The organism is Sneathiella glossodoripedis JCM 23214, assembly GCF_000616095.1.
Lineage (GTDB): Bacteria > Pseudomonadota > Alphaproteobacteria > Sneathiellales > Sneathiellaceae > Sneathiella > Sneathiella glossodoripedis.
Map to the genome: position 1 here is coordinate 459,575 of NZ_BAMS01000002.1, position 230,686 is coordinate 690,260.

229 protein-coding genes, 6 tRNA genes and 22 pseudogenes (2 of these 257 cut by a window edge) are annotated in these 230,686 nt (G+C 47.4%); 82 read left to right on the top strand and 175 right to left on the bottom strand.

The features are described 5' to 3' along the window. From cysS to rpsD, 6 genes and pseudogenes are all read left to right on the top strand, one after another. Positions 1–396: the end of a cysteine--tRNA ligase gene (cysS, locus tag JCM23214_RS10340; RefSeq protein WP_025898888.1), read on the top strand. 987 nt of this gene lie to the left of the window's left edge; 396 of the gene's 1,383 nt are visible here — the last part of the coding sequence; the start codon falls outside the window, past its left edge; its stop codon occupies positions 394–396. A 111-nt stretch (positions 397–507) separates the two neighbouring features. After that, positions 508–2,123: pseudogene (cimA, locus tag JCM23214_RS20215) on the top strand (citramalate synthase). Between the two features lie 28 nt (positions 2,124–2,151). Continuing rightward, a complete protein-coding gene (locus JCM23214_RS24445; protein ID WP_199899498.1) occupies positions 2,152–2,541 on the top strand; it encodes an RNA methyltransferase in 390 nt (129 codons plus the stop codon). 74 nt (positions 2,542–2,615) lie between these two features. Beyond that, entirely contained in the window at positions 2,616–2,894 is a 279-nt protein-coding gene (locus JCM23214_RS24450; RefSeq protein ID WP_199899499.1) for a hypothetical protein, read from the top strand. Next, positions 2,894–3,793, top strand: coding sequence for an alpha/beta fold hydrolase (locus JCM23214_RS10355; protein WP_025898889.1), 900 nt, complete (start codon positions 2,894–2,896; stop codon positions 3,791–3,793). The genes JCM23214_RS24450 and JCM23214_RS10355 overlap by 1 nt, the downstream gene beginning before the upstream one ends. A gap of 108 nt (positions 3,794–3,901) precedes the next feature. After that, positions 3,902–4,519 (top strand): 30S ribosomal protein S4, encoded by a 618-nt coding sequence (rpsD, locus tag JCM23214_RS10360; protein ID WP_025898890.1) that lies wholly within the window; start codon positions 3,902–3,904, stop codon positions 4,517–4,519. A gap of 71 nt (positions 4,520–4,590) precedes the next feature. Here rpsD and JCM23214_RS10365 read toward each other — a convergent pair whose 3' ends face one another. Continuing rightward, complete coding sequence (locus JCM23214_RS10365; protein WP_159104337.1) at positions 4,591–5,334, bottom strand: substrate-binding periplasmic protein; 744 nt, start codon at positions 5,332–5,334, stop codon at positions 4,591–4,593. A gap of 166 nt (positions 5,335–5,500) precedes the next feature. On the opposite strand from JCM23214_RS10365, the pseudogene JCM23214_RS20225 reads away from it, so the two are divergent. Continuing rightward, positions 5,501–6,237: pseudogene (locus JCM23214_RS20225) on the top strand (TerC family protein). 7 nt (positions 6,238–6,244) lie between these two features. On the opposite strand, the pseudogene purN reads toward JCM23214_RS20225, so the two are convergent. Further along, positions 6,245–6,852: pseudogene (gene purN, locus JCM23214_RS26680) on the bottom strand (phosphoribosylglycinamide formyltransferase). A gap of 35 nt (positions 6,853–6,887) precedes the next feature. After that, positions 6,888–7,970 (bottom strand): phosphoribosylformylglycinamidine cyclo-ligase, encoded by a 1,083-nt coding sequence (purM, locus tag JCM23214_RS10380; RefSeq protein WP_025898892.1) that lies wholly within the window; start codon positions 7,968–7,970, stop codon positions 6,888–6,890. Positions 7,971–8,036: 66 nt separating this feature from the next. Here purM and JCM23214_RS10385 point away from each other — a divergent pair, with 66 nt between their 5' ends. The 8 genes and pseudogenes from JCM23214_RS10385 to JCM23214_RS26690 all read left to right on the top strand — a co-directional run bounded on the left by JCM23214_RS10385 (position 8,037) and on the right by JCM23214_RS26690 (position 15,851). Beyond that, the gene (locus JCM23214_RS10385; RefSeq protein WP_025898893.1) at positions 8,037–9,182 is read left to right on the top strand and encodes a DUF2066 domain-containing protein; all 1,146 of its coding nucleotides are present in this window, start codon (positions 8,037–8,039) and stop codon (positions 9,180–9,182) included. A 47-nt stretch (positions 9,183–9,229) separates the two neighbouring features. Then, the gene (locus tag JCM23214_RS10390; RefSeq protein ID WP_025898894.1) at positions 9,230–9,763 is read left to right on the top strand and encodes a CDP-alcohol phosphatidyltransferase family protein; all 534 of its coding nucleotides are present in this window, start codon (positions 9,230–9,232) and stop codon (positions 9,761–9,763) included. Between the two features lie 30 nt (positions 9,764–9,793). After that, positions 9,794–10,882, top strand: a complete 1,089-nt coding sequence (locus JCM23214_RS10395) for an AI-2E family transporter (protein ID WP_025898895.1) — start codon at positions 9,794–9,796, stop codon at positions 10,880–10,882. Further along, positions 10,879–11,565: an HdaA/DnaA family protein gene (locus JCM23214_RS10400; RefSeq protein ID WP_025898896.1), complete on the top strand. Its 687-nt coding sequence runs from the start codon at positions 10,879–10,881 to the stop codon at positions 11,563–11,565. Before JCM23214_RS10395 ends, JCM23214_RS10400 begins: the two co-directional genes overlap by 4 nt. A 66-nt stretch (positions 11,566–11,631) precedes the next feature. Further along, positions 11,632–12,060: a DUF2147 domain-containing protein gene (locus JCM23214_RS10405; RefSeq protein ID WP_159104338.1), complete on the top strand. Its 429-nt coding sequence runs from the start codon at positions 11,632–11,634 to the stop codon at positions 12,058–12,060. An 84-nt stretch (positions 12,061–12,144) separates the two neighbouring features. Then, positions 12,145–14,298: an RNA degradosome polyphosphate kinase gene (locus JCM23214_RS10410; RefSeq protein ID WP_025898898.1), complete on the top strand. Its 2,154-nt coding sequence runs from the start codon at positions 12,145–12,147 to the stop codon at positions 14,296–14,298. Positions 14,299–14,460: 162 nt separating this feature from the next. Next, positions 14,461–15,255 (top strand): annotated as a pseudogene (locus JCM23214_RS26685) (Ppx/GppA phosphatase family protein); the annotation flags it as partial. A 185-nt stretch (positions 15,256–15,440) separates the two neighbouring features. After that, a complete protein-coding gene (locus JCM23214_RS26690; protein WP_369405896.1) occupies positions 15,441–15,851 on the top strand; it encodes a hypothetical protein in 411 nt (136 codons plus the stop codon). Here JCM23214_RS26690 and JCM23214_RS20240 read toward each other — a convergent pair. Further along, positions 15,835–16,533 (bottom strand): ribonuclease D, encoded by a 699-nt coding sequence (locus JCM23214_RS20240; RefSeq protein ID WP_234397694.1) that lies wholly within the window; start codon positions 16,531–16,533, stop codon positions 15,835–15,837. The two genes, JCM23214_RS26690 and JCM23214_RS20240, sit on opposite strands and share 17 nt — an antisense overlap. A 6-nt stretch (positions 16,534–16,539) precedes the next feature. After that, a pseudogene (locus tag JCM23214_RS24465) lies at positions 16,540–16,985 on the bottom strand (ribonuclease D); the annotation flags it as partial. Between the two features lie 189 nt (positions 16,986–17,174). Between JCM23214_RS24465 and aspS the strand changes: the two are divergent. From aspS to JCM23214_RS10435, 3 genes are all read left to right on the top strand, one after another. Further along, positions 17,175–18,959 (top strand): aspartate--tRNA ligase, encoded by a 1,785-nt coding sequence (gene aspS, locus JCM23214_RS10425; RefSeq protein ID WP_025898899.1) that lies wholly within the window; start codon positions 17,175–17,177, stop codon positions 18,957–18,959. A 106-nt stretch (positions 18,960–19,065) separates the two neighbouring features. Then, positions 19,066–19,407 carry a PAS domain-containing protein gene (locus JCM23214_RS10430; RefSeq protein ID WP_025898900.1) on the top strand — a complete coding sequence of 114 codons (342 nt, stop codon included), beginning with the start codon at positions 19,066–19,068 and terminating at the stop codon, positions 19,405–19,407. Positions 19,408–19,493: 86 nt separating this feature from the next. Continuing rightward, complete coding sequence (locus JCM23214_RS10435) at positions 19,494–20,744, top strand: EAL domain-containing protein (protein WP_025898901.1); 1,251 nt, start codon at positions 19,494–19,496, stop codon at positions 20,742–20,744. Between the two features lie 52 nt (positions 20,745–20,796). Here JCM23214_RS10435 and hutU read toward each other — a convergent pair whose 3' ends face one another. From hutU to hutI, 3 genes are read right to left on the bottom strand one after another with little or no spacing between them, the layout of a single operon-like run. Further along, a complete protein-coding gene (hutU, locus tag JCM23214_RS10440; protein ID WP_025898902.1) occupies positions 20,797–22,464 on the bottom strand; it encodes a urocanate hydratase in 1,668 nt (555 codons plus the stop codon). A 26-nt stretch (positions 22,465–22,490) separates the two neighbouring features. After that, the gene (gene hutH / locus JCM23214_RS10445; protein WP_025898903.1) at positions 22,491–24,026 is read right to left on the bottom strand and encodes a histidine ammonia-lyase; all 1,536 of its coding nucleotides are present in this window, start codon (positions 24,024–24,026) and stop codon (positions 22,491–22,493) included. Next, the gene (gene hutI, locus JCM23214_RS10450) at positions 24,023–25,234 is read right to left on the bottom strand and encodes an imidazolonepropionase (protein ID WP_025898904.1); all 1,212 of its coding nucleotides are present in this window, start codon (positions 25,232–25,234) and stop codon (positions 24,023–24,025) included. Before hutI ends, hutH begins: the two co-directional genes overlap by 4 nt. Positions 25,235–25,404: 170 nt before the next feature. Here hutI and hutC point away from each other — a divergent pair, with 170 nt between their 5' ends. Continuing rightward, complete coding sequence (gene hutC / locus JCM23214_RS10455) at positions 25,405–26,109, top strand: histidine utilization transcriptional repressor HutC (protein WP_025898905.1); 705 nt, start codon at positions 25,405–25,407, stop codon at positions 26,107–26,109. 134 nt (positions 26,110–26,243) lie between these two features. Here the strand turns inward: hutC and JCM23214_RS20245 are convergent, their stop codons facing one another. Then, positions 26,244–29,819, bottom strand: coding sequence for a vitamin B12-dependent ribonucleotide reductase (locus tag JCM23214_RS20245; RefSeq protein ID WP_199899504.1), 3,576 nt, complete (start codon positions 29,817–29,819; stop codon positions 26,244–26,246). Positions 29,820–30,408: 589 nt separating this feature from the next. On the opposite strand from JCM23214_RS20245, the gene JCM23214_RS10470 reads away from it, so the two are divergent. The 3 genes from JCM23214_RS10470 to JCM23214_RS10480 are packed head-to-tail and all read left to right on the top strand — an operon-like array spanning position 30,409 to position 31,682. After that, a complete protein-coding gene (locus JCM23214_RS10470; RefSeq protein WP_084264782.1) occupies positions 30,409–30,774 on the top strand; it encodes an NADH:ubiquinone oxidoreductase subunit NDUFA12 in 366 nt (121 codons plus the stop codon). A gap of 37 nt (positions 30,775–30,811) precedes the next feature. After that, on the top strand, positions 30,812–31,267 hold the full coding sequence (gene mlaD, locus JCM23214_RS10475; RefSeq protein WP_025898908.1) for an outer membrane lipid asymmetry maintenance protein MlaD: 456 nt from the start codon (positions 30,812–30,814) through the stop codon (positions 31,265–31,267). Then, positions 31,257–31,682: a DUF2155 domain-containing protein gene (locus tag JCM23214_RS10480; RefSeq protein WP_025898909.1), complete on the top strand. Its 426-nt coding sequence runs from the start codon at positions 31,257–31,259 to the stop codon at positions 31,680–31,682. Before mlaD ends, JCM23214_RS10480 begins: the two co-directional genes overlap by 11 nt. Here the strand turns inward: JCM23214_RS10480 and aat are convergent. From aat to aroQ, 4 genes and pseudogenes are all read right to left on the bottom strand, one after another. Then, positions 31,619–32,269 carry a leucyl/phenylalanyl-tRNA--protein transferase gene (gene aat, locus JCM23214_RS10485; protein ID WP_025898910.1) on the bottom strand — a complete coding sequence of 217 codons (651 nt, stop codon included), beginning with the start codon at positions 32,267–32,269 and terminating at the stop codon, positions 31,619–31,621. The two genes, JCM23214_RS10480 and aat, sit on opposite strands and share 64 nt — an antisense overlap. 25 nt (positions 32,270–32,294) lie before the next feature. Further along, positions 32,295–33,637: pseudogene (accC, locus tag JCM23214_RS20250) on the bottom strand (acetyl-CoA carboxylase biotin carboxylase subunit). A 14-nt stretch (positions 33,638–33,651) separates the two neighbouring features. Continuing rightward, positions 33,652–34,122: an acetyl-CoA carboxylase biotin carboxyl carrier protein gene (gene accB, locus JCM23214_RS10495; protein ID WP_025898911.1), complete on the bottom strand. Its 471-nt coding sequence runs from the start codon at positions 34,120–34,122 to the stop codon at positions 33,652–33,654. Between the two features lie 20 nt (positions 34,123–34,142). After that, positions 34,143–34,583: a type II 3-dehydroquinate dehydratase gene (aroQ, locus tag JCM23214_RS10500; RefSeq protein ID WP_025898912.1), complete on the bottom strand. Its 441-nt coding sequence runs from the start codon at positions 34,581–34,583 to the stop codon at positions 34,143–34,145. Positions 34,584–34,778: 195 nt separating this feature from the next. On the opposite strand from aroQ, the gene thiS reads away from it, so the two are divergent. Continuing rightward, the gene (gene thiS / locus JCM23214_RS10505; protein WP_025898913.1) at positions 34,779–35,762 is read left to right on the top strand and encodes a sulfur carrier protein ThiS; all 984 of its coding nucleotides are present in this window, start codon (positions 34,779–34,781) and stop codon (positions 35,760–35,762) included. On the opposite strand, the gene JCM23214_RS10510 is transcribed toward thiS, so the two are convergent. The 4 genes from JCM23214_RS10510 to JCM23214_RS22455 form a co-directional block, all read right to left on the bottom strand. Beyond that, positions 35,754–36,230, bottom strand: coding sequence for a MarR family winged helix-turn-helix transcriptional regulator (locus tag JCM23214_RS10510; RefSeq protein WP_025898914.1), 477 nt, complete (start codon positions 36,228–36,230; stop codon positions 35,754–35,756). The genes thiS and JCM23214_RS10510 overlap by 9 nt on opposite strands. A 38-nt stretch (positions 36,231–36,268) precedes the next feature. Continuing rightward, complete coding sequence (locus JCM23214_RS10515) at positions 36,269–37,039, bottom strand: DsbA family protein (RefSeq protein WP_025898915.1); 771 nt, start codon at positions 37,037–37,039, stop codon at positions 36,269–36,271. Between the two features lie 83 nt (positions 37,040–37,122). Next, on the bottom strand, positions 37,123–37,800 hold the full coding sequence (locus JCM23214_RS22450) for a tetratricopeptide repeat protein (protein WP_051548126.1): 678 nt from the start codon (positions 37,798–37,800) through the stop codon (positions 37,123–37,125). After that, a complete protein-coding gene (locus JCM23214_RS22455) occupies positions 37,743–38,477 on the bottom strand; it encodes a M48 family metallopeptidase (RefSeq protein ID WP_159104339.1) in 735 nt (244 codons plus the stop codon). The genes JCM23214_RS22450 and JCM23214_RS22455 overlap by 58 nt, the downstream gene beginning before the upstream one ends. Before the next feature lie 204 nt (positions 38,478–38,681). Between JCM23214_RS22455 and JCM23214_RS10525 the strand changes: the two genes are divergently transcribed. Both JCM23214_RS10525 and JCM23214_RS10530 read left to right on the top strand, forming a co-directional pair. Continuing rightward, on the top strand, positions 38,682–39,986 hold the full coding sequence (locus JCM23214_RS10525; RefSeq protein WP_500801829.1) for a gamma-glutamyltransferase: 1,305 nt from the start codon (positions 38,682–38,684) through the stop codon (positions 39,984–39,986). Between the two features lie 30 nt (positions 39,987–40,016). After that, on the top strand, positions 40,017–41,159 hold the full coding sequence (locus tag JCM23214_RS10530; protein ID WP_025898917.1) for a pyridoxal phosphate-dependent aminotransferase: 1,143 nt from the start codon (positions 40,017–40,019) through the stop codon (positions 41,157–41,159). A 40-nt stretch (positions 41,160–41,199) separates the two neighbouring features. Here the strand turns inward: JCM23214_RS10530 and JCM23214_RS10535 are convergent, their stop codons facing one another. After that, on the bottom strand, positions 41,200–43,935 hold the full coding sequence (locus JCM23214_RS10535; protein WP_025898918.1) for an Rne/Rng family ribonuclease: 2,736 nt from the start codon (positions 43,933–43,935) through the stop codon (positions 41,200–41,202). A 615-nt stretch (positions 43,936–44,550) separates the two neighbouring features. On the opposite strand from JCM23214_RS10535, the gene JCM23214_RS20260 reads away from it, so the two are divergent. From JCM23214_RS20260 to prfB, 4 genes are all read left to right on the top strand, one after another. Next, complete coding sequence (locus tag JCM23214_RS20260; protein WP_159104340.1) at positions 44,551–45,357, top strand: N-acetylmuramoyl-L-alanine amidase; 807 nt, start codon at positions 44,551–44,553, stop codon at positions 45,355–45,357. Beyond that, positions 45,327–45,629 (top strand): N-acetylmuramoyl-L-alanine amidase family protein, encoded by a 303-nt coding sequence (locus JCM23214_RS25970; RefSeq protein WP_051548130.1) that lies wholly within the window; start codon positions 45,327–45,329, stop codon positions 45,627–45,629. The genes JCM23214_RS20260 and JCM23214_RS25970 overlap by 31 nt, the downstream gene beginning before the upstream one ends. Before the next feature lie 146 nt (positions 45,630–45,775). After that, positions 45,776–48,214 carry a penicillin-binding protein 1A gene (locus JCM23214_RS10550; protein ID WP_025898919.1) on the top strand — a complete coding sequence of 813 codons (2,439 nt, stop codon included), beginning with the start codon at positions 45,776–45,778 and terminating at the stop codon, positions 48,212–48,214. Between the two features lie 60 nt (positions 48,215–48,274). Further along, positions 48,275–49,379 (top strand): peptide chain release factor 2 gene (prfB, locus tag JCM23214_RS10555; protein WP_148301843.1). Its coding sequence is split into 2 segments (ribosomal slippage): positions 48,275–48,343 and positions 48,345–49,379, totalling 1,104 coding nucleotides; the frame shifts between segments, so codons are not numbered across the junction. Positions 49,380–49,404: 25 nt separating this feature from the next. On the opposite strand, the gene JCM23214_RS10560 is transcribed toward prfB, so the two are convergent. The 3 genes and pseudogenes from JCM23214_RS10560 to JCM23214_RS20265 all read right to left on the bottom strand — a co-directional run. Continuing rightward, a complete protein-coding gene (locus JCM23214_RS10560; RefSeq protein WP_025898921.1) occupies positions 49,405–50,385 on the bottom strand; it encodes a hypothetical protein in 981 nt (326 codons plus the stop codon). Between the two features lie 4 nt (positions 50,386–50,389). After that, positions 50,390–50,533 (bottom strand): alpha/beta hydrolase family protein, encoded by a 144-nt coding sequence (locus tag JCM23214_RS23115; RefSeq protein ID WP_234397698.1) that lies wholly within the window; start codon positions 50,531–50,533, stop codon positions 50,390–50,392. Beyond that, a pseudogene (locus JCM23214_RS20265) lies at positions 50,534–51,417 on the bottom strand (alpha/beta hydrolase); the annotation flags it as partial. 65 nt (positions 51,418–51,482) lie between these two features. Here JCM23214_RS20265 and JCM23214_RS10570 point away from each other — a divergent pair. Beyond that, on the top strand, positions 51,483–51,833 hold the full coding sequence (locus JCM23214_RS10570) for a VOC family protein (protein WP_025898922.1): 351 nt from the start codon (positions 51,483–51,485) through the stop codon (positions 51,831–51,833). Between the two features lie 52 nt (positions 51,834–51,885). On the opposite strand, the gene grxD is transcribed toward JCM23214_RS10570, so the two are convergent. The 6 genes and pseudogenes from grxD to purC form a co-directional block, all read right to left on the bottom strand. Further along, on the bottom strand, positions 51,886–52,221 hold the full coding sequence (gene grxD / locus JCM23214_RS10575) for a Grx4 family monothiol glutaredoxin (RefSeq protein WP_025898923.1): 336 nt from the start codon (positions 52,219–52,221) through the stop codon (positions 51,886–51,888). Between the two features lie 29 nt (positions 52,222–52,250). After that, entirely contained in the window at positions 52,251–52,487 is a 237-nt protein-coding gene (locus tag JCM23214_RS10580) for a BolA family protein (RefSeq protein ID WP_025898924.1), read from the bottom strand. A gap of 18 nt (positions 52,488–52,505) precedes the next feature. Next, complete coding sequence (gene purL / locus JCM23214_RS10585; protein WP_025898925.1) at positions 52,506–54,701, bottom strand: phosphoribosylformylglycinamidine synthase subunit PurL; 2,196 nt, start codon at positions 54,699–54,701, stop codon at positions 52,506–52,508. Between the two features lie 8 nt (positions 54,702–54,709). Next, positions 54,710–55,397, bottom strand: a pseudogene (gene purQ / locus JCM23214_RS20270) (phosphoribosylformylglycinamidine synthase subunit PurQ). 31 nt (positions 55,398–55,428) lie between these two features. Further along, positions 55,429–55,671, bottom strand: a complete 243-nt coding sequence (gene purS / locus JCM23214_RS10595) for a phosphoribosylformylglycinamidine synthase subunit PurS (RefSeq protein WP_025898926.1) — start codon at positions 55,669–55,671, stop codon at positions 55,429–55,431. 59 nt (positions 55,672–55,730) lie between these two features. Next, the gene (gene purC, locus JCM23214_RS10600) at positions 55,731–56,495 is read right to left on the bottom strand and encodes a phosphoribosylaminoimidazolesuccinocarboxamide synthase (RefSeq protein WP_025898927.1); all 765 of its coding nucleotides are present in this window, start codon (positions 56,493–56,495) and stop codon (positions 55,731–55,733) included. Positions 56,496–56,497: 2 nt separating this feature from the next. On the opposite strand from purC, the gene JCM23214_RS25975 reads away from it, so the two are divergent. Further along, positions 56,498–56,626 carry a hypothetical protein gene (locus JCM23214_RS25975; RefSeq protein ID WP_267879402.1) on the top strand — a complete coding sequence of 43 codons (129 nt, stop codon included), beginning with the start codon at positions 56,498–56,500 and terminating at the stop codon, positions 56,624–56,626. A gap of 174 nt (positions 56,627–56,800) precedes the next feature. Next, positions 56,801–57,124, top strand: a complete 324-nt coding sequence (locus JCM23214_RS10605) for a DUF1476 domain-containing protein (protein ID WP_025898928.1) — start codon at positions 56,801–56,803, stop codon at positions 57,122–57,124. 85 nt (positions 57,125–57,209) lie between these two features. Here JCM23214_RS10605 and JCM23214_RS10610 read toward each other — a convergent pair whose 3' ends face one another. Beyond that, positions 57,210–57,764: a GNAT family N-acetyltransferase gene (locus JCM23214_RS10610; RefSeq protein WP_025898929.1), complete on the bottom strand. Its 555-nt coding sequence runs from the start codon at positions 57,762–57,764 to the stop codon at positions 57,210–57,212. An 82-nt stretch (positions 57,765–57,846) separates the two neighbouring features. Next, positions 57,847–59,142 carry an adenylosuccinate lyase gene (gene purB / locus JCM23214_RS10615; protein WP_025898930.1) on the bottom strand — a complete coding sequence of 432 codons (1,296 nt, stop codon included), beginning with the start codon at positions 59,140–59,142 and terminating at the stop codon, positions 57,847–57,849. A 253-nt stretch (positions 59,143–59,395) separates the two neighbouring features. Here purB and JCM23214_RS10620 point away from each other — a divergent pair, with 253 nt between their 5' ends. Next, the gene (locus tag JCM23214_RS10620) at positions 59,396–59,941 is read left to right on the top strand and encodes a TetR/AcrR family transcriptional regulator (RefSeq protein ID WP_159104341.1); all 546 of its coding nucleotides are present in this window, start codon (positions 59,396–59,398) and stop codon (positions 59,939–59,941) included. 3 nt (positions 59,942–59,944) lie between these two features. On the opposite strand, the gene radC is transcribed toward JCM23214_RS10620, so the two are convergent. The 3 genes from radC to sfsA all read right to left on the bottom strand — a co-directional run bounded on the left by radC (position 59,945) and on the right by sfsA (position 62,350). Then, positions 59,945–60,769: a RadC family protein gene (gene radC / locus JCM23214_RS10625; protein WP_025898932.1), complete on the bottom strand. Its 825-nt coding sequence runs from the start codon at positions 60,767–60,769 to the stop codon at positions 59,945–59,947. Continuing rightward, positions 60,759–61,583, bottom strand: a complete 825-nt coding sequence (gene map / locus JCM23214_RS10630; RefSeq protein ID WP_025898933.1) for a type I methionyl aminopeptidase — start codon at positions 61,581–61,583, stop codon at positions 60,759–60,761. The genes radC and map overlap by 11 nt, the downstream gene beginning before the upstream one ends. A gap of 65 nt (positions 61,584–61,648) precedes the next feature. Continuing rightward, complete coding sequence (gene sfsA / locus JCM23214_RS10635) at positions 61,649–62,350, bottom strand: DNA/RNA nuclease SfsA (RefSeq protein ID WP_025898934.1); 702 nt, start codon at positions 62,348–62,350, stop codon at positions 61,649–61,651. 118 nt (positions 62,351–62,468) lie between these two features. On the opposite strand from sfsA, the gene JCM23214_RS10640 reads away from it, so the two are divergent. The 3 genes from JCM23214_RS10640 (at position 62,469) to JCM23214_RS10650 (ending at position 65,043) form a co-directional block, all read left to right on the top strand. Next, a complete protein-coding gene (locus JCM23214_RS10640; protein ID WP_025898935.1) occupies positions 62,469–63,242 on the top strand; it encodes a competence/damage-inducible protein A in 774 nt (257 codons plus the stop codon). A gap of 24 nt (positions 63,243–63,266) precedes the next feature. Further along, on the top strand, positions 63,267–64,868 hold the full coding sequence (locus JCM23214_RS10645; RefSeq protein WP_025898936.1) for an AMP-binding protein: 1,602 nt from the start codon (positions 63,267–63,269) through the stop codon (positions 64,866–64,868). A gap of 88 nt (positions 64,869–64,956) precedes the next feature. Then, a tRNA-Leu gene (locus JCM23214_RS10650) sits at positions 64,957–65,043 on the top strand. A gap of 189 nt (positions 65,044–65,232) precedes the next feature. Here JCM23214_RS10650 and JCM23214_RS10655 read toward each other — a convergent pair. Continuing rightward, positions 65,233–65,308 (bottom strand) — tRNA-Lys (locus tag JCM23214_RS10655). A 223-nt stretch (positions 65,309–65,531) separates the two neighbouring features. Between JCM23214_RS10655 and JCM23214_RS10660 the strand changes: the two genes are divergently transcribed. Continuing rightward, positions 65,532–66,086 carry a peptidylprolyl isomerase gene (locus JCM23214_RS10660; protein WP_084264739.1) on the top strand — a complete coding sequence of 185 codons (555 nt, stop codon included), beginning with the start codon at positions 65,532–65,534 and terminating at the stop codon, positions 66,084–66,086. 75 nt (positions 66,087–66,161) lie between these two features. Here JCM23214_RS10660 and JCM23214_RS10665 read toward each other — a convergent pair whose 3' ends face one another. Together JCM23214_RS10665 and JCM23214_RS22465 are read right to left on the bottom strand one after the other, a co-directional pair. Beyond that, complete coding sequence (locus tag JCM23214_RS10665) at positions 66,162–66,920, bottom strand: glucose 1-dehydrogenase (protein WP_025898938.1); 759 nt, start codon at positions 66,918–66,920, stop codon at positions 66,162–66,164. A gap of 95 nt (positions 66,921–67,015) precedes the next feature. Beyond that, positions 67,016–69,103, bottom strand: a complete 2,088-nt coding sequence (locus JCM23214_RS22465; protein ID WP_084264744.1) for a sensor histidine kinase — start codon at positions 69,101–69,103, stop codon at positions 67,016–67,018. Positions 69,104–69,304: 201 nt separating this feature from the next. Between JCM23214_RS22465 and JCM23214_RS20280 the strand changes: the two genes are divergently transcribed. Further along, positions 69,305–70,069 (top strand): DUF502 domain-containing protein, encoded by a 765-nt coding sequence (locus JCM23214_RS20280; protein ID WP_025898940.1) that lies wholly within the window; start codon positions 69,305–69,307, stop codon positions 70,067–70,069. On the opposite strand, the gene recG is transcribed toward JCM23214_RS20280, so the two are convergent. Further along, the gene (gene recG, locus JCM23214_RS10680; protein ID WP_025898941.1) at positions 70,061–72,154 is read right to left on the bottom strand and encodes an ATP-dependent DNA helicase RecG; all 2,094 of its coding nucleotides are present in this window, start codon (positions 72,152–72,154) and stop codon (positions 70,061–70,063) included. The genes JCM23214_RS20280 and recG overlap by 9 nt on opposite strands. 148 nt (positions 72,155–72,302) lie before the next feature. Here recG and JCM23214_RS20285 point away from each other — a divergent pair, with 148 nt between their 5' ends. Both JCM23214_RS20285 and mfd read left to right on the top strand, forming a co-directional pair. After that, positions 72,303–72,602: an FAD assembly factor SdhE gene (locus JCM23214_RS20285; protein WP_037493473.1), complete on the top strand. Its 300-nt coding sequence runs from the start codon at positions 72,303–72,305 to the stop codon at positions 72,600–72,602. A gap of 381 nt (positions 72,603–72,983) precedes the next feature. Then, positions 72,984–76,096 (top strand): annotated as a pseudogene (gene mfd, locus JCM23214_RS20290) (transcription-repair coupling factor). A gap of 41 nt (positions 76,097–76,137) precedes the next feature. On the opposite strand, the gene JCM23214_RS10695 reads toward mfd, so the two are convergent. The 3 genes from JCM23214_RS10695 to JCM23214_RS10705 all read right to left on the bottom strand — a co-directional run bounded on the left by JCM23214_RS10695 (position 76,138) and on the right by JCM23214_RS10705 (position 78,139). Beyond that, positions 76,138–76,788 (bottom strand): DsbA family oxidoreductase, encoded by a 651-nt coding sequence (locus JCM23214_RS10695; protein WP_025898943.1) that lies wholly within the window; start codon positions 76,786–76,788, stop codon positions 76,138–76,140. A gap of 62 nt (positions 76,789–76,850) precedes the next feature. Further along, entirely contained in the window at positions 76,851–77,753 is a 903-nt protein-coding gene (locus JCM23214_RS10700) for a diguanylate cyclase domain-containing protein (protein ID WP_084264746.1), read from the bottom strand. Continuing rightward, complete coding sequence (locus tag JCM23214_RS10705) at positions 77,651–78,139, bottom strand: hypothetical protein (protein ID WP_025898945.1); 489 nt, start codon at positions 78,137–78,139, stop codon at positions 77,651–77,653. The genes JCM23214_RS10700 and JCM23214_RS10705 overlap by 103 nt, the downstream gene beginning before the upstream one ends. 169 nt (positions 78,140–78,308) lie before the next feature. Here JCM23214_RS10705 and JCM23214_RS10715 point away from each other — a divergent pair, with 169 nt between their 5' ends. Then, a complete protein-coding gene (locus tag JCM23214_RS10715; protein ID WP_025898946.1) occupies positions 78,309–79,076 on the top strand; it encodes an SDR family NAD(P)-dependent oxidoreductase in 768 nt (255 codons plus the stop codon). Here JCM23214_RS10715 and JCM23214_RS10720 read toward each other — a convergent pair. Then, positions 79,073–79,288, bottom strand: a complete 216-nt coding sequence (locus tag JCM23214_RS10720; RefSeq protein WP_025898947.1) for a hypothetical protein — start codon at positions 79,286–79,288, stop codon at positions 79,073–79,075. The two genes, JCM23214_RS10715 and JCM23214_RS10720, sit on opposite strands and share 4 nt — an antisense overlap. 161 nt (positions 79,289–79,449) lie before the next feature. Between JCM23214_RS10720 and JCM23214_RS10725 the strand changes: the two genes are divergently transcribed. Further along, positions 79,450–80,703, top strand: a complete 1,254-nt coding sequence (locus JCM23214_RS10725; RefSeq protein WP_037493242.1) for a flavin-dependent oxidoreductase — start codon at positions 79,450–79,452, stop codon at positions 80,701–80,703. 4 nt (positions 80,704–80,707) lie between these two features. Here the strand turns inward: JCM23214_RS10725 and JCM23214_RS10730 are convergent, their stop codons facing one another. From JCM23214_RS10730 to JCM23214_RS10750, 5 genes are all read right to left on the bottom strand, one after another. Then, entirely contained in the window at positions 80,708–81,313 is a 606-nt protein-coding gene (locus JCM23214_RS10730) for an NAD(P)H-dependent oxidoreductase (RefSeq protein WP_025898949.1), read from the bottom strand. Positions 81,314–81,406: 93 nt separating this feature from the next. Next, positions 81,407–82,906, bottom strand: a complete 1,500-nt coding sequence (locus JCM23214_RS10735) for a flavin-containing monooxygenase (protein ID WP_025898950.1) — start codon at positions 82,904–82,906, stop codon at positions 81,407–81,409. Positions 82,907–83,053: 147 nt separating this feature from the next. Continuing rightward, positions 83,054–84,781, bottom strand: coding sequence for a methyl-accepting chemotaxis protein (locus JCM23214_RS10740; protein WP_025898951.1), 1,728 nt, complete (start codon positions 84,779–84,781; stop codon positions 83,054–83,056). Between the two features lie 115 nt (positions 84,782–84,896). Beyond that, positions 84,897–85,097, bottom strand: a complete 201-nt coding sequence (locus tag JCM23214_RS10745; protein ID WP_025898952.1) for a hypothetical protein — start codon at positions 85,095–85,097, stop codon at positions 84,897–84,899. Positions 85,098–85,408: 311 nt separating this feature from the next. Continuing rightward, positions 85,409–85,498: transfer RNA gene (locus tag JCM23214_RS10750), tRNA-Ser, on the bottom strand. A 246-nt stretch (positions 85,499–85,744) separates the two neighbouring features. Between JCM23214_RS10750 and JCM23214_RS20295 the strand changes: the two are divergent. The 11 genes and pseudogenes from JCM23214_RS20295 to JCM23214_RS20305 all read left to right on the top strand — a co-directional run bounded on the left by JCM23214_RS20295 (position 85,745) and on the right by JCM23214_RS20305 (position 93,825). Beyond that, positions 85,745–86,730: pseudogene (locus JCM23214_RS20295) on the top strand (lytic murein transglycosylase). 104 nt (positions 86,731–86,834) lie between these two features. Continuing rightward, on the top strand, positions 86,835–87,059 hold the full coding sequence (locus JCM23214_RS24485; protein ID WP_051548132.1) for a hypothetical protein: 225 nt from the start codon (positions 86,835–86,837) through the stop codon (positions 87,057–87,059). After that, positions 87,050–87,214, top strand: a pseudogene (locus tag JCM23214_RS26275) (septal ring lytic transglycosylase RlpA family protein); the annotation flags it as partial. The gene JCM23214_RS24485 and the pseudogene JCM23214_RS26275, both read left to right, overlap by 10 nt. Beyond that, positions 87,215–87,733, top strand: coding sequence for an SPOR domain-containing protein (locus JCM23214_RS25440; RefSeq protein WP_369405903.1), 519 nt, complete (start codon positions 87,215–87,217; stop codon positions 87,731–87,733). A 145-nt stretch (positions 87,734–87,878) separates the two neighbouring features. Then, positions 87,879–89,000: a D-alanyl-D-alanine carboxypeptidase family protein gene (locus JCM23214_RS10765; protein WP_199899509.1), complete on the top strand. Its 1,122-nt coding sequence runs from the start codon at positions 87,879–87,881 to the stop codon at positions 88,998–89,000. Between the two features lie 16 nt (positions 89,001–89,016). Further along, the gene (gene tmk / locus JCM23214_RS10770) at positions 89,017–89,652 is read left to right on the top strand and encodes a dTMP kinase (protein WP_025898954.1); all 636 of its coding nucleotides are present in this window, start codon (positions 89,017–89,019) and stop codon (positions 89,650–89,652) included. Continuing rightward, complete coding sequence (locus tag JCM23214_RS10775; protein WP_025898955.1) at positions 89,649–90,743, top strand: DNA polymerase III subunit delta'; 1,095 nt, start codon at positions 89,649–89,651, stop codon at positions 90,741–90,743. Before tmk ends, JCM23214_RS10775 begins: the two co-directional genes overlap by 4 nt. Before the next feature lie 19 nt (positions 90,744–90,762). Then, positions 90,763–91,551 carry a TatD family hydrolase gene (locus JCM23214_RS10780; protein WP_025898956.1) on the top strand — a complete coding sequence of 263 codons (789 nt, stop codon included), beginning with the start codon at positions 90,763–90,765 and terminating at the stop codon, positions 91,549–91,551. After that, on the top strand, positions 91,548–92,306 hold the full coding sequence (locus tag JCM23214_RS10785) for an MBL fold metallo-hydrolase (protein WP_025898957.1): 759 nt from the start codon (positions 91,548–91,550) through the stop codon (positions 92,304–92,306). The genes JCM23214_RS10780 and JCM23214_RS10785 overlap by 4 nt, the downstream gene beginning before the upstream one ends. A 3-nt stretch (positions 92,307–92,309) precedes the next feature. Next, positions 92,310–92,777 carry a GNAT family N-acetyltransferase gene (locus JCM23214_RS10790; protein WP_051548134.1) on the top strand — a complete coding sequence of 156 codons (468 nt, stop codon included), beginning with the start codon at positions 92,310–92,312 and terminating at the stop codon, positions 92,775–92,777. A gap of 74 nt (positions 92,778–92,851) precedes the next feature. Next, a pseudogene (locus JCM23214_RS20305) lies at positions 92,852–93,825 on the top strand (NAD(P)H-dependent flavin oxidoreductase). A 7-nt stretch (positions 93,826–93,832) separates the two neighbouring features. Here the strand turns inward: JCM23214_RS20305 and JCM23214_RS20310 are convergent. The 3 genes from JCM23214_RS20310 to JCM23214_RS10810 all read right to left on the bottom strand — a co-directional run bounded on the left by JCM23214_RS20310 (position 93,833) and on the right by JCM23214_RS10810 (position 95,277). Then, positions 93,833–94,246, bottom strand: a complete 414-nt coding sequence (locus tag JCM23214_RS20310; protein WP_037493244.1) for a VOC family protein — start codon at positions 94,244–94,246, stop codon at positions 93,833–93,835. Positions 94,247–94,396: 150 nt separating this feature from the next. After that, complete coding sequence (locus JCM23214_RS10805) at positions 94,397–94,969, bottom strand: alpha/beta hydrolase (protein WP_025898959.1); 573 nt, start codon at positions 94,967–94,969, stop codon at positions 94,397–94,399. After that, positions 94,966–95,277, bottom strand: a complete 312-nt coding sequence (locus JCM23214_RS10810; protein ID WP_025898960.1) for an alpha/beta fold hydrolase — start codon at positions 95,275–95,277, stop codon at positions 94,966–94,968. Before JCM23214_RS10810 ends, JCM23214_RS10805 begins: the two co-directional genes overlap by 4 nt. Before the next feature lie 170 nt (positions 95,278–95,447). On the opposite strand from JCM23214_RS10810, the gene JCM23214_RS10815 reads away from it, so the two are divergent. Next, entirely contained in the window at positions 95,448–96,527 is a 1,080-nt protein-coding gene (locus JCM23214_RS10815) for an NADH:flavin oxidoreductase (RefSeq protein ID WP_025898961.1), read from the top strand. A 67-nt stretch (positions 96,528–96,594) separates the two neighbouring features. On the opposite strand, the gene JCM23214_RS10820 is transcribed toward JCM23214_RS10815, so the two are convergent. The 3 genes from JCM23214_RS10820 to JCM23214_RS10830 all read right to left on the bottom strand — a co-directional run bounded on the left by JCM23214_RS10820 (position 96,595) and on the right by JCM23214_RS10830 (position 98,886). Then, complete coding sequence (locus JCM23214_RS10820; RefSeq protein ID WP_025898962.1) at positions 96,595–97,182, bottom strand: hypothetical protein; 588 nt, start codon at positions 97,180–97,182, stop codon at positions 96,595–96,597. Between the two features lie 376 nt (positions 97,183–97,558). Then, entirely contained in the window at positions 97,559–98,263 is a 705-nt protein-coding gene (locus JCM23214_RS10825; protein WP_025898963.1) for an SDR family oxidoreductase, read from the bottom strand. 26 nt (positions 98,264–98,289) lie between these two features. Beyond that, on the bottom strand, positions 98,290–98,886 hold the full coding sequence (locus JCM23214_RS10830) for a regulatory protein RecX (protein WP_025898964.1): 597 nt from the start codon (positions 98,884–98,886) through the stop codon (positions 98,290–98,292). Positions 98,887–99,065: 179 nt separating this feature from the next. Between JCM23214_RS10830 and mazG the strand changes: the two genes are divergently transcribed. Then, positions 99,066–99,884 (top strand): nucleoside triphosphate pyrophosphohydrolase, encoded by an 819-nt coding sequence (gene mazG, locus JCM23214_RS10835; RefSeq protein ID WP_025898965.1) that lies wholly within the window; start codon positions 99,066–99,068, stop codon positions 99,882–99,884. On the opposite strand, the gene hflX is transcribed toward mazG, so the two are convergent. The 10 genes and pseudogenes from hflX to dusB form a co-directional block, all read right to left on the bottom strand. Further along, the gene (hflX, locus tag JCM23214_RS10840; protein ID WP_025898966.1) at positions 99,881–101,194 is read right to left on the bottom strand and encodes a GTPase HflX; all 1,314 of its coding nucleotides are present in this window, start codon (positions 101,192–101,194) and stop codon (positions 99,881–99,883) included. The two genes, mazG and hflX, sit on opposite strands and share 4 nt — an antisense overlap. A gap of 39 nt (positions 101,195–101,233) precedes the next feature. Continuing rightward, positions 101,234–101,473 carry an RNA chaperone Hfq gene (gene hfq / locus JCM23214_RS10845; protein WP_025898967.1) on the bottom strand — a complete coding sequence of 80 codons (240 nt, stop codon included), beginning with the start codon at positions 101,471–101,473 and terminating at the stop codon, positions 101,234–101,236. A gap of 216 nt (positions 101,474–101,689) precedes the next feature. Then, positions 101,690–102,541 carry a D-amino-acid transaminase gene (gene dat, locus JCM23214_RS20315; protein WP_037493247.1) on the bottom strand — a complete coding sequence of 284 codons (852 nt, stop codon included), beginning with the start codon at positions 102,539–102,541 and terminating at the stop codon, positions 101,690–101,692. Between the two features lie 12 nt (positions 102,542–102,553). Further along, on the bottom strand, positions 102,554–104,023 hold the full coding sequence (locus JCM23214_RS10860) for a TrkH family potassium uptake protein (RefSeq protein ID WP_159104342.1): 1,470 nt from the start codon (positions 104,021–104,023) through the stop codon (positions 102,554–102,556). 21 nt (positions 104,024–104,044) lie between these two features. Next, entirely contained in the window at positions 104,045–105,421 is a 1,377-nt protein-coding gene (gene trkA, locus JCM23214_RS10865; RefSeq protein ID WP_025898969.1) for a Trk system potassium transporter TrkA, read from the bottom strand. A 37-nt stretch (positions 105,422–105,458) separates the two neighbouring features. After that, a complete protein-coding gene (gene ntrX / locus JCM23214_RS10870; RefSeq protein WP_025898970.1) occupies positions 105,459–106,865 on the bottom strand; it encodes a nitrogen assimilation response regulator NtrX in 1,407 nt (468 codons plus the stop codon). 2 nt (positions 106,866–106,867) lie between these two features. Further along, positions 106,868–109,075, bottom strand: coding sequence for a sensor histidine kinase NtrY-like (locus JCM23214_RS10875; RefSeq protein WP_159104343.1), 2,208 nt, complete (start codon positions 109,073–109,075; stop codon positions 106,868–106,870). A gap of 107 nt (positions 109,076–109,182) precedes the next feature. Continuing rightward, positions 109,183–110,630: pseudogene (gene ntrC / locus JCM23214_RS20320) on the bottom strand (nitrogen regulation protein NR(I)). After that, positions 110,630–111,751, bottom strand: coding sequence for a two-component system sensor histidine kinase NtrB (locus JCM23214_RS10885; protein WP_025898972.1), 1,122 nt, complete (start codon positions 111,749–111,751; stop codon positions 110,630–110,632). The pseudogene ntrC and the gene JCM23214_RS10885 overlap by 1 nt, the downstream one beginning before the upstream one ends. A 1-nt stretch (position 111,752) precedes the next feature. Then, a complete protein-coding gene (dusB, locus tag JCM23214_RS10890) occupies positions 111,753–112,745 on the bottom strand; it encodes a tRNA dihydrouridine synthase DusB (protein ID WP_025898973.1) in 993 nt (330 codons plus the stop codon). 128 nt (positions 112,746–112,873) lie between these two features. On the opposite strand from dusB, the gene ispD reads away from it, so the two are divergent. The 4 genes from ispD to JCM23214_RS10905 are packed head-to-tail and all read left to right on the top strand — an operon-like array spanning position 112,874 to position 114,988. Further along, a complete protein-coding gene (gene ispD, locus JCM23214_RS24505; protein ID WP_199899514.1) occupies positions 112,874–113,485 on the top strand; it encodes a 2-C-methyl-D-erythritol 4-phosphate cytidylyltransferase in 612 nt (203 codons plus the stop codon). Next, complete coding sequence (gene ispF / locus JCM23214_RS24510) at positions 113,482–114,015, top strand: 2-C-methyl-D-erythritol 2,4-cyclodiphosphate synthase (protein ID WP_199899515.1); 534 nt, start codon at positions 113,482–113,484, stop codon at positions 114,013–114,015. Before ispD ends, ispF begins: the two co-directional genes overlap by 4 nt. After that, positions 114,012–114,494 (top strand): phosphatidylglycerophosphatase A family protein, encoded by a 483-nt coding sequence (locus tag JCM23214_RS10900; protein ID WP_025898974.1) that lies wholly within the window; start codon positions 114,012–114,014, stop codon positions 114,492–114,494. Before ispF ends, JCM23214_RS10900 begins: the two co-directional genes overlap by 4 nt. Further along, the gene (locus JCM23214_RS10905) at positions 114,491–114,988 is read left to right on the top strand and encodes a CinA family protein (RefSeq protein WP_025898975.1); all 498 of its coding nucleotides are present in this window, start codon (positions 114,491–114,493) and stop codon (positions 114,986–114,988) included. The genes JCM23214_RS10900 and JCM23214_RS10905 overlap by 4 nt, the downstream gene beginning before the upstream one ends. On the opposite strand, the gene JCM23214_RS10910 is transcribed toward JCM23214_RS10905, so the two are convergent. The 13 genes and pseudogenes from JCM23214_RS10910 to tpiA all read right to left on the bottom strand — a co-directional run bounded on the left by JCM23214_RS10910 (position 114,985) and on the right by tpiA (position 127,457). Next, positions 114,985–115,428: a type II toxin-antitoxin system RatA family toxin gene (locus tag JCM23214_RS10910; RefSeq protein WP_025898976.1), complete on the bottom strand. Its 444-nt coding sequence runs from the start codon at positions 115,426–115,428 to the stop codon at positions 114,985–114,987. The two genes, JCM23214_RS10905 and JCM23214_RS10910, sit on opposite strands and share 4 nt — an antisense overlap. Positions 115,429–115,448: 20 nt before the next feature. Continuing rightward, the gene (lipA, locus tag JCM23214_RS10915; protein WP_025898977.1) at positions 115,449–116,405 is read right to left on the bottom strand and encodes a lipoyl synthase; all 957 of its coding nucleotides are present in this window, start codon (positions 116,403–116,405) and stop codon (positions 115,449–115,451) included. A gap of 29 nt (positions 116,406–116,434) precedes the next feature. Then, a pseudogene (gene lpdA / locus JCM23214_RS25990) lies at positions 116,435–117,834 on the bottom strand (dihydrolipoyl dehydrogenase). Between the two features lie 17 nt (positions 117,835–117,851). Further along, positions 117,852–119,179: pseudogene (locus tag JCM23214_RS20335) on the bottom strand (pyruvate dehydrogenase complex dihydrolipoamide acetyltransferase). Positions 119,180–119,191: 12 nt separating this feature from the next. Beyond that, a complete protein-coding gene (locus JCM23214_RS20340; RefSeq protein WP_199899519.1) occupies positions 119,192–120,472 on the bottom strand; it encodes a pyruvate dehydrogenase complex E1 component subunit beta in 1,281 nt (426 codons plus the stop codon). After that, positions 120,385–120,606: a biotin/lipoyl-containing protein gene (locus JCM23214_RS26955; protein ID WP_439646384.1), complete on the bottom strand. Its 222-nt coding sequence runs from the start codon at positions 120,604–120,606 to the stop codon at positions 120,385–120,387. The genes JCM23214_RS20340 and JCM23214_RS26955 overlap by 88 nt, the downstream gene beginning before the upstream one ends. A gap of 34 nt (positions 120,607–120,640) precedes the next feature. Then, entirely contained in the window at positions 120,641–121,639 is a 999-nt protein-coding gene (pdhA, locus tag JCM23214_RS10935) for a pyruvate dehydrogenase (acetyl-transferring) E1 component subunit alpha (RefSeq protein ID WP_025898978.1), read from the bottom strand. Between the two features lie 290 nt (positions 121,640–121,929). Further along, positions 121,930–122,241 carry an FtsB family cell division protein gene (locus JCM23214_RS10940; protein WP_025898979.1) on the bottom strand — a complete coding sequence of 104 codons (312 nt, stop codon included), beginning with the start codon at positions 122,239–122,241 and terminating at the stop codon, positions 121,930–121,932. Positions 122,242–122,406: 165 nt separating this feature from the next. Continuing rightward, positions 122,407–123,677, bottom strand: a pseudogene (gene eno / locus JCM23214_RS20345) (phosphopyruvate hydratase). Positions 123,678–123,712: 35 nt separating this feature from the next. After that, positions 123,713–124,543 (bottom strand): 3-deoxy-8-phosphooctulonate synthase, encoded by an 831-nt coding sequence (kdsA, locus tag JCM23214_RS10955; protein ID WP_025898980.1) that lies wholly within the window; start codon positions 124,541–124,543, stop codon positions 123,713–123,715. A gap of 25 nt (positions 124,544–124,568) precedes the next feature. After that, positions 124,569–126,200: a CTP synthase gene (pyrG, locus tag JCM23214_RS10960; RefSeq protein ID WP_025898981.1), complete on the bottom strand. Its 1,632-nt coding sequence runs from the start codon at positions 126,198–126,200 to the stop codon at positions 124,569–124,571. A 75-nt stretch (positions 126,201–126,275) separates the two neighbouring features. Continuing rightward, positions 126,276–126,602 carry a preprotein translocase subunit SecG gene (gene secG / locus JCM23214_RS10965; RefSeq protein WP_025898982.1) on the bottom strand — a complete coding sequence of 109 codons (327 nt, stop codon included), beginning with the start codon at positions 126,600–126,602 and terminating at the stop codon, positions 126,276–126,278. Between the two features lie 102 nt (positions 126,603–126,704). Further along, complete coding sequence (gene tpiA / locus JCM23214_RS10970) at positions 126,705–127,457, bottom strand: triose-phosphate isomerase (protein WP_025898983.1); 753 nt, start codon at positions 127,455–127,457, stop codon at positions 126,705–126,707. Between the two features lie 210 nt (positions 127,458–127,667). Between tpiA and JCM23214_RS10975 the strand changes: the two genes are divergently transcribed. Together JCM23214_RS10975 and trpE are read left to right on the top strand one after the other, a co-directional pair. After that, the gene (locus JCM23214_RS10975; RefSeq protein WP_159104344.1) at positions 127,668–129,530 is read left to right on the top strand and encodes a SurA N-terminal domain-containing protein; all 1,863 of its coding nucleotides are present in this window, start codon (positions 127,668–127,670) and stop codon (positions 129,528–129,530) included. Between the two features lie 2 nt (positions 129,531–129,532). Beyond that, a complete protein-coding gene (gene trpE / locus JCM23214_RS10980; protein WP_025898985.1) occupies positions 129,533–131,050 on the top strand; it encodes an anthranilate synthase component I in 1,518 nt (505 codons plus the stop codon). On the opposite strand, the gene JCM23214_RS22475 is transcribed toward trpE, so the two are convergent. After that, complete coding sequence (locus JCM23214_RS22475; RefSeq protein ID WP_025898986.1) at positions 131,047–132,222, bottom strand: divergent polysaccharide deacetylase family protein; 1,176 nt, start codon at positions 132,220–132,222, stop codon at positions 131,047–131,049. The two genes, trpE and JCM23214_RS22475, sit on opposite strands and share 4 nt — an antisense overlap. 290 nt (positions 132,223–132,512) lie before the next feature. On the opposite strand from JCM23214_RS22475, the gene JCM23214_RS10995 reads away from it, so the two are divergent. The 6 genes and pseudogenes from JCM23214_RS10995 to lexA all read left to right on the top strand — a co-directional run bounded on the left by JCM23214_RS10995 (position 132,513) and on the right by lexA (position 137,438). Beyond that, positions 132,513–133,106 (top strand): anthranilate synthase component II, encoded by a 594-nt coding sequence (locus JCM23214_RS10995; protein ID WP_025898987.1) that lies wholly within the window; start codon positions 132,513–132,515, stop codon positions 133,104–133,106. Between the two features lie 8 nt (positions 133,107–133,114). Beyond that, a pseudogene (trpD, locus tag JCM23214_RS20355) lies at positions 133,115–134,136 on the top strand (anthranilate phosphoribosyltransferase). Next, positions 134,136–134,930: an indole-3-glycerol phosphate synthase TrpC gene (trpC, locus tag JCM23214_RS11005; RefSeq protein ID WP_025898988.1), complete on the top strand. Its 795-nt coding sequence runs from the start codon at positions 134,136–134,138 to the stop codon at positions 134,928–134,930. Before trpD ends, trpC begins: the two are co-directional and overlap by 1 nt. A 5-nt stretch (positions 134,931–134,935) precedes the next feature. After that, positions 134,936–135,412, top strand: a complete 477-nt coding sequence (gene moaC, locus JCM23214_RS11010; protein ID WP_025898989.1) for a cyclic pyranopterin monophosphate synthase MoaC — start codon at positions 134,936–134,938, stop codon at positions 135,410–135,412. Then, positions 135,409–136,623 carry a molybdopterin molybdotransferase MoeA gene (locus tag JCM23214_RS11015; protein WP_025898990.1) on the top strand — a complete coding sequence of 405 codons (1,215 nt, stop codon included), beginning with the start codon at positions 135,409–135,411 and terminating at the stop codon, positions 136,621–136,623. The genes moaC and JCM23214_RS11015 overlap by 4 nt, the downstream gene beginning before the upstream one ends. Positions 136,624–136,715: 92 nt before the next feature. Continuing rightward, positions 136,716–137,438 carry a transcriptional repressor LexA gene (lexA, locus tag JCM23214_RS11020; protein ID WP_025898991.1) on the top strand — a complete coding sequence of 241 codons (723 nt, stop codon included), beginning with the start codon at positions 136,716–136,718 and terminating at the stop codon, positions 137,436–137,438. 24 nt (positions 137,439–137,462) lie between these two features. Here the strand turns inward: lexA and JCM23214_RS11025 are convergent, their stop codons facing one another. Further along, positions 137,463–139,541: a ComEC/Rec2 family competence protein gene (locus tag JCM23214_RS11025; protein WP_025898992.1), complete on the bottom strand. Its 2,079-nt coding sequence runs from the start codon at positions 139,539–139,541 to the stop codon at positions 137,463–137,465. A gap of 127 nt (positions 139,542–139,668) precedes the next feature. On the opposite strand from JCM23214_RS11025, the pseudogene gltX reads away from it, so the two are divergent. The 3 genes and pseudogenes from gltX to JCM23214_RS11040 all read left to right on the top strand — a co-directional run bounded on the left by gltX (position 139,669) and on the right by JCM23214_RS11040 (position 142,709). After that, positions 139,669–141,071: pseudogene (gene gltX, locus JCM23214_RS26695) on the top strand (glutamate--tRNA ligase). A gap of 129 nt (positions 141,072–141,200) precedes the next feature. Then, positions 141,201–142,505, top strand: coding sequence for a citrate synthase (gltA, locus tag JCM23214_RS11035; protein WP_025898993.1), 1,305 nt, complete (start codon positions 141,201–141,203; stop codon positions 142,503–142,505). 6 nt (positions 142,506–142,511) lie between these two features. Then, positions 142,512–142,709, top strand: coding sequence for a hypothetical protein (locus tag JCM23214_RS11040; protein ID WP_025898994.1), 198 nt, complete (start codon positions 142,512–142,514; stop codon positions 142,707–142,709). Here the strand turns inward: JCM23214_RS11040 and lpxB are convergent. The 55 genes and pseudogenes from lpxB to JCM23214_RS20420 all read right to left on the bottom strand — a co-directional run bounded on the left by lpxB (position 142,702) and on the right by JCM23214_RS20420 (position 195,370). Continuing rightward, complete coding sequence (gene lpxB, locus JCM23214_RS11045; RefSeq protein ID WP_025898995.1) at positions 142,702–143,886, bottom strand: lipid-A-disaccharide synthase; 1,185 nt, start codon at positions 143,884–143,886, stop codon at positions 142,702–142,704. The two genes, JCM23214_RS11040 and lpxB, sit on opposite strands and share 8 nt — an antisense overlap. Continuing rightward, entirely contained in the window at positions 143,883–144,740 is an 858-nt protein-coding gene (locus JCM23214_RS11050) for an LpxI family protein (RefSeq protein WP_025898996.1), read from the bottom strand. Before JCM23214_RS11050 ends, lpxB begins: the two co-directional genes overlap by 4 nt. Continuing rightward, a complete protein-coding gene (lpxA, locus tag JCM23214_RS11055; RefSeq protein ID WP_025898997.1) occupies positions 144,718–145,503 on the bottom strand; it encodes an acyl-ACP--UDP-N-acetylglucosamine O-acyltransferase in 786 nt (261 codons plus the stop codon). Before lpxA ends, JCM23214_RS11050 begins: the two co-directional genes overlap by 23 nt. Positions 145,504–145,600: 97 nt before the next feature. Continuing rightward, positions 145,601–146,065, bottom strand: coding sequence for a 3-hydroxyacyl-ACP dehydratase FabZ (fabZ, locus tag JCM23214_RS11060; protein WP_025898998.1), 465 nt, complete (start codon positions 146,063–146,065; stop codon positions 145,601–145,603). Beyond that, positions 146,065–147,090 carry a UDP-3-O-(3-hydroxymyristoyl)glucosamine N-acyltransferase gene (gene lpxD / locus JCM23214_RS11065; protein ID WP_025898999.1) on the bottom strand — a complete coding sequence of 342 codons (1,026 nt, stop codon included), beginning with the start codon at positions 147,088–147,090 and terminating at the stop codon, positions 146,065–146,067. The genes fabZ and lpxD overlap by 1 nt, the downstream gene beginning before the upstream one ends. Then, positions 147,090–147,650 (bottom strand): OmpH/Skp family outer membrane protein, encoded by a 561-nt coding sequence (locus JCM23214_RS11070; RefSeq protein WP_025899000.1) that lies wholly within the window; start codon positions 147,648–147,650, stop codon positions 147,090–147,092. The genes lpxD and JCM23214_RS11070 overlap by 1 nt, the downstream gene beginning before the upstream one ends. Positions 147,651–147,667: 17 nt before the next feature. Continuing rightward, positions 147,668–149,950, bottom strand: coding sequence for an outer membrane protein assembly factor BamA (gene bamA / locus JCM23214_RS11075; protein WP_025899001.1), 2,283 nt, complete (start codon positions 149,948–149,950; stop codon positions 147,668–147,670). Between the two features lie 60 nt (positions 149,951–150,010). Next, complete coding sequence (locus JCM23214_RS26000) at positions 150,011–150,250, bottom strand: site-2 protease family protein (RefSeq protein WP_148301846.1); 240 nt, start codon at positions 150,248–150,250, stop codon at positions 150,011–150,013. 88 nt (positions 150,251–150,338) lie between these two features. Beyond that, complete coding sequence (rseP, locus tag JCM23214_RS20365) at positions 150,339–151,166, bottom strand: RIP metalloprotease RseP (RefSeq protein WP_148301847.1); 828 nt, start codon at positions 151,164–151,166, stop codon at positions 150,339–150,341. Between the two features lie 31 nt (positions 151,167–151,197). Next, a pseudogene (gene dxr, locus JCM23214_RS20370) lies at positions 151,198–152,359 on the bottom strand (1-deoxy-D-xylulose-5-phosphate reductoisomerase). Between the two features lie 46 nt (positions 152,360–152,405). After that, positions 152,406–153,221 carry a phosphatidate cytidylyltransferase gene (locus JCM23214_RS11090; protein ID WP_025899002.1) on the bottom strand — a complete coding sequence of 272 codons (816 nt, stop codon included), beginning with the start codon at positions 153,219–153,221 and terminating at the stop codon, positions 152,406–152,408. Then, the gene (uppS, locus tag JCM23214_RS11095; protein ID WP_025899003.1) at positions 153,214–153,948 is read right to left on the bottom strand and encodes an undecaprenyl pyrophosphate synthase; all 735 of its coding nucleotides are present in this window, start codon (positions 153,946–153,948) and stop codon (positions 153,214–153,216) included. Before uppS ends, JCM23214_RS11090 begins: the two co-directional genes overlap by 8 nt. Before the next feature lie 3 nt (positions 153,949–153,951). Beyond that, a complete protein-coding gene (gene frr / locus JCM23214_RS11100) occupies positions 153,952–154,509 on the bottom strand; it encodes a ribosome recycling factor (RefSeq protein ID WP_025899004.1) in 558 nt (185 codons plus the stop codon). A gap of 71 nt (positions 154,510–154,580) precedes the next feature. After that, entirely contained in the window at positions 154,581–155,297 is a 717-nt protein-coding gene (gene pyrH, locus JCM23214_RS20375; protein WP_037493487.1) for a UMP kinase, read from the bottom strand. Between the two features lie 152 nt (positions 155,298–155,449). Beyond that, the gene (gene tsf / locus JCM23214_RS11110) at positions 155,450–156,376 is read right to left on the bottom strand and encodes a translation elongation factor Ts (RefSeq protein WP_025899005.1); all 927 of its coding nucleotides are present in this window, start codon (positions 156,374–156,376) and stop codon (positions 155,450–155,452) included. A gap of 81 nt (positions 156,377–156,457) precedes the next feature. Further along, positions 156,458–157,267, bottom strand: coding sequence for a 30S ribosomal protein S2 (gene rpsB / locus JCM23214_RS11115; protein WP_037493257.1), 810 nt, complete (start codon positions 157,265–157,267; stop codon positions 156,458–156,460). A 180-nt stretch (positions 157,268–157,447) separates the two neighbouring features. Next, entirely contained in the window at positions 157,448–160,957 is a 3,510-nt protein-coding gene (gene dnaE, locus JCM23214_RS11120; RefSeq protein ID WP_051548135.1) for a DNA polymerase III subunit alpha, read from the bottom strand. 414 nt (positions 160,958–161,371) lie between these two features. Beyond that, positions 161,372–162,049 (bottom strand): ABC transporter ATP-binding protein, encoded by a 678-nt coding sequence (locus JCM23214_RS11130; protein ID WP_025899008.1) that lies wholly within the window; start codon positions 162,047–162,049, stop codon positions 161,372–161,374. Further along, positions 162,042–163,264, bottom strand: a pseudogene (locus tag JCM23214_RS20380) (lipoprotein-releasing ABC transporter permease subunit). The gene JCM23214_RS11130 and the pseudogene JCM23214_RS20380 overlap by 8 nt, the downstream one beginning before the upstream one ends. Positions 163,265–163,293: 29 nt before the next feature. After that, complete coding sequence (gene proS, locus JCM23214_RS11140) at positions 163,294–164,607, bottom strand: proline--tRNA ligase (protein ID WP_025899009.1); 1,314 nt, start codon at positions 164,605–164,607, stop codon at positions 163,294–163,296. A gap of 117 nt (positions 164,608–164,724) precedes the next feature. Then, positions 164,725–165,171: a hypothetical protein gene (locus JCM23214_RS11145; RefSeq protein ID WP_148301848.1), complete on the bottom strand. Its 447-nt coding sequence runs from the start codon at positions 165,169–165,171 to the stop codon at positions 164,725–164,727. A 42-nt stretch (positions 165,172–165,213) separates the two neighbouring features. Then, entirely contained in the window at positions 165,214–165,468 is a 255-nt protein-coding gene (locus tag JCM23214_RS20385) for a DUF1467 family protein (protein ID WP_025899011.1), read from the bottom strand. A gap of 12 nt (positions 165,469–165,480) precedes the next feature. Beyond that, the gene (mce, locus tag JCM23214_RS11155) at positions 165,481–165,885 is read right to left on the bottom strand and encodes a methylmalonyl-CoA epimerase (protein ID WP_025899012.1); all 405 of its coding nucleotides are present in this window, start codon (positions 165,883–165,885) and stop codon (positions 165,481–165,483) included. A 22-nt stretch (positions 165,886–165,907) separates the two neighbouring features. Beyond that, positions 165,908–166,129 (bottom strand): hypothetical protein, encoded by a 222-nt coding sequence (locus JCM23214_RS24550; protein ID WP_199899528.1) that lies wholly within the window; start codon positions 166,127–166,129, stop codon positions 165,908–165,910. Beyond that, a complete protein-coding gene (locus tag JCM23214_RS20390) occupies positions 166,129–167,589 on the bottom strand; it encodes a ribonuclease J (protein ID WP_199899529.1) in 1,461 nt (486 codons plus the stop codon). Before JCM23214_RS20390 ends, JCM23214_RS24550 begins: the two co-directional genes overlap by 1 nt. A gap of 85 nt (positions 167,590–167,674) precedes the next feature. Next, the gene (locus tag JCM23214_RS11165) at positions 167,675–167,950 is read right to left on the bottom strand and encodes a hypothetical protein (protein WP_025899013.1); all 276 of its coding nucleotides are present in this window, start codon (positions 167,948–167,950) and stop codon (positions 167,675–167,677) included. Between the two features lie 350 nt (positions 167,951–168,300). Beyond that, positions 168,301–169,068 (bottom strand): type III pantothenate kinase, encoded by a 768-nt coding sequence (locus tag JCM23214_RS11170; RefSeq protein WP_025899014.1) that lies wholly within the window; start codon positions 169,066–169,068, stop codon positions 168,301–168,303. A 50-nt stretch (positions 169,069–169,118) separates the two neighbouring features. Further along, positions 169,119–169,886: a biotin--[acetyl-CoA-carboxylase] ligase gene (locus JCM23214_RS11175; protein WP_025899015.1), complete on the bottom strand. Its 768-nt coding sequence runs from the start codon at positions 169,884–169,886 to the stop codon at positions 169,119–169,121. Continuing rightward, positions 169,883–171,310, bottom strand: coding sequence for an NADH-quinone oxidoreductase subunit NuoN (gene nuoN / locus JCM23214_RS11180; protein ID WP_084264758.1), 1,428 nt, complete (start codon positions 171,308–171,310; stop codon positions 169,883–169,885). The genes JCM23214_RS11175 and nuoN overlap by 4 nt, the downstream gene beginning before the upstream one ends. Before the next feature lie 133 nt (positions 171,311–171,443). Further along, a complete protein-coding gene (locus JCM23214_RS20395) occupies positions 171,444–172,841 on the bottom strand; it encodes an NADH-quinone oxidoreductase subunit M (RefSeq protein ID WP_234397700.1) in 1,398 nt (465 codons plus the stop codon). Then, the gene (gene nuoL, locus JCM23214_RS11190) at positions 172,841–174,775 is read right to left on the bottom strand and encodes an NADH-quinone oxidoreductase subunit L (RefSeq protein ID WP_025899017.1); all 1,935 of its coding nucleotides are present in this window, start codon (positions 174,773–174,775) and stop codon (positions 172,841–172,843) included. Before nuoL ends, JCM23214_RS20395 begins: the two co-directional genes overlap by 1 nt. A 14-nt stretch (positions 174,776–174,789) precedes the next feature. Further along, the gene (nuoK, locus tag JCM23214_RS11195) at positions 174,790–175,098 is read right to left on the bottom strand and encodes an NADH-quinone oxidoreductase subunit NuoK (protein WP_025899018.1); all 309 of its coding nucleotides are present in this window, start codon (positions 175,096–175,098) and stop codon (positions 174,790–174,792) included. An 11-nt stretch (positions 175,099–175,109) separates the two neighbouring features. Next, a complete protein-coding gene (locus JCM23214_RS11200) occupies positions 175,110–175,724 on the bottom strand; it encodes an NADH-quinone oxidoreductase subunit J (protein WP_025899019.1) in 615 nt (204 codons plus the stop codon). Positions 175,725–175,789: 65 nt separating this feature from the next. Further along, entirely contained in the window at positions 175,790–176,278 is a 489-nt protein-coding gene (nuoI, locus tag JCM23214_RS11205; RefSeq protein ID WP_025899020.1) for an NADH-quinone oxidoreductase subunit NuoI, read from the bottom strand. A gap of 82 nt (positions 176,279–176,360) precedes the next feature. Next, positions 176,361–177,379, bottom strand: a pseudogene (gene nuoH, locus JCM23214_RS20400) (NADH-quinone oxidoreductase subunit NuoH). Next, a pseudogene (nuoG, locus tag JCM23214_RS20405) lies at positions 177,372–179,434 on the bottom strand (NADH-quinone oxidoreductase subunit NuoG). The pseudogenes nuoH and nuoG overlap by 8 nt, the downstream one beginning before the upstream one ends. A 28-nt stretch (positions 179,435–179,462) precedes the next feature. After that, positions 179,463–180,743: an NADH-quinone oxidoreductase subunit NuoF gene (gene nuoF, locus JCM23214_RS11220; RefSeq protein ID WP_025899021.1), complete on the bottom strand. Its 1,281-nt coding sequence runs from the start codon at positions 180,741–180,743 to the stop codon at positions 179,463–179,465. Next, complete coding sequence (gene nuoE / locus JCM23214_RS11225) at positions 180,743–181,345, bottom strand: NADH-quinone oxidoreductase subunit NuoE (RefSeq protein WP_025899022.1); 603 nt, start codon at positions 181,343–181,345, stop codon at positions 180,743–180,745. The genes nuoF and nuoE overlap by 1 nt, the downstream gene beginning before the upstream one ends. After that, complete coding sequence (locus JCM23214_RS11230; protein ID WP_025899023.1) at positions 181,342–182,520, bottom strand: NADH-quinone oxidoreductase subunit D; 1,179 nt, start codon at positions 182,518–182,520, stop codon at positions 181,342–181,344. The genes nuoE and JCM23214_RS11230 overlap by 4 nt, the downstream gene beginning before the upstream one ends. Beyond that, positions 182,520–183,128 (bottom strand): NADH-quinone oxidoreductase subunit C, encoded by a 609-nt coding sequence (locus JCM23214_RS11235; RefSeq protein ID WP_025899024.1) that lies wholly within the window; start codon positions 183,126–183,128, stop codon positions 182,520–182,522. Before JCM23214_RS11235 ends, JCM23214_RS11230 begins: the two co-directional genes overlap by 1 nt. Before the next feature lie 21 nt (positions 183,129–183,149). Further along, positions 183,150–183,698 (bottom strand): NuoB/complex I 20 kDa subunit family protein, encoded by a 549-nt coding sequence (locus tag JCM23214_RS11240; RefSeq protein WP_051548136.1) that lies wholly within the window; start codon positions 183,696–183,698, stop codon positions 183,150–183,152. Next, positions 183,689–184,054, bottom strand: a complete 366-nt coding sequence (locus tag JCM23214_RS11245; protein WP_025899026.1) for an NADH-quinone oxidoreductase subunit A — start codon at positions 184,052–184,054, stop codon at positions 183,689–183,691. The genes JCM23214_RS11240 and JCM23214_RS11245 overlap by 10 nt, the downstream gene beginning before the upstream one ends. 218 nt (positions 184,055–184,272) lie before the next feature. Then, positions 184,273–184,349, bottom strand: a tRNA-Asp gene (locus JCM23214_RS11250). A gap of 528 nt (positions 184,350–184,877) precedes the next feature. Further along, positions 184,878–184,954 (bottom strand) — tRNA-Val (locus JCM23214_RS11260). Positions 184,955–185,070: 116 nt separating this feature from the next. Next, positions 185,071–185,346: a non-specific DNA-binding protein Hbs gene (gene hbs / locus JCM23214_RS11265; RefSeq protein WP_025899027.1), complete on the bottom strand. Its 276-nt coding sequence runs from the start codon at positions 185,344–185,346 to the stop codon at positions 185,071–185,073. A 155-nt stretch (positions 185,347–185,501) separates the two neighbouring features. Next, positions 185,502–187,913, bottom strand: a complete 2,412-nt coding sequence (gene lon, locus JCM23214_RS11270; protein WP_025899028.1) for an endopeptidase La — start codon at positions 187,911–187,913, stop codon at positions 185,502–185,504. A gap of 104 nt (positions 187,914–188,017) precedes the next feature. Further along, a complete protein-coding gene (clpX, locus tag JCM23214_RS11275; RefSeq protein ID WP_025899029.1) occupies positions 188,018–189,280 on the bottom strand; it encodes an ATP-dependent Clp protease ATP-binding subunit ClpX in 1,263 nt (420 codons plus the stop codon). A gap of 212 nt (positions 189,281–189,492) precedes the next feature. Next, complete coding sequence (gene clpP, locus JCM23214_RS11280; protein ID WP_025899030.1) at positions 189,493–190,134, bottom strand: ATP-dependent Clp endopeptidase proteolytic subunit ClpP; 642 nt, start codon at positions 190,132–190,134, stop codon at positions 189,493–189,495. Between the two features lie 99 nt (positions 190,135–190,233). Beyond that, positions 190,234–191,709: a trigger factor gene (tig, locus tag JCM23214_RS11285; protein ID WP_025899031.1), complete on the bottom strand. Its 1,476-nt coding sequence runs from the start codon at positions 191,707–191,709 to the stop codon at positions 190,234–190,236. Between the two features lie 74 nt (positions 191,710–191,783). Further along, positions 191,784–191,867, bottom strand: a tRNA-Leu gene (locus JCM23214_RS11290). Between the two features lie 260 nt (positions 191,868–192,127). After that, positions 192,128–192,313 carry a hypothetical protein gene (locus tag JCM23214_RS11295; RefSeq protein WP_148301849.1) on the bottom strand — a complete coding sequence of 62 codons (186 nt, stop codon included), beginning with the start codon at positions 192,311–192,313 and terminating at the stop codon, positions 192,128–192,130. 128 nt (positions 192,314–192,441) lie between these two features. Then, positions 192,442–193,428: an NAD(P)H-hydrate dehydratase gene (locus JCM23214_RS20415; RefSeq protein ID WP_051548137.1), complete on the bottom strand. Its 987-nt coding sequence runs from the start codon at positions 193,426–193,428 to the stop codon at positions 192,442–192,444. After that, positions 193,425–193,943, bottom strand: a complete 519-nt coding sequence (locus JCM23214_RS22480) for an NAD(P)H-hydrate epimerase (protein ID WP_148301850.1) — start codon at positions 193,941–193,943, stop codon at positions 193,425–193,427. Before JCM23214_RS22480 ends, JCM23214_RS20415 begins: the two co-directional genes overlap by 4 nt. A 9-nt stretch (positions 193,944–193,952) precedes the next feature. Beyond that, the gene (locus tag JCM23214_RS24565; protein ID WP_199899535.1) at positions 193,953–194,330 is read right to left on the bottom strand and encodes an amidase family protein; all 378 of its coding nucleotides are present in this window, start codon (positions 194,328–194,330) and stop codon (positions 193,953–193,955) included. Then, the gene (locus tag JCM23214_RS20420) at positions 194,276–195,370 is read right to left on the bottom strand and encodes an amidase family protein (protein WP_199899536.1); all 1,095 of its coding nucleotides are present in this window, start codon (positions 195,368–195,370) and stop codon (positions 194,276–194,278) included. Before JCM23214_RS20420 ends, JCM23214_RS24565 begins: the two co-directional genes overlap by 55 nt. A 133-nt stretch (positions 195,371–195,503) precedes the next feature. Here JCM23214_RS20420 and JCM23214_RS22485 point away from each other — a divergent pair, with 133 nt between their 5' ends. Continuing rightward, the gene (locus JCM23214_RS22485) at positions 195,504–195,800 is read left to right on the top strand and encodes a PGPGW domain-containing protein (protein ID WP_025899033.1); all 297 of its coding nucleotides are present in this window, start codon (positions 195,504–195,506) and stop codon (positions 195,798–195,800) included. 1,191 nt (positions 195,801–196,991) lie between these two features. Here the strand turns inward: JCM23214_RS22485 and JCM23214_RS11320 are convergent. The 17 genes from JCM23214_RS11320 to JCM23214_RS11400 form a co-directional block, all read right to left on the bottom strand. Beyond that, positions 196,992–197,579: a lipase family protein gene (locus tag JCM23214_RS11320; protein ID WP_025899034.1), complete on the bottom strand. Its 588-nt coding sequence runs from the start codon at positions 197,577–197,579 to the stop codon at positions 196,992–196,994. Continuing rightward, entirely contained in the window at positions 197,566–197,745 is a 180-nt protein-coding gene (locus tag JCM23214_RS11325; RefSeq protein WP_025899035.1) for a hypothetical protein, read from the bottom strand. The genes JCM23214_RS11320 and JCM23214_RS11325 overlap by 14 nt, the downstream gene beginning before the upstream one ends. Positions 197,746–197,748: 3 nt before the next feature. After that, positions 197,749–198,162 carry a glycoside hydrolase family protein gene (locus tag JCM23214_RS11330; protein WP_025899036.1) on the bottom strand — a complete coding sequence of 138 codons (414 nt, stop codon included), beginning with the start codon at positions 198,160–198,162 and terminating at the stop codon, positions 197,749–197,751. A 48-nt stretch (positions 198,163–198,210) separates the two neighbouring features. Next, the gene (locus JCM23214_RS11335; protein ID WP_025899037.1) at positions 198,211–198,390 is read right to left on the bottom strand and encodes a hypothetical protein; all 180 of its coding nucleotides are present in this window, start codon (positions 198,388–198,390) and stop codon (positions 198,211–198,213) included. After that, positions 198,387–199,550, bottom strand: a complete 1,164-nt coding sequence (locus JCM23214_RS11340; RefSeq protein WP_025899038.1) for a helix-turn-helix domain-containing protein — start codon at positions 199,548–199,550, stop codon at positions 198,387–198,389. Before JCM23214_RS11340 ends, JCM23214_RS11335 begins: the two co-directional genes overlap by 4 nt. Then, positions 199,550–199,768 carry a hypothetical protein gene (locus JCM23214_RS11345; RefSeq protein ID WP_025899039.1) on the bottom strand — a complete coding sequence of 73 codons (219 nt, stop codon included), beginning with the start codon at positions 199,766–199,768 and terminating at the stop codon, positions 199,550–199,552. The genes JCM23214_RS11340 and JCM23214_RS11345 overlap by 1 nt, the downstream gene beginning before the upstream one ends. 225 nt (positions 199,769–199,993) lie before the next feature. Continuing rightward, positions 199,994–200,146, bottom strand: coding sequence for a hypothetical protein (locus JCM23214_RS23475; protein ID WP_159104345.1), 153 nt, complete (start codon positions 200,144–200,146; stop codon positions 199,994–199,996). Further along, positions 200,143–200,427, bottom strand: a complete 285-nt coding sequence (locus tag JCM23214_RS11355) for a hypothetical protein (RefSeq protein ID WP_025899040.1) — start codon at positions 200,425–200,427, stop codon at positions 200,143–200,145. Before JCM23214_RS11355 ends, JCM23214_RS23475 begins: the two co-directional genes overlap by 4 nt. Before the next feature lie 9 nt (positions 200,428–200,436). After that, positions 200,437–200,670: a hypothetical protein gene (locus JCM23214_RS11360; protein WP_148301851.1), complete on the bottom strand. Its 234-nt coding sequence runs from the start codon at positions 200,668–200,670 to the stop codon at positions 200,437–200,439. 102 nt (positions 200,671–200,772) lie between these two features. Then, complete coding sequence (locus tag JCM23214_RS11365; protein ID WP_148301852.1) at positions 200,773–201,930, bottom strand: hypothetical protein; 1,158 nt, start codon at positions 201,928–201,930, stop codon at positions 200,773–200,775. Between the two features lie 188 nt (positions 201,931–202,118). Continuing rightward, positions 202,119–202,514 (bottom strand): hypothetical protein, encoded by a 396-nt coding sequence (locus JCM23214_RS11370; RefSeq protein ID WP_148301853.1) that lies wholly within the window; start codon positions 202,512–202,514, stop codon positions 202,119–202,121. 115 nt (positions 202,515–202,629) lie between these two features. Continuing rightward, complete coding sequence (locus tag JCM23214_RS11375; protein WP_025899044.1) at positions 202,630–204,276, bottom strand: hypothetical protein; 1,647 nt, start codon at positions 204,274–204,276, stop codon at positions 202,630–202,632. Continuing rightward, positions 204,273–205,547, bottom strand: coding sequence for a hypothetical protein (locus JCM23214_RS11380; protein WP_025899045.1), 1,275 nt, complete (start codon positions 205,545–205,547; stop codon positions 204,273–204,275). Before JCM23214_RS11380 ends, JCM23214_RS11375 begins: the two co-directional genes overlap by 4 nt. After that, positions 205,540–206,157, bottom strand: a complete 618-nt coding sequence (locus JCM23214_RS11385; RefSeq protein ID WP_025899046.1) for a hypothetical protein — start codon at positions 206,155–206,157, stop codon at positions 205,540–205,542. Before JCM23214_RS11385 ends, JCM23214_RS11380 begins: the two co-directional genes overlap by 8 nt. Before the next feature lie 4 nt (positions 206,158–206,161). After that, positions 206,162–206,584, bottom strand: a complete 423-nt coding sequence (locus JCM23214_RS11390; RefSeq protein ID WP_025899047.1) for a hypothetical protein — start codon at positions 206,582–206,584, stop codon at positions 206,162–206,164. Further along, complete coding sequence (locus JCM23214_RS11395; protein WP_025899048.1) at positions 206,577–207,125, bottom strand: hypothetical protein; 549 nt, start codon at positions 207,123–207,125, stop codon at positions 206,577–206,579. Before JCM23214_RS11395 ends, JCM23214_RS11390 begins: the two co-directional genes overlap by 8 nt. Next, positions 207,086–207,946 (bottom strand): packaged DNA stabilization protein, encoded by an 861-nt coding sequence (locus JCM23214_RS11400; protein ID WP_025899049.1) that lies wholly within the window; start codon positions 207,944–207,946, stop codon positions 207,086–207,088. The genes JCM23214_RS11395 and JCM23214_RS11400 overlap by 40 nt, the downstream gene beginning before the upstream one ends. Before the next feature lie 58 nt (positions 207,947–208,004). Between JCM23214_RS11400 and JCM23214_RS23350 the strand changes: the two genes are divergently transcribed. Beyond that, positions 208,005–208,379 (top strand): hypothetical protein, encoded by a 375-nt coding sequence (locus tag JCM23214_RS23350; RefSeq protein ID WP_148301854.1) that lies wholly within the window; start codon positions 208,005–208,007, stop codon positions 208,377–208,379. Here JCM23214_RS23350 and JCM23214_RS11405 read toward each other — a convergent pair. From JCM23214_RS11405 to JCM23214_RS11550, 26 genes are all read right to left on the bottom strand, one after another. Further along, the gene (locus JCM23214_RS11405; RefSeq protein WP_148301855.1) at positions 208,323–209,213 is read right to left on the bottom strand and encodes a hypothetical protein; all 891 of its coding nucleotides are present in this window, start codon (positions 209,211–209,213) and stop codon (positions 208,323–208,325) included. The genes JCM23214_RS23350 and JCM23214_RS11405 overlap by 57 nt on opposite strands. Positions 209,214–209,239: 26 nt before the next feature. Beyond that, positions 209,240–209,578 carry a hypothetical protein gene (locus JCM23214_RS11410; RefSeq protein ID WP_025899051.1) on the bottom strand — a complete coding sequence of 113 codons (339 nt, stop codon included), beginning with the start codon at positions 209,576–209,578 and terminating at the stop codon, positions 209,240–209,242. Beyond that, a complete protein-coding gene (locus JCM23214_RS11415) occupies positions 209,578–209,772 on the bottom strand; it encodes a hypothetical protein (protein ID WP_025899052.1) in 195 nt (64 codons plus the stop codon). The genes JCM23214_RS11410 and JCM23214_RS11415 overlap by 1 nt, the downstream gene beginning before the upstream one ends. Positions 209,773–209,811: 39 nt before the next feature. Then, on the bottom strand, positions 209,812–210,045 hold the full coding sequence (locus JCM23214_RS23355) for a hypothetical protein (RefSeq protein ID WP_148301856.1): 234 nt from the start codon (positions 210,043–210,045) through the stop codon (positions 209,812–209,814). Next, the gene (locus tag JCM23214_RS11420) at positions 209,993–210,235 is read right to left on the bottom strand and encodes a hypothetical protein (protein ID WP_025899053.1); all 243 of its coding nucleotides are present in this window, start codon (positions 210,233–210,235) and stop codon (positions 209,993–209,995) included. The genes JCM23214_RS23355 and JCM23214_RS11420 overlap by 53 nt, the downstream gene beginning before the upstream one ends. An 11-nt stretch (positions 210,236–210,246) precedes the next feature. Next, positions 210,247–211,329 (bottom strand): N4-gp56 family major capsid protein, encoded by a 1,083-nt coding sequence (locus JCM23214_RS11425; protein WP_084264760.1) that lies wholly within the window; start codon positions 211,327–211,329, stop codon positions 210,247–210,249. A 53-nt stretch (positions 211,330–211,382) separates the two neighbouring features. Further along, a complete protein-coding gene (locus JCM23214_RS11430; protein ID WP_025899055.1) occupies positions 211,383–212,081 on the bottom strand; it encodes a hypothetical protein in 699 nt (232 codons plus the stop codon). Between the two features lie 62 nt (positions 212,082–212,143). Next, positions 212,144–213,274 carry a portal protein gene (locus JCM23214_RS11435; RefSeq protein WP_025899056.1) on the bottom strand — a complete coding sequence of 377 codons (1,131 nt, stop codon included), beginning with the start codon at positions 213,272–213,274 and terminating at the stop codon, positions 212,144–212,146. After that, on the bottom strand, positions 213,247–213,897 hold the full coding sequence (locus JCM23214_RS11440) for a portal protein (RefSeq protein ID WP_025899057.1): 651 nt from the start codon (positions 213,895–213,897) through the stop codon (positions 213,247–213,249). Before JCM23214_RS11440 ends, JCM23214_RS11435 begins: the two co-directional genes overlap by 28 nt. Beyond that, complete coding sequence (locus tag JCM23214_RS11445; RefSeq protein ID WP_025899058.1) at positions 213,882–215,318, bottom strand: terminase large subunit domain-containing protein; 1,437 nt, start codon at positions 215,316–215,318, stop codon at positions 213,882–213,884. The genes JCM23214_RS11440 and JCM23214_RS11445 overlap by 16 nt, the downstream gene beginning before the upstream one ends. Next, positions 215,281–215,670 (bottom strand): terminase small subunit-like protein, encoded by a 390-nt coding sequence (locus JCM23214_RS11450; RefSeq protein ID WP_025899059.1) that lies wholly within the window; start codon positions 215,668–215,670, stop codon positions 215,281–215,283. Before JCM23214_RS11450 ends, JCM23214_RS11445 begins: the two co-directional genes overlap by 38 nt. Next, complete coding sequence (locus JCM23214_RS20430; RefSeq protein ID WP_025899060.1) at positions 215,667–215,978, bottom strand: phage fiber-tail adaptor protein; 312 nt, start codon at positions 215,976–215,978, stop codon at positions 215,667–215,669. The genes JCM23214_RS11450 and JCM23214_RS20430 overlap by 4 nt, the downstream gene beginning before the upstream one ends. After that, a complete protein-coding gene (locus tag JCM23214_RS11460; protein WP_025899061.1) occupies positions 215,971–216,255 on the bottom strand; it encodes a hypothetical protein in 285 nt (94 codons plus the stop codon). Before JCM23214_RS11460 ends, JCM23214_RS20430 begins: the two co-directional genes overlap by 8 nt. 15 nt (positions 216,256–216,270) lie before the next feature. Beyond that, positions 216,271–219,153, bottom strand: coding sequence for a hypothetical protein (locus JCM23214_RS11465; protein ID WP_148301858.1), 2,883 nt, complete (start codon positions 219,151–219,153; stop codon positions 216,271–216,273). A gap of 237 nt (positions 219,154–219,390) precedes the next feature. After that, positions 219,391–220,176, bottom strand: coding sequence for a hypothetical protein (locus tag JCM23214_RS11470; RefSeq protein ID WP_025899063.1), 786 nt, complete (start codon positions 220,174–220,176; stop codon positions 219,391–219,393). 254 nt (positions 220,177–220,430) lie between these two features. Next, on the bottom strand, positions 220,431–220,634 hold the full coding sequence (locus JCM23214_RS11480; protein WP_025899065.1) for a hypothetical protein: 204 nt from the start codon (positions 220,632–220,634) through the stop codon (positions 220,431–220,433). Positions 220,635–220,873: 239 nt separating this feature from the next. Continuing rightward, on the bottom strand, positions 220,874–221,131 hold the full coding sequence (locus JCM23214_RS11490) for a hypothetical protein (protein ID WP_025899067.1): 258 nt from the start codon (positions 221,129–221,131) through the stop codon (positions 220,874–220,876). A 69-nt stretch (positions 221,132–221,200) separates the two neighbouring features. Next, the gene (locus tag JCM23214_RS11495) at positions 221,201–221,437 is read right to left on the bottom strand and encodes a hypothetical protein (protein ID WP_025899068.1); all 237 of its coding nucleotides are present in this window, start codon (positions 221,435–221,437) and stop codon (positions 221,201–221,203) included. Further along, positions 221,434–222,510: a hypothetical protein gene (locus tag JCM23214_RS22490; protein ID WP_025899069.1), complete on the bottom strand. Its 1,077-nt coding sequence runs from the start codon at positions 222,508–222,510 to the stop codon at positions 221,434–221,436. The genes JCM23214_RS11495 and JCM23214_RS22490 overlap by 4 nt, the downstream gene beginning before the upstream one ends. A 117-nt stretch (positions 222,511–222,627) precedes the next feature. Next, positions 222,628–222,972, bottom strand: coding sequence for a hypothetical protein (locus JCM23214_RS11505; protein WP_025899070.1), 345 nt, complete (start codon positions 222,970–222,972; stop codon positions 222,628–222,630). Next, the gene (locus JCM23214_RS22495) at positions 222,962–223,411 is read right to left on the bottom strand and encodes a RusA family crossover junction endodeoxyribonuclease (RefSeq protein WP_025899071.1); all 450 of its coding nucleotides are present in this window, start codon (positions 223,409–223,411) and stop codon (positions 222,962–222,964) included. Before JCM23214_RS22495 ends, JCM23214_RS11505 begins: the two co-directional genes overlap by 11 nt. Continuing rightward, on the bottom strand, positions 223,408–223,578 hold the full coding sequence (locus JCM23214_RS23480) for a hypothetical protein (protein ID WP_159104346.1): 171 nt from the start codon (positions 223,576–223,578) through the stop codon (positions 223,408–223,410). The genes JCM23214_RS22495 and JCM23214_RS23480 overlap by 4 nt, the downstream gene beginning before the upstream one ends. 507 nt (positions 223,579–224,085) lie before the next feature. Then, positions 224,086–224,478: a hypothetical protein gene (locus tag JCM23214_RS11530; RefSeq protein WP_025899074.1), complete on the bottom strand. Its 393-nt coding sequence runs from the start codon at positions 224,476–224,478 to the stop codon at positions 224,086–224,088. Then, entirely contained in the window at positions 224,471–224,641 is a 171-nt protein-coding gene (locus tag JCM23214_RS23485) for a hypothetical protein (RefSeq protein ID WP_159104347.1), read from the bottom strand. Before JCM23214_RS23485 ends, JCM23214_RS11530 begins: the two co-directional genes overlap by 8 nt. A 182-nt stretch (positions 224,642–224,823) precedes the next feature. Continuing rightward, complete coding sequence (locus tag JCM23214_RS11545; protein ID WP_025899076.1) at positions 224,824–225,303, bottom strand: hypothetical protein; 480 nt, start codon at positions 225,301–225,303, stop codon at positions 224,824–224,826. A 148-nt stretch (positions 225,304–225,451) separates the two neighbouring features. Continuing rightward, a complete protein-coding gene (locus JCM23214_RS11550; protein ID WP_025899077.1) occupies positions 225,452–225,643 on the bottom strand; it encodes a helix-turn-helix domain-containing protein in 192 nt (63 codons plus the stop codon). A gap of 98 nt (positions 225,644–225,741) precedes the next feature. Here JCM23214_RS11550 and JCM23214_RS22500 point away from each other — a divergent pair, with 98 nt between their 5' ends. Then, on the top strand, positions 225,742–226,413 hold the full coding sequence (locus JCM23214_RS22500) for a LexA family protein (RefSeq protein ID WP_159104348.1): 672 nt from the start codon (positions 225,742–225,744) through the stop codon (positions 226,411–226,413). 8 nt (positions 226,414–226,421) lie between these two features. On the opposite strand, the gene JCM23214_RS11560 is transcribed toward JCM23214_RS22500, so the two are convergent. Further along, complete coding sequence (locus JCM23214_RS11560) at positions 226,422–226,676, bottom strand: helix-turn-helix domain-containing protein (protein WP_051548139.1); 255 nt, start codon at positions 226,674–226,676, stop codon at positions 226,422–226,424. A gap of 507 nt (positions 226,677–227,183) precedes the next feature. Here JCM23214_RS11560 and JCM23214_RS11565 point away from each other — a divergent pair. From JCM23214_RS11565 to JCM23214_RS11605, 9 genes are all read left to right on the top strand, one after another. Then, positions 227,184–227,471, top strand: coding sequence for a hypothetical protein (locus JCM23214_RS11565; protein WP_025899080.1), 288 nt, complete (start codon positions 227,184–227,186; stop codon positions 227,469–227,471). Continuing rightward, positions 227,471–227,617 carry a hypothetical protein gene (locus tag JCM23214_RS23490; RefSeq protein ID WP_159104350.1) on the top strand — a complete coding sequence of 49 codons (147 nt, stop codon included), beginning with the start codon at positions 227,471–227,473 and terminating at the stop codon, positions 227,615–227,617. The genes JCM23214_RS11565 and JCM23214_RS23490 overlap by 1 nt, the downstream gene beginning before the upstream one ends. Next, positions 227,614–227,886 (top strand): hypothetical protein, encoded by a 273-nt coding sequence (locus JCM23214_RS11575; protein ID WP_025899081.1) that lies wholly within the window; start codon positions 227,614–227,616, stop codon positions 227,884–227,886. Before JCM23214_RS23490 ends, JCM23214_RS11575 begins: the two co-directional genes overlap by 4 nt. Next, on the top strand, positions 227,883–228,167 hold the full coding sequence (locus tag JCM23214_RS11580; RefSeq protein WP_025899082.1) for an XkdD/Y8K6 family phage-associated protein: 285 nt from the start codon (positions 227,883–227,885) through the stop codon (positions 228,165–228,167). The genes JCM23214_RS11575 and JCM23214_RS11580 overlap by 4 nt, the downstream gene beginning before the upstream one ends. Next, positions 228,164–229,087, top strand: a complete 924-nt coding sequence (locus tag JCM23214_RS11585; protein ID WP_025899083.1) for a hypothetical protein — start codon at positions 228,164–228,166, stop codon at positions 229,085–229,087. Before JCM23214_RS11580 ends, JCM23214_RS11585 begins: the two co-directional genes overlap by 4 nt. Further along, entirely contained in the window at positions 229,080–229,730 is a 651-nt protein-coding gene (locus JCM23214_RS22505) for a hypothetical protein (RefSeq protein WP_025899084.1), read from the top strand. Before JCM23214_RS11585 ends, JCM23214_RS22505 begins: the two co-directional genes overlap by 8 nt. Continuing rightward, entirely contained in the window at positions 229,727–229,918 is a 192-nt protein-coding gene (locus tag JCM23214_RS11595) for a hypothetical protein (RefSeq protein ID WP_025899085.1), read from the top strand. The genes JCM23214_RS22505 and JCM23214_RS11595 overlap by 4 nt, the downstream gene beginning before the upstream one ends. After that, positions 229,918–230,373, top strand: coding sequence for a single-stranded DNA-binding protein (ssb, locus tag JCM23214_RS11600; RefSeq protein ID WP_025899086.1), 456 nt, complete (start codon positions 229,918–229,920; stop codon positions 230,371–230,373). Before JCM23214_RS11595 ends, ssb begins: the two co-directional genes overlap by 1 nt. A gap of 83 nt (positions 230,374–230,456) precedes the next feature. Then, on the top strand, positions 230,457–230,686 hold the 5' portion of the coding sequence (locus JCM23214_RS11605; RefSeq protein WP_025899087.1) for a hypothetical protein. The gene runs 103 nt beyond the window's last position; only the first 230 of its 333 coding nucleotides appear in the window; the start codon lies at positions 230,457–230,459; its stop codon lies off the right edge, out of view.

Consider the following 230,686-nt stretch of genomic DNA (forward strand, 5'->3'; position numbering starts at 1 on the left):
CAGGACGTAGAATCTGATACCAGTCAGGTGGCTGAAGATGTCCGCAGTGCCTTGCTTGATGATCTGAATACACCAAAGGCGTTGACGGCAATTTATGCAATTGCGTCTGAGGCAAATAAGGCAACTGACAAGGTGGAACGCGCGCGCTTGAAAGGATTGCTGTTGTCTGCTGGCGAACAGCTTGGTTTGCTCACCATGACGCCGCAGGAGTGGTTTCAGAACGCTAAAGGTGAAGATGGTCCGTCGGAAACAGAGATTGAAGAACTCATCGCTGAACGAGCACAGGCAAAACAGAATAAGGATTTTGCCAGATCTGACGAAATCAGAGACAACCTGAAAGCTGTAGGTGTTTTGCTTGAAGATGGTCCTTCCGGAACGACATGGAAACGCATTTAAGCGTTTCCGGCCAAATTTGTCGGTCATTTCAAAATTAAATTTATTGCTTTGTATTTGTTGCTTATGCAACAAAGGTTTTGAAATAACACGTTAAAATCAGGTGATAAGAAAATGTCCTCAAAAGAGCGGTTGTATTTATTTGACACGACCTTGCGTGATGGCGCGCAAACACAAGGTGTAGACTTTAGTGTGCAGGACAAAGTTCTGATTGCCGAGACACTCGACAAGCTGGGAGTTGATTACATCGAAGGTGGATGGCCGGGGGCCAATCCAGCTGATACCGAATTTTTCTCTGAAAAAAGAAGTTTTAAAAACGCGACCTTTACCGCCTTCGGTATGACTAGGCGCCCGGGCAGGAGTGCGTCAAATGATACCGGCTTAAAAGCGGTTCTGGACGCTGATACCCCAGCGGTTTGTCTTGTGGGCAAAAGCTGGGATTTTCAGGTTAAAGTGGCACTTGGCATTGAACTCGAAGAAAATTTAGAACTCATCAGCAGCTCGATCGCAGAATGCAAGCGTCTGGGACGTGAGCCCATGTATGATGCAGAACATTTCTTTGATGGTTATAAAGCAAATCCCGAATATGCGATTTCCTGTATTAAGGCTGCCTATGATGCAGGGGCGAGATGGGTTGTCCTATGTGACACAAATGGCGGCACGCTTCCCCATGAAGTGACCGAGATTGTAACTGAAGCCATTAAGCATGTGCCAGGTAGCCATCTTGGAATTCATACTCATAACGATACAGAAAATGCTGTTGCAAACAGTTTGGCAGCTATACTTGCAGGTGTCCGTCAGGTTCAGGGGACTTTGAACGGGCTGGGCGAAAGGTGTGGTAACGCCAATCTCAGCAGTCTTATTCCAACTTTATGCCTCAAAGAGCCATATAAAACTTTGTTTGATACAGGCATCTCAGAGGAGGGATTGAAATCCTTGACCTCCGTGTCACGCCTGTTGGATGAAATTTTGAATCATGCTCCAAATCGTCATCAGCCTTATGTTGGCGCCTCGGCTTTTAGTCACAAGGGTGGCCTGCATGTGTCTGCGGTTCAAAAAGACCCGACAACTTACGAGCACGTCGACCCGTCACTTGTCGGTAATCGGCGGGTTATACCCGTATCTGATCAGGCGGTAGATCTAACCTCTTGGCTCAATTTGAAGCATTCGGATTAAAAATTGATCCGAAAGATCCGAAAGTGGATCGTTTGCTCGAAGAAGTGAAAGAGCGCGAATATCGGGGCTACAGTTATGATGGGGCGCTTGCTAGTTTTGAATTGATGGCTCGTCGCCGTCTGGGGCAGGTCCCGGAATATTTTGAAGTGGAAAGTTTCCGCGTTCAGGTAGAGCGTCGTCATAATGCAAACGGGGAACTGATTTCGGTTTCAGACGCAGTTGTCAAAGTCGTTGTCGATGGTGAGCGGCTTATGTCTGTGGCTGAGGGAAATGGTCCGGTCAATGCACTGGATGAGGCGTTACGAAAAGATCTTGGAAAATATTCTGATTACTTAAAAGATCTGCGACTTGCGGATTTCAAAGTACGCATTCTGACGACGGGTACGGAAGCTGTCACGCGTGTACTCATTGAAAGTACAGATAGTAGCGGGCATCGCTGGTTCACAATAGGGGTATCCCCAAATATTGTTGACGCCTCTTTTGCGGCTCTTCTTGACAGTATTACCTATAAATTGTTGCGAGATGGAGCACCTGCCGGTAAACAAGGCGCCTGATATAATATCAGTTTAAAGGGCATCGGCTATGAGTTCGCCAAAAATAAACCCCGCAATAATTCTCGTAGAACCCCAGATGGGAGAAAATATCGGGGCGGCTGCCAGAGCCATGCTGAATTTTGGCCTGTCAGATTTGAGACTGGTTAATCCACGTGATGGCTGGCCCAATGAAAAAGCTGTGGCAATGGCGGCGAGCGCTGACAGTGTTCTTGAAAACGCCCGTGCATTCCCATCTGTCGAGGAAGCAATTTCCGATTTGCAACATGTCTATGCAACAACCGCCCGACCGAGGGATATGATCAAGCATGTTGCCACTCCAAAAGCTGCGGCTTTGGAAATGCATGAATACGCATCGCAGGAGACAGCAATTGGAATATTGTTTGGCAAGGAAAGCAGTGGCTTGGCAAGCATGATGTAACTCTTGCAGATACAATCATTACAGTGCCGCTTAATCCGGAATTTTCATCAATCAACTTAGCTCAAGCTGTCCTGTTGGTAGCTTATGAATTGTATCAGGCAAATGACGAGACGCCTGCAAAGCAATTACCACATGCTGAAAGACGGGCAAATAAACAGGAACTGGTGCATTTATTCAACCGGATTGAAAATGAACTCGATGAGAGGGGCTATTTCGACAATATTCAGCATCGCAGATCGGTAATTTTACGAAATATGCGCAACATGTTCGCGCGTTTTGCGATGCTCGACACCGACATTCGTGCTATGCAGGGGATAATCAAGGGGCTGACAATCAATAAAAAGGAAAAATAATGTCGACGATCAATCAGGGCGTTGCTGAACTGGGAACTATTAATCTGCATTATGCAGAAACAGGGGCTGACAACAAAGAACTGATTATTCTTCTGCACGGATTTCCCGAATTCTGGTTTACCTGGCGCAAACAGCTCCCTGTCTTAGGTGAAAAATATCACGCAGTTGCACCTGATATGCGAGGCTATAACCTTTCCGATAGGCCTGAGGGTGTGGAGGCGTATCGCATTAATCAGCTGATTGACGACATAAAACGATTGGCAAAACATTTTGGGGCAGATCAATTCTATCTGGCATCTCACGATTGGGGAGCTGCGGTGGCCTGGTCGGTCGCACTAGCCCATCCTGAATTGATAAAAGGATTAATGATCCTGAATGGACCTCATCCTTATATTTTTGCCAGATTGCTTGAAAATAATCCCAAACAAATAGCCCATAGTCAGTATATGGCTGATTTTCGTGAAGCAGGCATTGAGCAGAAACTTGCGGCGAATAATTTCAAATGGCTTTGGGACTGGACTTTTGCGGAGCATGAGCGTCGCGGACAGATTACTGCAGATGAGAAAGAAGAATATCTAAGAGCGTGGGGGCAGCCGGGTGCAATAACTGCAATGCTCAATTATTACCGCGCATCACCATTGAAACCCCGCCCTGCAAAAGAAGGGGAGAAGTCACTTGAGTTAACTCCTGAGCATTTTCATGTGAATGTGCCGACAATGGTTCTTTGGGGGGAGCAGGATCACGCGTTGATCCCGGAAAATCTCGATGGTATTGGTGATTTTGTACCTGACTTAAAGCTGATACGGTTGCCTGAGGTAACCCATTGGGTAACCCATGAAGCACCAGATCGTGTTAGTCAGGAAATTCTGGAATTTCTTACGGAAATCAAGGCGCGTTGATCCACAGTAAAATTGGTTGACAGGGTATTACGGATCAGTATATTGCCCACTTCCTGTGCAAGCCTCGTCGGCATGCCTTAAATCTCTATATTAATAGGACTTAAGCTTATGAGTAAACGTATTCAGGCTAAATATAAAATTGACCGCCGTATGGGTGAAAATATTTGGGGTCGCCCAAAAAGCCCTGTAAACACCCGCGAATATGGTCCAGGCCAGCACGGTCAGAGCCGCCGGGGTAAACTTTCTGATTTTGGTATCCACCTTCGCGCAAAACAGAAGCTGAAAGGCTACTACGGTAGCATTACAGAGAAAAGCTTCCGCCGTCTTTATGCAGAAGCTGTTCGTCTGCGCGGTGATACATCTGAAAACCTGATTGGCTTGCTTGAGCGCCGTTTGGACGCAGTCGTATATCGCATGAAATTTGTGCCAACTGTTTTTGCTGCTCGCCAGTTCGTCAACCACGGTCACGTTCTTGTAAATGGTAAAAAAGTGAATATTGCATCTTACCAGGTTAAAGTTGGTGATGTGATTGAAGTTCGCGAAAAATCAAAGCAGATGGCTTTGGTTCTTGAAGCAGCAGCGAGTGCTGAGCGTGAAGTTCCTGAATATTTGGAAGTTGACCATAAAAGCATGAAAGGAACGTTTAACAACATTCCAAAACTGGCTGATGTGCCATATCCCGTTGTTATGGAACCAAATCTGGTCGTCGAATTCTATTCACGCTAATAAAAATATTGGGATCGTGGCAGAGCCACGCTGCCAGTCAAAGAAAAGCCCGCGATTATTCGCGGGCTTTTTTATCTGTAATTATCGAGTATGCGCTCATATTCACCGCTATAAATTATCTCTCTCATCCCTTTGTTGAACTGCTCACGCGCGTCGATAGCGTGAGGGGATAATCTTGAAAAGCACATATAGTAGGGTGATTTTCTCACCGGATGATATTGTATGTCTCTACCGCCAGGTAATCTGGATAGAATATATTGAGACGTATTTCGAAACGAATAGAATGAATAAATCCTTCGCTCAATAAGCATTTCAAGGCCTGTTTCGGAACTTACCACTGGAACGACTTTCCTGTTCGCATCCAGTAATTCTTTATGCAGGTTGTATGATCGGACGACACCAATCGATTTCTTAAATAATAGGTTAGGGTCCTGCACCTGACCGTCAGTGGTCTTGGGATTATAAAAATAACCCACTTCCTGCAACCCCAGTTGATCTGAAAACAGGATCCAGTCTTCTCTTTCGGGCTGATAGGAACAGGCGCATAAGGCATCTGATTGACCATTCCTGACGCGTTCTGTGGCTCTTTTCCAAGGCATGTACCGAACATTCAGATCATAATCTGAATTCTCAAAAGCAGCGATTAGAAAATCGATATCATGTCCCCGACGACCGTCGGGAGCGCCTTCAATTTTTGAAGGAGGAAAGTGGGAGCAGGCAATTTCAAGTTCTGTCTTTTCCTCAACCGCTAATGATGTCCCCCCAGACACACTCAGCACAACAGAAATAGACAAACCCAAGAAGAGGCTTTTCACGTCATTTATCTCACATGGCACTTTTGTTTTAATGACATTCTCGCAACTGGATATTAAATTTTTGTTATTAAAATCCAAAAACAGCTACCTGTTCAATCCTTTTAACTTGAGTTTCAGTAATCACCCCCATATTTAGAGGTAACAAAACAGCGAAATTGAGGGGCAGATGGCATTTCTTGAAATTTTTAGTGATCCGGCGGCAATCGTAGCGTTACTCACTTTGATCGTAATGGAAATTGTCCTTGGAATAGACAATTTGATTTTTGTCTCCATTCTCAGCAATAAACTTCCTGCGCATCAGCAAAATAAAGCACGGATGATTGGAATAGGGCTGGCGATGTTTTTACGTCTCGCCTTGTTGTCACTCATTGCCATCATTGTATCGTTGACAACTCCGCTCTTTGAATTGTTCGGTCAATCCTTTTCCTGGCGAGATGTTATTATGCTTGCTGGTGGGCTTTTTCTGGTGTGGAAAGCTACCACCGAAATTCATCATCACATGGATGGAAAGGATGAAGAGGCTGACCTTGCAAAACAGGCGACAGCAGGCTTTGCAACTGTAATTGCCCAAATACTTTTATTGGATGTTGTTTTTTCTGTGGACAGTATCATCACAGCGGTTGGAATGACTGACGAAGTGACCATTATGGTCATTGCAGTTGTCGTCGCCGTAACAGTGATGTTGATCGCTGCCAATCCGCTATCAGAGTTTATTGGTCGGAACCCAACAGTAGTTATGTTGGCTCTTGGCTTTCTTTTAATGATTGGAATGGCGTTGATTGCTGAAGGTTTGGGTTTTCATGTACCAAAGGGTACATTTATGCTGCCATGGGTTTTTCGGCAGGTATCGAAGCACTCAATTTACTGGCAAAACGAGCCAGAAAGAAAAAATCCTCGGCTTAAATGACTGTTATGTATCCACCGCCGGATTGGTCAGGCTACCGCTACCTTCGGTAGCCTCACTGATTTTCGCAATTGAGCCATGAACTTTCACTTTTTTCTGCGCAATCAGCTTTAGTGCAAGAGGATAAATTCGATGCTCTTCAACTAAAATGCGCTGTGCAAGTATCTCGGGTGTGTCATCTTGCAGGATTGGAACAACAGCTTGGGCAATAATAGGGCCATCATCCATCTCAGGTCTTACAAAATGCACAGTACATCCTGTAAATTTGGTGCCTGACTCAATGGCTCTCTCATGGACGTGAAGTCCTTTAAATGCAGGCAGAAGGGATGGATGGATGTTGATAATACGATCGCGCCAGCATTAACAAATTCTGCTGACAGAAGGCGCATGAAGCCAGCTAGGCAAATCAGGTCGATTTTCTCTGAGGCAAGGTAGTCCGACAGAGCTGCATCAAATTCTTCACGCTCTTCGAACTCCCGATGATCAATGACCTTTGTCGGAATGTTATTCGCCTTGGCAAAATCAAGTCCAGCGGCGTCTGGATTATTGGAAAGGACACAGGCAATTTCAGCAGGGAAGCCCTCTGTTTTGCAGGCATTTACCAACGCCTGCATGTTGGAGCCGCGAGAGGAAATCAAAACTGCAACTCTCACTTTAGAAATTCCTCTTCGAGAGATTTAATCACGACTTGTTCTTGCGCGCCTGAGCGTTTGACCAATCTGCCAACTTCGTAAACCGTTTCTCCGTCTGCTTGCAGTTGCTCAATAAGGTCTGCTTTGTGACTTGGGGCTACAGCCACAATCATTCCAAGCCCACAATTAAACGTTGTTGCGAGCTCTCTGGCGTTGATGTTCCCAATTTCAGCCATCCATTTAAAAATACCGGGAAGGCTCCAGCTATTCGCATCAATTTCCGCACTTAGATGATCAGGGAGTATGCGCGGGATGTTTTCATATAATCCCCCACCGGTAATATGCGAAAGGGCTTTAATATGTCCGTTTCGAATTCCTTTGAGGCAACTTTTAACGTAAATGCGGGTCGGGGCGAGCAAAGCATCTCCGAGGATTATCGATGCATCAAAAGGAGCCGCTTTTTCCAAGTCCAAATTAAAATCTTCAATGAGTTTGCGCACCAAAGAGTATCCATTTGAATGAATACCACTGGAAGCAAGGCCCAATAAGATATCACCGTCGCTAAGTGTATCAGCTCTCAAGAGCTGGTCTCTTTCAACAGCCCCAACGGTGAAACCGGCCAAATCATAATCACCTGCTGCATACATGCCCGGCATTTCTGCAGTTTCACCGCCTACAAGGGCGCAGCCAGCCTGCTTGCATCCGTTTGCAATTCCCTCAATTACGTCTTTGGCTGCCGCAACATCCAGTCCTCCGGTTGCGAAATAATCCAGGAAGAAGAGGGGCTCAGCACCTTGTACAACCAGATCATTGACGCACATGGCAACCAGATCAATGCCAACGGTGTCATGTTTGTTCAAATCAATTGCGAGTTTCAGCTTGGTTCCCACGCCATCTGTGGCCGATACCAGCAGGGGGTCATTGAAACCTGCAGATTTTAGATCAAACAATGCACCAAAACCACCCAGATCAGCGTTTGCACCAGAGCGTTTTGTCATTGCCGCAAGGGGTTTAATTGCATCGACAAGTGAATTACCTGCCTCAATATCGACACCTGCGTCTTTATAACTGTAACTTTTTTTGGAGGTTTCACTTGTCATAAGATATGCTCTATCCAATGTCCCGATTCAATTGGGCTCACCATACTTTTTTTCCAGTGGTTTGCAATGACGGAAACAAAACAAAATTCAAACTTGTCCATGATAGCACGAATTATCCTGCTTGCCTTTGCCCTAATTAGCGCACCGCTTACTCTGGCTGCGGCAGGGGAATTATTTTCAGCTCGTGGTATTTCTGTCGACAGGACAGCGAATACTGCGAGCGAGGCGCGTGAGCTTGCAATTGTCGAGGCGCAACGACGCGCGTTTTATGCATTACTGCGAAAACTCACTCCCCAAACATATCATCCTGAATTGCCTCAGCTGGATGATGAAGCAATTGCGCCAATGGTTGTGGGTGTGCAGGTAAAAAACGAAAAAACGTCACCCACCCGTTACCTTGCCGATTTTACCGTGGATTTTAAGAAGGAAATGGTGCTTCCGATTTTGGCAGCGCGGGATATTCCCTATTCAGAAAGCGTCAGCAAACCAATTTTGGTCTTACCTGTTTTCGAAAACAAAGGGGTCAAGAATCTGTGGGATGAGCCCAATCCATGGCGTGATGCCTGGATTGAAATATTTGACGCAAAGCAGGGACCTGAAGGGAGCGAGAAACGCCGGGACGATTGGGCCCAAGCACCAGTGCTTCCCGTGATAGTTCCTGCAGGTACACTTGAAGATATTAAAATGATTTCGGTTGATGATGCGATTTATTTGCGTGAGGAAGCCATAGACGAAATCGCAAAAACCTATAATGCGGGGAGTGTTTTGGTGACCTATGCTAGCCTGCAAACACAAAATGGTATTCGCAGGCTTGATATTTCATACCAACGCAATGACGCCTTTTCCACGGCAATAGTTGAAACCTTTACCGGTGGCGATACAGATCGCGAGATTTTTCGCGCAGCTATATTTGATCTGTTTACCAATCTGCAGGAAAGCTGGAAGGATCAGAATATACTGAACCGGGATATTCAGAATAAGCTTGCAGTATCCACATCAATTTCGGGCCTTCGTGACTGGATTGAAATCAAAAAGAAAGCGGAATCAATACCCGCAATTCAAAAGCTTGATGTCAAAGAATTATCCGTCGACAAAGTGTTTTGGGAAATATCTTTCCTGGGTAATCTCTCTCAATTGAGAACAGCGCTCGGTCAACGTAATCTGATTCTGGAAGATGATCAGGGTTACTGGACTTTAAATCAGGTTAATTAGTTCATATCTCATAATAATTCGAAATCTGCTAATCCCGGTTACTGACAGTGAACATCCCTAACTCCATAACCATGGCCCGCATATTTTGCGTGCCCCTGATTGTATGGCTGATATTATCAGACCAGATGCTGGGTGCTTTTGTCGTTTTTGTTCTGGGCGGAGTTTCAGATGCACTCGATGGTCTGATCGCCAAACAATTCAATTCAATCACCCGACTTGGAAAGTATCTTGATCCAGTAGCAGACAAGATATTGCTGGTTTCAATCTATATAACCCTTGGGATGAAAGAGGATCTGCCAAGCTGGCTTGTGATCCTTGTGGTGAGCAGGGATATCATGATTATTGGTGGGATCGTTTTTTCCTATCTAATGGGTGTAAAGGTCCGAATTCATCCGGTTTTGATCAGTAAGGCCAACACTTTTTTTCAGATACTGCTGGCAGCACTCATTTTGGGTAACGAGGCGTTTGATCTGGCCTTGGGAATTGTTATTGTCATCAATGTGTATATTGTGGCAATCACTACCGTTCTGTCCGGTTATCAGTATGTTACCACCTGGATCTCGCAAAACAGCGATGGCTAACCACAAGAGGAATGCCATAAGGAAAGTGTAATGACAATTAAACAGCATATCCGTTTCTGGGCGATTGCCATTATCGTTTTTGTCGCAGCATTGATTTTGCTGCGCTCAATACTTCTGCCTTTCGTACTGGGTATGGCCGTTGCCTATTTTCTGGACCCTGTTGCTGACAAGCTGGAAGAAAAGGGGCTAGGCAGAACAACAGCAACTTCATTGATTGTGGGTATATTTTTACTCGTGACCATTTTGGGAGCGGTTCTTCTGGTTCCCGCCTTGGCTGAACAGTTGATCGGTTTAATCAAGAGGATGCCAGGCTATCTTCAGGCTACCTTCAATTTTATCGGTCCCATTGTCTCCGACCTTTTTGATTTAAAACATCAGGATGGTGAGGGGAATATAAAGACCTTTCTCAATGAGCATGCCAGCAGTGCACTGAAAAATATCGCCTCAATCACCACCAAAATCTTTGATCAGGGATTGGCTTTCTTCAATCTTATAAGTTTGCTTGTGATTACACCTGTTGTTGCATTCTATTTACTTCGCGACTGGGATTTGATTGTGGAGAGGATTGATGGCTGGCTGCCACGCAAGCAACAAAAAACCATTCGCGAGCTGGCCAAACAAATTGATGATGTATTGGCTGGGTTTGTCCGTGGTCAATCAACGGTTTGTTTCATACTTGCTATTTATTACGGGGTTGCACTTTTATTTGCTGGGTTGGAATTTGGTCTGGTGATTGGAATTCTGACCGGCCTGATCTCCTTCATTCCATTTGTTGGCGCTATTGTGGGCGCAATTGCTTCGATAGGCGTGGCCATCTTCCAGTTTTGGCCTGACTTTTTCCAAATTGGGATCGTGGCAGGCATTTTTGTTGTCGGTCAGGTGCTCGAAGGATACGTCCTGACACCGAAACTGGTTGGAGGAAAAGTAGGGCTGCACCCGGTATGGGTTATGTTTGGGCTTCTCGCTGGCGGCACTCTGTTTGGATTTGTTGGTGTGTTGGTGGCTGTTCCTGTGGCCGCTGTTGTCGGTGTTCTCAGTCGTTTCGCCCTCACGCAATATATGAACAGTCCGATTTATGGCGATGCCAATAAAATCGATCCGGATAAAGGTGCTTCATGAAGCAGATTCCCTTGGATTTTGCTTTTCGCTCCGCAGTTGGACGCGAAGATTTTCTGGTGACCTCCCAAAATGAAGAGGCGGTTGCCTGGATTGACAACTGGCCCAATTGGCCAAACCCTCTGTTGCTGATAATAGGCCCATCTGGATCGGGAAAATCTCATTTAGCGCATATATGGGCGCAAAAAAGTAACGCTGTCACATTGAAATCAGAAGACCTTTGTGATCTGGATATTAACGCTCTGACAGAAGTTGCACGGCATAATCTGATACTTGAAGATATCGGTGCAGGTATTGCTGAGAAACCCTTGTTTCATCTCTATAATCTGGTAAAGGAAAATGGCAGTTCCATGCTCATGACCAGTCGCAATTCTGTGCGGTCATGGGATATCCAGTTGCCTGATCTCAAATCGCGTCTGGGTGCTATTCAGATTGCCAATATTAAACAGCCCGATGACTCATTATTTGCTGCCATTTTGTTAAAACTGTTTACTGATCGTCAAATTGCGGTTGCACCGGATGTTATTCAATTTCTTGTAATGCGTCTTGAGCGGTCTTTTAGCAGTGCCCTTAATGCTGTTAGACTGATTGATAGCTTGTCGCTTTCTGAAAAGAAGAAAATTACAATTCCGCTGGTTAAAAGAATTCTTGAAGCAGAGGACAATTCGGCTCAAACTGAAATCTGATTTGATCCAGACTAGCTACAGATAAAGTAATATTGCTGGAAACAACAATGAGGGAAGGTTATGAGCATGCGGGCATTTTTATTTGGAGCGTTGACCTCCGTTTTCTTTATTTCTGGAGCCATGGCAAATGATGTTACCGGCGTGTGGGAGACTGTTGAGGGAAAGAGTCACGTCGAAATCTCAGCTTGTGAAGGCAATAAATATTGCGGCAAGATTATTTGGCTAAAAGAGCCCAACACTGAAAAAGGGACGCCAAAGCTTGATATAAATAATCAGGATGAAAGTCTGCGTAATCGACCCATTGAAGGTATTCAGATACTTAAAGATCTGGAAAAAGTGAGTGAAAATGAATGGGACGATGGAACAATATATAATCCTGAAGATGGGAATACTTACAGTTCTGAAATGGTTTTGATGGATGAAAACACCTTAAATGTAAGTGGTTGCGTATTATTTATTTGCAAAGAACAAACCTGGACACGGCTTAAAGACTGAATTTTCTTCGGGGCCTGTCATAAATTGGTGATAATTAACGTATAATGGAGATTAGTTGCTTCATAGATTGAAATGGATCCCTTGATGAATTCACCTCAACCGGTAGACATGGATATGGATATTGCGGGTATTGATTTGACGACGGAACATCGTTTTATTAACCGCGAGCTTTCTTGGCTGTCCTTTAATGGCAGAGTGCTGGAAGAGGCTGAAAACAAGGACCATCCACTGCTTGAGCGCCTCCGTTTCTTATCAATTTCCGGATCAAATCTTGATGAATTCTACATGGTCCGCGTAGCAGGGTTGTGGGGACAGGTGAACGCCCGCATATCGACACTAAGCCCGGATGGATTGACGCCAGCCCAGAATCTGGAGCAGGTGGATGCCAAGGCGGCCGTGCTAATGGATCATCAGCAAACAGTTTGGAAGCAACTCTTAACAGAGCTTGAGGCCGAAGGAATATCCCTTGTATCCATCGACGATCTGGACGATGAAGACAAACAATGGCTACAGACTTATTTTGAGGAGCAGGTATTCCCCGTCTTAACGCCTATGGCCATTGACCCTTCGCATCCTTTTCCCTTTATCCAAAATCTGGGATTTGGAATGATTTTGGAGATGGAAGCCAAAAAGAAGGAGTCCAGTCTAAAAGCGCTTATTCCCCTACCTCAGGCGTTACGGCGTTTTGTGCGTCTGCCGGGCCCTCAGATCCGCTTTATTTCACTGGAAACGATGGTTACCCTGTTTTTGGGCAAATTATTTCCAGGACATAAGGCTGTCGGCTCGGGTCTATTTCGGGTAATTCGCGATAGCGATATTGAGGTTGAAGAAGAAGCCGAAGATCTGGTTCGGCTTTTTGAAACGGCTCTTAAACGCAGGCGCAGGGGGAGCGTAATTCGCCTGAAAGTCGACAAGGGAATGCCTGAAAACCTGATGAAATTGCTAGCGGCCGAAATTGAAACGGACCCGCGAGCGATTACTATGGTGGACGGAATCCTTGGTATTTCACAAATTTCCCAAATGATAACCGATGAACGGCCTGATCTGGTATTCAAACAGGCTGAGCCCAGGTATCCGGAACGCGTGCGGGAGGCCGGGGGAAATGTTTTTAATGCAATCAGCATTAAAGATTTTGTCGTGCATCACCCATATGAAAGCTTTGATGTTGTGGTTCAGTTTCTGCGTCAGGCGGCTGCTGATCCGGATGTGGTGGCAATCAAACACACTTTGTATCGGACATCGGCAGATAGTCCCATTGTAAAAGCCCTGATTGAAGCGGCGGAGGCTGGGAAGTCAGTGACAGCCCTGATTGAGCTTAAAGCGCGCTTTGATGAAGAGGCGAATATCAAATGGGCCCGTGATCTGGAACGAGCAGGCGCACAGGTCATATATGGGTTTTTGGATCTGAAAACCCACGCCAAGGTATCCGTTGTTGTTCGCAGGGAAGGGACAACACTGAAAAGTTATATGCATTTTGGTACCGGCAATTATCATCCCGTCAATGCCCGTATATATTCTGATTTATCCATGTTTACGGATGATCCGGATTTGGCCAAGGATGTGACCTTGATGTTTAATTATATTACGGGATACGCAAAACCCGTGGGTCTGTCCAAACTCTTTCTCTCACCCTATAATCTTCGGGAATCTCTCATGGAGATGATTGACAGGGAGATCGAGTTCGCAAAAGAAAGAAAACCGGCTTCTATCTGGGCAAAACTGAATTCATTGGTTGATCCACAAATTATTGACGCCCTTTATAAAGCCTCATGTGCAGGCGTTTCCGTTCGACTGGTGGTGAGGGGAATATGCTGCTTGCGTCCGGGGGTTCCTGGCTTGTCGGAAAATATTCAGGTGCGAAGCATCATTGGTCGTTTCCTCGAACATTCACGAATGGTGTGCTTTGGAAATGGCAAGGAAATGCCGTCTGCAGATGCCAAAGTATTTTTAACTTCTGCGGATTGGATGCCCCGTAACCTTAACCGCAGGATCGAAACTCTCGTACCAGTGACCAACGAGACAATTCACCGTCAAGTACTCGACCAGATTATGGTTGCCTGTATGAAGGATAATCAGCAAACCTGGATATTAAAACCGGATGAGAGCTATCACCGGCTAACAGGGGAAAAGGATCCATTTTCCGCTCATAACTATTTTTTGACAAATCCATCTTTATCTGGACGCGGAAAAGCATTAAAGGTGGATACGCCGGTGCCGGAATTGACACCACCGACATAAATCACTGGGCAGCAAGAGTAAAACCAAGTGCAAGATATTGTAGATAGCCGAGATCGGCGCCTGGATCCCGTTGTAGCAACTTCGCAGAATATGACTGCTGTTATCGATATTGGTTCCAACTCAATCAGGCTTGTGGTGTTTGAAGGGCCGGTTCGCGTTCCGATGCCCAAATTTAATGAAAAAGTGCTTTGCGGGTTGGGCCGTGACCTTGGTCAATCGTCCATGTTAAATGCTGAAGCGATGGAAAAGGCGATGGCTGCGCTGCAGCGATATACGTTTCTGGTAAATCACATGGGAATTGACCGTGTAATTGTTGCCGCAACGGCTGCCGTTCGCGAAGCTGAGAACGGTGCAGAATTTGTCGCCGAAATCGAACAGGAATGTGACCTTAATGTTCAGGTTCTAAGTGGTAAACAGGAAGCCCGTTATGCCGGGCTGGGTGTTCTTTCGGGAATGCCATATGCAAACGGGCTTGTTGGCGATTTGGGCGGTGGTAGTCTGGAGCTTGTGAATGTTGGTGATCACAAGATCGGAAATACCTCTACGCTTCCATTGGGTGCTCTTCGATTGTCGCGAATGTCATTTACCAAATCAGAACTAATCAGTTATCTACACAGTCAGTTTGAAGATGTTGATTGGCTGGATAAGGTCGCCGGCAAGAATTTTTACGTTGTTGGCGGTGCATGGCGGGCTTTGGCGAAATACCATATTCGCAAAACGGGTCATCCTCTCAACATCATCCATAACTATAAACTGCCTTATGACGAGGTAATGCGTCTGATCCGTGAAATTCTTGCCTTTTCAGATCAAGACATTAACCGAAACCCCTATATCCAAAGCTCCCGAGCCGGTACTCTTAAAACGGCAGCAACAATAATGGAGCAACTGTTTCAATTCACACGACCAAAAAATGTGATTTTTTCGGCCAATGGTCTTCGTGAAGGATTGCTGTTTTCAGAGCTGAAAAAACCAGTTCGTAAAATTGATCCATTATTGGAAGCGTGCAGAAATATGGCAGCAAAGGAAGGCCGCTTTGCTGAGCATGGCGAAGAAATTTACAGTTGGTTGAGTGACGCTTTTTCCGAGCTGGGAAATAAAGGTAAACGGCTGGCACTTGCGGCAGCCACACTTTCAGACATTGCTTGGACAATGAGCCTGACTATAGGGCTCCACAAGCTTTCAGGCGTATATTTAGAGCGCCATTTAGTGGTATCGGGCACAAAGGCCGGGCGATCATCGCATTGGCCGTTTACGCCCGATATAGAGGGAGCTTTATCGGAAACGCTCCAGATGACGCTTTGGCGCTTGTGGATAACGAAGCCCGTCAGCATGCCTTGAGTCTGGGCTTAGCTCTACGACTCTCTCACTCATTAAGTGGTGGTACTCAGGGTATTCTCCCGCGAACCAAACTCATTTCCAAAGAAAATGAGATTATACTGGAAGTTCCAGATGATCTGTCTGCTCTGCTCGGAGTGCAGGTAAACAATCGACTTGCAGCATTGGCCGGTTGCCTCGGTAAATCTCACTCCATTCGGATTAGGGAAGATCTATAACCTGAATGTTGTTGTCTTTTATTGTGAACGCAATTTTTCCTTCTTTGAGGGCGAGGGCATCTTTTCCAAAGACCTCATATCTCCAACCATGCAAGGCAGGTACGTCAGCGTTGCTGTCCGCTGCTATTTTTTCCAGTTCTGCTGAGTTGCAGATCAGTTTTTGAGCCACGCCGTTTTCTTCACATTTGAGTTTTAAAAGAACTTTCAGCAATTCAGTTAGTGGTCCGAGCCCTTTCACGGGAGGTTTCTTTTGCGCGACAACAGGGCAGTCCTCGTCTGGAACAGCTTGACCTTGTGCAACGGCTGCTAGTAGCCCTGCACCCATTTTTCCTTCGGCAAATTTTTTACCTATTCCGCGAACATGACTTAGTTTTTCTGCAGATTTGGGTGGATTTGATGCAATTTCGAGCAAAGCTTCGTCGCGAAGAATCCGATTGCGCGGAATATCCTGCAAATGTGCCTGATTTTCCCTCCATGCGGCAATTTCTCGCAATATTGCAAGAAATCTTGGCTTATTGTTTCTTGTCTTAATACGCTTCCAGGCATTTTCGGGAGGAATGAAATAGGTGTCCGGGTTCTCAAGTATCTTCATTTCACTTGTGAGCCAGGAGAGTCTGCCGTTTTCTTCCAAGCTGGCTGTGAGCTTTTTATAAACTGTCCTCAGATGTGTTACATCAGCCATGGCATATTCAAGCTGCCTGTCAGTCAGGGGTCTTCTGGACCAGTCCGTGAATCGGGATGATTTGTCGATGCGTGCTCCCGCCAGATGGATACAAGGGTGTCGTAGCCCACAGATTCTCCGTATCCGCAAACCATTGCCGCGACCTGTGTATCAAATATGGGCGTTGGAACATTACCGCTTAAATGATGGAAAATTTCCAAATCCTGCCGGCCCGCGTGAAAAACTTTTAACACGCTGTCATTTTGCAACAATTGATATAAAGGGTCTAAAGAGATGCCTTTTGCCAATGGGTCAATAATTGCAGATTCATCCTCAGATGCAATCTGGACCAGACACAGCTTGGGCCAGAAGGTACTTTCTCGCAGGAATTCTGTATCGATTGTGACGAAGGGATGCGATGAAAGTCGGCTGCACAGCGTTTCCAACTGGTCTGTCTGGGTGATAATCTGCATTATTTTCAGTTACTTTGTTCGTTGTTTTCGCAAATCTGCGGGTAAAAATTGTAAAAAATGATCAAATAGGGACGTTAGATTATTTTATTGCATAAAGGAAGGTTGGCGTCTGCCTAAAAAGCATGTAATACAGGCCCTTTGATTCCCATTTTGGAATAAACTCCGAAAATAATCGACAAGAGAGATCTTATGCATAGTTACCGTACGCACACATGTGCAGAATTGCGTGAAACAAATGTTGGTGAAACAGCCCGGTTGTCCGGCTGGGTCCATCGAAAGCGTGACCATGGCAATTTGTTGTTTATTGATTTACGGGATCACTATGGCATTACACAATGCGTTATTGAAAATGACGTGGATATCTTTCCCGAAGTAGAAGCAGTTCGGGCTGAAAGTGTTATTACGGTCACAGGAACTGTCGTTGCCCGAAGCCAGGAAACCATTAACCCAAATCTGCCGACTGGTATGGTTGAGCTCGACATCAAGGAATTTGAACTGCAATCAGCCGCTGATGATCTTCCCATGCCGGTTTTTGGTGAGCAGGAATATCCTGAAGAAATTCGACTTCGCCACCGGTATCTTGATTTGCGGCGGGAACGTTTACACAACAATATTGTGCTGCGTTCACAGGTTATCGCTGAATTGCGTAACAGCATGCAGCAACAGGGCTTTATGGAGTTCCAGACACCGATCCTGACCGCATCTTCTCCTGAAGGCGCGCGCGACTTTCTGGTTCCAAGTCGGATGCATCCCGGCCAGTTTTACGCCTTGCCGCAGGCCCCGCAGCAGTTCAAGCAGTTGGTTATGATGTCCGGTTTTGATCGGTATTTCCAGATTGCACCCTGCTTCCGTGATGAAGATGCACGTGCTGATCGAAGCCCCGGTGAATTCTATCAGCTCGACATCGAAATGGCCTACGTTACGCAAGATGATGTGTTTGACGCAGTTGAGCCTGTGCTTACGAATGTTTTTCAGAAGTTTGCTGGTGACCGTAAGGTTGTAACGCCGTTTGAGCGAATTCCGTTCGATGAAGCAATGCTTAAATATGGTTCTGACAAACCGGATCTTAGAAACCCCATTCTTTTGTCGGATGTGACCGAAATTTTCCGTGGCTCCGGATTTGGCCTGTTTGCAAAAGCAGTTGAATCAGGCTCAGTTGTACGCGCGATACCAGCTCCAGGAGCGGGAGACCGCGCCCGTAGCTTCTTTGACAAGATGAATGATTGGGCTCGCAAAGAAGGAGCGGGAGGGCTTGGTTATATCATATTTAAAGATGGTGAAGCAAAAGGCCCAATTGCAAAGAATCTGGATGATGATCGTATTCAGAAAATTAAAGATACAGCGGGCGTCGCAGACGGAGATGGTATTTTCTTCGCGTGTGATAAGGAATTGAAGGCGGCTGAGCTTGCGGGTAAAGCCCGCAATATCATTGGTGAAGATCTGGATATCTTTGAAAAAGACGTCTTTAAATTCTGCTGGGTGATTGATTTCCCCATGTTTGAATATGACGAAAAAGAAAAGAAAATTGATTTCAGTCATAATCCATTTTCCATGCCGCAGGGTGGACTAGAAGCGCTTGAAACAATGGATCCATTGGATATCAAAGGATATCAGTATGATATCGTTTGTAATGGTATCGAACTTTCCTCTGGTGCGATCCGAAATCACCGCCCCGACATAATGGTCAAAGCTTTTGAAATAGCAGGTTACGACGCCAGTGTTGTTGAAGAGCGTTTTGGCGGTATGCTCAATGCATTCCGATATGGCGCGCCTCCGCATGGTGGGATTGCACCGGGTGTCGACCGAATTGTAATGCTGCTCGCAAATGAGCCAAACATTCGTGAGGTTATTTTGTTCCCAATGAACCAGCAGGCTCAGGATTTGATGATGCAGGCACCAGCGCCAGTACCAGCAAAGAATCTGCGGGAATTACATATTCGCACTGTTATGCCAGAGCCAAAGCCTCAGGACTAACGCATATTCGATAAAAAGTTAAAAGCCCGACATTGTTCGGGCTTTTATTCGTCTTTTTTTAAGAATTGAGACGCTAAGGTAGTCCCTCGTCTTAGAGGGTATTAATGTGACTACCGCAAAATTAAATGAACTGAGGGATGACAAGGAGAGATTTGTCGCCTTTTCCTTCGCCGCAGCGGATTTGTTGATTGAGCTGGATGCGTCTGCAAATATCTGTTTTATTTCAGGCGCTGCAAAAGGAATTACTGGCCGCGATGCGGACGATCTCATGGGGTCGCCGTTTGTCGATGTGCTTGACCCTCTTGATCGTCGTATGGTGTCTTACCTTCTTAAAAATATGAAGGAAGGGGAGCGGATAAGCCTGTTGGTGCCCGGATGGAAAATACCAATGTGTCTGCAATACTCGGTGCCTGTTCTTTACCTCGCTCACATGGACATCTTTATCTGACAATTAACGTAAGTGGCTTACCTGCCGCTCAATCCCTTTCGGTAAACAGAGATTCGGAAACAGGGTTACTAGATAAGAACGATTTTATGACCCTTGCAAAAGATCAACTGAGTCTTTCTGCTGAAACAGGACAGGATCTTGAACTTACTTTGCTGCATCTCGAAAATATAAGGGAGATGGCCAGTAATACTTCTGAAGCAGGAATGTCCGATTTTTTTGACCGAATGGGAAGTATTTTGCGGGGTTATTCCTATGGCGGAGACTCAGCCGGGCGAATTGACGGGGACAAATACGGCGTTCTACATCCAAAGTCCATGGATAGTAGTGTTCTGAAAGAAAAAGTGGAAAATTTGTCAGAGGATGTTGCCCCTGGTCATGGTGTAAAAGTCGCGTCCAGCAATGTTGATTTGGACAAAGGTCAGCTCTCTTCAGAGAATGCAAGTAATGCGCTGATGTTCGTTATCAACAGTTTTGTTAATAATGAAGGTAACGACTTTAATATAGAAAATTTGGCTGACGGTCTTCAAGGTCGAATGGAATCCACAATGAACCGGATTTCATCCCTAAAAACAGTATTCTTGAAACATGATTTTAGTCTGGTATATCAGCCAATCGTCAATTTACTGGACGAAAGCGTCCATCATCATGAGGTGTTATGCCGTTTTAAAGAAGGTGAATCTCCGTTTGAAACAGTAACATTCGCGGAAGAGGTCGGAATTATTCTGGATCTGGATCTAGCGGTCGCAAAGAAAGCGCTCGAATATTTAAAAGGTTTCCGAAAATTGGGATCTGATATTCCGCCTCTTGCAATTAACATATCAGGACATTCAATTGAGTCAGACGCATTTATTGACTCCCTTACTCAGTTGTTTGAATTAAATAATGATGTCAGCAAAAGCGTTGGGATCGAAATTACCGAAACAACTCAGGTCAAAGATCTTAAAAGAGCCGATAGCGTTATTCAAAATTTCCGACGAAAAGGAATTCATGTTGCACTTGATGACATGGGCTCAGGATCGTCATCCTTTCAGTATATTCGTGCAATAAATACCGATTTTGTGAAAATTGACGGGGCTTACGTGCGCGATGTCCTGAATAACGATCGTGATAAAGCAATATTAAAAAGCATGATCCGATTGTGTGCTGACCTGAAAATCGGAACAATCGCTGAAATGGTTGAAACCAAAGAACAACTTACTCTTTTAAAGAGCCTGGGCGCTGATCACGGTCAAGGATGGCTATTCGGTAAACCGGTTCCCGAAATTGTGCTGCCTAAAAAACGCCGTGCCGTGACCATGAATGTAAAACGTCAGGGTTTCAAAACCGGGTGGGCGTAATAATCAGCGCCTGCACATTTGGATCTGTGCAAGCGCTGACCGTTCATTCAGATCACAGAATGGCAGGTAGATTGAGTTCATGCTCTCTTGCACATTCTTTGGCGATTTCGTAGCCGGCATCAGCGTGACGCATGACACCTGTGGCTGGATCATTCCAGAGAACCCGCTCAATCCTTTTTGCTGCATCCTCTGTACCATCACAGCAGATCACAACCCCGGAATGCTGGCTGAAACCCATGCCAACGCCCCCGCCATGGTGAAGGCTGACCCATGTTGCGCCTGAAGCCGTGTTGAGCAAGGCGTTCAGAAGGGGCCAGTCAGAAACCGCGTCCGAGCCATCCTGCATGGCTTCAGTTTCCCTGTTTGGTGAGGCAACTGAGCCAGAATCCAGATGATCACGGCCAATGACAACAGGGGCTGATAGCTCACCGGTTTTGACCATTTCATTAAATGCCAGTCCCAATCGATGACGATCACCAAGGCCAACCCAACAAATTCGGGCGGGAAGCCCTTGAAACTCAATACGCTCTTGAGCCATATCCAGCCATTTATGCAGCGCCGGGTTATCAGGGATCAGCTCTTTAACCTTGGCATCTGTTTTACGGATGTCTTCCGGATCACCTGACAAAGCTGCCCAACGAAATGGCCCGATCCCACGGCAGAATAAGGGGCGAATATAGGCAGGGACAAATCCCGGAAAACTGAAAGCGTTTTCTAACCCCTCTTCAAATGCGATCTGGCGGATATTGTTGCCATAGTCAACTGTTGGAATTCCCATCTCAGAAAAAGCAACCATCGCTTCCACATGCTTTTTCATTGATGCTCTGGCTTCTTTTTCAACCTGTTTTGGATTAGTTTGACGCGCTTCGTTCCATTGATTAACCGTCCAGCCTAATGGAAGATAGCCGTTAATTGGATCATGGGCAGAAGTCTGATCTGTGACCAAGTCGGGTCGCACACCACGTTTGACAAGTTCAGGAAAAATCTCAGCCGCGTTCCCCAGAAGACCAACAGACTTGGCTTCACCGGCTTCAGTCCAGCGCTTGATCATTTCAAGTGCTTCATCCAGATTGTCCGTTTTTTCGTCTACATATCTGGTTCTTTTACGAAAATCGATTTTTTCTTCGTTGCATTCAACGGCGAGACAGCAAGCACCGGCCATTACTGCAGCAAGGGGTTGGGCTCCTCCCATTCCGCCAAGGCCTCCGGTTAATATCCACTTGCCAGCAAGATTTCCACCAAAATGCTGACGTCCGGCCTCGACAAAGGTTTCGTAAGTCCCCTGAACAATTCCCTGACTGCCAATATAAATCCAGGAACCAGCTGTCATTTGTCCGTACATCATTAGTCCGGCTTTATCGAGCTTGTTAAAATGATCCCAGTTTGCCCAGTTTGGAACCAGATTAGAGTTCGCAATTAACACTCTGGGGGCATCTTTATGCGTTTTAAAGACGCCAACGGCTTTACCGGATTGCACCAAAAGAGTTTGATCTTCATCAAGCTTTTTAAGTTCATCTGTAATGATATCGAAATCTCGCCATGTCCGCGCAGCTCGGCCGATACCGCCATAAACCACAAGTTCGTTGGGGTTTTCAGCAACATCTGGATCAAGATTATTCATCATCATTCTCAGCGGGGCTTCTGTCAGCCAGGACTTTGCATTCAGCTCTGTTCCTCTGGGTGCCCGAATTTCGCGGATGTTATGACGGGGATTGTTCATTTATCGTCTCCGATTGGATTTAGAGATTAAATTTTAAGCTCGAAAAGTGAGGGTAATCCGGCGGTCTGTACAATGGCCCCTTGCGCAACAAGGTCTGCTGCCTGTTCAAGATCATTTGCCAGGTATCGATCTTCTGTAATTGCCGGAATTTTTGATCTGATTTTTTCAATGACTTCAGACAGTTGGTCGCTAGTCTTTAAAGGTGACCGCAACTCAATTCCCTGTGCCGCTGCCAGCGCCTCAATTCCGAGGATATGCTCAAGATTGTCAGACATTTCGAGCAATCGGCGAGCACCGTGGCAGGCCATGGATACATGATCTTCCTGATTGGCCGATGTTGGCGTAGAATCCACGGACGCCGGATGAGAGCGCTGCTTGTTTTCTGACATCAAGGCCGCTGAAGTGACTTCCGCAATCATAAGTCCGGAGTTTATGCCAGGTTCTGGGGATAAAAAGGCCGGTAGTCCGAAACTTAATGCAGGATCCACAAGAAGGGCGATACGACGCTGTGCAATTGAGCCGATTTCTGCGATTGCGATCGCAATTTGATCAGCGGCGAAGGCCACTGGCTCAGCGTGAAAATTGCCACCAGATACGATAGATCCGTCAGAAAGGACAAGCGGGTTATCAGTAACAGCATTCGCCTCAATCTGAAGGGTCTTACCTGCTTGCCTGAGAAGATCGAAAACCGCTCCCATAACCTGGGGTTGGCACCTGATGCAGTATGGATCCTGAACACGGCTGTCGCCCTCACGATGAGTTTCCCTGATCTGAGATCCTTCCATCAGAGTGCGTAAGGTTTTACCTGCTTCTATTTGTCCCTGATGACAGCGAAGCAAATGGATTTCTTCGCGAAAAGGTGCAGAAGATCCCATGGCAGCATCTGTTGAAAGCGCTCCGGTAACAAGTGCCGACTGCGCACAGTTCCAGGCCTTGAAAAATCCTGCCAGCGCAAGTGCCGTTGACGCCTGCGTTCCGTTAATTAAGGCAAGCCCTTCTTTGGGGCCAAGCGTTACAGGTTTCAGGCCTGCACTGGCAAGAGCAGCCTGTCCCGACATCCGCTCCCCTTGAAAAAATGCTTCACCTTCACCAATCATGACGGCTGCCATATGGGCGAGGGGGGCCAGATCACCAGAAGCGCCGACTGACCCTTGTGCAGGAATTAGCGGAATAACTCCGGTTTCGAGCATAAGTTCAATCTGTTCTATAATGCACATTCGAACGCCGGATGCACCGCGTCCAAGTGACAGCAGTTTTAACGTCATAATGAGCCGCACAAGTGCAGGGTCAAGTGGCGAGCCAACCCCGCTGCAATGAGACAGGATTAGATTGCGTTGTAGCGTTTGTGTATCGCTGGCCGGTATCTTAATGCTCGCCAGTTTTCCAAACCCTGTATTCACACCATAAATGGCTTCTTCACCAGCGGCGGCTTTTTCAATTAAGGCTGCGCTTTTCTCTACACCTGTGGTGACAATTCTATCCAGCTTTACTGAAGTATCAGACGAATAAACAGTAAAGAGATCCGAAAGCGTGGCTTCTCCGGGCACAAGTGTCAGCTTCATTTTTCATCTCCGCGATACATACTGTGTAGGGGGTTAAAACCTGCCCGGTATGCCAACTCTGCAGGATGTTCAGCATCCCAAATAGCGAAACTGGATTTTTTGCCCGCTTTTATTGCGCCGAAATCTTTTTCAATTCCCAGTGCCTTGGCAGCATTGAGTGTAATCCCTTTGAGGGCTTCTTCTGGGGTCAATCTGAACAGTGTACAGGCGAGATTAAGTATCAATAATAAAGAGCTCACAGGAGAGGAACCTGGATTGCAATCCGTTGCCAGCGCAATGGGCACCGAATAATCGCGAAGACTTTGAATGGGCGGCAATTTGTTTTCTCTTAGAAAATAGAATGCACCGGGCAGCAGGACAGCCACCGTTCCCGATGTCTTCATTGCAGCAACACCGTCTTCTTCCAGATATTCCAAATGGTCTGCGGACAATGCACCATATCGAGCTGCCAATTCTGTTCCTTTGAGGTTGGATAATTGCTCAGCATGTATTTTTATATCCAGATCAAGGGATTTAGCTTTATTGAAAACCCGTTCAACCTGCGAAGGTGAGAAGGCGATCCCTTCACAAAATGCGTCTACAGCGTCAATTAGGCCCTCTTCATGTCCTATTTCCATACCTGGCAGCACAATCTGGTCGATATACTCATCGGATTTGTTTTCATATTCAGGGGGGATTGCATGGGCAGCCAAATAAGTTGTTTTAATGATCACTTCTCTGCGCTGCTGCAATTCACGTGCAGCACGCAACATCTTCAATTCTTCCTCGGTAGTCAGCCCATATCCAGATTTTATCTCCACAACGGCTACGCCTTCGGCGATCAAACTGTCTAGTCGGGGCAGGGCGTCTTCAACCAGCTCTTCAACGGATTTACCGCGCGTTGCCTTGACTGTAGATATAATGCCACCACCGGCGCGGGCTATATCTTCGTAGCTGGCTCCTTGCAGTCGCATTTCAAATTCGCGGGCCCGATTACCTCCATGCACCAGATGGGTATGGCAATCGATGAATGTCGGGGTAACCAAGCGGCCTTCAAGGTCAACTGCCTCATATTGGCGATATGCTTGTGGAATATCTTCAAATTCGCCAACCCACTGGATTTCTCCGTTGCTAACGGCAATGGCACCTTTTTCAACAAGTCCATATTGTTCAGCTATATCCTCGTCAAAGGTCACCAAACGACCATTTTTGAGCAATTGATTGGTCACAGCCACTCCTTTAGCATTTGCTATTATCTTACATATTGATATTATGTACATACATAATACGTCAATAAAAAAGATTTCAATTTGTGTGTAAGGCTGTTTGTGGTTTTGATCAGGGTTGTTTTGTAATAAAACGCTTTGAAAATTTAAAAATGAAGATTGGGTAGGGACAGGTGACAAAAACCCGGACTGCATCGTTTCAGGCGATTAAAACAGAAATTCTTGGCAAGATTAAAAACGGGTACTGGAATCCAGGCGATATCATTCCCGGCGAAGAAAGCCTCGCGGAAAGCTATGGATGTTCGCGTGTTACTGTAAACAGGGCACTTCGGGAACTGGCGGAGGAAGGGTTTGTTGAACGCCGCCGAAAATCCGGAACAAGAGTTTCTCTTAACACCAGCCGGGATGCACGGGTTCAAATCCCTATTGTGCGGGAAGAAATTGAAAATAAAGGCGCTACTTACCGGTATGAACTGATCTTGAATGAAGAAGTCGTCGCCCCAACTGATGTATGCCGTAAAATGAACCTGCAAAAAGGTGTAAAAGCACTGCATATCAAATGCTTACACTTGGCTGATGAAGTCCCTTATCAATTTGAAGATCGTTGGATCAACCTTGATCATGTACCGGCTGCACGAGAAACTGATTTCTCTGAAGTGAGTCCTAATGAATGGCTGGTTCGAAAAGAGCCCTTTTCCGAAGCAGAACACACTTTTTCAGCCATGCTGGCCGACGAGGAAACAGCGAATATGCTGGAAATTGAAAAAGGCGATGCGTTATTTGTCGTTGAGAGACGGACATGGCGGGAAAAGAACTCTATCACATCTGTAAAATTATCGTTCCCCGGAGCGTCATATAAAATGACGACCCGGGGATAACTGACTAAGCGACAGATTGGAAATACGCTTTCAATATACTAACTGGTAATTACTCTAAAGCTGACTACTAACTACTTGATACTAAACACTAAAGACTAAACACAGTTTAAAAAGTACGCTACTGACAGGGAGGATTATGAACAGCCACTTGTTGAGCCGCATGTATCGCATTTCATACAAGTCCCGTTTCGAACCAGAGTGAAATTCCCGCATTCCGTACAGCTATCCCCTTCATAGCCTTTCATCCGCGCTTCCATAACTTTATCCGCTCTTGAACTGGAAGAACTGCTACTTGCTGCTGCTGACGTGGTGACAGTATTTGCGCTCGTGGCTACTCCGGCAGACGCGCTTCCACCCGCCATTGCGGATTGCGCTTCAACAGCACCCGTCATTGTCATTCCGGAAAGTCCACCTTGTAACACTTCAAAGTTCTTGGATCTGATATATCCTGTTGAGGTGAGATTTATGACGTTATCCAGTGCAGATGGGGCTTCAGCGACTTCATCCGATGCAATCTCAGCCTGTTCTTCTCCACCACCAATCGCGTCGATACGCAAATCATCAACATCAACATGTGCAAGATCATTGCGACCCAGATAAGAAATAGCGAGTTCACGGAATAGATAATCCAGAATTGAAGTGGACATCTTGATGGCATCATTGCCCTCAACAATTCCGGAAGGTTCAAATCGTGTAAACGTATAGGCCTCAACGAATTCCTCAAGCGGTACGCCATATTGCAAGCCAATCGATATGGCGATTGCAAAATTATTCATCAGGCTTCTGAATGCGGCGCCTTCTTTGTGCATATCAATGAACAACTCACCAAGTGAACCGTCATCATACTCACCAGTGCGCAGATAGACCTTGTGTCCGCCAACAACCGCTTTTTGGGTGTATCCTTTGCGACGTGTTGGCAGTTTTTTGCGCCCGCCCGCAATACGTTCGACAATTCGTTCCGCAACGACTGTACTTGCAGCCGCAGGTGCGGCCTGCACAACTGCTTCCAGCTCAAGATCCTCTTCATCCTCGTCAATATTGATTGCAGACAATGGCTGACTGAGTTTGGAGCCGTCACGGTAGAGTGCATTTGCCTTGAGTCCCAATTTCCAGGATAACAAATATGCCTCTTTGCAGTCTTCAACAGTGCTGGCATTCGCCATATTGATAGTTTTGGAGATTGCCCCAGAGATAAAGGGTTGAGCCGCCGCCATCATCTTGATGTGACTTTCAACTGACAGGTACCGTTTTCCAATTCGACCACAAGGATTTGCACAATCAAAGACTGCCAAATGTTCATTCTTTAGGTGAGGAGCACCTTCCAAGGTCATGGTTCCGCAGCAATAACTGTTTGCTTTTTCAATATCTTGCTTACTGAACCCAATGGCCGCCAGCAAATCAAAGTTATAGTCATTGAGTGCATTCGCATCCAGACCCAGAGTCTCTGTGCAGAAGCTTTCACCCAGCGTAAATTTGTTAAATACAAATTTGATGTCAAAGCTGGCTTCCAGTCCTTGCTCAACTTTTTCCAGAATCTCGTCAGTAAATCCCTTTTCACGAAGCGCTTCGTGATTGACACCGGGGGCATCCTGCAATGTTCCATGCCCCACGGCATATGAGATAATCTCATTCACCTGCGATCTGTCATAGCCCAGCTTTCCAAGGGCTTCTGGGATGGTCCGGTTTATGATCTTAAAGTAACCGCCTCCTGCAAGCTTTTTGAACTTAACAGTCGCAAAATCCGGCTCAATACCTGTTGTATCACAGTCCATAACCAGTCCGATTGTTCCTGTTGGCGCAATTACTGTTGCCTGCGCGTTCCGGTAACCGAACTTCTCCCCAAGTTCCAGCGCATCGTCCCAGGATTGTATGGCTGCCTCTAAAAGTTCTTTATTCTGACAGTTCTTCAAATCAAGAGGAACTGGTGTGACAGAAAGTCCTTCATACCCAGTTGCGTTGCCATGGGCTGCGTTTCTGTGATTTCGAATAACACGCAGCATGTCTTTTGCATTTTTCTTGTAACCGGGGAATGCACCGAGTTCGGAGGCCATTTCCGCACTGGTTTTATAAGACGTTCCCGTCATCAGTGCCGTAATAGCACCACATAGGGCGCGACCTTCGTCGGAGTCGTAAGGAAGACCCTGTGACATCAGTAATCCACCAATATTCGCGTAACCAAGCCCCAAAGTTCTGAACTTGTATGACAATTTAGCAATTTCCTCAGATGGGAACTGGGCCATCAGAACGGAAATCTCAAGCGTAATTGTCCAAAGTCGGGACGCATGAATTAGGCCCTCTACATCCAGGCTTTTGTCCGCGCGGCGAAAATTCATCAAGTTCAGCGACGCAAGATTGCAGGCTGTATCATCAAGGAACATATATTCCGAACAGGGGTTTGACGCGTTAATTCGGCCGTCCTGCGGGCAGGTATGCCAGTCATTGATTGTAGTGTCATACTGCAGACCGGGATCTGCGGATTGCCACGCGCTTTCACCAATCATATCCCAAAGTTCGCGTGCCTTGATGGTTTTCGCAACTTTCCCGTCAACACGACGGATCAGATTCCAATCACTGTCATCCAGAACGGCCTTGATAAATGCGTCAGTTACCCGCACTGAGTTGTTGGAATTCTGGCCTGAAACGGTCAGGTAGGCTTCTGAATCCCAATCCGTGTTATAGGTTTCAAACTCAATCTCAGTAAAACCCTGTTTGGCAAACTGAATGACCCGCTGGGTGTAATTCTCCGGAACCATTGCCTTTCGGGCAGCGATAATTGCTTTTTTAAGTGCCGGGTTTTCAGCTACATTATAAGCTTCATCTCCCTCGACAGCCGAACAGGCCTTGATAACCTCGTTTAAATGTTTGTTGCAAAGTTTTGAGCCAGCAACCAGTGCTGCAACTTTTTGCTCTTCAACGGCTTTCCATTGAATATATTCTTCAATATCCGGATGATCGATATCCAGCGTTACCATCTTGGCTGCGCGTCTGGTTGTGCCACCTGACTTAATTGCACCTGCAGCCCGATCCCCGATTTTGAGGAAACTCATCAGTCCGGATGACTTGCCGCCACCTGACAGGCTCTCACCCGCGCTTCGAACGTTGGAAAAATTGGTCCCCGTTCCTGATCCATATTTGAACAGTCGCGCTTCACGCACCCACAAATCCATTATGCCGCCATCATTGACCAGGTCGTCATCGACCGACTGAATGAAACAGGCGTGGGGTTGTGGATGTTCATAGGAACTGTCTGATTTTTTCAGCTTTCCGGTTTTATAGTCGACATAGGAATGTCCCTGAGCCGGACCGTTAATGCCATATGCCCAATGCAAGCCGGTATTAAACCATTGCGGTGAATTTGGTGCTCCCATCTGTTTGGCGAGCATATAACGCATTTCGTCAAAATAGGCGCGAGCGTCGTCTTCGGTGTCGAAATATCCACCTTTCCAGCCCCAATATGTCCATGTGCCGGCAAGCCTGTCAAATACTTGCGTAGCAGATGTCTCTCCGCCAAAACGGTCTTCTTCAGGAAGCTCACTCAGAGCATCTTCATCTGGAACTTGGCGTGATAGCCAGAGGGGTACGTCTTCCTCTTCAAATGTTTTCAGTCGGGCAGGGACACCGGCTTTGCGGAAGTATTTTTGCGCAATGATATCGCAAGCAACCTGAGACCATTCAGATGGAACATCAATGTTATCAAGCTTGAAGACCACGGACCGTCTGGGTTTCGAATTTCACTGGTTGCCTGGCGAAATTTGATTTTTGCATAAGGTGACGAGTTTTCGTCTGTATAGCGCCGTGAAATACGCATGTTTTACTATCCCTGCTTTACCTGATCAATGGTCTCAAAACTGTCCGGATTTCAGGATATCTCTGCTTTTTATGAGCAGATCACATATGATTGACATACCATATGTGGTGTCCCCCAAAGTCCTGACCACAAGGATGGTGCATCTGTCTCATATTGAAGTCAACAATCAGTTTTACCATATATGGTGTTTGCTTTCAGAAGTGTGTCCTATATGTCGTGGAAAAATGCGATTTCACAGGACAATTAATTTTTTTGATAACTACAAGCGGATAAATTCTTCATCACTTGCGGATGCCAAAACACCGCAAATACCGAAATTAAAATTCCAAAATTCAGAATCACGCAAATTTGACCGTGATTAAACTCAGCTCCGCAAATTGGTCACATTATTAACTGAAAATTAGGGTGGAAATTGAAAGATATACTTTACGTCAATGCGCTGTGATGCCATATTCCAGCGAAATTTTCATTTTCTGATGGACGAGAAGATTATGGCCACGATTGGTACGAAACTGTTTACCTGGAGAAAAGGTCTCCTTGTTGGTGAAGATCAGTTTGGAAATAAATATTATAAAGAAAAAGGAACACCGACGGGTCCATTTGGCCGTGAACGCCGCTGGGTGATTTATAAAGGGCGCCCTGAGGCCTCCAAGGTTCCAGCGGCTTGGCATATCTGGTTGCATTACACGACTGACCTGTTGCCAGACCAGCAGCAGGTGGAAAAGAACAATTGGGAAGAAGAACATCTTCCAAATCTGACCGGTACAGATCATGCGTATCATCCGGGTGGGTCTGTTTTGGTTTCAGGTGAACGCCAGAAAAGTACCGCTGATTATCAGGCATGGAAGCCTGAGTAACAAACTGGCTGCTCACTCGGGATAAAGGGGATGTGGGTTGGGAAATAATATAGTCGAAACAATAATTGGCGCGGTCGTATTGGCATTTGCCGCCATCTTTTTGATTTTTGCCTACCGGACAGCAGATATCGGCGGCGGTGGAAACGGATTGAATCTGGTAGCCAGATTTGATCAGGTCGACGGACTTCAGGTTGGCAGTGACGTTCGCATGAGTGGCATTAAAGTGGGCACTGTTACCAGCCAGCATCTGGACCCGAAAACATATGAAGCTGTCATTGGTATTAGTATTGCCAAAGAAATTGAGCTGCCCGAAGACACAGCCGCAAAAATTGCATCAGAAAGTTTACTTGGCGGTAGCTATCTGGATCTGGAACCCGGCGGAGCGGATGCGATGCTTGCAGATGGCGGTGAAATTACTTTCACACAAAGTGCTGTCAGTTTGATGGACCTTATAGGACAAGCCATTTTCAGTGCATCCAGTAATGATAAATAAACGCGTCGCGATCATTCCTTCCTGTATCAAGATTGCTACTGTTTTTGGGTTTTTGTTTGCAGCCACCAGTTCTTATGCAGACAATCTGAGCGGTGAGGCGGCTGTTTTAAGGGCGCTAGACAAAGTAACTGCCCGTACGGAAGACCTTACCATTGAAGTTGGTGAAACGGTAAGATACGGGACACTGGATATCACTGTCCGTAAATGTTTAAAACGCCCTCCGGAAGAAACACCGGAAACTGCCACATTTCTGGAAATCGAAGAAAATCGCGTGGATGAAGAAAAACAGTCTCTGTTTATGGGATGGATGTTTGCATCCAGCCCCGCTTTGAACGCTCTTGAGCATCCGGTTTATGACGTTTGGGTTATTGATTGCAAAATTTCTGCACCAGAACAGTCCGGTTCCAACGAATAAAAATCTGCTTTGATCTTAAGCGCATCGGCCAAGCGTCGATGATATTCCTCTCGCGATATTTCAATGGCACCCAAGGATGCAAGGTGGTCTGTCAAAAACTGGGTATCCAGTAACCTGTACCCGCCTTTAAGCAAGCGGGCAATCAGGGCAACGAGCGCTATTTTACTGGTATTTTTTTCCCGCGAAAACATGCTTTCACCACAAAAAACGCCTGCAAAGGAAACACCATAAAGTCCACCAACTAACGTGTCATCTTTCCAGACTTCCACGGAATGAGCAGAGCCTCTTTGGTGAAGTTCTGTATATAAATCTAGAATAGTGCGATTTATCCAGGTGTTTTCACGGCCGGGTGCTGGAGTTGCACATTCCTTCATCACACGCCGAAAACATGTGTCTACCGTTATTTTAAAGAGATCTTTTCGGATTATTTTTTTCAGGCTACGGGAAACATGAAAATCATGAAGAGGAAAGATCCCGCGCCATTCAGGGTCGACCCAGAAAAGATCTGGATCGTCCCTTGATTCTGCCATGGGAAAAATCCCATGTGTATAGGCGTTCAATAAAATTTCAGGCGTTAAGATCGTCATCAGAGACTTCTTTTATAAAAACGCCTTAACGTTTTCCCTCAATAAATTTTTCCAGCCAGTGAATATTATAATCTCCGGCGAGAAAATCTTCATTTTCAAGCAGGGCTTGGTGTAGCGGCAATGTTGTCTTGATGCCACCAACAACAAACTCTTCCAACGCCCGTTTTAGGCGGGCCATACATTCTTCGCGGTTCGACCCGTGCACGATAAGCTTTGCGATCAGGCTGTCGTAATAGGGCGGAACATTATATCCAGCATAAAGTGCTGAATCCACGCGAACTCCCAAACCGCCGGGCGCATGAAAATCCAGAACAGGGCCGGGACTTGCGGCAAATGTATCAGGATCTTCCGCCGTAATACGGCATTCAATGGAATGACCAGAGAATTTTATATCCTCCTGTGTCAGGTCAAGCTTATGACCTGCAGCAACTTTGATCTGTTCGCGAACCAGATCAATTCCGGTGACCATTTCCGTCACAGGGTGTTCCACCTGCAAGCGGGTATTCATTTCAATGAAATAAAACTGATCATTTTCAAACAGGAATTCAATGGTGCCGACACCCTCATATCCCATTTCACGAATTGCATCTGCGACCGTTTTACCAATTTCTTCGCGCAATTCATCCTTCAACGCGGGCGAAGGTGTTTCTTCGAGCGCTTTTTGGTGACGGCGTTGCAGCGAGCAATCACGTTCACCAAGATGAACAACATTTCCTTGCCCATCCGCCAATACCTGGATTTCAATATGACGGGGAGTCCCCAGATATTTTTCGATATAAACAGCGTTATCGCCGAAGGCCATCTGGCTTTCCGCGCGAGCCGAGGAATAAGCTTCCGAAATATCTTTTTCGGTTTCAGCCACTTTCATTCCGCGGCCACCGCCACCTGCTGACGCTTTAATAATCACAGGATAGCCGATTTCCGCCGCAATTTTCTTGGCCTCATCAAGCTGGTAACCTCACCGTCTGATCCGGGAACGCAAGGCACACCAAATTTTCGCATGGTCTCCTTGGCGGCAATTTTATCACCCATCAAGCGAATATGATCCGCGGATGGCCCAATAAATTTGATGCCATGTGCCGTAACGATGTCGACAAATTTGGCATTCTCGGACAGAAAACCATAGCCGGGATGAATGGCGTTGGCATTCGTGACTTCGGCTGCAGAAATAATGGCCGGCATGTTGAGGTAACTGGCTGTAGAACTTGGTGGCCCGATACAGACACTTTCATCTGCAAGGCGGACATGCATCGCATCCGCATCCGCTTCGGAATGTACGGCCACAGTGCGAATACCCATCTCGCGGCAGGCCCTGTGAATTCGGAGCGCAATTTCACCGCGGTTCGCAATGAGGATTTTATCAAACATATTGTCTACTTCGCTCACTCAATAATGACGAGGGGCTGACCAAATTCCACTGGTGTTGCATCCTCTACCAGAACGTCAACGACTTTCCCGCCTTTTGGCGCAGCAATTGGGTTCATGGTTTTCATGGCTTCAACAATCAGAAGTGTTTGACCTTGTGAGACAGTATCACCGGGCTTTACAAAAACATCGGCACCCGGTTCAGGAGCTAGATAGGCGGTTCCAACCATTGGCGATTTCACTGCGCCTGGATGACTATCTGCTTCTACGGCTGTAGTCGCCGCGTCCGCAGCAGGTGCAGCTACTGGAGCAGGGGCGACGACTGGCGCCGCAACAGGGGCAGCCTGCGCAGTTGCAGCTGTAGTTGATCCTCTGGAGACGCGAATGCGACTATCATCGCTTTCTACTTCGATTTCTCCCAAGCCCGTGTCGCTCATAATTTCAGCAAGTTCACGGATAGCATCCATGTCGATTTTAAATTTACTCATCGCTTTTCGACTTTTCATCTCTATTGTTTCAAATGTTCGGTCATCGCCTGCAGAGCTAATAAATAACTCGTTACGCCGAAACCACAAATAACACCCAGAGCCACCGGCGAAATGTAACTGTGATGCCGAAATGTCTCACGGGCAAATGTATTGGAAATATGGACTTCTATGCAAGGAAGCCCAACACCTCTCAAAGCGTCATGCAAGGCAACCGAGGTATGCGTGTAAGCACCAGCATTGAGAATAATTCCTTCATGCTTGCCTGCAGATTGATGAATGGCGTCAATTAATTTACCTTCATGATTACTCTGCAAAAACTCAAGCTCCAGATCCAGTTCTCTTGCTTTGGTGATACAGCGGGTTTCAATATCAGCAAGTGTCAGATCCCCATAAACCTGAGGTTCCCGCTGACCCAGCAGATTTAGATTTGGACCATTTAATACAAGTACTGACTTTCCCATTCACACCCCTAGTTGCTATCCGCCGATCAGTAGTGAGCTACTTATAAAGAACTTTTTAACGATGATAAAGTCGTACGGATGATTATTGTAAATAAAGTGTCAAAAGTTGATGCGGAAGTGGTTGCATACAAATGCGTTGCGAACCATAATCCGCTCTGAAATTTCCTGTTTTTGATCACAAGTAAGGCAGAATCCATGCGACTCACCATAAATGGTGAAACACACCAGTTTGAAAATCCTTTAAATCTTGGACAACTTCTGAATATCCTCGAATTGGATGGCACCAAAGTTGCCATTGAAAGAAATCTGGAAATCGTTCCAAAGTCCCAATATTCAAGCCTTGAGTTACAGGATGGCGACAAGTTGGAAATCGTACATTTCATTGGGGGTGGAAATTCAATGGTAGCTGAAGATGATGGACTTGTCGTAGCGGGACGGAAGCTGAATTCCCGTCTGATTGTTGGCACTGGTAAATACAAGGACTTTGAAGAGACCAAGCTGGCGATTGAAGCCTCCGGTGCTGAGATGGTAACTGTTGCAGTTCGCAGGGTAAATATCACTGATCGCAAACAGCCCATGCTGGTTGATTATGTAGATCCACAAAAATATGTGTACTTACCCAACACCGCTTTCTGCTACACAGCCGATGAAGCCCTTCGCACATTGCGACTGGCCCGGGAAGCCGGGGGATGGGATCTCGTCAAACTGGAAGTTCTGGGGCATGAGAAAACTCTGTATCCAAACATGGTTGAAACCCTGAAAGCTGCTCGTACGCTTATCGATGAAGGGTTCAAGGTCATGGTGTATTGTTCTGATGATCCGATCATGTGTCAGGAACTGGAAGATATGGGATGTGTAGCGATCATGCCTTTGGGAGCACCCATTGGATCAGGGCTTGGCATTCAGAACCCTGTTGGTATTGGAATAATAAAAGAACAGGCGAAGGTCCCGGTTATTGTTGATGCAGGCGTTGGTACTGCATCTGATGCAACCATTGCCATGGAACTTGGCTGTGATGGTGTGCTGATGAACACAGCGATTGCGCACGCTAAAAATCCAGTGTTGATGGCTGCGGCTATGAAAGACGCTGTTAAAGCGGGACGCAAATCATTTCTTGCTGGTCGAATGGAGCGGAAGAAATACGCTGATCCTAGCTCGCCTCTGGCGGGATTAATCTGATAGGATCAATTTATCCTTTGATAACTGATCTGCCTGCTGATCAAGTTTAGCCAGTATTTCCAATAATTTGGCTAGATCCTGCTGATCAAGTGAGGAGAGTAGATTCCGCTCAAAATCCTGCGCCAGCGGTATGATCCTTTCCAGAACATCATGCCCTTTATCTGTAAGGTGAAGGGCATAGGCGCGCCTGTCTTTAGGTGTAACTTTCCGCTGGATGCGTCCTGACTTTTCAAGTCGCTCTATTGCCCGGCTAATGCTAACCTTGTCCAGTGATGCCAAATCACTGACCTGACGCGCCGTTAATCCAGGTTGTTCTCCAATAATCGCAACAACGCGCCATTCATGAATTGTCAGATCAAATTGCTCTGAATATCGCTCAGCCAACGTACGGCTGATAATTCCCGAAAGTTTAGTCAGCCGATAGGGCAAAAATTCATTTAGTGAAAGCTTAGGTTTTGAATTTTTCATTACTGTATTTTGCGCAATCACATCGCAAAGAACAACATCTAGTTGGTCACACTGCTTTTTTTCTGCTCTCTCGCATCTTCGACCATCGCCAGCATTCGCTGAGCCGGTATCGCACCCGCTGCCATCCGGCCACCGATTACAAAGGCAGGCGTTCCTGTAATGTTTAACTGATTTGCCAGCGCATAGGTTCTGGAAATATTTTCTTCAATATCTGCCGATTTCATGTCGCTCTTGAATTTATCAATCTCAAGCCCAAGATCCGCAGCAAGTTGGAGAAGCTTTTCTTCTGTTATCGAGCCGCGCATTTGCATCAACGCCGTATGATATTCCATATATTTATTCTGCTTTTGTGCAGACATGGCAGCATGCGCTGCTAAAACAGATGGGGGCCCCAGTATCGGGAATTCTTTGAACACTAGCCTGATATTTCCATCGCTTTCGACGGCTTTAAGTATCTCGGGGAAGCTTTGCTTGCAATATCCGCAGCGGTAGTCAAAAAATTCAACAATTGTGATATCGCCGTTGGGGTTTCCGGCTACATAGCTAAAGCCATCATTTTCCAGTTCCCCTTGATACATGGAAAGAGCCTGACGTTCCTGTTCCGCTTTTTCCCGAGCTTCAACAACGCTGAGCTTTTCTATCACTTCCCTGATTATTTTCGGATTATCCAGCAGATACGCCCTTACTTTCTCACCAAAAGCCTGCTCCGAGTCTGTTTTCTGGTATTGGTACATATTAAATCCAAAGACACCGATGATCCCAATCACCAGCAATATTGCCAAAAAAGTGACTCTTGTATTTTGACGCATCAAATTTCCAATTCAAAAAATACGTGTCGATAAAATTAGGCTAAAGGTATTTCATGTAAATAACAAAGCACAAGCTTGTTATCCTAATTATTCTTCTCAGAGATTTTCCGATTAGCCAGGCTGATTATGTCTTCAGCACGCAATGAGCCTGGTGAACCTGCTTTCATGAGTTCCTGCGCCCTTTGCGCGTGAAACTTTGCTTTTGCAAGATTGCCGAGGAGCAAGAAACGTTCGGCCGTGGCAAGGGCGGTATTGGCCGTATCCCCCAATCGATTATAGGCGATAGCGAGTTGGTACCAGCTCGATGAATTGTTGGGATCATAGGCTACACTGGTTCTTAAGACCTCAATTGCTTTTTTCAGATCCTCTACGCGATTTGTACTTACGAGTGCAGTCCCATATAGCGTTAATATCAGGGGTTCGTATGGGAGAATCTGAGTAGCGGTTTCCAGTGAGGGAAGGGCTCCGATTACATCCCCGTTCTCGTATAACATTTGCCCTTTGAGTTCATGAAAGTAGGGGTTAGCAGGATTTTGCTGCAGCAGGCTGTTGATTTCTTTTAATCCATTTTCAATGTCTGGATAGCGAAAATAGGCAATCGCGCGCGCATATCTTGCATACTCGCTGGTATCGCTGACAGGAAACTTTTTCAAGACATCGTCAAAATCATCTGTAAATCCTGCCAGTTTCGCTTGGATTAGTTTCAGAGCACGGATCTCTTCCGGCGAATCTGGAATATCGCGATATGGGGATTGTTCCACCTGTTTTTGCAACGCCGCAATTCTTTCATGATTGATAGGATGCTTCGCCAATACGGGTCTACTTTGCCATAGGATATCTGTTCCTGCTGCTCGAGTATCCTTAGAAATTCCAGCATGCCTCTACCGGAAGTACCAGTGCGCTCCAAATACCGAAGGGAGGCCTGATCAGCAGCTGATTCCTGTTCCCGACTGTATTTAAGAAAGGATTTGGCAGCTATGGCGTTCGCTCCTCCAACAATAGCAACCCCGCCTTTGCCTCCACCTGCAATGACCGCTGCGGCTCCTAGCAAATAACCGATAATCGATTTTGTAGTGGCATTTGCCAGTGCCTCTTGCGTGCGAGCAAGATGACTACCGGCAATATGACCTGTTTCGTGAGCGATAACCCCCTTGAGCTGGGCAGGACTTTCAACCCGTTCCAGAAGGCCAGTGAAAAAAAACATCCGTTGACCACCTGCAACAAATGCATTGATAATCTTGTTGTTTATCAGATGGATTGAAACATCATCCGCATTAAGTCCCGCCGCATTAAAGAGGGGACTTGCGTAGGAGCGCAGTGTATGTTCAATTTCAGCATCCCGGATATATGACAACTTGGGTTGCGCCGCAAATACAGATTGCGTGGAAAAGGCCAAAAGCAGAATGACTGAAACAAAATTGAGTAAGCGTTTTTTCAACACGAATATCCCTTCATTGAGAAATAAAGTTAAGAATTGTCTCGCAAACAGTCAATGCAGAGCATTACCTTCTTTTTTCATTGGCTCATTATTTGCTTTAACGCTGGCCTCCTGTGACACCTCGGAAAATATCCAATTGGGTGTTATCGGAACTGTAGAGGGAAAATTGGGCGGAGTTGCGGCAGATGAGCACGTGCGACTTTAATCGCTCAGGATATTTTATCTGCTGGTGGTTCAGCCGCCGATGCGGCGACGGCGCTGTATTTTACACTTTCTGTTACCTATCCGATTTCCGCGTCACTGGGAGGAGGGGGTGAGTGTCTCGTTTACAGTGTCGAGAAAAACAGAATTGAAAATCTTAAATTCCCAATTGGTATCGCCAAAAACGGTGGAGAGATTGGTGTCCCCGGTAATATTCGCGGATTTGCGGCGCTGCACGCCAGATACGGAAAACTAAGCTGGTCGGGGCTATTGGGTCCGGCAGAAAAATATGCAAACTTTGGGGAAAGTATGTCACGCGCCATGCATATGGCGATGGTTAAATCAGGACCAAACGTCGTCCTGGATGACCGTTTGACAGAATTGTATAAAAATCCGGACGGAACCTATAAGAAAGAGGGAAGTCGGATACAGCAGATCAAACTGTCGTCCATCTTGTCAAATATACGAACCAACGGCGGTGCCTTTTTCTATGGCGGGAATCTGGCGAAGGCCTATATCGAAGAAGCGAACCGTGTTGGCGGTAAACTTACAGCCACGGACCTGATCAATTACAAGCCGGTGTGGCAGGAAGCGAAAACATTCGATGTTGATGTGGTGACCGTCGGTGTCTCCAACAGCACTCACGGAGAAATTTATCAGCAAATCTGGCAAAATCTTTTTGAAGGTAAAGGATTTCTGCATTTGGATTCTGACATAGCCTTGTCAAAGGTGGCTAACGCTTCTGCAAAAAGCTTCCAGCCATATGCCGCATATAATCCTTTCGGAAGTGGCGGAAATACTTCATTCGTCACTTCTGATCGTCAGGGAAATGCTGTTTCCTGCGTTGTGGGGCTTGGAAAGCCGTTTGGCTCTGGGAAAATGGGGGCAATTTCTGGCATTGTTTTGCCAGAACCTCTGACTGACACAGAAGCAGAATTTCCAACGTCACCGGTGCTGGTCATCAACCGACCCAACAAGCTAATGTTTTATGCCTCAGCAGCAACGGGTGGGGCTGCCGGAACCTTAAGCTCCGTATACACGGCGCTTAAGGTATTTGCAGAGGGAAAACCACTGGATGACGCAATGACTTCTGCAAGGGTGTTTACAATGGGGCCAGGTTTGCCTGTTGTTTATGAAAATTCAACAAATCCCGATCAGTTACTGGAAATTACAAGATCTCATCCAGTGGCGATTGAGGTTCAGAAAATCGGTGCCGTCAATGCCATTCATTGTGCGGAAGGAAAGGTTGAGTTTTGCCAATCCAGCGCCGATACCCGCGGGTATGGACTTTCTTTGATAGAAAAATAATTTTATTGGCGATCACGTACAGGTGTTATTTTGAAGTACGCTCAACGCGCAAATGTATCTCCATTCTTCGCAATGGAGGTGATGAAAGCAGCGAACAATCTGGAAGCTGAAGGTAAAACTGTATACCACATGGAAGTCGGACAACCTGCGACTTCAGCACCTTCACGTGTATTGCAAGCTGCCAAAGATGCACTGGATAAGAAGGTAATCGGGTATACAGAAGCATTGGGTATTCCTGCTTTGCGTGCTGCAATCGCCAAGCATTATGGTGATATGTATGACATAGATCTGGATCCGGGCAGGGTGGTGGTAACCACTGGCTCTTCCGCCGGATTTCTGATCTCTTTCCTGTCGCTGTTCAACCCGTCTGAAAGAGTGGTTTTGGCGGAGCCGGGATATCCTGCCTATCGAAATATCATGAAATCTGTCGATCTGGAACCTGTTGGAATTTTCTGCGGCCCTGATACCAATTTTCAACCCACCCCGGAACTCATCGATAAGGTCGCCGAGCCTGTTCATGGCTTGCTGGTTGCCAGCCCTGCAAACCCGACAGGGACAATGCTGACACCGACTGCATTGGAAAATCTTGTTCATTATTGTGATGAGCGGGATATGCATTTCATATCTGATGAAATCTATCACGGCCTGACCTATACAACGGAAGCCGTCTCCGCACTGTCATACAGCGACAAATCAATTATCATCAATTCATTTTCAAAATATTTTTCCATGACCGGGTGGCGACTTGGTTGGATGGTTGTACCTGAAAATCTGGTGAGTGTTGTCGAAAGGCTAACGCAAAGCCTGTATATTTCAGCGCCCGCAGTCAGCCAGTATGCTGCCATTGAAGCTTTCAATTGCAAGGATGAGCTGGAAGTTTTCAAATCCAATTATGAAAAAAACAGATCCCTATTGCTGGAAGAGCTTCCAAAACTGGGCCTTGATAAACTGGCGGCCGCAGATGGAGCTTTTTATATATATGCCGATATCAGCCATCTCTCCACGGACAGCATGGATTTTTGCAAACGCATGCTGGTTGAATGCGGTGTTGCAGCAACGCCAGGAATTGATTTTGATCCGGTAAATGGCAACAAATATATCCGCCTGTCATTCGCTGGGTCATATACCGTGATGCAACAGGCGATCTCTGCACTCAAGTCGTGGTTACAATAAAAAAAAGGGAGCATTTAAGCTCCCTTTTCGTTCTTCATAATTATCGCCGGCTCCACCAGCCTCTGCGTTTTGGCTTTTTAGGCTCTTCAGCCTTTGGCTCGGAAGCTGCTTCAGTAGAAATCTCTACCTGCTCTTGAGCCTGAACAGGTTCCGGCTTTTGTTCTGCGACAGTTTCAGTAACTTTGGGCTCTTTGCCTTCTTCGGAAACACTGACCTCAGTCGCTTGCTCTTCATTTTCAGGCTTCTTGCGACGGGTACGGGTCCGTTTGGGCTTGGCCTTCGGCTTTTCCGTCTCCTCATCTTCGATCGCAACAAGCGGGACCATTTCCGGCTCAATGTCTACCGTTTCGGTTTCCTGTCTCGCCTCAGCAGCCTGTTTAGAAGTCTCTTCACTTTTCCGGCGGGGGCTTCTGCGTCGTCGGGGACGCACCTTTTCAGGTTTGGCCTCTTCCTCAACTGAAGAAACTTCAGCTTCATCACCGGCGGCAACAGTTTCGGTCGATCCACTGTTTTCTTCTTCCGGTTTAGCTTTTCTTGGGCGGCCCCTACGGCGAGCGGGCTTACGTTCAGAACTTTCCTTTTCGTCAGTTGCCTTGACTTCAGGATGCTCCGGCTCTTCTCCGCCTATCGGAATGACAACAATTTCAGGTTCAATCTCTTCGGATGCATTTGAAGCAGTTTCGTTCTCACCCTGTTGCTCTGTTGATGAATTACGTGAGCGTCTGCGGCCACCGCGTTTACCGCGACGACGACGACGTGGCTCTTCATCATCCGAAGCCTCCTCATCCGTCGATCCAGTGTTTTCAACTGTATCAGCAGAAGCCTCCTCAGTATCCACATTGTCATTGCGCTCATCACGGTTTTTCCGTCTGCGACGTCTGCGTCTGCGCTTGGCCGAGTTGCTTTCCTTTTCTTCACCATCATCTGGCGTAGCTTCATTTTCTACCTGAACAGCATTGCTTTCCTGTGTGGAGTTGGCTGTTTGTACGACTTGTCCACCACCGGATCCTTTTTCACGATCAATCTTGTGATCGTTCAGGTTCATGGTTGGGTCAGCCATTATCAGAATTGTTATGCCATACAGCGATTCCAGCTCCTGAATGACAGCACGTTTTTGATTAAGCAGGTAAATTGCTACATCCGTATGCACTGTAACCGTAATCTTGGAGCTTCTTTCACGAACACCTTCTTCTTCGAGTGCCCGAATAATGAGCAACGCTGTAGATTCTGTCGAGCGAACAAAACCGGAGCCCCCGCAAGTTGGGCAGCTATTTGTGCTCGTTTCCAAAAATGATGGACGCAAACGCTGCCTTGACATTTCCAGAAGCCCAAACGGACTTATCCTGCCGACCTGAATGCGGGCCCGATCAGATTTCAGACATTCTTTCAGTTTGCGCTCAACAGCCTTGTTGTTGCGATTATCATCCATATCGATGAAGTCGATAACAATAAGTCCTGCCAGATCGCGAAGACGTAATTGACGCGCCATTTCCTCGGCCGCTTCAAGATTGGTCTTCAACGCAGTCTCTTCAATGCTGCGCTCTTTAGTCGCCTTGCCAGAGTTCACATCAACAGAAACAAGTGCTTCCGTTGGATTGATCACAATATAACCGCCAGATTTCAACTGGACTTCCGGGTTATACATGGATGCAAACTGCTGTTCGACCTGAAACCGATGGAACAGGGGGATGCGGTCACGATAAGGTTGAACCTTTTTCGCATGACTTGGCATCAATTTGCGCATGAAATCCTTGGCAATGCGGTATCCGTCATCGCCTTCTACGAGAATTTCATTGATCTCTTTTGAATAGAGGTCGCGTATAGATCTTTTGATCAGGTTTGCTTCCTCGTAAACACAGCTTGGCGCCATGGATTTGAGTGTCAGCTCACGGATATCATCCCACAGACGCAACAGAAATTCGTAGTCGCGCTTGATTTCCACCTTGGTCCGGTTCAGCCCCGCTGTCCGAATGATCACACCAATTCCATCTGGCACATCCAGCTCGGAAGCGATTTTTTTAAGCCGTTTCCGATCAGCAGGATTACTGATTTTACGGCTGATGCCACCACCGCGTCCAGTGTTTGGCATAAGCACACTATAGCGACCTGGCAAAGATATATAGGTTGTCAGCGCAGCGCCTTTATTGCCTCGTTCTTCCTTTACGACCTGAACAAGCAGAATCTGACGACGTTTAATGACTTCCTGAATTTTATAATTCCGTTTTGCCAGTGCCTGCCGGGTAATTTCAGGCTCATCATCTCCGCCTAAATTCTCGACAATATCCTCAGCATCGTCTTCGACAATTTCCAGCCCCCCAAGGGTATCGCCTTCATCATCAACAACAGCCACATCATCGTCAAAACCTTCATCTGATGTAGATGTAGTCTCATCGGATGCTGTTTGTGTTTCATCATCCGCACCATCTTCGGCAGCAGATTTTTCCTGTGGCTCAAGATCTTCCTCATCGTCGTCAGAGGCTTCTTTCGCCGCAAGGTTTTCCTGCTCCAGCAACATTTCCCTGTCAGAGACAGGAATTTGATAATAATCAGGATGAATTTCAGAAAAAGGAAGGAAACCGTGGCGATTACCGCCATATTCCACAAAAGCCGCCTGTAAGGAAGGTTCAACCCTGGTGACTTTTGCCAGGTATATATTACCTTTAAGTTGCCTTCTTGATGCTGTCTCGTAATCAAACTCTTCGAGACGGGTACCTTTAACAATTACTACACGTGTCTCTTCATTGTGAGACGCGTCAACAAGCATACGCGTAGCCATATATAAGCTCCGTGACTGGGATTCCTCCTGTGAGATAGAGAAATGCAGTCTTATGTTTTTTGGAAATCGCTAGCGCCGTCCCGTTTACCTATGGAGGAAAATCCTCAACTACACTGGGTTTTATCGGCTGCCGACCCCGCATTACCTCAATACTATAGAGACGCGGAACGATTTCAGTTTCACTAAATCTTTCTCTGCATTGTCTTAAGCACTGCCTTCCAACGCTCAGGGGATCTCAAAATAGATGCCAGCTAAAGCTGTCGAAAGCGGCGCCGCCCGATCATATGCCAAAACGCATAAGTTGGGACTGACCACAGAAACTCACAGGCTGATGATAGTTACTTGTCAGCAACATCACAAACGAATAATTACTTATGGTGAAAAAAACTTTTGACCGTGGCCAGTGATTTGGCAAAAGCCTTGTTATTGACACGGTGTGAAAGCATACTATTAGCCGATGTTAAGCATATTAGGTGTTGTAAAAAAACGGAAATTTCCGGTGGATCCCTGCGATCCCGACCCAGTTTGCGATCTGTTGATTGACTTAAACGCGAGAGTGCCACCTCAATGTTGCGCAGTTTGTTGAAAATTTGTATTTGGGTGACAATCTGTTGCTTGATCTCAACACCCGGTTACGCTGCACAAACCACAATCACAGATGTCAGATTGGGTCTTCACAAAGACAAGACCAGATTTGTTATCGAAATAGATCAAAAACCCGAATATAAAATTTTCTTCCTGCCAAATCCCGACCGGCTCGTCATTGATATGCAAGAGGTTAACTGGCTGGATGAGGCGACGTCGAAAAAGGGTGTAGGTCTGATCGAAAGCTACAGATATGGTTTATTTCGTCAGGGTACCAGCCGAATAGTTCTCGATTTGAAAACCCCGGTGAAAATCCTGAGAGAAACCATTCTTCCGCCAACAGACAAAAAACCTTATCGTTTTTTTATCGATATCGCGAAAACGGATCAGGCGCAATTTGCCAAATCCGTTGAAGAAAGTCGCAAACGTCAGGTTGCCGCCATAAAGCCGCGTCAGGAAAATGTTCCCATTCCAAGGAGCCAGCTAAAGCACACTATTATTGTTGATGCAGGTCATGGTGGCATCGACCCGGGCGCTATTGGAAAAAGTGGAATTTATGAGAAAAAACTGACTCTTGCAGTGGCAAAGAAGCTAAAAACGGAACTTGAAAAGGATAACCGTTACAGAGTTATTCTCACCCGTGACCGCGATACGTTTTTAAGCCTGAGGGAAAGGGTGGACATAGCCCGGGAATATAAAGGCGATCTGTTCATATCAGTACATGCAGACTCCATTGGCAGGTCAGATATTCGCGGATCCACCGTTTACACCTGTCTGAAAATGCATCAGATGCGGAAGCGGCAGCATTGGCAGCAAATCATGACAAGGCGGATGTGATTGCTGGCGTTGACCTGCAGGAACAGGACGATACTGTGCAGGGAATACTCATTGACCTTGCACAGCGGGAGACAATGAATTTTTCCGTCAAATTTGCCAAGTTGCTGCTTCCTGAATTTCGAAGCAGTGGCATCAAAACCGGAAGTCGCTCACATCGCTTCGCAGGTTTTCGTGTGCTAAAAGCGCCAGATGTGCCCTCAGTTCTTGTTGAACTTGGCTATCTTTCCAACAGACAGGATGAAGAATTTCTCAAATCTCAATCAGCCAACTGAAAATGGCGAAAGCAATTTCACGGGCAGTTGAGAAATATTTTAACGAAATTGAGCCATGATCCTGACACATCCGCCTTGTATAGAAAATGTTAGTCAGAAGTATCGTTATGACCACCGCCAAAATTTTAAATTTCGGGTAACATGAGATGAAACGCTTTTTAAAAATACTGGTTGTTCTTCTCTGCCTGAGTATTTTGGGATCTATGGCAGCGGCTGGTGTCATATTTTATGGCTTTTGGCATTTTGGCAAAGGCTTGCCTGATTATGAACAGCTGGCCAGTTATGAGCCACCGGTCATGACTCGTGTTCATTCGGCAGACGGCAGCCTGATTGCAGAATACGCCCGTGAACGTCGTATGTTTGTTCCCATTACTGCTATCCCCAAAAAAGTAAAACAGGCATTTATTGCTGCAGAGGATCAGAATTTCTACGAACATATGGGCATTGACTTCATTGGGATTGCCCGCGCGATTGGCGTGAATATTATGAATATCGGGCAGGGACGCCGACTGGTAGGGGCCTCAACCATCACGCAGCAGGTTGCCAAAAATATGCTGCTCACCAACGAGGTTTCTTACGAGCGAAAAGCGAAGGAGGCCATCCTTGCCATTCGTATTGACAACAGTTTATCCAAAGACCGTATTCTCGAACTATATTTGAACGAAATTTATCTGGGACACCGAGCTTATGGTGTGGCGGCGGCGGCTTTGTATTATTTCGATAAGTCTCTAAACGATCTAACGATTGCTGAGATGGCTTACCTTGGAGCCTTGCCCAAAGCCCCAAATAATTACAACCCTTTCCGGTTCCCTGAACGCGCGAAAGGCAGACGCGATTGGGTCATTGGCAGAATGCTGGACGAAGGCTTCATTACGGCGGAGCAAGCTGAAGAAGCCCTGAACAGCCCACTGCAGGTTAAAGAAGGTCGCGATGCAGAAGTTCTGCAGGCCAAATGGTTTGTAGAGGAAGTAAGACGTGAACTCTATGACCTGTATGGCGTTGAAGGTCTTTATGACGGAGGACTTTCCGTCAGAACCACGATGCAGGCCTCCTTGCAACGCATTGGCGAAGACGCCCTAAGAAGCGGCCTTCGTCATTATGATCGCCGTCATGGATGGCGCGGTCCTATCGACAGCTTGGATACCGAAAACGGATGGTTGGAGCCCTTGCGTGCATTAAAAGAACCGGCTGGTCTGTCCCCATGGCAATTGGCAGTTGTCTTGGAAGTCGCTGCGAAAGACGTAGTTATTGGCCTGAAAACAGGTGAAAAGGGCCGTATTCTTTTTGAAGATATGAAATGGGCCCGTCCTTGGCTTAAAGGTCAGAAAGTGGGACGCTATCCTGATAAGCCGGCGGACGTCCTGCAAGTAGGTGATGTCGTAGCTGTCGATCCGATAAAAGGGGAAAATGCAGAAATTGGTCTGTTTGGTCTTGAGCAGATACCGGATGTTTCCGGTGGACTTGTGGCAATGGATCCGCATACGGGCAGAATTCTTGCTCTGGTCGGCGGGTGGAGCCATGAGCGATCTGAATTTAACCGTGCTGTACAGGCCCAAAGGCAACCAGGTTCGGCATTCAAGCCTTTTGTATATGCGGCTGCTCTTGATCGTGGCTTTACCCCGGCAAGCAAAATCATGGATGGTCCGTTTGTTATCACTCAGGAAAACGGGGACCGCTGGAAGCCTGCCAACTACACGAAGAAATTTTATGGTCCCAGCACCCTCAGACTGGGGATTGAAAAATCCCGGAACCTGATGACAGTCAGATTGGCACGTTCAATAGGTATGGATGTGGTGGCGGACTACACCCGGCGATTTGGTATTCACGACAATCTGCAACAGACACTTGCCATGTCGTTAGGGGCGATGGAAACAACCTTGCTTAAAATGACGACAGCCTATGCGTCTCTGGTGAACGGGGGAAAGGAAATCACACCAACCCTGATCGACAGAGTTCAAAATCGACGTGGCGTTGCAATATACAAACATGATGTCAGGGATTGTAAAGGGTGCCGGGCATCCTCATGGCGAGATCAGGATATGCCTGATCTGGTTGACCTTCGCGAACAGATTATTTCTGCGCCAACCGCCTATCAGGTGGTCTCAATGCTCGAAGGTGTAGTTGAGAGAGGCACCGGGCGCCGCGTGCGCGAGGTTGGAAAACCGCTGGCAGGTAAAACAGGTACTACGAATGATGCAAAAGACACTTGGTTTATCGGCTTTTCTCCCGATCTGGCTGTAGGGGTCTATGTTGGATTTGATAACCCTAAAAGCCTTGGCCCCAAAGAAGGAGGGGCGGGGGTTGCCTCTCCAATTTTCCGTGATTTCATGAAAGAAGCACTTAAAGATAAGCCTTCTATTCCCTTTAGGGTGCCTGAAGGTATTCGGCTTGTTCGTGTGAAAGCAGAAACTGGTGAGCCAGCGCAACCCGGCGATAGGGGAGTGATTCTGGAAGCTTTCAAAGTAAATGATGATTTGACTTTGGGCGGTCAGGTTCTGGATGGAAGTGAAAATGCCAAGGCAACCGGTATTTCGCTTGATAGAGAGAAAAATCCGGTCACTTTTGGAACTGGTGGTCTTTACTGATCGTTCATGAACAATTAGGTTCTGCTGCGATTAATTCTTATAGAAAATAATGGAGTAGTTATGCGAGCCGAACATCAGGCCGTTGTCGATGAAATCAAGCAGGCGCTAGATCTGCTGAGGAGGCATCTTTGACTGGGATAACGCAGTTAGACGCCTAGACGAGTTGAATTCACTCGTAGAAGATCCAGACCTTTGGAACTCCCCATCAAAAGCTCAGGCCTTGATGCGCGAACGGACCAATCTGGAAAACGCGATTACCTCCTACAAGGCTATCAATCAGGATCTGGAAGATACAATTGAATTGATTGATCTGGCTGAGATGGAAGAAGACGAGGATACACTTAAAGAAGCTGAAGAAGCTTTGGAAGATCTTCGCACTCTGGCTGAAAAACGTCGCCTTGAAAGCATGCTTTCCGGCGAAGTCGATGGAAATGACGCCTATCTTGAAATTCATGCAGGGGCTGGCGGTACAGAATCGCAAGACTGGACGCAAATTCTTTTGCGCATGTATATGCGATGGGCAGAACAACACGGGCATAAAGTCAAAATATTGGAAGAAAGTGCCGGTGAAGAAGCCGGACTGAAATCTGTTACGATCGAAATTTCCGGTGAAAATGCTTATGGTTGGCTGAAAACAGAATCTGGCGTTCATCGGCTGGTTCGGATTTCTCCGTTCGATTCAAACGCCCGTCGCCATACGAGCTTCTCATCTGTCGGTGTCTATCCCGTTATTGATGACGATATTGATATCGAAATTGAGGAGAAAGACCTGCGCATTGATACTTATCGAGCATCTGGTGCTGGCGGACAGCATGTGAACCGGACGGAATCTGCTATTCGAATTACGCATATTCCGACAAATGTTGTCGTTCAGTGTCAAAATGACCGCTCTCAGCATAAAAACAAGGCTGCTGCCATGAAGATGCTGAAATCCAGACTCTATGAGCTGGAGCTTCAAAAGCGTGAAGAAGCCGCCAATGAAGCGCGTGGACAGCAGACTGATATCGGCTGGGGACACCAAATCCGCTCTTACGTCCTGCACCCTTATCAAATGGTCAAAGACCTGCGCACAGGTGTTGAAAAAGGAAATGCCCAATCGGTTTTGGATGGCGATCTGGATGAATATCTTGCTGCTGCTCTGTCTCAGCGAGTGGGCGAAGACTAATTTTGCATTATCGGGCCAGCGGCGTTTATTCGTTCGCTGGTCCTGTTTTCCGCGAATATATTAGCCGAAAATGACCCTCAGGCATTCTTTTGATGTAAAAGGCGAGTGGCAGAATAAGTAATATAGACAATAATACCCTGCCAACGAGTACGCCGCTCCAATGTGCGCCAAATGCGATCACTAAGAGAGTGTCTTCGATCAGGCTGTGACAGAAACCTAGAAAAATCATGGCGATACAGACACTTCTGGGATTAAGCACACCTTTATCCACTTCGCGAATTATCAAGCCACCCCCAAATGAAAGCCCCAACAAAATACCAACCATCGTCAGTGGCGCAGCGTTGGGACCTATGCCAATCAATCGCAGGGCTGGGCTGAGCGCTTTTAATATCCATTTGGTAATTCCAAGGAATTCCAGCAATCGGAGCATCGCAATAAGTGCCGTGAGTATCCAGAATATGTAAAACAGGCTTTTTGCTGAAGAAATGATCCATTCTGTCCAACTGCCATCTGTCTCACTCGCTTCGATGGCGATCAGAATATTTGCGGGCTCGTTAAACAAATCCAAGCCAGATATTATCCAATGTGCCAGAAACCCGTAAATTACCATCGCAATCAATCGCGTCGCACACGAAAAAATAAGCGACACCCCCGCACGTTTGACGATAACCTGCTCAACCGGCAGGATGTGGGCGAATAATATCATCCCCCCAATAACAGTCATATCTGCCGTTGTAAATGACACCTCTGGTGTAAGGGCCAGCAAAACAACAGCCGTCGGGTATAACCCCACAAGTAAATCCGTTGCCAGTAACAAAGCTGCCTCTGCAGGCAAGCCAAAAAGGGACATGAACGGGGCGGTCCAATCACTTAAAACTTCAATAAGACCAGCTCGAATGCACGCTTCAACGATGATCATTACAGGAACAATGATCTTCAACAGCCCCCAATAAACGATTACGCTTTCTTTAAACAGCGATAAAAAGGGGGTTAAAAAACGATGCACGTGGTTATTTCCCAAATTTTTGGGACAAGGATTTCGCGACCAACTCCAGCGACTTATCTGCATCAGGCAGCAAACCACTTAAAGAGCTAAAACCGTGAACCATGCCTTCAAAGCGCACCATGCCCACCGGAACATTGGCAGCCTTCAACTTTTGTGCATATTCTTCCGCTTCATCACGAAGGGGGTCAAATCCCGCCGTAATTATGAGGCAGGGGCCAGATCAGAAAAATCTTCTTCGCTTAATGGGGATGCTCTTGGGTTGTCCCTATCTAGTGGCGAATTCAGATAATGCTCCCGGTACCAGTGCATTCTCTCTTCAGTCAGGAAAAATCCACTGGAAAAAAGTTTATGACTATTCGCCGTGAAATGAGAATCTGTAGTGGGGTAAATAAGGACCTGCATAACCGGTTGTGGAGTTCCATTTTTCTTGGCGTCGTGACAGGCAACCGCCGCCAAATTGCCACCGGAACTGTCTCCACCAATAGCTATTTTCTGGGCATCCAAACCCTTTTGTGCCCCAAATTCCTGCACCCAGCGAAGAGCGGAATAGGCGTCATCAACTGCTGCCGGGAATTTATGCTCAGGTGCAAGGCGATAATCGACTGAAATGACTGCGAAATTCCACATCTTGGCAAGGCGACGGAATAAACCATCATGTGAATTGACAGATCCGCGGATAAAGCCGCCCCCGTGGAAACCAAGTAATACCGGTAATTTTTCGCCGGTATCCGTAGGTTTATAGAGTCTGGCGGGAATTGGTCCGTTTTCACTTGGGATGATGAAATCTTCAACATAAGGAAGAGGGACATAATCTCCACCTAGGGTGCCTGCCAGTTTTTCGATTTGCTCACGGGCGTTTTCTACCGTCTCCGTTTCGATGGAAACGGATTGTTTATCCACAACAGCGCAAAGGAATTGGGCTTTCGCATTTAACAGTTGGCCATCTTTTTTAATTCTGCGACCCACATAGAGCAGATTAAAAATTCCGGTTGGTATTTTACACAGAATTTTGGCAAGCTTTTCCTGATCCATGCCCCCTCCGTATCCAAGTGAATTGTGGAAAAGTTTCCGCGCAGAAAATGATGGGAGTTACTTTCATGACGGTCAAAAGAATAGTCCCTAATTTTAAGATGCCTGATCCACAAAGGGCAAGAGACTTCTATGAAAAAGTCCTCGGGTTGGAGGTGGTAATGGATTTGAACTGGATACTGACTTTCGCTTGTAGTGAAACGAGTAAACCACAAATCAGTATTGCCGCAGAAGGTGGAAACGGAACCGATGTTCCTGACGTGTCCATTGAAGTCACCAACGTTGATGAGACTTACGAAAAGGCTCGGAAATTTGGCGCAGAAATCGTTTATGATATCTGTGACGAAGAATGGGGCGTCAGGCGATTTTATGTGAAAGATCCCACGGGTAAAATCTTAAACATCATCTCTCATAAATGAAAAACGGCACCAAAAATGGTGCCGTCTTGCAGTTTGGAAACAAAAGCTAAAATCAGGATGCTTTGGCTACCTGTTTTTCTTCCAGAAGGCCTTGCAGCTCTCCGGTTTCAAACATTTCGCGCATAATATCGCAGCCGCCAATAAACTCACCCTTCACATATAACTGAGGAATTGTGGGCCACTGACTATATTCTTTGATACCTTCGCGAATACTTGGATCAGTCAGCACATCAATGCCGGAAAACTTTACATTCAGATGAGAGAGGATCTGAACTGCTGTCGCCGAGAATCCACATTGTGGAAAGACTGCGGAGCCTTTCATGAACAGCACGACATCGTTTGAGGAAATTTCCTGAGTAATCCGATCTTTGGTAGCTTGATCAAGCATGTTGAGATCCTTTTGTTTAATATCTAAAACTATTTCTGAGGGGCCGAAGTCTGCAATGCGAGCGCATGCAGATCACCACCCATTTTTCCTTTGAGCGCTTCATACACCATTTGATGCTGTTTGACACGGGGAATACCCTCAAAAGCGGGCGATTCAACCAGTGCTGCATAATGATCACCGTCACCACGCAGGTCTGTAATTTTTACCTGCGCATCCGGAATTCCTTCCAGTATCAATCGCTCAATTTCACTTGCATCCATTGCCATGGATTTTAACTCCTGTTGCTACTTTGGTGCAGACATCAAATTGGGCAACCAATTTGAGTGTACTTCCTTAATCTCTTCCAAAGATATGGATAGCACATCATTGATCTTCAATCCATTATGACCGGTCGTTCCAACTAATTGAAGAGATACATCCGCTTTTTTCGCTTCATTAGTGATTTTTTCCACATCTTGAGAATTCGAAGTCACAATATATCGCGCCTGATCTTCACCAAAACAGAACCCGTGTAACTCATTGTCAGTCAGAAGGGTTATTTCTGCACCTACATTTCCGGCGAGCGCCATTTCACTCAATGCCACCAAAAATCCGCCATCTGAAATATCATGCACTGCGGTCGCAACCCGTTGTTCGATGATCGATCGGACAAAATCGCCGTTTTTCCTCTCTTCGGCAAGATTGACCGCTGGCGGTGCGCCTTCTTCACGGCCTTCTATCTCTTTCAGATAAATACTTTGCCCCATCTCTCCGCGGGTTTCGCCAACCACAAATATGGACTGACCTTCACCTTTAAAGGCCAAAGTCATCATTTGTGATGCGTCTTTCAAAAGGCCAACACCGCCAATTGCGGGTGTTGGGAAGATGCCTGTGCCATTTGTCTCGTTATATAAGGAGACATTCCCTGATATGACAGGATAATCCAGCTCCAGACAGGCCTCGCGCATGCCTTCGATACATCCGACAAATTGCCCCATTATTTCAGGGCGCTCCGGATTTCCAAAATTCATACAATCCGTGATGGCAAGAGGTTTGGCGCCTGTTGCTGTCAGGTTCCGCCAAGTCTCTGCAACAGCTTGAGCACCTCCTGATTTCGGGTCTGCAAAACAGTAGCGTGGAGTACAGTCAGTTGTGATCGCTAGTGCCTTTTGCGTACCGTGAACACGAACCACCGCAGCGTCACCACCGGGGCGCTGGATTGTGTCGCCCATAACCATGTGATCATATTGCTCCCAAATCCACCTGCGACTGGCAATTGCAGGCGATCCCATCAGCTTGACAAGAACCTCTTTCAAATCTTCAGGGGCTTTAACATCCTTGCTCATCAAAGGGGCAGGAGGATTGGTTTTAACCCAAGGCCGGTCATATTCCGGTGCGGCGTCAGCAAGGGGGGCAACGGGAAGGTCTGCCGCGACTTCACCTTTCATCGTCAGGACCATCCGTCCTGTATCGGTGACTTTACCGATGACAGCAAAATCCAGCTCCCATTTGTGGAAAATCGCTTTTGCTTCTTCTTCACGGCCGGGTTTTAGGATCATCAGCATCCTTTCCTGACTTTCGGATAGCATGATCTCATAGGGGGTCATCCCCACTTCACGCATGGGAACCTGATCCAGATCCAACTGAATACCAACCCCGCCTTTATCCGCCATCTCAAAGGAAGATGATGTCAGGCCCGCAGCACCCATATCCTGAATTGCGACAATGGCATCTGTTGCCATCAGTTCAAGGCACGCCTCCAGAAGAAGTTTTTCGGTGAACGGATCTCCAACCTGAACTGTAGGTCGTTTTTCTTCACTATCGTCATCAAATTCAGCCGAAGCCATGGTTGCCCCATGAATTCCATCCCGGCCGGTTTTAGACCCCACATAGACAACGGGATTGCCGATACCTGCCGCTGCGGAATAAAAAATATTATCTGCATCAGCCAGACCCACAGTCATGGCATTGACGAGGATGTTTCCATCATAGCTTTCATGAAAGTTTGTCTCACCACCAACTGTGGGAACACCCATGCAGTTTCCGTAACCACTGATTCCGGCGACGACACCGGATACAAGATGCCGTGTTTTTGGATGATCCGGATGCCCGAACCGCAGGGCATTCATATTGGCGATCGGCCGTGCTCCCATAGTGAAAACATCTCGCATGATGCCGCCGACACCTGTCGCCGCACCCTGATAGGGTTCAATATAGGAGGGGTGATTATGGCTCTCCATTTTGAAAATGGCTGCCTGTCCATCGCCGATATCGACAACACCTGCATTTTCACCCGGGCCACAAATCACCCAGGGAGCCTCGGTTGGTAATGTTTTGAGCCATTTTTTTGATGATTTGTAAGAGCAATGCTCACTCCACATCACCGAAAATATGCCCAGTTCTGTAAGATTTGGCTCGCGGCCCAAAATTTTCAGGACTTCCTCATACTCGCTCTCTGACAAGCCATGCTCTGCTACGATTTCTTTTGTGATTTCAGTCATGTCAAAACTCAGCTTAAGGAATTAATCAGATTATCGAAAAACACTTTGCCGTCCGTGCCACCCAGCTCTTCGCTTATCAGGCGTTCCGGATGCGGCATCAGCTAATATGTTGCCTTTTTCATTGTATATGCCGGCGATGTTATCCACTGAACCGTTGATATTGGTCTCAGCATTCACATTGCCATCTGCATCCGCATACTGAAAAGCGATCATGCCTTCACCGTGCAGACGTTTGCGGGTTTCTTCATCGGCGAAGTAATTTCCATCATGATGGGCAACCGGGAAGCGGACTGTGTCCCCTTTAGTGAAGGAGCCGGCAAAATATTTGTTATCCGACACGACTTTCAGATCCACATCCTTGCAGATGAATTTCTGATTAGCATTGCGGAGCAACGCACCCGGCAGCATGCCGGTTTCTGTTGCAACCTGAAAACCATTGCAGACAGCCAGAACCAGTGTTCCCTGACTGGCCTTTTTGACAACTTCCCGCATGATGGGGGAGTTTCCTGCAATAGCTCCGCAGCGCAGATAATCGCCATAGGAAAACCCGCCGGGAATGGCAATAAGGTCAGTGGGAGGAAGTTCGGTGTCTGCATGCCAGACCATGGAGGGGGCATGGCCCAGTGACTGCTCGATGGCAACTTTCATGTCACGATCGCAATTGGACCCTGGAAAAACTATAACTGCGGCCTTCATTGGGCTCAGTCTCCTTCTGCGTCAGATGAACTTAATCGAGCAATTCGATGCTGTAATTTTCAATTACGGTATTGGCGAGCAATTGTGTACACATGCGCTCCACCTCGCTGGCGGCGTTTTCCTTGGCAATATCTCCCAGATCCAGCTCAATAATCTTTCCTTGCCGGACATCATTGACGCCATCAAACCCCAAACCATGCAACGCATGTTCGATCGCCTTTCCTTGCGGATCGAGTACACCATTTTTTAAAGAGATTGTTACGCGAGCTTTCATAGACTTAAACCTTGAGTATTTTGGTCAAGAAAAAAGGCGCAGAATTTGCGCCTTTACATTTATTGCATTGAATTCGACCCTTTAAGGTCGTTAGGGCCACCCTCTGGCATGATGCCCAGGCGCTTTGCAACTTCCTGATAGGCATCTTCGACACCACCCAGGTCTCTGCGGAACCTGTCTTTGTCGAGCTTTTCATTGGTCGCGATGTCCCACAGACGGCAGTTGTCCGGACTGATTTCGTCAGCCAGAATAATCTGCATTTCATCTCCGTCGAAATAACGGCCAAATTCCAGTTTGAAATCGATAAGGCGAATACCTATCGCCGTGAAAAGACCACACAGGAAATCATTAATACGCAATGTCATGGACATTATTTCATCCAATTCCTGCGAAGAGGCCCAGCCAAAGGCGGTAATATGTTCTTCTGAAACCAGTGGATCATTCAGATCATCAGACTTGAAACAGTATTCCACAAGCGTACGGGGCATCGGTTGCCCTTCCGTCAATCCCAGCCGTGTACAGATAGAGCCGGCGGCAACATTGCGAACAATGACCTCAACCGGAATAATCTCTACTTCCTTGATGAGCTGTTCACGCATATTCAGCCGACGGATGAAGTGATTTGGGATTCCCATTTCACCAATTCGGCTCATAAGATGTTCGGAAATACGGTTATTTAAAACGCCTTTGCCTGTCACAGTGGATTTTTTCACACCGTTAAATGCAGTTGCATCGTCTTTAAAATACTGAACGAGAGTACCGGGTTCAGGGCCTTCAAAAAGAACCTTAGCCTTGCCTTCGTAGACTCGTCTACGGCGGGTCATGGATGTCACTCCAACTGTTAGACCAAATGCTGGATTGGTCGTCGCTAAAAGTTAAACGAATGAGAGGACTTGTGCATCTTTATCAGGCATTTCATCCCAATTCGCTGGCAGAAGCAGACCGGGCTGCTTAATTTCAAGCGGAACATAGTTCAGATGTCATTCAAACACAACTCTTCCTATGTATTTGTGCAATAAAAATTTAAAAAATTCTTGTCGCTTGACGCTGCCACAATCATGTTAAATATATAGCATATTGAAAACGCTCACATTTGGGTGCAGCAAGCGGTAACTTAAAGGATCAGAAGATGGCTGGTATTGAAGATCGTGGCAAAGCCAATGAAAACAAATTTGCACATGACAGTGAACTTGAATTCAAGGCAAATGCCCGGCGCAACAAATTAGTTGGTCAATGGGCCGCAAAACTAATGGGACTTGAAGGCGAAGCTGTTGATGCTTATGCCAAAGAAGTAATCGTCGCTGATCTGGAAGAAAAAGGTGATGACGACGTTTTCAGAAAGTTGCGGCGGGATTTTGACGCCAAAAATATTGAAATGTCTGATCATCGCATTCGCCGGGAAATGGATGATCTTATGGCAGTCGCCAGAGACCAGGTTCGAAACGAAGCCTGAAATGATTTGAATAATTCACAAAAAAAACCCGCTTCATCGGCGGGTTTTTTAGTGCTTTTTTCAAGGCGGTTTGAAAAGGATGCACTCAAGTTAAGCTTTCAAGATACTGCTCCTTGCTCATTCGATAAAGTTTATGAAATTGCAAGCGATGGCCATCGGGAAGTAAAGGGTGCAAAAACGTTTCATCATTGTGTTTAAACCCCAACCGTTTCATAACTGCTTGAGATCTCAGGTTTATCTCGGCAGTGAAGGTCACGATTTCATCATAACCAAGTTCATTGAAACCGTATCCTACTGCCAGTCGGCCACCTTCAGTCGCCAGTCCAAGCCCCCAATAGGGTTTCGCCAGACGCCAGCCAACCTCAAGGCATGGGCCAAATGGTAATTCAGGAGTTGGAATATTGAGCCCAACGAACCCACAGAACTCTTTCGTCTCATTCAACTCAAGTGCCCAAAAACCAAAACCGTTCTGGTCAATCTTAGTCATGATTTTTTCGGCAACTTCCAAGCTTTGATCTTCATCAAGTGTGCTTGGAAAATATTCCATAACTTCCGGATCTGCAGACATTTTTACAAAGGCAGGCAGGTCACTAGTCTGCCATTGACGCAGCGTAATCCGATCAGTGCTAAACGCTGACATGTATATTTCCCTTTAAAACAAATAACCCAAAAACAAATAACCCAGCCGGTCAGGCTGGGTTATCAAACCAGAACCGATAATGTCAGTCTTTGAAAACTCTTTTGAAAATCGTATCCACATGTTTTGTGTGATATTCAAGATCAAATACGCTTTCCAACTGCTCGTCAGTCAATGCACTGGAGACTTCTTCATCTCCTTTAAGCAATTCAAGGAAGTCAGCACCTTCGCGCCAGACAACCATCGCATTTCTTTGAACCAGACGATATGCATCTTCTCGGCTTACACCAGCTTGGGTAAGAGCCAGCAGAACCCGCTGTGAATGGATCAAACCACCCAGTTTATTCATGTTATTCATCATGTTTTCTGGGTACACCACCAACTTGTCGATCACACCTGTCAATCGGGCGAGGGCGAAATCAAGTGTAATGGTCGCATCCGGGCCAATTCCCCGTTCCACTGATGAGTGAGAGATATCTCTTTCATGCCAAAGTGCGACATTTTCCATTGCGGGTATCACAGCCATGCGAACCAGTCTGGCAAGACCTGTCAGATTTTCTGTCAGAACCGGGTTGCGCTTGTGCGGCATGGCGGATGAGCCTTTTTGCCCTGGTGAAAAATATTCTTCTGCTTCCAGAACTTCCGTGCGCTGCAGATGCCGGATCTCAACAGCAAGGCGTTCAATGGAGCTGGCGATCACGCCCAGCGTTGCAAAAAACATTGCGTGCCTGTCGCGGGGAATAACCTGAGTTGAAACCGGTTCGATTTCCAGCCCCAGTGATTTTGCGACATGTTCTTCCACATATGGGTCAATATTGGCAAAAGTTCCAACTGCTCCGGATATGGCACATGTCGCAATTTCCTTGCGGGCCTGCAATAAACGGTCCCTGTTTCTGTCAAATTCTGCATATGCCTGCGCCATCTTAAGACCAAAGGTAACCGGCTCGGCATGGATACCATGTGACCGCCCAACGCAGACGTCATTTTTATGCGCCTCTGCTTTGCGTTTGAGCGTTGCAAGCAACTCGTCCATATCTTTGAGCAGAATATCTGCAGCCTTTGTGAGCTGTACATTCAGGCATGTATCCAAAACATCTGACGACGTCATACCCTGATGAACAAAACGGGCTTCATCTCCGACGAACTCCTGCAAATTTGTCAGGAAAGCGATAACATCATGCTTGGTTTCACGTTCAATTTCATCAATACGGTCAATTTCAAAATTGCCGCGCTCCCAAACCGCCTTGGCAGCTTCTTTGGGAATAACTCCAAGTTCTGCCTGTGCGTCACAAGCGTGTGCTTCAATTTCAAACCAAATCTGGAATTTACTCTGAGGTTCCCAAATAGCGGTCATTTCCGGGCGGGCGTAGCGAGGTATCATAAGAAGTCACCTTGTTAATCACGTCAGTAGTTTGTCTGTTTCAGGAGATGAAAGGACAAAAGAAACAGTCATATGCGGCTTCTAGTAACAGAGCTTCCTTGAAATCACAACGGCTATATATAAATTTGCGGAACAGTTTCTGCACTTATAGGGTCAATCTATACGCGAATTGACAATCGACTATTTTACATTCGCTCAAAACTAGGGCATGTTTTGGTATAAGGTGAGGCGCTTTCAAAATAGAAATACTGATATGGTTACGGACAACGAGATAATCGAGGCCGTCATTTATGTATTCGCGCACAAGTCAGACGCGACAATGGATGATGTTGCCAAAGAAGCAAAAATCAGCCGGATAACGCTCAATCGAAAGTTTGGCTCAAAAGAGAAAATGATTGAACGGGCAGAGCTATACAGCATTCAGCAATTTGACAAAATTCTCAAAAAAGCAAAAGCCAGTCGCAAAAGCTCGATGGATAAATTCCTGATGGTTCTCAAGGAATATTATCGGTTTCGAAATCACTATACCTTCTGGATGCGCACCATTGTTGATGATCCGGAGGGAAACCAGAAACTGTTTTTGAAACAATTGGAAATCATTGAAAGTCTGGTTCGCGACGCGCAGGAACAGGGGCATATTCGTCAGGATCTACCCGCTGGCTGGGTCGCATCCCTTTTTGATTTTCTGATCATTGCCGCCAACTCCTCTCGAATGCGGGGAATTATAGCTGAACGTGATTTGATCAAGATCGTCTGGGAAACATTTCAATACGGCATTTCTCCTCGCCGTGCGTTCTGATCCCTAAATCAAACCCATTGAGCGCATGCTTGTACTTTCTGTGGAACTCACGATCAAATGATCATGAATGGTAATACCCAGTGCAGAAGTTGCGTTGATAATGTCTTCTGTAATTCTGATATCCGCTTTTGACGGGGAGGTATCTCCAGATGGGTGGTTATGAACGAGTATGAGAGACGTCGCCCCCAATTCCAGTGACCGTTTCACAACTTCGCGTGGATATACAGCAGCCTGATTTATGGTACCTGTCTGCTGGACTTCATCCGCGATCAGATGATTTCGGTTGTTCAGAAACAGAATTCTGAAATGTTCGATTTCTTTCCGCCCCATTGTCCCTTGGCAATATTCCAAAAGCGCTTGCCAGGAGCCTAAAACATTTCTTTTCTCAATCTTTGATCTCAACAGGGCTTCGCCCAAAGTTTCTGCGACCCGAATGGTTGCTATTACCGAGTCGCCCACGCCCGGTATTTCTCTGAGCTTTTCATTGCGCGTCGCCAGAACGCCACCAAGTGTTTTAAATTTTTTGAGTAATAATTTGGCAAGGGGCTTTGTATCTTTTCTGGGAGAGGCCGCAAAAAGTAACATTTCCAGCAGTTCATAATCAGCAAGAGAGTCGCCACCATAGGCCAGAACCCTTTGCCGCATTCTCTCCCGATGACCGGAGGGCTTTACCGCGATATCTGAATCTTCAACAAACAGTAAGCTCGTCGATTCTGTTGTTGTCGAAAAAGTAGTATTTTTTAAATTTTGAAACTGGGGTGATTGCTCTTCACTGACTTGAGAAGTTAAAACGCTGTCCTGCTTTGCGGTTTTCTCATCAGATGTCATAGGGTGGGCAATTCAATCCTTTGGGTGACAATGTGAAAATTTCATATCCGGTTTTTGTAACGCCCAGTGAATGCTCAAACTGAGCGGAGAGGGATCTGTCTTTTGTGACAGCGGTCCAGCCATCTTCAAGCACTTTGACTTGCCATTTCCCTAAATTGATCATGGGTTCAATGGTAAAAATCATACCTTCACGAAGCTCAACACCTTCGCCGGGCTTGCCATAATGGACAATATTCGGAACGTCGTGAAAAACCTGCCCAAGGCCATGGCCACAAAAATCTCTAACCACAGAGCATCTGTTTTTTTCCGCAAATGACTGGATGGCATGTCCGATATCACCCGTTGTAGCACCGGGTTTCACCACTTCGATCCCACGCATCAGACATTCATAGGTAATATCGATAAGTCTTTTGGCCTTAACATTTGGTTTGCCAGCCACATACATCCGACTGGTGTCACCATGCCAGCCATCAACGATAGGTGTGACATCAATGTTAATAATGTCGCCTTCTTTCAGCTTCTTGGGGCCGGGGATACCATGACACACCACATGATTAACCGATGTACAAATGGATTTGCTGAACCCTCTATATCCCAAAGGAGCGCAAATGCCTCCGCGTTCGGTGATGAAATCATGGCACAGCGTGTTAAGCTCTTCAGTAGTGACGCCCGGCACAACATGTTCGGTGATCATATCAAGCGTTTCCGCAGCCAATTGACCAGCTTTGCGCATTCCTTCAAAGCCTTCTTCGCCATGAAGTTTGATTACGCCTGTGTTTTCAACTGGTGTCTCGTAACTGCTTTTATATTTCATTCGCTCAATCTTGTTCATTAAAAACTTTATATACCAGCCACTTAAATGTGAAAAGCCAATTCAAATTATGTTATTATTTGAACCAGTTTATGGACTGCAATTTCGTCGGCAGAAAGTTTGCAATCATAACATATGACTTCAACTCCGCTTTTCTGTGCCTTCTTTAAGGCATCGCTGTAGGTGGGGTCAATATCACCAGCTATTTTAAATTGGGTGCTGTCATCGCGCTGTACAAGGTAAAACATCACTGCGCGATGTCCCTGATTTACCATTTCGGACAATTCCTGCAAATGCTTTGTGCCGCGTGATGTTACCGCGTCAGGAAATTCGGCGCACCCTTCTTCTCTAAGCAGGGTAACGTTCTTGACCTCCACATAGCATTTTTCCCCGCTCGACTTTTCAAGCAGAATATCAATTCGCGAATTCTGACCATATTTTACCTCTGGCCGTAAATTGTCATAGCCCGTCAATTCGGGGATCTGTCCGGCACTAATTGCTTCTGCCACGATTTTATTGGGATGGGATGTATTGATCCCCACAAGCGCTGATCCGGTATCAACCAGCTCCCATGAATATTTCAGCTTTCGTTTCGGATTATCTGACTGAGATAGATAAACGCCGTAACCCGGCTCTTTAAGTCCCATCATTGATCCGGAATTGGCGCAATGCGCAGTCACCACTTCTCCATTTTCCAGTTCAATATCTGACAAAAACCGTTTGTATCTCTTGATCAGGGTTCCTTTAATCAGCGGCGAGGGGAACTTCATTGGGCATGCTTTCGATTTTCTTTGACTGAACCAGTATAATCTTCAAATATTCGGGTTACATATATGAAGATTGCCTATAACTGTTCAGAACAATAATAACTTCACTGGTGAAGCGCAAATGACGACCGACACGAATTCTGAAAAAGAAATTGTAACTGCTGCAATGATAGTCATCGGGGATGAAATACTCTCTGGCAGAACCCAGGACAAAAATGTCGCGCATGTAGCATTAAAATTATCCGAAGTCGGGATACAGCTGCGAGAGGTGCGTGTCATTCCGGATGTCGAGAGTGAAATTATCGATGCGGTCAATCATTGCCGCGAAAAATATAACTATGTATTCACCAGCGGGGGGATTGGCCCCACTCATGACGATATAACGGCCGATTCTATTGCGCGGACTTTTAATGTGTCGATTGACTACCATCCAGAAGCTATGGAGATCCTTACCCGCCACTATGAAACATCCGGCATCGAATTTAATGAGGCGCGCAAACGGATGGCGCGTATTCCTGACACAGCCACGCTGATCGACAACCCGGTTAGCAAGGCACCGGGATTTCAGATTGGCAATGTGTTTGTGATGGCCGGGGTGCCTATGATCATGCAGGCGATGATGGAAAGTATTCTGCCGACTTTGACGGGCGGTGCAAAAATGCACAGCAGAACCATCGGCGCGGCACTCCCAGAGGGAAAAGTGGCAAAAGATCTTGGCGAATTGCAGGTAAAATACCCTGATGTTTCAATGGGATCATATCCTTACTTCAAACAGGGAAAAGTCGGAACAAATCTGGTGCTTCGCTCCATTTTCACCGACCAGTTGAATACCGCGCATGCGGAATTAATGGCAATCCTGGAAAAACAGGGGGCAGAGATTCTGCAAAGCGAATAACCAAATATAACAAGGGGACAACCCATGGAAACATTCCCGAACTTGCTAACAAAAACAACAACTGATCGGGGTGAGAAACTTGCAATTTATGACCGGGGGCGGGAGCTAACCTATTCCCAATTCAGACAGCGGAGCCTCCAGCTTGCTGCGGGGCTTTCACGGCAGGGAATAGGCCTTGGAGACAGGGTTGCGATATGGTTGCCCAACTGCGCCGCTTATTTGGAGTATTTCGCAGCTTGTGCACATATGGGTGCAACGGTTATCTCCCTGAATACAAAATTTCGCTCCTCTGAAATCGAAGATATTCTGCATCGCTCAAAATCCCGGGCACTTGTCTTCTGGCCCGATTTTAAAGGAATTGATTTTCAGGGCATCCTCAATGAAGTGCCTGTCGATAAGCTTGACGCCCTTGACCTGATTGTTTGCTACACAGAATCTGTAAACGATAAGGCCAAGCAGCCTCAAATACCTGGCTGTCAAAACGTAGTGCTCTCTGATGACTTGTATGAGGATGAGGTAATGCCATCCAGTGTCAGCACCGCAGATACAGGGCTGGTCGTCTTCACCACCAGCGGTACGACCGGTAAGCCTAAATTTGTGCTGCATACCCATAAAAGCATAACAGCGCATGCAATTGATGTTGCCAACCGTTTTGGTTATGCGGGGCGCGAGACCCGACTGCTACAGGTAAATCCTCTCTGCGGTACATTTGGGCTCACACAGGCAATAGCAGGCTTTGCAGGGGGTGGTAGCGTTTATTGTCTTCCTGTGTTTGATGCAGAAGCCGCCGCCGCATTGATACAGGAAGCCCGTATAACGGATATAAATGGCTCTGACGACATGTATGCGATGTTGTTAAACGCCCGCGATGAGGCGATACCCTATCCCAGCATCATCAATGCAGGGTTCGCGGCATTCAATCCCTCACTTGGGAATCTGGTAGAAGATGCTGACAGGCGCGGTCTGAAACTGGTGGGCCTGTGGGGAATGAGTGAGGTTCAGGCTTTCACAGCCCATCAATTGGTCGCTGATCCGGTTGAGCTTCGAAAACAGGCAGGGGGCTATCTGCTTTCTGATGACGCGAAAATACGCGTTGTAGATCCCGAAACCAGTGCACAGCTTAGATTTGGTGATATGGGGGAGCTTGAAATATCCTGCCCCGGACAAATGGCAGAATATCTGGATAATCCGGATGCGACCGCAAAAACTGTCACTCCAGATGGATATGTTAAAACCGGTGATTTGGTAATTCAGCATGATGAGAGGAAATTTACATTTCTCTCTCGCATGGGGGATACGCTCCGTTTGGGCGGATATTTAACGGACCCTGTTGAAATCGAAAATGTCCTTAATCAGTATCCAGGAATCGCCAAATCGCAGGTTGTGGGTGTTGATACAGATAAAGGGACCAAAGCCTTTGCATTTGTTGTTCCGCGTGCCGCAGCCAATCTCAATAAAGAGGATCTGGAGGCCCATTGCCGTGATCATCTGGCAAGCTATAAAATTCCGATCGACTATTTTGTGCTGGAAGACTTTCCCGTCACGCAAAGTGCAAATGGGGTGAAAATTCAACGGGCACGCCTTAGGGAAATAGCGATCAGCCATTACCAAAAAACACTCGCCTAATAATAAAAGTGCCGATCTGGAAAAAATTGGTGTGACGTAAATTTCCTACTTGTATCCAATGGCGACAATCAGTAGGTTAGCCGTCGCTGCCCTCATGGTGAAATTGGTAAACACAGTAGACTTAAAATCTGCCGCTCGTAAGGGCTTCCCGGTTCAAGTCCGGGTGAGGGCACCACAGCAGCTTATCTCCCCCCATATTTTCCTTTGAAACAAAGTATGCTCGCGCATTAACTGATGCTGTTTATGAACGCATCGAAAACGTCTGTGCGACATTGCAGAAGCTACTTGGCGCTTGCAAGCTTATATCAATTTTAAGGGTGAAGATATTTCAGGGGAGAGAGCTATATCTGATTATATGCAAAAATGGTGAGCCCGACAGGATTCGAACCTGTGACCCACTGATTAAAAGTCAGTTGCTCTACCAACTGAGCTACGGGCCCACACTAATTTTGATCGCTATCTGCTGCGCGGTTTGTTGCGCTACATCGTCGCGATGCGGCTGCAACATAGGGGGGTCTTTCTGATTGGTCAAGCCGCTTTTTTACATTTTTTTTTCCTGCACAATTTTTCTTTAATCCCCAAGCTGTGCTATAGAAAAAATTAACGATAATTCAGAGGGGTTACAGCCCTTCTATGACCTTCGATTTATGGAGAATATTTAACATGAAACTCACCCATGCCCTGCGACGATTACTGGCAGTTCTGATTGTCAGTCTGTTCGCTTTACCGGCAAGTGCCGCGGATCTGGACCCTGAAAACACTTTGTATCTGGATTTGAAATACGGTCGGGTTGTTATCGAGCTTTACCCGCGTGTTGCACCAAATCACGTCAAGCGGATTAAGGAGCTGACCCGCCAGAAATTTTATGATGGGCTGAAATTCCATCGTGTGATAGACGGTTTTATGGCGCAAACCGGTGATCCGCTTGGTAATGGGACAGGGGGCTCAGGTAAAAAACTTCGGGCGGAATTTTCAAATATTCCCCATGATCGCGGTATCGTCTCCATGGCGCGCGCCAATAACCCAAATAGTGCGGACAGCCAGTTCTTCATCGTGTTTGAAAATTCCAGCTTTCTGGACGGTAAATATACCGTTTTTGGAAAAGTCGTAGAAGGTATGGAATATGTGGATCAGATTAAAAGGGGCTATGGCAGAAGTGGAACCGTCCGCAACCCTGATACGATCCTCAGCCTGCGCGTAATGGCTGACGTTAAATAGCAGTTGGCAAATAAAAACCCGGAAGAGAGATCTTCCGGGTTTTTATCAGTCCGAATTGGGTGACTAAAGCTGCTATCAGATGCAACGACCGCCATCAACTTCCAAAGCCACACCTGTGATAAAGGCAGCCTCGTCAGATGCCAGATACAACGCCGCATTGGCAAGGTCACGCGGGGTATTCACACGTCCGATAGGGATCGTTGACTGGAATTTTTCCCGAATTTCAGGAGTATCTTCGCCCCCCATAAATTCAACGGCCATATTTGTCAGTGCAAATACCGGGCAAAGCGCATTTACGCGCACCTGATTTGGTGCAAGCTCAATCGCCATTGATTTTGACATGGTAAGCACGGCACCTTTACTTGAGTTGTACCATACAAGGCCCGGGCGGGGGCTCAAAGCTGCGGTAGAGGCGATATTGATGATACTGCCGCCGCCTTGTTCAAGCATAACCGGAACAATAGCTTTGCTGGTGCGAAAAATACTTTTCACATTCACATCATAAATACGATCGAAAGTCTCTTCATCTGTATCGAGCATGGAGCCATTTCGCTGTGGCATACCTGCGTTATTCACAAGGATATCAATACGCCCGAAACTGCTCAGCGCATTGTCCTTCATGGCCATGACGTCGTCATTGCTTGTCACATCCGTTTTATCGGCAATGACAGTTCCGCCGCTTGCATTAATGGCATCTGCCACTTTTTGAGCGGCTTCAATATTAACGTCACTGACAACAATTTTTGCACCTTCTTCGGCAAAACGTGTTGCCATGCCTTCACCAAATCCGGCACCTGCGCCCGTAATAACGGCCACTTTATTTTCGAGTCTCACGATCTTCTCCCTTAAAAAGCTTAATTGGGGCATTGCCTACCTGAGTAGAGGCTTAATTGATTTGCTTCAAACAATAAGTGGAAGAGATATGTAAATCAAGCAGCAGAAAGCTCTACCCGATCACTGGGCAGGTGAATAGTAACTGTTGTTCCAGATCCATATTGGCTGCTGATTTCAAGGCTGCCGCCATGAAGTTCCATCAAATTCTTGGAAAGGGGTAATCCAAGGCCAGTGCCTTCATATTTTCGGTTGAGCTCACTATCAACCTGAACAAAGGGTGTCAGGGCTTTGTGAATATCCTCTTCGCGAATTCCGATGCCCGTATCCTCAACAGAAAGGGATAAATTCCCCTCTGGCCCGACGACACAGGACAACGTTATCTTGCCGCCTTGCGGGGTAAATTTTATGGCGTTCGACAACAGGTTAAGAATAACCTGCTTGATCATCTTGCTGTCGGCAACAATACGGGGCAATAGCGCGTTCAGGTTTGAGACAATGGTTACTTCTGCTTTTTCCCGTTGCGGATCTGTCAGGCGAATACATTCTTCGACAAGGGCATTGATGCTCAAGCGTTCTTCAAAAATTTCCTGCGCACCCGCTTCAATTTTGGATAGATCCAGAATTTCATTAATGAGATCAAGAAGATGCACGCCGCTATTGTGAATATCTTCAGCATATTCAATATATTTCTGTGAGCCGATTTTACCGTAAATCTCGTTCTTGATGATTTCGGAAAAACCAATCACCGCATTCAGCGGGGTTCGCAGCTCATGGCTCATATTGGCAAGGAATGTTCCTTTTAGCTGAGCTGCAGATTCTGCTTCTTCTTTTGCCTTCTCCAGCAATTCCTGAGCCTGTGTCTGCGCCGATATGTCTCGCGCGATTAGTTGCATGACTGGCCGATCACCGTAGAGTAGGGCGGTTGCCTCCAGTTCTACATTTTTTCGGTTGCCAATATGCCCGATGACCTGACTGCGTTTTGTGGGCACAATCTGACCTGGTTGCAAGTGATCTGCGGGACCAAAATGATCTTCCAGCAATTCGTGATCAGAAACGGGGAAATATTTCTGAATTTTGTCGCCAACAATTGAATGAAGGTCTTTTGATTCGAGCAACTTGATAGCCGCCGCATTGGCATAGATAATAATGCCATCTTTATGTACCAAGATGGCATCCGGCGACAGCTCAACCATTTTGCGATAGCGGTTTTCACTCTCTTTGAGGAGCTGTTGAGTTGCTTTTTCCAAGGTGACATCATTAAAGGTGCAGACATAACCACCATCGGGAAGGCCTGTCCGTGAAATTTCAACGATTTTGCCGCTTACAAATTTACGTTCTACAACAACCGAACGTGTGACCTTGGTTTGCTCTATGACAGACTTGGCAAACTCTTCAGCCGAGTCCCCAACATCCGCGAATTTATGAAACCCGCGCTTAAGATGATCCGCAAGATGCATTCCTTTAGAAACAGTGCCAGGGTCAATTTCCATAACTTCGATATATTTCTCATTCCAACCCCGAATTTTATGATCTGCATCATAAATACAAATTCCGATTGGAATAGCGTCATAAACGGCGCTCAGCATGGAATGGGCTTCAAACAGTTCCTGCTGGTTCAGAACATCTTTTGTCACTTCTTTGATGATCGAAACCAAGCCACCGCCGCGCGTCGTCTTCTCGCGATACATCACATGCCGGTCGTTAGGCATATGGACTTTAATTTCTTTATTTTCAGTATTCTCAAGCCCGTCGATACTTTTCACATAGTCCATGGTGCGCTGACGTTCTTGGCTGTCACCGAACCAGCGAAGAATACTTTTCTCGAGCTCTTCTCTGGTTACGTCATCTTTAAATTCGATCCCTGAATCTTTGAAAATTTCTTTAAGTCTGGAGTTGACCAATATGGCTTCTTTTTTATCGTTATAAACGATCAGACCTTCATCGAGCAGATTGGCAGCTTCTTTCAAATGAGTTAAAGGGGATTTTTCATCGGCCGGCTCATCCCGCACAGGCGAGCCAATGAATTTGCGAAGCATTAATAGTGCCGGAATACAGGTACATATACCAAAAAAGAAATAGGCGACCATTGGGGAGGTTTGAGTATAATACCCCCCTAAAAACAAAGCCCCCAGCAGCAAAATCATTTCAGGGAGTATTTTTTTCAATCCACCCATTTCTGTCATATTTTAATCTAACTCTATGTGCAAAACTGCACTGTAATTGACAATCAACTCCAATATCCGCATGCACTTTAAGAGATTTGAGTTAAGGATTGGTTATTGCGAGATACTTGATTACCAAAAACCAATTCACAAATTCAGTTGCTATAATTACCAGTTGGCCCCATTTATACAGGGGCGCAGATAACCTAAATCGAGTCATAAATGACAAACAAACCAAATCCGGATAATACAAATAACGAAGAGCAGTCAGGTATAAAGACACTTGTAGAACCAGCACCCAAAGTCGGGCTTCTGGCGCGTTTAAGAACGTATTTTTTAACAGGTATCGTGATTACGGCGCCCATCGGAATCACAATTTATCTGACCTATATTTTCGTAGATTTTGTCGACGCCAACGTAACGCCGTTAATCCCTGCAAGATATAATCCGGAAACTTATTTGCCCTTTAGTGTTCCGGGGTTAGGCTTGTTTGTTGCGGTTTTGGTTCTGATTCTGATCGGCTTTCTCACGGCCAACTTTTTAGGTCGCTCCTTCCTGCATTTTGGGGAGCGCATCGTCAATCGGATGCCGGTTGTTCGCACAGTCTATACTGCTCTGAAACAGATTATGGAAACGGTACTTGCCCAATCCAGCACATCTTTTAGGGAAGTCGTTCTGGTCGAATACCCACGCAGAGGAATTTGGGCCATTGCCTTTGTGACCAGCGAAGCAAAAGGTGAAGTTGCCAAACAGGATGACGATACGATTATCAGTGTTTTCCTGCCTACAACTCCCAACCCCACATCTGGATTTCTTCTGTTCGTGCCCAAGAAGGATCTGAAGTTCCTTGATATGTCAGTGGAAGAGGGGGTCAAGCTTGTGATCTCTGCGGGGATGATCTGGCCATCAGAAGAGGGTGATAAAGAAAAACAGGCAAACGAACCTTCGGTTTCCAAAAATTCAAAGGAAAAGGAAACTCTATCCTGATTGCAGATATTTAATCGCGTTATCGCGTTCAAATAAATAGAGCAGGGTGCGAATAGCCTGGCCGCGGGGTGAATTCAATTTCGGATCAGATCCCAAAAATGCGCGAGCGTCGTCCCTTGCAATCTGCACCAGTCTTCCATGAACGCTCAAATCAGCAACTTTAAACTCTGGAAGCCCGCTTTGGCGAGTTCCCAAAAGCTCTCCTGACCCTCGCAAGCGTAAGTCTTCTTCGGCAATTTTGAAGCCATCCTCAGTTTCACGCATAATTTTCAATCTGGATTTTTGTGTCTCCCCAAGCGGGCCTGCATATAATAGCAGACAACTTCCTGCCAGACCGCCACGCCCTACACGCCCTCGAAGCTGATGTAATTGGGCCAAGCCAAATCGCTCAGCATGTTCAATTATCATCACAGTTGCTTCAGGGACATCAACGCCCACCTCAATGACGGTCGTGGCAACCAGAATTTGGAAATGACCATCCTTGAATGCCTGCATGGCAGAATCTTTTTCTTCTGCTTTCATTTTGCCATGAACCAGCCCGACTTTTCCGGGGTATAGCGCTTCAAGGTAGCGATAGCGATCCTCAGCTGCGGCCAAATCACTGACTTCACTTTCCTCAACCAGTGGGCACACCCAGTAAATGCGTTCATTCACCTGTAATTTTCGTCCGAGGCTATTTGCCAGATCATCCAACCGCGCCAGATCAATTGCTCGCGTCTCCACTGGTTGCCGCCCGGGTGGTTTTTCGGCGATTACAGATACATCCATATCTCCATATGCCGTAAGGGCCAGTGTGCGTGGGATTGGTGTCGCTGTCATGACCAGTACATCAACACCATTATTTTCAGGTCTCCCTTTTGAACTGAGTGCCAAGCGCTGATGCACACCAAAACGATGCTGCTCGTCGATAATCGCAAGCCCAAGATCATGATAAATCACATCATCCTGAAACAAGGCGTGTGTCCCCACAAGAATATCAATTTCACCTGCAGCCAACCTGCTCAGCAATTCCGCTCGAGCCTTGCCTTTAAGTCGCCCAGTTAGCAGTTCGATCCTCAAACCAAGTTTTTCAACGATGGGGCCTAACGACTGTAAATGTTGTCTTACCAGAATTTCAGTCGGTGCCATCAAGGCTCCCTGCGCTCCACTTCCCACGCATTGGACAAGCGCCAGTAATGCGACAACAGTTTTTCCGCTCCCAACATCCCCCTGAAGCAAACGCAGCATCCGGTAAGGAGACTTCATATCACCAGAAATCTCTGTCATCGCCTCTCGCTGTGCTGCTGTCAGTGTAAAGGAAAGGACGTCTTCAGCCTTTCTGTTCAGTCCAGTATCCCCGGCAAGTACACGCCCCTTTTTTCGCTTCATACTCTCGCGAACAAGCTCAAGCGCGATCTGATTGGACAATATTTCATCATAAGCCAATCTTTGACGGATGGGACTTGTGGGCTCTATATCCTCTGCGCCTTGCGGTGAATGCACTGCTTTCATCGCCTGTTCCCACGACATCCATTTCTCTCTGCTCAGCAGGTGAGGATCTATCCATTCAGGTAAATCTATCACTGTATCAAGGGCTGATTTCTGCACCTTATTAAGTACATTGTTGGTAACACCTGCCGTCAATGGATAAACCGGCTCGTATCTTTCCACTTGATCCGGTGCATCAGGGTCCACCATGTGTTCTGGGTGCGTGATCTGAAAATCCTGTGAATAGCTTTCAAGTTTGCCATAGATTTTCCGGCGTTGCTCTGGCGGTAACTGTCGCTTTAAATAGTCCTCCCTGCCATTAAAGAAGGTGAGTGTCAGTTTTTGACCATTCACATCAAGCTGAACCCGATACGGAACTTTTCGGCTTCTGGAGGGAAAATGTTTAATCACCGTAGCTGTAACAATGACATGCTTCCCCAGATACTGCTCGGACAAATCCTCAATTGGATGACGTTCGATATATCCTGAAGGCAAGTGGTACAATAAATCCACGATATTAGGACCGGCCAACTTACTGAGCAGGCCAAATATGCGCGGTCCAACACCTTTGATTGTGTTGCTGGGCTTGAACAGAGGAAATAAAATTTCTGGCCGCATGAAGATCCCGGATTAAAATACCTGCGTAAAAAGGAGCATGTTCCGTTTTTTAAATCAAGCCGCTTGCAATTTCAAAAGATGGAAGCTTCCTGCTGACATCCAAAATAAAAAAAGGTATATGCAGGGTTCACCATCCGGAAAGGCCGTCATGACAACGAACGAAGATATTGCAATCCGCCGCAAAAGATTACTTCACCGGTCCAGATATACCGGGATGAAGGAAACCGATCTAATGCTCGGTCGGTTCGCAAATAAATATATCCATGATTTTTCCGCTCAAGAGCTTGATATATACGAAACTCTGCTCAAGGCAGGGGATCCTAGTATATACGCTTGGGCAGTTGGACGCGAAGAAGTTCCCGAAGAATACAACACAACTGTCATGGAAAAACTGAAAAATTTTGCCATATATGAACATGATCCGGCCCATATAGAAAAGAATGACTGATCCCCATCTTGAACATTTGTGCTCATCGCTTCTCTCAAAGGAGCGATCCAATGACTCTTTCCAGTTGGAATCCGTTCCTGAAGGGTATGACGCCTTTATACTGGGGCAGGTAGCGAAAAGCTCCAGCAAGATCTTCTCTATATCCTGCGTGAAGATGTCAGAATGGCAGCCACTGAAGAGGCACTGAACTTCTTTCATCCAGATATCGAAGTCATTTCAATTCCCGCGTGGGATTGCCTGCCTTATGACAGGGTTTCTCCAAACCCGGAAATAGTGGCGCAGCGAATGACCGCTTTGGTCAAATTGCTGAATAAAACAGATCAAAAACGGGTTGTACTGACGACCGTAAATGCGATTTTGCAGCGCGTACCTCCACGGGATATGGTGCAATCAGCCCGTGTTGTTGCCCGTAAAGGCGAAAAAATTGACCTTAAACAACTGACTGATTTTCTGGTTGCCAACGGTTTTTCGCGGATCGGAACCGTAATGGAGCCGGGCGAATTTGCCATACGCGGTGGTATTATCGACATATTCCCACCAAGCTCAAAAGACCCGGTCCGTCTAGATCTTTTTGGCGAACAGATAGATGGCATCCGCACATTTGATCCCGTATCACAACGATCAAAAGATCGTGTTGATCAAATTGAGATAATTGCAGCCAGTGAGTTTCTGCTCGATGATGATAGCGTCAGCAGATTCCGAAGCGGTTATCGCAGTCATTTTGGTGCGATTACACGCGATGACCCGTTATATGAAGCGGTTAGCGAAAAGCGCAAACATGCTGGCATGGAACACTGGCTGCCCTTATTTCATCAAAATATGGAAACCATCGCTGACTTTCTGCCCGATTCCATGATCTTCATGGATCATCTGTTTGACGAAAGTCTGCAATCTCGCCTCGAAACCATCGACGATTACTTTGACGCCCGCAAAGTCGCTTCAGACAATAAAAGTTCTGATTATCTTCCGATTCCGGCTGATCTTCTCTACCTGACCAAAGAAGAATATGAGCACCTGATCGCAACACGCTGTACGGTCCATATTTCCCCGTTTGTGAGCGGTTCCGAAAATCCGAACATCCTCAATGCACAAGGAAGGCAGGGCAGGGATTTCGCACCGGAGAGAAATCGCCCCAACGAAAATATTTACGACCATCTGAAAAGTCACATTGAAGAAAAACAAAAGAACAACCAGCAGGTAATCGTCAGTCATTTTTCAAAAGGGTCGTGCGAGCGAAACGCCAAAGTCTTAAACGATCATGGTGTCTCTGATCAGATCGTCATTGAAAATTTTCAGCATATTTCCCAAAACTCCACTCCGAAAACAGTCAAGATGACTGTATTTGGTGTTGAAAAAGGATTTGAAGCGCCCGGCTTCGTAATTATCGGTGAGCAGGACATACTGGGGGACAGGCTTGTACGTCCCCGCAAATCTTCGCGTAAGAATGATAATTTTATAGCTGAAGCCTCTCAGTTAAATGCTGGCGATTATGTGGTTCATGTTGAACATGGCATTGCGCAGTATGAAGGGCTGAAAACAATTGATATTTCTGGCGCACCTCATGATTGCGTGACCCTTCTTTATGATGGGGGCGACAAGATATATCTGCCTGTGGAAAATATCGAAATGCTCTCGCGTTATGGCGGGGCGGATAGCGCTGCAACTCTTGATCGCCTCGGCGGGTCGGGTTGGCAGGCACGCAAAGCCAAGCTCAAGAAAAAAGTTCTGGAGATGGCCGATCAACTCATAGGTATCGCGGCTGCCCGGCAATTACGCTCTGGTTTTCGTCTTGTCCCGCCTGAGGGAGCCTATGCCGAATTTTGCGCAGGTTTCCCTTTTGAGGAAACTGACGACCAGCTCAAGGCAATCGACGATGTGTTGGGGGACCTAAGTTCCGGTAAGCCCATGGATCGGCTTGTTTGTGGTGACGTGGGCTTTGGTAAAACAGAAGTTGCCCTGCGGGCCGCCTTTGTGACCGCCATGTCTGGAAAACAGGTTGCCATTGTAACGCCTACGACTTTGTTGGCTCGTCAGCATTACAAAACCTTCGCAGAACGCTTTAAAGGTCTGCCAGTAAACGTGGTGCAGTTATCCCGTATGGTAAGCACAAAAGAAGCCAACCAATCCAAGGCGGGGCTTGCAAGCGGGCAGGTTGATATTGTGGTGGGAACCCATGCATTGCTTGGAAAATCCATCAATTTTAAAGATCTGGGTCTGGTCATCGTCGATGAGGAGCAGCATTTTGGTGTTGCCCATAAAGAAAGGCTCAAAGAACTCCGTGCGGAGCTTCATGTACTGACCCTGACTGCAACGCCAATTCCCAGAACGTTGCAACTCGCCATGACCGGCATTCGCGATTTGTCAATTATTGCAACTCCTCCGGTTGATCGGCTTGCGATCAGAACCTTTGTTCTGCCTTTTGATCCTGTTGTGGTTCGTGAGGCCATTTTGCGCGAGCATTACCGCGGTGGGCAGAGCTTCTTTGTCTGTCCAAGGCTAGCTGATCTGGCAGAAGTCGGTAAATATCTCAAAGAACAAATTCCGGAAGTCAAATTTGTAACGGCACATGGTCAAATGCCGGCCAAAGAGCTTGATGACGTCATGAACGCATTTTATGACGGGAAATATGATGTTCTAGTCGCTACCAATATTGTCGAGTCCGGACTTGATATCCCTCGGGCCAATACGCTGATTACCTATCGTGCAGATATGTTCGGTCTGGCTCAGCTTTATCAGATCAGAGGGCGTATTGGGCGCTCCAAGACCCGTGCCTACGCCTATCTCACATTACCACCGCGTAAAAAGCCTACGGAAGCCGCTGAAAAACGTCTGCGGGTATTGCAATCTCTGGATACCCTTGGCGCCGGTTTCACACTTGCCAGTCATGATCTGGATATCCGCGGGGCGGGGAACCTGCTGGGTGACGAACAGTCTGGACATGTGAAAGAAGTCGGCTTCGAACTGTATCAGGAAATGCTCGAAGAAGCGGTTGCCAACGCAAGAAACGCTGGCGATGATACGGCTCAAGAGGCAGAAGATAAATGGTCACCAACGATCAATATTGGAACATCGGTCCTTATTCCGGACACCTATGTTAGTGATCTTTCTTTGCGAATGGAGCTTTACCGACGCATTGCCATTCAGGAAACAGAGGAAGAACTTGAAGCCTTTGAAGTCGACTGGTGGATCGATTTGGCCCGATGCCGGATGAAGTGAAACATCTTCTTGAAGTCATGAGCATCAAACAATACTGCAGGCAAGCCAATATCGAGAAAATCGATGCCGGCGCCAAGGGGGCCGTATTAACTTTCAGAAATAACAGCTTTGACAACCCCGGCGGTCTGGTTGCCTACATTTCCAAGCAACCGGGTTCAGCCAAGCTCCGCGCTGATCACAAGATGGTTTACACCCGCTCTTGGGAGCATCCTGAAGATCGCCTGTCAGGCGTGCATACACTGGCGCGTGATCTGGCAGCGATCGCAGCCACTCCCTAAAATCACCCAATGTTGACCTATTTTCCGAAAAGGGGCAGGGCTTATTGCTCTTGCCCTTCGGATTTGGCTTCCTGTTCGATCCGTTCAATGACCTGCAAAATGACACTGCTGTCCTGCGCGCCGGAAAGAGCATATTTTTCATCAATAATGAAAAAGGGAACACCGGAAATACCCATTTCCCGGGCCCGCGCATCTTCCGCTGCGACCACGTCCAGATCCCTGTCAGTCGCCAGAAGGTCGCGAACGATTTCCGCATTCATTCCAGCATCCGCCGCCGCCTGAACCAGAACCTCGCTATCGCCCAGATCCTTTCCATCCATGAAAAAGGCCTGGAATAGATTTTCAACAACCTGATCCTGACAGCCTGCGCTCGCCGCCCATTTTATGACCCGGTGAGAATTCAGGGTATTGGGAGAGCGGGCAATTTTCGAAAACTGAAAATCAAGCCCCACAGCCTGACCCGCTTTGGCCATATGTTCATAAAGCTCTTTCGCTCGCTCAGCACTGCCAAATTTTTTAGCAGTGAATTCCTTGCGGTCAGCCCCCTCTAATGGCATGTCAGGGTGCAGCTGAAAAGGATGCCAGGCAATATCAACATCAAGATCAGGACGTTCGGCAAGAGCTGCTTCGAGTTTCCGTTTGCCAATGAGGCACCACGGGCAAACGGTATCAGAGATAATGTCTATTTTCATATCTCATACATAGGAGCACGAGCGCGTTTTCGCAACTTTTATCTGGAATGAATGTTCCAGATTTATTCTGAATACCCTTCTGCCTGTGCCCGCTTGAGCACGATCGCCAGATCTTCGTCATCAAGCATTTCCGTCAGGCCTATCTTGATGGTTGCCTCAACCGGTCGCGCAATTGCAGCGATTGTGTATTCCGTATTGCGGGTTACGCCATATACGCGGCTAAGGGCAATAAAGGCATCACGCCTTGCAGTCCCGGGCAGGGCGATCAGAAAGCTGTTACTGTTGAAACGGCCGCAAAAATCTTCACCACGCATCAGAAGTGACAGAATATTCCCGACCTGACGCAAGACCTGATCTCCGGCTGGATATCCATATTCCTCGTTAATTTCAGTCAAGTTCGCAATCTCTACCGAAGCGACCGTCAAATGTTTGGACCTTGATGAATGATCCGCAATCATATGCTTCATATGAGCATGGACAAATCCGTGCGAATAAAGACCGGTCAGACCATCCGTGACGGGAAGCGGGCGCGAAGTTTTCAATAATTTCTGCAATGAGAAGCGTAATTGAGACTGATCGATAAGCAGTTTGGATCGGGCGAATAACGAAGACATCTCACCGGGATGAATAACGATGTCAGATGCGCCGTGAATATAGGCAGCCTCGCGGTTATTCTCATTTTCCAGAACGAAAATAACCGGCAGGTTATAAAGTCGGCTATCTCCCCGAATATCAAGGCATAACCGAAAATTCACATCACCCTGTCCCGCACCAAGAATTATGACCGCATCATAATTGCCCGCCCGCAACTCATCAGCAACCAGATCTGCGTTTGGACACAGGCGTACCTTCGCAACCCGGCTCAATTGAAGCATGACATCACCAACGATGGCATTCTGATTGCCCACAAGAAGGATGGCGTTTTGTGCCTCTTCAGGTGAGGGTTCACTAAAATCCTTTTCCATAAACCCGTATAGGATGTGGTATTCTGACGGCGATCGTACTCCTGCTTCATGGTCTGCAGACGGATCATAGAGAGGGCCCTTGTCCTCAGTTCCAGATCGCAAAAATTATCAGGTACCGACTGAATATCCGACGCTTTTGGATTGTCCCCAACGATCAATAGGGGAATTTCTGCATTTGCGATCCCCTCAAGCAAGTCTGCCTTTCCCTGTAAATTGTTGGAGCCAGACTGGATCAGCACCAGATCAAAATCGGCGATATCATCTTTGAGGGAGTCAAAGTCCAAAATCGCGCTTTTGGTCAATGCGACATTCTCATCTTCAAAGCAATTTTGAATTTTATCTGTGGGCTCGTCAGAGAGAACAAGGATATTTGCTGTTACGGCCATGGAAGTGATCTCTTTTTTTGCAGTACCTGTCCACTCATTTGAACAGCAATTTATTAAAAATCTCTTCTTTTTTGGAGAACCCGCGACAAAAGAATATTGAACACTTGCATTTCTCGTCAGCTAGCGGAACTATGGCGCACAATAACAACACCAATATGGGAGAAAACAATTGACGACCCCCACATTTCTTGATGGTAAACACGCTCTTGTAACAGGCGCTTCATCTGGCCTTGGCTGGCAGTTTGCCTTAACTCTGGCAAGGGCAGGGGCCAAAGTCTCCATTGCCGCGCGCAGTACAGATAAACTTGAAAAGCTTGCCGCTGAAATCGAATCCTTCGATGGCCGCGCTGTGCCGGTTAAAATGGATGTCACAGATTTGAGCAGCATTCGCGATGGTGTCGCCGCCGCTGAAACCGAACTGGGGCCTGTGAATATTCTGGTCAATAATTCCGGCGTCAGTGCTCTCAGCCGCTCAGAATCTATTAGCGAGGAAGACTTTGATCTTGTTATGGACACCAATGCCAAGGGTGCGTTTTTTGTGGCCCAAAGCGTTGCTCAAAGCATGATCCGTCACGGAAATGGCGGCAAAATCATAAATATTGCCTCCGTTGCTGCGAACCGGGTCCTGAAACAGAATATTGCCTACTGCATGTCGAAAGCAGCGGTGCAGCATATGACAGCTGCGTTGGCGGATGAGTGGGGCAAATATAAAATTCAGGTCAATGGTATTAATCCCGGTTACATTGTCACCGGTATCAACCGTGACTATTGGGACAGTGAGCCAGGTAAAAAGCTGATCGAAAAACTCCCCGGTAGACGGGTCGGTGAGCCAGCGCATCTTGATGGCGTCCTGTTATTGCTGGCAGGGCCCGGTTCTGATTTCATGACCGGCAGTATGATTGAAGTTGATGACGGCTTGACAGCCCACGGCTTCTAATTAGCTGGGTTCCATCTGGGAGGGGCGAAGATTAAGGCTACAATCGTCTGTTTCGCCTCTTCATGTTCCATATTATTCATGGAGGAGAGCAACATCGCCGCCCCTGTCACACCTTCTTTGTGGGCGACAAGTTTGCTATGGCCAGCATTAATGGCTTCGATCACCGTTTCGAAGTAACATTCCTCGACCATCCCCTTTAGCATGGAATCCATCAATTACGCTTTCTATCGCCAAGATTATGGCAGGGTGTAATACTATTGTGTAAACAAATTATGACAATCTGGTCAGTTTTTTCAATTTCTTTATATTAGCTTGAGTTTTTTTCACCAAACAAGATATAGTTACAAATAAAACTATTTTTGGGGAAGAGATCATGGGAAAGCCTTTTAGTATCATTGCAGGCGGCGGTCTTGTTGGCTTAACGCTGGCTTTAGCCCTTCATAAAAAAGGGTTCAAAACGAAAATCTTTGAAACCGTTCCTGAAATTCTCCCCTTGGGTGTTGGAATTAATCTATTGCCCCATTCGGTCACCAATCTTGCAAAGCTTGGTTTGCTTGATGATCTCAAAGAAGTGGCAATCGAAACCTCCAGTCTCGCCTACTATACGGACGACGGTAAGGAAATCTGGAAAGAGCCCCGCGGACTTGCCGCAGGATACGACGTCCCGCAATTTTCTATTCACCGTGGTGACTTTCACATGATCCTTCTCAAGCATGTGAAAGAAAGGCTGGGAGAAGATGCAATTGTTCAGGATCATCGTCTGGACAGTTTTGATCAGGATGAGAAGGGAGTTACTGTCCATTTTACAAACCACACAGGGGAAATAAAACGCGAAAGCTTCAAAGCTGACTATTTAATCGGTGCAGATGGCATCAATTCCCGCCTTAGAAATATCTTCTATCCAAATGAGGGGGCACCACATTATTCCGGTCAGATTTTATGGCGCGGGGTGTCAGAAATAGAACCCTATCTCGACGGACGTTCCATGTTCATGGCGGGTCACAATGACCTTAAACTGGTGGCTTACCCCATTCGCAGATCAAGCGCAGAGCGTGGTCTGTCATATGTAAACTGGATCGCTGAACGCAGTATCCCATCAAACCTGGCTGAGCGTCAGGGGGACTGGAATCAGGAAGGATTGCTGGAGGAATTCGCATCCCACTTCGCAGACTGGAACTTGGGATGGCTCGATGTTCAGCATCTGTTTGAAAATGCGATCAGCATTCATAAATTCCCGATGATCGACAGAAACCCCATTCCAAAATGGAGTTTCGATCGGGTGACACTGATGGGTGATGCAGCCCATGCTATGTACCCCAACGGATCAAACGGTGTGTCGCAAGGCGTACTTGACGCCATGACATTCGCTGATTTGATGGAAGAGGGGGGTAACATCACCGATATTCTTCAAAAATATGAAGATGCCAGACGCGAAGTAACCTCTAAAATTGTGCTTGCCAACCGTGAAACCGGCCCAGAGAAGGTTATGCAAATGGTGCATGAGACCTGCGATGGTAACTGTGGTGCTGTTCACAAATGCATTGACCAAGCTACCTTGGAAGAGGTTGCAACCTCGTATAAAAAACTGGCGGGCTTTCATGCAGGAACGCTGAACAAGGGCGCTTAAAAAGCTACATTCCATTCTTGTAGGTTTTCAAATCCTGACATCTGTCACGGACATCTTCCATGACGATGGCTGTTTCAACAAGAAACCTCAAGGAATATTGAAAGCGTTTCAGTAGTTCCTGATCCAGATCACTGGGAACTGAATCGACAAATAATTTTGTTACATGGCGAAGGATAATGTGATCTGGAAGCCAGGTAATAAAGTTATTCTTGTAACCGCTCATTCTAAGCTCCGCGACCGGATAGGCGCCGCCCATACCAGAACTCACTCCCACAATCTGTGCTGGTTTATGTGCAAGTTCACCGCCATCGCACATCAGCAGAAAATTCTTTAAATGCGCAGGCACCATTCCGGCCCATTCGGGCGATATAACGACAAATCCTTTACAGGCCTTCAAACGCTCACTAATGGGGCGCCAGTCAGCAACCATCTGACTTTCTTTTTCCCACTTGTCTTCCGTCCAAAGGGGAACGTTTAAATCTCTAAGAGAAAAAACATCCACCTCAACTGGCCGCTCAAGTAATTTAAGCTGCTTTTCAACAACCTTGCCTATACGTGCTGACTCAGCCTCTTCGCGAATACTTCCGATAATGATGCCTATTTTTGTCATATGCTCCTCATTCTTGGATGACAGCATACTACTTAATAGGCATTCCATTACTTCCAAGGAATTATTCCTCCGCCTGGCAATTCGTACTAGAAGTTACTTGTAAATAAGAGTTCCATCCTCCAGGTCAGCGACTGGTATTTCATCCTTTTCACGATAATAGTCCTGACTGAACACCCAAGGTTGGCGATCCCCCTGTTTTGGCATGATATGCATATGCCGCATCAAATAACCCGCGTTGAAATTTTCGCTGTCTACGAAGGGAAGCTCCGGCATATCCTTGTCTTCCGCCCTAAGCTCTGGAATAACCTTTCGAGCGCCTTTCTCCTCCATGTGATTGAGCAATCGACAAACAAACTCTGAGACCAGCTCCGAACGCATGGTCCAACTGGTCCGCAAATACCCAAATACCCACGCAAGATTGGGAAGGCCACTAAACATAATGCCCCGATGCGCCCAACTTTCCGAAAATTGATAGGCGTTTCCATCAACCGTAATTTCAATATCACCAAGCGCACTCATGTTAAATCCGGTCGCGGAAATAATAATATCTGCTTTCAGATGAGTTCCTGATTTCAGCTGAATGCCGTCTTCATCAAAGCACTCAATCTGATCCGTCACGACAGACGCATCCCCTTTACGCATGGCGATAAACATATCCCCGTCGGGCACAAATGCCAGACGCTGACGCCACGGCCGGTAACTTGGCGTGAAATGTGGATCAAGCGGGATTTCATCCCCCAGATATTTCCGCGCAGCGGTCATCAGATCCTCACGTAATTTTTCCGGCTCTTCAAAAGATCGTCGGGTTGTAAGCTCCTGCTCTTTTAAAACTTTTTGACGGGCAATTTCATGAATCCATTCGTCGGGTATATCAAATTCCCTAAGCGTATCTATCAGCTCATCACTGTTGGGACGTGCCGCAAAATAGGTTGGCGATCTTTGCAGCATCGTTATGTGCTTGGTTTTACCTGCCATCGCAGGAATAAGTGTCGCCGCCGTCGCTCCAGATCCGATGACAACGACTTCTTTTCCTTCATAATCAAGATCTTCGGGCCAGGTCTGCGGATGGATGAGGGGGCCTTTAAACCTCTCTTTTCCCGGATAATCAGGTATATATCCCGCAGAATGCCGATAATACCCTTGGCACATCCAAAGGAAATTGCACGTGTAAATTTCCGTGCTGCCATCGCTTTTCTCGACGCTTAAAGTCCACAAATTCCGGTCACTATCCCAATCCGCTTGGGTAACTTTGTGCTGATAGCGAATATGTCTGCGAATATCCTGTTCATCCAGGCATTCATTCAGATATTTCAATATCTCATCCGCTGTCGCAATAGGGGGGCCGGACCAGGGTTTCCACTTATAGCCGAATGTATATAAATCGCTATCGGAGCGAATTCCCGGATATTTGTGGGTATGCCACGTTCCCCCAAAACTCTCTTGCGTCTCCAGAAGGGTGAATGATTTATCCGGGCAGGATTTCTGCAAGTGATAGGCTGCATTTATTCCCGAAATTCCCGCGCCAATTACGATGACATCAAAATAGGTTTGCTCAACCTCAGCAGTTGGCCTGCTTTGTACTTGTGTGTTCATGTTTTCTCCCCGGCCATATATTCGGCTCTTCTTCCTTATATAACACAATAACCTAGAATGAGAGTTAGGCAAGTGCACTACTGAATTGTGCACAAAAAAAGCCGCCAGATATCTCTGACGGCTTTTAACTTTAAGAGCGGGGTATTCTTATGCGGATTTAACGTCGCTTAAGAATGTACGTATTTCCTGTTCAAAATTCTGCGTCACTGAATTCATCATTTCGGCAGTATCTTTCAACATGGAAGACGTTGAGGTTCCACTTTCCGCACCAACGCGAATTTCCTGTACGCTTTGTGACACTTCATTTGCACCACCTGCGGCCTGTTGCACGTTCATGGAAATTTCACCAGTCGCTGCACTTTGCTCTTCAATGGCGGACGAAATACCAGTGGTAATATTACTGATTTCATTAATAACCTTGCCAATGGCGGTCATTGATTCAACCACTTCCGAAGTAACACTTTGCATGTCGGATATCTGGACGCTGATTTCCTCGGTTGCTTTTGCCGTCTGATTAGCAAGTGACTTCACTTCCGATGCCACAACCGCAAATCCTTTACCCGCTTCGCCGGCTCGCGCTGCTTCAATGGTCGCGTTCAGGGCCAGCAGGTTGGTCTGATTTGCGATATCCTGAATAAGATCCACAACGGTTTCAATTTTCTGACCGGCTTGCGTAAGGTCTTCTGCATATTTGGTCGCTTTGCCAGCATCGTTCACAGCGGTCGTTGTCACTTGCGCCGATTTGTTGATCTGGCTGCTGATTTCACGAATGGAACTGCTCAGCTCTTCCGTCGCGGAGGCAACTGAATTCACATTGGCTGACATGGTGTCTGAGCGTGTGCTTACACTATTGGCCAGCATTCCGGTGCTTTCCGCCTGATTGGACATATCACCAGCAGCCCGGTTCAGCTCATTGGTTGCGCTCTGCAAAGTTGCCATATTCTCATTAACCTTGGCGTCAAATTCCGCAATGAGTTTGGAGAGAAGTTCGGCTTTTCTGGCTTGTTCTGCCATTTGTGCTTCGCGCGCTTCCGTTTCTTTACGCTCACGCTCAATTTCAGCCTGTTGCTGACGTTCTTTTTCAAGCCGAGCCTGCTCACGAGCTTTCTCAGCCTCTGTAGCCAGTCGTTTATTTTCAAGTGAATTCTGTTTGAAAATATTCATCGCCTTGGCGATATTGCCAATTTCATCACTCCTGCTTGCTGCGGGGATATGCGTCTCTAGATCACCCTCCGCCAAATCTGTCATGGCATTGGTAATCTTTCCAATAATCCCGGCAAGGCTGCGCGACAACAAGACAGAAATCGTAATAATGAGAATTGCACCGATCAAGATCGCACCAAGTATTGTCGTGGCAATTGTATCGGTAACAGCTCGTGATTCCTGTTGCGTGGCCATGGTCGATGCATCATAAAACGCACTCACCTTCGCATTTGTTTCAATCACACTGTTCATCGCTGTATCAGCGGCTTCAATTGCACCCGCAACTTGCAACCACGATGCAGAAAACTGTTTGAAATAATTCTGATAGGCCGCCATTTTCTCTGTAATCAATTTTTTATTGGCGGGTGAAATATCACTTTTGGCGAGTTGCGCCGTAAATTCAGCATCCCGTTTGGCCATGCGATCAATATATTTGGGGTGAGAGCGCAGCATGAAATCTTTTTCGTGGCGACGCATCATCAGCATTGTCACGGTCAGTTCATCATTTTTCTCTTTTTTGAGCGTTTCTTCAACTTCATGAACGGCACCGCGCAGCGCACCTTGCAAACCGACCTTTTCATTCACGCCAAGCTCAACAATACGTTGCTGCAGCAGGTCAAAAGACGTTTTGTAGGCTCCTGCAGATGCTTGCAACTCATCAAGCAATGCCAACGCTTCCGCGTCAGTGGTCTGTGTGCGTAAAGTTTCAATGTTCGAATTTAAAGCATCGAGCTCAGCAAATTGGGCCGCTTTCGCTTCATCGGATTTGGTGGCGATAAACTCTTTTTCAAAATTCTTTCGCTTTTAAAATACGGGCGTTGATTTCTTTTGTGATGTCGTGATTACCTCGCGCTAGCAGGTAATCTGCAACAACCGCAGTGTTTTTGGCACTGCCGACAAAGAAAATACCAGCGATAACCGCCAGTCCAACAATGGTAACGATCACTGGGATCGCAAGCTGGATCTTGAATGGAAATTTAGAGAACATCGGAGCTCCTGTTGCACATCAATACAATTGGAGCCAAATTATGAAAAATTTGTTGGAATTTAGTTAATATAAGCAGTTGTATAATATTCAGAATTATAATCGTCACTTGTCGAATTCAGAAAATGCATAAATAATAATAAGTTACTCTATTTGTTAAACTTTTATGACATTTTTGTGACAGCGATTTTTTATCAAAAATCACTTAAATTTAACGCTGAATTCCTGAAATCAACTGTAAATCACGTGCGCCGGAGCTGAAAACTGTTAGCTTTTCGAACAAATTTAAGTATTCGGAAATATAAACGGGGGAGTGGCGGAAGGTCGGGGATTCGAACCCCGGAAGGGCTTGCACCCTTGCTGGTTTTCAAGACCAGTGCATTCAACCGCTCTGCCAACCTTCCGCAATTTATATCAGGTTATCCCTGATAATGATCAAGCATCACTCAATCAATGACGTCCGTTTAAAGTTCCTGACGGGTGCTGTCAATAGTTTAGATGGACAATTTTTAGAAAAGAAAAACTGGATAAACTCAAAACCGCCATAAATCCGCGAAAACTTGATAAATTAACTGCAGTCGCAAGAGTGAGGCATTGCTCTTGTTTTCAGGCTGTGGCAAAAAAGAAGATATAAAAATCGGGTGAGGTGAATGTTGAAAATTCTGATTAAAATTTGCAAAAGCGTGGCTTTAGTTTCCCTGTTCTCAATAACTGCGCTATCCGCGCATGCTGAAAAGAAGGAATTCGGCATCTGGTTGCAGGAATTAAAACAGGAAGCATTGGGTAAGGGGATCAAACCTTCCATTGTTGATGAAGCTTTTGCGAATGTGAAATTCAAGGAAAAAATCATTTCACTGGATCGCAAGCAACCCGAGCTAACCCAGACTTTCCAGCAATATATGGCGCAGCGTCTTCCCAAGTCCTTGATTAATCAGGGGCGCAAAATGCTACGGGAAAATCGCGCTATTCTGGAAGAGGTGGGTGAAAAATATGGTGTTCAGCCCCGGTTTATTGTTGCCCTTTGGGGGGTGGAGACACGTTATGGCAAATATACAGGCGGCTTTAACGTAGTCGAAGCCCTGACAACGCTGGCCTATGACAACCGCCGGGCGGATTATTTCCGCGGGGAACTGATGACAGCTCTGCAGATCCTGAACGAAGGGCATATCACCGTTCCCAACATGAAAGGCTCCTGGCTGGCGCAATGGGGCAGGCCCAGTTTATGCCCTCCAGTTTCGTCAATTTTTCTGTCGATCATAATGGTGATGGAAAACGTGATATCTGGAATACGAAAGCAGATGTGTTCGCCTCGGCTGCTAATTATCTGGCCCGCTCAGGTTGGCAAGGAGATCAGACTTGGGGCAGGGAGGTCAAGCTTCCCGCCGGATTTGACGAGAGCCTGATAGATCTTAAAAACCGCCAGCCAATGCAATATTGGCAGGATTTGGGCGTGAGAAAAGCAGACGGCTCTGATTTGCCATCTCGACAACTGATGGGATCTTTGGTGCAGCCAAAAGGAGGCAATGGACAGACATTTCTAGTCTATAACAACTATCTGACAATCCTCAAATGGAACCGCTCCACATATTTCGCCATGTCGGTTGGTCATCTGGCTGATAAACTGGCCGGTAGCTAGGACATTTTGATGAGACAGTTTTTAGGTGCACCCCCAATCATGAAAAAGCTCCTTCTCCTCACCCTTTTGCAGCAGGTGCTTCCGCACTGTCGGGCTGTGCGGAAATGAACCTGCTGGGACATGCCGCTTCGGAAGTCAATGATCTGAATAAACCTTCCGAAAATGTTCAGGCCATTCGGGCAAAACGCAAAGTTGGCAAGCCCTATCAGATTAACGGGATCTGGTATTACCCCAAAGAAGAGCCGAATTATAATGAAACGGGCCTCGCTCCTGGTACGGGGAACCCTTTCATGGGCGGAAAACTGCCAATGGTGAAACTTACGACATGAACCAGCTCACCGCCGCTCACAAAACGCTGCCCATGCCAACAGATGTTCGTGTAACCAACCTTGAAAATGGTCGCTCACTTGTTGTAACCATCAATGATCGCGGTCCTTTTGTACATGGACGGATTATCGATCTGTCCCGCCGGGCCGCGCAGCTTTTGGGAGTAATCCGCAACGGAACCGCAAAAGTCCGCGTAGAAGCGCTGCTCAATGACAAAGGGGATGTCAAATATCTGGCAAAGGCCGAAACCGCCCCTGAAGAGAGACAGGTTGCCTCTGCTGCTCCCAAAAAAGGGCCGGTCACCTCGTCCGAGCTGGCGCCTCCCAAAGCAATGGATGTCGCACCTGCACCTGAAACAACGCGCAAAATTGAACCTGTTGATGCGAAGGTTGGCAGTGAACAGGTTGCCGCGACGGATGCAAAAGTCATTCAAAAGCCGGTGGTGCCCACTGAAATTTACATTCAGGCCGGTGCCTTTGTAGATTTCAATAACGCAAATCGGTTAAGCGCCAGCCTCTCACCGCTTGGGGCTGCGAAGGTGTATCAGGTTCTGGTGAACGGTCAGGATTTCTATCGGGTTCGGCTGGGTCCGATCTATAATGTCGAGGAAGCAGACCAGCTCCTTGCAAGACTAATCAACAATGGGCACACTGAAGCCCGCATAGTGATTGAGTAAGAATTTAATGTGATTTGAAACTTTGCCATAATTGGGGCTATTTTCCGCTTTATCAGTGCGAAATTCTTCAGTTTTGGTGGACAGTAAATAAAAAATGTTGGGACGCGTTTTGATTTCATACATTCAGAAAATTCAGAGCAAATTAGTGGCCAGCCTGTCGGTCGCCCTGTTTTTGCTGGGCATGCATACAGCTCAGGCATTGGAGACGCCGGCACGTGAAGCAATCCTTATGGATTATGATACAGGGGCCATCCTTTTTGAAAAAAGCCCTGATGCCCTGATGCCACCGGCTTCCATGAGTAAACTGATGACCGTTACCATGCTGATGGAACGCTTGAAAGATGGCTCACTCACCATGGAGGATACCTTTCCCGTCAGCGAAAAAGCCTGGCGCAAAGGCGGATCCAAAATGTTTGTTGAGGTTGGTAAACGGGTCAAGGTTTCCGATCTGTTGCGCGGGATCATCATTCAGTCCGGTAATGACGCCTGTATTGTCGTAGCCGAGGCACTGGGCGGTTCCGAAGAGGGATTTGCTCAAGCCATGACCGAACGCGCCCGTGAAATTGGCCTGATGCACAGCACATTCAAAAATGCAACCGGCTGGCCGCATCCGGAACATCGGATGACTGCCCGTGACCTTGCAATTTTGGCAAAATACATCATCAAGAATTTTCCTGAATATTACGGATTATTTGCCGAAAAGAGCTTTACTTTCTCCAAAATCAAGCAAGGCAACCGGAACCCGCTCCTTTATACAAATTCTGGCGCTGATGGCCTTAAAACCGGTCACACCGAAGAATCCGGCTATGGACTTACAGGTTCGGCCAAACGCGGTGATCGCCGGTTAATTCTGGTTCTGAACGGCCTTGGCAGCGCGCGTGAGCGGGGCCGGGAAGCCGAGCGGATCATGGAGTGGGGATTTCGGGAATTTGACAACTACGCGCTGTTTAAAAAAGGCGATGAAGTTGCCAAGGCACGTGTCTGGCTGGGCGCTAAAGATCTTGTTCCCCTTCAGGTGGATGAAGACCTGACCGTCACAATGTCCCGTAAAGACCGTCGCTCCATGCAGGTGAAGCTGGTTTATAACGAGCCTATCCCGGCGCCTATCATCAAAGGATCTCCGGTAGCGCGTCTGCTCATCACCGCACCTGAAATGGACCCCATTGAAGTTCCGTTGCTGGCGGCTGAAAATGTCGAACGCCCGGGCGTTGTTAAACGGGTAATGGCTGCTGTCAAATATGTTCTCTTTGGAGCGTCCGCAAATTAACTCTTGGGGTTAAAGAATGTCAAAAGACACCGGCAAATTCATCACACTTGAAGGTGGCGATGGATCGGGCAAGTCGACCCAGTCACGGGAACTGGCGGAGTTCATAAAGGCAAGTGGCAGGGAAGTCCTGCTCACCCGGGAACCCGGAGGGGCCGCCGGTGCTGACGAAATTCGAAAACTGCTACTAACCGGCGATCCCGATCGTTGGGATGGCGCCGAAGAAACCCTGCTATTCTATACGGCAAGGCTTAATCATCTGCGCTTGACCGTTAAACCGGCTTTGGCAAAAGGTATATGGGTTATATCTGACCGCTTCGCGGACTCCACTATGGCCTATCAAGGTTATGGAAATCGTCTGGGTCCAGAAAATGTCCAGAAAATTCATGACGTTACAGTTGGCTCTTTCGAGCCGGATTTAACCTGTATTCTTGATCTGGATGTCTATGAGGGTCTTAAACGAACGCATGGCAGGTCTCATGACGAAGATCGTTTTGAGCGCATGGATATTGAATTTCATGAAAGAATGCGAAAAGGGTTTCAGGCAATCGCCAAAGAAAATTCCCATCGATGTGTATTACTTGATGCCTCTGGTGAACCTGGGGTGATCCAACGCGAACTGCGCCGAACTGTACAGGACAGGTTGATGTCGTGAGTGAATTAAGCCCCATCGACCAGCTGGAGGGATTACCCCATCCACGAGAGACATCAGAACTGATCGGACATCAGGAAGCAGAAAATCTGTTTTTGGAAAGCTATAATGGTGGCCGCTTTCATCATGCATGGCTTATTTCAGGTGTCCGCGGTGTTGGCAAGGCGACTTTCGCCTACAAAGCGGCCAGGTTTCTGTTGAGCTCTGCGGCCTCGGGCGGAGGATTATTCGGCCCGCCCGACACTCTGGATGCCGACCCACAGGATCCCGCATTAAACCTGATCTTGTCCGGCGCTCATCCCGGTCTTGTCACCTTGAAAAGGCAATATGACGAAAAAGGGAAAAAGTATTTTAAAAACATACGGGTAGACGACGTTCGTAAACTCGGAAATTTCTTTGGAATGACGGCATCAGATGGCGGATGGCGGGTTGTGATCGTAGACGCCGCTGATGATATGAATGTCAATGCGGCCAATGCCTTGCTGAAAATGCTTGAGGAACCGCCCCAAAAAACGGTTTTTCTTCTTCTATCTCATTCACCCGCCGCGTTGTTACCAACCATCAAATCCCGATGCCGCCGTCTGTCTCTGAACCCACTGAAAGCAGATGATAATCACAAAGTCATTCGAACACATTTTTCCGAAATCGAAGCACCTTCAGTTGATGTTCTATCTTACCTGTCGGAGGGAAGCCCGGGAAAAGCAGCCGCGCTATACGCAGCAGGGGGCTTGGATGCGTTTTTAGGTGTACTTGAACTTTTTGACAGCTTTCCAGAATATGACCCAGACAGACTGCATGGCTTGGCAGATCTGGCGGCAAAAAAAGATCAGGAACCGTTGTATCGGGCATTGTGCGAGTTAATTCCTTGGTGGCTTTCCCGCTTTGTTCGCCACGCCAGTGCCGGGATTGATGAAGCCAACCTCATTGAAGGCGAAGCAGCGATCATGAGGCGCCTGCAGCAGCAGCGCCCCCTTTCTTTTTGGATCAAAGTATGGGAAAAGGTGAATTATCTCATTGAACGGTCAGACACGGTCAATCTTGACCGCAAACAGGTCATTCTTGGAATTTTTCTGACGCCAACTTTAAAAATATAAAAAAATCATAGGTTTATACATGCTTGTTGACAGTCATTGTCATTTAAATTTTGAACAGCTTTCAAGCCAGATGGACGATGTTCTGCGCCGAGCTGAACTCGCTAATGTGGGCCATATGCTCACAATTGGTACGAAACTGCGCGAATTTCCATCCGTACTATCGATCGCGGAGCAGCACGACAATATTCATTGCAGCGTTGGTATTCATCCTCATGAAGCAGAAGAAGAGGGGGCGGACGTAACAGTTGATCAATTGCTGAAACTCGCCGCTCACCCAAAAGTCGTTGGAATTGGGGAAACTGGTCTCGATTACTTTTATGAACATTCGCCAAGAGAAATCCAGAAACAGTCTTTTCGCATTCACATTGAAGCGGCCCGTCAATCAGGATTGCCGCTCATCGTGCATACGCGCGATGCCGATCAGGATACAATTGATATTCTAACCGAAGAATATGCGAAAGGCCCATTTACCGGTGTCATTCACTGCTTCAGTTCAGGTTGGGAAGTGGCTGAAAAATCAATGGAAATTGGGTTTTACATCTCCATTTCCGGAATTGTTACTTTCAAAGCCGCAAAAGACTTGCAGGATCACGTCACAAAACTGCCAATGGATCGCCTGCTGGTCGAAACGGACAGTCCATATCTTGCTCCCGTCCCAAATCGCGGAAAAACAAACGAGCCTTCATTTGTCACCCATACAGCCGCCAAAGTAGCTGAATTGCAAGGGGTTGACCCGGCTATGATTGAAGAGACAACGACCAATAACTTTTTCAAACTTTTCAATAAGATAGATCGGAAAGTTTCATGAAGGTTACAATATTGGGATGTGGTACATCCGGCGGTGTTCCGCGGATTGGCAATAACTGGGGCGCTTGTGATCCAGGCGAGCCGAAAAACAGACGTCGCCGTTGCAGTATTCTGGTTGAGGACGAGCATACACGGGTACTGATCGATACCTCACCGGATTTACGTGAACAGCTTTTGGATGCTGGCGTCAGTTACCTGGATGGTGTGGTCTGGACTCACGAACACGCGGATCAATGCCACGGTATTGATGAGTTGCGTGTGCTGGCCATACATAATCGAAAACGCGTCGATGTCTGGGGAGACAACGCAACATTAAGCGTCCTTGAAAAGCGTTTTGACTATTGTTTTCAACAACTTGAAGGAAGTCCATATCCTGCGATTTTAAATAGTCATTTGATTGATGGTCCCTTTAAGGTGGGTACAATCGACTTCATCCCGTTTGAACAGGATCACGGCGCAATTCACAGCCTGGGATTCAGAATGGGAAAAATTGGCTATTCCAATGATCTCGTAAATCTCGATGATCGGGGATTTGAAATTCTGGAGGGTGTTGATACATGGATAGTGGACGCAATGCGTTATGATCCGCATCCAACACATGTGAATGTTGAAACAGCCCTCAAATGGATTGATAGACTGAAACCCAGAAGAGCAATTCTCACGAATATGCATGTTGATCTCGATTACCAAACTCTGTTGAAAGAACTACCCGAAGGGGTTGAACCTGCTTATGATGGAATGGAGATAATCGTCTGATTTATGGAGAAAATTTCCATTCGAAAGGCAACTATTTCTGATTTGCCGACTGTCCTGCATCTTCTTTCTGATGACCCACTTGGCAGTACGCGGGAACAAAGCAGGCATCCCCTTCCGCTTTTTTACAGACAAGCCTTCGAGCGAATTAAAAAGCAGTCTGGCAATGACATTTATGTGGCATTGCTAAAGGATGAAATTGTGGGCTGCATGCAATTGACTATGATTGCAGGTCTCTCTCGTAAGGGGGTGACCCGAATGCAAATTGAAAGTGTTCGTGTCTCTTCCAAATTGCGCTCCTCCGGTATCGGTAAACAAATGATGAAATACGCCATAGAACTTGCCAAAACGTCTGGCTGTGGCTTGGTGCAACTCACCACCGATAAGTCACGTACCGATGCCCATCGTTTCTATGAACGCCTTGGTTTTACGGCATCCCATGAAGGTATGAAGCTTGACCTGTTTAAGGACTAAATTAAAGCAAGTTTAAATTAGCTCTTTCGTACGCCCATTTTCCGCGCTACAAATTTGTAAAAGGGAGATGAAAAATGAAAACAAAAATTACCGAACTTTTTGAAATTGAACACCCTGTTATCCAAGGCGGAATGCATTATGTAGGCTTTGCTGAATTGGCAGCGGCTGTCTCAAATGCCGGGGGTCTTGGCATCATCACCGGGCTTACCCAGAAAACACCAGAAGACCTCGCCAAGGAAATTGCGAAATGCAAATCCCTGACCGACAAACCTTTTGGCGTTAATCTGACTTTTCTGCCCGGCTTCGTCGCGCCGCCATACCCTGAATATATCAAGGCCATAATTGAGGGTGGGGTTAAAATCGTCGAAACCGCCGGACGCAGTCCCGAAGCTATATGCCCGCACTTAAAGAAGCCGGGATCAAGGTAATTCACAAATGCACATCCGTTCGTCATTCCCTGAAGGCTGAAAAAATCGGCTGTGATGCTGTAAGCGTGGATGGATTTGAATGTGGGGGACATCCCGGCGAAGATGACATTCCCAACATGATCCTGCTGCCACGCGCCGCCGAAGAACTTTCCATTCCATTTGTTGCATCAGGAGGGATGGGTAATGGCAAGCAGCTTGCCGCTGCGCTGGCTCTCGGTGCAGATGGTATCAATATGGGAACGCGGTTTATAGCCACCAAGGAAGCACCTGTTCATCAAAATGTGAAAGATGCCCTGATAAAGGCAACGGAGCTTGATACGCGTCTGATCATGCGTCCACTTCGCAATACCGAAAGGGTCCTAAATAACCCTGCCGTTGAAAAAATTATCGCTCTGGAGCAGGGCAAGGGGCAGGGGCTAACGATTGAAGATATCAAAGAACTGGTCGCAGGGGTTTATCCTAAAGTAATGATGGAAGGCGATATGGACTCTGGTGCCTGGAGCTGCGGCATGGTGGCAGGCCTCATCCATGATATCCCGACCTGTCAGGAATTGATTGACCGTATCATGTCAGAAGCGACTGAAATCATCAATTCGCGCCTCAAAGCGTTTGTCGCCTAGCAGGAGATCAAGGCGTGACCGCACCGGTCACGTCTTGCCCATAGGACAACTCCAGCGAATGTCCGTCCGGATCTCTTAGAAAAATGTAATACCCAACGGGCGGCCCTTCATCTACCGGCTCCCCAATCAGCACACCATCCTCGCGCGCCATTTGCGCAAAGCGATCAACCTCTTCCTTCGACGAACAGGCTACTCCCAAATGCGCTATTGGCAACAGTTGAGGGTCTGGTTTTTCGCGCTCGATCAAGACAAGGACAAACGGGCGCGTTTTATCGGATAGCCATATAACCCGATGGCCACTTGCTGCATCCCGCCGATCATGCACAATCTCAAACCCTGCATATTTGGCATAAAAACGGGCACTGGCGTTTAAATCCGTGGCGCAAAGTGCGACATGTGTCCAACCCACATCTACTGTCATTAACAGCCTCCCATCATCTTTAAGCTGGTGCAGCTTTTACAATCGGTCAACTGGTAATGACATTTGTCCTCACCAAATTAAACAACTGTAATTATTCAAAATTTTCAACCGTGGCGCCACTGTGCAAGTCTTTGCAAATTAACATTTCCTTTAATCCAGAATATGACATGCTGTCAGCTGTGGATCCTGCATTGGAATAAAATGCGTAAGTTCTGGAAGGTAGCAATCTGTCCCATTTGGAAATTGCGAAGCAAGCTCTGGCCAGGTTGGGGAGGCAAGAAAATCAATCTTGTCACCTTGTCTTAACTCTTTAACCTCACCGCGCAAAACCTTGGTTGGGATCACGATCTCTTTTAAGTTTGCAGACAAGTCACGACTGTGATGGGCCATGTAAATGGAGGTTTCAGTTTCTGGATGACAGCATAACGTAACCTCCCGATCGGTATCACTCTCACGCCCCAACACAGGCTTAACACCATATTTGCAATAATCCTCCATCACTTCGGGCTGCCACAAAGAATAGGGTATTCTGTCCTTGTATCTGTCACGCATTTCTTGCCAGCTTGCGAAAAGGGCTCTGCGTTTTGACATGGGATTATCAGCAGGATCACCGGTTTCGAAATCTGTTTGTAATTGATATCTGGCTGGCTCAAACATCACCGGGTCAATAAGAACAAGTCGGCTGAACCGATCGGGAAGGGCGATGACCGCCTGCGCTGTCATATGCCTCCAAGGGAATGACCTACGCCAATTATATTCTTTAAATCCAATAGTTTAATGAATTCAATTAAATCATTTCCAAGGGTTTTCCAGTCCAGAATATGTCCGTTGAAATCACTTCCACCATGTCCGCGACTGTCAATGGCAATAATCCGATAATCCGCTGGTAATGATTTGACGGTCTGGTCCCAAACACGCGCATGCATACCTGTTGCATGCACCAGCAGGATCACCGGAGCGTTTTTATGACCCCATTCATAATAGGAAAGGGTGATTTCTGATAACTTTATATGGTGATGGCTGGGCGTCATTCAGTTTCTCTTTGTTTTTTTTGAAAGAATAGAAGTACACTGCGGTGACTGCAACAATAAACAAATGCCGGAAAAGTGTGATGCTCTTCACCATTTCTTTGATAAAAATTGCAGCGGTTTGGGGCGCTACCTAAGTCAGGGTCAGTTAAATTCTAGTAGCGGAAAATTGAATGAAAAAGAAACTCTTTGAAGAACTCTCCTTTAATCATGGCACCAAAATGTCAAACCGGATTGCCATGGCGCCACTTACCAACATGCAAAGTCATGATGATGGCAGGCTCTCTGACGATGAATATAAATGGCTGACCATGAGATCTGATGCCGGCTTTGGCCTGACCATGACCTGCGGCGCCTTCACTGAATTGAATGGCAAAGGATTTCCAGGCCAGCTCGGAATTCATAATGACGACATGATTGAAGGGTTATCGCGCTTTGCAGAAGGGCTGAAACGAAATGGCTCCCTTGCAATTGTCCAGTTAATTCATGGCGGTATGCGCGCCGGCGAAGAGCTCACTAGAATGCAGCCTGTATCAGCAAGTGATTTACCTAAATATAATGCACGTGGTCTCTCAACCGAAGAAGTTAAGTCAGTAATCAACAATTATATTGAAGCCGCTGTACGGGCCGAAAAAGCTGGTTTTGATGGTGTTGAAGTGCACGGTGCTCATGGGTATCTTCTCTGTCAATTCCTGAGCCCAACACTCAATAGCAGAACGGATCAGTATGGTGGTTCTTCTGAAAACAGGGCCCGAATTATCTTTGAAATTGTTGATGGGATCCGCGAGAGATGCCGCGAAGATTTCAATATCAGTGTCCGTCTGTCACCAGAACGGTTCGGAATGAAGCTGGGTGAAGTTATAGAAGTGGCCCGCAGATTGCTGTTAGAAGAGAAAATCGATTTCCTCGATATGTCACTATGGGACTACAGGAAAGAGCCAGAAGAAGCTGAATTTAAAGGCAAAAGCCTGATGAGTTACTTCACTGAACTTGACCGCAAATCTGTCCTGTTGGGTGTTGCTGGCAAAATCATGACTGCCGCTGATGTCATGAACGCAATCGAGCACGGCGCCGATTTCGTTCTCGCCGGTCGTGCAGCCATTCTGCATCATGATTTCCCGCTAAAGGTCAAATCAGAAACCGATTTTGAATCCGTTAAGCTGCCAGTCAGCCGCGATTATTTAAAAGATGAAGGTCTTTCAAATACCTTCGTGGAGTATATGGCGTCCTGGGACGGTTTCGTCGCAGCCTAAGCTGAAAGTAATCCAAAAAAACGGCGCCCATTCAAGGCGCCGTTTTCGTTTTAAGATCGATTAGGTATCAGGCTGCGCTGCGACGACGCTTCCAGCCGAGGAACCCCAGAACGGCAACACCAGCCGCGTAAAGCGGAAGAGCTGCGGGAAGAGGGACAACACTCACCTGATAATCCCATTCACCGCGGGTCTGACCCTGATTAAATGTCGCTGTTCCATTAAATACGATATCTCCAACAGTGGAGCCAAACAGGAACGCAATACCTTCATAAATGCCAGATACATCAGCAGAAGAATTCACTAATGTTGTGCTACCCAGAGTTTCGAGGTTATTACCTGTATATGTAACATTAGCAGGATCACCCAAACCATTGAGAAGGGCGAGAATTTTGCTATCACTACCCGTAGAATTTAAAACGGAAGTCTGATCGAAATAATCACCAGCGTTCCAGGAAACACCATTGCCAGAGCGAACCCGCAAAAATCCGATATATTCAGCGCCGCTAACGCCGAAAAAGTCTTTTTGCGCTTGGTTCAATGTGTAAACGCCATCGTTGGTATGTTTGTTAAAGCTGCTCACATATGCGGCATTTGAAACGCTTGTCAGCATGAAAAGTGCGGCGGCACCCGCAACAAGCCGTGTAAAGATTTTCATGATTATCCCCATCAATAGTTTTTTATAAAGGGTACTCTTTGGTAATTACTACTATCTGAAAAGTAGGTGGGAATAAAACAGTTTTTAACGATTTGTTAACTTTGTAACGACTTTTTCACAAAAACAGGAAAACTTTGCCGATTTTATAGTTAATATCTCCAATAAATTAACCATACTGCGTCCTGCTATGACTAGTTAGATGAATTGAACCCCTTGGAATCACTTAAAAACCGCCATTTTAAATAACTATACAAATGCATTATTTTCCATAATATATATTATGCGCAAAATATTTGTACGGAATTATACGCGGCTATAGCTCTCGTCGCGGCCTTAATTTTCGTTTCACCCTCTTTCACATTATGTATGGCTATGCCTACCAATTATGGATTTCACCGTTCCATTTAAAAAAGGATCCGGTGTTATCCATATTCAGATCTTTTATCACTTGATACAGGCCCTTCACGCTTTGTGTGGGTGTGATTTCGGCCTGTGCGCCCCCCATATCCGTTTGCACCCATCCCGGATGAGCGACGGCAACGGCTATATTGCGGGGTTTTAAATCCAGTGCCAATCCGATCATGGCTCTGTTGACGGCCGCTTTTGAAGCACAATATGCGTAAGATCCGCTGCTTGGCCGTGACATTGCCCCCATCTGGCTTGAAATGGTGAGGATTTTGGCATTCTCGGATTTGTCCAAGTTTGGATACAACTCTTTGATAACCCGAAATGGCGAAACAGAATTTATGTCAAAAGTTTCTACCCATTTGGAAAAATCGGCATCCAGTAGCCCTTTACCCTTGTCCAGATAAACACCGGCATTATTGACCAAAACATCGATCGTCTGATCTTTCAGGCGCGTCGCCAGATCTGCAACTGACTGATCACTGGACACATCAAGTGGTACAATGTGTAATTGTACCTGCTTTGTATCTATTTTTTCTGCAATTGTATCCAGTTCTGATTTGGTACTTACATTTCGACAGGTTGCAATGACAGTAGTACCTGCTTCATTTAAAAATTCTTTGACCAGTTCCAGACCAATTCCACGATTTGCGCCTGTAATAAGTACTGTCGTCACTTTAAATTCCTTCCCTGATTGGCTGGTTAGTCATCTGGTGGCCCAAAAATAATGTCTTCCAGCTCGTCTATTGTCTCTATTGATAGCAGTTTGCTTGAAAGTTCGAAATCAAAACCATTGCGTACCAGTGCCATTAACTCCTTTTCACGGCGTTCGGCCATTGGCGGGGTTTCTTTATAGGGTCCGAAACGGCGACGGCGGATCAGCTTCGCGGCCCCTACCTGATCTGAATAGCCTTCAGAATCAACGATTTCCTCTTCTGCAGTTGAGGTTTCCTGTTCGCTAAGCCCCAGTGAGTAGAGCTTACCCTTGATCTGACGAAGGGATTTACCTTGCCGTGCCATGGAACGGGCCTTGCCGTTGGCATAAAGCTGATCGTCTAGAATTCCTTGTTTTTCAAAGCGTTCGATCAGTTGGTCAATCTGCTGCTCAATTGTTTCAACATCCTGCCCGTAATGCTCAATCGCTCTTCGGTTTTTGTTGAGCAGATGACGTTTTAATTTATGGGTCGTTGCAGCAAAGCGATCCAGATACCGCAGCGCCTGCTCCCTTAGCAGGGTTGGCGTCACTTCTTTTGGCGGTCTTTTTTTCTTCTCCGCCTTTTTGTCTGATCCGCCTGACACACTCCACCTCTTGTCCCATAATTTCGGTAACCGACTGGAACTATAGAGTAATTCTTATTCTTTCGAAACAACTTAGGGCGCGCAATAGAACCGCCTGTTAATTCGATGCGCTGCGGCAATAGACCCGATCAGAAAAAAATGGCATACAGGTCACGCAGTTTGATGACAGGAAAATACGGATGCCAAATACGAACAAAGGCCACTCAATAACGGCGCTTCTTGAAATTATGGAGAAACTTCGCGATCCAAACGGGGGATGCCCTTGGGACCTGGAGCAGACTTTTTCAACGATCGCCCCACATACTATCGAAGAAGCCTATGAAGTTGCTGAGGCCATTGCCGATAATGACATGCAGGAATTGAAATCAGAGCTTGGTGATCTGATGTTTCAAGTTGTTTTCTATGCGCAAATGGCAAAAGAGGCCGGAGATTTCACCTTCGATGATGTGGTGCAGGGCATTACTGAAAAAATGATCAATCGCCACCCCCATGTTTTTGGCCAAAAAGATATACAAACCGCTGAAGCTCAGACATTGGCGTGGGAGGAGACCAAAGCAGCGGAAAGAGCTGCCAAGAACAACGGTGCAGAAATTTCTGTGCTGGATGGCGTCGCCAAAACCCTGCCGGCCATGACACGTGCACTTAAACTGCAAAACAGAGCGGCAAGAGTAGGCTTTGACTGGCCTAGCATTGAGCCCGTACAGGAAAAAATTATTGAAGAATTGCAGGAACTTCAGAGCGAAATCAAGTCAGATGCCCCAACTGATCGATTGGAAGACGAATTTGGGGATCTGTTGTTTGCCGTCGTTAATCTTGGAAGGCATCTGAAACTTGATCCGGAAAAAGCCCTGTCCCGGACGAACAGAAAATTTGTATCGCGTTTTCAGTCCGTGGAACAGGAAATCAAAAATCAGGGCAAGAAAATTGAAGAGAGCACGCTGGAGGAAATGGACAGGCTCTGGAATGAAGCGAAAGGCCTTGAAAAGGAATATTCCTAAAGAATTTCAATGGGGAGCTTTTCAAGGCGGCCAAAATTTTCCGGCGAAAATTTGGCTTCAATTTCAACACCATCTTCATGATCAGTCCGGCTGACAACAGTGGCATGCCTGTAAACCCACGACAGGCTTGCCCCATCTTCGGGTTTGATTTTCACCGTCAGTATTTTTTGCGTGCGGGTAATCAGTTTTTCAACCAAGGCAAGGAATTCATCAACCCCCTCGCCTGTTATCGCAGACATCCCAAGATATTCCGGATGGCGAGCGCATTCATTTTCAATCAGATCCCGGGACTCATCATCCAATAAATCCAGCTTGTTCAGAACTTCGATGTAAGTTCCTTCATCCTCGTGATTGATGCCAAGCCGCTCGAGCACATCAAACACATCCTGTTTTTGTGCTTCCGTATCCAAATGTGTGATATCGCGAACATGCACGATCAAATCAGCCTCAAGCACCTCTTCCAACGTTGCTCGAAAAGCGGCAACGAGTTCCGTTGGAAGGTCAGAGATAAATCCTACCGTGTCAGAGAGAATAACAGTCTGCCCACCCGGCAGATCAATTTTGCGCATCGTCGGATCAAGCGTTGCGAACAATAGATCCTTGGCAAAAACATCCGATTCAGTCAAACGATTGAATAATGTCGACTTTCCGGCATTTGTATAACCAACCAGAGCAACAATCGGATAGGGAACCTTTTTGCGTTTGGAGCGATGCAATTCACGGGTTCGCACAACTGTTTCAAGCTGACGTTTCAACTTGGTAATTCGCTCGTCAATCAAACGACGGTCAATTTCAAGCTGGGACTCGCCAGGCCCTCCCAGAAAACCCGCGCCGCCACGTTGCCGTTCCAAATGGGTCCAAGAGCGAACCAGACGCGTGCGCTGATATGACAGATGGGCCAGTTCCACCTGCAACACACCTTCGCGGGTCTGAGCCCGATCCCCAAAAATTTCAAGGATCAAACCAGTTCGATCGACAACCTTGCATTTGATTCGACGTTCGATATTGCGTTGCTGAACCGGTGTCACCGGCCCATCAATTATCACCACGTCAATATCATTTGCGTGAATAAAGTCTTTGTATTCTTCAAGTTTTCCTTCACCGAACAAAGTGCCCGGCTTGGGCGCAGACAAAGGAACTGTCTCACTATGGACCACATTGAGCGAGATGGCTGCGGTCAGTGATACAGCTTCTTGCAGACAGGACTGCGGGTCCCGGCTCCCACCAGAGGGGCCCTTTTTCAAAAAGGGGTGAAGAACCAAAGCATTGTCACCGGAGCGCGGGGAGCCGCGCTCGTCATCAATATTCATGGGTAGCGGTAAAACTTTCGATCAGAGAAAAGCTCTGACTCACTGCGCAGTCGGATCATATAGCTGAATAGGAGTCGTGGGCATAACTGTAGAAATAGCATGCTTGTACACCAGTTGATCCTGCTTATCCCTGCGTAAAGTTACACAAAAATTATCAAATGCACTGATTGAGCCCTGTAACTTAACGCCGTTTACCAAAAATATGGTCACGGGAACGTTGTCTTTACGCACTTTGTTTAAGAATACGTCCTGTACGTTTAATGATTTCTCAGCGGCCATTTAACAGTCTCTTTCTTATTTTTGAAAAATTAATTCCAAACATTTCCAGCCAGATTTCAAAATAACAAATATGGCCATTTTCCCAAAAGGCAAAAGTTCCCCTCAAATAAAGTTCTCGCGTGAAAAACACAAGTTTTTTCGGGCGAAAAAATCAAAATAACCGAACTTTCCTTTAAGATATACTAATAATTGCCAATTAACCCGACATTTAAATGACTAATTGTTCATATAATCCTTGAAAACGGCTCTCAATTCATTGGAAATGCTCCCCGGTTTTCCATTTCCGATACTTTTTCCATCCACTTGCACCACCGGTTGAACATATGATGAAGAACTTGTAAGAAAAACTTCTCTCGCGTTCAGCAATTCATCAACGCTGAAGGGGCGAAGTTCCACTTTAAAGTCTTTATTTTCGAGAAGCTTTAACAGGTCCGCGCGGGTTATTCCGGATAAAATATCGTTGCTTGCAGGCCGTGTAACAAGGGTTCCATCCTGCAGAACAATCCAGGCATTGGTGGAGCTTCCCTCTGTGATAAATCCATCATCATCCACTTGAAAGGCTTCATAAGCCCCCTCTTCCACGGCTTTCTGTTTCGCCAGCACATTGGGCAGCAATGAAACTGATTTGATATCCCGCCTCGCCCAGCGAATATCCGGAACCGTGATAACGGCCACGCCTTCTTCTGCTTTGGCTTCCGCTTTTGCCAAAGATGTTCGTTTGGCTGTCATGACGAGAGACGGCACTGCATCTTTTGGAAAAGGATGATCACGTGGGGCTACGCCGCGCGTTACCTGCAGGTATATCAGACCTGTTTCAATGCCATTTTGACGAAGCAGTTCACGCATCACCAATTGCAAGGGTTTGCGTTTCATTGGCGCGTCGATCTGCAACTCATCAAGGCTACGCCACAGCCGATCCAGATGCCCCTCCTCACCAATCAGTTTATTGGCAACAATGGGAATGACTTCATAAACACCATCCGCAAACTGGTATCCCCTATCCTCGATATGGACAGCCGCTTCCTGATGAGGGACATATTGACCATTTACATATGCAATTCGTGACATTGAACACCTATTCTAACGTTTCCATAACGCAGGATTAAAAAGAGCCAGGATGGCAAAAAATTCAAGACGACCGATTACCATGGTAAAACACAGCAAGATCTTGGCGAACGCAGGCAACCCACCATAAGATGCAATACCCCCATTATGTTCGCCGCCGCCAATCATTATAAAATCAATTGCAGATCCCGCATTTGCCAGATTTGCACTCGCCAGTGCCAGTCCACCTTGCAGGCCAATGCCTGATAAAGACAGTCCAAGCGCAACGATCAGGATCGTGAATACATAAAAAGTGAAAAAAGCCCAAGTGGCAAGTAGATGGTCTTTGGTAATTTTGTCCTTGCCATATTTCAAAAGAACAACAGCACTTGGAAAACTTAAATTTCGAACCTCAACCAATACCAGCTTTACCAGTATCGCCACCCGCATCAATTTCAAGCCGCCGGAAGTGGAGCCGGTTGAGCCACCGATTGTAAGGGCAATAAATAGCAACATCAGGGTTCCGACAGGCCAATAAATATCGCCGCTTTCAGTGAGCGGGCTCATCACATAGCCGGTTGTTGTCAGAAACGACATGGCATTGAAAATACTGTAGCGAAGGGTCTGCAGGAATTCGAAATGTGTTTCTTGCGAGAGCATGACCATCAAGCCGATCACAAGTGCCAGAAACACATAGATCAGATATCGATATTCAGAGTTTTCAAAATAGGCTTTTCTATTTCCGTTAAAAAATGCCCAGTGAAGTGAAAAATTAATCGCCCCAGCAAACATGAAAATAATAAGGACGATTTCAGTCATCCTGTTTTCAAACAGTTCAAATCCGTTGTCGCTGACCAGAAAGCCCCCTGTCGACAAGGTTGAAAAGCCGTAACACAGAGCGTTAAAGGCGGACAAGCCGGAAAACCACAGCAGTACGATGCAAAGTCCCGTCAATATCGCATAGACACTTAATGTGGAGAGAACCGCGTCCCGAACACGCCGTGACAGACGTCTTCGCGTACTTTTGGCCAATGCACGACTGAGGGGACTGCCGCCGGGAATACTGATGACGGATGCCAGCATTGATACAATAATAATCAGCGCGAAACCGCCAAACCACTGAATAAGCGCCCGCCATAAAATAATTGACCGTGGCATGTCATCCAGCCCTTCCATTACAGAGGCCCCGTTTGTTGTGAAGCCCGATAGGGCTTCGAAAAAAGCATCCAGAAGGCTGGGAACAAGACCCGATAAATAGAAGGGTAGCGCGGCAAAAGCGGGAATGATCACCCAAATTACAGCGGCTATCATGAAGGTGTTACGGCGATTTAGTGCCGTTGCCTGTCCACGGCTTGCAAAGACAAGTGCGCCGCCAAAAAACAAGGTGACGATTGCGGATACGAAGAAGGCTGCGGCTATATCTATGCTCGCTCTCTCAAGGGCGAAAAGGCATGGGAGAACCATTAACGCCGAAAGCAGCGTTAATGACCAGCCGATTACTGTCATTACCGGCCCGAAAATCATGACCTAGAAAAATTCCAGACTGACAGAGAACATTTCTTCCACTTTTCGAACTGCATTGCGAAGGGCAAAGATGACGACCCGGTCATTGGGGCGGATAATGGTTCCACCGCGCGGAATGATAACCTCACCATCGCGCAAAATTGCCCCGATAATCGTACCTGTTGGGAGTTTCACATCTCTGAGCTCTTTTCCAACCAGCTTTGAGGTCTCGAGAGCTTCCCCTTCCACGACTTCGGCTGCCCCATCCTGAAATGAGTGAAGGCCTCTGATCCGGCCGCGTCTGATATGGCGCAGAATTTCCGACACTGTGGTTGCCCGAGGATCCACAACAACATCAATGCCATGGCTGGTCATTATGCCTGAAAAGACCGGATTGTTAATCAGCGTAATGGCACTTTCGCAGCCTTGCCCCTTTGCCAGCAAAGATGAAAGAATGTTCACCTCGTCATCATTTGTAAGCGCAACGAGCGTTTCAGCCCGGTTGACCTTGGCTTCTGACAGGATTTCGGGGTCAAGCGCGTCACCGGCGAGAACAATTGTATTATTCAGTTGTTCCTGCACAAATTCCGCGCGCTGCTGATTATGTTCAATGATTTTAAGAGAGACGTTTTTCATCTCGCTTTCGATCAGAACGCCAAGATGCAGACCGATATTGCCGCCCCCGACAATCACCACGCTTCTGGCTTCCTGTTCCTCGTGCCCGAAAAGTGGCATGGCGCGCGCGACATGACCAACATCGGCGCAGAAATAGACTTCATCGCCTGGAAACATCTGATCATCGCTGGAGGGAACAATCATTTTCCCGTCGCGGTAAATACCAACCACGACAATATTCAGATCGGGAAACAATTCCGTCAACTGACGCAGCGGTGTGTTCACAATCGGGCAGCTCTCATCGAGGCGAACCCCAATCACCTGCACCTTGCCATCGGCGAATGAAACCATATCAATAGCGCCGGGCACCTTCAGGCGACGGCTGATCGCATGGGCCACTTCCACTTCTGGTGAAATAATCACATCAATGGGAAGATGGTCGCGGCTATACAGGTCTGACCACATGGGGTGCAGATATTCCTGAGAGCGGATACGGGCCACTTTTTTGGGTACGTCAAACAGGGTATGGGCCACCTGACAGGCAACCATGTTGACTTCATCGCTGTAGGTTACCGCAATGATCATATCCGACTCGCCTGCCCCGGCGGCTTCAAGAATATCGGGATGGGAGGCGTGCCCTACCATACCGCGGACATCCAGCTCATCCCCGATCTTGCGGATTAGATCTACATCCTGATCAATAAGCGTGATGTCATTGCCTTCTCTGGCAAGCTGGCGAGCGATGTTGGAGCCGACCTGACCTGCACCGCAGACGATAACTTTCATTCCTGAAATCCCCTAGGTTCAAATATCAGCGTCGAACTTACTCTGCTTCTTTGGCTTTGTCATTGTTATGAATGCCGAGGGACTTCAGTTTTCTGTGCAAGGCAGAACGTTCCATCCCTACAAAAGACGCAGTTCTGGATATATTTCCGCCAAATCGATTGACCTGAGCCTCAAGATATTCTTTCTCAAATCGCTCGCGAGCCTCGCGTAATGACAGTGTCATGATTTCCGTCTGATCACTGCTACCCGCCATTACCGAGTTTGACGCACCGGCATCTGATGGGATCATATCCGCAGTAATGACACTTGTGCGATCCCCGCGATCAAGAATCATGATCTGCTCAATCACATTTTTAAGCTGTCTGACATTGCCGGGCCAGCTTGAGGCCTGCAGAGTTGCGATGGCATCCTCACCAATTTTTCGCGCGGGCAGTCCGGCACTTTTTGAGAACCGATCAATAAAATGTCGGGCGAGCGGTGCGATATCTTCGGGCCGTTCTTTCAGTGCGGGAATATGCAGAGGGACCACGCTCAGACGGTGATATAAATCTTCGCGAAAACGCCCTTTGGCCATGGCGTCTTTCAAATTCTGACTGGAAGAAGAAATTACCCGGGCATCCACTTTTACTTTATCGCTGCCGCCAACACGCTGAAAGGACTGATCCACCAGTACGCGCAGGATTTTCCCTTGAGTTTCGAGCGGCATATCAGCCACCTCATCGAGAAAAATCGTGCCGCCATGCGCCTGCTCCAACAATCCGCGTCTGGGCCCTTTTGTTGAATTCAGATGGCCATCTTCCACGCCGAAAAGCTGAATTTCCAACAACTCAGGGGCAAGTGTGGCCGCATTTAAGACCACAAAAGGCCCGTTTGAGCGCAAGGAATTGGCGTGGATCATCCGGGCAACAACCTCTTTTCCAGAGCCGGAGGGGCCGGTGATCATGATGCGCGAATTGGTTGGCGCCACCCGCATAATGGATTGTTCCAGGGTTAGCATCACATTGGAGCGGCAGACCAGTTTGGGAGAAGCCCCGTCAGATTTCAGACGGAGTTCAGCAACCTCGCGCTTTAACCTCGCAGCCTCAAGTGCTCTTTCAACAACCTGAATTAACCGATCAGCTTTAAAAGGTTTTTCGATAAAATCATAAGCGCCAATCTTGATGGTATTGACCGCTGTTTCAATATTTCCGTGACCAGAAATCATGATAACCGCAAGATCATCATGCTTTTTACGAATTTCCTGAAGGATTTCAATTCCATCAAGCTGGCTACCCCGCAGCCAGATATCCAGAATGACCAGTGACGGCCTGCGCAGTTCAATTTCAGCCAGACATTCTGTACTGTTGGCAGCCTCCCGGGTTTCGAACCCTTCATCTTCCATGATACCGGCAATCAATTCCCGAATATCTGCTTCATCGTCGACGATCAAAATGTCCGCTGACATGATTAATTCCCTGCTGCTTCTTTAAGTTCGATTTTATAAAAGGAAACCTGCACTTTGGCGCCGGGCCCATCATCGGCATCCATAAGCGCAAGCGTCCCACCATGTTCTTCCATAATCTTGTTTACAATTGCAAGCCCGAGGCCAGTCCCCTTTTCCCGGTGCGTTACATAGGGCTCCGTCAGCCGGGTCCGGTTTTCCTCGGGCAGGCCACGACCATTATCTACTATTTCTACAATCAACTGATTTTCGGTTTCGCGTATGGAAACATTGATCACACCCGGCTCCAGCTTTTCCGGATCCCCTTCGCGCCCGTGAATGGAGTCAGCTGCATTCTGCAACAGATTTGTGAAAACACGCGTTACCTGAGGGGTGTCTATCTGACAAAGACTTGCGGGCAGATTATCGTCTATCACGTAAGTAATGTCCGGATTTCCCACTTTTTGCAAAAAGACAGCTTCTTCAAGGATTGTTGACACTTGTTCGGGTCGGAATTCCGGCGCCGGCATACGGGCGAAAGCAGAAAACTCATCCACCATCTGCCCAATATCACCCACTTGCCGGATGATCGTATCCGTACATTTGTTAAAGGTTTCCATGTCACTGGTAATCTGTTTGGCATATTTGCGCTTGATCCGCTCTGCCGCAAGCTGAATTGGTGTCAGGGGGTTCTTAATTTCATGGGCGATACGCCGTGCAATATCACCCCAAGCGGCCATGCGCTGCGCAGATACCAGCTCGGTTATCTCATCAAGGGTCACCACATATCCGTCAACACCGTTACTTGAAAGCTGAGCTGCGATCCGAACAAGTAAATGATGCTGAATTTCAGTTGTCTGCAGGTGAATTTGCGATTGCGCGATCTTATAGGGGCGCTCCACTACAGACGACAGCAATTCCTGCAATTGAGGGGCAATTTCAACGAGCGACTTGCCAATCATGTCGGCTGGCTCCATGTCCAGCAGCTTACCGGCCGTCCGATTTGGCAGGGTTATGATGCCATCACGGTTCAGGCCGATCACGCCCGCAGTCACGCCCGAGAGCACTGTTTCCGTAAATCGCCGTCTATCATCAAGCTGGGAGTTTGTCGCCTCCAACTCCTCGCGCTGAGAGAGAAGTTCGCCAGTCATCCGATTGAAAGCTCGACTGAGCAAAGCCATTTCGTCATAGGCAGTGCGCTCATCCACCTTGGCCTGCAAATCACCATCACGCACCCGCTCAGCCGCATTGACCAGTCCCTCAATCGGGCTGACAAGCCGCGATGAAATGGCCAAGGCAAACCAGACGGCAGCCAAAACCACCATGACGGAAATCATGATAAAGATCACTGCAAACTGAATCTGAATACCAAAACCTTCTTCGCGCAACTGCTGATAATCACGGGTGGCTTTTCGGGTTCTTTCCATATGCTCCAGAACGCGCGGATCAATATAGCGACTGACAAATAGATACCCGTCTAGCATCCGGTCAATGCGCAACAGCGCGCGAACCCGGTCCGTGTCCTCGTTTGCCAGAATGATAACCTCGCTGCCACGTGCTTTTGCAAATAGCTCATCAGGTATCTGGTCAAACTCAACGGCAAAGCTCAGACTGGACTGGGCAATAATCCGCTTGGTGCCATCTATGACAATGGCTTCACTCAGATTTCGGGCACTTACCTGTTCTGTCAGGAACCGGCTGAAGATGTCCGGATCTTGCAGCACTCGCAGTGGAACCCGATTAATATCAGCCGCCATCCCCAGAATATCAGCCCTGATATTCTGGATATGCTCTTTAATGTAACTATCTGCAACAGCGAGACTTTCTGAAACCGCCATATTCACCGGTTCGGAGAAATGCTTCTGAAAATAGACGTTAAAGAACAGCGCCGAGAATATAGCCACCATCAAGGCTGGGGCCACTGCAATCAGCATAAACAGACGAACCACCCGGCGGTGCATATTGCTGCCGGCCTTGCCCATTTTCTGACGTCGCCACATGCGAATTAAACGCTGGGACACAATCGTAACCAGCAAAATAAGCAACACCAGATCAACAATGACAAGATAGCGCGTAATCCGTGGGTCATCCCCGGTCAGCGACCCATAGGTCGCAAGACCAGCCGCAATAGAAAGCATGGCGACCACGAACGAGCTTTTTGGCCCAAGCCCGATTTTTCGCGCCCACCGCATAGCGGTTGTACCTGTAGCTGGTTTAGCCTGAGTTGTTTGCATCACACCTCGACTTTCGCCGATGGACATCGCAAAGCGAAAATATAAGTAATTTTCAGTCCCCGTTCACGATCATAGGTCAAAAACACCACATTTGTGGCATTTAAGCATCACTTTATGCCGCGAACAACCTGAATATCAAGCTCTCTTATCTTTTTGCGCAAAGTATTTCGGTTCAGCCCCAACAATTCGGCTGTTCTGATCTGATTACCATTGGTAGCGTCCAATGACAGCGTGATCAGCGGACGTTCCATTTCGCGCAATACCCGTTCATATAATCCCGGTGGCGGCAAACTACCCGGATGGGCGGCAAAATATTTAGCTATGTGACGCTCAATCGCATCTGACAGACTTTCATCATTGGGCACTGCGTCTGGAGTTGGGGTATTGGCAATGGGCTGCAGTTCCATTGCAACAACCTTGGCATCGATCACTTCTTCGGAATACAGAGCAACCAATCGCTGAACCAGATTTTCAAGTTCACGCACATTGCCCGGCCATTTGTGCTTTTTAAGAAGTTCCAACGCATCTTTATCAATGCTTTTGACAGGATGTTCCTGCCCTTCCTGCGCCAGTGCCAGAAAATGCCGGACCAGATCTGGAACATCTTCGGTTCTCTCACGTAAGGAGGAAGCCTCAATGGCACCACATTCAGACGGTAAAACAAATCTTCGCGAAAGAGGCCCTGGCGGACGAACTGGCGTAAATCCCGGTTGGTTGCAGCAATAATGCGAACATCGGTTTTCATAGCGGTCCTGCCCCCTACAGTCGTATATTCCCCTTGCTGCAGCACCCGAAGCAGGCGCGTCTGGGCCTCAAGTGGCATATCACCGATTTCGTCCAGAAACAGGGTACCGCCCTGCGCCTGTTCAAAACGTCCGACAGCACGACTATCAGCCCCCGTGAAGGCCCCCTTTTCATGCCCGAACAATTCAGATTCAATGAGTTCTTTGGGTATGGCCGCCATGTTAATAGGTACAAAGGGGCCATTTTTGCGTTTGCCATATTCGTGCAAGGCCCGTGCAACCAGCTCTTTACCCGTGCCACTTTCGCCCGTGATCATGACAGTAAGGTCCGTTCCCATCAGGCGGGCAAGTACCCGATAAATTTCCTGCATGGCAGGAGAGCGACCAATGAGCGGAATTTTCGTATCTTCGTCTTCATCCGCATCGAAACCCGGCGACCTCACCTTCTTTGGCTTTGAAAGTGCCCTTTCAACAACCTGAAGTAACTCCTTCAAATCAAAGGGTTTTGGCAGATAATCATAAGCACCGCGCTCCGTTGCCTTTATCGCCGTCAAGAGTGTGTTTTGCGCACTCATTACTATAACCGGCAATTCGGGGCGTACCTTCTTGAGCCTTGGTAACAGATCGAGGCCATTCTCATCGGGCATTACGACATCTGTCAGTACAAGATCACCTGAACCTTCCAACACCCAATTATATAGAGTTGCCGCGTTACCTGTTGATCTTACTGTATAATTTGCCCGGCCGAGAGCCTGATCCAATACGGTACGAATACCCTGATCGTCATCTGCAACCAATATTGTTCCAACCATTAGCTCTCTTCTTTCAACTTGCGTACATGATAAATCGGCAGACGAATTAGAAAGTGACCGCCCGTACCGGAATTGTCATATTCAACAATCCCTCCGTGATCCCCGACGATTTTCGCAACCAAAGCCAGACCAAGGCCACTTCCGCCGGTTTTGGTGGTAACGAAAGGATCAAAAATATGTGGCAAAAGCTCCTCGGATATGCCGGGACCGTTATCCTTGACCCCAACTTCCAAAGGTAACTGCACGCGATCCTGATTTCCCGGAACTGCCAAGCGCACCCCCGGCCGGTAGGCTGTTGTCAGCGTAACTTCCCCGCCATCTTCGGGGACAGATTCACAGGCATTCTTGACAAGATTGAGCAGCACCTGAACCAACTGATCCCGATTTCCATAAACAAAAGGAAGTGAGGGATCATATTGCTCGGAAAATTTCACCTTTTTGCCAAAACCATTGCGGGCCAGAAGCCGAACATGTTCGAGCACCTCGTGAATATTGACGGCTTCTCTTTCGATTGGACGGTCATCAGAAAAAGCCTCCATTCGATCGACAATAGCGCAAATCCGGTCCGTTTCATCGCAGATCAAGCGGGTTAACGCCCGGTCTGCATCATCTGCATTCATTTCAAGGAGTTGCGCCGACCCACGAATGCCGGAAAGCGGGTTTTTCACTTCATGTGCCAGCATGGCTGCCATAGCAGTAACCGATCTGGCTGCGCCGCGATGAGTGAGCTGGCGATCCATTTTAGAAGCCATCGTCCGTTCTTCAATCTGAACAACAACCTTGCTGTCATTGAACAACGAGGAAACCTGGATATTCACATTTCGCACACCCGTTTTTGGCGTTCCCAAATCAACACCATATTCAGACACACGATCACCCGTTTCACGGACCTGTTCAATCAACGACAGCAACGGGCTACCAAAAGGCACAAGCTGATCAATCGTTGTCTTTCTAAGCATATTGATGGAGGAGCTGAAAAATTCCTCTCCCGCGGGATTTGCGTAAGGAATATAGCCTCTGGCATCCACAACAATGATGGGATCAGGCAGGACCATCAGGATCGAAAAGGCATTAACGTCGGAGTTTTCATCCAATGCTGCTTCTGAAACACCTACCCTCATATCAGGCCACTTCTCCTTCAGTTTCGAGCCGGGTATAAAAGGCTGATATTTCCTCCATAACCTGACGATAATCTTCCATCCTGATTACTTTAGAGCGGAAATCCGAACCTCCGGGCAAACGCTCTGAATACCAGGTGAGATGTTTACGAGCGATCCGCGGTCCAGCAACCTCACCATACAGGTCAATAAGTCCTTGATAATGTTCCAGCACGATTTTCATCTGCGCCGCATAATCCGGATCCGGCACATACTCACCACTGTCAAGATACTGCGCCACCTGAGAGACAAACCAGGGCCGACCATAAGCGCCCCGCCCTACCATCACACCATCGGCGCCAGATGCTTCAAGCGCCGTACCGGCATCCTCAACCGTCTGAATATCGCCATTAGCAATGACAGGAATGGAAACAGCTTCCTTCACGTTGCGAATAAATTGCCAATCGGCCCGTCCTTTGAAGAACTGGCAACGTGTTCGACCGTGAACGGTCAACATTTTAATTCCCACATCTTCGGCAATTTTCGCAAGTTCCGGCGCATTGCGGCTTTCATCATCCCATCCGGTCCGCATTTTGAGCGTCACAGGAATGGAGACCGCGTTTACTGTCGCTTCCAGAATTTTCGCTGCATGGGACAGATCCCTCATCAAAGACGAGCCTGCCATACCGGAGGTCACCTTTTTCACCGGGCAGCCCATATTGATGTCAATGATCCGGGCACCAAGTTCTTCGTTGAGCCGAGCAGCTTCCGCCATGATATTTGGCTCACATCCGGCGAGCTGAACCGCCATCAACTGGTTATCCTGCTCATCCGTTTTGACAATGCGCATTGATCGGCGTGTTTCCTGCACCATGGATTTGCTGGCGACCATTTCCGAAAAAACCAGCCCGGCACCAAATCGTTTAACAATCCTGCGGAAAGGCAAATCGGTAATGCCGGCCATGGGAGCCAGCAATACAGGCATTTGCAGAGTTGTGTCGCCGATACGAATGGTCATTATTTGTGCAAAATCATTTTTGACTAACTTTTGTGCAGTTTATCCAGATTTTTGTTGCAGTGCAACCAATTCTTGTCAGACACATCATTTTTATTGAACCGAGCAGCATGGCCTCGTAATGTCTCGCCATGACTTCAATAGCCCTAATTGTCGCCGCGGGAAGCGGCAGCCGGAGCGGTCTTAGCTATCCCAAACAATATTTAAAGATGGGATCACAAACCGTACTGGAAAAATCAGTCCGCGCATTTCTGGAACATCCTGAAATCGCGCAGGTGCAGGTCGTTATCGCGCCTGCGGATCAGGATTTATACGAGCAATGCGTAGGCCATCTGGATCTACCGGCGCCGATAATGGGCGGAAGTTCGCGTCAGGAAAGTGTTTTAAATGGATTGCTCGCCCTGCAGGATCATCCACCCACAAACATTCTGATCCATGACGCAGCCCGCCCGTTTGTGGATGCCAAGCTGATTTCCAGATGCCTTGAAGGCCTTGAAAAGTCACCTGTGGTGCTACCAGCTATGGCAGTGAATGATACCGTCAAGACAATTGATGGAGAACAGGTGACGGGCACGATTGACCGAAACAAACTTGTCTTTGCTCAAACGCCTCAATGTTTTCGATATGCTGATATCTTAAAAGCCCATCAAACCTACAAGGGCCAGTTGGTCACGGATGACATTGCACTCGCAGAATTGGCAGGCATTGAGGTCACTTGGTTGAAGGAGCCAAAAAGAACATGAAAATCACAACCGCAGAGGATGTTGATCGCGTGACCCATGATTATTTAACGGATATTCGCACCGGCTTTGGGTATGACGTGCATGTTTTTGACGAAAACAGCGAGTTATGGCTGGGCGGAATAAAAATTCCCCATAAAAAAGGCCTGAAGGGACATTCAGATGCAGATGTTGCACTTCACGCCCTTACGGATGCAATCCTTGGCGCTATTGGCGAAGGAGACATCGGCACCCATTTCCCGCCTTCGGATTCCAGATGGAAGGGTGCCCGATCAGATCAGTTCCTGCGACATGCAAATGAATTGGTAAAACAGCGGGGAGGCATAATTGGTAATGTGGACCTGACAATTATTTGTGAGGCACCAAAAATTTCCCCTCATCGCGAAGAGATGAAGACCCGGATTTCCCAAATTCTGGGGATTGAAGTGGACCGTGTGTCCGTCAAGGGAACGACCACAGAAAAGCTGGGTTTCACAGGTAGAGAAGAAGGAATTGCGGCCAAAGCCGTCGCAACGGTCAGATTACCGATATGACAATACCTTCAAAAGACTTATCCAAATTACATCCGGCGGTGATCTTCTGCACATGGTTCTGGTCTGGATTATCTCCCAAAGCGCCGGGTACTATGGGATCCCTCGCGGCGCTTCCCTTTGGGTATCTGATTATGGAACTGGGAGGACAATTGCTGTTATTGCAGGCGATTGTCCTTGTTTTCGTTCTAGGGATCTGGTCAACCCATGTTTACGTGACAAAAACCGGACGACAGGATCCGGGTGAAGTTGTAATTGATGAGGTTGCCGGACAATGGCTTCCCCTGCTGATCGCAGGAGCGAACCCGATTTATTATATACTGGCGTTTCTGCTGTTTCGAGTTTTTGACATTTTAAAGCCATGGCCCATAAGCTGGATGGATAAAAATATAAAAGGCGCATTAGGTGTCATGGCAGATGATATATTGGCCGGGCTTTTCGCACTGGGCGCGCTGCGCGTTATTATAGAGGTAATGACATGAGCATTCTTCCCAAAGAAATCAATGAACTGGCGACGTCTGTCATCGTCCGGGCCAAAGAGGCAGGATATTTTATCGCGACCGCAGAAAGCTGTACTGGCGGACTTATCGGCGGTGCCTTAACTGATGTTGCCGGATCGTCTGCGGTTGTGGACAGAGGGTTCATTACCTACACGAACAAAGCCAAAATGCAGGTATTAGGCGTAAGTGCGGACACCTTAAGAGAGGTCGGGGCCGTTGCCGAGCAGACGGCTAAAGAAATGGCATTGGGAGCAATCCGCCACTCAGCTGCGCATCTGGCAATTGCCGTAACCGGTATTGCCGGCCCCGGTGGCAGTGACTATAAACCCGCTGGCCGGGTTCATCTGGCAATTGCCGGACGCGATGGGGTCATAGAACACCGACAAATGGATTACGGCGATATCGGCCGGGATTATGTAAGGATTGAAACCATTAAAACAGCGCTCGAGATGCTACTTGAGGCGTGCCCATCCTAATTTGCGGGATCACCGTATAAATCGTGTGCGCGTTGTTCGAAAGCGGCGATCATACGCTGGACCGCTTCATTGAACAGAAGCCCTATGGTTTTTTGCAAAATTGCTGATTTAAATTCAAAATCCACGTAGAAATCGATCTCGCACCCATCCGGATGCTCCATAAATATCCAGTGGTTATTCAGATATTTAAAAGGCCCGTCCATGTATTCAACATCAATTCGCGGCTGCTCCGGGCTTAAAGTCACCCGGGATGTAAACCGTTCACGGAACATTTTATATCCGATCACCAGATCAGCCAGAACGCGAGTTTCCGTCTTTTCCTTTATTCTGGCACCGACGCACCAGGGAAGGAATTCAGGATAGGAGCCCACATCGGCAACAAGATCATAAAGCTGTCGCGGTGTGAACGGCAGTATTCGTTGCTCTGCATGTGTTGGCATAACGGCGAAAACCTAACTCATTACTGTTGTTTGGCCTGTAATTTTTCACGTGCAGCTTTAAGGCGGGCGAAATCCTCCCCAGCGTGATGGCTGGAGCGGGTCAAAGGTGAGGACGACACCATTAGGAACCCTTTGTTATAAGCCTGCCGCTCGTAAGCATTAAACTCTTCAGGAGTTACAAAGCGATCGATCGCGTGATGCTTGACGGTCGGTTGCAAATATTGCCCAATGGTCAGAAAATCGATGTCAGCGCAGCGCATGTCATCCATCACTTGCGCAACTTCGTCTTTATTTTCACCAAGCCCGACCATAATGCCCGACTTGGTGAAAATCGTTGGATCTATCTCCTTTACCCGCTGCAACAGGCGCAGGGAGTGGTAATACCGGGCACCGGGACGCACGGTTGTATACAGCTTGGGAACCGTTTCCAGATTGTGGTTGAACACATCAGGCTTAGCCGCCACAACAATTTCAAGAGCGCCGTCCTTCTTCAAAAAGTCCGGTGTGAGGATTTCAATTGTGGTTTCAGGAGTTGCTTCGCGTATGGCCTGAATAACTTCAGCGAAATGCCGGGCACCCCCATCATCCAGATCATCCCTGTCTACTGAGGTGATCACCACATGATTAAGCCCCATGGTTTTCACGGCTGTCGCGACATTAAATGGCTCGAACGGGTCAAGCGCATTGGGTTTCCCTGTGGATACGTTACAAAACGCACAGGCTCGCGTACAGATTTCGCCCATGATCATCATGGTGGCGTGCTTTTTGGACCAGCATTCACCAATATTTGGACAGGAAGCTTCCTCGCAGACAGTTGTCAGGTTCAGCCCACGCATTAACTCCTTCGTCTCATTATATGTTTTTGAGACAGGTGCCTTTACCCTGATCCAGGAGGGTTTGCGCTGGATCGGGTTATCCGGACGGTTCCGCTTTTCAGGATGGCGAATCCGCGGAGTATTTTGGACGGCATCAGACATGGGCTCTCACTAACCTAGATACTATAGATCTACAAATGGATCATTTTACCATAAGCATCAAGAACTGATTCATGCATCATTTCCGAAAGAGTTGGATGCGGAAAGACGGTGTGCATCAATTCGACCTCAGTTGTCTCAAGGGTTTTAGCAATGCCATAGCCTTGAATCAACTCTGTAACTTCAGTGCCGATCATGTGGGCACCAATTAATTCTCCGGTTTTGGCATCGAAAATCGTCTTGATCAGCCCTTCGGGCTCCCCAAGAGCGATTGCCTTGCCATTTCCAACAAAGGAAAAACGGCCAACCTTGATGTCCCTGCCCGCCTCTTTCGCCTTTTCTTCGGTCAGGCCAACGGAAGCCACCTGCGGATGACAGTAGGTACAGCCGGGAATATTTTCCACCTTGAGCGGATGGACGTCCTTTTCTCCGGCAATTTTTTCAACACAAATTATAGCCTCGTGCGAAGCTTTATGTGCCAGCCAGGGCGGACCGGTCAGATCACCGATAGCGTAGACGCCCGGCTCTGCTGTGCGGGAAAACTCATCAACCTCGATATGGGTGCGATCAACTTTGATCCGCGTTCCCTCCAAGCCGATATTTTCCACATTACCAACGATACCGACAGCCGTAATCACGCGATCGAAACTGTCAGTTGTGACCTTGTCTTTCTTATCTTTGAAGGTAGCTGTGATTTCTTTTGCCGATTTTTTCAGCTCGCTGACGGTCGTTCCTTTGAGGATTTTCATTCCCTGTTTTTTAAAGGACTTTTCGGCAAATGCGGAAATATCAGCATCCTCAACCGGCAAAATGCGATCCATCACCTCAACTACCGTGACATCGCTGCCAAGCGCGTTAAAGAAACTGGCAAATTCAATTCCTATAGCGCCGGAGCCGACAACCAGAAGCTTCTTTGGCAGAGTATCAGGAACCAATGCTTCCTTGTACGACCAGATGAACTTGCCATCCGGCTCCATTCCCGGCAGATGACGGGCACGGGCGCCCGTTGCCAGAATGATATGCTTGGCTGAAATCACCGACTTTTTGCTCTATCGTCAACTTCAACCTTACCTTTACCGGCAAGCTTTCCATGTCCATTGATAACGGTTACTTTATTCTTTTTCAGCAGTCCCGACACGCCGCCTGAAAGCTGCGCGGCAACCTGTCTGGATCTTTTGACAGTTGCCTCAAGATCAACAGAGGAGCCATCCACCTTGATCCCAAATCCGGCAGCATGCTGAATATTGCGGTAAATGTCAGCCGTTCGCAGCAAGGCTTTGGTTGGAATACAGCCCCAGTTCAGACAGATACCTCCCAAATGCTCTCTCTCGACAACAGCCGTTTTCAACCCCAGTTGAGCCGCGCGGATTGCCCCAACATAGCCACCCGGTCCGGAGCCAATCACGACAAGATCAAATTCGCTATCACTCATGAACTTCCCTCCCCGATTTAAAGCATCATTGTCAAAGGCTCTTCAATGAAGCCCTTGAAATACTGCAGAAGTTCAGCCCCCAACGCACCATCAATAACCCGATGGTCGCAGGACAGGGTAACACTCATGACTGTCGCAACCGATACCACACCATCTTTGATGACAGGTTTCTGTTCACCAGCACCAACAGCGAGGATTGCAGATTGCGGCGGATTAATTACAGCGAGAATTCCTTGATCCCATACATGCCCAGATTGGAAATTGAGAAACAGCCGCCCTGATATTCTTCGGGCATCAGTTTGCCCGATTTGGCCTTCGCGGCGAGCTCCTTCATTTCATTTGAAATGCTCGCAAGTCCCTTGCCATCAGCCCCTTTTACCACGGGTGTAATCAAACCACCATCAACGGCGACCGCCACTGAAATATCAATATCCTTATATTGCAGGATCTTGTCACCGCCCCAAATGGCATTAGCCGCGGGCAGTTTTTTAAGGGCGAGTGCACTTGCTCTGATAACGAAATCATTGACAGAAATCTTGTACTCGTCAGAGCGGGCATTCAGCTCTTTGCGAAGCGATAGCAGATTATCCAGCTCGCATTCGATGGTCAGATAAAAATGCGGGATTGTCTGCTTGGCTTCCGTAAGGCGCCTTGCAATCGTTTTGCGCATGCCTGTAAGCGGTATTTCTTCATGCTCACCTGCATGCGGAGGTGTCGTGGCAACAGGCGCAGCAGTTGGGGCTGCTTTTGCATCCGCCGGTTTATCAGCGGAGCTTGCTGCTTTTTCAGGTGCAGAGGCTTTACCGCCATCGGCTATGAATTTTTCAACATCCGCTTTGATAATCCGGCCGTGCGGACCGGTTCCTGTAACATCCGCGATGTTAATCCCTTCATTTGCAGCAATTCGGCGGGCAAGTGGACTTGCAAAAACGCGATCCCCTTTATGCTGAGTTGCGGGAGCAGCCTTTTCATCGGCGGAACCCGATTTTGGCTCGTCAGATGAGGTGCCTGAGGCTTTTGAATCTTCGGACTGAGAGTTTTCGGATTTAGAAGAGCTCTTACCTTCATCCGCGGACATATTGTCCATGTCCGACGCATCTTCGCCATCTTCGAGCAGAATGGCAATCGGCGCATTCACTTCAACATTGTCGGTTCCGGCATCAACGAGAATTTTCCCGATCACACCTTCATCGACCGCCTCCACCTCCATGGTTGCCTTATCCGTTTCGATTTCAGCAAGCACATCGCCAGAAGAGACGCTATCGCCTTCCTTAACCAGCCAGGTGGCCAGTTTTCCCTCTGTCATTGTGGGTGACAAGGCTGGCATTGTAATTGTAATTGGCATCCTGATCCCCCCTTATGACCGATAGGTGACCGCATTAACGGCATCGATGACTTCCCTGACACTGGGCAGAGCCAATTTTTCAAGATTTGCCGCGTATGGCATAGGCACATCTTTACCTGATACCCGTAGAACAGGCGCATCCAGATAGTCAAACGCCTTTTCCATGATCTGGGCACTTAATTCAGCACCCACACCATGTTGCGGCCATCCTTCTTCGACCGTGACACAACGGTTGGTTTTCTGAACCGACGCGATGATGGTATCCATATCGAGAGGACGGATTGTGCGAAGGTCGATCACTTCGGCATTTACGCCTTCCTCGGCCAGTTTTTCTGCTGCTTCAAGTGCATAGGTCATTCCCATACCAAAGGAGACGATTGTCACATCATCGCCGGACCTTGCCACCTTCGCTTTGCCAAGCGGAATAGTGAAGTCATCCAGAACCGGGACGTCAAAGCTTTGTCCGTACAGGATTTCATTTTCAAGGAAGATGACCGGGTTAGCATCCCGTATAGCGGATTTCAGCAATCCCTTTGCATCAGCAGCGGTATGGGGGGCAACGACAATCAGGCCCGGAACATGTGCATACCATGCAGCAAAACATTGCGAATGCTGGGCGCCAACCCGTGACGCAGCCCCGTTAGGACCGCGAAACACCATCGGGCTGGCCATCTGGCCACCTGACATATAACGGGTTTTCGCCGCAGAGTTTACAATCTGGTCAATCGCCTGCATGGCGAAGTTAAACGTCATGAACTCGACAATGGGACGCAGTCCGTGAAAAGCGGCACCAACACCAACACCGGCAAAACCATGTTCGGTGATCGGCGTATCGATGACCCGCTTGGCCCCAAACTCATCGAGCAACCCTTGGGTAACTTTGTATGCGCCTTGATATTCGGCCACTTCCTCACCCATGACAAACACACGCTCATCACTGCGCATCTCTTCCGCCATAGCATCCCGCAGCGCTTCGCGAACGCTCATCTTGACCATTTCGGTCCCTTCAGGGATCTCACCGCTGGCGTCATATGCGTCAACACCAGTGCTGACAGAGCTTCCGCTCGAAGATGCGGAAGCCGAAGAGTTGGAGCTTTCTTCTTTAGCCGAGGCGGCCTCCTCTTCTTTTGCGGTATTTTCTGAGCCACCTGAGGCGTCGTAGTTATCCAATGAAGCGCTGTCTTCACCATCCTCTAGCAACAACGCTATTGGGGTGTTGACGGCCACATTATCCGTATCCGCGTCAATAAGTATCTTCCCGATGACACCCTCATCGACGGCTTCAACCTCCATCGTGCTTTATCGGTTTCGATTTCCGCCAGCACATCACCGGAGGACACTTCATCCCCCTCTGATACCAGCCAGCGTGCGAGTTTTCCTTCAGTCATAGTCGGCGACAGAGCCGGCATGAGAATTTCTGTAGGCATGTCTTGTTCCCTTATCTCTTGTCTTGCTCTGAACTCAGGCGACGATATCCGTCATTAATTCATCAGGATGTGGTTCCGGGCTTTCCTGAGCAAACTCAACAGCCTGAGCGACAATAGATTTCACTTCTTTATCAATTTCTTTCAGTTCATCTTCTGTATAGATTTTCTCGTTCAGAAGTTTCTCGCGAACCTTTTCAATTGGATCACTTTCAGCCCGTTTTTTATTCACTTCTTCCTTGGAGCGATATTTCGCTGGGTCGGACATGGAGTGACCCCGATAACGGTAGGTTTTCATTTCCAGAATATAGGGCCCTTTTCCACTGCGCGCCCATTCAACCGCCTTGCGACCGGCTTCGGCGACAGCAAAGACATCCATACCGTCTACCTGTTCACCGGGAACATTAAAGCTTTCACCGCGCCGGAACAGTTCTGGTTGCGAAGAGGCGCGTTTGACAGAAGTTCCCATCGCATATTCATTATTTTCGATGACATAAACGACCGGCAGATCCCAAAGCTCGGCCATATTGAAGCTTTCGTAAACCTGTCCCTGATTAACCGTTCCATCACCCATGTAACAAAGAGTGACATTCCCGGTATCCTGATATTTCTGACTAAATGCGAGACCGGTTCCTAGCGGAACGCAGGCCCCGACAATGCCATGGCCGCCATAAAAGTTCTTGTCTTTGGAGAACATATGCATTGAGCCCCCCTTACCTTTGGAGTAGCCCCCTTCACGGCCGGTCAGTTCTGCCATGACGCCTTTGGGATCCATTCCGCAGGCAAGCATGTGACCATGGTCCCGATAGGAGGTAATCACCGCATCATCCTCGGTAATGGCCGATTGCATGCCCACAACAACAGCTTCCTGACCAATGTAAAGATGACAGAACCCACCTATCAGACCCATGCCATATATCTGACCTGCTTTTTCTTCAAAGCGTCGGATCAGCAGCATATCTCTATAGTATTTCTGGATTTCTTCCTTATCGACCTTTTTGGTCTTCCTGCGGGTGGTAGAGGCTTTTTTGGCCATGATAACTCCCTTTTTATCTGTGTTCCCTTTTTCCCTGTAAAAGAAAACATCTGAAAAACATTGGCTTGAATGTGGCGATAAAAGTCTTAAGAAACAAGAAATTCTGAAAAATTAACCAAAATATAGTTATCTCGGTTAATTTTGGTGTGCTGCAGCATGTTTTATAGAAAATCAGGCTTGTTCAGGAATATCTGTTCAGAAATTCCCAAAGAGCATTACTCTTTGTAATTTTCGCAAAGAGCCTTTTAAATATTACGATATAATTTTACGTTAGTTACGAATGTAAGCGACTATTTCGTGTAAATAACCAGCTCATCCGGATGCGCCAGACCAAGCACCTCGCGTGCTCTTTCCTCCAGCATATCAAGATCCAGATTCTCAGGATTGAGTAGATTCACTCTTTTCTCCAGCTTTTCCCGTTCAATTTCAATCAAACGAAGTTTTGCCTGTTCCTGACTGATTTCCTGCTGCAATTTTAAATATGCAAATAACCCTCTATCACCCTCAATCAGGTGATAACTGAAATAGCAGACGAGCAGCAGCCCAAGAATAGGCCCCATTCCCGCTTTCAATCGTTTGCGAATTTCATAGTTCAGGTTCATGGATTGAGTGAATCAAATTGTAGCGTTGCGGTCAACCTGTAAAAGCCAGTTGAAGCCATTAATTTTGCCGCAGCCTGAAAAGCAACACAGCACGGCAGAAAGTTTGGAGAAAACAAGAAAAAGGGCGGGATAGAACCCGCCCCTTTCAAACATCCAATTTTCAGATCATTTCAATATGGAACGGCCAGCATATTCGGCTGCCTGCCCCAGTTCTTCTTCGATGCGAATAAGTTGATTGTATTTGGCGAGCCGGTCAGAACGTGCCAGTGAACCTGTTTTGATCTGGCCACAATTTGTCGCAACCGCCAGATCAGCAATTGTAGCATCTTCGGTTTCACCAGAGCGATGAGACATGACCGCTGTGTAGCTCGCTTTATGTGCCATTTCCACAGCTTCCATTGTTTCGGTGAGGCTGCCAATCTGGTTCACCTTTACCAAAATCGAATTGGCAACGCCCTGTTCGATCCCGTCGGCAAGCCTTACCGGATTTGTCACAAACAAATCGTCACCAACCAGTTGAACCTTATCCCCAATTCGATCGGTCAGCAGTTTCCATCCAGCCCAGTCATCTTCGGACATGCCGTCTTCGATGGAAATAATAGGATAATCCCCTACCAATGACGCATAGTAGTCGACCATTTCTTCGGCGGAGAGAATTTTATTCTCTCCCTTCAGGTTATACTTGCCATCTGAATAAAATTCAGTGGAAGCGGCATCCAATGCCAAATAGATGTCTTCACCCGGTTTGTAGCCCGCAACTTCAATGGATTTCATGATAAAATCCAAGGCATCCCGCGTTCCACCAAGATTTGGCGCAAACCCGCCTTCATCACCCACATTTGTATTATGGCCTGCATCGCTTAGCTGTTTTTTGAGCGTATGGAACACTTCAGCGCCCATTCGAACAGCTTCACGAATATTGCCAGCAGATACCGGCATGATCATGAATTCCTGAATATCAATGGGGTTATCCGCATGTTCACCGCCATTAATGATATTCATCATGGGCACTGGCAAGGTGCGAGCCGACGCACCGCCACATAGCGATACAGGGGCAGATTGGCATCAATGGCCGCAGCTTTGGCAATTGCAAGGCTGACGCCCAAAATCGCATTGGCGCCCAAACGACCTTTATTGGTTGTTCCATCAAGCTCGATCATCATACGATCAATTGCAATCTGGTTTTCTGCATCCAGGCCTGAAATGGTATCGAAAATTTCACCATTTACCGCATCTACAGCCTGCAGGACGCCTTTTCCTTTATACCGATCACCGCCATCACGCAGTTCAACCGCTTCATGTGCACCAGTTGATGCTCCGGATGGGACAGCCGCACGACCAAAGGCGCCACTTTCCAAAATAACATCAACCTCAACTGTCGGATTTCCCCGACTGTCCAGAATTTCGCGGCCAATTATATCGAGAATTGCAGTCATTGATCAGTCTTTCCTGTAGATGTCTGTTTTTGTGATTAACTATTTTTGGCGAGGCGGTCGAAAGCAGTCAATTGAGCCAGTAACGCTTCCATTTCATCAATGGGAACCATATTCGGTCCGTCAGAGGGGGCGTTGTCAGGGTCCTGATGAGTTTCCATAAATACCATCGCAACCCCAACCGCGACGGCGGCCTTGGCAAGTACGGGAACAAACTCACGCTGTCCACCCGAAGTTGTCCCCTGCCCGCCCGGTTGCTGAACCGAATGCGTGGCGTCAAATACAATGGGAAATCCGGTTTGTGCCATGATTGGAAGGCCGCGCATGTCACTTACCAGAGTGTTATATCCAAAGCTTGTGCCGCGATCGGTTAGCAAAATGTTTTCATTGCCGCTTTCCACCAGTTTGTGAGCAACATTTTTCATGTCCCAAGGCGCCAGAAACTGGCCCTTTTTAACGTTCACAACCCGTCCTGTTTTTGCTGCTGCAACCAGCAAGTCTGTTTGACGGCACAGGAATGCCGGTATTTGAAGAACGTCAACAACAGTCGCAACTTCGGCGCATTGAGAGGCTTCATGCACATCCGTCAGCACAGGAATATCAAATGTCTTTTTAACCTTTTCAAAGACTGGCAAGGCTTTTTCAATACCCAGCCCACGTGGCGTGTGGATGGAAGAGCGGTTGGCCTTGTCAAAAGACGTTTTATAGACAAGTCCCATGCCCAGCCGAGATGTAATCTCCACAAGCTGGCCAGCCATATCAATTGCGTGACCTTCGCTTTCCATCTGACACGGTCCTGCAATCAGGGCCAACGGAAGATCATTGCCAACTTTAATATTGCCGATAGTTACATGCGCGGCCTGGGTCATGTCTTATTCCAATTCCGGTTGGGGGTTATACCAGTCGTGATTTATCCATTGCAGCCTTGATAAAGCTTTTAAACAACGGATGAGGATCAAACGGTTTGGATTTCAGTTCAGGATGGAACTGCACACCGATAAACCAGGGATGATCGGGAAATTCGACGATTTCCGGCAAGTCACCCTCTGGAGACATACCGGAAAACTTGTAACCTACTTTTTCCAAAGCCGCTTTGTAAGCCACATTGACTTCGTAACGATGGCGATGGCGCTCTTCAATCCGGTCAGATCCATAAATTTCACGAACCTTGGTTCCCTCAACCAGATTACAAGGATAGGCACCAACACGCATTGTTCCGCCAAGGTCATCTTCTTCACTGCGGGTTTCGGTTTGATTTCCGCGGGTCCATTCGGTCATCAGACCGACAACATTCGGGTCAAAATCACCAAATTCGGATGTTCCGGCGTTTGGCAGTCCGCCGAGGCTGCGGCAGCCTTCAATAACGGCCATTTGCATGCCATAGCAGATCCCAAAGTAAGGAATTTTCTGTTCACGAGCGTAGCGTGCGGCCCGGATTTTACCTTCTGCGCCGCGTTCGCCAAAACCACCGGGTACAAGAATAGCGTCCACATGTTCAAGACGTTCAGCGAGTTTGCTTTCATCTTTTTCAAAAATCTCTGACTCAAGCCAGTCGATTTTCACTTTGACACGATTTGCAATCCCCCCATGAATCAGGGACTCTGTCAGCGATTTATAGGCATCCTGCAGTTCAATATATTTACCTACAACGGCAATATTGACTTCGCCTTCAGGGTTCAGCACCCGATCCACAATATCAGTCCAGCGGGACAGGTCAGGCTCTGGGGCATCCGTAATGCCAAATGCGTTCAAGACAGCTGTATCCAGCCCTTCGCTATGATAGCTAAGCGGAACCTCATAAATGGTGCGGACATCAAGCGCCTGAATAACGGCACCGGCAGGCACATTACAGAACTGTCCGATTTTGGCGAGCTGCCCTTTAGGAATTTCATGCTCACTGCGGCACAACAGAATATCGGGCTGAATACCAATTGACTGCAATTCTTTCACTGAATGCTGTGTTGGTTTGGTTTTAAGCTCCCCGGCCGCAGCAATATAGGGAACCAGCGTCAAATGCATGAAAATGGCTTCATTGCCCAATTCATTTCCAAGCTGACGGATGGCTTCCAAAAAGGGAAGGCTTTCAATATCACCCACAGTCCCGCCAATTTCGACAAGAACAAAATCCTCGTCCGCGATGTCTGCTGTTGCAAATTCTTTAATCGCATTGGTGATGTGCGGGATAACCTGCACGGTTGCCCCCAGATAGTCCCCGCGGCGTTCTTTGCGAATGACTGTCTGATAGATCCGCCCTGTGGTGACGTTATCACTCTGTTTGGAAGCAACACCGGTAAAGCGTTCGTAATGGCCAAGATCCAGATCTGTTTCAGCCCCGTCATCGGTCACATAACATTCCCCGTGTTCGTAGGGGTTCATTGTGCCGGGATCGACATTGATGTAGGGATCCAGCTTGCGCATCCTTACCTTGTAGCCGCGGGCCTGCAACAGGGAAGCGAGAGCCGCCCCGGCAAGACCTTTGCCAAGTGAGGATACCACACCACCGGTAACGAATATAAACCGAGCCATGGGATTACACTATATTAAAACTTTTTGGGTTCGTGAAGTAAAAGAGACGGTAAATTACCGTCTCTATGCGAAAAATTACTGAGTTGATAGCGGCGCAGCCGGTTCGGAGGAATTTGGCGGCACATCGCCTGCCCCCGTTTCGGCTTCTACAGGCTGATCCAGAATTGAAGTTGGCGCAGTATGCAAGCCACTCACAATTGCCAGACCGATACTTGTCGCAAAAAAGGCCGCAGCCAGGATCGCTGTTGTCCGCGTCAGCAGGTTTGCAGCACCGCGGCCTGTCATAACGCCACCTGTACCGCCACCGATTCCCAATGCTCCGCCTTCTGAGCGCTGCAGCAGAACTACACCGATCAGGAACACTGTAATAAGAACGTGAATGACCAGTAGAATTGTTTCCATGATCCAATTAATTCCTGAGCATAAGACGCAGAGCCGCCAAGAGTTAAACATGTTTGGTGGGCTTCTACACCAAAGCTGTCCGGATTTCCAGTGATATATAAACTAAATTCCGGTTTCGACAATTGGCCAGAAGTCATCGACTTTTAAACTGGCCCCGCCAACAAGTGCGCCATCGACATTTTCGAGTGCCATAAGCTCATCCGCGTTAGAGGCCTTTACAGACCCACCGTAAAGCAGACGAACCCCTTCTGCACCGGCCGTCAGAGCGCCCAGTTTTTCACGAATGAAAGCGTGAACCTCTGCAACATCTGCTGGTGTCGGGGTTTTGCCTGTCCCGATGGCCCAAACAGGCTCATAGGCGATCACTGTATTATCAGCACTTGCCCCGGCGGGCAGAGATTTTTCTATCTGCTCACCAACAACAGATAGTGTTTCCCCATTTTCACGCTGCTCAAGCGTTTCCCCAACGCAGACAATAGCGACAAGCCCAGCCTGCAAAACCGCTTCTGCTTTCGCTTTCACGGCATCACTGCTTTCATGGTGATCGGTGCGTCGCTCCGAATGCCCGACAATAATGTAGGAGGCGCCGGCATCTTTGAGCATTTCAGCGCTGATATCACCGGTATGCGCCCCTGACACATTGGCGTGACAGTCCTGAGCGCCGATGGAAACGGCACTGCCTTGGGCCAGATCAGCCAACTCTTTTACAAGGGTAAAGGGCGGACAGATCAGAATGTCACATCCGACAGTTCCTGCGTCTGCCGATTTTTTTACGAGTTGTTCAATCTGCGTAATTGATTCACTGCGCAGGCCGTTCATTTTCCAATTACCCGCAATTAATGGTCGTACAGACATTTCTATTCACCTCGTTCGCTTCGCCTTGGGCTATTGTCATTAATGATTTCACGCCCATATGCCATTTTTTTACAAAGAAAGATACTGCTTTGCAAAATTCCGTGTTGCAGCCTTGTGCAGTTACCTCATATCATGTCGCGCTGCAGTGGGGCGCAATGCCCTCCTCACAGGTTAAATTTAAAAGATTGTTGGGAAAATATGCTTCATTCCATGCGTAAAGGAGCCAGTGGTTGGCTCGCAAAAGGACTGTTATTGCTTCTTGTCGCCAGTTTCGCCCTTTGGGGAATTGGGGGAGACATGTTGGGAAGTTCCGCGGGAAGTGGCGTCATTGAAGTGGGAGAACAGTCCGTTACCCTTGGTGAATTCCAGCGGGAATACAGAAACCGCCTCAATCAGGTTTCAAACTATCTAAATCGTCAGATTACCGTTGAAGAAGCCCGCAATTACGGGGTTACCCAAAGCACAATCATGAGCATTCAGACCCGCCTGCTTGAAAAAGAGCGGGTTCGCGAGCTGGGATTGGGAATTTCTGATGTCAGTGTCCTCAAAGAACTGAAAAATTCACCAAACTTCAGGAATGCTGCCGGTCAATTTGACAGACTTCGCTTTGAAACACTTCTCAGGCAGAACGGATATAGTGAGCGCGAATATCTCGACATTCTTGCCGATGAACTGAAACGTCAGCAGCTTATGGTGAGCCTGCAATACCCGGCCGGTGATGCACCAGACTATATGGCTGAAATTCTTTTCGATCATTATCTGGAAAAGCGCAAAGCTTCCTATATTGAATTGCCCGACAGTGACATCACCGGAGCTCCCGTTCCTACTGATGAAGAGCTGAGTGCCTTCATTAAGGACAATGCAGAGCAATTTACAGCACCGGAATTTCGCAAAGCAGACATACTCTTTTTATCACCAGAGAAGTTTGTGAGCGAGGCTGAGGTCAGTGAAGAGCAGATCAAAGCAGAATATGAAGGCCGTGCATCTGAATTCATCATCCCCGAGCGCCGTCAAATTCTTCAGATGATTTTTGATGATGAAGAGACAGCTCAGGAAGCAGTCGCCCGCTTGACCGGTGGTGCCGATTTCGCAACTGTCGCCAACGAATTGTTACAACTGACGCCCGCCGATATTGATTTGGGACTGCTGACCAAAACCGAATTGCTTGATGAAATGCAAGAGCCGGTGTTCAACGCAGAAGAAGGTGCAATTACTGCCCCTGTAAAAACAGTGCTTGGCTGGCATATTGTTGAGGTCGCTAAAATTGAAGCTGGCAGAACCCGTGGTCTGGAAGAAGTTCGCGATCAGCTGAAAAATACAATTGCACTAAGAGAAGCTGCAGACATTCTGTACGAAAAGTCAACGCAGCTTGAAGATGAAATCGCAGGCGGCGCGACAATCAGTGAGGCTGCCTCAGCAATTGGCGTAAAAGCCCAGTCAATTGACTGGACCAATCGCAACGGACAAACTGCTGATGGACAGCCTTCAAGCGGATTGCCGCCAGTGCCTGAAATTCGCGGGATCCTCTTTTCCACGGAACCGGAAAGCGAGCTGGAACTACATGAAGCCGCTAACGGAACTTATTTTGCTCTCTCCGTCACTGATGTAAAACCTTCCGCACTCAAGGAACTTAATGAGGTTCGCGAAGAAGCGCTTAGCGCATGGCAGGCAGACTGGAGGCATCAGGAAAATGCGAAAAAAGCAGAAGAGCTGCTTGGAAAGCTGAAAGCTGGTGATGCAATTGACAGCCTTGGTTTTGAGGTCAAGACAAGCGCGGAAGCAACCCGCAATGCAAACCTTCCTGGATTTTCATCAAATGCCGTTGATGCACTTTTTGAACTGGATAAAGGCGCTTCAGCATTCGGTGAAACTGATACAGGAACCGGTTATGTGGTATTTACGCTGACCGATATCATTGCGGCAGACCGCGAACAAGAAAAAGAGCTTTTGACGCAGTTGAAGCAGGATCTCACCAACGGGATCAATCAGGATATCAATCAGCAGTATCTGTCGTATCTTGAAAAATCCATCGGTGTTTCAGTTAAAGAAAATCTGATCAGGGAATATTTCTAAAAATGTCGATAAAACCCGCATTCCCGGAGTTTAGTGAAGGCTTTAACGCAGGGAAATCGCAGGTCCTCTGGACTACCCTGGTCGCAGATCTTGAAACACCTGTCTCAGCAATGATGAAACTGGCTGAAGGAAAGGCCAATTCTTTCCTGCTGGAATCCGTTGAAGGAGGAGCTGTTCGCGGGCGCTATTCCATTATTGGCATGAAACCGGACCTGATCTGGAGATGCGATGGCACACAGGCGCGTATTAACCGCACTGCCCGCTTCGATCCGGAAGCATTCGTGACCTGTGATCTGCCGGTACTGGATAGTCTGCAATCCCTCATCGATGAGAGCCATATCGAACTTCCGCCGCACCTTCCGCCCATGGCGGCGGGTCTTGTCGGCTATATGTCGTACGATACTGTGCGTTTGATGGAAGACATTCCAGACAGCAATCCAAATGAACTGGGGCTGCCTGATGGCATGTTCATCAGACCAACCGTCATGGCGATCTTTGACAGTATTCTGGATGTGGTCACCATTGTAACGCCTGTATGGATTGGCGATGGACGCTCGGCTCAAACCGCTTATAACCATGCGGCCGAACGCCTTTCAGATGCTGTCAACGACTTCTCTCGCAGCCTACCTCATACGGTTTCACTGGAGCAGGCAGAAGCCGATCTGCCCGAGCCTGTATCAAATACAACCCCGGAAGAATTCTATTCCATGGTGGACAAAGCCAAGGAATATATTCGGGCGGGTGATATTTTTCAGGTGGTGCCCAGTCAGCGCTTTGAAATGCCGTTCAATCTGTCGTCCCTGTCATTTTATCGGGCATTGCGCAGAACAAACCCATCCCCTTTCATGTTTTACCTGAATTTTGGTGGATTTTCAGTTGTCGGATCCAGCCCTGAAATTCTGGTACGGCTGCGCGATGAAAAAGTGACGATCAGACCGCTTGCCGGTACACGCCCGCGCGGGGCAACAGCAGCAGAAGACAAAGCCCTCGCAGAAGATCTTTTAAATGATCCCAAGGAACTTGCAGAACATTTAATGCTTCTGGATCTTGGTCGGAACGATGTCGGCCGTGTGGCTCGTATTGGCAGCATTGATGTGACCGAAAAATTCGTGATCGAAAACTATTCGCATGTCATGCATATTGTCTCAAACGTCGAAGGTAAAATTCGTGAGGATTTAACGGCCATAGATGCCCTGAAAGCAGGTTTTCCTGCAGGAACAGTGTCGGGTGCCCCAAAAGTGCGTGCTATGGAAATCATTGACGAGTTGGAGAAATCACGGCGCGGTGTCTACGCAGGCGCGGTCGGATATTTTTCAGCCAACGGATCCATGGATACCTGTATTGCCCTTCGTACAGCCGTTATCAAAGATAACAAAATCTATATACAGGCAGGCGCCGGTATTGTTGCAGACAGCGATCCAAAATCTGAATATGACGAGACGGTCAACAAGGCTAAAGCTCTTGTCCGGGCGGCGCAGGAAGCTGTTCGCTTTGCCTCCGAAGGGTCAGGTAACCGTTAATCAGCTCTCAAATTACGCGCAGATTGCAACGTCAACGCTGCGCTAACCGGGACAAACTGAAATCCGTCTTCAACAGCTTTGGGCATCCATTGCGACAAAGCCTCAATTGTTTCCAGATACGGATGGCCAATTGCGATGGCCACTCCGTTTTTTTGCGCGAGGGCCTTTGCTTTTTCAAGCTGCGCTAAAATGGACTGCACATTAATGTCGTTATCAATAAAAACATCGCGATTTCCCGTGGGTAAACCGCGACTGCGGGCCATCTGAAATCCGACACTATCAGAAGTCGTTCGACTGTCGAGAAACAGCAATCCTCTACTGGCAATTTCATCCATAACCACTGACATACCTGCGTCATAGGCAGTAAACTTGCTACCCATATGGTTATTGACGCCAACGTAACCGGTAAATCTCTCCAGATTTCTGATCGTGCGGCTTCGAATTTCGGATATATTCAAATCGTTGAGCAATGCGTCGGGTCCCGGGTCTGTCCCGCTGCTGGTTGGCTCCATCGGTAAATGAAGCATCACTTCATGACCACTTTCACGCGTCAGATCAGATTGCTGTTGCAAGTTGTCAGCATAGGGAAGAAACGCCAGCGTCAGCGGTTTGGGTAACGCGAGCAGATTATTAAGCCGAGTTGAATTCAGCCCTACGTCATCAATGACGATAGAGATTAAAGGAGCCCCTGATTTGATCGTAACGGAAAGTGCATATTTTTGCCATGTCTTTTCCCGGATTTCAGGAAAAGCCCGCTTTATCTCCGCCGGAGGTAGACTTGCGAGCCTGTCAGTATCAGGCGCTGGGTCTGTTTTTTCTTCTACAAGCGGAGTTTCAGGTGCATTGCGATAATCAGAAGGATCATGTTCCAGTGCGTCAATGGGCCTGCGAAGTCGCTCATCTGTATTGTCTGGGACACTTGCTTGCATTTGGGGCTTCTCAGCACTACTCCGCACATCACCGGGAATAAAGATTTCCTGCACGGGCGCGCTGGTCAAAGATTGATCCCTGTTTCGGTCCTTGATAAACGAGCCGATCATCATGCCGCTCATAAGACTGAAAACAAGAAGAGCGCCGCAAAATGTCAGCAATCGGGCTGGTGAATTCATAATCCTGTCAAAACGCGATTGAGACTCAAGATCGTCAATTGCCTTTTTGTCTGATGATGCCATTCAATAAAGGTCCCGTATTGCTCACAAAGTTTGAAGTATGATTTTTAGTGTATCGCAATCTTCAGGGCTACAAGTTTTCCCAATTGTGCAATTTATTTTTCCGATCCAGTATCACTCGCTAACTTGTTGGGAAAAAGTTGATTTCGTGACTATGAGGGGTGAAAAATACTTGAAAACGGCACTTGACGGGGCCAAAAAAGAATAGAAACTGGACCCTTTGAAAATTCACGCGTGCAAGTCGGAAATCTTTACTGAAAACGCGCATCAATAATAAGCGGCAAGCCACTGATATGATTATACTAATTGATAATTATGATAGCTTTACCTACAACCTGTATCATTTTTTGGGTGATCTGGGTGCTGAGGTAGCTGTTTATCGAAATGACCAGATCAGTGTGGATGAGGTTCTTGAACGCAAACCATCCGGCGTGGTTCTATCGCCCGGTCCTTGCACACCCGATAAGGCTGGCATCTGTCTGAATATGGTAAAATCGGCTGTGGCATCTGATCTGCCCCTACTCGGCGTTTGTCTCGGGCATCAGTCGATTGGTCAGGCGCTTGGCGGAAAAGTTATCCGTGCTGATGATCTGATGCATGGTAAGACCTCTCCCGTAAGTCATACTGGCCAAGGGGTATTTCAAGGTCTGGATAATCCCTTTACGGCAACACGTTATCATTCACTAATCGTTGAGCGGGGATCGCTGCCTGATTGTCTTGAAATCACAGCCGAGACAGAAGATGGTATTATCATGGGAATGCAGCATCGCGATGCGCCAGTCCATGGCGTTCAGTTTCATCCGGAAAGTATTGCCTCCGAGCATGGGCACGATCTGTTGTTAAACTTCCTGCGTCTGACAGGGGAAAACCTGAAAGCAGTTGCTTGATGAATAGCATGAACAATTTTAAGTCTTTAATTGGCAAAATTGCCGCGGGTCAAACCCTCACAAAGGACGAAGCAAAAGAAGCTTCAATATTATTTTGTCAGGCGATGCCACCCCCTCCCAGATGGGTGCTTTTCTGATGGGGCTGCATTTGCGCGGGGAGTCCACTGATGAAATGATTGGCGGTGTTTCCGTGCTTCGCGAGAAAGCCAATTATATCACCGCCCCTGAAGGAGCCATTGATCTGGTGGGGACCGGCGGCGATGGATTTGGCACGCTCAATATTTCAACAGCCGCTGCATTCGTTGTCGCTGGGGCCGGTGTTCCCGTTGCAAAACATGGAAACAAGGCAGCGTCTTCGCGGTCGGGTACGGCCGATGTACAGGCGGAACTTGGCATCAATACTGAATGTGATCTAAGCCTTACTGAAAAAGCCGTTCATGAAGCAGGCATCGGGTTTATGGTTGCGTATCGCCATCATGGCGCCATGCGACATGTGGGCCCTACCCGCGTTGAGCTGGGCATCAGAACCATCTTCAATCTATTGGGTGTCATGTCCAATCCTGCGGCGGTCAAACGCCAGCTCACCGGTGTTTATGACCCGCGCTGGATGGTGCCCATGGCTGAAACCCTCAAAGAGTTGGGATCTGAACATGTCTGGATCATGCATGGGACGGATGGACTGGACGAGTTGACCACGACAGCCCCCTCTTTGGTCGCGGAGTTGAAAGACGGAAAGATCACTGAATTTGAAGTCACCCCCGAAGAAGTCGGTATCGAACGTGTCTCGATGGAAGCACTCATCGGCGGCACCCCAGCAGAGAATGCCAAAGCCCTTTTGAATTTGCTGAACGGAGAAAAAGGGGCTTATCGTGACATTACACTTCTCAATGCTGCGGCTGGCTTAATTGTCGGCGGTAAATGCACCAACCTTGAAGAGGGTATGCAACTGGCAGCAAAATCCATCGATTCCGGAGCAGCCTTGAAAGCGATGGAAGACCTTAAACGCATTACAAATATGACTGTATCCTGATTATGAGTATTCTTGCAAAGATTTGCGCGGACAAGGAAGTTCAAGTTCGCAATTGTAAAAAACAGTTTTCCCTTCAGGATCTGGAAGAGAAAATAAAATCAGTCACGCCGGTACGGGGGTTTTTAAATGCCCTTAAACAGGCCAGAGCAGAAGGACGCTATGGACTTATAGCAGAGGTCAAAAAAGCATCTCCTTCAAAGGGATTGATCCGAGAGGATTTCGACCCGGTCAAGATTGCCAAAGCCTATGAAGATGGCGGCGCCACCTGTATGTCGGTTCTGACAGATATTCCCTACTTTCAGGGTGCGGATGAGTATCTTGTCGCGGCGAGAGAGGCTGTCAGCCTCCCTGCCCTTCGCAAAGATTTCATGATTGACCCCTATCAGGTTACCGAAGCACGCAGCCTTGGTGCTGACTGTATTCTGCTGATCATGGCGGCTCTTTCAGATGATCAGGCCAAAGAGCTGGAAGCTGCAGCCTTTGAATATGGTATGGACGTATTGATTGAGGTGCATGACGCGGAAGAACTGGAGCGGACCTCTGTCCTTAAAAGCCCCTTAATCGGAATTAACAACAGAAATCTCAAAACCCTGGAAGTTGACATCGCGACAACCGAACAACTGGCAAGTGGTCTCCCTCAAGATTGCGTTGCGGTCAGTGAAAGCGGGCTCTATACACCGGAAGATCTGCAGCGCATGGAAAAAGCTGGTTGCGGCTGCTTTCTGGTGGGGGAAAGCCTGATGCGGCAGGATGATGTTGCCGGCGCCGTTCGTCAATTGCTGACAAAAGCGTAACCGATATGGGTGAATTTACGCATTTCGATGAAAAAGGGGCCGCCCATATGGTTGACGTGGGCGACAAGGAGATTACCAAACGAAGTGCGACTGCCACTGCAACGATTGTCATGACGGCGGAAACCTTCGACATGATCCGCGCAGGTACCGCAAAAAAGGGGGATGTGCTGGGCGTTGCCCGACTTGCCGGTATTATGGCCGCTAAAAAGACGCCTGATCTTATTCCCCTGTGCCATCCACTGTCACTGACCAAAGTTTCCATCGATTTTGAAATGGAAGAGGCCGAGCATGCTGTGAAAATTTTCGCAACATGTGAGCTTAAAGGCAAAACCGGCGTGGAAATGGAGGCGCTTACTGCTGCAAGTGTTACGGCGCTCACAATCTATGACATGTGCAAGGCAGTTGATAAGGGAATGATCATCCAGGAGACAAAATTACTGGAAAAAACAGGCGGAAAATCAGGAACTTACAAAGCCACATGATTTCAGTTGAAGAAGCAAAACGCAATATCCTGTCCTCCCTCAAACCTGTTTCAACAGAAACGGTCCCCATAACGCAGGCCTGCGGGCGAACGCTGGCTGAGGACATATCCGCAAGGCGGACCCAGCCCCCTGCTGATCTGTCTGCCATGGATGGATATGCGGTGCGTGCCGCGGATATTAGCGCTGTCCCTGTGACCCTTGAAGTGATCGGAGAATCTGCGGCTGGAAGCTCTTTTGAGGGAAGAGTTGAAAAAGGTCAGGCGGTCCGGATTTTTACAGGTGCACCCTTGCCAGCCGGGACAGATACTATTGTCATTCAGGAAAATACCGAACAGTCAAAGAGTGCGGTAATAATCAAGCAAACAGCCCATAAAGGAACTTACGTTCGCGGGGCTGGAATTGATTTCAATGAAGGCCAAACGGGTTTGGAGCGAGGGAAAAAGCTCACCCCCCGCGATGTTGGCTTCTTGGCGGCAATGAATATTCCCTGGGTAACTGTTCATCGCCGTGCGAAAATTGCCCTGCTCTCAACCGGTGATGAGCTGGTCCGCCCTGGCGAGCCAATAGGCGCCAATCAGATCATATCCACCAACAGCCTTGTTGTGGCTGCGATGATCGAAGCCGCAGGCGGTGAAGCCATTGATCTGGGTATTGCAAAAGATAACGAAAGCTCACTTCGTCAAATGGCAAGCGGTGCATTGAGCGCAGATATGCTTGTCACGCTGGGTGGAGCCTCGGTCGGGGATCACGATCTTGTTCAGTCAGTACTTGGAAAAGATGGCCTTGAGATCGATTTTTGGCGGATCGCCATGCGCCCCGGCAAACCGCTCATGTTTGGTGATCTGAACGGAACACCAATGATTGGCATGCCGGGCAATCCGGTTTCAAGCATGATCTGCAGTTTCATATTTTTAATGCCTGCGCTTGATATTCTGATGGGCCGCCCGCCTTCAAGCCCACCGATAGTCCCCGCGATCCTATCCCATGACCTGTCTGAAAATGACCGGCGTGAAGACTATATGCGGGCAAAAATTGTTGGTGAAAAGGATGGCTTGCCGGTCGTGGAACTTTTCAGCAGTCAGGACAGCTCCCTGCTCTCCACGCTGTCTGCGGCGACCTGTCTGGTGAAACGCGAGCCTTTCGCCAAAGCCCTTAAAAAAGGATCCGTTGTCGGGATCATCCATCTTCAAAACAGCTACCCCGGCTGTTAATAGGATTAAATACGGCCCGGACTTGACGAAAGGTTAGAACTTTTGTAGAACATTAGTTAATGTTTTTGTTTTGTTCTGAAGGGTTGGGGCAAATGTTAACCAAGAAACAACATGATCTGTTGATGTATATTCACACCTATCTTGAAGATCGGGGGGTGTGCCCGTCTTTTGACGAGATGAAAGAAGCACTGGATTTGAAATCCAAATCAGGCATTCATCGGCTGATCACTGCATTAACGGAACGCGGCTTTATCCGGCGGCTTCCCCACAGAGCACGGGCACTGGAAGTTTTGAAATTACCGGATGCTGTTCTGCCCGAAGGATTAGCGAAAAGAAATTCCCGCCACACCAACCCGGCCCCGGAAGGTAAAGTTGTCAAAGGTGATTTTGGACATCGCACTTCGGATGCCGCATCACGTTCTGATGGTGACAGCCTTGTGACTTTACCGCTCTATGGGCGCATTGCCGCAGGTACGGGTATAGAAGCGCTTGCGGACCCGACAAGCTTCGTTGATCTTCCGCCAACGATGGTTGGGAAAGGGAACCATTACTGCCTTGAAGTGGACGGAGATTCCATGATTGAAGCAGGTATTAATGATGGCGATACGGTCATCATCAACGAATGCAAAACAGCCGAAAACGGGGCAATTGTTGTTGCCTTGATTGATGATGAGGAAGTGACGCTCAAGCGGATCCGCCGCAAAGGCAATACGGTTGCTCTAGAAGCGGCAAATCCCAATTATGAAACGCGCATTTTCGGCCCTGATCGGATCAAGGTGCAAGGCAAATTGATTGGTTTGTTCAGAAAATACTGACTGTTGATTATTGCCATGGGTCCATTACCGATTGGGAACCCATGGTCGATTTCCACGCACGCCGTTGACCGTGGTGACACGAAATGGGCGTTCATTCGTTATATAAAGGGCGTGAGCGCCATTTCGCCATAGATCAAATCTGTCGATCGAAAGAGTTGCAGGTGAACAGTCAATCCTGATTGGATCCTGTGCAATAACAACATCTGCTCTTTCGCAATCTGCCTTGTGTGAATAAGGGTTGAGTGAATAAGCGATTGTTTGGGTATTGTTGGTTTTCCACACACATCCCAATGGGTCGCATCGCAATTCCCCTTTATCGTCCGCAATGATTTCTTTGAAAATAGCAACTTCACGAACACCATAATATTCTTGCCAGCGGGATCGAATAAACCTCTCTCGCCGTCGATCATTAACGATTGGCCCACTCTCTTGCGATGCTAGCAGGACAAGCCGCCCGCTATCTGAGACCAGAATGTCTGGTAGTTGATGAAGACTTTGAGCCCCAATTGCGGCTGCAAGCGGCAGCACGCCTATCAGTTTGAGGCGCGATCGAAAACAAACAAGGCAAATCATCGACAGAATCAGCAATACCAGTGAGATTTGCGAAAACGATTTGACTGGGATGCTGGAATAGTCAAATGAAGCGCCAAAGCCTGCAAGCTTTTCGATCAGGTCCACCCCCATGGCCGCTAGATAAAAGCCGATCCAGGCGGCATCAAAAGGCATCAGAGCAAAACTCAGAATAACCATGGGCATTACCCAGAACCCCATTATCGGGACTGCCAGGGAATTTACAAATATGCCTGCAAGAGAAAACTGACCAAAGTGGTATATAGCAAACAAAGCGGTCGCAAATGTCGCCACAAGCGAGGTCATGGCAACACCCCACCCATATATAACCGGACGCAGAAGAAAATGGGCTTTATGCCCCGTCATATAGAACCTGTCGGAAAACTTCTCGTAAAATGCGACAAGTGCGAATACGGCGGCAAATGACATCTGAAAACTGGCACTGAGCAGACTTTCAGGTCTTAAAAGCAGTATGAAAATGGCTGCCAAAGCGACATTACGCAACGAAATTGCCTGCCGGTTAAAGCAAATTGCACCAAAAACCAGCATAATCATGATATAAGCCCGCACCGCGGAGACCGACATCCCACTTACCAATAAATAACCGCTAACAGCAATCATCGCTGCAATTGCAGACCAGGTTTTAATGGGATAGCGAAGTGTCAGATAGGCTGACAAACTGAGTAAAAATCGGGTGAAAAAGAAAACGAGTCCGCCGATCATAACCATATGCAACCCGGATATCGCCAACATATGCGCAAGACCAGACTTGCGCATATTTTCTTCTGTCTCTTTATCCAGAACTCTTTTTTCGCCAATCATTACCGCCATCAGAAACCCCTGACTTTCCTTAGGCGCATATTGCGTTATCTGCTGCGCGATAGCATGACGCAGAAATGTTGAAGACCAACTGAACAGCGGATGAGGGTCTGAGTCCCCTCGGGTTTTGATTATTGAAGGTCGGTTGACGGCATATCCCACAGCTCCTATGGATTTAAAATACAGATCCCGCTGAAAGTCATAGGCACCGGGATGAGTTGGTAAAGGCGGTGGCAATAACACTGCATCCAATTTGACAAAATCCCCGGGCGTCAAATGATCAGAACCAGTTCGGACATTCAATCTGACAGTCTTGTAGAGCTCCCCTTCCAACACCACATTTTCCAAAACCATCCTTGTTTCTTTGCGGCCAAATGACAGATCAACAATTTTGCCTTCAATGCTGGAAAAAGACTTTTGCGTCAAAACAGGTGCGGCGACCCATTGCTGCCGCAGCATAGCCGCTGAAAATCCAACTGAAATCAGCAGGAAGGGTATCAAAAAATAATTTACCCCCCACAAAGCAGGTATCCGCCGCATGAGATAGGCTACCGCAATTAAAATGGGGGGAATAAAATGTATCTGTGTTTTCGGCTCATAGGGCAGCACAAAATACAGACCGATTCCCATTGCCAGAAAGACAGGGACAAACAGAAACAACCGTGGCCCTTCTGCCGACAGCGTTTCCAAAAAATACAAAACTGTACGCCGCATAAGTCGCAATCCCCCCGGTTGCATCACGGACTTGCTCTAAAGAGCCACAAAGAGTAAAAAAGCCTCAATCATTTTTACCAGATTGCAGTTTAAACCTGTAATTGAATTACAAGCAAAGTAAATCATTATGACTGTTGTAACCCGATTTGCCCCCTCACCCACTGGATTTCTGCATATTGGCGGTGCCAGAACCGCTTTGTTCAATTGGTTATATGCGCGACACCATAACGGAAAATTTCTGTTGAGAATTGAAGATACCGACAGGGAGAGATCGACTGACGAGGCTATCGAGGCCATTCTCTCCGGTATGAAATGGCTGGGACTTGAGTGGGATGATGAACCCACATACCAGTTTTCACGAAGAGAGCGTCACGCAGAAATAGCACAGCAGCTTCTGGCTGAAGGTAAAGCCTATTATTGTTATGCTTCCAAGGAAGAATTGCAGGAAATGCGCGAAACCGCGCGGGCAGAAGGTCGGGCCCCCGGATATGATGGCCGGTGGCGGGACCGCGACCCTTCCGAAGCTCCGGAAGGTGTTGATCCTGTTGTTCGCTTTAAATCACCAAATGAAGGTGAAACCGTTATTGAGGATCAGGTACAAGGTCGCGTGGTTATCAAAAATGAACAGCTTGATGATCTGATTTTGTTACGAGCAGATGGAACACCGACTTACATGCTGTCGGTCATTGTCGATGATCATGATATGGGGGTTACTCATATCATTCGCGGCGACGATCACCTGACAAACGCGGCGCGCCAAATCCAGCTATATGACGCACTGGCTGGCAATCGCCAATCATGTGCCACATTCCGCTTATCCACGGGCCTGATGGGGCTAAATTATCCAAACGCCATGGTGCATTGGGTGTAGAGGCCTATCGGGATATGGGATATTTGCCCGAAGCCCTGCGTAATTACCTGTTGCGTCTGGGATGGTCACATGGTGATGATGAAATAATTTCCACTGAACAGGCTATTGAATGGTTTAACCTTGAAAATATCGGTAAATCCGCGAGCCGGTTCGATTTTGACAAGCTTGAAAACCTCAATGGTACCTATATCCGAAACTCTGATGACAGCTACTTAACTGGCCTGATTATCCCCTTGCTTGAGGAGAAATTCGGGCGAAAAGTGACAAGCGAACAACAACAAATGGTTGAAAGTGCCATGTTCGGCTTGAAAGAAAGAGCAAAATCAGTAATATCGCTTGCAGATAGTGCGGCATTTCTAATTGCCGAACGCCCACTCACCTATGATGAGAAAGCGTTAAAGCTATTAAACGACAATTCTAAACAGGTCCTTGACCGCCTTGCAGACCGTCTGGAAAAAATCGAAGACTGGAGCAAGGAAAAAATCGAAGCCGTGGTGAGGGAGAGCGCCGAAGCTGAAGATTTAAAACTGGGTAAAATCGCGCAACCGTTAAGAGCGGCATTGACTGGTACAACCGTATCGCCCGGTATCTTTGATGTTCTGGAAGTTTTAGGCAAAGAAAACGCACTGGGACGGATAAGAGACGTAAACAAGGCCTAACTTATTGAGTGAAGAAATTCACTCCTTTCGTAAATTTTTACGAAGTAAATGTAGAAACCTCTTTTTGAAGAGGTATCAGCAAAGTTGAAGTCTGCATCTTACAGGCTTCGCAATTAGAGGAAAAAATTAATGAGTGGCTCTAAAACTAACGGCACCGTTCAGCTCAATGAAGGAAGCACGAACACAGAACTTCCTATGGTAGAGGGAACGCTGGGACCTAAAGTTATCGATATTCGCAAGCTGTATGCGCAGACCGGTCACTTCACATATGATCCTGGATTTACATCCACGGCATCCTGTGATTCTGCCATTACCTACATCGATGGCGATGAAGGTATTCTGATGCATCGAGGCTATAAAATCGAGGAGCTAGCCGCTCAGAGTGATTTTATGGAAGTTTGCTACCTTCTGCTCAAAGGTGAGTTGCCAACATCAGAAGAAAAAGCAAAGTTCACCAAAGACATCACCTATCACACCATGCTGCATGAGCAGCTCATTCAATTCTTCCGTGGTTTCCGTCGGGATGCTCATCCAATGGCAATCATGGTCGGTGTCGTAGGTGCGCTTTCCGCATTCTATCACGACAGCACAGATATTGCTGATCCACATCAGCGGATGATTGCCAGCTATCGTCTGATCGCGAAAATGCCTACAATTGCAGCGATGGCCTATAAATATTCTGTTGGTCAGCCATTTATCTATCCAAATAATGAGTTGTCCTATGCAGAAAACTTCCTGCACATGACATTCAGTGTTCCTGCGGAAACCTACAAAATTTCGCCAACTCTGGCACGGGCAATGGACCGCATCTTCATTTTGCATGCGGATCACGAACAAAACGCATCAACCTCAACTGTACGTCTTGCTGGTTCATCAGGAGCAAATCCATTTGCCTGTATTGCGGCTGGTATCGCCTGTCTGTGGGGTCCGGCACATGGCGGTGCGAACGAAGCTGTGCTGACCATGCTTGAAGAAATTGGCTCTGTTGAGCGGGTTCCAGAATTTATCAAAAAAGCCAAAGACAAAAACGATCCTTTCCGTCTGATGGGCTTTGGCCACCGTGTATATAAAAACTATGACCCACGCGCCAAAGTCATGCAGCAGACATGCTACGAAGTTCTGGATGAGCTGGGCATTAAAGACGAACCTATGCTGAAACTGGCTATGGAGCTGGAAAGAATTGCGCTGGAAGATGAGTATTTCATCGAGAAAAAACTCTTCCCGAATGTTGATTTCTATTCCGGCATTATCCTGAAAGCCATGGGCTTCCCAACAAGCATGTTTACCGTTCTGTTCGCACTGGCCAGAACTGTTGGCTGGGTCGCTCAATGGAATGAAATGATGGAAGATCCTGGGCAGAAAATCGGTCGCCCACGCCAGCTTTACACAGGTAAGGCCCAGCGTCCATTTGTGCCATTGGTCAAACGTAAATAATTACATATGAGTCGCTCGCAAGTTACAGCCAAAACTGTAAACCCTTCTGTTTCTGCAGAAGGAAGCGAGCGCTCACGCAAGCTCCTGCTTAAAGCGGCGAATGACAACAGGGCGCCGCTTTTCTACACCCTTAAAAAATCAGCGAAAATCCTATTGCCGCTTGCAGGAATTGCTTTTTTTGCAGCCGCTTGGTGGCTTAGTTAGAAACGCTTTCAATTTCCCGTCTGACAGCCTGCGCCGCAGCACGGCCCGGCGCGATATCAGAGCAACTCAACTGTGCGGCAGCTTTCGCATAGCCAGAAATCTGCTTCTCTCTAGCGTCTTCACTCTGCAATAGATCCAAAAGAGCCGGGGCCAGTTTTTCAGGCACACAATTTTCAAGCAATAACTCCGGCACGACCTGTTCATCTTGAAGAATGTTTACGAGATTAACATAGTCGAGCTTTATCAGTCGTTTCGCCAGAAACGCCGTGATTGGATGCATTTTATAGGCAATCACTGAAGGAAGTTTCGCCAGTGCAAGTTCCAAACCGACGGTTCCCGAAGCAGCGAGTGCAACATCGCTTGCTGCCATCGCATCGTATTTATCCTGCTGATCCGTTACAAGAATTGTCTTGAACGGCCATGAAACAGTAGCTTCTTTTACAATAACCGCAGATTTTCCAACCACAGGAATAACAATTTGTAGCTTAGGCAAGCTTTCAGACAGTCGCTCCAGTGTTTGTTTGAAAATATCGAGATGTCGACTGACTTCGCTCCGCCGGCTTCCCGGTAACACCATAACAAGTGGTTTATTCGGATCGCAATTATAGTTTTCAATGAAACGATCAGAGCTCCCCTCGCCTGCACCACTTTCAATGATGGAATGTCCGACAAAGTCCGCTTTCATTCCTGCATCTTCAAAAAACTTAAGCTCAAAAGGTAAAAGTGTCAGAACCCGATCATACAATGAAGCGAGTTTTTGGGCTCGCCCCGCTCTCCACGCCCAAACAGAGGGCGCAACATAGTGAATTTTAGAAAATTTCTGATCTGTCAGTTTTTTGGCGACACGGAAACTGAAATCCGGCGCATCAATAGTGATAAAAGCATCAGGTTGAACCTGAATTGCAAACTCGGCTGTCTGTTTAATTCGTCGCAATAAATTTGGTATCTGCGGGACAACCTCCGCCACCCCCATAACGGTCAGCTCATCCATTGCAAATAGGCTGTTCATGCCCTGTGCTTGCATCAAAGGACCACAGACACCATAAAATTCGATTTCACGATTGCTGAACTCTTCCTTCAACCCTTGCATCAGCCTTGCACCAAGTACGTCACCGGAAGGTTCTCCGGCGACCAGAAATATTTTCAAGGGTTTCTGCTTGCCATTTTCTGGTGTCATTGCTGTGGTTCCGAGAAGGCCTCCACGAAAATACCGAGGCGATCCGCTTCGCTGATAATTTCATCGCGATTGATTAACAAGGTCTTTTCAGCCTCAATGGCAATGCCACATAAACCGGCTTGGGCAACTGATTGAACCGTTAGAGCGCCGATCGCGGGCATATCGACCCTGAGTTCCTGATCTGTTTTTGCCATTTTCACAAGAACACCTGCCGGCTGGTTATCCCATTTAAAATCACCGCACCGTTCTATCATCCGGCTTGTGCCTTCAGCCGCTTCAACAGCAAGAACATAGCCTGATCGAACGACAACTGCTTGCCCGATATCGTATTGTCCAAGCGCTTTGGCCACGCGAATTCCATGGACGATATCTTCTCTTTGCTCTTCTGTTGGTTCAACTTTCCCAAGTGTGCCCAGTTGACTTGTCAAAGCGGTATCAAATTCGTGTGCACCAACGATTTTGAAACCTTCTTTTTCAACAAATTCAGTGATGGCCCTTAAAAGTCCATCATCACCTTTGCTAAAAGAGGTTCCTATTTTACGAAGAAGTCGAAAGCCATCCTTATCCGGGAAAATATTTTTAAAGTTTGGCCTATTAACCGGCCCGGCCATCATCACATGCGTGCATTCATGTTTCTTGAGTAGTCTCAGAAATTGACCAATTTTCGTAATGGGTACAACATCATGATCATATGCTGAAAAATCGTTCGGTGAGGCTTCGCCCTCAACAAGCAGTAACCTGAACGGCTGCCCCGTTTGATCAAATCTGGCAACAAGTTCTACGGGCAGATTGCCGCGTCCCGCAATCAAACCTATTTTTTTAAAAGCCGGTTCATTGAGGTTGGCAGAAGCCACGTTTCGTCTCATCATTTATGAATTTAATGACCTGCTGAACAACTTTCGAGTTTTCATATTTTCTGGAAACATCTGCTGTCCGCTCCTGAAAGGTTCCCTCTTCAGAAAACAGCTCTTTATACGCATTTCGAAGTGCATGAATTTCTTCGCGCGGAAAATTGCGGCGTTTCATACCCGTCAGGTTAAGTCCTGCCAGAATGGCCCTGTTGCCTGTCGCAGAGCCAAAGGGAATTATGTCTGTTTCAACACCAGATGCACCGCCAACCATCGCGTGCGCCCCAATTCGAACGAATTGATGTACCGCAGAAAGACCCCCGATAATTGCGAAATCTTCCAAGGTCACATGACCGCCCAATGTCGCATTATTAACCAGAATAACATTATTGCCAATCAAACAGTCATGGGCCACATGAGCGCCAATCATGATCAGACAGTCATTTCCGATTTTGGTGAGCAGACCTCCGCCCTCAGTGCCAGGATTGATTGTGGCATGTTCGCGAATGACACAGCGATCACCAATTATAACCTCACTGTCTTCTCCATGAAACTTGAGGTCCTGCGGCGCGTGACCGATGGATGCAAAAGGAAATATGGTGCAGTTTTCACCGATTGTGGTTTTACCAGCAAGAGCCACATGGGATTTCAATTCCGTTCCGGCACCAATGCTAACGCCCCGCTCAACCACGCAAAAGGGACCAATGATTGCATCTGAGTGTATTTGAGCACCCTCTTCAACGACGGCGCTTGGATGGATATTCGACATTAATACCAGCTTTCAAAACCTACAATGGCCTATTGCTACCAATTCCCTGCACTCGTGACAAATCACGCATTGTTACAGGGGGTTTCCAGATGCAAATTCAGTCTGTGATCATAGCGGCAAAATCAGCTTCTGCGACTTTCTTGCCATCGACTTCAACGATCCCTGAAAATTTCCAGACCGGACCACGTTGTTGCTGTTTTTTGACTTTAATATGCATTTGATCACCTGGCGTTACAGGTTTACGGAAGCGGGCGTTATCAATTGACATGAACAGAACATGTTTGTCCGTACCAGCAGAATCCAGAGTTTTAATCACAAGAACCGCGGCAGTTTGGGCCATAGCCTCCACGATCATGACGCCAGGCATAATCGGTCTATTCGGAAAATGACCCTGAAACTGCGGCTCATTCATGGTAACGTTTTTAATACCAGTTGCACTTTCATCAATGACGATATCTTTGACACGATCCACCAAAAGCAACGGATAACGGTGGGGAAGCATATCAAGGATCTCAATGATATCTACGCCTTCAACGGTTTCAGTGTTCGAATTTTCAGCCATTATTTACGTCCTTTTCCTTTTGCCAGTCGTCCCAGTACCGCCATTGATCTAAAAAACTCTTTGCGCGGTCGCGCTGGGAAACCTGCATAAACCTGTCCTGCCGGGATGTCGGAAATAACTCCCGACTTGGCAGTAACCTGTGTTCCTGTGCCAATCTTGATATGACCGGCAAGTCCTACCTGACCACCCAAAACGACAAAATCCTCAAGCTCTGTACTGCCTGAGATACCTGTTTGAGAGGCTAATATACAGCCCCGTCCCATTTTGACGTTATGGCCTATCTGGCACAAATTATCGATCCAACATCCATCTCCGATAATGGTATCGGGACCGGCACCGCGATCAACTGTGGTGTTGGCACCAATTTCAACAAAGCTGCCAATAATAACTCTACCCAGTTGTGGGATTTTAACATGCCCTGCAGGATCGGGTGCGAAACCAAAACCGTCACAGCCAATGCGTACGCCGTTATGAAGGGTTACATTATCCCCAAGATGACAAGCCTTTAGGGATGTTTGAGAGTTAATTTGGCAGTTCCGCCCAATTTTGACATTCTTTTCCAGATGGCAATGCGCGCCGATAATCGTGTCACGGCCTATTCGGACGCCTTCATCGATCACCGTGTAGGCGCCTACGCTCACATTTTCACCCAAACGGGCTGTTTCATGAATAACTGCCGTTGGATGGACCTGCCCATCTGATGCAACTGGTGGGTAAAAATGGGCAGCAACCCTCGCGTAGGCCTTATAGGGATCATTGGCGACTAGTATAGCCATATTGTCTGGTGCCAATGCGGCCGCCTCTTTAGAGACGATACAGGCGCTTGCATTGGTCTTCGAAAACTGTTCCGTATATTTTGGGTTACTTAAAAAGCTGATATGACCGCTATCTGCGACATCCAATGGACTGACATCTATGATCATCAAATCAGCGAAATCAGTGTTTGTCAGTTCAGCGCCGCATACTTTTGCCAGTTCCTGCAAGGAATATGGGCCCGTATTGGTAAAAAAACTGGAGTCTGCCATTAGTTTGATTGGGTCAGAGGAACAAGTTCAAGCTTGAGTTTGGGGAGTTTTTTATTCAGCTTTTCACTCACCATTTCAGAAATATTGAGGTTTTTTGCCCCAAAAAGAATTTTCTTTTTTTCAACAATCATAGTTGCGCCAACTGAATTGGCAACGTCAGACACAATCGGCTCCATCGCTTTTTCAATTTTTCTAATTGCAGCAGATCGACTACTGACCAGTTGCCTAAGTTTATTGTTAAAATCGTTTCTATAGCCAACACCCTTATCGTTTAGTTGTTTGGCTTTCTCGCGATATTGATCAGGTGAAATAATCGCCCGTTGTTCATCAAGCTTACGGCGTTCTTCACGAAATTCTCTATCTCTTTTTTCAGTGAGGGCCTTGAATTCGTCCTCATGTTTTTTGAATTGCCTGTCTATATCCTGCATCGCAGTAGATTTCACCAGCACGGCGCCAAGATCCAGAATTGCGATCCGTTGAGCTTCCTGAGAGAAAGCTGTCGTCGCAAATAATGTGAAAAGCACCGTAAAGACTGAGGTAAAAATTCTGAAAGTATACATACTGAGAGGTTCTAATCCTAAAATCTCGTTCCAAACTCAAGCTGGAAAACTTCGTCTTTATCATAATCCTCCTTAAGGAAAGGATATGAAATATTAACCTGTAAAGGCCCAAAAGGTGACGTCCAGTTTACACCAAATCCGGCTGAAGCCCTAATGGAACTGTCATCCACGATCTCTGAGTCATTATCATCGATGTCGGTCAGTGTACCCACATTCACAAAAGTTCTACCCAATAATCCGAATTCTTCTGGAAAGCCCATTGGGAAACGGACCTCGGCTTTACCCACCAGATACATATTACCACCTAGTGCATCGGAAGTAGCAGAGTCGCGGGGGCCGATACCAGATTTCTCAAAACCGCGGAATGAGTTGCCACCTAAATTAAAGCGTTGATTGATACCAACATCTTCACCCAATCCAAACACGTAACCAGCTTCCGCGCCGACACTGAGGACAACATCTTTTTCATAAACGGGCATAAAATAGATTATGTCAGCTTCATTCGATATCCCATATACATCGCCACCGAGACCATTGAAGGTTTGTCCGACCGAATACTTGTAACCTTCGGTGGGCAGTAGATTATCATCCAGATAATTCACTATTATTTTATATGAGACTCCTGATGTGAGCTCTCTGCCTTCTGAGCGTTGAATAACTGAAGACGCATCTGAGTCCACGTCGCTAATTTCCTCATCAACGATTGAATAGGCAACGCGGCCTGACACATGGTTAGTGATCGGGAAACTTGAACGGAGTGTAAGACCCAGTCGCTGCAAATCATAACCAGATTCGTCCTGTCGGTCATCAGTTATGCTAAAAATATCGAAACCTGCGCTTAAATCCTTGTCCATAAAATAGGGTTCAGTAAATCCCAGATCTATTTGCTGCCGTTCCGCGCCCAATGAAATTTTGAAGCGCAAATCCTGCCCCTTACCCAAAAGATTTCGCTCTCTTATCTGCAAGTCAGCAGAAACCGAGTCCTGAGTAGAGAAGCCAGCACCTACACTTAGCTCTCCTGTTGATTTTTCCTGAACATCAACATTGATTACAGTTCTGTCAGGAGTACTTCCTTCATCCTGCGTGACCTCAACTTTTTCAAAGAAATTTAGGGATCTAACGCGTGATTGAGACCGCCGCAACAAAGCTGTATTAAATGCATCTCCCTCGACAAGCTTAAACTCTCTTCTAATCACATGATCAAGAGTTCTAACATTACCGGTAATATTTATACGCTCAACATATACGCGATCACCTTTATTGATTTCATAATTAACAGCGATCGTCAGATCATCTGGATTACGTTTTATCCGAGGCCTTACATTTACAAACGCGTAACCCAATTTACCGAGTTCAAAGGTGATGGTCTGTATGCTTTCTTCAATTTTATCCGCGTTATAGACTTCACCTTCGAAAGTTGTGAGCAACTGACGTATTTTTTCAGGCTGAAGATCTTTAATTTCGCTGGTAACGCCAATTTCACCAAAATTATATCTTTTTCCCTCATCCAAGGCGAAGGTGATATAGAAACCATCCCGGTCTGGAGTTAGCTCCGCAATCGCTGATACAACTCGGAAATCCGCGTAACCCTTACTTAAGTAATATTTCCGGAGCAACTCCCGATCATATGTGAGACGATCGGGATCGTAGGTGTCCCCATCAGAGAGAAAGTTATACCAACGGGATTCTGTCGTTGAAATCTGGCTCAGCAATCTGGAATCCGAAAACACCTGATTGCCAATAAACCGGATTTTGTGAATACCAGTCTCTTCACCTTCATTAATCTCAAAAACAAGATCCACCCGATTTTCAGGGAGTTGAATGACTTTAGGTTCCACAATGGCGGCAAAGCGTCCGCTTCGACGATACACGGTGATAATGCGTTGGACGTCATTTTGCACTCTCGCCCGTGTATAGACAACACGAGGACGCAGTTGCACCTCAGCGGACAAAGTCTCATCGGCAATTCGCAGGTTTCCCTCAAAAGCCAGTCGGTTAATAATCGGGTTTTCAACCACGGACACAACGACACCGCTGCCACTGCGCCGGATGGTAACGTCAGCGAAAAGACCCGTGTTAAACAGGGCCTTCAGGGATTTATCAATTCGGGATCGATCATAGGGAGAGCCCACGTCAAATAAAAGGTAGGACTTAACTGTTGCCGCCTCAATACGGCGATTGCCTTCTACCTGAATTTCTGTGATGACATTTGAACTCTGTGCCTGAGCACTGCCTAGGTTACCCGCACCAACATTGGCGACCATCATTGCAAGCAAACAAACAAAAATGACAACGCGCAATTTAAATCCCCCCGATAGGACTTTTTGTATTAGTAGGTGTGGGTTACCAAAACCAGCTTATCAGGAAAAAATACCAGTGAAGAAGTCTTTTATCCAAGGTTTATTCAGGTCATTCCACGTTGCAAAAACCATTAGCATCAATACGAGCGTTAGTCCAATACGGAAACCATATTCCATTGATTTTTCACCAAGTGGTTTCCCCCGAACAGCCTCGAGAGCATAAAAGAGTAAATGTCCGCCATCCAGCATTGGGATCGGAAACAGATTGATCAAACCGAGACTGATCGAAACGAAAATCATGAAGTTAAACAAAGAAAGGAAATTGCCAAACAGATCGTCCCCTCTCTTGCTGCATCGCCGGACATTTTGATGATGCCCAAGGGACCGCTTAATTCGGTGGAGTCGCGGGCGCTGTGATCATTTGCCATGCGCCTTTCAGGGTCGCCGTTGTTACAAACCAGGTCTGATCTGCTGCGCTTATAAGAGCACTACCCAATCCATGTTCCCGAAATTCCCGTTGAGTAGAGCGAATACCGATTTGCCCAATTTTCTGAACATTTCCGCTACCATCTTTAAACTCGACAACCTTTGGCGTGATTGTCAGCTCAAGCAATTCTCCCCCGCGATTGACATCCAGCAGAATTGGCTCATCAAGGCCCACAACGACTTTCTGACGCAACTCTTCAAAGCTGGAAATTTCTTCACCATCAAGAGCGGTAATTCGATCGCCCGGAAGAAGCCCGGCCTCCTCCGCGGCACTTTGCGGTACGATTTCATTTACAACAGCCGGGGTATGCGCCTGGCCAAGTGTCAGATACAAAATGCACAGAGCAACTATGGCGAAAAGATAGTTTGCCGCTGGCCCCGCAAAGACCACAGCAGCGCGTTGCCACAATTTTTTGTGATGAAAAGAGACAGCTTTCTCTTCTGCAGACAGGGCATTGAGTTCGTCTTCCTCCCGGGCATTACTGGCAACACCAGCGTCCCCAAAGAATTTAACATAGCCACCAAAAGGAATGGCACTAATTCGCCAGCGACAGCCATTCTTGTCATACCAGCCAAACAGCTCCTTACCAAAGCCAATGGAAAACACGTCCACTTTAACGCCGCATAATCTGGCAATTTTATAATGTCCGTACTCATGCACGAACACGAGAACCGTAATAACAACGACAAAAGCCGGAAGATAAATCCAGTTTTCAGCCAGCAAGTCCATTTACTCTATTCCCACCTGATTTTAATCCAAATTAGCGTGTCAGTGACGCAAGAATTTCCCGCGCAAGAACGCGAGCTTCGGTATCTTGATCAATAACATCATCGATAGAGCTAAGCTCAACAAAATCAGAGCGCTCCAAGACTGTTTCAACGACATGAATTATATCAAGAAAACCTATTTTATTCATTAAAAAGCCGCGAACCGCTTCTTCATTGGCAGCATTTAAGATCGCTGGCGCCGATTTACCAGAAGCCAATGCATCCGTTGCAATCCTGAGAGCCGGAAATCTCTCGTGATCCGGGGCTTCAAAAGTAAACTGGCCCAGTTTGGCGAAATCCAGCCGCTCAGACGAAAATGGATGCCGTTCCGGCCAACCCAACGCATATGAGATAGGAATTCGCATGTCGCAGAGCCAGCTGCGCCAAAATGGAGCCGTCTTTATATTCGACCATACTGTGAATAATCGACTGTGGATGCACCAGTATCTCAATCTGCTCAGCCTCAACAGGAAAAAGATGAAACGCTTCGATAAATTCGAGGCCCTTATTCATCATTGTCGCGCTGTCAATGGAGATTTTTGCGCCCATATCCCAATTTGGGTGCGCCAGTGCCTGCTCTCTCGTTACTGATCGCATCTTTTGGACAGAAAAATCACGAAACGGCCCACCTGATGCTGTCAGGATAATGCGCTCAACTTTTTCGACTTGTCGTGTGTCCAACACCTGAAAAATTGCGTTATGTTCGCTATCTACTGGAAGCAAAGTCGCGCCATGTTCCTTGACTTGCCTCATCATCAAGTCACCTGCACATACAAGAGCTTCCTTGTTTGCAAGCGCGACAGTCGCACCCGACTGAATTGCGGCAAGGGCAGGCTTGAGCCCTGCAGCACCGATAATGGACGCCATCACCCAGTCAACGGGACGCTCAGCCGCCTGAATGAGGCCGTCATCACCGGCTGAGGCTTCGATTTGAGTTCCAGCCAAAAGAGCTTTCAGTTCAGAATACTTCTGTTCGTCCGCAATGACTGCATGCGCTGCATTCAACCGAATGGCCTGCGCTGCCAGTTCCTGCACATTTGTATTGGCGGTAAGGGTATCAACAACAAAATGAGAGAGGTTTTGCTCAATCAATGAAACCGTATTACACCCGACAGATCCGGTTGAGCCAAATATACTGACTTTCCTTGGGACCATAAGTGGCAAGCTGACTTTTTTCTGAACTCCCATCTGACTGGACATCTTATCCCTCAATCATTCGTAATAGAAGATATAGGGCGGGAGCCACGAACAAAACACCATCCAAACGATCAAGAACACCCCCATGTCCGGGGATCAGATTGCTCGCATCCTTCACATCAAAATATCGTTTCCAACCAGATTCAAAAAAGTCACCAATCTGAGCGAGAACAGCAAATGCCATACCCAGCATTATTGCCAATACTGGTGTGATCTGCCATGTGAGGAGCGAATGGTTCATTGCAATAAGAACCAGAGCAGCGCAGATCATTCCGCCAATCAAGCCTGCCCAGGTTTTATTAGGACTAATTGATGGCGCAATCTTAGGACCACCAATAGCACGTCCTGCAAAATAAGCCCCCGTATCAGTGGCCCATACAATAAAAAACAATGTAAGCGTATTCAGAATACCGGCAGTTTCATCTTCGCGAATTAAAAGAAGCGAGAGAACTGGAATTCCAATATATAGCGGGCCTAAAAAGGCACCCTTCCATTCACGCTCTTCGCGACGAAACCAAGAGAGCGCAATCAGTCCACCCGCACACAAAAGCAGACTGATGAACGCATAGGCAGTATACCCTTCAAAATTCAGGAAAATCGCAAACAAAAGCCACAAAGCCACAAGAAAAACATAGCTTTGCTTATTATTACGAAAGGAGGTGTGACACCATTCATAAGCCATTGCTGCCGTTGCGATGGCCATAAACAGGTAAAAATATACGCCGCCTAGATAAACGGCACCAACAGCAATTGGCGCCAAAACAACAGCCGACATAACGCGCAACTGCAAGGATGTGAATTTACTCTCAGCTTCAGACACTGACTGCCCCGAAACGCCGATTGCGGCTTTGATACTCTATAATCGCTTCTTCAAGACAGGCGCGATCAAAATCGGGCCAGAGAACATCCTGAAAAATCAGTTCTGAATAGGCTGATTGCCAAAGAAGAAAATTGCTTAACCGCTTCTCACCACTGGTGCGCAATATGAAATCCGGATCAGGCAATCCATCTGTATCCAACATGGAAGCAAAGAGTTTTTCATCAATATCAGCCGGCGACAGCTCACCTGAAGCAGCCAATTTGGCCAGTTTCTGAGTTGCGCGAACGATTTCATGCTGACCGCCATAACTCAAGGCCACTGTCAGCACCAAATCAGTATTCATGGCCGTTTTCGATTTTGCAAGCTCAGCCAATTTTTGAATATCATCTGGCAACGCATTGATATCGCCAATAAAATTGACCTTCACACCTGATGAAGCAAGGGTATCCAATTCCCTGTTAATGAAATATCGAAAAAGACCCATCAAATGATTGACTTCTTCTTCTGGGCGTTTCCAGTTTTCAGAGGAAAATGCGAATAATGTCAAAAAAGGAATGCCAAGTTCCCCGCATCCTTTTATGGCTTCCCTCACCGCTTTTGCGCCCTGCTCATGTCCTTTGAGACGACTAAGCGAGCGCTTATTAGCCCAGCGACCATTACCATCCATAATGATGGCAATATGCTTGAGCCCCGCAGGCGTCAGATCGTTTTTATCAACAATCCCCATTCATCAAACCTGCATGATTTCCTGTTGTTTTTCCGCCAACATTTCATCAACTTTTTTAACATATGTATCTGTCAGCTTCTGAATATCATCTTCCGCTTTTTTCACGTCATCCTTGGAAAAATCACCTTCTTTTTCCGCAGCCTTGGCGTCATCAATTCCATGACGACGAACATTGCGGATCGCGATTTTCGCCTGCTCCGCATAGCCACTTGCAACCTTTGTCAAATCCACGCGTCGCTCTTCGGTCAGTTCCGGAATAGGGACACGAACAGTCATTCCGTCCACAACGGGGTTCAGACCCAATCCAGAATTCCGAATGCCTTTCTCAACGGCGCTAACGTTGCTTTTATCCCAAACAGCAACTGCCAGCATGCGCGGCTCAGGGGCACTAACGGTTCCGACCTGATTTAGCGGCATTTCTGCACCGTATGAGTCAACCGTTACAGGCTCAAGCAAACTAATATGTGCGCGCCCCGTACGAAGACCACCAAATTCATGTTTCAACGCGTCAAGAGCTCCCGACATCCGCTTTTCTAGGTCTTTCAAATCTGGTGCTGGCATTCTTCTACCTCCTGATGGATAACTGTATCCCGATTTTTATTCACTTTTTAATGTCTATACCCGATATCGGTCTAGATTACTTCTGTAAAGCGGCCTTCTTTTTCAATTACACTGGCAATTGCGCCTTTTTCATGAATAGAAAACACTAAAATGGGAATGTTATTTTCACGAGCGAGAGAAATAGCCGCTGCATCCATCACTTTCAAGTCTTTTGATATAACATCCAGATGGGTCAGTGTCTCAAAACGGGTTGCATCATCATGTTTGGCAGGGTCTTTATCATAGACACCATCAACATTGGTCCCCTTGAGCAGCGCATCACATTTCATCTCTGCAGCTCTTAACGCAGCGGCAGTGTCAGTTGTGAAAAACGGATTTCCAGTGCCCGCTGCAAAAATAACAATACGCCCTTTTTCCAAATGGCGTTCCGCACGACGGCGAATATAGGGTTCACAAACCGAAGACATGGGAATTGCCGAAAGTACGCGGCTATCCATATCTTCTTTTTCAATGGCATGCTGCAGGGCCAACGCATTCATAACAGTCGCCATCATGCCCATGTAATCAGCATTAGCCTGATCCATACCCTGTGCGGTTCCTGATACACCCCGAAAGATGTTGCCGCCGCCCACTACGATACAGACTTCCACCCCCATTTCATGCACAACCTTGATGTCTTTCGCAATACGTGTCGCGGTTTCAACATCAATCCCGTATTGCTGATTACCCAGCAACGCTTCACCAGAACATTTCAGAAGGACACGTTTATATTTTGGGTCAGAAGACATTTTTTCACCGATCAAATACAAGTTGGTTTGGTCATTGTCGGGATGACAGCATACATGAATGACTGAAATTGAAAAGCCATCGCACATCCCTCATAAAAAAGAAGGCGGCCTCAATTATGAGCCGCCTTCTGTATTTTCCAAATTCAGACTTTTTAGCCGCTTACCGCTGCCGCAACTTCTGCTGCAAAATCCGATTCTTCTTTTTCAATGCCTTCACCAACTGCGAAACGAGCCATTGCAGTCAGTTTGATCGGGCTACCAATTTCCTTGGCAACGAGGTCAATAGCTTTTTCAACTGTATTTTCTCCATCAACGACAAAAGTCTGCTTCAGCAAAACGACTTCCTGATAGAATTTGTTGATACGGCCTTCGACCATTTTAGCAATGATCTCTTCTGGTTTGCCAGACTCGCGAGCCTGCTCAGACAGAACAGTGCGCTCACGCTCTACAAGTTCAGGATCGAGATCTTCCACACTAATAGACTCCGGGCTGGTAGCCGCAATGTGCATTGCAATCTGCTTACCCAGTGTTTCCAGACGAGCTGCATCGCCTTCACTTTCGAGCGCGACCAGAATACCAATTTTACCCAGACCGTCTGTCACTGAATTATGTACATAAGAAGCAACAACACCTTTCTCGACTTCCAGGCATGCAGCCCGGCGCAAGTTCATGTTCTCACCGATTGTGGCAATCGCATTTGTCAGTGTTTCTTCTACAGTCTTTTCAGAACCTGGGAAAGTTGCTGCTTTGATCGCATCAACGTCACCATTAACGTCTGCGGATACAGTGGCAATTCCGGATACAAGTTTCTGGAATTCTTCGTTACGTCCAACAAAGTCAGTTTCGGCGTTTACCTCAACCAGTGCACCTTTGTTTCCAGTTGCTGTCACAGCAACAAGACCTTCTGCGGCGACACGACCTGATTTTTTAGAAGCAGTTGCCAGACCTTTTGTCCGAAGCCAATCAACGGCAGCGTCCAAATCACCGTCTGTTTCAGTCAGGGCTTTTTTACAATCCATCATGCCCGCGCCGGACTTTTCACGGAGTTCCTTGACCAATGAAGCTGTAATTGCAGGCATAGCCTATCCTCACGTCTTTAGAATGTTATAAAACAAGCATGTCACATGCCTGTGAAAGACATGTGACAGCAATTTTTCAAATTATTCGCTGGCAGCAGCTTCTTCTGCTGGTGCATCCTGAGCGGCAACTTCTTCAGCCGCAGGAAGCTCTTCTTCCAGCACAGGTTCTGCAGCGGCACCAAGATCCGCGCCCTGATCTGCCATTTCCTGTGAAATACCGTCAAGAACGGCCTGCTTGAACAGATCACAGTAAAGGTTGATCGCACGCAGGGCATCATCGTTACCTGGAATTGGGAAATCAATTCCATCAGGATCAGAGTTACTGTCGAGAATTGCAACAACCGGAATGCCGAGTTTGTTTGCTTCTTTAACAGCGAGTTCTTCTTTGTTGGTATCGATCACAACAATAATGTTTGGAAGACCGCCCATATCCTTAATACCGCCAAGCGCCAATTCAAGCTTGTCACGCTCACGTGTCAGTTTCAGGACTTCTTTCTTGGTCAGACCCATGTCGTCTGAAGCAAGAGTTTCTTCTGCTTCACGAAGACGTTTGATGGATTCAGAAACTGTTTTCCAGTTTGTCAGCATACCGCCGAGCCAGCGATGGTTCACGTAGAACTGAGCACATTGCTTGGCTGTGTCAGCAACCACTTCGGATGCCTGACGTTTTGTGCCAACAAACAGAACACGACCACCACCAGAGACAGTGTCGCTCACAGCTTTCAATGCATGGTGAAGCATTGGTACAGTCTGCTGCAGGTCAATGATGTGGATATTGTTGCGTTTGCCGAAAATATATGGACCCATTTTAGGGTTCCAACGACGGGCCTGGTGGCCAAAATGTACACCAGCTTCCAGAAGCTGACGCATAGTAAAGGTTGGCAGTGACATCCTGCTATAACTCCTTTTCCGGTTGAACCTCCGTGGGGTGTGGCCTGACGAGCAGACACCGGATGGGTATTGTCAACACAACGACACCCGAACCCACGTGTGAATTTACAAGCGCGTAACTAACGCCGAACGCATCCGGATGCAAGCTAAAAATAAACTTTTTCCTGATTTCCCGGCAAATCAGATGTCATGCACGTCCTGAACGCCTTGTACATATTTCAAAGCCTGTCGAATTTCAGGCGAGATCGAATAGGTATTGGCCAGATCAAGTTCCACTTCGCGTTGCTCATCTTCAAGATTGACAACAAAAGCAACTCTCCCCCGGCCAGGACCACCTTTTTCCAAAATTCCGGCGATTTGCTCAAGCGGTCCCTCATTTTCCATAAAAATGCGCACACCGTCACCTGTTTGCGCAGCCACACTTTCAAGACGTTGCACGGATTGTGCAGTCACACGTGGCTGTTCATTTTCCACATCCAGATGGCCAGTCACGCTGACTACAAGGGAGGCCCCTACTTCCAGAATTTCCCGGCATTGCATCAATGTTTCTTCAAACATTGTCACTTCAAATGCGCCACTTGCATCGGATAGCTGCACGAAAGCGAGCGCTTTGCCTTTTTTCGTCTTTATCTGACGCTTGCCCATAACGGTACCAGCAAGCTTGGCCGCCGTGTCAGCCGCACTCAGTCCAGCAAGAAAGGACGCTGAGCTGCGAACACCCGCTTTATCGAGCGTCTTTGCATAGGCATCGAGCGGATGGCCGGACAGATAAAAGCCAATGGCGTCAAATTCCTGCTTCAACTGCTCCATCGATGTCCAGCGTTGAGCTTTCACCATAACCGGTGCAACGGCAGCGCTGCTATCCGCCCCTCCAAACAAGTTGACCTGGCCGGAGCCACGTTCTTCTTCCATGGTTTGAGCGTGACGCAGAATATTCTCAAGAGAGGCGAAAACCTGTGCACGATCATCGCTCAGGACATCGAAAGCCCCTGCACGTGTAAGGTTCTCCGCCTGTCGTTTGTTGAGAAATTTGGGATTAAGGCGAGATGCAAAATCCGCAATATTCTTAAACGGACCATTTTCACTGCGTTCCTGTACAATTCCGGCCATCGCATCCCGTCCCACATTTTTAATTGCGGCAAGTGCATAACGAACAGCGCCTTTATCATTGTCAAATTCCACATCGAACTCAACCTGAGATCTGTTGATGCACGGTGGCTCCAACGGAATTTGCATCCGTTCCAGATCCTGACGGAAAATATTCAGTTTATCGGTATTATTGATGTCAAGGCTCATGGAGGCAGCCATGAATTCCACCGGGTAATTCGCTTTTAAATAGGCTGTATGGTATGAGACAAGCGCATAGGCAGCAGCATGGGATTTGTTAAATCCGTAACTGGCAAATTTCGCAACAAGATCAAAAATATGACTGGCGTCTTTGGGATCAACTCCTTGCGCTTCCGCTCCTTCGCAGAAACGCGCCCGTTGCTTGTCCATTTCTTCCTTGATCTTTTTACCCATGGCGCGCCGCAGCAAGTCGGCTTCACCCAGACTATATCCAGCAAGAACCTTGGCAATCTCCATCACCTGTTCCTGATAGATAATTACGCCATAAGTCTCTTCCAGAATATCGTGGAGTTTCTCATGAAGCAGATCAGGCTCTTCCTCTCCATGCTTACAGCGAATATACCGCGGAATATTCTCCATTGGGCCCGGACGATAAAGCGCCACGATCGCGATAATATCCTCAAATGCGTCTGGGCGCATTTTGCGCAACATGTCCCGCATGCCCGAACTTTCAAGCTGGAAGACGCCAACCGTATCCCCTCGCGACAACAACTCAAAAGTCGCAGGATCATCAAGCGGAATTTTCGGAAAGTCGATCTGAATGCCTCTTTTGGCGATCAGGTCCTTTGCCCGATCCAGAACAGTTAAAGTCTTAAGTCCCAGAAAGTCGAACTTCACAAGGCCGGCCGTCTCCACATATTTCATGGAATATTGAGTAACCGGCATATCCGATTTGGGGTCTCGATAAAGCGGTACCAGCTCATCCAGTTCCCGGTCACCGATCACGACACCCGCAGCATGTGTGGAGGCATGGCGATACAAGCCTTCCAACTGCAGGGCAATTTCGATCAATCTGGCAACTTCAGGATCGTTTCGCTGGGCTTCGCGCAAGGGAACCTCACTGTCGAGCGCTTCTTGCAAGCTCATCGGGTTCGCCGGATTGGACGGAATGAGCTTGCTTATACGATCCACCTGCCCGTAAGGCATCTGCAATACACGGCCGACATCGCGAATGGCAGCTTTCGCTTGCAACTTTCCAAATGTAATGATCTGGGCGACCTGATCATGGCCATATTTATTCTGAACATAGCGAATAACACGCTCGCGCTTATCCTGACAGAAGTCGATATCGAAGTCGGGCATGCTCACACGTTCAGGGTTCAAAAACCTTTCAAACAGCAAACCGAACCGGAGCGGGTCCAGATCAGTAATGGTAAGCGCCCATGCCACTACAGAACCGGCACCAGAGCCACGTCCCGGCCCCACCGGAATATTATGCTCTTTCGACCATTGAATAAAATCCGAGACGATCAGGAAATAGCCGGGAAAGCCCATTTGGTTGATGATGCCGATTTCAAAATCAAGGCGGTCCCGATATTCTGCGGCCTTTTTTTCCCGCTCGGCGTCATCCATGTCATCGTTAAAGACTTCTTCGCGCAGTCGTTTCTCAAGCCCGTCTTTAGCCAGATTGGCCAGTTGGTCTGACTCAGCCAGTCCTTGCCCATCCCCAAATGCCGGCAAAATAGGATCCCGCGTAGGAGACGTAAAAGCGCAGCGCTTTGCAATAACGAGCGTATTGTCAATTGCTTCCGGGACATCAGAGAACAACTGCTGCATTTCGTCAGCCGTTTTAAAATAATGCTCTGGTGTGCGTCTGGGTCTATCCATATCCCCGACATATTTGCCCGCTGCGATACAAAGAAGTGCATCATGGGCTTCATACATCTCCCGCTTGGGAAAGAAACATTCATTGGTGGCAACAAGCGGAATATCCAGCTCGTAAGCAAAATCCAGAAAATGTGGCTCTGTCAGTTTTTCCTGCTCCAGATCATGCCGCTGAATTTCCATATACAGCCGTTCAGGAAAGGTCTGCTTTAGCTGTTTCAGGCACTCTTTCGCCTCTTCAGGCTTTTCAGCAAGTATCCGCTTACCGATTGGTCCCTCGGCCCCGCCGGTCAAACAGATCAGCCCGCCAGAGTGATTTTTCAGAATTTCGAAAGGAACCTGCGCAATCTCACCTGCTTCGGTTTTCAAAAATGCATGAGAGGTCAATTTGAGAAGATTATAATAGCCGGTTTCATTCTGAGCGAGCAGAACAACAGGATCCGGATCTGGTCGACGCCCGTTTCGCTCAACCTCGCCATCATTTGAAATGGCAATCTGACATCCCATAATAGGCTGCACACCTTTTGAAGGGGCTGAGAGAGAAAATTCCAGACTGCCAAACATGTTGCTGGTATCGGTAATGGCAACCGCAGGCATTCGGTATTCAGCACATAAAGAGACCAGATCCTTTACAGGGATCGCCCCTTCAGAGAGTGAATAGGCGCTATGCACACGCAAATGAACAAATCCGGCATGGGACAAGGCAGTTTCCTCATAAACAAACTTTACCCTTCCCATTACACCACATCCCTATTCAAAGATCAGGCCTTGACAATATTCCTTTTGACATTTTCTTGTGGATAACTTCTGGCGCCGGCCGGATTTCAACCCGGCAGCAGCGCCCAGGCCCATATCAGTCAACCGGTGAAGCTATGCACAATCTCGGCCCAGAAAACCATGGTTGCAAGAACCCCTGAGAACACAAGCAACTCAAAACCACTTTTAATGATGTTTTTTCCAGTCATTTTGATCCTCCGTCATGTTGGAGATACTTTATGTTCTCTTTTTGTTCCACAGTCAAACAAAAAGAGAACATTTAAAATATGACTTGTTTTTCAGATATTTAAAAATCACACAAAAAGTGTAATCTGGATTTTATTGGAATAAATATCGAATCAACGCACCGAATCGCAAGGCGTTGCAAGAATCATCTTACTGAATTAGTTGGTGATCCCTCACCTGCACGATCCGATCCATCCGAGCGGCCAGTTCGGTATTATGCGTTGCGACAAGCGCAGCAACATTTCGGGATTTGAGCGAGGATACAAAATTTTCAAACACTAGATCTGATGTCTGTTCGTCCAGATTTCCTGTCGGCTCATCGGCCAACAACAAAGACGGATCATTGGCAAGTGCCCTAGCAATGGCAACGCGTTGCTGCTCCCCACCAGACAGTTTCGCAGGTCGATGGGTGACGCGATGTGACAATCCCATCATATCCAGTAATATAGTTGCCTTTTCTTGTGCCTGCTTTCTGGAAATACCTGAAATCAGATTTGGCATCATCACATTTTCCAGAGCCGAAAACTCCGGCAGCAGATGATGAAATTGATACACAAAGCCAATTTCATCCCGCCTCATTTCAGTCCGCTTGCGATCACTTGATCCAGTGCAGTCAACGGAATTTACAATAACCTTTCCGGAACTGGGTGGTTCAAGTAGTCCGGCGATCTGTAGCAGAGTGGATTTACCAGCACCGGACTGCCCAAGAAGCGCGACTACTTCCCCAGCTTTAATTTGCAAATTCACATTTTTAAGAATTTCCAGAGGTTGCGACCCTTGCTCGAACACGCGACCGACATTTTCCAAACTTAGAACGATATCACTCATACCGGAGCGCCTCAATCGGATCGAGCCTTGCAGCTCGCCAGGATGGGTAAATTGTCGCCGCCAGAGAAATGACAAGCGCCATGATAACAACCGCGGTGACTTCGGATGGATCTACCTTTGCCGGCAGGTTCGACAGGAAGTAAATTTCCGCCGAAAATAATTCAGCGCCTGTGAGCCCCTCAATGGCATTTTTGATCCGGTCAATATTGGCGCAGAATCCCAACCCCAAGATAAAGCCAAACAATGTGCCCACAACACCAATGCTGGCGCCGGCGATAAAGAAAACCCGCATGATCATACCGCGGGTTGCCCCCATCGTTCTCAGGATTGCGACATCGCGCCCCTTGTCTTTCACGAGCATTATCAGACTTGAAATAATGTTAAATGCAGCCACCAGAATGATCAGCGTCAAAATTAGAAACATCACATTTCTCTCGACTTCGAGGGCATTAAAAAACGACGCCCTTGACTGCTGCCAGTCATAAATGAATGCCCGAATTGGAACAGCATTGATAATCTGCTGGCGGATGGCCAAAGCACGATCTGGATCTGTTGCGAAAATCTCTAGTGCTGTAACACCTTCACCCAATTTGAAATACTTTTGCGCCGCCTGCAAAGACATATAAATATACCCACTGTCATATTCATACATTCCTGTATTGAACAGTCCCGCAATGACATAGGTTTTCACACGAGGGAGCGCCCCAACCACTGTCGAAGTGGTTTTTGGCGAGATCAGCTTGATACGGTCTCCACTTCGCAAGCCCAAAGACTGAGCCAATCTATAGCCGACAAGAACACTGCGGCCTTCCTCAAACCCTTCCCGGTTTCCATCAACAATATTCTGTGACAGGACAGTCAGCTTATCGAGTTCATCGGATGCCATTCCCCGAACGAGAGCTCCACTTGCGTTGGAGCCTGCCGCTGCCATCACCTGCCCTTGAATAAGCGGAGAGACACGGACCACTCCGTCAACATTCATAAGACTGTCAATTACGGTTGGTAATCAGTTAAGGGCTGGTTCTGCGGAGCCTTGATTTCATAATGACCGTTCATGCCAAGAATTCGATCTAGCAATTCAGCCCGAAAACCGTTCATGACTGACATAACAATAATCAGTGTGGCAACGCCAAGACCAATTCCCAGAAATGAAAAAAGAGCAATGACAGAAATAAATCCTTCCTGTCGACGGGCGCGCAAATATCGTAGCGCCATAGTCCATTCAAATCTGGAAAACACCTGTATCAGCCCACCAATTTCTGCAACGCCGCTTCTGCCGAGAGTTCTTCTTTTTCTCCGCTGGCCCGATTTTTGACTTCAAAAACGCCATTTTTAAGACCACGCGGCCCAACCGTCACCTGCCAAGGCAGTCCAATCAGGTCCATTGTTGCGAACTTACCGCCTGCCCGCTCACGCGTGTCATCATAGAGAACTTCGACACCCGCATTTTGCAGCTTGCCATAGAAATCTTCGCAGGCTGCATCACAGGCATCATCACCAGATTTAAGATTAATAAGCCCGACCTTGAAGGGAGCTACAGCCTCTGGCCAGATAATCCCGTTTTCATCATGGCAAGCTTCGATAATACCGCCGGCCAATCGTGACACACCAATTCCGTAAGAGCCCATGGAAACAAGTGTTTCCTTGCCATCTGGCCCTGCGACCGAGGCACCGAATGGTTCGGAATATTTCTGGCCAAAATGGAAAATATGCCCAACCTCAATTCCTCTGCGGCTGACAAGATCCTCTTTGGCAATGGGACAGTTATCCGGATCATGCATCTCATCCGCAGCGGCATAATATCCTGTCCATTTATCTACGATCGCCTGCAATTCATCGGCTGAGTAGTCTTTATCTTCTGGTGTTTCCAGTGACAGGATATCCTTGTGATAGAAGACTTCGCTCTCCCCGGTATCTGCAAGAATAATAAATTCATGCGAAAGATCACCGCCAATCGGGCCAGTATCGGCACGCAACGGAATGGCTTTGAGACCCATGCGAGCATATGTCTTCAAATAGGCCACAAACATCCGATTATAGGCAATTTTCGCACCTTCATAATCCAGATCGAACGAATAGGCGTCTTTCATCAAGAATTCGCGGCCGCGCATAACCCCAAATCTGGGGCGAACTTCATCACGGAATTTCCACTGAATATGATAGAGGTTCAAGGGCAAATCCTTGTAACTTTTCACATGAGAGCGAAAAATGTCTGTTACAAGTTCCTCGTTAGTGGGACCATACAGCATATCCCTGCCATGCCGATCTTCGATGCGAAGCATTTCCTTGCCATAATCATCGTATCGATTGGATTCACGCCACAAATCTGCCGACTGGATCGTTGGCATCAAAATTTCAATGGCACCCGCCTTGTCCTGTTCTTCACGAACGATCTGTTCGATCTTTTTAAGAACCCTGTGCCCTAGTGGCAACCAAGAATAAATACCCGCAGATGATTGCTGGATCATACCAGAACGTAGCATCAGGCGGTGAGACGCAATCTGGGCCTCTTTCGGATCTTCCTTGAGGGTTGGCATAAAATATCGGGAAAGACGCATGAAATCCTCAGTCAGGTTATAAATTTATCTGTCGGCACATGTGAGCCTAAAAGAAAGTATTTTCCAGTTTTTTATATTGAAATGGAAAGATTGCAAGGACTATCCATGGTGAAAGCCTTAATCTTCCTGCGAATAAACCTCATAACATTTATCACCCACTTCGACCAAGGCCTCTGTGGAGAGTTCCTGCCCGTTAAATGTTAGCCGGCCACTTGAAATCTGATATTCCAGCTTTCCAACTGCAACTTCGGCATTTTGCAGCTTTTCCGGGGGTGGATTGTCGTCCGAAAAAAGATCGGATAGCGGCAGTGAGAGGTCCAGAATGATTGTATCAGCGAGTTTCAGTTGGCTTCCCTCAATGTCAGCAGGGACAACTTTATTGCCTCTGACATCAACACCAGGTTTATACGTGACGTCATTGCGTGCCAGATGACGATGAACCTGTCTGCAGCTTTTCTCATCCACCTCGATGCGAACAGTCTCAGCACGGGCAAAATCCAATGAGCCCAGTTGCATAATGCTGGTAATCGCAGTAACTGCCAGAGGTATCCTGTAATTGCTCACTCGTCCCTCCCTTCCTGCACCAGCGGTATTATGCTTTGCCTGCTATTGCGCGATTAAAGACCGGTAATCCACCAGATCATATTCTATGCTGGCCCAGAACATTCCAAACAGAATACTGGTCACGATAGTCGTTGCGAGAAACTTCTTCCAGATTGCCGGATTTACCGGTGCACTTTCTGTCGTTCCGGGCACTACATCTCCGTCTTCATCCTGCGTTTTCACCCCCCAAGGCAGCACCGTAAAGAGGACAATAAACCAGGTAATACTGAAGACAACAAAACCAGTGACAATATTCATTCAAATACCTATTTATACTTGTTCAAGTTCCACAAGTGTTCCGTCAAAATCCTTGGGGTGCAAAAAGAGGACCGGCTTACCATGTGCGCCAATTTTTGGCTCCCCGCTTCCCAATATCCGGGCACCTTCACTGACAAGTTTGTCCCGCGCAGCCAGAATATCATCCACTTCATAACAGATGTGATGAATTCCGCCGCTTTTGTTCTTCTCCAGAAATCCGGCAATAGGAGAATTTTCACCCAAAGGGTGGAGCAGTTCAATTTTAGTATTGTCCAATTCGACAAATACGACTGTTACACCATGATCAGGCTCATCCTGAGGCGCGCGAACTGTTGCCCCCAAAACATCCCGGTAGGTTTTGGAAGCAGCCTCCAGATCCGGGACTGCAATTGCAACATGATTTAAGCGACCAATCATCAACTTATCCTTTTCTCTAACTTCAACCCTCTTGCGGGGCTTCTTCATCGTCTATGCGAACTACATATACATCGGTAATTGGCCTGCGACCAGATAACTTTCTAAAAAAACGCCGAATTGCTTGACTTGCTGCGGTTTCGACAGCGTCATCTCGCAAACGCTCCGAGCGGGATAATTCGTAATGAGAGCGGATGATGGCGTCTTTTATTTCTTCGTGCAATTTAGGAAAGTTTGCCTCTTCCACTACACCGCGCAGACGGACAACCGGATCTTCGCTGATACGCCCTTTCTCATCAACACCAGAAGTGCGCTGGCAGCTCCATTAAATACGAGCTTGCGCCGGGTCGACAGAAATTCACCATCAAGTGCCGTAAGGCCACCTGCATCCACGGCAAACCGTCCAGAGGGAACTGTGCCGATAATATTCGGCCCATCCGGTGCCAATTGTAAAACATCACCATTATTAATGGCGACAGCATGTTTTACTCCCAAAGAAAGCGCCAGTTCACAATGCTCTGCCAGATGACGGGCTTCCCCATGCACAGGTACCGCAATTTGCGGTTTCACAGTCTCATACATTTTTTCCAGCTCATCGCGCGCAGGATGACCGGATACATGCACGAACTCATCCGCTTCCGTGATCACATTGATATTCTGCTCACTCAGCTCGTTATGCAATGCATAAAGGGTTTTCTCATTTCCCGGAATAACTTTAGATGAAAAAATCACCGTATCGCCTGCGCTGAGCGACACTTGGGGATGGTTTCCGCTCGCGATACGAGCCATGGCCCCTCTGGGCTCCCCCTGACTGCCAGTACACAGAAGGAGTACTTTTTCACGCGGCAGATATCCATAATCCTTTTCAGTTAAAAACTGAGGGAGATCAGAGAGATAACCGGACTTTTTAGCAGCTTCCGTCATCTTATGAAGGGATCTGCCAACCAGCACAACATGCCGGTCATGGCGCTCAGCGATTTTGGCAATTGTACAGACACGGGCGATATTGGACGCAAACGTGGTAACCGCCACACGCCCCTCTTTAATACGCCCCAGCAACTCATCAAGGCTGTCCTGAACATCACCTTCTGATCCAGATAAACCAGACTTGAAGACATTCGTAGAGTCACATATCATCGCCAGGACATCACCGTCAGCCATATCAGACATACGATCCATATCGCTAACCGGACCAATGACGGGATCAGGATCCAGTTTCCAGTCACCACTATGCATCACCCGGCCATATGGCGTGGAGATCATCAGTGCCTGCATTTCGGGAATGGAATGGGTAAGACCGATAAAATCCATCTTGAAATCACCCAAAACCAGTGAACTGCCCGGGGATATGACATTCACATCCACCAGATCGGCAATCCCCTCTTCCGTCAGTTTGTTATGCAGAATTTCGGAAGTGAACGGACTGCAATATACAGGACACAAAAAGTCTGGCCAAAGCCGTGCGACAGCCCCCACGTGATCTTCGTGAGCGTGCGTGATGACAAGCCCCAAAAGATCGTCTTTTCTTTCTGCAATAAAGGAAGCGTCAGGGACAATTACATCAATACCGGGCGCGCGATCATCAGCGAAGGAAATACCGCAATCGACCATCAACCATTTGCCATTGCAGCAATACAGGTTGAGGTTCATGCCAATTTCACCGCTCCCACCCAAGGGGAGAAAAACCAGTTTGTCGTTAAAATCCATGATGTGCCTTTATATAATAAGCCATTCATCTAGCAGTAATTACCACCAGAAGAAAGTTCATTATCGGTTTTAACTGGCACTGTAATCAGGGTTTGATGAAATCTGGAAACTCAAAATCATCTGCAAGCCCCAGCCAGGCTCGCACTTTTTGCTCCAAATCCTGCTCTGTATCCAGAAATGTCCTGTAGGTAACAGAGAAATCACTCATGGATGCGATTAACAGACGCATTGATCGGTGCTCTAGATTATCGTTAAGTAGCATCGCCTGCCTGAAACTGCCAATTCGCTCCACCCGGCGGTGCAGCGTACTTGCAATTTGAGCAATATCTTCAGCCGAAATATTGCAACGGCACCCACGCATATCAACGAGCCGATTAAGATTTGGCCTATGCGGGAATCTTCAATTATAACGCCCTGCCTTGCGATGATTTCCGCGGGCGTTACCGACCCATAATGCTTTACGAAGACACAAGCCACCTCGTCAGAGATTTCGTATCTAAAGTCTTGCGCCAACGATCTTTCAATTTTCGAGGTTAAGGATTTCCACATGATATCCACCCACGTACTGTTCTTCTGAAAGATTCTTCCACTATTATATTATAGTAATAAATATATTACAAAACATTGAAAATTGTATATAAAGTGATGAAAAACACAAAATTTTACGCACCTGATTTTTAAATCAGACCACAAGCATTTGATTTTATTAAGTTATGTGTTTTTATAAAAAATCTCAACAAGGCCGCTTAATGTAAGATCTTTGTCAATATGATCAATACTATCGGTCCCTTTTGCAAACAAACTGGCAAGCCCGCCGGTTGCAATTGTTTTTAAGTCGGATCCATATTCCACCTTCATTCTGGTGATTAACCCTTCGATCATGGAAATATAACCCCAGAAAATTCCAGACTGCATACAGGCGACAGTATTTTTACCAATTACCCGTTCCGGTCTTTCAACCGCAATTCTGGGTAATTTTGCTGCAGCAGCGTGAAGCGCATCCAGGCTTAGATTTACACCCGGTGCTATGATGCCACCTGCATAATTTCCATCTGCATCGACGACATCAAGCGTAGTCGCTGTTCCAAAATCAATGACAATCAAAGGCCCGCCATATTTGGAATGGGCTGCAACCGCATCAACCAGTCTGTCAGCGCCTGCTTCTTTCGGGTTATCAATTTGTGGGACCATACCAAGATCTACATCTGGATCACCGATCACCAGCGGAGTACAGGAGAAATACCGTTTACATAACCCGACAAGGTTAAAAAGCGCACCCGGTACAACAGTCCCAATAATGACGTTCTTGATGTCGCTGGTTTTCAGATCATCGATGGCCATCGCCTGAGTCAGCCAAACACCATATTCCTCGGCAGTGCGTGAAGCTGAGGTTGCAATTCGCCACTCCTTCACCAGGCTTTTTCCAGAAAAGGCCGCAAAAGTTATATTCGTATTTCCAACGTCAACTGCCAGTAACATAATCGCACCCCACTCAGATCTGTCTTTATTTTTATTCTTTTAAACTCGCGTCAGGAAAAGAACACCTCTCCTGCAGTCACCAATCTTGTGGACCCATCGGGCATTGTCAAGACCAGAGCACCGCTTTCATCCAGATCCTTAAAAATACCATTGAAACTTTCGTTTGCGAGTTTGACAATCACTGGATCGCCAATGCCGCCTGCCCGCTTAAGCCATTCATGCCGTATAAAATTAAAACCGCTGGCGCGCCAGTTATCATAAAGATCCAGCAGATTGGTGCAGTATCTCTCCAATACGCTTTCAAGCTTGGCTGTCCCCCCTTCATTCTTGATGGAAGTTGCCGGCAAACCGTCGGTTTTTGTAGGGTATGTGGCAATATTGACGCCAGTTCCAATTATTAGCCAATCGACGCGATTATGGGTATTGCTTTTACTTTCCAGCAATATACCAGCCGTTTTCTTGCCGTTGAGCAAAATGTCATTGGGCCATTTTAGTGTGGCCCTGCAGGAAGGAGGAAGACAAGGCGTAATAGCCTCATACAAGGCCACCGCAACCATAAAAGAAAGCTTGGCCCCCTCAACAGCGGACACATTTGGCCTCAGTAATACCGAGCAATACAGATTACCAGCAGGACTGGACCAGTCGCGCCCTCGCCTGCCAACACCATTTTCCTGCTTTAATGACCAGACGAGCTGCCCTTCATTCGCACCCAGATCAGCAAGGCGTCTTGCCTCGATATTGGTGCTGTCAATTGTCTGAAAGGCAGAGAGTGTAAAAAAGGGCGACAGATTAATGTCGCCCTGATTTGAAATAATCACTGGAACAATATACTTGCTGCTGCACCAGCTTCTTCGGTCAATGGCGTTGGGTACGCCACAAAGAAAACAGTGAAGATGGTGGCGACAATCATGATCACCCGAAGCGGTTTGGTGATTGGCTCAAAGGCCTCTTTTGCTTCATCGAAATACATGATTTTAACAATACGAATATAGTAGAAGGCGCCAACGACTGATGTAAGCAGGCCAATGATTGCCAGCGGATACAATCCTGCATCGATCGCGGCAACAAACACATAGAACTTGCCAAAGAAACCAGCCAGCGGCGGAATACCTGCGAGCGAGAACATGAACATCATTAGCGCAAAGGCCATCAGGGGGTGGTTTTTCCCAAGTCCCGCCAGTTCGGAAATATCCTCAACCATTCCATCCTTGTGACGCATGGACAGGATGATTGCGAAAGTTCCCAAATTCATGACAAGATAAATGGTCAAATAAACCAGAACACCACTCACACCTGCTTCGGTACCCGCGGCCAGGCCAACAAGTGCATAACCGATATGACCGATTGAGGAATAAGCCATCAATCGCTTGATATTTTTCTGGTTAATAGCCGCAAATGCGCCAAGACCCATAGAGGCGATGGAGACAAAGACAATAATCTGTTGCCATTGATCCACCAGCTCACCAAAGGGCATAATGAAGGCCCTAATGAACAAGGCCATACCCGCAATTTTTGGCGCCGCTGCAAAGAACGCCGTCACAGGTGTTGGAACACCTTCGTAAACATCAGGCGTCCACATGTGGAACGGAACCGCAGAAACCTTAAAGGCAAGTCCTGCGATCAGGAAGACAATTCCGACAAGCAGGCCAAGGCCAGCTTCTGATCCGGTAACCGCATTGGCGATTCCAGCAAAACTTGTTGTTCCGGTAAAACCGTAGATCAGCGAACAGCCATACAGCAGCATGCCCGATGAAAGGGCGCCCAGCACAAAATATTTCAGGCCAGCCTCAGTTGCACGGGTGCTATCACGGCGGAAAGCCGCTGTCACATAAAGCGACAGGCTCATAAGCTCGATACCCAGATACAGGCTCATCAGGTCGCTGGCGGAAATCATCACCATCATACCCAATGTGGCAATCACAATGAGTACGGGAAATTCAAACCGATCCATCTTTTCGCGGAGATTGAAGTCCATGCACATGATGATTGCAATTGCCGATGCGCCTAGCGCAAGAACCTTCATAAAGACGGCAAAGCTGTCCACAATAAAGATGTTGGAGAATGTGACCTGACTGCCGCCCTCACCCATCAGAACAAGGATCAGTGCTACAACCAGGGAAATTACCGCAAGCCACGATACCGGGACGAAGGCATCTTTCTTTTTGTAGACACCGAACATGAGCAGTGCCATGGCGGCAATCGCGAGAAAAATTTCCGCTGAAGCGATTGAAAATTCAGGCATAACCATTTTTCAAAACCTACCTATTTTGCCGCATGCATTGAAGATTTAACCAATTCCATTGATGCCTGATGCTGTTCCATCAGATTTGTGACAGAAGCATGCATGACATCAAGGAATGGATCGGGATAAACACCTATCCAGAGGGCAACGAGAATGAGAGGCACGAAAATCGCGATTTCTCTTTTATTGACATCGAGCATCGCTTTGACGTCTTCCTTCTCGAGCTCACCGAAAACCACACGCCTGTATAGCCAAAGACTGTAGCTGCACCAAGGATCACACCGGTTGTGGCAAGAGCCGCTGTCCAGGTGCTGACCTGATAGGCGCCGACCAGGATCAGAAACTCACCAACGAAACCACTGGTTCCGGGCAGTCCGATTGTCGCCATTGTAAAGAACATGAAAATCACAGCATATTTAGGCATGTTATGCACAAGGCCACCATAGCGTGAAATCTCGCGGGTGTGCAGGCGGTCATAAACAACGCCAACACACAGGAACAAAGCGCCGGAGACGATACCGTGACTGATCATTTGCAGGATACTGCCTTCAAGACCTTGCTGGCTGAATGTAAAGATACCTATGGTAATAAAGCCCATATGCGCGACAGATGAATAGGCAATCAGCTTTTTCATGTCTTTTTGCACCAAGGCAACCAGTGAAGTGTAGATAATTGCAATCACACTTAAGGCGAAGACGAGCGGTGTGAAATATTCAGAGGCTTCCGGGAACATGGGAAGCGAGAAACGTAACAGACCATATCCGCCCATTTTCAACAGAACACCCGCAAGAATAACAGAACCTGCTGTTGGTGCCTGCACGTGAGCATCAGGAAGCCATGTGTGAACCGGCCACATGGGGACCTTCACAGCAAATGATGCGAAAAACGCGAGCCATAACCAAAGCTGAAGATTACTGTCAAACTCTGTCTGCATCAGAGTTGGAATGTCAGTGGTGCCCGCAATGTTATACATTGTAATCATGGCGACCAGCATCAAAACCGATCCGATCAGAGTGTAGAGGAAGAATTTAAAGCTTGCATAGACGCGGTTCGCACCACCCCAGATCCCGATAATAAGAAACATTGGGATAAGTCCTGCTTCGAAGAACAGATAGAACAGAACCATATCAAGTGCGCAAAACACACCGATCATCAATGTTTCCATAAACAGGAAGGCAATCATATATTCGCGAACGCGCGTTGTAATCGCATTCCAGCTTGCCAAAATGCAAAGTGGCATCAGGAAAGTTGTCAGAATGATGAACAGCATGGAAATGCCATCAACACCCATGTGGTAATTGATACCGCCACCGAGCCATTCTGTTTTCTCTACAAATTGGAAACCAGCCTGGGAATTGTCAAAGCCGATCCAGATCAGCAGCGAAAATGCAAAGGTCGCCAATGTGGTCCAAAGAGCGACATGTTTCGCATTACGCGCTGCCACTTCTTCTTTTCCGCCTGTCACAAGGATCAGTAAAGCCCCGACTAACGGCAGGAACGTCACATATGAAAGAATATTCCAATCAAGCATCAGTGGCCCCCACCAGTGAGGAAGAAGAAGGAAACAAAAATAGCGACACCTATCAGCATGACAAAGGCATAGTGGTATACATACCCGCTTTGTAACAATGAAGCCCGTTTGGCAATATCAACGACACGCGCCGCAATACCGTTCGGCCCCAAACCATCGATGATTTTTCCATCACCAATTGTCCACAATTTAGACCCGATCCATTTGGATGGGCGGACAAAGAAGAAGTCGTAGATTTCGTCGAAATACCATTTATTGAGCAAGAACTGGTACAAAGCAGAATGTGTTTTGGCCAGTTGAACAGGAATGTCCGGACGACGAATATACATCTTCCAAGCTACGACAAACCCAATAAACATCGCACCCATAGGCATCCAGAAGACCCAAGCAGGATAGTTTTTGAAATCCTGCATGATGGTATTTCCTTCACGGAAGAAAATGGCACCATTCCAAAATTCCTGATGGTTCTCACCAATGAAATATGGCGCAAAGACAGCACCCGCTAATAGCGCCCCGATTGCCAACACATATAGCGGGAACAGCATGACAAATGGGCTTTCATGTACATGTGACATGACTTCCTCATCTGCGCGTGGCTCCCCATGGAATGTCATAAAGACCAAACGCCAGCTATAGAAAGACGTCAAGACTGCCGCACCGACACCGCACCAGAAGGCATATTCACCAACGCCCGGTCCGAACGCATAAGCTGCTTCAATAATGGCATCTTTTGAAAAGAACCCAGAAAGGCCCGGAAATCCTATTAGCGCAAGCGTTCCGATACCCATCATGACATAGGTGATTTTGATATGCTTCCAAAGACCACCCATTTTGCGCATATCCTGTTCATCAGAGACCGCATGAATTACGGAGCCGGATCCAAGGAACAAGAGGGCTTTAAAGAAGGCGTGCGTGAACAGGTGGAAAATAGCGATTGGATAGGCACCAACACCAATTGCAAAGAACATGTATCCAAGCTGGGAGCAGGTAGAATAAGCAATCACCCGTTTGATGTCATTCTGTACCAGACCGACGGTCGCCGCAAACAGGGCTGTTGACGCACCAATAACAGTGACAAAAGCCAAGGCTGTAGGAGAGAATTCGAAAATAGGTGAACAGCGTGCCACCATGAAGACACCCGCAGTCACCATTGTAGCCGCATGAATAAGCGCGGATACCGGTGTGGGGCCCTCCATCGCATCTGGCAACCATGTGTGCAGACCAAGCTGAGCTGATTTACCCATAGCTCCCAAGAACAGAAGCAGACAGATTGTTGTCAGGATATCGAACTCATATCCCAGAAATTCGAATGTTTGCCCGACCTGATCACCTGCAGCCGCAAAAACGGTGTCGAAGGAAATGGAGTCAAAGACCAGATAGATTGCCATGATCCCCAATGCAAATCCGAAGTCACCAACCCGGTTTACAACGAAAGCTTTGATCGATGCAGCATTTGCAGATGGTTTTTTGAACCAGAAGCCGATCAGAAGATAACTGGCAAGCCCCACGCCTTCCCAACCAAAATACATCTGCAGGAAGTTGTCAGAAGTAACCAGCATCAACATTGCGAATGTAAACAGGGACAGATACGCCATAAATCTGGGTTTATGGGGATCATGTGACATGTAGCCGATTGAATAGATATGAACCAATGCTGAGACTGTATTCACAACGACCAGCATTACAGCCGTGAGACTATCAATCCGCAAGCTCCAGGAAACTTCGAAGCTTCCTGATGAAATCCATGTCAGCAGTTCAACAGTTTGAGTCTGACCACCAAAGGTGACCTGGAAAAAGGCAACCCATGACAGGATCGCACTGATGGAGACAGCACCAGATGTGACGATCTGACTTCCACGATCTTTTAACTGCTTTTGTCCAAGACCTGCAAGCAGAGCTGCAAGAAGTGGGAGAAATACAATGAGGACGTACATCATAACCCTTAGCCTTAGCCTTTCATGTGATGGATGTCCTCAACCGCAATCGTTCCGCGGTTTCGGAAATAGACAACGAGGATCGCAAGCCCAATGGCCGCTTCACCGGCAGCAACTGTCAGAATGAACAGCGCAAATACCTGCCCCACCAAATCATTCAGAAATGTGGAAAATGCTACCAGATTAATATTTACCGCAAGCAGCATGAGTTCCACTGACATCAGAATAACGATGACATTTTTACGGTTCAGAAAAATTCCGAATATACCCAGCGTCAGCAAGATTGCTGAAAGTGTCAGGTAATGTCCCAATCCAATTTCCATCTGCAATCTCCTTATACGCCCTGGCCAGGTTCAACTTTACGAACCTGCATGGCATCTTCTGGCCTGCGATAGACCTGTTCTGCGATTACCTGTTTCTTGACACCCGGACGCTGACGGTGGGTGAGTACAATCGCACCAATCATGGCCACCAGCAGGATCATGCCTGCCGCCTGAAACAGATAGACATATTTGGTGTAAAGTAATCCGCCCAATTGTTCCGTATTCGTCTTATCGCTCATTTCAGCGACAGGGGCTGCTGAAAGCTCCAAAGCTTCAGGAGAGAGGGTCCAGCCACCAACGACAAGGATCAGCTCTACCATTAGGATAAGACCGATCAGGGCGCCAATTGGCAAATACTGTAAAAAGCCCTGCCGCAGTTCGGAGAAGTTGATGTCCAGCATCATCACCACGAACAGGAACAGAACAGCGACCGCGCCCACATAGACCACGACTAGGATCATGGCCAGGAATTCTGCTCCTAAAAGAACAAACAGAGCCGCGGAATTGAAAAAAGCCAAAATAAGGAAAAGAACCGAATGCACCGGATTCTTTGACGCAATCACCATAAAAGCTGATGCGACGGTAATGGCGGCAAATAGATAGAAAGCAAGCGATGCGATAATCATTACTTTCCTCCCCCCTTTGATGCTGTTGTCGAGATGATCACAGGATCCACAATTCTCATCCTATCTTAACGGTACTGCGTATCGATGTTCAGGTTCTGAGCAATTTCCTGCTCCCACCGGTCACCGTTCGCCAGAAGTTTATGTTTATCGTAAAAGAGCTCTTCACGAGTTTCTGTTGCAAACTCAAAGTTCGGCCCTTCAACAATTGCGTCAACCGGGCAGGCTTCCTGACAAAAACCACAATAAATACACTTGGTCATGTCAATGTCGTATCGGGTTGTCCGACGACTGCCGTCCTCTCGCGGTTCTGCATCAATTGTAATGGCTAGTGCCGGACACGCGGCTTCACACAATTTACAAGCAATACAGCGTTCCTCGCCATTTGCGTATCTGCGAAGGGCATGTTCACCACGGAAACGCGGGCTCAACGGACCTTTTTCATAAGGGTAGTTGATCGTCGCCTTGTTTTTAAACATGTAGCTAAAGGTTTTCGCCATGCCGGAGACGATTTCCCCCAACAATAAGCTACGTGCCTGTTTGTCAATAAAGCCCATAACGATATAGCCTTTTTTTACTTCGAGTTTGGCTCGCATCCAGTCAATCGGATGGAGCCGTTATTTCAAACTGCAAGCTGCCTTATGGCACCATGTCGAACGCAACAAGAAATCCTGCGGTTGCCACAACCCAGAACAGAGATAATGGCAAAAACACTTTCCAGCCCAGTCGCATCAATTGGTCATACCGATAGCGCGGCAATGTTGCCCGCACCCAGATAAAGACGAACAGCAACAAGGCAACTTTCAAAGCGAACCAGATAATCCCGGGCACCATATTGAATGGTGCAATATCCACAGGAGGCAGCCAGCCGCCAAGGAACAGAATGGCGCAAATGCCGCTCATCAGGATCATGTTCATGTATTCGCCCAGGAAGAACAGTGCGAATGCCATGGATGAATATTCTGTCTGATAACCAGCAACCAGTTCAGCTTCTGATTCCGGCAGGTCAAACGGATGCCTGTTAGTTTCCGCCAGAATGGAGACAAAAAAGATGATGAACATCGGGAAATGAGGAAGGAAGTACCAACCCAGTATTCCGCCGCCTTCCTGCGCTTTCACCACATCTGACAGATTGAGTGAACCAACACACAACAGCACCGTGATAATCACAAACCCGATGGAAACTTCATAGGAAACCATTTGCGCAGCTGAGCGCAAAGCGCCCAAAAACGGGTAACGGGAGTTGGATGCCCAGCCGGAGACGATAATGCCATAAACACCCAAAGATGAAATGGCAAACAGATACAGAACCCCAACATTAATGTCAGAAAGAACCATGCCTTCATCAAAGGGAATTACTGCCCATGCAATGAGTGCCAGCAAAAATGTGATCATTGGCGCAAGCAGGAAGAGGAACTTGTTAGCCCCTGTGGGGATAACCGTTTCCTTGAAGAACAGCTTCGCCCCGTCAGCAAATGGCTGCAAAAGTCCCATGAACCGACAACGTTCGGCCCACGGCGCAACTGCATTGCTCCCATAACTTTGCGTTCATACAAAGTCAGGTACGCCATGGCGACCAGCATCGGCACCACGATCAGCAAAATTTTACCAACTATGATAAGTGTTGGCAGAAGATATTGATCCCAGAACTCAACCATTTGTACCGGTCCCTTCTTCGCCATTTGCCACAAATGCAGCGCTGCATTCAGCCATAATGCCGCTGGCACGCGAAATGATATTGGTCAGGTAATTATCTTTTATCGGATTGACGAAAGGTGCATCACCCGCTGGTGCGGCCGAGCCAAACTCACCCCATTCAGCAACAGTGACTTCATCAATACTCGCAAAACTCGGTGCGACTTCAACCATTTTGTCCCGCAATTGACCGATCGTATCGTATGGCAGTGTTTTACCGCACTTATCAGATAGTGCCCTGATGATAGCCCAGTCTTCGCGGGCATCTCCCGGAGCATGAACGGCTTTAAAACCTTGCTGGACACGCCCTTCAGTATTGACCCAAAGAGCATCCTTTTCCGTGTAGGCAGCGCCTGGCAGAATAACATCCGCTACATGAGCGCCGGCTTCACCGTGACTGCCTTGATAAATGACAAATGTTTTTTCCAGCTTCGCGGTGTCAATCTCATCAGCACCTAGCAGGTAGACAACTTCCACCTCGCCAGATTGCGCAGCATTCAATATACCCGCAACGTCCCGGCCCCCCTCGCCTGGGATAAGTCCCAGATCAAGCCCGCAACACGTGCCGCTGCCGTATGAAGAATATTAAAGCCGTTCCAGCCGTCACCGACCATGCCAAAATCATCAGCAATTTTTTTGCACAGTCCCAGAACTGCCTCACCGTCTTCGCGGGCAAGAGCTCCCTGCCCGACGATAATCATTGGGCGTTTGGCAGCTTTCAAAGTTTTTGCAAAAGAATGACTACCGGAAGCGACTTCACCAAGAGTTGCCGGCCCAGCCCCGAGATATTCGTGAGCATAAGACAGATCAGCCTCTTCACCGATCAACGCGATTGGGAAATTCCCGCGCTTCCACCGCTTGCGAATGCGAGCGTTAAGGAGTGCGGCTTCAACGCGTGGGTTTGATCCAACGATCAAAAGCGCGTCAGCGTCATCAATTCCAGCAATTGTACTGTTAAACAGATAAGACGCACGTGGAGCCGCTGGCAATTTTGCGCCATCCTGACGACAATCGACACTGGTAACTTCCAGTGAGTCCATAAGATCTTTCAGCGCTTTCATGCTCTCGCTACAGGCCAGATCACCTGAAATCGCGCCAATTTTTGATGCTTCTGTTTCAGTAAGCTTCTTTGCAACCACTTCAAGGGCTTCATCCCAGCCAACAGGCTGCAGCTTACCGTCTTTTCTGACATATGGTGTGTCGAGACGCTGGCGTTTCAGTCCGTCATATGAGAAACGGGATCGGTCTGACAGCCACTCTTCGTTCACATCTTCGTTCAGGCGTGGCAGAATTCTCATCACCTCAGCGCCTTTGGAATCAATGCGAATATTCGCACCGACCGCATCCAGCACATCGACACTTTCCGTCTTGCGCAGCTCCCAAGGGCGCGCCGTAAATGCATATGGTTTGGACGTCAATGCGCCGACCGGACACAGATCAATAATATTACCTGAAAGTTCGGAATTCAGAGACTGTTCCAGATAGGTCACAATTTCCGTATTCTCGCCCCTGTTCAGTGCACCAAGCTCATCAACACCAGCAACTTCAGTCGCAAAACGCACGCATCGGGTACAATGGATGCACCGGGTCATGGTCGTCTTGATCAGCGGGCCCATATTCTTTTCTTTAACGGCGCGCTTGGTTTCAAGATATCTGCTGTTCCCGGAACCATAAGCCATCGACTGGTCCTGCAAATCGCATTCACCACCCTGATCGCAAATCGGGCAATCAAGCGGATGGTTGATCAGCAGGAATTCCATAGCCCCTTCACGGCCATTTTTAACTTTTTCCGTGTTGGTGTGGATAACCATACCATCACCCGCTGGCATCGCGCAGGAAGCCACCAGTTTTGGTGCTTTTTCCATTTCAACAAGGCACATGCGACAGTTACCCGCAATGGATAACCGTTCATGATAACAAAAGCGTGGAATTTCAGCCCCGGCTTCTTCACAAGCCTGAAGAACTGTTGCTCCATCTTCTACAGTGACTTCAACACCATCAACCGTAAGTGTCGGCATATTTCGCTCCTTATAAGTCGCGTGCCAATCAGGCCGCTTTCACGGCTTTTCTATTCTTAATCCGCTCTTCGATCACTGGACGGAAGTGACGGACCAACCCTTGAATTGGCCATGCAGCCGCGTCTCCAAGAGCGCAGATAGTATGACCTTCGATGCGTTTGGAAACATCGATCAACATATCGATTTCTTCCAAATCTGCCTCACCTGAGACAAGTCGCTGCATCACGCGCCACATCCAGCCGGTTCCCTCCCGGCATGGTGTACACTGACCGCAACTTTCGTGTTTGTAAAAGTGTGACAGGCGTTCAATCGCAGCGATCACATCTGTGGATTTATCCATAACAATCACCGCAGCAGTCCCCAGACCACTTTGCACGTCGCGCAAACTGTCAAAATCCATCAACACAGTGTCGCAAATTTCTTTGGGCAGTAACGGTACTGAAGACCCGCCGGGAATAATGGCCAAGAGATTGTCCCAGCCTCCGCGAACACCACCTGCGTGTTTTTCAATGAGTTCCTTCAGCGGAATTCCCATTTCTTCTTCAACATTGCAGGGTTTATTCACATGCCCGGAAATACAGAACAGCTTGGTGCCGGTGTTATTGGGTCGTCCCAGACCTGCAAACCAGTCCGCGCCCCTGCGCAGAATTTCAGGTCCAACGGCAATACTTTCAACGTTATTCACAGTGGATGGGCAACCCCAAGCACCGACGTTCGCAGGAAATGGAGGTTTCAGTCTTGGCTGACCTTTATTTCCTTCAAGGCTTTCAATGAGGGCTGTTTCTTCACCGCAAATATACGCGCCGGCCCCACGATGAACATAGATATCGAAATCATATCCACTACCGCAGGCATTCTTGCCAAGAAGACCATCAGCGTAAGCTTCCTGAATGGCTTCGTTCAAATGAATGGCTTCATTCACAAACTCGCCGCGAATATAGATATAGGCAGCAATGGCCCGCATGGCGAAACCGGCTACCAAGCATCCTTCAAGCAGGCGATGCGGATCAAAGCGCATAATTTCCCGGTCCTTGCAGGTACCCGGCTCAGATTCATCGGCATTCACAATCAGGTAGTTTGGACGACCATCTGATTCTTTGGGCATAAAAGACCATTTCAAACCGGTCGGGAAACCCGCACCACCGCGGCCACGAAGACCACTTGATTTGATCTGCTCAATAATTTCGTCCTGTCCAATTTCCAACAGCTTTTTGGTATTGTCCCAAACGCCGCGTTTCTTGGCACCCGCCAGACGCCAGTCATGCTGACCATAGAGATTGGTAAAAATACGATCCTGATCCTGCAGCATTACGCATCCCCTCCCTTTTCGAGCAACGTTGTCTGACCGCCTTCTGGTGCAGAGTTCAGACGCTCGATCTGTGGGCCGTGAGGTGGAACCTCATCCTTGGCCAGTTTATCCAGTAACGCTTCAAAATTATCCGCATTGAGGTCTTCATAAAAATCGTCGTTCACCTGAACTACTGGCGCATTTACACAAGCCCCAAGGCATTCAACTTCCAACAAGGTGAACTTGCCATCTTCAGAAGTTTCACCGTTATGAATACCCAGTTTGCTCTCACATACCTTGACCAGATCGTCGCAACCGCGAAGCCAGCAAGGTGTCGTACGACAGAGCTGAAGGAAATATTTTCCAACAGGCTTCAAATTGTACATTGTATAGAAGCTGGCCACCTCAAGCACACGCATGTAAGGTACGTCCAGAAACTTCCCTACATATTCAATGGCTTCTTTTGACAACCAGTTTTCATTTTGACGCTGGGCGAGATCCAACAAAGGCATCACCGCACTTTGCTGGCGACCTTCGGGATATTTGGCAATAAAGACTTTCGCCTTTTCCACATTTTCAGGCGTGAATTCGAATGCCTTGCCTGTCGCAATTACCTGACTCATCGGTCTACCTCACCGAACACAATATCCAAACTTCCCAGGATGGCTGACGCATCGGCCAACATATGACCCCTTGTCAGGAAATCCATTCCCTGCAAATGGGCAAACCCGGGCGCGCGAATTTTACAGCGATATGGTTTACTGGTTCCATCGGAAACCAGATACACACCAAATTCACCTTTTGGTGCCTCAACCGCTGTGTATGTTTCTCCTTCCGGAACCCGAACACCTTCAGTGTAATGCTTGAAGTGGTTAATCAAGGCTTCCATAGAGGTTTTCATATCGGCGCGACGCGGCGGCGCAATTTTTGGATCTTCCGACAAAACAGGCCCCTCAGGCATCTTGTCCAGACATTGCTCCATAATTTTCAGCGACTGACGCATCTCTTCCATGCGCATCAGATACCGATCATAACAATCGCCGTTCAATCCAACAGGAACATCAAAATCCAGCTCTGCATAGACATCATAAGGCTGCGCTTTACGCAAATCCCATGGCAGTCCGGTAGAGCGCAACATGACGCCGGAGAATCCCCAGGCCATCGCCTCTTCCTGAGTTACAACTCCAATATCCACGTTCCGCTGTTTAAAGATCCGGTTTTCAGTCAGCAGTGTTGAGATATCCTCAAGAACCTTGGGAAATTCCGAAATAAATTTCCGAATATCATCCGCAAGTCCTGCTGGCAGATCCTGATGCACACCACCAACACGGAAATAGGCCGCATGCATGCGTGCACCACTAACCCGTTCGTAAAACTCCATCAGAGTTTCACGTTCAACGAATCCCCATAGCATCGGTGTCGTAGCACCAACGTCCATGGCTTGCGCACATACATTCATCAAGTGATTCATCAATCGTGAAATTTCAGAATACAGAACCCTGATGAATTGTGCGCGACGAGGAACTTCACATCCCAAAAGCCGTTCAGCCGCCAATACAAACGCATGCTCTTGCGCCATTGGTGCAGAATAATCAAGCCGATCAAAATAAGGCATTGCCTGCATATAAGTCTTGTGCTCGATCAGCTTTTCCGTACCACGATGCAGAAGGCCGATGTGCGGATCAACGCGCTCAACCAACTCACCGTCAAGCTCCAGCACCATACGAAGCACACCATGAGCCGCAGGATGCTGCGGGCCAAAGTTAAGCGTATAGTTTTTGATTTGAACTTCGGCCATTAACTTTGCTCCGTCGCTTTTTCATCGCCGGGCAGAACATATTCTGTTCCCTCCCAAGGGCTCTGAAAGTCAAATTTGCGAAATTCCTGAACCAGTGAGACCGGCTCATAAACGACCCGTTTTTCATCTTCGCTATAGCGCATTTCCACATGCCCCGTCAGCGGGAAGTCTTTGCGCAAAGGATGCCCATCGAAACCGTAATCGGTCAGCATCCGGCGAAGGTCCGGGTGGCCTGAGAACATAATGCCGTACATATCCCAAGCTTCCCGCTCAAACCAGTTTGCAGTTGGGAATAAAGAGACAACGCTAGGCACAGGCGTGCGCGCATCTGTCTTCAGTTTAACCGTCACTCGCTGATTATGCTTCAGGCTAAGCAGGTTATACACGACGTCAAAGCGCTGTGGGCGTTCCGGATAATCGACACCACACACATCACATAGCACCTGAAACTTGCACGATGAATCATCGCGCAAAAAGACTAGAACCTTTTCAATCGCATCCGCACGAACTTCCACGAAAAGTTCACCATGCGCGATCTTGGTCTCTATCACCTCGGTTGAGAGCTCGCCCTCAATATGTGATGCGAGTTCACTTAATGCGTTTTCCATAAGCCTTCCGATCACCGTTCGTTATCTGACAAAAGTGCCTGTACGGCGGATTTTTTTCTGCAACTGGAAAATCCCATATACAAGCGCTTCGGCAGTTGGAGGACATCCGGGGACATAAATATCAACCGGAACAATCCGGTCGCATCCACGAACAACAGAATATGAATAGTGATAGTAACCACCACCGTTAGCACAGGACCCCATGGAGATCACATAGCGCGGCTCTGCCATCTGGTCATAAACCTTGCGAAGTGCCGGAGCCATTTTGTTTGTAAGCGTACCAGCAACGATCATCACATCGGATTGCCGAGGGCTACCGCGCGGAACAACACCCAGACGCTCCATATCATAACGGGGTTGCCAAGCGTGCATCATTTCAACCGCACAGCAGGCAAGACCGAAAGTCATGGGCCATAATGAGCCTGTACGCGCCCAGTTGACCAGCTTGTCAACCTGCGTCACGACAAAACCCTTATCGTCCAGCTCGCTCGCTATACCTTTGAAAAATTCGTCCTGTTCACCGCCCAAAACAGTTTCTGCGGGAACATTTTCAGCAGAAGTTACTCCCATTCCAGAGCTCCCTTCTTCCATTCATAAATAAAGCCGACCGTCAGGATCCCAAGAAACACCATCATGGACCAGAAGCCGAACAATCCAATATCACCCAGCGACACGGCCCATGGGAAAAGGAAGGCAACCTCAAGGTCAAAAATAATGAACAGGATGGCAACCAGATAGAAACGGACATCAAACTGGTTACGTGCGTCATCAAATGGCTCGAACCCACATTCGTATGGAGAGAGCTTTTCGGCATCCGGATGCTGTTTGGCTACAATCATGGAGGCAAACACAATTACCCCTGAAAGACCGATTGCAATGCCCAGAAAAATAAGAATGGGCAAGTATTCTAAAAGTAATGCTTCCATTATCGACAATAACCGCGCCTCAGTCTTAAATCAGTCTGACCAGATTGCGGCACTCCCTCTAGCTCTGTTTGTGCGCATTATAGTGTGGGTTATAAGGAAAAAAAGGCATTTAGCAACAAAATTTCGCCAAATTCTTTCACCTGTTTAAACCAAGCAACAGCTTTAGTTCGATCACGTTAAGTTATTGTTAATTATACGGAGAATTTCAGCGGGGAAAGTGGCGGGAGTGACGGGACTCGAACCCGCGGCCTCCGGCGTGACAGGCCGGCGCTCTAACCAACTGAGCTACACCCCCGCTGTGAGGCCGTGTTTTATTGAAGGAGGCCTCACCTGTCAAGCAACATAAATGCAAAAATGAAATAATTTTTACAGTCATTTTCGTTTTCGCTGAAAACTGCCATTTTCCGACGTAAATTCTTGTCGTTATTTTTCAAAATCATCCCAAATTCTGGCACTTCGACAAACGAAAATTAAAAATTTAGATTTGGTTCGGGTCAAATCACCGAAAAAATTTTGAATCAAACAAGATGACTGCTCACGTATCCAACATTCGATTCAGAAATTCATACGCCAGAATTCAGTTTCTATAAATTAAATTAAATTAATAAATTCAATAAGATAGTCGAATCAATTTGAACAGGGATTCAGAATCAATTGTTTGATATCGCCGGTAATTCGAAACCAAAACACGAAGTCGGATTTATGCCTAACGCCTGATCCGGCCGTTTGGAGTATTTCGCGCGGAAAGCAGGTTCGGTGTTTTTTTAAGGAATACCCCTTAAACAGCAAAAGGCCCGCAAATTGCGAGCCTTTTGTGCTGTAATGGTGGGTGATGAGAGATTCGAACTCCCGACCCCCTCGGTGTAAACGAGGTGCTCTAACCAGCTGAGCTAATCACCCGTAGCGTTGTGCGAGGCAGTGTATAACAGGCCAAAACACTAAAGGGAAGACAAAAAAAGAGGCCAGACCAATTTTTTTTGATCTGACCTCTTTTGTAACAAGTAAACGCCTTGAAATTAGCCGTTTACAGCGTCCTTAAGACCTTTACCGGCCTTGAATTTTGGCTGTTTTGACGCAGCGATCTGGATAGTTTCGCCAGTCCGTGGGTTACGGCCTTCGGAGGCTTTTCTTTCAGCTACGCTGAAAGTACCAAATCCTACCAGGCGAACATCATCACCTTTGGCAAGTGCAGAAGTTACCGCATCCAGAACAGCATCCACGCTCTTAGCTGCTTCAGCTTTACCAAGTCCGGAAGTTTCAGCCACTGCGGCAATGAGATCGTTCTTATTCACTATAAGCCCCCTTCAAGTTTTCAAAATACATTATGTTGTTCAATTCATATCAACAAAAGACGCTAGAATACTAGAAGCGACCGATCACATGGTCAAAGGGAAATTTCAATTTATCCCCAGTTTTCTGCGCATTCAGGCGGCCTTTTGCTAAAATTTTAGTGAGTTGTCACACCATCAGTGGATTTTTGCGCTGATGCTGCACTTGCGAGCTCCTGCGCGAGGCGCTCCTCACTCCAATCGAGAGGTTCTAGGGGTTTTGTCAATGCAACCTCTAACACCTCCGAAACTTCAGATACTGGAATAATTTTCAATCCCTCTTTCACATTGTCGGGAATCTCTTCCAGATCCTTTTCGTTATCTTTCGGAATCAGGACAGTGCGAATGCCGCCCCGCAATGCGGCAAGCAGTTTTTCCTTCAATCCGCCAATTGGCAGAACCCGACCGCGTAAAGTCACTTCACCTGTCATGGCAACATCCTTGTGAACCGGGATATTCGTCAGCACAGAAATGATTGACGTCACCATCGCGGTACCAGCAGACGGACCGTCTTTGGGTGTCGCGCCTTCGGGAACATGCACATGAATATCATGACGATCAAAGTCTGTTGGTTTCACACCCATTTCAAGGCAGCGTGACTGCACGAAGCTTTTTGCCGCCTGTACAGATTCCTGCATGACGTCGCCAAGCTTGCCAGTGATTTGCATCCGACCTTTACCGTAAAGTTTCACGGCTTCAATTGTCAGCAACTCACCACCAACTTCCGTCCAAGCCAGACCTGTTACAAGCCCAACCCTGTCTTCTTCTTCGATTTCGCCAAAGCGGAATTTACGCACACCAGCGAACTCTTTCAGGTTTTCTGGAGTGACATGAATTTCAGTTTGCTCGCCAGATACCAGAAGTTTCACAGCTTTACGCGCAAGCTTCGCCAGTTCACGCTCGAGACTACGAACACCAGCTTCGCGGCAGTAATAGCGGATCAGGTCCCGAATGGCATCATCAGTGATAGACCATTCTTTAGCCTTCAAACCATGATTTTTCATCTGTTTTTTGACCAGATGACGTTTGGCGATTTCGACTTTTTCATCTTCGGTATAACCGGAAAGCTGAATGATTTCCATGCGATCACGAAGAGGACCAGGCATATTGAGTGAGTTTGCCGTGCAGATAAACATGACTTCTGACAGGTCATACTCGACTTCAAGATAATGGTCCGCAAAATGCGTGTTCTGCTCTGGATCGAGCACCTCCAGCAATGCAGAAGATGGGTCACCGCGGAAATCGTTCCCCAGCTTGTCAATCTCATCAAACAGGAACAGAGGATTTATGGATTTTGCCTTCTTCATGGACTGAACGACCTTGCCCGGCATGGATCCGATATAGGTCCGTCTGTGTCCTCGAATTTCAGCTTCATCCCTGACACCACCGAGGGCAACGCGAACAAAGTTGCGGCCCGTTGCTTTGGCAACAGATTGCCCAAGTGACGTTTTACCAACACCAGGAGGGCCAACCAGACAAAGGATTGAACCCTGATTTTTGCGTACCCGCTGTTGGACAGCCAGATATTCAAGGATCCGTTCTTTCACTTTTTCAAGTCCGTAATGATCATCATTGAGGACTTTTTCAGCAAGCTTGAGGTCTTTTTTCACACGTGTGCGTTTACCCCAAGGAATTGACAGCAGCCAATCCAGATAATTCCGTACAACGGTTGCCTCTGCTGACATTGGGCTCATATTGCGCAGCTTTTTCATTTCCTGCTGGCATTTTTCAAGCGCTTCTTTTGTCAGTTTGGTTTTCGAGATCCGCTCTTCAAGCTCACTCAGCTCATCGCGGCCATCTTCCCCCTCACCCAACTCTTTCTGAATGGCTTTCATCTGCTCATTCAGATAATATTCGCGTTGGGTTTTCTCCATCTGGCGCTTGACCCGGCTGCGGATTTTCTTTTCAACCTGCAGTACACCGATCTCTTCTTCCATCAGGCTGTAAACGCGCTCCAACCTTTCGGCTGCGTTATCAATCTCAAGAAGTTCCTGTTTCTCAGCAATCTTGAGAGCCATGTGGGACGCCATTGTATCAGCAAGCTTGGATGGCTCATCGATCTGATTGAGGGAGACCAGAACTTCAGGTGGCACCTTCCGGTTCAGCTTCACATACTGCTCAAACTGGGCGATAACAGAACGAGCGAGCGCTTCCAGCTCTGCATTATCCTCATCATCTTCGGAGATGATTTCAGCATGAGCCTGGAAAAATTCTTCATTCGGAATAAAGCTGTTGATCTTCGCGCGTTCAACACCCTCAACCAGCACCTTGACTGTACCGTCAGGCAATTTCAACAACTGCAATACTGACGCAACGGTACCAACTTTGTGGATGTCTTCCTCACCCGGGTCATCCTTGCTGGCATCTTTTTGTGCAACCAGAAGAATTTGCTTGTCATCATTCATGACATCTTCCAACGCACGAACTGATTTATCACGCCCAACGAAGAGCGGAACAATCATGTGCGGGAAAACCACAATGTCGCGTAAGGGAAGAACTGGAAAAATTTGAGACTGTGATGTTTCGTTCATCTTGTTGCCTTCTCGGCCGATTCCCACAAGCATGACTTGGCTATGGCGAAACCGGTCCTCATGGAAAACTGCCGGAGGAGGAACCTCCTCCGGGAAATTATTATTTACGCACTGCTGCTCGCATCCTTGCGATCAGCATAGATATAGAGCGGCTGGCCCTCGCCGGCGACAACATCGCCATTGATGACAATTTCCTCAACCGCTTCTACAGTCGGTAAATCATACATAGGTTCAAGAAGAATACCTTCAAGTATTGACCGCAGGCCACGAGCACCTGTTTTACGCTCAATTGCTTTTTTCGCAATGGCTGACAAGGCATCTTCAGTGAAAGTGAGTTTCACATCTTCCATGTCGAACAGACGCTGATATTGCTTCACCAACGCATTTTTCGGGCTGGTCAGGATTTCAATGAGAGCATCCTCATCCAGATCTTCAAGCGTTGCGATTACCGGCAAGCGACCAACAAATTCTGGAATCATACCAAATTTAGTCAGATCATCAGGTTCGACGTCTTTCAACAACTCACCTGTCTTGCGATCATCCTCACTTTTGACTTCGGCACCAAAACCAATTGTTGTATCACGCCCGCGGGAGCTGATGATTTTATCAAGCCCGGCAAACGCACCACCACAAATAAACAGGATGTTGGTCGTATCCACCTGCAGGAATTCCTGCTGTGGATGCTTGCGTCCACCTTGCGGTGGAACTGAGGCAACCGTACCTTCCATAATTTTCAGCAACGCCTGCTGAACACCTTCACCGGATACATCTCGAGTAATGGATGGATTATCCGATTTGCGGCTAATCTTATCGACCTCGTCAATATAGACAATACCCCGCTGGGCACGTTCAACATTGTAGTCTGCAGACTGCAGCAATTTGAGAATGATATTCTCAACATCCTCACCCACATACCCTGCTTCGGTCAATGTGGTCGCATCTGCCATGGTAAATGGAACATCCAGGATACGTGCCAGCGTCTGGGCCAGCAATGTCTTACCGCACCCGGTAGGTCCCACCAGCAAAATATTTGATTTTGCCAGCTCGACATCATCGGATTTGGAGCTGTGATGCAGACGCTTGTAGTGGTTGTGAACAGCTACAGACAATACCTTCTTGGCATGTTTTTGCCCGATCACGTAATCATCAAGAACCTTGTTTATTTCAGCAGGCGTTGGAACGCCATCACTGGATTTCACCAGTGTGCTCTTGTGTTCTTCGCGAATAATATCCATGCAGAGTTCTACGCATTCATCACAGATGAACACTGTCGGGCCGGCAATCAGTTTGCGCACTTCATGCTGGCTCTTGCCACAGAATGAGCAATACAGGGTATTTTTCGAATCTCCGCCACTCAGTTTGGTCATAGACACTCCAATATTTCGTTGGACTTTCCATATTAGCCATCGAATTCGGCCTGAACAACAAGAATGTTAATTTCTTGTCCGTTTACCTTAAACAGGCCTTGGCTAACAAGCCCCTTGAGACCAATTCTAGTCGAATTAGCCTCAACAATCCGTTAACAGTCATCACCTTTAATGACCATAAATTTCACAGTTTGGTGAAATCAGTACGCAGCCTAGCTTTTCTTTGTCTTGCCATCATCCGTATCCGGACGTTTGGAGACAACCTCGTCAATCAGGCCAAACTCTTTTGCTTCTTCAGCGGTCATGAAGTTATCACGTTCCATAGACCGCTCGATGACTTCCAGTTTCTGCCCGGTATGCTGAACATACAGATCATTCAGACGCGCACGGACTTTCAGAATTTCCCGTGCCTGAATTTCGATATCTGTCGCCTGCCCCTGTGCACCGCCAGAAGGTTGATGGATCATCACTCGTGCATTTGGAAGCGCAAAACGCTGCCCTTTTGTTCCGGCGGTCAGCAAAAACGACCCCATTGACGCCGCCTGACCAATACAAACTGTTGAAATTTCAGGCTTGATGTATTGCATGGTGTCATACATTGCAAGGCCCGAGGTTACAACACCGCCCGGCGAGTTAATATACATATTGATTGGCTTGTTTGGATTTTCCGCTTCCAGAAACAGGAGCTGCGCGGTTATCAGACTGGCCATGCCGTCATGCACCTGTCCAGTGACAAAGATAATCCGTTCTTTCAACAAACGTGAGTAAATGTCATATGAACGCTCACCCCGCGCGGTTTGCTCCACGACCATGGGAATAAGGGTGTTCATATACGTATCAATCACATCAGCCATTATGCGTTTTCCTCAAAAAAAATAGGTGGTCATTTCAATGTGCACATTGCCGCTGAAATTTCCACCTATTAAACTGAAAAATTTTATTTTTTTGAAGAATTAATCGTCTGACTTCTTCGCTGCCGCCTTTTTTGGAGCTGCTTTTTTCTTCGCAGCAGGCTTCTTCTCAGCATCATCCTCTTTTTTGGCAGCTGCCTTCTTCTTCGGTGCAGCTTTCTTTTTAGCTGCAGCCTTTTTCTTAGGCTTGGCTTCCGCTTCTTCAGGATCAGCAGTCAGTTCTTCGAAAGAGACTTTCTTTTCTGTCACTGTCGCCAGCTCAGCAATAAAGTCGACAACCTTGTCTTCAAAGATAGGTGCGCGCAATGAATTCTGCATTTCCGGGTTCTGCTGGAACATCTGGAATACCTGCTGTTCCTGCCCCGGATAGTTACGAGCCTGTGCAAGCATTGCCTGCTGCACTTCTTCGTTCGTGACATCAATGTTGTTCAGACGACCAACTTCGGCAAGAACAAGCCCCAAACGAACACGACGTTCGGCAATCGCCTGATATTCAGCCCGTAGTTCTTCTTCAGACTGATCCTGGTCTTCCAGTTTTTCACCGGTGCGTTCCAGTTCTTTTTCGAACTGTTCCCAAATGCTGTTGAATTCTGCTTCAGCCATTCCAGGAGGCACTTCAAAATCATGCATATCAGCAAGCGCATCAAGCATGCTCCGCTTCAATGTCTGACGTGACAACTGGTTGTAATCTTCCTGAATACGGTTTTTGATATTTTCTTTCAGCGCATCCAGACTTTCCAAACCAAGCTTGGTAGCAAACTCGTCGTTGATTTCAACATCGGCCGCTTCCTGCACTTCATGAATGGTGACAGTAAAGACAGCTTCTTTACCGGCCAGATGCTCAGCACCATAATTTTCGGGGAACGTTACGGTTACATCAACTTCTTCGCCGCCTTTATGACCGATAAGCTGCTCTTCAAAACCAGGAATAAACTGACCAGAGCCAAGCTCGAGCTGGTGACCTTCGGCACTACCGCCTTCAAAAGCTTCACCATCAACTTTACCCACAAAGTCAATCAGAAGGGCATCACCTTCTTTGGCTTTACGGTTACGAGCAACTTTCTTGAAGTTTTTCTGAGATCCGGCAATCTGCTCAAGCGCTTCGTCAACCTTTGAATCTTCAACTTCTGCAACCTGCTTTTCAAGCTTCAGCTTGGAAAAGTCACCTGGCTCAAAGTCTGGCATGACTTCAACTTCAATGGTGAACTCAAGGTCTTGGCCTTCATCGAATTTGGTAATTTCGATTTTGGGCTGCTGGGCTGGACGAAGGTCATTGTCGTTCAGGACAGATTGACTGGCTTCGTTCACTGTACCTTCCAGGATTTCACCCATAACATTACGGCCAAAACGCTGGCGCAGAATGTTCATTGGAACTTTACCTGGACGAAAACCCGGCAGGCGAACCTGTGCGCCAACCTCAACCAGCTTTTCTGTAACTTTGCCTTCAATTTCTGCCGCTTCTACAACGACTGTGAAATCACGTTTCAGCCCTTCAGAGCTTGTTTGAGTAACCTGCATGAACGAGTGCCCGTCAGTTTCGTTTATATTAACCTGTAACAGCGAGAGGCCTTCCACAGCCTGTCGCAAAAATTTGGTGCGGGTAGAGGGAGTCGAACCCCCACACCAAAGGTACTGGTACCTAAAACCAGCGCGTCTACCAATTCCGCCATACCCGCATATATCCGATCACTTCACTAAAGCGATCATTTCCCAGTGCCGATTTTCACCGCTTCACACTAGGAGCGGCGTTCTATAGCACAACAATTCCGGCTGTGCATAGGGTAATTCTCATCATTCGGGAAAGAAATATCAAAATCTTTGAAAAAACAGTAGTTTTATGCGGGTTTCACAACACCAGAATGCTGTTGAAAATACGCAAAAAACAAAAAAGCGATCCAAAATGACCGCTTTTTAGAACATTCCGCCCCCCAGCGGATTAATTTACACGAAAATCTTTCGCAAAAGTATCCATGGCCAGAACTCTCACCCCTTGCGGCTCTTTATAACAAGAGCCAATAACAGTTCTTTCATAATGAACGTGCGAAATCCCCTGATCGTCTTCTGAAATGTAAAGGACTTTTGCTTCTTCCTGTGCATTGACCATCATATTCCGATGGAACACGGAACCTCGCGATATTTTGTCCTTTAAATCTATTTTCCTGAACAGCATTTTGTACCCAACCAATCAAAAAAATCCTCTATACCCTTCATTCATATAGGAAAAAAGTAAACAAACCCTTTACAGTTGAATTACCGGTTAAGAGATACAAACTCGCTAAAATTTGATGTTAATTCTCCCATTATCCGAGGAAGGACAACTTCGATATCTTCTGCGATCATTCCCGGCCCCAATCGAAGCCCAGCATCCCCGTGTATCCAGACCGAACTGGCTGCGGCTTCAAACGAACTTTTCAGGCAAGCTAGCAAGCCGCAAACAATACCCGCCAGCGCATCTCCAGATCCAGCAGTCGCCAGCCAAGGGGAAGAATGAGTGTTGAGAATAACGCGGCCATCGGGTGAGGCCACAACGGTAGTGGCCCCTTTTAGGATAATAACGGCACCGCTACTTTGCGCTGCGGCACGCGCGCGCTCAAGCGCGTTTCCCTCAAAATCAAACACTCTTTTGTATTCTGCCTCGTGGGGCGTCATGATTACGGCCCCACCCTTTTTAGCCCGAATTAAAGTAAACAACTCCTCTGGGTCATTTTGAAACACTGTGATGGCATCCGCATCCAAGACGACACAGGCATCCGTCTTTAACGCTTCAACAACAAATGCTCTAGTTCTGTCAGTAACTCCATTGGCAGGCCCGATCAGGATCGAATGAATGCGTTTTTTTTCTATGAACTCTTTCAAATCATCCGCAGAATCCAGTGCACTCACCATCACGGCTTCCAATGCTTGCGCATATACAAGCAGCGAAGAGGGCGCACACAGCAAAGTCGCAGCACCCGCCCCGGCTCTCAAAGCCGTTCTGGCGGCAATACGCGCAGCACCTGTCTGAGAAATCCCACCTCCGACAATGGTGCAATGCCCTCGGTCATACTTATGCCCGGTAATTGCGGGAGCGTTGAAGTAATCCCCCCAAAGCTCTGGGCTGTTCTCAAAAATATGAACGTCCAGAGCTTCCAGAACGTGATCCGATATCCCAATATCTGCAACCACTAAACGTCCACAATGCAATCTTCCCGGATAAAGCAAATGTCCCGGTTTTGCTTTAAAAAATGTTACTGTCATGGCCGCACGTGGTGCACCAGCTGCAATCTCCCAGTAGTACCATTGACACCGCTTGGTACATCAACAGACACAATCGGAATATCCTGCTGTGCCGCTTCTTCAAAAAAAGCGGCCAGTTCATCGGGCAAAACTCCTTTAAAACCAGCACCAAAGACTGCATCCACAATCAGTGCAAAATCTTTCACGCCTTCCCTCGGCAGTGAAGCAAGCGCAGGCAAGCTCGAGCATTTGTCGCGCATCAGGCTGGCATCTGGCCCCAGTTTCTCATTTCCGCAAACTTCTACTATTGTTACAGGCCAGCCATCTTCAAAAAGTTGGCGGGCGATAACATATCCATCTCCACCATTATTGCCGGGCCCACACAGGATCAATACAGGGCATTTATCCCAATGCTCGCAAATATGTGCAGTTACAGCACTTCCAGCATTCTCCATAAGCTGGGCACCACTAATCCCGGCTGCCATCGCACACCTGTCCGCTTCATACATTTGCTCCGTCGTGAGAATGGCACTCACCAGTTCCTCCTATCCCAGAAGATCAAGATTTGGTCTTATTTGACTTGCTGAACATGCGTTTTCAAATGCAAGTGCTGCAGATAACACTTTCGTATCTTCATGCATGGGCCCAACGATTTGCAAACCAACCGGCAAGCCATTGCTAGCTACTCCGCAAGGTATGGAGCAGGCTGGCTGCTGTGTCAGATTGAACGGGTAGCTAAAGGGTGTCCAATCGACCCAGTCATCTGCTTCAGCGGCACCTTTCACTTCAGGCCCAAGACGGCCTGCTTCGAAAGCTGTAACAGCAACAGAAGGGGTTAAAAGCAGATCATAAGTCTGATGGAACTCTCTCATAAGCCCCCCAAGTTCTGCGCGGGCAACTGTGGCGTCAAAATAATCAGCCATAGAAATCCTTGATCCACGCTCCACGACTTTGCGAAGCCCCGGATCCAATAAGGACAGCGCTTCATCTGACGCATCTTTAAGCGCAAACCAGGCACCACTATGCCAGAGAGTTGCAAAGGTCTGTAGCGGACTTTCAAAACCGGGATCCACTTCTTCGACCACTGCACCCAACCCCTAAAGACATCGACCGCCTGTTCAACCAGCTTAAGGACCTCACTGTCTACCTTGGCATATCCAAGCGTAGCGCTATAAGCAATCTTTCTACCTTTTAAATCGGCCGGCGTTATTTCCCGATATTTGTCATCCGTATTAGGCAAGGCGTACCAGTCCCTGCTGTCATAGCCTTTCATCACATCCATCATCAGGCAGGCGTCGGATACTGTTCTTGTCATTGGCCCCACATGTGAAACGGTCCCAAACGCAGATGCGGGCCAAACGGGCACGCGACCGAAACTGGCTTTATAGCCAAATATTCCGGTCAGTGCCGCGGGGATGCGAATGGATCCCCCTCCGTCAGACCCAGTATGGAGCACACCCATACCCGCCGCACAGGCTGCAGAAGCACCCCCACTTGACCCACCGGGCGTTTTATCCGAATCCCAAGGATTTCGCGTAATGCCGCTTAATGGGCTGTCTGTTACCCCTTTCCAGCCAAACTCTGGCGTTGTCGTTTTGCCAATGAAAACACACCCATGCTCCCGCAATCTTGCAACAGCCGGGGAATCACTTTCCCATTGCCCCGCAGGGTCAACCAAGCGGGATCCTTTTAAGGTTGGATAGCCTTTCATGAGCATGATGTCTTTTACTGTTGTTGGAACACCATCCAATAATCCCAAAGGCTCCCCTCGCCGCCACCTGTCTTCCGACTGTCTGGCAGAAGCCAGTGCGGCGTCAGGATCGGTAAAGACAAATGCATTTAGAATGTGATCGTATTTTTCAATTTGATCGAGCGCCGCGCGTGTTGCCTCCACCGGCGAGATTTTCCCTTTTTTATACCCCTCAAGAAGATCCACCGCTGAAATGAATGCTAGATCGGTCATAATTCCCCCTTGTTTTTGTTGTTGAGAAAACTCTAGCCCCCTGATACCCATGTTTCAAGAAATGCCTTTATTCTGCCATCAGTAATTACCATGTTGCAGAGTTATCTGTGGAACAGTCGGAACGAAATTTTTCATGTCGCTTAGAAAAAAGATCGAAAATCTTCGGGACAACGTCAAAATTCCCGAAAGCAAGACACAGCGTTTCTTTCTTGGATGGGGGCTTGTGTTTGGTGGAATTTTTGGCTTCCTGCCGGTTGTTGGCTTCTGGATGTTACCACTGGGCATCATGATCCTGGCTGTCGACTATTCATTCGCCCGTCGCCTTAAACGCAAAACAAAAGTCTGGTTGGGACGTATGAGCCAGGAAAAGGGTGACGATAACGGTGACAGTCCAGCTAAAACTGGCAAAGGCGAGCTCAAAAACCACTAAATTTTGACAACAAAAAACCCCGCACAAGGCGGGGTTTTTGATGGGGCGAATGACCGGGATCGAACCGGCGACCTCCTGAGTCACAGTCAGAAAGTAATCCTTTAGAATCAATGAGGTTTTACAGGTTTCACGGTTTGTTCACGGTCAATAGAATCAATGACTTACGAGCCTAGTGTAAAACCTTTTCCGCATGATATAGTGGCAGAATCATGAAGGATCAAGACATTCAATACCTCATAGACGGAGGGTTTATTTTAAGGCCGCTGTGTAATGCTTGTGGGCATTCAGGAGTGATTGATCCGCTTGAATTAGGTGTGCCTCCAGAGACAAAGCTTAGCAGGTTAAAGTGCTCTAAATGCGGGTCTCGTGATATTTATAGCGTTATTGGGACTAGATATGCTTATGAGACTTTTAGATAAAAAACCCCTCGGTTTGCACATCGTTTGAGAGGTGTGAGGGGTGTTGTTAATCGCATTATACCCCAATAAAGGCTTGTTAACAATACATTATTTTTATATAATGGAGGGGTAAGGTAGCAAGCGCTTGGGATGAAGGCATCCGACTGTAGGTATTCGAAGTCCTACCGCCTCGCAAGGGTTAGAAAGAGTATCGACACTCCAAGGCAGCCGGGGTAGCGTCCGGCCCTTACATTTAGGGGTGTGAGCCGAAATCACGGTTGGTACCGTGCCGCACTTTGCTGTCGGATGTCTTTTAGACTAGGCTCACGCTTCCCTTAATTACTTTCTTAAGGAAACAGATATGAGACCTAGAGGCGATGAATTGATTGAAGGTTGGGGCGGTATTGATGGTGGTAGTAGTTTCATCACCCCACACTCAAGCACATGAAAGATTGGTGAGCCTGAGCGTCAACCAAACGGAAGCATCTTCCAGTTAATCGAGACCTCAGACGGGTCTATGGTTTTAGGTGTGAGGATTATTTCTGGGGATGGCGGGTATGACCTTATGATCAACCGAAGCATCACGGAAAATGATATTATGTGGGCTGAAAAGATTTACCGAGAGGCTAACACAGGACAACGAGCGGCAAGTAAATGACAGAAGCCGAATATGAAGCGCTCTTACTTGAGGCAGAAAAATTAATGTTTAGAGACAGGACAGTCGAAGAGGACATTAAGCTAGGGTTAATCATCGAGCGCATTGAGCCGCATGAGAATAAAATTTACCCAATACCTAGCCCAAAACCTCAACAATCCGATCCATTGAATGCCCCCGGCTCTCAAGAGTAATCTTTCTGCCTACATGTTGCCATTCTTTAGTATCTGAGGGGTATGACTGAGCAAAGTCTCCATGAGATACAAAACGGAAAACAGGGACAGGATATTGCTTAGCAAAGTCGGAATCTCCAGACTTGGGAGCATTAAACGTATAAATATAATCAGGCTTTAATATCGACCCTGCCTGTATAGCAATTGCTCCCCCCATAGAGTGTCCGGTAAAGTAGACAGTACCCCGCAATAAGCTCTTTATATTGGGTAACAGTTTCCAAGCCGCATTATGATAGCCTTGATGCACCATGCCGGCACCCGCTTTGTTATATATCTGCCTAGCATTTATATTCGTAATTATATCGCGCCATCTGGGAAACTCTGTCCCCCTGAATGCAACAACAGACAAATCATTTTTGCAACCAACAACACATTGATGCGAGCCAACTGTAAACAGGACAAAAGAAAAGCCGCGCTTGGCGGCGAACTCCTGTCCTGTCTTTTCATCCTCGTAAGCTATATTAGCCCACTCAGCAGCCTCAAGTGGCGTCATCGGCGTTTTTGTTTTTACCGATATTGATAGACAGAATATTCAACACTTTTAAAATAGCATTCAATATCTGGTTGTCATGATTTGTAGGTGTTGCGGCTGTAATGATATTTGCAATAGTTACGACTGATGCAATGATACCCGCAATCTCTGCTGTGTCTAAATCCATATCTCATCCATTCCTAATAAGTTCTGAAATTCGCTGGCTGCGTTTGCCAACATCTTTAGCCCACTTACTGTCTAGGGCTTCATCTGCCGCCTTCTTGAAGTTTCTGTCCTTCAATGCAGCGAGCATTTTTTTAAATCCCGATAGTCTGGGCCATCCAAGGTTGAAGCACATATTCGCGAGTGCGACCCTTGGGCCATCGGGTAAGTCAGCCCACCAAGGGATGTTTTTATCGAGTTCCCGGAAGACTGTGTTTACGTCATTGGTAAGCAGGATAATTGCTTCCGCCTTAGTTATCCCGTTATCCTCTATATTGCGACCCACCCCTATTGTGAGCTTTCCGGCTGTACAACGGTATGGCTTGAGCCTTAATCCTTCATCCCTGACCAATGAGTCTATTAAATCCGCCTTAATGGTCACCTAGCTACCTCCTGAGCCGATTACTGAATTATTCGGCTCACATGTTCATCAAACTATTTTTTCGTTGAGCAAAATATCCCTCAACCGGGTCTCTTCTGCATATATCTGTACTGAGCTGGTCATCAGCCGTCGCAATGCCTCATAACTCACAGGGATTTGCATATCTTTTGAAACCTGCATAACCACCTTTTGAGAGGGTCCGGCCTGTACGAGGTAGGGGTAGATCATGCGGCTAACATTGCGGGGTTCACGGTCAGTCTTGACACTTCCCCGTATTCTGCGTGGTAAATAATGGCCTTCATGCTCTGCATAGAGCGCCAAGGTCCACCCGCGCCATGAGCATCAGGCGGAATTAATATTTGATGCCCCTCCAAGGTAACCCCCGGCACTTCCTTTATTCTGTTGTGGTGGTCGTGGCAGGAGTGAACTACCCTATATTTCGACCTTGCCCACTCTTCAGGGAAATCTGTTGCTAGAATTAATGCCTGAGCATTTTCTTTAAGCTTATCGTTATGAGTGGTGGCTATTAAATTTGCTCCAAAAAGCAAAACATGGATATTTCTAGGGCTAGGGTCTATCGTGCAACGGGGTTCATTTTCATACATCCCTACAAACATTTCACGCAAGAAGAGAGCGGAATATTCATCATGATTACCCGGCTCTATCAGTACTGTTACATGCTGGTGTTTCTTAAGCGCACATTCGATTAAATACTTTAAAACCCGCCGTCCCGCTCTCACCATTTCTCCCGCTCTATTAGCGGTATCAAGATGGTGCTTGTTCTTTGGGGTAACGCTTTTCATGGAGTCGTAATGAAGAAAGTCACCAAGGATTAATATAGCCGCCTGTTGGCTATCAGGTGACCTTTCAACAAGGTTAGACATTGCCGCCATTAGCAACTGTTCGCCACGCTGCAAATCGTGGTCTTCCGCTCCTGTTTCCTCTCCCCATGCATACATACCTAGATGGTGGTCGCCTACTATGTAAGTGCTTATTAAATGTTCTATTTGAGTGTCGGGCGACTCAATTGGGGCAACCCTTTCAATCTGACTCTTTGCTTCATCGAGAAAAGCCCTGAAAGCTGCCTCTCTCTGCTCTTCATCGGCAGTTGTTTTGATCCACTGGATTTTAGCCTCGCCAGAGGTTTTATCATAAAGGGTGCTTGTCCCTTTAATTTTGAATCCCGGCGCGACAGGATGTGTCATATCATGATCAGGGGCATATCCATGCTTAGCCGCTTTTAGTAACAGGGCGCTTCGCCGTCTCGATACCGCTGAATGGTCAATTCCAAGCTTGCGAGCCGCCGCTATGACCGAGCCACACTCATGGATTGCGACCATTGCCTCCCATTGCTTTTGGGTGGCATATTGTTTAAGGTTTGGATCCATTACCGCACCGTAAACCACACGGCCTGCTGCCTGACTATTGCGGTTCCATTCTCACAATCATATAATAGAAGGGCTTGCCAACCCCATTCCCCGGTGGGTAGGTTGCCGGGAACCTCTACCACCACAACAACGGTTTTGCGGCCTAATCCTTGCCTGCCGCCCCGCGTTGTCTTATCAAATATCTCTTCACCTTTTCTGTTGATCCAGAAGGTATCCACTTAATGCGCAATCTCTAACCTTTGTTCTGTCAATGGAAATGGTGACTGCTTGCCCCGGTCTTACTACCTTTGTTTTCGAATAAATATCGTGAATTGTTATTGGGGGTCTTCGGTCTTCAAAAAGAGGTTCAATATAGAACCATGTAAGCTGACCAATTAGAACGGAAAAGAAAAGAACGACTGACCACCGCATCCAAGGTGTGCACTCTATACGCTGCATTAAACTCATGCCAAACCTACCACTTTAAGGATATATTGAACGGCGATATAAGCCGCTCCACCAATTGCTGAGAGCATCCCTATCTCAACCCTTGCCAGTCGTCTTTCCATTGCCTGTGTGCGCTCGTCTATGCGAGCAAGCAATGCGCTGTCATTCATGTCCCGACCTCTCTGTGACCGCCACTGGAAATGACGCAGGTAATCTCTGCAAACGTGCCTAACTGAACCCACATGCCATTGGATAGATTTTGGAAGACAATCATTTCACCGCCGCCGCTATGTGTCTTTCTCCACACCTCCTGCATCCCATCTTTTTTAATCTTGGCATACAGGTCAGCAGGGTTTTCGGTACATGCTATTCGAAGCGGTGCCGGGAACATCTGAGCACTGGCAGTAGACATAAAAAAAGCCGCGAAAATCGCAGCTAGCAAAATCCTCATAACAACCTCCTACGGTTTGGGATAACGGGCTTTAATCGTGTTTATTTTGGTCAGTAATGGACCTAAATCGGGGTCTTCTGCCGTACCCGTTGGATCTTTTCGTGCAAGGTATTTTAAAATGGCATCGAAAGCATCACCGCTGGTCTCTTCAAAGGCACCTTCTGCTAATCTCTGCAATGTAATCAGCTTTTCTTTTTTCTCGGTAGCCGCGCGTATCAGGAACTTCACTCCACTCTGATCCATTCCAAGTCTGACGCGCATCTACGGGAGCCGTGGGAACCGCTATCCCTCCCTCTGGCGGGGTTGAAAAGCTCCCTAAATAATTACCCTCAGCATCAACATAAATCATGATGGTATCCTTGCGTAAATCTTGACATTCCAGTTTGCATTTGTGGCCTGTTGAAGCGTACCCGTTGTCTTGTCATAAACGTTGTAGACGTTTGTTACGTTACCAAATCGCAGGTAGATATTTGTGCTATCCGCATAGAGCGCTGAACCTTTTGAGCTAGACCCTGTACCCCCATCACCGGGCGTAATCGCCGCCACTGTCTCGTCATTCACCGCCCAATTATGTTCCGTTGTTTGACAGACAAGCGCTACCGTAATATCTGAGAGTTGGGGAGTTTCAGAAAGGCCATGAGCCAAGGTTAACAACCCTGCTGATGTAATGCTTTGCAAATCGCTTTCAAACACATCACCAACAGAGTTAATCAGATTACCACTGCCATCGGTCATAACCTGATCTATCTTGAGATAGTAGGTATACCCACTTGGGATACTGGCTGCTGTTGATGATGTGTCAAAACCGTAATCTACAGAGTTATCACTATCTTTGACGATAGCGAACTTGTAATACCTTGTATTTGGCGCCACCGTCCCAGAGAACAGACCCCCCGCATTATTGCCAGCCACCCAAGTAGCGTCCAGTTGTTTGGTCATTGCACTACCGACAATATCAACAGTATCTGTACTATCGCGCGCGTATCCCGCCGTAATATCTACGTCATGGTCTGGGTCTGTTGCATTGATGGAGACGGTAAATCCTGAGCGATATCCGGGTGGGTATGGCAGTTTAGTCCACTCGGGCTCTGCGCTTGCGCCTTTGGTTGTCAGCACATAACCGTCTTGCCCATAGGCTAATTCTGTAGGCCGGTCACTCGCACCGCCCACAATAAGACTCCCTTGTGTCAAGTCGGCCATCTTAGCGAGCGTTATCGAACCATCCGCTACCGCCCTGCCGTCTACGTTATCCTGTGTCCATATCGTAGTATCAGAGCTATCCTTCAAAACCACTTTATAATTTAAAGACTGCAGGTAAATGGTCGCAAATTTTCCCTCACTATCAGCAACAACAGGGTTGGCGTGAGCTACTGAAAGGGCTGCATCTGTGTACGTGTCCTCTGGCGTTGACGTCCCTGCCTGATAGAAGTACAGTTTAGCGCCAGAGAGTGGATCGCCAGCACTATCGAGTGCCCTTACTCGTGGGCTTTGAAATATTGCCATATTTTCCTCATAAAAAAAGACGGTCAAAAACCGCCTGCAAATTCCACATGATTTTCCCCCCATAATCCCCTATATTAGGAATATGAGAGAACCCGCTTATTATATTGCCTGCCTACTCCTGCTTGGAATGATCTGGCTGCTTGGTGTCTGGTCCATAATCGTTGTATTCTTTGGTTTTCTAACCTATTTTATCTATTTCCGCGTTCGTTACGGTTATTGGCAGACGGTTGAGGAGATAGAGAACGGTGACCCTCCACGCCCCCCGCTGCCATAAGCGCGGACGCAAATGAGGATTGAGGCAACGCAGGCTTAACCCCTTTGGAATATGTCCTCCCTGCCCCCTTGGTCGCCTTGGATGCGCTGTTAATTAAGATATAGCTGGTAACATCACCGCTAAGCCCCATCGCCAAAGCAAACTTTTGGAAAGCCTCTTGCGCTATCTTTGAAATTGCCACTGCAGTTCCCGGATGATTTACGGTCCCTTCTGGCCTATGTGTCGCCCGGTTAATCGCACTTCTGAGAGAGGAAAGCTTAGGTAAATCGTTTCCGAAAATCTCTTTCATCAGTTTAGGATTATCTTTCATCGCAGTATCAAAGTTGTTTACAAAAGCCTGTCCATTAAAGGACTTTTTGCCATTATTCTCTTTGACAACATTCTTGAACAATCTTGTAAATGCTGTCTCTTTGAATGCCGCCCATTCAGCTATTAGGCCCTAAAATTTCTCGAACACGAACAGCCACTTTAGTCGCATTGTCCTTGCCGCCCAATCTCCCTTTACCAAAGAGATAACTAAGAGCCTGATTTTCATCTGCATCAAACTTGATAATTTTCTCAATCTCTGCGCCAGCTACATCATTGCCCTGTTTCGTATATAAATCACTATACCGCTTGCGAGCGCTCCTTGCTTCTTTCAGTACAGATAAAGCTTGCTCATCACCTTCAAAAAGGGCTTTATCAAAAGCATCATCCAGCCAGCTATCAAGCTCATATTTAACAACAAGAACATTTCTCTTGTCGGTTGGGTTTTTTGCCGCGTCTGCCATAGCGCCAAGTTTACGGCGTGTAGCCTCCAGCCTTTTAAGGGATACAGCCGTAATATTTTTCCCTTTGGCGATTGACTTGATTTCTTTAATGGCCCGAATTGTGGCGGGGGTCATTTCTTTATCAACAAAGGTCGTTCCTTCTTTAAATCGTTCCCCAACCCGCTTGGAAAGCTCACCAAGGCTTTCAACACTCAAACGGGCGTCATATTCTGCAGCCTGTTCATATGCTTGGTTAATAGCTGATTTTTGCGCGTTGGATCGGTTCTTTATCCCTTCCGTTACAATACCAGCTCCGTCAACCTCGCGAGTCACACTTGGGGCACCTCCAGCAAGGTCACTTTGCATTACATCTTTGGCTTCGAGCATTTCGGTTGTTTTTGCTTCATCGAAACGCTGCATATCCTTCTGTGCTCTATCCCCAAAACCGCCTTTTCTTGCAAGGTCTTCTTTCTGAATAAGCCCAAAGTCCTGCGTTGCCTCACCTTTTGAGGTGCGAATACCCCATCGCTTATTTTCAGCTACCGCAGCCGCAACTTTTGGATCCACACTTCCGTCAATCATGCGTGAGAACTCTTTAGCCGCAGCCTCATTAAATACAGCCGGGTCAAAGCCCAACTCTTTAACGAATTCCTTGCCTCGCTCTGTAAGCCCCTTTCCGGCGTGATATAGTTTACTGCTTGAGAAAAGGCGTTTAACCCCTTGCATAATAAATGGAGTTACCGCCTCTGCAGCACCACCAAATACAGCGGAAACACCAGCCTTAATAGGATCAATGCCCTGCTTAGAGCCTAACGCATTTGCCCCTAGATCGGAAGCTGCTGAGGTAGTCCCGTAAGCGGCTGCGCCAATACCAAAACGTGCTAATGCGCTTGCTCCCATTGACGCGACCTTGGAAGCAGGCAAAAATTTAGCGATTTCCGCTATTAAAGTGGAAAAATCACTTCCAGAGACCCCCGGTTTATTGATGTAGTATTTGTTTCCTTCATATGTAACAAAAGGATTTCCTTCATCGTCAAAATCACTCTCTACACCCGGAACATATTCCTTTAGAATATTGATTTGTGACTCCGGTCTGGAGTCTAGAGCTAAACCACCAAGGAGTTTGACAGCATCCCCGACTCCAGTATAAGGCACTTTCAAATCATAAATATCTTTTTCGGAATCATAATCAACAGGCGGCGGGGGGGCGTTTAATTCTGCTTTTCGCTTGGCAATCTTATCTTTTAAGGTCACTTCTGGCTGAACCGGGGCAGGCTGATTCATTTCTGCCTTACGGGCGGCTATCTTCTCCCTCAAACTCATTCGCTGTAACCCTCTTCGATTAGCCGATCGATTGCCGCTGTTTCGTCAAACCCCTGCTCTTGAAGCTCTGCAAGGCGGGTTTCCCCATCGTCATCGTGACCATTCAGATACAGGCGGTCCATTGCATCACCGAATTCTCTGGACCCTACGGAAATACCCTCACGCAACAAGCGCCGCTTAATCCGCATTGCTCGTAAAAGCTCTTCCTTATAGACCTCCATGTTAGCCTCAAACTGTGCCGGGCTTTGGTCTTCCGCGATTGTCGCTTTCTTTAAAGATTCCAATTCCTGAACAGATGCAGCAGCCCCCGTGATTTCCTTACGATAAGCGTTGAAGTCTCGATTAACCATTGTGCGAAACTTGGTAAAATCTTTTAAGAACTTCCGCTCATCGTCCGACATATCCATTGCCGCTTTATCTTTTAACTCAGAGAGATAGGCCCCTAACTTCCCCTGAAATGTCATAAAACTAGGATTGTACCTCTGGTCAATATCCATCACACGAGAGAACGTTTCCTCAAGCCCTGCTATCTCCTTCTGAATGCCGGTTGTCACAGACTTGGTAAGAGGTACATTTTCCGGCTGTCCATTAGTTGAAATAACCGTTCCGTCCGGCCCAGTGCGAACAAATAACCCTTGCTGCTTTTCGGGGGGCCTGAACCCATCAACAGACTGCAGTTGACCATTTGGCCCCTGCTGAACAAATACAGGGTTTCCGTTTTCATCAATCGCTTCGAAGGGTTTAGTATATTTATGCTCTTTAGGATTATTCCGGTCCAAAATCTGTTGAATGGTTGAGGCTTCATTAACCTGCTGCTGCAGCCATGCTCTTTTCTCTTCAATAGACGCATTCATGGGCGGGGCGTCATCTACAGCTCCCGGATACTGTTTAGCAGCCTGCATCAAAGAGGTTTGGTATACTTGGTCAAACTGTTCGTCTGGTGTTGCTAATACAGTTGCTGCAAGCTTTCCCGCCTGCTGTGTTATATCCTCTAATTGCTTTCGCTTATCCGCCTCCATCCCCTGAATGCTTTTTTCCATCTGCATTGCCATCTGGGGATCAACTGAATACATCTCTTTAGCAACCTGTTTACGGTTGGCAATATCCCCGCCAAACTGACCAGCTAACGCATTGCGCTGTTTTTCCTGCGCCATTTTATAATCGTTATGGGCAAGGGCCTGCTCTCCCCGCTTCAAGGAAAGGGCGTTCATTTTTTGCTGCTGGCGGTGGTTCTGGATAGCCGCCATGTTAATTCCATATTCGTTAGCCATTATATGCCAGCAGAGCGTTCTGCAGTCCCTGATTGATAATTCTTGCGTTGTTGGTGTAGCCGGATGCTCTCGCATTACCGTTATTCACTGCCAGATTAGCCTGAGCTGTCGCATTTTGAGCCCCTAGCGCTGCCGTGTTTGCTGTTGCCTGCTGACCAATACCAGCAAGAGCATTTAATCGATTTACATAATTCCCATATTCAGCCGAAGCCATCCCGTCACCAAATCGAACAAGAGCCTTTTCATGTGCACCACTTCGCAAGCGTCCTCTTGCAGCCGCTGATTTATCCAGTGCGTTAATACCCTCTGCCAATCTGAACTGATAGCCGGGAGACGCTTTGAAATTACCTACAGCCGCGTTATAGATTTCCTGATTTTGGGGCGCCGACATACCGGGAATACTGACGCCCGATAGGGCTGAGGTAGCGTATAGAGCATTTCGCCCGATATCTCTCCAAGGTGCGTAATCTTCTCTGTTCTGCCTATACTGCGCATCGAGAGTCTTGGACGCCTTACTGTTTCCTGAACTCTGTGCATTAGTAGCGCTTTTGTTTGACAGAAAGCTGGCACCTGTACTAACGACCGATGCAGCAAAATCCCATAATCCCATGCTATTACTCCAACATTTCCGCCGCTCTCATGGCGGTCAATAACTCATCAATTTTGTTGCTGGCATCCTCAACAGCGGCTGCTATAGCCGTTACCTCAGATTGGTCGTAACTCGCCCCTACGGTCAGAGAGGAAAGGCTTAGATCAGCTATACTAGGCAGCTTTTTCACGGTGCCGCCCTTGGCTGTGGTTGCGTAATCTTCTGCCCCAACCAAATCCCCTGTAGCCCCGTGACTTTCAGTTGCATTGATGTGATTGGTCAGGAGTTCAGTATTATCCAAATCCTCTATCGCAGAGCCGGCTTTTGCTACCTGCGCCCAGCTTAGTTGGGCCTCTTTTGTTATGCGTGGGACAACCACCTGCACCAGCCACCGTTCTAATCCTGGAGGTAATCCTCTAGGAGGTGGGGGTAGTTTGTTATCAGCCATTCTTAATCTCCGCAAAACCGCCCATAATTGCTCGTTTAACCGGATCGGATATTGTGACCTCAATCATCCGTTGGCGGAATGAGCCAAGTCGCCACCAGACCGCACGAGCTGAATATTCACCCAAGGCTCCGAAATCTTCCCAAAGCTCATTTGACCAGTTACGACCGCCATCATCTGAAAATCTCAACATTGCCTGCGGGGTTTGCCCCTGCCCTGTCGTAGCGCCAACGCCTGTTTCAATATCAAGTTGAAAGCGAGGCATGACGATTGTTTGGTCTGTATTATCTCCGTAAGGAACAGAAATAACTTTCGACACGAGGGGGTTCGATTTATCTGCATACACATCCAGAGAGAGGGAATTGATTGTATCTGCCCCGACTAAATGCTTGTTATAAGCCCTGCAGTAGGTAGTCGCTGCCCATCCAAGTTGCCCGTAGGTCTCCCGCTCATGCCATTCGCCCATAGCGGCGTCATAAACAAATGTTGCTTTACCCGGAAAAGTTAGAACGTAAAAAGCATGGCCTGAATCCGTATAAGCCACCCAATTGCCTCTGATGCGGTAAAGTCCTTTATCTCATCCTCAATAGGAGGCGTGGAGATAACTACCGGGTTGTATCCGTCTGCTCGTCTAACCGTTAGATCGCTTGCTAGCCAAAAGACGGTATTGTCCATTTTTGCAACTGTTAGCGCAGCTGCGCAGCCCACTTCTAAAGATACGTTTGAAATACGTTCAAAAGGGAAATCTGCATCCCCTGAGTTAAACCAGACTTCCGTTGTGTCTGTTCCAAATATCCAGAGCTCACGATGGTCTGAAAACACTCTTATTGAATTATCTGCAGCCATTTCCGCTGTTGCATATTCCAAAGCGTCATACTCTGTGCCATCCAGCAGGGCCGAAATAAAAAACTCTCCCGTATTTGGTCGGGTAAAAATAAAATACCCATCCTGATAAGTTACGCTTGAAGCGCCGGGAAAATCGGGGTCTGCTATCTGCGAAAGACCGTCTGCAACCGTGTAAACATATCCTCTAGGATTCTGAACAATAACAAGCTGTGTGCCGTTGGTTGCCATAAACACATAGTCGCCGCCCGTAATTGTTCCCAGACTTTCAGTAGTGCCATCCTGTAAAACCTTGTAGAGTGTCTTTCCGGATACAGCATATAGAAAGCTTCCCATCATCAACATGCCGCGAATATCCACCAGACTGCTAAAAAGCACCTGTCCGGGCGTTCCCATAAGCACAACATCACTCTTGGCTGTTGGCGGGGCTTTTTCAGCATAAAGGTTTACCAATCTCTGACTTGAAAGCGGCTTTGACCGGCTTTTATAAGAGTTGGTTGCAAAAGGTATTCGTCTAAGCATGTAAAATTGCTTTCACTTTCCACAAGACAAATGAAATATTCACGACTATGGTGTGAGAATGAAAAAACTACTTCTCGTATTACTATTGGGTGGCTGTGCTACTAATTATGAGACAGCGGATAAGCCTGTATGGATTGATGAACAGGCTGCAATTGTTGCGGCTTACCGCTCGGATAAAACCCAACATTATAAAGTTGAAATCTATCCAACTGACGGTGAAAAAAAACTCCTGCAAGCCGGGGCTCACAAACCGACGCTGTGGCGACTAATTCGAAGCCTTGACAAAACCTGCAAGTTACCTACTGCTCAACAAGACCTTGCTAAAGGCTGGAAGTATGAATATGAACTTTTTAGCGATGTGACAGGGAAGCTTGTTTCAAGAATCTTTTACACCGCCAAAGAGTGCGACATAGAGCTTGACCAAGTGAGTTGATAACCTTCCCAAAAAGCTATCTTTTTTAACCACGCCCATCTCATAAGCCATATGTTGCGCCCAAGGTTCTGCAAATAGTCTTGTAAACTGTGTTGCCAGTCTTGACCGCCTCATAACACGCACCCAAGGCACGCCCCACATTAAATACCCTGCCCTTACCTCAGAATTGACAGTAATGGCATAGGCTTGATCTGCTTCCCAAATATCATCTGGAATAAACCCCTGCCCGCGAAGTTCTGTACATATGACCTTTGCCCCAGCCCCATCCGATCCACCCGTACTGTTTCCCGCTTGTTCACCTGTACTATGTTCAGAAGCCGCTGGTGAACCGCTAAAACTCATAGAGCCATCATCAACGGACGACCCCGTAGCTCCCGGCCCTGCTGCTTCACTATTATTCCCGTTATCGTTAACCCCAAGGCCCATAGAGGCTGCTGCTGCGGCTCCTGCGTCAAGGCCCATAGAAGCGTTCTCTGCACCTGCGGCGACGTCCGCCGCGCCAATACCAGTTCCCGGGCCTACCGCGCCACCATAATCCAAACCTAAATCGCTAATGTCATTTTCTAGGTTATGCTCTATTGCGGCCTTGGTGGCTTGCATTGTCAAAGATATAGGGGTAGGCATCGCAAATTGCATTGTATCTAACTGACCAATAGCTGCCATCTGCTGTGCAATACTCATATCCTCGACATTTGGCGTATTAATATCAGCCGGGTCGTTGTCCACATCCCCGTAGGCTGTTGCCCCTAAAGAATTTTGAGAAGCCGCATTCCCCAGATTGGCAGGAACGGCTGCACTAGCTGCTAAATTGTTTGGGGTGCTTATCCATTTCATTTTGGATTCAAAGGGAATTAAGTTGTTCAATAGTACAAAGCCTCGTTAGGCTCCCCCTCGTAATTTACTGCATTCAGGGCGGCGATTTCAGTCATGGCAATAGCGGCCTTTCTCTCTAATTCAGGCGAGGCTAGGCCAAATTCATCACCGCACTCATTCGCAATCACCATAACCCATGCGTTAACTGCCTCGTCAGGCGTATCATTAACTGACCAATAGATTTTACCCCGGTTAAACAGGTTCGCGTGTGTCTGCGTGATAAACTCTTCAACTAACGTAGCGTCTGAGTTAGAGGCTGTTTGCCCCCGACCCAGCACACCTAGCTTACGCAAGACTTTTTGCCTGATTTCAGATTTTGTAGCCATTATGCCGCTTCAAAATGTGAATTCTTTTCAAGTTTTAGAATAAACTTTTCATTCAACTCTGAGCAATCAACTGGCTTATTGAGCGGAAAGACAAGTCCAAACATTTCGCAGTATTTTGGATCATTGTCACCAGATCCAATAAACTTGAATTTCAATTCATCTACTGGTTCGGCAACAAGTTTCTTTTTCGTCATCTGTATCTCCATAAACAAGGGGGCCGAAGCCCCCAATCATTAGTACGCTACGTAATAAACACACAGGCTGACTGTGCCTGTAGTGCCTGTTGCCGGGGCCGTGTCGACATGAATATCAATAGTGTCCTCAGCACTCAAAGTAAGCGGGTGGGCAGTAGATGCGGCTGAACGAGCCACTCCACCGGCCTGTGCAACGGTTGAGGCAGCAATGAAATAATCATCATCCCCGCCATAACCCACATCGAGCGTAAGTTGGTGTGCCGTTACTATCAAGATCGTCGGTCACAAGAACAACATCCAGAACGACAGCGTTCTTGGGGAGGCGAACCATTTGAATGATATCGTCAACCACCAAGGCCGCTGTAAGTTCATAGGTTGCTTTTGCGCAGGCAACGCCGTCACCCATTGGCTGATAAACAGGAGCCGTTGCGGCTGCTGCAGTTGATGTAAATGTGCTAGCCATTATCTAACTCCTTATGCGTCTGCGACTGCTGAGAAGAACCCGGTCAAAACGCCGTGGTCTTTCAAGTCGTCTGTGTCACCATCGCCTGAACCAAAGGTCAGCTTTTCGATGCCTCGGAATTCGCCCACAGCAACGCCTTTTTTATCGCCATAATCGAAGTCCTTATCTTTGGTAAAGGTACGTTTTGCCCAACCAATACCAAGCGCCTGCGCACCACAGAAGTAGTTAGGAGCAACATCGATAGAGCTTGCGCCAACGCCAGAGAGAACGCCGATGTCTTCAATCTCCTTGATGATAACGCCATCCCACATCAAATCACCGCCAGTGAAGAGCTTGTTTTTAGCTCCTCGTGCCAGTGCCTCACGCTGCGCCTGTGTCATTGTCGCGTTTTCTTTCAAATCACGGAAACAATAGGAGTTTGCAAACAACACAAACCAACGCTCATCTTCGGTTGTCCGAATTGGGCGAATTTTTGGGTTGGCCTGCAAAGCCATACGCTTCATGAGTGAAATTGCTTCTGGCGTCAGCTTATCGTTGGTGCTGTCAATGTTAGCAAGGGATGCTGAGTGGTCATTAGAAGAGTTATTACTCTTCGCCGCACCAAACAGAACCCTGTCTGCATTATCAACCAGCCAAGCGTCCTTTTGTGTCTCGGTTGCTGATGCATACGCCACACCGTTAATTGAACCAAACGCTGCGATAATATCATCGCGCGTTTTTTCCATCATCCAGTCCTTAAGAACTGATTTAGCCGCATCACGCAACGGAATTGCAGAAAACTGCTCATCTGTTGAAGCGACACGAACCGCATGACGAATTTGCTCAACTGTCAGCTTGTGGCTTCGGGAGGCCATATCCTCTTCGTTGCCTTCAAGCGTGTTGGATCCGGTTACACCATCACCTGCCAGCTTATTGACAAGAGCAAAGGTAATACTGTCACCGTTTTTCTTTGTCAGATCATCTTTGACTTGGATAATTGAGTTTTCGCTTGTGCCCATAAAGGGTTTAAAGCGGTTTTGTGAGAGGTACTCCTTGAAGAACTTGGAGTCCCACTGTTGCACGGTCAAGCCCGTGGCTACTGTAGTGTCTGCCATTTAAAAAAATCCATCTAAGGGAACTGGACTGCCTCACGGCGTTCAATTCGGGTTTAGTTCAGAATTTCATCTAGGGATTCCGGGCCGCTCCACTCTGGAGCTTTACTTTTCGCCGTTGGAATATCCGCCAGATTTTCGGGTAAATTTTTGAGCGCGGCTTCTTTTTCCATCTCTGCCTTCAACTCTGCTCGGATTTCGGCGGAAAGACGGTCTTTGTATGTCTTTGGATCACCAATTTCCTGCAAGGCCTTGTAGTTTTGACATTGCTGGTAAGCGAAAAGAGCCGGATTTGAAGCTTGTCCGCATTGCAAGGCAAGAGCGGGATTTTCTTTTGTCAGCTTTTCCCAAGTGCCATCATGAACAACATCAGTATAATCCGAATGAATCACTTTCACGATTTCCTCAGACATACTGACCTTCATGTTCAATATGCTTTGTTCAGTATCAATTTTCTGACTTTCGAGTGCACCCTCCGGATCATCATAAAAATCCGGTTTCTTGTCCTGCTTTGCTTCAAGCTCTTGTCTAGCTCTTTCGGCCTCCTGTCGCTTGTCGCGCTCAGCCATGAGGGCAGCGATCGGAACCATTTCCTCTTTAGGCTCCGGCGGCGAGTCCTCTTCTTTTACGCCCGTTGGCTCTTCCTCTGCTGCTTGCGGTTCTGGCTCTACAGCCTGTTGGTCAGGTTCAACCACTGTTTCCGCTTCCTGAGCAGGCTCTGGTCCTTCAAAGAATGTTTCTAGTTCATCTTCCATATTACCCTCGTATTCGCCCGTAAGTCGGCGTCACTTTTATCGCCCGTTGCCCGGCGGCGGCATTACCCCGCTTCTGGGTGTAATAGGTTGTTCTCTTTTTCCGCTGCTTCCGCGTTTGTCTTGCGGATTTCCGCACCTTTTTGCTGGAAATCGAGAGTTATTGCTGTGTCTTCTATTTCTCTGGCGCGCTCTTCTTCTGCTTGACGCTGCGCCTGCGCCTCCTCGTCACCGCCATTAAGCTGTTCGATAAGGCGTTGCTTATTTCTAAGCTGAGAGGCTTCGATCAGGAGTGTTGGCGGGAACTGAACCCCTGCCTGAACAAGACCGACGAGCTCCTGGAATTGTTCATGCTGTATTGTGATTGTGTCCGGCGCATCTTCTATAATGATGTCCACGTCAATCTCAGCAACCTTGTTTCGTATTTCCCCGGACGGCTGCTGGAGCATAGGATATTGCTCTATAACTTCCTTTGGATAACCTTGAAGCTCACCAATAGGAATGGGCTGGTTGAGACCTACAAACTTGACGTTGTTCTCGTCATCCGTAACCCGGACCCATTTCTCCTTAGTCCAGAACTGCTGCACAAGATGCCAGATCATCTCATAGACTTCCTGCTTCCACATCCGGTAGCCGTCCAGAAGTGTCGCAAGCTCTATGTAACCACCCTGCTGCTGCGCTATGATAGCCCGACCAGACTCCGCGCCTTTATCTCCCTTACCCATCATGGAGGCGTTAGGCCCCATCAGGTCTATTTCCTGCTTAGCCTCCTGCAGGAGATTGAATTGACCGACAACCTGATCATCATTCTTAAGCACTTCAAAGCGCATATTGGGATTAATGACAACGTGCCCGTCCGGCTTGGCTAGTTCTGACTTAGCCTTGCGAACGTCAACCGCTCCCTCGTCGCCCATCGTTTGACGCTGGTTAAGGAAGTGAAGCAGTTTAGAACGGCGTTTGTTAATTTCATCCTGCGGGGAAATCATCTCCCTCACAACGCCATAACGGTTATTATCTCTGTCCACATAGGCGGAACGTAGTTTCATGCCGCACAGGCTTTCACCGTCCTGTGTTCGGTAAGGAGATGGGCCCTCGCTAATAACACCGCCCTTGGTAAATAAGCTGTGGTGCCATTCATCCCCGATTTTATACCAAATCTTGACGATTTTTACGCGCTTGCGCTTCTTATCCCCCACATCGTATGTTTGGGTTTATCGTCATATGTATCCGCTGTTGACGCCTCGCTAACTGTTAGCTCAATAGCATCTTTCGCGTGGCTCCATCTTGTAACGGCTTGGTCAGCATCCATCCAAATCATGCCGCCTAAAAACCGCGCATCTGAAAAATCTTTCTTTGAACTGTATGGATCATAAAACAGCCTATCCCAAGCCCACCCTGTTATTATAATTTCAGGGTCATCGCCTTTCATGCGGATGCCAACCTCACACCCGCACACACCCTCCACAAGCAGGTTCTCCCAACCATCAGAGGCGATTGAGTCAAAGTTATTTTTTTGCTCCACAAAACGCAGGGCATCACTAGCTGCAATAGCGCCCTCTTCATCCTTTGGCGTCCTTGGGTATGCTTTTGGATCGGTCCTCTGCTGCTTTTCAATGCCTGTAAGAAAATCAATCTTCCGCTTAATTCGGTTAATGGTAATGATAGGCTGCTTGCGCTTTTTAAGCTCTGCCTGCTCTTCTGCTGTCCATTGAATATTGTCGTAATAGTCACGGTCTCTCTCAGCCTGCTTGCGCGCACCTGTAGTGCTTTCTTCCGCTGCTTCTGCCCATTCAATGAGTTGTGCTAAACTGTTTTCCATGACTCCTCGACTTCATCCTCAAACACATCCGCCCAAGCGTCTTTAACCTTCGGTTTCTCAATTGTTCTTACCCACGGCCTTGACATGCAGGCGTATCGCCACTCATCAGCCGCGTGGTCTTCTGAACTTGTATCTAAATCTTCTGGTTTGTTTTCATCGTGCTGCAGAGCCGGGATGGTTCGAATACTGTCAACACAGGTTGAAAAGCAGTAAATCATAGGCTGATCTTCACCTATCATCCGGTCTCTCATTTGAGACCAACCTGCCAACCTCTGCTTGTCTGCAGGCTTAAAAAATACTTTCTTGGCTGAGAACCGCTCCGCCTGAGACGGTCCGCCATCCTCCGCAAAGATTGAGGTGTCAGCCACCCCATATGAGATTTTATCTCCCGCTTCCCGCTCTTTAATGCCATCCGCGACCTGCTCAACTGTGAGCTTTAACCCAACATCTGGCGACTTCTTTCCGTACCATTCGCGATAACGAACCATCGCCCCGCGCGGTATGATTTGACCGTCTGGCGTCCTGAATTGTTCGTTTGCAATTGCCCACCAACCAACAGAGAAAGGCTTTGCTGAACCCCAGTCAAAAGACCGAAAGCGCAACCAGTCTTTAGGTATTTCAAAAGGCCTCAAAACATGTGTCTGAGCGTTCCAGCAATCAAAGTATGCGCCCTCAACAACATTCCAGTCACCCCAACGCATCGCGTCAACAAGTGCTTTTGACCCTAACCCCTCTAGGCGTTTCTCATAATCCGGATCATCCCGAGCCATTGATGGATTGTCTTCAAGCCGGGCGGGAATAAATTGCCGCAACATTCCGCCCTCACTCGGAGGCATTCGCCTTACTTCCATCGGCTCAACATCATCCACAAATGTTGTCTTTACGAACTGATGACCAACACCACCCGGATTTGCCCCGCTGATTATTCGAGGGAATATGCCTTTATATTCCTCCTTTAAATCAATACCGACCATGCGAACACGGTTTCTGAGGAAGCGATAAATAACCTCTGTAAAATGGGTCAACTCATCCATGAGCAGGACGTGAATTTCAGAACCCTGATATTTAAATCTGTCCTTTTCATCCTTACAGTGGCACAGATAGATTTTTGACCCGTTCCATAAAAACCGGATTTCATCTTCCACTATCTTAACCAGACCAGCCTGAACCCACGGGGCTAATAAAGAGCGATACCCATTCGCTCCCTCCATATGGTTTTTAATCAGGTCCTCCCTAATCCGCCTGAACAGATAAACCTGCAACCCGGGTATCTCTGCACACCAGATTACCGACGCAACACGCATAAGATGCGACTTTCCGCCACCAGCCGCGCCGCCATATAAAATTTCTGTTGCCTTTGAAGTAAACGCCCGGCCCTGCCTCTCATGAAGGCTTAGGTTCAGAGGTGCCGATTGTGACATTTATTTCCGGTATCAACGGGCCTCCATCATGACCCGCCAATTCAAGTTTATCCCCATATTTTTTGGGCTTGAGTTTCGATGCAGCCCACTTTCTGGCATCAATCATCAACCTTTTGTCGTCTGCCCTTTTATTCTCATCGTCGGCAATCTCTATTATCTCATCTGCATAATAATCCGCTTGGTCTTCGCGCGCGCGTGTGTATTGTAGCCGAAATTCCTCTTTATCCCTTAACCAACGCCTTATTGTTGTTAGTCCGGGCATGTCTTTTTTTCTGCAGATCTGACGAAGACTTTTTCCTTCCGCTATCTCGTCACAAATCTTCTCAGCAAGCCGTTCTGAATATTTTGTCACGCTGCAGTTTCCTTGAAAGTAATTGTTTCCTGCTTAACCCGGCCTGCTGTTGTTGTAATAGTCATTACCAGCTCTCCAGCCGTTCCTGTTGTCCACACAGTTACGCTTGTTGTTGTGTTGCTCGAACTTGTGAGCGTTATTCCATTAGCTGTGTAAGCCACGCTTGAAATGGTGTCTGACCCTAACCAAGCTGACCAGTCAATAGTATAGTCGAGTGTCTCGTCTTTATCCTGATAAGCAATTAAGTTACCTGTGGAGCCGACAGATAAGCCCCGGCGGTCCTTTCGCAGAACATGCGTTCTAGTCATTTTTAGTTGGGCCCTGACCTGCACAATAGCTAACAGTGCCGCTACTGTAAGAAGTGCATTCTATAATTAATTGAGCGCCGGGCCTTGCAGATTCACCTCGGTAAACATCGTCCTCTGGAAATGCCTTACCATAATAATATGTTACGCCTTTATCGTATGACCATTTTGGCTTAACAACATTCGATCCCAATCCGTTGATTGCAATTTCGTATTCTTTATCCACGTGTAATACGTTTGATGAACCTGTGCTAGTAAATGTGCCTTCTACTTTAGCCATTACTCCACCTCTTATTTAAAATGAACTGTCTGTTATGCCGCCAGATACGTAACTGGCCTGTACCGGGAAGTCGCCACCGTAACCAACGTTACCCACACCCGAAGCGCCTGCCTCTAGCGTTGCTGCGTTCTGACCAATTAGGGCATATACGGGCTGTGTGCCCATTGCTGTTGAACCATCTGAGCCGGGATCTACTGGATTACCTGAGCCGTCAATAAACCTTGCTCGAATGGTTGAGTTTGAAATATCCAGATATCCGTTATGCGCCATTGGATCGGCTAACTTGCCTTGCAGGGTATCAAAAGATGTTGACCTAGCGCACACACTGTTAGCTGTGTTTGTCCAGTCAATTGTATCATTGGTCAGTGTTGTGGCTGATCCACCTGCATCCACGCCATTGATATACATATAGTCTGTGCCTGCTGCTAAATCTGCTGAGCAAAGGACATGAGTCTTAGCTACCGCCCCGCTTCCTACAGAATAGTCCCGCTCATAGATTGTTGTTCCAGACGCATTTTGCATCCGAACCCTAAGAGCCGTACCAACCCGCACGATAACCACACGACCACCACATAAACTAAGGATATATTCGGTTCCACCAGCTCCATCCAAAGTAAACCAAGCACTTACAGTAAACTCTTTGGTGTCGGTAACAGTACTCATTGCAGATGAGCGCAGGAGGTTTGATCCAAACACACCATCGAAATACAGAACGTTTTGACTGTACCCCGCCGCCGTTGTGGTAAAGGATGTACTTGAAACTGTTGACTGGTTCCCCGCCGCATCTTCATGCATTGCATGGAAATAATATCCTGTACTTGCACTGCCCCCTGTTGAGGTTATGCCAGATTGTGCGCCTGTTGCTGACACCGCTTGCGATCCACTATCAACACCCCCGCCCGTTTTAACCTGTGCTGCTGTGCGTGATGCGTTTGTGTCCACCATCCAGTAAAGTGTGCCGTTACCCTCATCTGTGGAGATTGTGAGAGTGCCGCCAACAGAGGTAAGGGAGCCAACACTTGCTGAGGATAATACCGGGGCTGTCACATCCCCTGAAACTGTCGTCACTGTCCATGTATCCGATGTCTTACCAACTGTTACTGTGCTGTTTACCGCTGTTGAATTGCTTGCAGAGGAAGTTTCTCTTAATTCCAGGCGTTCATTGTTATCAATAATCGCATCTGCTGTTCCCCATGCAACCACATCCGCGCTATCGGCTGCGTTTCTAATTCTGAACTCTGGGCTGTCATCACCTGAGACTGTAACCAAAGCACCATTAGAGCCAATGCCCGTCAACTGAACGGCTGCTGTATCATACAGGGTTGATGTTGTGGCTCCTGTCACATCTGTATAGGACAATCCTGTAACTGTCTGTGACCTTGGATGATCTACCGCGCCACTGCCATTCTGCCCACCAATAACAGTGTATTTAATACCGCCCTGCTCTGGTGTGGCATTTGCTGTGCTGCCACCTGATTTATTTGCATATGAGCTATATAGGTTTGCGGGTGTTAGATCCCCATCATATAGAGGGCTGTCAAATACCGCTGAATAGGCTGTTGTGTTATTTGAGATTGTGCCGTTGTTGGTGGTTGTGCTGCTGGTTGATCCTGTATCGTCATATCCGTTGGCGATGTTATCCGCAATCAGGTTGCCATCCCCATTTCCTGTATCGATTAAGGTAGTGCCTGTTGCTGCTCCATCGTCTGCGTTAATATCCCAAAGGGCTGTATTACCAACAATGCGAGAGTTTTGCAGGTCATTGACCAGAATACCGTTGACGAATGTGCCAAGGTAGAAGTTATTCTCAATGATTGCCCCTGTGATATATCCAGAAGCAAGGCCGGGAATAAAGATACCCTGACCGTCCGTATCTCCGCTGCTACCCTCACCCCTCCATAGCTTGTTATTGCGAACAATCAAACCTGTTACAGGGCCATTAACCGCCGTTCCCCAATTGAACTGGATAAAGTCACCATGAGCACCAGCACCCGCATATTTCTTATCATAAAACAGGTTATGCTCAATAACCACGTCATCTGGCGTAATAGCGGCATCACCTGATTGATGGATGCAGTCGTTATAAATCTCCCGGAACGTGTTATTTGTAATGGTCATACTGTCGCCGGGGCTGTTAATCCCGTCGTACAGATTTTCAAACAAACAGTTATTGACAGTTAGGTTGGTTAGAGCATTACCGTTATTGGTGAAATGCAGGCCGCTGGAGTTATCCCCTGTGGTTCCATCAGCAACCCTAAATGTACAGCCTTCAAACTCCAGTGTATCAATACCAAATTGAAGGGCCACACAAGGACTGGAGGCTGCATCTGTTGCCCTCTCAAACACAATATTTTCAAAGCGGAAACCATTACCGCCCCCGCCTGATCCATTATCAATACGGATAAAGCGAATTGTTGCTGTTGCCCCTGTATCTGGTTTTATCGTTATCAGATTTGCAAGAGTGCCAGAGATAGCAGAACCAGCTCGTTGGATACGCTTATCCGCCTCTGCGTTGTTATAAACACCATCCCGCAATTGAATGATTTGACCATAAGTCAGAGTACCGTTTGTAACGGTTGTCAGCTCATCAATATCAGCAACGCTAAATGTGTTGGCTACTGATGTTATGGTTGCTGTAAATGTATCTGTACTGGCATCAGAGAATGTTGCTGTGCAAGACAACACTGCGCTTGGTGCTGTGCTTCCGACCGCCGGGCGAATGGTTGCCCCGCTCGTCTCGTAATCCCCGCCAGAATCCCCGCTATCAATTGTAATGCTGGAAATAGTACCGCTATTGGGGACAACTGTATAAGCACCATCTTGATCGTTTGTTAATGCCCCAAAATCAAAAGTCTGGTTGGACACTGTATGAGACACAACTGTATCCGCTATACCCATTACGCTCTGCAAATTGGATTGCAAAGGGGATTTTAAAGCGGATCGGAGCATATAAACCTCAATAAAAAAGGCCCCCGACAAGGGAGCCTCTTTAAAAAGTACTACTTTACTGAAAAAGCGCAGAAAACTGCGAAAAACTACAGAACAAAAATGATACAAACGCAGTTCGCTTCTGCATTATACAAATTATCAAAGAAAATGATGCACGTCAAGGAATAAATCGTGAACAAATCAATATTATGTATATTTTCTTCCGGGATGCCTCAATATACGGTATTCATCCAGGGAATCTATAAGGTTGTTTTTTACGTTTCGGATTTGCGTGTTATGCTCTACCGCAACACGCCTTAACGACTTGCCCTCAATAATCACCGCCTGCGCCATTGGCAGGTTAAAACGCCCTCTCTGTCCGACCCTTGCCCATGCCTTTTGCAAGAAGTAAAGCTCCTCGTAGTAATTAGGCCCATCCGCTGTGCTTGGAATGTGGTCTTCGTATATCATTATCTTGCCTGCAACAGATCGGGCGATGTAATTAAAGCCATCCAGTATATCAACCATTGCCTGCTGCTGTTCTTCCGTAAGCCCATCAAATAGCCGCGCATCCTGCTTGCGTTGACGTGTTGATGTAAGAACCTTTTTACCCTCGTGACCTACCTTTAAATCAATAGCTTCTGTAGGGCTGTGTGCCTCTTGCCAGTATGCGGGTTCATTTGGATCCTCGTGCCCCTTCCTTTTTCTGTAAGCGGATTTCTCTGTTCTTTTTTTTTGAGCCTCTTCGCGCATCTTATCATTGACGTTGAGCTTATGCGCTGCCAGACCCACCGCTCTTTGAAAGAGTTGGGCCTCTTCCGCTGTTGCGTCTTTCAGCAACTCCACCCCATCAACAAGCAGTGATATGCCTTTTTCCGTCACAACAGATTTAAACTTGTGACCAGAAGCCGCTGCCGAATATTCCACAGTTTTATTCGCCTGTTTAATTACCTCGTCACATTCATCAATGATAGCTTTGCTGCTTTGATTCATAACTCTACTCCAATAATCTGGTCTGGGTCCAGGTATGGGGGTTTAAGGGGTTTCATTACTTGCTTTCCAACTTACGGCTTTAATCTTCGTTTTAAACTGTCAAAAATTCTCTGACACTTGCCTCCCTCATCCCCCCAATCAGCAAACAACGCCATCCTTAAGCCGCAACTGAACCCAATCCAGCAAACATGTTCACCTTTTAACTTATCTCTAATTAAGGGGAATAATCCCTCTGGATATGGTAGTGGTTTCATTTAAAATTCTCTCGAAGTCTCAAACCCCAAAGCAATACAAAACATAACTGACACTCCATAAACGACCATTCCAATACGCTGCCAAACAGAGTCCCAAACAATGTTTAGTATCCACTCAATATCCCAGACAAAATAAGCTATACACAAATACATAAACGCCCATATTGCGAGCGCGAATGCTGTTCCAATAAATACATGTTTCATCACTCCGGCCTCCTCTGCTTGCTTTCTGTCCAAGGGGTGTCTGGGTCTATTTCTACGAGTTCTAAAGAATTTTGTGCTGTGATACGCGTCCCTTCGGATTTCCAGAAAGATGACCTATCTGTATAAGTAAATACGAATGGTTTATGTTCGAAAAACACCACCCTACCGTCAACTTCCCCACCCCTCCAGTTAGCCCATGAGGGCCAGTGCTTTACTTTATCTGCCATTGATTTCCTCGTTCATGATGCTTCCCTAATCGCCTTGGCGACCGAAATTAATGCTTTCCGCTCTGCATAGGATATAGCTGCGCCAAACAGAGCTATTCCCTCATCAACTTTAACCGCCTCTGTTACAGGTCTTATCGCCCTAAGTAGAATCTCTGACTCCTCTCTGGTCAGCTTTAAAACTATTATCTCGTTTTTGATGTCATGCTTTACTTCGTTCAAGCGTTTCTGGATTTGGTCGAGCTGTTGCTTTAATTCCAAGTGATTTGTCATGATGCTTCCTTCAATTTATTCGCTACACTCACTATCAGGCTGGAGCTTTCGCCATCTTCCCTTGGAACATCAGGTTCTCACAAATTGATCTGGGTGTTGAGTTTCAAGCCCCTCGCCTACAATCTTGATGCGTCGGATTGTTTGGGGTGAATACCACTCAAAATGACCTCTATCATTTAGGCGTCTGTACCCGGTCGAAGTTATGGCAGCAAAGTGATCCATTGCCTGTTCTTTTGTGCTGACTTCGTATTGAAAAAGCCCGGCATGGCCTTCGATGAAAATTGCGATTTTGTAAGGCGTAGTCATGATCCGTAATGCTCCAGTCCCATTTTCATTGTTTGGATTTTGCTGATAATTCCTTTTCGCTTAGCAAGCTGATCCATCACAGGCGCTCGTATCTCGCAAGGCTTTGGGAACCATTTCAAATTCATGCGAATGTGTTTCAATGCCTGCTCCAGTAAGTCACGAGGCAAGTCTTCCACCGCTTCCAGATAAAACACTGCAATCTTTTCCCAGTTATCCGGCACACCGTACATTTCAAGCGTTTGCTCAAGCATCACCATCGCCTCCTCGGTAGACGCCGGTTTGAGTGTATCGCTCCATAACTCCAGCAAACATTCCAGTTGTTCCGCTGTTGCTGGTGGGGGTGCCCCCTCGCTGTATCTCCATCTCTGCATGGGCAGCGGCAAATCCTTTGCGCCGTTTTGCGGTAGGATTTTTTCCACATCCAGAATAATTAGTCCTGACCCACCGTTGCCAGCGTTTCGACCAGTCAGGCTGGTTTGCCTGCGCCCGTTCCCGTTAGTGAAGTGTTCAACGAAGTTTTCGGCCTCTCGCTCGATCTCCTCATCTGACCAGTTGTGCCCTCTTGCATAATCGCAGTCTGAGGCAGAAGGTCGCCAATCCTCTTCAAGTCGTTTCCCGCGCCTTTTAATATCTTTCGTTTGTATTTTGTTTGTATTTAGTTCTAGTTTGTCGCGCCCCTGTCGCGTGGGTGTCGCATTGCTGTCGCATTGCTGTCGCACTCCTGTCTCACTGTATAGCTCGAAATCCTGATAAACCTCATAATTACAAATACTTATTACTGTTTCGCCTGTCGCAACGGATGTCTCAATCATCCCCTCTTTGGCGAGTCTTTTAATAAATCTTGCAACGCGGTCCTTCTTCCATTTAAACCGCTCCGCCATAAAGCGAAGGGAGGCAGCGAATTGCCCACGTTCAAGATCAATTATTTTGTTGAGGATGCGCAGTGAACGGGCTTCATACGATGCTTCCATTATCATCCAGATCCACACCTCACGCTCGGTATACGGTTCGTCCTGAAATGATGTATGGCTCATCAGTCCGCGATCGATCAGGATTAGCCCACGGCGTGTCATTATCTGCTGTCCTCTCTTCTTGTGCGATTTCATACTCAAGCCTTGCAAGCTCCGCACATTGCTTACAGGCGTCAAAAATTCGTGGCTCTATCCCTGTGCCTTTGCAACGGGGACAGGTCATGCAGCCAGCCTTGTGTTTTCTTTAACCCTTACGGCTTTTTGTAATAGCTCGTCACCGGTTAGAATTTTACCGTCTACGTTGAAGCTGTTCAGAACCCTGTGAACGTAATATCCGCGTGTGCGAAGGTAGTGCTCGGCAGGCTGGTAAATAGGGTCTGTTTCTCGTGATAGAATAATTTGCGCGCTGTTATCTCTGCGAAGCTTCAATCGTGAGATTTTTTCATTTACTCCCGCTTCACTCCTGCAAAGCCGGGCAGCTATATGCGAGCTTTGCCAGTTCAGTGCTACTTTCTCTCTCAAGAAATCTTCTTCATGTTTCTTCCAGTGGCTATTATTCGCCATGCTCTTCCTCCGTTGTTATCGAAATCAGTATCCCAAAGTCCTGCGCGTACATTTTCTTTGTTTCGCCAACATCTATTTGCGCGTCATCTTTCCAGACGATACCGTTAAGGGCGTCCATGACACCTTTTTCAAGGTTGTCTTTATCTGGTCGTGATGTATGCCTTGGTGGGTTTTCTCGCTTGTATTTCGGCCAGCTTTTGGGAATTGGAAATCTAAACTCCAGATCCAGCCGGACAGGTTGTGTTGTGCATTTAAATGACCCTAGTTGGGACTTCATATGCCAAGCGATTGTTTTCCTGTATGCGTCTGACTTGGCGTCTGTATAATGCCTCTTCCCATTTTTACCTGCTCTACGCCAAGGTTGAGGGACAACAGGGATAAACGCACTAACAACAGTCTCAGCCGGTTTAGTTGCTATATCTAGTGCCAGGATTTTCATTCCAGACCCAATTCTTCAAGTTCTTTTCTGGAGTCTATCCCTTTTCTCAAGTCTCTAATTTCCTCAACCAGCAATCTAATGCATTGGTCATCGCCTCTGCTAAATAGAACTTCGTCAAGGATAAGCTCATCAATGCCCCTCTCCATTCGCGCAACAAGATTATCCATTAATAGGTACCCCCAGCTTAGAGACTTTATAATTCTCGTTTTTCTCGTAATATCTACATGAAGAGGTCTTTCCAGAAATTGCTTTAGCCTTGGGTTTTTTAAGACCTTGTGAGCGCATTAATTGCACCCATTTTTTGCAAGTCCCGGTACCTTCTTTTACGTCCTTGAACATTAAACAGGAGCTACAAGATTGACCCGCGGGGCCTGTGCCGGGAAAATGAGCGGTATACTCATATTTTGCGGTGTGACTTACGCTTGCAATTGTATTTGAGAAAAGGTTCATTTTAACCTCCTGATAGGTTTTAATGTGAGGCGGTATTCGATCACTACACACCCCCAAAGAAGCCACCTGCATACAAGAGGGCTATCCAGAATATTAAGTAAGGGCCTCCGATTAAGGGATGCAGCTTTATTGTGATTGTCTGGTTAGGACAGAGTGTGTGTGCGCCTAATGCGATACAGAATAGGATTGCAGTTATCCATTGGGGCCAGTTCCATGCGAGTATGTCAGGCATCTTCCCGCCCCTCCAGTCCGTAGCCTACAGGGATACCGTCTTTGAATTTTCCGCTGATTAGCTCCTCAAGGCTAATAGCTGCCCATCCACTAGGGCCACCATCAGCGAAGGCAAAACGCCTTGCACTACTGAGTGTTTTAGAGTGATCAATAGAACCGTCAGGTGCGATTGCCACATATCCTGACGGCTTTATGAGTTCTGGCTTGTTGCGGATGCGAATAGAGTTTCCTAATGTCGTGCAATCGCCGGATGGGTAGAAACAACGGGTAAAATATTCAGAACTGTTTTTATATGTGACGACATACTCGTTTACATGCGGCAGGAATTTAAGCAAAAAAGCCTCTCCGCCGTATGTTGTCTCTATAGGCTTATTCCAATCAATCATTGGGGGCCTCCTCTTTAAGATAGGCCATGCAACGGCAAGTAACGGCTCCCCAAACCAAGCCAATAGAGAAGACTGCTGTTTTATTGTCTATAAATGCGGTGCTAAATACGACCACCACGCAACAAAATAAAAATAAAGGAAAGCGAGTTTTTCTATCAATCATTTACCCCTCCATATACCCTGTGCAGCGCTTGGAATAATCTGCCATTTTTATAGGAAAGTTTGTTGCTTTAGCTCTAGCTAGATCAGCTTTTGTAATCCGCCTGAAACAGGATTTATTTGCACATTTGGATTTGCAGAAAGCGCCCACCTCTCCATCGGATTTGAAGGGTGTAAGAGCGTCCATCATGACACCGCCTTAAAACTCACCGCTTGACCTTGTGCGGTGGCTTCCATGCCTTCAAGCTTGCGTTTTAAAACTGAAATACCCTCTTCAAGGGCCTGTAACTCTCTGTTGGTTACACGTTGACCGCCGGGGCCTGTCGGGGCTTTTGCAGCCCTTACTGTCTCTGCAAGCTTGCCAAAAGCAATAGTTGCACAGGTTAAATCATCCATAATGCAGGTGCCGATTTTACCCCGTACCCCTTCAAGCTTTCCGTTAATAACAGAAGCAATAGGCGTCTCCCCTGTCTCCTCTTTGCAGGCTTGGTCAATGGCAACAATATATTTGGCGGGTAAATGATGAAGCTCGCAATCGCGGTCCATGTATTTGGTAATCATACTCTCTGATTTACCGCAAATATCCGCCAGCGCTTCAAGGCCAAGGTTGTCTTTAGCTCTCCAAAGTGCTGCCTCAATAGTTTTGGGTGGCCTTACTTTTGTCATTTTTAAAAATCCTTCTTCACAAGAAAAATCTAAAACTCTGAATTACATTCCCCTCATGGATAGAAAAAATCGCAAAAGAGAAATCGAACTACTGATTAAGCAAACGGCTAACCAATTGAGGGTTGAGCCTGTAAACAGCCGGACTCGGTTAAACACCCCACCTGTCAAGAACCCGCTCAATACGCCTTAGCGTGTCGATGCGGGGGGAGGTGACCCCGGCGTACATTCTGTGAAACGTGGTCTTAGCGATACCGCTTTCGTTAAAAAGGTCTTGGAGGGTCTTATCAGCAGCCTTAACACGCTGCCTGTAGCCTTCCGCTATTTCCTGATTAGTTTCCATGCGCCTATTTTAGTAGCTTTTTAACTACTTGTAAAGTGGCATTATTACACTTTGTGGAATCCAACAATTTTTCATACTGTCACGGGATGGCAAAGCTAGTGAAAATTGATAAAGCAAAACTGACTTCCGAGCAGTTAAAGGCTCGTGAAATAGTTGACGAGGCGTTAAAAGTAACGGGCTACTCGCCCTCTAAACTTGCTTTAGAAGCGGGCATTGCTAAAACTACACTCACCAGATTCCTTAAAAACCCCGGTAGCAAAACCCTAACACTTCCCATTTTAAGCAAGATCCAAAAGGCAGCAGGCATAGAGCCGGTTGAACCTGTAAAGGTTGAGGTTATGGGAACAGTTCAGGCCGGGAATTTTGTTGAAGCCTCACAGCTCAGGCCATCCGAAAGAAAGACTTTGCGGATTATGCCATTCAAGGGGAGCCTCGCAAAGATACCCCTTTATGCTCTACAGGTAGCTGGTGAGAGTATGAATAGGATTACGCCTAACGGCTCCTACGTGATTTGCGCCCGTTTTTATGACCTGCAAACAGAGCCAAAGGACGGCAATATTGTTGTGGTGCATCGTCGCCGACATGATCTGGTTGAGGCAACCTGTAAGATACTGAAAATCGATGAAGATGGCAGACCTTGGCTTCACCCCTACTCTACAGCCACAGACCATCAAGACCCCATTGATTATCTAGCGGATCACGGTGTTGATGAGGTTGAGATTGTTAGCCTGGTTCTTATGAAGGTCGAAGATTTTTCTTCTCATCTATAAGTAAGCACTTACTTTAGCTTTAAAGCCAACTCATGCGGCAACGCGCTTACATCACCCAAATAAATATAATCAAGCGTTAATCCGAAACGCTCCACCAGCCTAATCGCCATATCAACTGGAATACGTCTAGCTCCAGTTTCCCAATTTGTGTATTGGGTGGGATTATAACCCAGAGATAAAGCAAATTGCTTTTGGTTCATACCTCCAAGCCCCCGGAAAGCCCGGAGACGCACCCCTATATCACTGTATATTTTTGCATTCATTTAAATATTATTATTTTACTGATTCACGCTTCAATTCGCCTACGTTTGTTTTAATTCAAACAACCCCCTGTTCGCGGGGGGCATAGGTGTCCTACCACCTTTCCCATGTGGCGCAACCACATCTTCTGTACATGTACTCAACTCGAACGAAGAAGCCCGCTTTGCTGCAAGCAGCGGAACTAAATCTAATGGAGTATTGTGTTGCGTCAAACAAATATTAATAAGACTAAAGTTACGCCTTGCACCCATGGATGTGAGGCGGGCTTCCTCTCAATCAAGCTCACAGAATCAAGAACAGCTCTTGTGAATCAATCAGCACTAGAGAATAAATCCTGCAATTTATTCAAATGCGGGCCAAAATGTTGCAATTTTCTGCGCTTTCCGACATGTCAAATCATAAGCATCTGCAAAGATATTTCATAAAAGTTGCTTTTTGACTACTTTTTTGATTGACATAAAGTTGTTTTAAAGCTACTATCCTTCCATAGACAAACGGAAGGACAGACAATGCCGCTCGATAATCTTTCATACAATTCACCAAGTGCACCGACAGCCGTCGACCGCATGAATTCATTCAAAGATGCTGACTGGTACGAAGACAACGGCCCCGATTTTGAAAAGCTGCAACAGGCTCAGGAGTGGATAGAGGAAGCTGCAAAAAAAATCAGTGACCTCGACCTCTCCACAGACGATGCAAAAACCTTTCAGGATCAGTTCGCTGATTTGATGGAGGCAGCTTCTCAGGAACTGGGAGGCGCTATGCACCTGCTCGAAAACAAGAGGGAGTTACTGTGATGACTGACAGCATTATCGCAATTGTCGTTTGTACCTGCCTAGCCATGCTGATGGTGCTGGTTGGTTTGAATTATCTGTCTGGATGCGGTGTCGAAAACGGTAGCTGCATCACTGTTGAAGACTTTATTGCAGGAGTGGAGAAATGACGAGTGTATTAGACGATACAATTTCACAGATTGTGGATCTGGCAGAAGCGCAAGGCATTGCCAGAAGTGTAACCGAAAGGGCAACACGGTTAAATTACCAAAATCTCGCACTGCTGAGCGACAACGTTCAGAAAGATTTTTTAATCAAAGACCTTCTTTCAGCACTCAAAGACCTTGTTGAGCAAGACGAAGCTAACCGCCCAGATGGGCCACTTCTGGATTGTGACAGAGCTTATCGCGTCATTAAACAAGTGGAGGGTAAATCATGAAACATACACCGGGGCCTTGGAAGGCAGCCGAACAAGGTGACTACGGTGATTTTGATGGGAACTCAAGAGTCATACTTGGCGATGACCGCAGGATAGCAGTTGTTCAGCACTCAGGCACAGACGAGGACGAGGCGAACGCCCACCTAATCGAAGCCTCACCCGATCTTTTAGAGGCACTCAAGCACGCGAGACTAATGATTATGAACTCTGGTATCGACACGACTGGAACAGCCGTTCCTATGTACGACGCCGCAATCTCTAAAGCGGAGGGTAAATCATGAAACACACACACACAGGCGAAAACCGTGAATTGTGGATGATGGGCCATTTAAATGAATGCCTGAATGTACGGGGGCTGGATATGTCCCTGAAAGGATCGGCAATACATACAGAACATCAACTTGTACCACATGCGATGGTACAGGCAAAACCATCACAGTTGGAAAGGCGGCTAATGATGACTAACGCTTTTGAAAAGTTCGGCATCAAGCATCTATCAGCCAGCAGTTTAAACCTATACACCGCACAGCCTTCCTTATGGGTTGGTAAGTATCTTTTGAAGTGGAAAGATGAAGTCGGCGCGGGTGCATGGCGTGGATCAGCCGTAGAGGCCGGAATTAATCTGGCACTCTATGACTTTGAGGCTACCTTAGAGCAATGTCATTCAAAAGCTCTTGAACTCTTTGAAAAAGATGCAATGGGCGATTGTGACGAGAAGGTGGATAAAGAACGCGCATCCATTTTACCTATGCTTGAGCAGGCTATTCCTGTGTATAGAGAAGCTGGAAAACCTGTTCGCACTCAAAAGAAAATACTGACATGGATTGATGGTGTTGATGTGCCTTTAATCGGCTTTGTTGACTATGAGTATACAACAAGCCTGAATGACTTGAAAACCACTCACAGGATACCGTCCAAGCCATCACCAGCCCATTGTGCGCAGGTGGCAATATATGAGAAGGCGACAGGAAAGAAACCGTCCCTCACCTACGTATCAACTAAGAAAACCGCGACCTATGAAGTCGAAGATATTGAGGAGCACTGGCAGCAAGTTGTGAGGTCAGCAAAGGCTATTCAAACCCTGCTAACCAGAAGTGAAACAGGCCGTGAGGCGCTTGAAATATTCTCACCAGATTTTAGTAGTTTTTACTGGTCAGAGCAAACCAAGCAGAACGCTACGGAGGCACTAATCTATGTCTGATATTGACCCAAAAGTAGGTGAAGCTCTTAGACAATGCGGCATCGGTCAAGAAGGCGCATGGAAGCATAAACAATCCGGTAAATGGATTGTAGCTCATTGGGCACTTGAAAGACTGTCTGCATTCAAAGGCATTACCTATGACGAGCCAAAATTCCTAGTCACGGAGAGAGACGCAGCAGCCGTTGTTGTAACTGGACGGCTTGGCGATAAATCTGAATGGTCGGTTGGTGAGGCTGTTGTAGGGCTTAATTATGAGGTTAAAGGCAAACAGCCGGGCTACCCATATGCAATGGCAGAAAAAAGAGCCAAGGACCGCGTAATTCTAAAGCTTATCGGCCTGCATGGTCATGCTTATTCAGAAGAGGAAGCGGATGACTTCAAACAAGAAACCCCTGCAAAACAAGAGGAGCCTGCCACGAAAGAAAGCAATCCTTTTGCAGAGAAACAACCCTCACCTGCTGAGCAGAAATACAATGAAATCATAGCAGCACTTAGTAAAGCCCAAACCCCTGAAAGGTTAAAACAACTAAAGCAGGCAGCAGAAAGGCACAAAGTGGCATTTCCAGAGGAAGCGCAATTAGATCTTGAAAAGCATTACGCTGAATGCCTGACAAAGCTAACAGAACAGAAGGAGGCAGCATGAGCGAGAAGAATTTAATAGCTATGCGAGACGCAATTTTAGCGATGACGTTTCGGGAAATGGTCCGTTTATCTGAAAGTCTGCAATTGTTAATTATCAATGAAGGCGGGGCAATGGTTGATGAAAACAAACTGTCAACCGCTCTTATAACGTGGGCAGAAAACGTTGAATTGGAAGAGGAGGCAGCATAATGGCAGGATCAATCAATAAGGTAATTTTGGTAGGAAACCTTTGCGCCGATGTAGAGCGAAGAACCATGCAAAATGGTAAGCCTGTATGCAACTTACGGGTAGCTACTTCTGAAAGCTGGAAAGACAAAGACACAGGAGAGCGTAAAGAGCGCCCAGAGTTTCACCGCGTCGTAATTTTCAGTGAAGGTCTTTGCCGGGTTGCAGAGGCGTATCTGAAAAAAGGCTCAAAAGTTTATCTCGAAGGCCAAATTCAGACAAGAACGTACGAGCAAGAAGGCCTCACCAAATACGCAACCGAGATTGTGCTGCAGGGCTTTAATGCAAATCTCACGCTATTGGATAGCCCTAACTCAGGCAGAACGTATGACGGAAACGATAGTGGTGAGCCGGCTGGTGGTTTTGGTGGCGGTGGCTTCGGGGACGACATCCCTTTTGCTCCAGTCAAACTCATTTAGGTAATTCTCTAACCTCCCTAGAGGGTTCTGACGGGCGGCCCTCGCTTCTCCCCATTAGCCCGTCACTTTGAAAGGATGTGGATATGAATTTTGAAAAATTAACACCAATAGAGGGTGGTTCTGGAGGCTGCTTATATTGTGGTTATCAGCACGAGATTTTGCCTTTGGATAAAGGTGGCGTCATAGCGGTCGGATTTGGGAGCGCGACTCTTACTAAAAATAACCAAACCGTCTACTGCGAAACAGAAGTAACTGAAGAGAACTTTATGACTTTTCAAGAAGCAGAAGAAATAGCCTCAAATGAGCCAGAAAA

Coding starts and splice junctions, on each gene's coding strand:
- JCM23214_RS10900 (WP_025898974.1), top strand. CDS start 114,012: ATGACAATACCTTCAAAAGACTTATCCAAATTACATCCGGCGGTGATC.
- lipA (WP_025898977.1), bottom strand. CDS start 116,405: ATGTCTGATGCCGTCCAAAATACTCCGCGGATTCGCCATCCTGAAAAG.
- JCM23214_RS20285 (WP_037493473.1), top strand. CDS start 72,303: ATGACAACGAACGAAGATATTGCAATCCGCCGCAAAAGATTACTTCAC.
- purL (WP_025898925.1), bottom strand. CDS start 54,701: ATGACTGAAATCACAAAAGAAATCGTAGCAGAGCATGGCTTGTCAGAG.
- aat (WP_025898910.1), bottom strand. CDS start 32,269: ATGACGATCTTAACGCCTGAAATTTTATTGAACGCCTATACACATGGG.
- lexA (WP_025898991.1), top strand. CDS start 136,716: ATGTTAACCAAGAAACAACATGATCTGTTGATGTATATTCACACCTAT.
- tig (WP_025899031.1), bottom strand. CDS start 191,709: ATGCAGGTTACTCAAACAAGCTCTGAAGGGCTGAAACGTGATTTCACA.
- JCM23214_RS11390 (WP_025899047.1), bottom strand. CDS start 206,584: ATGGCTGATAACAAACTACCCCCACCTCCTAGAGGATTACCTCCAGGA.
- hflX (WP_025898966.1), bottom strand. CDS start 101,194: ATGAATATTGATGACGAGCGCGGCTCCCCGCGCTCCGGTGACAATGCT.
- JCM23214_RS11580 (WP_025899082.1), top strand. CDS start 227,883: ATGAAACATACACCGGGGCCTTGGAAGGCAGCCGAACAAGGTGACTAC.
- JCM23214_RS10400 (WP_025898896.1), top strand. CDS start 10,879: ATGAAGCAGATTCCCTTGGATTTTGCTTTTCGCTCCGCAGTTGGACGC.
- pdhA (WP_025898978.1), bottom strand. CDS start 121,639: ATGGCCAAAAAAGCCTCTACCACCCGCAGGAAGACCAAAAAGGTCGAT.
- JCM23214_RS10480 (WP_025898909.1), top strand. CDS start 31,257: ATGATAAATAAACGCGTCGCGATCATTCCTTCCTGTATCAAGATTGCT.
- tmk (WP_025898954.1), top strand. CDS start 89,017: ATGTCAAAAGACACCGGCAAATTCATCACACTTGAAGGTGGCGATGGA.
- JCM23214_RS11170 (WP_025899014.1), bottom strand. CDS start 169,068: ATGTTACTGGCAGTTGACGTTGGAAATACGAATATAACTTTTGCGGCC.
- ispD (WP_199899514.1), top strand. CDS start 112,874: ATGACTTCAATAGCCCTAATTGTCGCCGCGGGAAGCGGCAGCCGGAGC.
- JCM23214_RS11545 (WP_025899076.1), bottom strand. CDS start 225,303: ATGACAAAAGTAAGGCCACCCAAAACTATTGAGGCAGCACTTTGGAGA.
- JCM23214_RS25975 (WP_267879402.1), top strand. CDS start 56,498: ATGTCACTCCAACTGTTAGACCAAATGCTGGATTGGTCGTCGCTAAAA.
- JCM23214_RS11495 (WP_025899068.1), bottom strand. CDS start 221,437: ATGACTACGCCTTACAAAATCGCAATTTTCATCGAAGGCCATGCCGGG.
- JCM23214_RS11230 (WP_025899023.1), bottom strand. CDS start 182,520: ATGGCCGAAGTTCAAATCAAAAACTATACGCTTAACTTTGGCCCGCAG.
- JCM23214_RS11490 (WP_025899067.1), bottom strand. CDS start 221,131: ATGACAAATCACTTGGAATTAAAGCAACAGCTCGACCAAATCCAGAAA.
- JCM23214_RS11585 (WP_025899083.1), top strand. CDS start 228,164: ATGAAACACACACACACAGGCGAAAACCGTGAATTGTGGATGATGGGC.
- frr (WP_025899004.1), bottom strand. CDS start 154,509: ATGCCAGCACCAGATTTGAAAGACCTAGAAAAGCGGATGTCGGGAGCT.
- JCM23214_RS20430 (WP_025899060.1), bottom strand. CDS start 215,978: ATGACTAGAACGCATGTTCTGCGAAAGGACCGCCGGGGCTTATCTGTC.
- JCM23214_RS22475 (WP_025898986.1), bottom strand. CDS start 132,222: ATGGCATCATCAGACAAAAAGGCAATTGACGATCTTGAGTCTCAATCG.
- JCM23214_RS23485 (WP_159104347.1), bottom strand. CDS start 224,641: ATGATTGATAGAAAAACTCGCTTTCCTTTATTTTTATTTTGTTGCGTG.
- JCM23214_RS11400 (WP_025899049.1), bottom strand. CDS start 207,946: ATGCTTAGACGAATACCTTTTGCAACCAACTCTTATAAAAGCCGGTCA.
- JCM23214_RS11410 (WP_025899051.1), bottom strand. CDS start 209,578: ATGGCTACAAAATCTGAAATCAGGCAAAAAGTCTTGCGTAAGCTAGGT.
- JCM23214_RS10700 (WP_084264746.1), bottom strand. CDS start 77,753: ATGGAAAAGGATTTTAGTGAACCCTCACCTGAAGAGGCACAAAACGCC.
- accB (WP_025898911.1), bottom strand. CDS start 34,122: ATGAGTAAATTTAAAATCGACATGGATGCTATCCGTGAACTTGCTGAA.
- JCM23214_RS11565 (WP_025899080.1), top strand. CDS start 227,184: ATGCCGCTCGATAATCTTTCATACAATTCACCAAGTGCACCGACAGCC.
- JCM23214_RS11405 (WP_148301855.1), bottom strand. CDS start 209,213: ATGAAATGGATAAGCACCCCAAACAATTTAGCAGCTAGTGCAGCCGTT.
- JCM23214_RS10815 (WP_025898961.1), top strand. CDS start 95,448: ATGAAAAAGAAACTCTTTGAAGAACTCTCCTTTAATCATGGCACCAAA.
- JCM23214_RS24565 (WP_199899535.1), bottom strand. CDS start 194,330: ATGGCTGATTATTTTGACGCCACAGTTGCCCGCGCAGAACTTGGGGGG.
- JCM23214_RS10645 (WP_025898936.1), top strand. CDS start 63,267: ATGGAAACATTCCCGAACTTGCTAACAAAAACAACAACTGATCGGGGT.
- lpxA (WP_025898997.1), bottom strand. CDS start 145,503: ATGTCGAATATCCATCCAAGCGCCGTCGTTGAAGAGGGTGCTCAAATA.
- JCM23214_RS10730 (WP_025898949.1), bottom strand. CDS start 81,313: ATGACAAAAATAGGCATCATTATCGGAAGTATTCGCGAAGAGGCTGAG.
- JCM23214_RS10790 (WP_051548134.1), top strand. CDS start 92,310: ATGGAGAAAATTTCCATTCGAAAGGCAACTATTTCTGATTTGCCGACT.
- pyrH (WP_037493487.1), bottom strand. CDS start 155,297: ATGTCTTCTGACCCAAAATATAAACGTGTCCTTCTGAAATGTTCTGGT.
- JCM23214_RS10355 (WP_025898889.1), top strand. CDS start 2,894: ATGTCGACGATCAATCAGGGCGTTGCTGAACTGGGAACTATTAATCTG.
- ssb (WP_025899086.1), top strand. CDS start 229,918: ATGGCAGGATCAATCAATAAGGTAATTTTGGTAGGAAACCTTTGCGCC.
- JCM23214_RS10385 (WP_025898893.1), top strand. CDS start 8,037: ATGACGGAAACAAAACAAAATTCAAACTTGTCCATGATAGCACGAATT.
- JCM23214_RS20395 (WP_234397700.1), bottom strand. CDS start 172,841: ATGCTTGATTGGAATATTCTTTCATATGTGACGTTCCTGCCGTTAGTC.
- JCM23214_RS10535 (WP_025898918.1), bottom strand. CDS start 43,935: ATGGCTACGCGTATGCTTGTTGACGCGTCTCACAATGAAGAGACACGT.
- lon (WP_025899028.1), bottom strand. CDS start 187,913: ATGAACGAAACATCACAGTCTCAAATTTTTCCAGTTCTTCCCTTACGC.
- JCM23214_RS20280 (WP_025898940.1), top strand. CDS start 69,305: ATGACAAACAAACCAAATCCGGATAATACAAATAACGAAGAGCAGTCA.
- aroQ (WP_025898912.1), bottom strand. CDS start 34,583: ATGGGAAAGTCAGTACTTGTATTAAATGGTCCAAATCTAAATCTGCTG.
- mazG (WP_025898965.1), top strand. CDS start 99,066: ATGCCAAATACGAACAAAGGCCACTCAATAACGGCGCTTCTTGAAATT.
- hutU (WP_025898902.1), bottom strand. CDS start 22,464: ATGAACAATCCCCGTCATAACATCCGCGAAATTCGGGCACCCAGAGGA.
- JCM23214_RS11240 (WP_051548136.1), bottom strand. CDS start 183,698: ATGGGAGTAACTTCTGCTGAAAATGTTCCCGCAGAAACTGTTTTGGGC.
- JCM23214_RS11340 (WP_025899038.1), bottom strand. CDS start 199,550: ATGGATCCAAACCTTAAACAATATGCCACCCAAAAGCAATGGGAGGCA.
- JCM23214_RS11560 (WP_051548139.1), bottom strand. CDS start 226,676: ATGAATGCAAAAATATACAGTGATATAGGGGTGCGTCTCCGGGCTTTC.
- JCM23214_RS10550 (WP_025898919.1), top strand. CDS start 45,776: ATGAAACGCTTTTTAAAAATACTGGTTGTTCTTCTCTGCCTGAGTATT.
- nuoK (WP_025899018.1), bottom strand. CDS start 175,098: ATGGAAATTGGATTGGGACATTACCTGACACTTTCAGCAATCTTGCTG.
- mce (WP_025899012.1), bottom strand. CDS start 165,885: ATGATTGGTCGCTTAAATCATGTTGCAATTGCAGTCCCGGATCTGGAG.
- JCM23214_RS10995 (WP_025898987.1), top strand. CDS start 132,513: ATGATTATACTAATTGATAATTATGATAGCTTTACCTACAACCTGTAT.
- JCM23214_RS10780 (WP_025898956.1), top strand. CDS start 90,763: ATGCTTGTTGACAGTCATTGTCATTTAAATTTTGAACAGCTTTCAAGC.
- JCM23214_RS10580 (WP_025898924.1), bottom strand. CDS start 52,487: ATGGCAATGGATGCAAGTGAAATTGAGCGATTGATACTGGAAGGAATT.
- trkA (WP_025898969.1), bottom strand. CDS start 105,421: ATGAAAGTTATCGTCTGCGGTGCAGGTCAGGTCGGCTCCAACATCGCT.
- JCM23214_RS11460 (WP_025899061.1), bottom strand. CDS start 216,255: ATGGCTAAAGTAGAAGGCACATTTACTAGCACAGGTTCATCAAACGTA.
- JCM23214_RS11380 (WP_025899045.1), bottom strand. CDS start 205,547: ATGGCTAACGAATATGGAATTAACATGGCGGCTATCCAGAACCACCGC.
- JCM23214_RS10785 (WP_025898957.1), top strand. CDS start 91,548: ATGAAGGTTACAATATTGGGATGTGGTACATCCGGCGGTGTTCCGCGG.
- JCM23214_RS22505 (WP_025899084.1), top strand. CDS start 229,080: ATGTCTGATATTGACCCAAAAGTAGGTGAAGCTCTTAGACAATGCGGC.
- JCM23214_RS20390 (WP_199899529.1), bottom strand. CDS start 167,589: ATGGATTTTAACGACAAACTGGTTTTTCTCCCCTTGGGTGGGAGCGGT.
- JCM23214_RS24485 (WP_051548132.1), top strand. CDS start 86,835: ATGAACCTGCTGGGACATGCCGCTTCGGAAGTCAATGATCTGAATAAA.
- JCM23214_RS11355 (WP_025899040.1), bottom strand. CDS start 200,427: ATGAGGATTTTGCTAGCTGCGATTTTCGCGGCTTTTTTTATGTCTACT.
- JCM23214_RS10860 (WP_159104342.1), bottom strand. CDS start 104,023: ATGACAGTAATCGGCTGGTCATTAACGCTGCTTTCGGCGTTAATGGTT.
- JCM23214_RS10640 (WP_025898935.1), top strand. CDS start 62,469: ATGACGACCGACACGAATTCTGAAAAAGAAATTGTAACTGCTGCAATG.
- aspS (WP_025898899.1), top strand. CDS start 17,175: ATGCATAGTTACCGTACGCACACATGTGCAGAATTGCGTGAAACAAAT.
- JCM23214_RS23490 (WP_159104350.1), top strand. CDS start 227,471: ATGACTGACAGCATTATCGCAATTGTCGTTTGTACCTGCCTAGCCATG.
- JCM23214_RS11015 (WP_025898990.1), top strand. CDS start 135,409: ATGATTTCAGTTGAAGAAGCAAAACGCAATATCCTGTCCTCCCTCAAA.
- JCM23214_RS10875 (WP_159104343.1), bottom strand. CDS start 109,075: ATGCAAACAACTCAGGCTAAACCAGCTACAGGTACAACCGCTATGCGG.
- JCM23214_RS10745 (WP_025898952.1), bottom strand. CDS start 85,097: ATGTTCTCTAAATTTCCATTCAAGATCCAGCTTGCGATCCCAGTGATC.
- hutH (WP_025898903.1), bottom strand. CDS start 24,026: ATGAAGCTGACACTTGTGCCCGGAGAAGCCACGCTTTCGGATCTCTTT.
- JCM23214_RS10905 (WP_025898975.1), top strand. CDS start 114,491: ATGAGCATTCTTCCCAAAGAAATCAATGAACTGGCGACGTCTGTCATC.
- rseP (WP_148301847.1), bottom strand. CDS start 151,166: ATGGACTTGCTGGCTGAAAACTGGATTTATCTTCCGGCTTTTGTCGTT.
- tsf (WP_025899005.1), bottom strand. CDS start 156,376: ATGCCTGCAATTACAGCTTCATTGGTCAAGGAACTCCGTGAAAAGTCC.
- JCM23214_RS20415 (WP_051548137.1), bottom strand. CDS start 193,428: ATGACAGTAACATTTTTTAAAGCAAAACCGGGACATTTGCTTTATCCG.
- JCM23214_RS22485 (WP_025899033.1), top strand. CDS start 195,504: ATGTCGCTTAGAAAAAAGATCGAAAATCTTCGGGACAACGTCAAAATT.
- JCM23214_RS10620 (WP_159104341.1), top strand. CDS start 59,396: ATGGTTACGGACAACGAGATAATCGAGGCCGTCATTTATGTATTCGCG.
- dnaE (WP_051548135.1), bottom strand. CDS start 160,957: ATGGGAAGGGTAAAGTTTGTTTATGAGGAAACTGCCTTGTCCCATGCC.
- trpE (WP_025898985.1), top strand. CDS start 129,533: ATGTCGATAAAACCCGCATTCCCGGAGTTTAGTGAAGGCTTTAACGCA.
- JCM23214_RS11530 (WP_025899074.1), bottom strand. CDS start 224,478: ATGATTGATTGGAATAAGCCTATAGAGACAACATACGGCGGAGAGGCT.
- JCM23214_RS10660 (WP_084264739.1), top strand. CDS start 65,532: ATGAAACTCACCCATGCCCTGCGACGATTACTGGCAGTTCTGATTGTC.
- JCM23214_RS10940 (WP_025898979.1), bottom strand. CDS start 122,241: ATGAACCTGAACTATGAAATTCGCAAACGATTGAAAGCGGGAATGGGG.
- secG (WP_025898982.1), bottom strand. CDS start 126,602: ATGGAAACAATTCTACTGGTCATTCACGTTCTTATTACAGTGTTCCTG.
- JCM23214_RS11425 (WP_084264760.1), bottom strand. CDS start 211,329: ATGGCAGACACTACAGTAGCCACGGGCTTGACCGTGCAACAGTGGGAC.
- JCM23214_RS11130 (WP_025899008.1), bottom strand. CDS start 162,049: ATGAGTGATATCGTTCTAAGTTTGGAAAATGTCGGTCGCGTGTTCGAG.
- ispF (WP_199899515.1), top strand. CDS start 113,482: ATGAAAATCACAACCGCAGAGGATGTTGATCGCGTGACCCATGATTAT.
- JCM23214_RS11385 (WP_025899046.1), bottom strand. CDS start 206,157: ATGGGATTATGGGATTTTGCTGCATCGGTCGTTAGTACAGGTGCCAGC.
- JCM23214_RS10805 (WP_025898959.1), bottom strand. CDS start 94,969: ATGACAGCGCAGGCGGTCATCGCCCTTCCCGATCGGTTCAGCCGACTT.
- JCM23214_RS11420 (WP_025899053.1), bottom strand. CDS start 210,235: ATGGCTAGCACATTTACATCAACTGCAGCAGCCGCAACGGCTCCTGTT.
- rpsD (WP_025898890.1), top strand. CDS start 3,902: ATGAGTAAACGTATTCAGGCTAAATATAAAATTGACCGCCGTATGGGT.
- clpP (WP_025899030.1), bottom strand. CDS start 190,134: ATGGCTGATGTGATTGATACGTATATGAACACCCTTATTCCCATGGTC.
- JCM23214_RS10735 (WP_025898950.1), bottom strand. CDS start 82,906: ATGAACACACAAGTACAAAGCAGGCCAACTGCTGAGGTTGAGCAAACC.
- sfsA (WP_025898934.1), bottom strand. CDS start 62,350: ATGAAGTTCCCCTCGCCGCTGATTAAAGGAACCCTGATCAAGAGATAC.
- JCM23214_RS10885 (WP_025898972.1), bottom strand. CDS start 111,751: ATGAGGGTAGGTGTTTCAGAAGCAGCATTGGATGAAAACTCCGACGTT.
- JCM23214_RS23480 (WP_159104346.1), bottom strand. CDS start 223,578: ATGGATAATCTTGTTGCGCGAATGGAGAGGGGCATTGATGAGCTTATC.
- nuoN (WP_084264758.1), bottom strand. CDS start 171,310: ATGCCTGAATTTTCAATCGCTTCAGCGGAAATTTTTCTCGCGATTGCC.
- JCM23214_RS10820 (WP_025898962.1), bottom strand. CDS start 97,182: ATGAAAATCTTTACACGGCTTGTTGCGGGTGCCGCCGCACTTTTCATG.
- JCM23214_RS11325 (WP_025899035.1), bottom strand. CDS start 197,745: ATGGATTTAGACACAGCAGAGATTGCGGGTATCATTGCATCAGTCGTA.
- JCM23214_RS11365 (WP_148301852.1), bottom strand. CDS start 201,930: ATGGCAATATTTCAAAGCCCACGAGTAAGGGCACTCGATAGTGCTGGC.
- JCM23214_RS11440 (WP_025899057.1), bottom strand. CDS start 213,897: ATGGAAAACAGTTTAGCACAACTCATTGAATGGGCAGAAGCAGCGGAA.
- JCM23214_RS11165 (WP_025899013.1), bottom strand. CDS start 167,950: ATGCGTGGGTGCCGTTGCAATATTTCGGCTGAAGATATTGCTCAAATT.
- grxD (WP_025898923.1), bottom strand. CDS start 52,221: ATGCTTGATCAAGCTACCAAAGATCGGATTACTCAGGAAATTTCCTCA.
- purC (WP_025898927.1), bottom strand. CDS start 56,495: ATGACCCGCCGTAGACGAGTCTACGAAGGCAAGGCTAAGGTTCTTTTT.
- JCM23214_RS20240 (WP_234397694.1), bottom strand. CDS start 16,533: ATGGCTGATGTAACACATCTGAGGACAGTTTATAAAAAGCTCACAGCC.
- JCM23214_RS10720 (WP_025898947.1), bottom strand. CDS start 79,288: ATGGATTCCATGCTAAAGGGGATGGTCGAGGAATGTTACTTCGAAACG.
- lpxD (WP_025898999.1), bottom strand. CDS start 147,090: ATGGCAGACTCCAGTTTTTTTACCAATACGGGCCCATATTCCTTGCAG.
- lpxB (WP_025898995.1), bottom strand. CDS start 143,886: ATGACACCAGAAAATGGCAAGCAGAAACCCTTGAAAATATTTCTGGTC.
- JCM23214_RS11360 (WP_148301851.1), bottom strand. CDS start 200,670: ATGGATCAGAGTGGAGTGAAGTTCCTGATACGCGCGGCTACCGAGAAA.
- clpX (WP_025899029.1), bottom strand. CDS start 189,280: ATGACCAAACTGAGTGGCGGAGATTCGAAAAATACCCTGTATTGCTCA.
- gltA (WP_025898993.1), top strand. CDS start 141,201: ATGAGTGGCTCTAAAACTAACGGCACCGTTCAGCTCAATGAAGGAAGC.
- moaC (WP_025898989.1), top strand. CDS start 134,936: ATGGGTGAATTTACGCATTTCGATGAAAAAGGGGCCGCCCATATGGTT.
- JCM23214_RS26955 (WP_439646384.1), bottom strand. CDS start 120,606: ATGCCTACAGAAATTCTCATGCCGGCTCTGTCGCCGACTATGACTGAA.
- JCM23214_RS22465 (WP_084264744.1), bottom strand. CDS start 69,103: ATGACAGAAATGGGTGGATTGAAAAAAATACTCCCTGAAATGATTTTG.
- JCM23214_RS20310 (WP_037493244.1), bottom strand. CDS start 94,246: ATGACAGTAGATGTGGGTTGGACACATGTCGCACTTTGCGCCACGGAT.
- JCM23214_RS10515 (WP_025898915.1), bottom strand. CDS start 37,039: ATGCGTCAAAATACAAGAGTCACTTTTTTGGCAATATTGCTGGTGATT.
- JCM23214_RS11235 (WP_025899024.1), bottom strand. CDS start 183,128: ATGGAAAACGCATTAAGTGAACTCGCATCACATATTGAGGGCGAGCTC.
- JCM23214_RS20385 (WP_025899011.1), bottom strand. CDS start 165,468: ATGAATATTGTCACTGGTTTTGTTGTCTTCAGTATTACCTGGTTTATT.
- ntrX (WP_025898970.1), bottom strand. CDS start 106,865: ATGTCAGCGGACATTTTGATCGTCGACGATGAAGCAGATATTCGGGAA.
- nuoL (WP_025899017.1), bottom strand. CDS start 174,775: ATGTACGTCCTCATTGTATTTCTCCCACTTCTTGCAGCTCTGCTTGCA.
- JCM23214_RS10405 (WP_159104338.1), top strand. CDS start 11,632: ATGCGGGCATTTTTATTTGGAGCGTTGACCTCCGTTTTCTTTATTTCT.
- nuoF (WP_025899021.1), bottom strand. CDS start 180,743: ATGCTGCAGGATCAGGATCGTATTTTTACCAATCTCTATGGTCAGCAT.
- JCM23214_RS11070 (WP_025899000.1), bottom strand. CDS start 147,650: ATGTATACTTTCAGAATTTTTACCTCAGTCTTTACGGTGCTTTTCACA.
- JCM23214_RS10435 (WP_025898901.1), top strand. CDS start 19,494: ATGACCCTTGCAAAAGATCAACTGAGTCTTTCTGCTGAAACAGGACAG.
- JCM23214_RS22495 (WP_025899071.1), bottom strand. CDS start 223,411: ATGAAAATCCTGGCACTAGATATAGCAACTAAACCGGCTGAGACTGTT.
- proS (WP_025899009.1), bottom strand. CDS start 164,607: ATGCGTCTTTCCCGATATTTTATGCCAACCCTCAAGGAAGATCCGAAA.
- JCM23214_RS20420 (WP_199899536.1), bottom strand. CDS start 195,370: ATGACCGATCTAGCATTCATTTCAGCGGTGGATCTTCTTGAGGGGTAT.
- JCM23214_RS10610 (WP_025898929.1), bottom strand. CDS start 57,764: ATGTCAGCGTTTAGCACTGATCGGATTACGCTGCGTCAATGGCAGACT.
- JCM23214_RS11335 (WP_025899037.1), bottom strand. CDS start 198,390: ATGATCTACCCCTACCTCGTACAGGCCGGACCCTCTCAAAAGGTGGTT.
- kdsA (WP_025898980.1), bottom strand. CDS start 124,543: ATGACCCAGGCCGCGCATGTAACTATCGGCAATATTAAAGTTGGCAAT.
- JCM23214_RS11040 (WP_025898994.1), top strand. CDS start 142,512: ATGAGTCGCTCGCAAGTTACAGCCAAAACTGTAAACCCTTCTGTTTCT.
- JCM23214_RS11415 (WP_025899052.1), bottom strand. CDS start 209,772: ATGACGAAAAAGAAACTTGTTGCCGAACCAGTAGATGAATTGAAATTC.
- JCM23214_RS10810 (WP_025898960.1), bottom strand. CDS start 95,277: ATGACGCCCAGCCATCACCATATAAAGTTATCAGAAATCACCCTTTCC.
- JCM23214_RS10975 (WP_159104344.1), top strand. CDS start 127,668: ATGCGTAAAGGAGCCAGTGGTTGGCTCGCAAAAGGACTGTTATTGCTT.
- JCM23214_RS10410 (WP_025898898.1), top strand. CDS start 12,145: ATGAATTCACCTCAACCGGTAGACATGGATATGGATATTGCGGGTATT.
- radC (WP_025898932.1), bottom strand. CDS start 60,769: ATGACATCTGATGAGAAAACCGCAAAGCAGGACAGCGTTTTAACTTCT.
- JCM23214_RS11445 (WP_025899058.1), bottom strand. CDS start 215,318: ATGTCACAATCGGCACCTCTGAACCTAAGCCTTCATGAGAGGCAGGGC.
- JCM23214_RS11595 (WP_025899085.1), top strand. CDS start 229,727: ATGAGCGAGAAGAATTTAATAGCTATGCGAGACGCAATTTTAGCGATG.
- JCM23214_RS11370 (WP_148301853.1), bottom strand. CDS start 202,514: ATGAAAGATAATCCTAAACTGATGAAAGAGATTTTCGGAAACGATTTA.
- JCM23214_RS11430 (WP_025899055.1), bottom strand. CDS start 212,081: ATGGAAGATGAACTAGAAACATTCTTTGAAGGACCAGAGCCTGCTCAG.
- JCM23214_RS11550 (WP_025899077.1), bottom strand. CDS start 225,643: ATGGAAACTAATCAGGAAATAGCGGAAGGCTACAGGCAGCGTGTTAAG.
- recG (WP_025898941.1), bottom strand. CDS start 72,154: ATGCGGCCAGAAATTTTATTTCCTCTGTTCAAGCCCAGCAACACAATC.
- pyrG (WP_025898981.1), bottom strand. CDS start 126,200: ATGGCTCGGTTTATATTCGTTACCGGTGGTGTGGTATCCTCACTTGGC.
- nuoI (WP_025899020.1), bottom strand. CDS start 176,278: ATGGGCTTTATTGACAAACAGGCACGTAGCTTATTGTTGGGGGAAATC.
- dat (WP_037493247.1), bottom strand. CDS start 102,541: ATGTCACGAATTGCATATGTAAATGGTCAATATGTCCCTCATCAGGAA.
- dusB (WP_025898973.1), bottom strand. CDS start 112,745: ATGACCATTCGTATCGGCGACACAACTCTGCAAATGCCTGTATTGCTG.
- fabZ (WP_025898998.1), bottom strand. CDS start 146,065: ATGGCTGAAAATTCGAACACTGAAACCGTTGAAGGCGTAGATATCATT.
- purS (WP_025898926.1), bottom strand. CDS start 55,671: ATGAAAGCTCGCGTAACAATCTCTTTAAAAAATGGTGTACTCGATCCG.
- JCM23214_RS10510 (WP_025898914.1), bottom strand. CDS start 36,230: ATGAAAAATTCAAAACCTAAGCTTTCACTAAATGAATTTTTGCCCTAT.
- JCM23214_RS10395 (WP_025898895.1), top strand. CDS start 9,794: ATGACAATTAAACAGCATATCCGTTTCTGGGCGATTGCCATTATCGTT.
- purB (WP_025898930.1), bottom strand. CDS start 59,142: ATGATACCTCGCTACGCCCGCCCGGAAATGACCGCTATTTGGGAACCT.
- JCM23214_RS10570 (WP_025898922.1), top strand. CDS start 51,483: ATGACGGTCAAAAGAATAGTCCCTAATTTTAAGATGCCTGATCCACAA.
- JCM23214_RS10725 (WP_037493242.1), top strand. CDS start 79,450: ATGGGAAAGCCTTTTAGTATCATTGCAGGCGGCGGTCTTGTTGGCTTA.
- uppS (WP_025899003.1), bottom strand. CDS start 153,948: ATGGGGATTGTTGATAAAAACGATCTGACGCCTGCGGGGCTCAAGCAT.
- JCM23214_RS23475 (WP_159104345.1), bottom strand. CDS start 200,146: ATGAATGACAGCGCATTGCTTGCTCGCATAGACGAGCGCACACAGGCA.
- JCM23214_RS11465 (WP_148301858.1), bottom strand. CDS start 219,153: ATGGGTATAGCGGATACAGTTGTGTCTCATACAGTGTCCAACCAGACT.
- JCM23214_RS11025 (WP_025898992.1), bottom strand. CDS start 139,541: ATGCGGCGTACAGTTTTGTATTTTTTGGAAACGCTGTCGGCAGAAGGG.
- JCM23214_RS11575 (WP_025899081.1), top strand. CDS start 227,614: ATGACGAGTGTATTAGACGATACAATTTCACAGATTGTGGATCTGGCA.
- hfq (WP_025898967.1), bottom strand. CDS start 101,473: ATGGCCGCTGAGAAATCATTAAACGTACAGGACGTATTCTTAAACAAA.
- JCM23214_RS11375 (WP_025899044.1), bottom strand. CDS start 204,276: ATGAGTTTGAGGGAGAAGATAGCCGCCCGTAAGGCAGAAATGAATCAG.
- nuoE (WP_025899022.1), bottom strand. CDS start 181,345: ATGAGTCAGGTAATTGCGACAGGCAAGGCATTCGAATTCACGCCTGAA.
- JCM23214_RS10910 (WP_025898976.1), bottom strand. CDS start 115,428: ATGCCAACACATGCAGAGCAACGAATACTGCCGTTCACACCGCGACAG.
- JCM23214_RS11245 (WP_025899026.1), bottom strand. CDS start 184,054: ATGGAAGCATTACTTTTAGAATACTTGCCCATTCTTATTTTTCTGGGC.
- JCM23214_RS11200 (WP_025899019.1), bottom strand. CDS start 175,724: ATGATTATCGCATCGCTTGCTTTCTATCTATTTGCCGCCATTACCGTC.
- JCM23214_RS11470 (WP_025899063.1), bottom strand. CDS start 220,176: ATGAATCAAAGCAGCAAAGCTATCATTGATGAATGTGACGAGGTAATT.
- JCM23214_RS11320 (WP_025899034.1), bottom strand. CDS start 197,579: ATGACGCCACTTGAGGCTGCTGAGTGGGCTAATATAGCTTACGAGGAT.
- rpsB (WP_037493257.1), bottom strand. CDS start 157,267: ATGTCACTGCCAACCTTTACTATGCGTCAGCTTCTGGAAGCTGGTGTA.
- tpiA (WP_025898983.1), bottom strand. CDS start 127,457: ATGTCTGTACGACCATTAATTGCGGGTAATTGGAAAATGAACGGCCTG.
- JCM23214_RS20340 (WP_199899519.1), bottom strand. CDS start 120,472: ATGGAGGTTGAAGCCGTCGATGAGGGTGTCATCGGGAAGATACTTATT.
- JCM23214_RS10605 (WP_025898928.1), top strand. CDS start 56,801: ATGGCTGGTATTGAAGATCGTGGCAAAGCCAATGAAAACAAATTTGCA.
- JCM23214_RS11505 (WP_025899070.1), bottom strand. CDS start 222,972: ATGGCGAATAATAGCCACTGGAAGAAACATGAAGAAGATTTCTTGAGA.
- JCM23214_RS11480 (WP_025899065.1), bottom strand. CDS start 220,634: ATGAAACATGTATTTATTGGAACAGCATTCGCGCTCGCAATATGGGCG.
- JCM23214_RS23350 (WP_148301854.1), top strand. CDS start 208,005: ATGAAAAAACTACTTCTCGTATTACTATTGGGTGGCTGTGCTACTAAT.
- JCM23214_RS22490 (WP_025899069.1), bottom strand. CDS start 222,510: ATGACACGCCGTGGGCTAATCCTGATCGATCGCGGACTGATGAGCCAT.
- thiS (WP_025898913.1), top strand. CDS start 34,779: ATGCGACTCACCATAAATGGTGAAACACACCAGTTTGAAAATCCTTTA.
- JCM23214_RS26000 (WP_148301846.1), bottom strand. CDS start 150,250: ATGATTTTCGTTTCGATCAGTCTCGGTTTGATCAATCTGTTTCCGATC.
- JCM23214_RS10470 (WP_084264782.1), top strand. CDS start 30,409: ATGGCCACGATTGGTACGAAACTGTTTACCTGGAGAAAAGGTCTCCTT.
- map (WP_025898933.1), bottom strand. CDS start 61,583: ATGAAATATAAAAGCAGTTACGAGACACCAGTTGAAAACACAGGCGTA.
- JCM23214_RS10705 (WP_025898945.1), bottom strand. CDS start 78,139: ATGGCCGTAACAGCAAATATCCTTGTTCTCTCTGACGAGCCCACAGAT.
- JCM23214_RS24445 (WP_199899498.1), top strand. CDS start 2,152: ATGAGTTCGCCAAAAATAAACCCCGCAATAATTCTCGTAGAACCCCAG.
- JCM23214_RS10695 (WP_025898943.1), bottom strand. CDS start 76,788: ATGAAAATAGACATTATCTCTGATACCGTTTGCCCGTGGTGCCTCATT.
- purM (WP_025898892.1), bottom strand. CDS start 7,970: ATGACAAGTGAAACCTCCAAAAAAAGTTACAGTTATAAAGACGCAGGT.